At 59.1% G+C, this 182,887-nt stretch carries 169 protein-coding genes, 4 tRNA genes, 1 pseudogene and 1 riboswitch (1 of these 175 running past the window's edge); of the genes and pseudogenes, 116 read left to right on the top strand and 58 right to left on the bottom strand.

Going from position 1 to position 182,887, the window contains the following annotated elements:
- The first annotated feature begins 279 nt into the window (after nt 1-279).
- From ATY79_RS22670 to ATY79_RS22655, 4 genes are all read left to right on the top strand, one after another.
- The gene (locus ATY79_RS22670) at nt 280-1,314 is read left to right on the top strand and encodes a sterol desaturase family protein (RefSeq protein WP_088704937.1); all 1,035 of its coding nucleotides are present in this window, start codon (nt 280-282) and stop codon (nt 1,312-1,314) included.
- Nucleotides 1,315-1,494: 180 nt separating this feature from the next.
- A complete protein-coding gene (locus ATY79_RS22665; RefSeq protein ID WP_088694457.1) occupies nt 1,495-2,424 on the top strand; it encodes a sugar ABC transporter substrate-binding protein in 930 nt (309 codons plus the stop codon).
- Between the two features lie 229 nt (nt 2,425-2,653).
- Nucleotides 2,654-3,175, top strand: coding sequence for a DUF992 domain-containing protein (locus ATY79_RS22660; RefSeq protein WP_088694456.1), 522 nt, complete (start codon nt 2,654-2,656; stop codon nt 3,173-3,175).
- Nucleotides 3,176-3,258: 83 nt separating this feature from the next.
- Complete coding sequence (locus ATY79_RS22655; RefSeq protein WP_189637234.1) at nt 3,259-3,510, top strand: hypothetical protein; 252 nt, start codon at nt 3,259-3,261, stop codon at nt 3,508-3,510.
- Between the two features lie 21 nt (nt 3,511-3,531).
- Here ATY79_RS22655 and ATY79_RS31710 read toward each other — a convergent pair whose 3' ends face one another.
- Both ATY79_RS31710 and ATY79_RS22645 read right to left on the bottom strand, forming a co-directional pair.
- Nucleotides 3,532-3,714, bottom strand: coding sequence for a hypothetical protein (locus tag ATY79_RS31710; protein ID WP_088694455.1), 183 nt, complete (start codon nt 3,712-3,714; stop codon nt 3,532-3,534).
- 92 nt (nt 3,715-3,806) lie between these two features.
- Nucleotides 3,807-4,745: a lytic transglycosylase domain-containing protein gene (locus ATY79_RS22645; protein ID WP_088694454.1), complete on the bottom strand. Its 939-nt coding sequence runs from the start codon at nt 4,743-4,745 to the stop codon at nt 3,807-3,809.
- A gap of 210 nt (nt 4,746-4,955) precedes the next feature.
- Between ATY79_RS22645 and ATY79_RS22640 the strand changes: the two genes are divergently transcribed.
- The 3 genes from ATY79_RS22640 (at nt 4,956) to ATY79_RS22630 (ending at nt 8,509) form a co-directional block, all read left to right on the top strand.
- On the top strand, nt 4,956-5,720 hold the full coding sequence (locus ATY79_RS22640) for a TIM barrel protein (protein WP_088704936.1): 765 nt from the start codon (nt 4,956-4,958) through the stop codon (nt 5,718-5,720).
- A 121-nt stretch (nt 5,721-5,841) separates the two neighbouring features.
- Nucleotides 5,842-7,068 carry an adenylate/guanylate cyclase domain-containing protein gene (locus ATY79_RS22635; protein ID WP_088704935.1) on the top strand — a complete coding sequence of 409 codons (1,227 nt, stop codon included), beginning with the start codon at nt 5,842-5,844 and terminating at the stop codon, nt 7,066-7,068.
- Nucleotides 7,069-7,177: 109 nt separating this feature from the next.
- Nucleotides 7,178-8,509 carry an FAD-binding oxidoreductase gene (locus ATY79_RS22630; protein WP_088704934.1) on the top strand — a complete coding sequence of 444 codons (1,332 nt, stop codon included), beginning with the start codon at nt 7,178-7,180 and terminating at the stop codon, nt 8,507-8,509.
- A 275-nt stretch (nt 8,510-8,784) separates the two neighbouring features.
- On the opposite strand, the gene ATY79_RS22625 is transcribed toward ATY79_RS22630, so the two are convergent.
- From ATY79_RS22625 to gloA, 5 genes are all read right to left on the bottom strand, one after another.
- A tRNA-Glu gene (locus ATY79_RS22625) sits at nt 8,785-8,859 on the bottom strand.
- Nucleotides 8,860-8,961: 102 nt separating this feature from the next.
- On the bottom strand, nt 8,962-9,111 hold the full coding sequence (locus ATY79_RS31015; RefSeq protein WP_189638060.1) for a hypothetical protein: 150 nt from the start codon (nt 9,109-9,111) through the stop codon (nt 8,962-8,964).
- A 186-nt stretch (nt 9,112-9,297) separates the two neighbouring features.
- Nucleotides 9,298-9,372: transfer RNA gene (locus ATY79_RS22620), tRNA-Glu, on the bottom strand.
- Between the two features lie 197 nt (nt 9,373-9,569).
- Nucleotides 9,570-10,634: a D-Ala-D-Ala carboxypeptidase family metallohydrolase gene (locus tag ATY79_RS22615; RefSeq protein ID WP_088694450.1), complete on the bottom strand. Its 1,065-nt coding sequence runs from the start codon at nt 10,632-10,634 to the stop codon at nt 9,570-9,572.
- A 156-nt stretch (nt 10,635-10,790) separates the two neighbouring features.
- The gene (gloA, locus tag ATY79_RS22610) at nt 10,791-11,231 is read right to left on the bottom strand and encodes a lactoylglutathione lyase (protein ID WP_088694449.1); all 441 of its coding nucleotides are present in this window, start codon (nt 11,229-11,231) and stop codon (nt 10,791-10,793) included.
- Between the two features lie 194 nt (nt 11,232-11,425).
- On the opposite strand from gloA, the gene ATY79_RS22605 reads away from it, so the two are divergent.
- Both ATY79_RS22605 and ATY79_RS22600 read left to right on the top strand, forming a co-directional pair.
- Nucleotides 11,426-12,004, top strand: a complete 579-nt coding sequence (locus tag ATY79_RS22605; protein ID WP_007535143.1) for a cold-shock protein — start codon at nt 11,426-11,428, stop codon at nt 12,002-12,004.
- Entirely contained in the window at nt 12,004-12,486 is a 483-nt protein-coding gene (locus tag ATY79_RS22600; RefSeq protein ID WP_088694448.1) for a DUF192 domain-containing protein, read from the top strand. Before ATY79_RS22605 ends, ATY79_RS22600 begins: the two co-directional genes overlap by 1 nt.
- A 54-nt stretch (nt 12,487-12,540) precedes the next feature.
- Here ATY79_RS22600 and ATY79_RS22595 read toward each other — a convergent pair whose 3' ends face one another.
- The gene (locus tag ATY79_RS22595; RefSeq protein WP_088694447.1) at nt 12,541-13,179 is read right to left on the bottom strand and encodes an outer membrane protein; all 639 of its coding nucleotides are present in this window, start codon (nt 13,177-13,179) and stop codon (nt 12,541-12,543) included.
- Between the two features lie 221 nt (nt 13,180-13,400).
- Nucleotides 13,401-13,477, bottom strand: a tRNA-Pro gene (locus tag ATY79_RS22590).
- 180 nt (nt 13,478-13,657) lie between these two features.
- Between ATY79_RS22590 and ATY79_RS22585 the strand changes: the two genes are divergently transcribed.
- The 3 genes from ATY79_RS22585 to ATY79_RS22575 all read left to right on the top strand — a co-directional run bounded on the left by ATY79_RS22585 (nt 13,658) and on the right by ATY79_RS22575 (nt 15,923).
- Entirely contained in the window at nt 13,658-15,304 is a 1,647-nt protein-coding gene (locus ATY79_RS22585) for a phosphoethanolamine--lipid A transferase (RefSeq protein WP_088694446.1), read from the top strand.
- A 186-nt stretch (nt 15,305-15,490) separates the two neighbouring features.
- The gene (locus ATY79_RS22580; RefSeq protein ID WP_088694445.1) at nt 15,491-15,796 is read left to right on the top strand and encodes an ETC complex I subunit; all 306 of its coding nucleotides are present in this window, start codon (nt 15,491-15,493) and stop codon (nt 15,794-15,796) included.
- Between the two features lie 50 nt (nt 15,797-15,846).
- Nucleotides 15,847-15,923: transfer RNA gene (locus ATY79_RS22575), tRNA-Arg, on the top strand.
- Nucleotides 15,924-16,902: 979 nt separating this feature from the next.
- On the opposite strand, the gene ATY79_RS22560 is transcribed toward ATY79_RS22575, so the two are convergent.
- Nucleotides 16,903-18,069 (bottom strand): dihydrodipicolinate synthase family protein, encoded by a 1,167-nt coding sequence (locus tag ATY79_RS22560; RefSeq protein WP_088704932.1) that lies wholly within the window; start codon nt 18,067-18,069, stop codon nt 16,903-16,905.
- Nucleotides 18,070-18,327: 258 nt separating this feature from the next.
- Between ATY79_RS22560 and ATY79_RS22555 the strand changes: the two genes are divergently transcribed.
- The 5 genes from ATY79_RS22555 to ATY79_RS22535 are packed head-to-tail and all read left to right on the top strand — an operon-like array spanning nt 18,328 to nt 24,274.
- Complete coding sequence (locus ATY79_RS22555; protein WP_088694484.1) at nt 18,328-19,374, top strand: LacI family DNA-binding transcriptional regulator; 1,047 nt, start codon at nt 18,328-18,330, stop codon at nt 19,372-19,374.
- Complete coding sequence (locus ATY79_RS22550) at nt 19,371-20,375, top strand: Gfo/Idh/MocA family oxidoreductase (protein WP_088694442.1); 1,005 nt, start codon at nt 19,371-19,373, stop codon at nt 20,373-20,375. The genes ATY79_RS22555 and ATY79_RS22550 overlap by 4 nt, the downstream gene beginning before the upstream one ends.
- An 8-nt stretch (nt 20,376-20,383) precedes the next feature.
- Nucleotides 20,384-21,997 (top strand): acyl CoA:acetate/3-ketoacid CoA transferase, encoded by a 1,614-nt coding sequence (locus tag ATY79_RS22545; RefSeq protein ID WP_088704931.1) that lies wholly within the window; start codon nt 20,384-20,386, stop codon nt 21,995-21,997.
- Nucleotides 21,990-22,769, top strand: coding sequence for an enoyl-CoA hydratase/isomerase family protein (locus ATY79_RS22540; protein WP_088704930.1), 780 nt, complete (start codon nt 21,990-21,992; stop codon nt 22,767-22,769). The genes ATY79_RS22545 and ATY79_RS22540 overlap by 8 nt, the downstream gene beginning before the upstream one ends.
- Entirely contained in the window at nt 22,769-24,274 is a 1,506-nt protein-coding gene (locus ATY79_RS22535) for an aldehyde dehydrogenase family protein (protein WP_088694439.1), read from the top strand. The genes ATY79_RS22540 and ATY79_RS22535 overlap by 1 nt, the downstream gene beginning before the upstream one ends.
- A gap of 199 nt (nt 24,275-24,473) precedes the next feature.
- Here ATY79_RS22535 and ATY79_RS22530 read toward each other — a convergent pair whose 3' ends face one another.
- The gene (locus tag ATY79_RS22530) at nt 24,474-25,511 is read right to left on the bottom strand and encodes a LacI family transcriptional regulator (RefSeq protein ID WP_088694438.1); all 1,038 of its coding nucleotides are present in this window, start codon (nt 25,509-25,511) and stop codon (nt 24,474-24,476) included.
- A 347-nt stretch (nt 25,512-25,858) separates the two neighbouring features.
- Here ATY79_RS22530 and ATY79_RS22525 point away from each other — a divergent pair, with 347 nt between their 5' ends.
- The 9 genes from ATY79_RS22525 to ATY79_RS22485 all read left to right on the top strand — a co-directional run bounded on the left by ATY79_RS22525 (nt 25,859) and on the right by ATY79_RS22485 (nt 36,656).
- Nucleotides 25,859-27,118, top strand: a complete 1,260-nt coding sequence (locus ATY79_RS22525) for an ABC transporter substrate-binding protein (RefSeq protein WP_088694437.1) — start codon at nt 25,859-25,861, stop codon at nt 27,116-27,118.
- A gap of 81 nt (nt 27,119-27,199) precedes the next feature.
- The gene (locus tag ATY79_RS22520) at nt 27,200-28,153 is read left to right on the top strand and encodes a sugar ABC transporter permease (RefSeq protein ID WP_088694436.1); all 954 of its coding nucleotides are present in this window, start codon (nt 27,200-27,202) and stop codon (nt 28,151-28,153) included.
- On the top strand, nt 28,150-29,094 hold the full coding sequence (locus ATY79_RS22515) for a carbohydrate ABC transporter permease (protein ID WP_088694435.1): 945 nt from the start codon (nt 28,150-28,152) through the stop codon (nt 29,092-29,094). The genes ATY79_RS22520 and ATY79_RS22515 overlap by 4 nt, the downstream gene beginning before the upstream one ends.
- 4 nt (nt 29,095-29,098) lie before the next feature.
- Nucleotides 29,099-30,214, top strand: coding sequence for an ABC transporter ATP-binding protein (locus ATY79_RS22510; protein ID WP_088694434.1), 1,116 nt, complete (start codon nt 29,099-29,101; stop codon nt 30,212-30,214).
- Between the two features lie 21 nt (nt 30,215-30,235).
- On the top strand, nt 30,236-31,741 hold the full coding sequence (locus ATY79_RS22505) for a GMC family oxidoreductase (protein ID WP_088694433.1): 1,506 nt from the start codon (nt 30,236-30,238) through the stop codon (nt 31,739-31,741).
- Nucleotides 31,738-32,517, top strand: a complete 780-nt coding sequence (locus tag ATY79_RS22500; RefSeq protein ID WP_088694432.1) for a 3-ketoacyl-ACP reductase — start codon at nt 31,738-31,740, stop codon at nt 32,515-32,517. Before ATY79_RS22505 ends, ATY79_RS22500 begins: the two co-directional genes overlap by 4 nt.
- Nucleotides 32,518-32,529: 12 nt before the next feature.
- On the top strand, nt 32,530-34,185 hold the full coding sequence (locus ATY79_RS22495) for a GMC family oxidoreductase N-terminal domain-containing protein (protein ID WP_088694431.1): 1,656 nt from the start codon (nt 32,530-32,532) through the stop codon (nt 34,183-34,185).
- A gap of 42 nt (nt 34,186-34,227) precedes the next feature.
- Entirely contained in the window at nt 34,228-35,487 is a 1,260-nt protein-coding gene (locus ATY79_RS22490) for a glycerate kinase (RefSeq protein WP_088694430.1), read from the top strand.
- 401 nt (nt 35,488-35,888) lie between these two features.
- Nucleotides 35,889-36,656: an SDR family oxidoreductase gene (locus ATY79_RS22485; RefSeq protein ID WP_088694429.1), complete on the top strand. Its 768-nt coding sequence runs from the start codon at nt 35,889-35,891 to the stop codon at nt 36,654-36,656.
- Between the two features lie 82 nt (nt 36,657-36,738).
- On the opposite strand, the gene ATY79_RS22480 is transcribed toward ATY79_RS22485, so the two are convergent.
- A complete protein-coding gene (locus ATY79_RS22480; protein ID WP_088694428.1) occupies nt 36,739-37,950 on the bottom strand; it encodes an MFS transporter in 1,212 nt (403 codons plus the stop codon).
- Nucleotides 37,951-38,058: 108 nt separating this feature from the next.
- Here ATY79_RS22480 and ATY79_RS22475 point away from each other — a divergent pair, with 108 nt between their 5' ends.
- The 10 genes from ATY79_RS22475 to ATY79_RS22430 all read left to right on the top strand — a co-directional run bounded on the left by ATY79_RS22475 (nt 38,059) and on the right by ATY79_RS22430 (nt 50,123).
- Nucleotides 38,059-38,877: a helix-turn-helix transcriptional regulator gene (locus ATY79_RS22475; RefSeq protein WP_088704949.1), complete on the top strand. Its 819-nt coding sequence runs from the start codon at nt 38,059-38,061 to the stop codon at nt 38,875-38,877.
- 213 nt (nt 38,878-39,090) lie between these two features.
- On the top strand, nt 39,091-40,608 hold the full coding sequence (gene glpD / locus ATY79_RS22470; RefSeq protein ID WP_088694427.1) for a glycerol-3-phosphate dehydrogenase: 1,518 nt from the start codon (nt 39,091-39,093) through the stop codon (nt 40,606-40,608).
- 41 nt (nt 40,609-40,649) lie between these two features.
- Complete coding sequence (locus ATY79_RS22465; RefSeq protein WP_088694426.1) at nt 40,650-41,726, top strand: ABC transporter ATP-binding protein; 1,077 nt, start codon at nt 40,650-40,652, stop codon at nt 41,724-41,726.
- An 11-nt stretch (nt 41,727-41,737) separates the two neighbouring features.
- On the top strand, nt 41,738-42,808 hold the full coding sequence (locus tag ATY79_RS22460) for an ABC transporter ATP-binding protein (RefSeq protein WP_088694425.1): 1,071 nt from the start codon (nt 41,738-41,740) through the stop codon (nt 42,806-42,808).
- 2 nt (nt 42,809-42,810) lie between these two features.
- Nucleotides 42,811-43,677, top strand: coding sequence for a sugar ABC transporter permease (locus ATY79_RS22455; RefSeq protein ID WP_088694424.1), 867 nt, complete (start codon nt 42,811-42,813; stop codon nt 43,675-43,677).
- A gap of 14 nt (nt 43,678-43,691) precedes the next feature.
- Nucleotides 43,692-44,519, top strand: coding sequence for a carbohydrate ABC transporter permease (locus tag ATY79_RS22450; RefSeq protein ID WP_088694423.1), 828 nt, complete (start codon nt 43,692-43,694; stop codon nt 44,517-44,519).
- Between the two features lie 16 nt (nt 44,520-44,535).
- Entirely contained in the window at nt 44,536-44,817 is a 282-nt protein-coding gene (locus ATY79_RS22445) for a DUF2160 domain-containing protein (protein WP_088694422.1), read from the top strand.
- 78 nt (nt 44,818-44,895) lie between these two features.
- Nucleotides 44,896-46,620, top strand: coding sequence for an ABC transporter substrate-binding protein (locus ATY79_RS22440; protein ID WP_088694421.1), 1,725 nt, complete (start codon nt 44,896-44,898; stop codon nt 46,618-46,620).
- A 146-nt stretch (nt 46,621-46,766) separates the two neighbouring features.
- Nucleotides 46,767-48,281, top strand: coding sequence for a glycerol kinase GlpK (gene glpK / locus ATY79_RS22435; RefSeq protein ID WP_088694420.1), 1,515 nt, complete (start codon nt 46,767-46,769; stop codon nt 48,279-48,281).
- A gap of 180 nt (nt 48,282-48,461) precedes the next feature.
- Nucleotides 48,462-50,123 (top strand): phosphoethanolamine--lipid A transferase, encoded by a 1,662-nt coding sequence (locus ATY79_RS22430; protein WP_088694419.1) that lies wholly within the window; start codon nt 48,462-48,464, stop codon nt 50,121-50,123.
- A gap of 90 nt (nt 50,124-50,213) precedes the next feature.
- Here ATY79_RS22430 and ATY79_RS22425 read toward each other — a convergent pair whose 3' ends face one another.
- Together ATY79_RS22425 and ATY79_RS22420 are read right to left on the bottom strand one after the other, a co-directional pair.
- The gene (locus ATY79_RS22425; RefSeq protein WP_088694418.1) at nt 50,214-50,573 is read right to left on the bottom strand and encodes a response regulator; all 360 of its coding nucleotides are present in this window, start codon (nt 50,571-50,573) and stop codon (nt 50,214-50,216) included.
- Nucleotides 50,574-50,785: 212 nt separating this feature from the next.
- Nucleotides 50,786-51,571 carry an IclR family transcriptional regulator gene (locus ATY79_RS22420; RefSeq protein ID WP_088694417.1) on the bottom strand — a complete coding sequence of 262 codons (786 nt, stop codon included), beginning with the start codon at nt 51,569-51,571 and terminating at the stop codon, nt 50,786-50,788.
- Nucleotides 51,572-51,726: 155 nt separating this feature from the next.
- Here ATY79_RS22420 and ATY79_RS22415 point away from each other — a divergent pair, with 155 nt between their 5' ends.
- Together ATY79_RS22415 and ATY79_RS22410 are read left to right on the top strand one after the other, a co-directional pair.
- Nucleotides 51,727-52,881 carry an amidohydrolase gene (locus tag ATY79_RS22415; protein WP_088704929.1) on the top strand — a complete coding sequence of 385 codons (1,155 nt, stop codon included), beginning with the start codon at nt 51,727-51,729 and terminating at the stop codon, nt 52,879-52,881.
- A 279-nt stretch (nt 52,882-53,160) separates the two neighbouring features.
- Nucleotides 53,161-53,817, top strand: coding sequence for a CBS domain-containing protein (locus tag ATY79_RS22410; protein ID WP_088694482.1), 657 nt, complete (start codon nt 53,161-53,163; stop codon nt 53,815-53,817).
- 10 nt (nt 53,818-53,827) lie between these two features.
- Here the strand turns inward: ATY79_RS22410 and ATY79_RS22405 are convergent, their stop codons facing one another.
- Nucleotides 53,828-54,940: an acetate/propionate family kinase gene (locus ATY79_RS22405; protein ID WP_088694416.1), complete on the bottom strand. Its 1,113-nt coding sequence runs from the start codon at nt 54,938-54,940 to the stop codon at nt 53,828-53,830.
- 302 nt (nt 54,941-55,242) lie between these two features.
- On the opposite strand from ATY79_RS22405, the gene ATY79_RS22400 reads away from it, so the two are divergent.
- The 8 genes and pseudogenes from ATY79_RS22400 to ATY79_RS22370 all read left to right on the top strand — a co-directional run bounded on the left by ATY79_RS22400 (nt 55,243) and on the right by ATY79_RS22370 (nt 64,044).
- Nucleotides 55,243-56,682 (top strand): DHA2 family efflux MFS transporter permease subunit, encoded by a 1,440-nt coding sequence (locus tag ATY79_RS22400; protein ID WP_088704928.1) that lies wholly within the window; start codon nt 55,243-55,245, stop codon nt 56,680-56,682.
- 41 nt (nt 56,683-56,723) lie between these two features.
- Nucleotides 56,724-57,281 (top strand): DUF924 family protein, encoded by a 558-nt coding sequence (locus tag ATY79_RS22395; RefSeq protein ID WP_088694414.1) that lies wholly within the window; start codon nt 56,724-56,726, stop codon nt 57,279-57,281.
- An 80-nt stretch (nt 57,282-57,361) separates the two neighbouring features.
- Entirely contained in the window at nt 57,362-59,905 is a 2,544-nt protein-coding gene (locus ATY79_RS22390; RefSeq protein ID WP_088704927.1) for a mechanosensitive ion channel family protein, read from the top strand.
- A 121-nt stretch (nt 59,906-60,026) separates the two neighbouring features.
- Nucleotides 60,027-60,290 carry a hypothetical protein gene (locus ATY79_RS22385; protein ID WP_088694412.1) on the top strand — a complete coding sequence of 88 codons (264 nt, stop codon included), beginning with the start codon at nt 60,027-60,029 and terminating at the stop codon, nt 60,288-60,290.
- 55 nt (nt 60,291-60,345) lie between these two features.
- Nucleotides 60,346-61,450: pseudogene (locus tag ATY79_RS22380) on the top strand (FAD-binding oxidoreductase); the annotation flags it as partial.
- A complete protein-coding gene (locus ATY79_RS31920; RefSeq protein WP_280950700.1) occupies nt 61,426-61,551 on the top strand; it encodes a hypothetical protein in 126 nt (41 codons plus the stop codon). The pseudogene ATY79_RS22380 and the gene ATY79_RS31920, both read left to right, overlap by 25 nt.
- A gap of 146 nt (nt 61,552-61,697) precedes the next feature.
- A complete protein-coding gene (locus ATY79_RS22375) occupies nt 61,698-62,528 on the top strand; it encodes a response regulator (RefSeq protein WP_088704926.1) in 831 nt (276 codons plus the stop codon).
- Between the two features lie 184 nt (nt 62,529-62,712).
- Entirely contained in the window at nt 62,713-64,044 is a 1,332-nt protein-coding gene (locus ATY79_RS22370; RefSeq protein ID WP_088694410.1) for a diguanylate cyclase, read from the top strand.
- Between the two features lie 17 nt (nt 64,045-64,061).
- Here the strand turns inward: ATY79_RS22370 and ATY79_RS22365 are convergent, their stop codons facing one another.
- From ATY79_RS22365 to ATY79_RS22355, 3 genes are all read right to left on the bottom strand, one after another.
- Entirely contained in the window at nt 64,062-65,081 is a 1,020-nt protein-coding gene (locus ATY79_RS22365; protein ID WP_088694409.1) for a GlxA family transcriptional regulator, read from the bottom strand.
- Between the two features lie 297 nt (nt 65,082-65,378).
- Nucleotides 65,379-65,576: a hypothetical protein gene (locus ATY79_RS22360; RefSeq protein ID WP_088694408.1), complete on the bottom strand. Its 198-nt coding sequence runs from the start codon at nt 65,574-65,576 to the stop codon at nt 65,379-65,381.
- A 735-nt stretch (nt 65,577-66,311) separates the two neighbouring features.
- Nucleotides 66,312-66,563: a helix-turn-helix transcriptional regulator gene (locus ATY79_RS22355; protein ID WP_189638059.1), complete on the bottom strand. Its 252-nt coding sequence runs from the start codon at nt 66,561-66,563 to the stop codon at nt 66,312-66,314.
- Nucleotides 66,564-66,734: 171 nt separating this feature from the next.
- On the opposite strand from ATY79_RS22355, the gene ATY79_RS22350 reads away from it, so the two are divergent.
- On the top strand, nt 66,735-67,028 hold the full coding sequence (locus ATY79_RS22350; RefSeq protein ID WP_141105760.1) for a DUF6634 family protein: 294 nt from the start codon (nt 66,735-66,737) through the stop codon (nt 67,026-67,028).
- A gap of 2 nt (nt 67,029-67,030) precedes the next feature.
- The gene (locus ATY79_RS22345; protein ID WP_088704923.1) at nt 67,031-68,884 is read left to right on the top strand and encodes an AAA family ATPase; all 1,854 of its coding nucleotides are present in this window, start codon (nt 67,031-67,033) and stop codon (nt 68,882-68,884) included.
- Nucleotides 68,885-69,136: 252 nt separating this feature from the next.
- On the opposite strand, the gene ATY79_RS22340 is transcribed toward ATY79_RS22345, so the two are convergent.
- Nucleotides 69,137-73,513 carry a hypothetical protein gene (locus ATY79_RS22340; protein ID WP_088704922.1) on the bottom strand — a complete coding sequence of 1,459 codons (4,377 nt, stop codon included), beginning with the start codon at nt 73,511-73,513 and terminating at the stop codon, nt 69,137-69,139.
- Between the two features lie 386 nt (nt 73,514-73,899).
- Here ATY79_RS22340 and ATY79_RS22335 point away from each other — a divergent pair, with 386 nt between their 5' ends.
- The gene (locus ATY79_RS22335) at nt 73,900-74,901 is read left to right on the top strand and encodes a hypothetical protein (protein WP_141105759.1); all 1,002 of its coding nucleotides are present in this window, start codon (nt 73,900-73,902) and stop codon (nt 74,899-74,901) included.
- Nucleotides 74,902-75,944: 1,043 nt separating this feature from the next.
- On the opposite strand, the gene ATY79_RS22320 is transcribed toward ATY79_RS22335, so the two are convergent.
- The 4 genes from ATY79_RS22320 to ATY79_RS22305 form a co-directional block, all read right to left on the bottom strand.
- The gene (locus tag ATY79_RS22320; RefSeq protein ID WP_245312429.1) at nt 75,945-76,397 is read right to left on the bottom strand and encodes a cytochrome c family protein; all 453 of its coding nucleotides are present in this window, start codon (nt 76,395-76,397) and stop codon (nt 75,945-75,947) included.
- 52 nt (nt 76,398-76,449) lie between these two features.
- Complete coding sequence (locus ATY79_RS22315) at nt 76,450-78,021, bottom strand: GMC family oxidoreductase (RefSeq protein WP_088704917.1); 1,572 nt, start codon at nt 78,019-78,021, stop codon at nt 76,450-76,452.
- A 68-nt stretch (nt 78,022-78,089) separates the two neighbouring features.
- Nucleotides 78,090-78,620, bottom strand: a complete 531-nt coding sequence (locus ATY79_RS22310; RefSeq protein WP_088704916.1) for a Twin-arginine translocation pathway signal — start codon at nt 78,618-78,620, stop codon at nt 78,090-78,092.
- 73 nt (nt 78,621-78,693) lie between these two features.
- The gene (locus tag ATY79_RS22305; protein WP_088704915.1) at nt 78,694-79,089 is read right to left on the bottom strand and encodes a VOC family protein; all 396 of its coding nucleotides are present in this window, start codon (nt 79,087-79,089) and stop codon (nt 78,694-78,696) included.
- A gap of 191 nt (nt 79,090-79,280) precedes the next feature.
- Here ATY79_RS22305 and ATY79_RS22300 point away from each other — a divergent pair, with 191 nt between their 5' ends.
- A complete protein-coding gene (locus ATY79_RS22300; protein ID WP_088704914.1) occupies nt 79,281-79,577 on the top strand; it encodes a ribbon-helix-helix domain-containing protein in 297 nt (98 codons plus the stop codon).
- A gap of 11 nt (nt 79,578-79,588) precedes the next feature.
- On the opposite strand, the gene dld is transcribed toward ATY79_RS22300, so the two are convergent.
- From dld to ATY79_RS22280, 4 genes are all read right to left on the bottom strand, one after another.
- A complete protein-coding gene (gene dld / locus ATY79_RS22295; protein ID WP_245312428.1) occupies nt 79,589-81,271 on the bottom strand; it encodes a D-lactate dehydrogenase in 1,683 nt (560 codons plus the stop codon).
- 170 nt (nt 81,272-81,441) lie between these two features.
- A complete protein-coding gene (locus ATY79_RS22290; RefSeq protein ID WP_088704912.1) occupies nt 81,442-82,635 on the bottom strand; it encodes an ROK family transcriptional regulator in 1,194 nt (397 codons plus the stop codon).
- A 25-nt stretch (nt 82,636-82,660) separates the two neighbouring features.
- Nucleotides 82,661-83,359 carry an LrgB family protein gene (locus tag ATY79_RS22285; protein WP_088704911.1) on the bottom strand — a complete coding sequence of 233 codons (699 nt, stop codon included), beginning with the start codon at nt 83,357-83,359 and terminating at the stop codon, nt 82,661-82,663.
- The gene (locus tag ATY79_RS22280; protein WP_088704910.1) at nt 83,352-83,726 is read right to left on the bottom strand and encodes a CidA/LrgA family protein; all 375 of its coding nucleotides are present in this window, start codon (nt 83,724-83,726) and stop codon (nt 83,352-83,354) included. Before ATY79_RS22280 ends, ATY79_RS22285 begins: the two co-directional genes overlap by 8 nt.
- 127 nt (nt 83,727-83,853) lie before the next feature.
- Here ATY79_RS22280 and ATY79_RS22275 point away from each other — a divergent pair, with 127 nt between their 5' ends.
- The 15 genes from ATY79_RS22275 (at nt 83,854) to ATY79_RS22205 (ending at nt 98,562) form a co-directional block, all read left to right on the top strand.
- Complete coding sequence (locus tag ATY79_RS22275; RefSeq protein WP_088704909.1) at nt 83,854-85,107, top strand: ABC transporter substrate-binding protein; 1,254 nt, start codon at nt 83,854-83,856, stop codon at nt 85,105-85,107.
- A gap of 100 nt (nt 85,108-85,207) precedes the next feature.
- Nucleotides 85,208-86,101 carry a sugar ABC transporter permease gene (locus ATY79_RS22270; RefSeq protein WP_088704908.1) on the top strand — a complete coding sequence of 298 codons (894 nt, stop codon included), beginning with the start codon at nt 85,208-85,210 and terminating at the stop codon, nt 86,099-86,101.
- Nucleotides 86,085-86,996, top strand: coding sequence for a carbohydrate ABC transporter permease (locus ATY79_RS22265; RefSeq protein WP_088704907.1), 912 nt, complete (start codon nt 86,085-86,087; stop codon nt 86,994-86,996). The genes ATY79_RS22270 and ATY79_RS22265 overlap by 17 nt, the downstream gene beginning before the upstream one ends.
- 5 nt (nt 86,997-87,001) lie before the next feature.
- Complete coding sequence (gene ugpC, locus ATY79_RS22260) at nt 87,002-88,093, top strand: sn-glycerol-3-phosphate ABC transporter ATP-binding protein UgpC (RefSeq protein ID WP_088704906.1); 1,092 nt, start codon at nt 87,002-87,004, stop codon at nt 88,091-88,093.
- Between the two features lie 22 nt (nt 88,094-88,115).
- Nucleotides 88,116-89,192 carry a Gfo/Idh/MocA family oxidoreductase gene (locus ATY79_RS22255; RefSeq protein WP_088704905.1) on the top strand — a complete coding sequence of 359 codons (1,077 nt, stop codon included), beginning with the start codon at nt 88,116-88,118 and terminating at the stop codon, nt 89,190-89,192.
- On the top strand, nt 89,192-90,040 hold the full coding sequence (locus ATY79_RS22250) for a sugar phosphate isomerase/epimerase (protein WP_088704904.1): 849 nt from the start codon (nt 89,192-89,194) through the stop codon (nt 90,038-90,040). Before ATY79_RS22255 ends, ATY79_RS22250 begins: the two co-directional genes overlap by 1 nt.
- Entirely contained in the window at nt 90,037-90,852 is an 816-nt protein-coding gene (locus tag ATY79_RS22245) for an alpha/beta hydrolase (RefSeq protein WP_088704903.1), read from the top strand. The genes ATY79_RS22250 and ATY79_RS22245 overlap by 4 nt, the downstream gene beginning before the upstream one ends.
- On the top strand, nt 90,845-91,546 hold the full coding sequence (locus ATY79_RS22240; RefSeq protein ID WP_088704902.1) for a ribulose-phosphate 3-epimerase: 702 nt from the start codon (nt 90,845-90,847) through the stop codon (nt 91,544-91,546). The genes ATY79_RS22245 and ATY79_RS22240 overlap by 8 nt, the downstream gene beginning before the upstream one ends.
- A 17-nt stretch (nt 91,547-91,563) precedes the next feature.
- A complete protein-coding gene (locus ATY79_RS22235) occupies nt 91,564-92,535 on the top strand; it encodes an ROK family protein (RefSeq protein WP_088704901.1) in 972 nt (323 codons plus the stop codon).
- A 22-nt stretch (nt 92,536-92,557) separates the two neighbouring features.
- On the top strand, nt 92,558-92,983 hold the full coding sequence (locus ATY79_RS22230) for a heme-binding protein (RefSeq protein ID WP_088704900.1): 426 nt from the start codon (nt 92,558-92,560) through the stop codon (nt 92,981-92,983).
- 560 nt (nt 92,984-93,543) lie between these two features.
- Nucleotides 93,544-94,851 carry a sugar ABC transporter substrate-binding protein gene (locus ATY79_RS22225; RefSeq protein ID WP_088704899.1) on the top strand — a complete coding sequence of 436 codons (1,308 nt, stop codon included), beginning with the start codon at nt 93,544-93,546 and terminating at the stop codon, nt 94,849-94,851.
- A gap of 91 nt (nt 94,852-94,942) precedes the next feature.
- Nucleotides 94,943-95,818: a sugar ABC transporter permease gene (locus ATY79_RS22220; RefSeq protein WP_210421413.1), complete on the top strand. Its 876-nt coding sequence runs from the start codon at nt 94,943-94,945 to the stop codon at nt 95,816-95,818.
- 1 nt (nt 95,819) lies between these two features.
- Nucleotides 95,820-96,632, top strand: a complete 813-nt coding sequence (locus ATY79_RS22215) for a carbohydrate ABC transporter permease (RefSeq protein WP_088704897.1) — start codon at nt 95,820-95,822, stop codon at nt 96,630-96,632.
- A 28-nt stretch (nt 96,633-96,660) separates the two neighbouring features.
- On the top strand, nt 96,661-97,773 hold the full coding sequence (ugpC, locus tag ATY79_RS22210; RefSeq protein WP_088704896.1) for a sn-glycerol-3-phosphate ABC transporter ATP-binding protein UgpC: 1,113 nt from the start codon (nt 96,661-96,663) through the stop codon (nt 97,771-97,773).
- 15 nt (nt 97,774-97,788) lie between these two features.
- The gene (locus ATY79_RS22205; protein ID WP_088704895.1) at nt 97,789-98,562 is read left to right on the top strand and encodes a glucose 1-dehydrogenase; all 774 of its coding nucleotides are present in this window, start codon (nt 97,789-97,791) and stop codon (nt 98,560-98,562) included.
- Nucleotides 98,563-98,652: 90 nt separating this feature from the next.
- On the opposite strand, the gene ATY79_RS22200 is transcribed toward ATY79_RS22205, so the two are convergent.
- The 5 genes from ATY79_RS22200 to ATY79_RS22180 all read right to left on the bottom strand — a co-directional run bounded on the left by ATY79_RS22200 (nt 98,653) and on the right by ATY79_RS22180 (nt 104,780).
- Nucleotides 98,653-99,471 (bottom strand): HNH endonuclease signature motif containing protein, encoded by an 819-nt coding sequence (locus ATY79_RS22200; RefSeq protein ID WP_088704894.1) that lies wholly within the window; start codon nt 99,469-99,471, stop codon nt 98,653-98,655.
- A 3-nt stretch (nt 99,472-99,474) separates the two neighbouring features.
- Complete coding sequence (locus ATY79_RS22195) at nt 99,475-101,163, bottom strand: AAA family ATPase (protein ID WP_088704893.1); 1,689 nt, start codon at nt 101,161-101,163, stop codon at nt 99,475-99,477.
- 95 nt (nt 101,164-101,258) lie between these two features.
- Nucleotides 101,259-102,386 carry a gluconeogenesis factor YvcK family protein gene (locus tag ATY79_RS22190; RefSeq protein WP_088704892.1) on the bottom strand — a complete coding sequence of 376 codons (1,128 nt, stop codon included), beginning with the start codon at nt 102,384-102,386 and terminating at the stop codon, nt 101,259-101,261.
- A 35-nt stretch (nt 102,387-102,421) separates the two neighbouring features.
- The gene (locus tag ATY79_RS22185) at nt 102,422-103,852 is read right to left on the bottom strand and encodes an ROK family protein (RefSeq protein WP_088704891.1); all 1,431 of its coding nucleotides are present in this window, start codon (nt 103,850-103,852) and stop codon (nt 102,422-102,424) included.
- Nucleotides 103,853-103,865: 13 nt separating this feature from the next.
- Nucleotides 103,866-104,780, bottom strand: coding sequence for a tagatose-bisphosphate aldolase (locus tag ATY79_RS22180; protein ID WP_088704890.1), 915 nt, complete (start codon nt 104,778-104,780; stop codon nt 103,866-103,868).
- A 234-nt stretch (nt 104,781-105,014) separates the two neighbouring features.
- Between ATY79_RS22180 and ATY79_RS22175 the strand changes: the two genes are divergently transcribed.
- The 5 genes from ATY79_RS22175 to ATY79_RS22155 all read left to right on the top strand — a co-directional run bounded on the left by ATY79_RS22175 (nt 105,015) and on the right by ATY79_RS22155 (nt 109,183).
- Nucleotides 105,015-105,923: a sugar-binding domain-containing protein gene (locus ATY79_RS22175; protein ID WP_088704889.1), complete on the top strand. Its 909-nt coding sequence runs from the start codon at nt 105,015-105,017 to the stop codon at nt 105,921-105,923.
- A 223-nt stretch (nt 105,924-106,146) separates the two neighbouring features.
- Nucleotides 106,147-106,875, top strand: coding sequence for an SDR family oxidoreductase (locus ATY79_RS22170; RefSeq protein ID WP_088704888.1), 729 nt, complete (start codon nt 106,147-106,149; stop codon nt 106,873-106,875).
- 41 nt (nt 106,876-106,916) lie between these two features.
- Nucleotides 106,917-107,672, top strand: a complete 756-nt coding sequence (locus tag ATY79_RS22165; RefSeq protein WP_088704887.1) for a pyridoxine 5'-phosphate synthase — start codon at nt 106,917-106,919, stop codon at nt 107,670-107,672.
- Nucleotides 107,673-107,697: 25 nt separating this feature from the next.
- Nucleotides 107,698-108,396: an HAD family phosphatase gene (locus tag ATY79_RS22160; protein ID WP_088704886.1), complete on the top strand. Its 699-nt coding sequence runs from the start codon at nt 107,698-107,700 to the stop codon at nt 108,394-108,396.
- 58 nt (nt 108,397-108,454) lie between these two features.
- A complete protein-coding gene (locus tag ATY79_RS22155) occupies nt 108,455-109,183 on the top strand; it encodes an SDR family oxidoreductase (protein WP_088704885.1) in 729 nt (242 codons plus the stop codon).
- 93 nt (nt 109,184-109,276) lie between these two features.
- On the opposite strand, the gene ATY79_RS31705 is transcribed toward ATY79_RS22155, so the two are convergent.
- The 12 genes from ATY79_RS31705 to ltnD all read right to left on the bottom strand — a co-directional run bounded on the left by ATY79_RS31705 (nt 109,277) and on the right by ltnD (nt 119,675).
- Entirely contained in the window at nt 109,277-109,597 is a 321-nt protein-coding gene (locus ATY79_RS31705) for a hypothetical protein (RefSeq protein WP_245312427.1), read from the bottom strand.
- 428 nt (nt 109,598-110,025) lie between these two features.
- The gene (locus ATY79_RS22145) at nt 110,026-110,790 is read right to left on the bottom strand and encodes a hypothetical protein (protein ID WP_141105758.1); all 765 of its coding nucleotides are present in this window, start codon (nt 110,788-110,790) and stop codon (nt 110,026-110,028) included.
- Complete coding sequence (locus ATY79_RS22140; protein WP_088704948.1) at nt 110,714-111,241, bottom strand: DUF488 domain-containing protein; 528 nt, start codon at nt 111,239-111,241, stop codon at nt 110,714-110,716. Before ATY79_RS22140 ends, ATY79_RS22145 begins: the two co-directional genes overlap by 77 nt.
- Before the next feature lie 154 nt (nt 111,242-111,395).
- Complete coding sequence (locus tag ATY79_RS22135; RefSeq protein ID WP_189638058.1) at nt 111,396-112,154, bottom strand: GntR family transcriptional regulator; 759 nt, start codon at nt 112,152-112,154, stop codon at nt 111,396-111,398.
- Nucleotides 112,155-112,299: 145 nt separating this feature from the next.
- A complete protein-coding gene (locus tag ATY79_RS22130; protein ID WP_088704882.1) occupies nt 112,300-113,106 on the bottom strand; it encodes an aldolase/citrate lyase family protein in 807 nt (268 codons plus the stop codon).
- Nucleotides 113,107-113,132: 26 nt separating this feature from the next.
- Nucleotides 113,133-113,885: an SDR family oxidoreductase gene (locus ATY79_RS22125; protein ID WP_088704947.1), complete on the bottom strand. Its 753-nt coding sequence runs from the start codon at nt 113,883-113,885 to the stop codon at nt 113,133-113,135.
- A 56-nt stretch (nt 113,886-113,941) separates the two neighbouring features.
- A complete protein-coding gene (locus ATY79_RS22120; protein ID WP_088704881.1) occupies nt 113,942-114,373 on the bottom strand; it encodes an RbsD/FucU domain-containing protein in 432 nt (143 codons plus the stop codon).
- 22 nt (nt 114,374-114,395) lie between these two features.
- Nucleotides 114,396-115,688: an AGE family epimerase/isomerase gene (locus ATY79_RS22115; RefSeq protein WP_348627575.1), complete on the bottom strand. Its 1,293-nt coding sequence runs from the start codon at nt 115,686-115,688 to the stop codon at nt 114,396-114,398.
- A gap of 45 nt (nt 115,689-115,733) precedes the next feature.
- The gene (locus tag ATY79_RS22110) at nt 115,734-116,666 is read right to left on the bottom strand and encodes an SMP-30/gluconolactonase/LRE family protein (RefSeq protein ID WP_088704880.1); all 933 of its coding nucleotides are present in this window, start codon (nt 116,664-116,666) and stop codon (nt 115,734-115,736) included.
- Nucleotides 116,667-116,691: 25 nt separating this feature from the next.
- On the bottom strand, nt 116,692-117,957 hold the full coding sequence (otnK, locus tag ATY79_RS22105; protein WP_088704879.1) for a 3-oxo-tetronate kinase: 1,266 nt from the start codon (nt 117,955-117,957) through the stop codon (nt 116,692-116,694).
- Nucleotide 117,958: 1 nt separating this feature from the next.
- Nucleotides 117,959-118,738, bottom strand: a complete 780-nt coding sequence (gene otnI, locus ATY79_RS22100; RefSeq protein ID WP_088704878.1) for a 2-oxo-tetronate isomerase — start codon at nt 118,736-118,738, stop codon at nt 117,959-117,961.
- A gap of 13 nt (nt 118,739-118,751) precedes the next feature.
- A complete protein-coding gene (gene ltnD / locus ATY79_RS22095) occupies nt 118,752-119,675 on the bottom strand; it encodes an L-threonate dehydrogenase (protein ID WP_088704877.1) in 924 nt (307 codons plus the stop codon).
- Nucleotides 119,676-119,861: 186 nt separating this feature from the next.
- Between ltnD and ATY79_RS22090 the strand changes: the two genes are divergently transcribed.
- The 10 genes from ATY79_RS22090 (at nt 119,862) to ATY79_RS31155 (ending at nt 130,896) form a co-directional block, all read left to right on the top strand.
- The gene (locus ATY79_RS22090) at nt 119,862-120,536 is read left to right on the top strand and encodes an aldolase (protein ID WP_088704876.1); all 675 of its coding nucleotides are present in this window, start codon (nt 119,862-119,864) and stop codon (nt 120,534-120,536) included.
- Between the two features lie 161 nt (nt 120,537-120,697).
- Nucleotides 120,698-121,627, top strand: a complete 930-nt coding sequence (locus ATY79_RS22085; RefSeq protein WP_245312431.1) for an ABC transporter substrate-binding protein — start codon at nt 120,698-120,700, stop codon at nt 121,625-121,627.
- A 91-nt stretch (nt 121,628-121,718) separates the two neighbouring features.
- Nucleotides 121,719-123,230 carry a sugar ABC transporter ATP-binding protein gene (locus ATY79_RS22080; RefSeq protein WP_348627574.1) on the top strand — a complete coding sequence of 504 codons (1,512 nt, stop codon included), beginning with the start codon at nt 121,719-121,721 and terminating at the stop codon, nt 123,228-123,230.
- A 26-nt stretch (nt 123,231-123,256) separates the two neighbouring features.
- A complete protein-coding gene (locus ATY79_RS22075; protein WP_088704945.1) occupies nt 123,257-124,225 on the top strand; it encodes an ABC transporter permease in 969 nt (322 codons plus the stop codon).
- A gap of 74 nt (nt 124,226-124,299) precedes the next feature.
- Nucleotides 124,300-125,496 (top strand): mannonate dehydratase, encoded by a 1,197-nt coding sequence (gene uxuA, locus ATY79_RS22070; RefSeq protein WP_088704873.1) that lies wholly within the window; start codon nt 124,300-124,302, stop codon nt 125,494-125,496.
- 36 nt (nt 125,497-125,532) lie between these two features.
- The gene (locus tag ATY79_RS22065) at nt 125,533-126,309 is read left to right on the top strand and encodes an SDR family oxidoreductase (RefSeq protein ID WP_088704872.1); all 777 of its coding nucleotides are present in this window, start codon (nt 125,533-125,535) and stop codon (nt 126,307-126,309) included.
- 91 nt (nt 126,310-126,400) lie between these two features.
- Nucleotides 126,401-127,294 (top strand): sugar phosphate isomerase/epimerase family protein, encoded by an 894-nt coding sequence (locus tag ATY79_RS22060; RefSeq protein ID WP_088704871.1) that lies wholly within the window; start codon nt 126,401-126,403, stop codon nt 127,292-127,294.
- 112 nt (nt 127,295-127,406) lie between these two features.
- Entirely contained in the window at nt 127,407-128,402 is a 996-nt protein-coding gene (locus ATY79_RS22055; RefSeq protein ID WP_088704870.1) for an ABC transporter substrate-binding protein, read from the top strand.
- A gap of 91 nt (nt 128,403-128,493) precedes the next feature.
- Nucleotides 128,494-129,801 carry an NAD(P)/FAD-dependent oxidoreductase gene (locus tag ATY79_RS22050; protein WP_088704944.1) on the top strand — a complete coding sequence of 436 codons (1,308 nt, stop codon included), beginning with the start codon at nt 128,494-128,496 and terminating at the stop codon, nt 129,799-129,801.
- Nucleotides 129,802-130,275: 474 nt separating this feature from the next.
- A complete protein-coding gene (locus tag ATY79_RS31155; protein WP_210421412.1) occupies nt 130,276-130,896 on the top strand; it encodes a hypothetical protein in 621 nt (206 codons plus the stop codon).
- Between the two features lie 47 nt (nt 130,897-130,943).
- Here the strand turns inward: ATY79_RS31155 and ATY79_RS22040 are convergent, their stop codons facing one another.
- Nucleotides 130,944-131,582, bottom strand: coding sequence for a nucleoside/nucleotide kinase family protein (locus ATY79_RS22040; protein ID WP_088704868.1), 639 nt, complete (start codon nt 131,580-131,582; stop codon nt 130,944-130,946).
- Nucleotides 131,583-132,092: 510 nt separating this feature from the next.
- On the opposite strand from ATY79_RS22040, the gene ATY79_RS22035 reads away from it, so the two are divergent.
- The 7 genes from ATY79_RS22035 to ATY79_RS22005 all read left to right on the top strand — a co-directional run bounded on the left by ATY79_RS22035 (nt 132,093) and on the right by ATY79_RS22005 (nt 137,999).
- The gene (locus tag ATY79_RS22035) at nt 132,093-133,052 is read left to right on the top strand and encodes an ABC transporter substrate-binding protein (protein ID WP_088704867.1); all 960 of its coding nucleotides are present in this window, start codon (nt 132,093-132,095) and stop codon (nt 133,050-133,052) included.
- 108 nt (nt 133,053-133,160) lie between these two features.
- Nucleotides 133,161-134,087, top strand: coding sequence for an ABC transporter permease (locus ATY79_RS22030; RefSeq protein WP_245312430.1), 927 nt, complete (start codon nt 133,161-133,163; stop codon nt 134,085-134,087).
- Nucleotides 134,084-134,839, top strand: coding sequence for an ATP-binding cassette domain-containing protein (locus ATY79_RS22025; RefSeq protein WP_088704865.1), 756 nt, complete (start codon nt 134,084-134,086; stop codon nt 134,837-134,839). Before ATY79_RS22030 ends, ATY79_RS22025 begins: the two co-directional genes overlap by 4 nt.
- An 11-nt stretch (nt 134,840-134,850) precedes the next feature.
- Nucleotides 134,851-135,510, top strand: a complete 660-nt coding sequence (locus ATY79_RS22020) for an orotidine 5'-phosphate decarboxylase / HUMPS family protein (RefSeq protein ID WP_088704864.1) — start codon at nt 134,851-134,853, stop codon at nt 135,508-135,510.
- A complete protein-coding gene (locus tag ATY79_RS22015; protein WP_088704863.1) occupies nt 135,453-136,001 on the top strand; it encodes an SIS domain-containing protein in 549 nt (182 codons plus the stop codon). Before ATY79_RS22020 ends, ATY79_RS22015 begins: the two co-directional genes overlap by 58 nt.
- A 7-nt stretch (nt 136,002-136,008) precedes the next feature.
- The gene (locus tag ATY79_RS22010; RefSeq protein ID WP_088704862.1) at nt 136,009-136,890 is read left to right on the top strand and encodes a PfkB family carbohydrate kinase; all 882 of its coding nucleotides are present in this window, start codon (nt 136,009-136,011) and stop codon (nt 136,888-136,890) included.
- Between the two features lie 56 nt (nt 136,891-136,946).
- On the top strand, nt 136,947-137,999 hold the full coding sequence (locus tag ATY79_RS22005) for a LacI family DNA-binding transcriptional regulator (RefSeq protein WP_189638056.1): 1,053 nt from the start codon (nt 136,947-136,949) through the stop codon (nt 137,997-137,999).
- 197 nt (nt 138,000-138,196) lie between these two features.
- Here the strand turns inward: ATY79_RS22005 and ATY79_RS22000 are convergent, their stop codons facing one another.
- Nucleotides 138,197-139,672, bottom strand: coding sequence for a mannitol dehydrogenase family protein (locus ATY79_RS22000; protein WP_088704860.1), 1,476 nt, complete (start codon nt 139,670-139,672; stop codon nt 138,197-138,199).
- A 298-nt stretch (nt 139,673-139,970) separates the two neighbouring features.
- On the opposite strand from ATY79_RS22000, the gene ATY79_RS30640 reads away from it, so the two are divergent.
- Nucleotides 139,971-140,192 carry a hypothetical protein gene (locus ATY79_RS30640; protein ID WP_141105757.1) on the top strand — a complete coding sequence of 74 codons (222 nt, stop codon included), beginning with the start codon at nt 139,971-139,973 and terminating at the stop codon, nt 140,190-140,192.
- A gap of 109 nt (nt 140,193-140,301) precedes the next feature.
- Here the strand turns inward: ATY79_RS30640 and ATY79_RS21995 are convergent, their stop codons facing one another.
- The gene (locus ATY79_RS21995) at nt 140,302-140,751 is read right to left on the bottom strand and encodes a hypothetical protein (protein WP_088704859.1); all 450 of its coding nucleotides are present in this window, start codon (nt 140,749-140,751) and stop codon (nt 140,302-140,304) included.
- Between the two features lie 1,439 nt (nt 140,752-142,190).
- Here ATY79_RS21995 and ATY79_RS21990 point away from each other — a divergent pair.
- The 6 genes from ATY79_RS21990 (at nt 142,191) to ATY79_RS21965 (ending at nt 150,525) form a co-directional block, all read left to right on the top strand.
- Entirely contained in the window at nt 142,191-142,547 is a 357-nt protein-coding gene (locus ATY79_RS21990) for a transposase family protein (protein WP_141105756.1), read from the top strand.
- Nucleotides 142,548-142,559: 12 nt separating this feature from the next.
- A complete protein-coding gene (locus tag ATY79_RS21985; RefSeq protein WP_088704857.1) occupies nt 142,560-143,375 on the top strand; it encodes a hypothetical protein in 816 nt (271 codons plus the stop codon).
- Nucleotides 143,376-143,379: 4 nt separating this feature from the next.
- On the top strand, nt 143,380-145,665 hold the full coding sequence (locus ATY79_RS21980) for a DDE-type integrase/transposase/recombinase (RefSeq protein ID WP_088704856.1): 2,286 nt from the start codon (nt 143,380-143,382) through the stop codon (nt 145,663-145,665).
- A gap of 25 nt (nt 145,666-145,690) precedes the next feature.
- Nucleotides 145,691-146,731 (top strand): TniB family NTP-binding protein, encoded by a 1,041-nt coding sequence (locus tag ATY79_RS21975; protein WP_088704855.1) that lies wholly within the window; start codon nt 145,691-145,693, stop codon nt 146,729-146,731.
- A 386-nt stretch (nt 146,732-147,117) separates the two neighbouring features.
- Nucleotides 147,118-148,563: a hypothetical protein gene (locus ATY79_RS21970; RefSeq protein ID WP_141105755.1), complete on the top strand. Its 1,446-nt coding sequence runs from the start codon at nt 147,118-147,120 to the stop codon at nt 148,561-148,563.
- 222 nt (nt 148,564-148,785) lie between these two features.
- A complete protein-coding gene (locus tag ATY79_RS21965) occupies nt 148,786-150,525 on the top strand; it encodes a hypothetical protein (protein ID WP_141105754.1) in 1,740 nt (579 codons plus the stop codon).
- A gap of 331 nt (nt 150,526-150,856) precedes the next feature.
- Here the strand turns inward: ATY79_RS21965 and ATY79_RS21960 are convergent, their stop codons facing one another.
- The 4 genes from ATY79_RS21960 to ATY79_RS31010 all read right to left on the bottom strand — a co-directional run bounded on the left by ATY79_RS21960 (nt 150,857) and on the right by ATY79_RS31010 (nt 153,813).
- Nucleotides 150,857-152,011: a glycosyltransferase gene (locus ATY79_RS21960; protein ID WP_088704852.1), complete on the bottom strand. Its 1,155-nt coding sequence runs from the start codon at nt 152,009-152,011 to the stop codon at nt 150,857-150,859.
- 176 nt (nt 152,012-152,187) lie between these two features.
- Nucleotides 152,188-152,415, bottom strand: a complete 228-nt coding sequence (locus ATY79_RS21955; RefSeq protein ID WP_088694406.1) for a hypothetical protein — start codon at nt 152,413-152,415, stop codon at nt 152,188-152,190.
- A gap of 338 nt (nt 152,416-152,753) precedes the next feature.
- Entirely contained in the window at nt 152,754-153,566 is an 813-nt protein-coding gene (locus tag ATY79_RS21950; protein WP_088704851.1) for a class I SAM-dependent methyltransferase, read from the bottom strand.
- A gap of 85 nt (nt 153,567-153,651) precedes the next feature.
- A complete protein-coding gene (locus ATY79_RS31010; protein ID WP_007788387.1) occupies nt 153,652-153,813 on the bottom strand; it encodes a hypothetical protein in 162 nt (53 codons plus the stop codon).
- A gap of 72 nt (nt 153,814-153,885) precedes the next feature.
- Between ATY79_RS31010 and ATY79_RS21945 the strand changes: the two genes are divergently transcribed.
- Complete coding sequence (locus ATY79_RS21945; protein WP_189637232.1) at nt 153,886-154,827, top strand: LysR family transcriptional regulator; 942 nt, start codon at nt 153,886-153,888, stop codon at nt 154,825-154,827.
- A 92-nt stretch (nt 154,828-154,919) separates the two neighbouring features.
- Nucleotides 154,920-155,075, top strand: a complete 156-nt coding sequence (locus tag ATY79_RS21940) for an entericidin A/B family lipoprotein (RefSeq protein WP_088694404.1) — start codon at nt 154,920-154,922, stop codon at nt 155,073-155,075.
- 7 nt (nt 155,076-155,082) lie between these two features.
- Here the strand turns inward: ATY79_RS21940 and ATY79_RS21935 are convergent, their stop codons facing one another.
- Both ATY79_RS21935 and ATY79_RS21930 read right to left on the bottom strand, forming a co-directional pair.
- Complete coding sequence (locus ATY79_RS21935) at nt 155,083-155,430, bottom strand: hypothetical protein (RefSeq protein WP_088694403.1); 348 nt, start codon at nt 155,428-155,430, stop codon at nt 155,083-155,085.
- A 144-nt stretch (nt 155,431-155,574) separates the two neighbouring features.
- On the bottom strand, nt 155,575-156,573 hold the full coding sequence (locus ATY79_RS21930; protein WP_088704850.1) for a glycine betaine ABC transporter substrate-binding protein: 999 nt from the start codon (nt 156,571-156,573) through the stop codon (nt 155,575-155,577).
- A 561-nt stretch (nt 156,574-157,134) separates the two neighbouring features.
- Between ATY79_RS21930 and ATY79_RS21925 the strand changes: the two genes are divergently transcribed.
- Nucleotides 157,135-158,589, top strand: a complete 1,455-nt coding sequence (locus tag ATY79_RS21925; RefSeq protein WP_088704849.1) for a cobyric acid synthase — start codon at nt 157,135-157,137, stop codon at nt 158,587-158,589.
- Here the strand turns inward: ATY79_RS21925 and ATY79_RS21920 are convergent.
- Nucleotides 158,586-160,376, bottom strand: a complete 1,791-nt coding sequence (locus tag ATY79_RS21920) for a chloride channel protein (protein WP_088704848.1) — start codon at nt 160,374-160,376, stop codon at nt 158,586-158,588. The two genes, ATY79_RS21925 and ATY79_RS21920, sit on opposite strands and share 4 nt — an antisense overlap.
- Before the next feature lie 243 nt (nt 160,377-160,619).
- Nucleotides 160,620-161,017: riboswitch (cobalamin riboswitch) on the top strand.
- A gap of 128 nt (nt 161,018-161,145) precedes the next feature.
- On the opposite strand from ATY79_RS21920, the gene cobU reads away from it, so the two are divergent.
- From cobU to ATY79_RS21895, 5 genes are read left to right on the top strand one after another with little or no spacing between them, the layout of a single operon-like run.
- On the top strand, nt 161,146-161,670 hold the full coding sequence (cobU, locus tag ATY79_RS21915; RefSeq protein ID WP_088694480.1) for a bifunctional adenosylcobinamide kinase/adenosylcobinamide-phosphate guanylyltransferase: 525 nt from the start codon (nt 161,146-161,148) through the stop codon (nt 161,668-161,670).
- 5 nt (nt 161,671-161,675) lie between these two features.
- Nucleotides 161,676-162,725 (top strand): cobalamin biosynthesis protein CobW, encoded by a 1,050-nt coding sequence (cobW, locus tag ATY79_RS21910; protein ID WP_088704847.1) that lies wholly within the window; start codon nt 161,676-161,678, stop codon nt 162,723-162,725.
- Between the two features lie 9 nt (nt 162,726-162,734).
- Nucleotides 162,735-166,520, top strand: a complete 3,786-nt coding sequence (cobN, locus tag ATY79_RS21905; RefSeq protein ID WP_088704846.1) for a cobaltochelatase subunit CobN — start codon at nt 162,735-162,737, stop codon at nt 166,518-166,520.
- A gap of 1 nt (nt 166,521) precedes the next feature.
- Entirely contained in the window at nt 166,522-167,154 is a 633-nt protein-coding gene (cobO, locus tag ATY79_RS21900) for a cob(I)yrinic acid a,c-diamide adenosyltransferase (RefSeq protein ID WP_088694398.1), read from the top strand.
- Nucleotides 167,154-167,579 (top strand): EamA family transporter, encoded by a 426-nt coding sequence (locus ATY79_RS21895; RefSeq protein ID WP_088694397.1) that lies wholly within the window; start codon nt 167,154-167,156, stop codon nt 167,577-167,579. The genes cobO and ATY79_RS21895 overlap by 1 nt, the downstream gene beginning before the upstream one ends.
- 43 nt (nt 167,580-167,622) lie before the next feature.
- Here the strand turns inward: ATY79_RS21895 and ATY79_RS21890 are convergent, their stop codons facing one another.
- Complete coding sequence (locus ATY79_RS21890) at nt 167,623-168,408, bottom strand: TSUP family transporter (RefSeq protein ID WP_088694478.1); 786 nt, start codon at nt 168,406-168,408, stop codon at nt 167,623-167,625.
- Nucleotides 168,409-168,505: 97 nt separating this feature from the next.
- On the opposite strand from ATY79_RS21890, the gene ATY79_RS21885 reads away from it, so the two are divergent.
- The 13 genes from ATY79_RS21885 (at nt 168,506) to ATY79_RS21825 (ending at nt 180,730) form a co-directional block, all read left to right on the top strand.
- Nucleotides 168,506-168,925, top strand: coding sequence for a cobalamin biosynthesis protein (locus tag ATY79_RS21885; protein ID WP_088694396.1), 420 nt, complete (start codon nt 168,506-168,508; stop codon nt 168,923-168,925).
- Between the two features lie 73 nt (nt 168,926-168,998).
- Nucleotides 168,999-169,949: a nucleoside hydrolase gene (locus ATY79_RS21880; RefSeq protein WP_088694395.1), complete on the top strand. Its 951-nt coding sequence runs from the start codon at nt 168,999-169,001 to the stop codon at nt 169,947-169,949.
- A gap of 149 nt (nt 169,950-170,098) precedes the next feature.
- Nucleotides 170,099-170,941, top strand: a complete 843-nt coding sequence (gene cobA, locus ATY79_RS21875) for a uroporphyrinogen-III C-methyltransferase (RefSeq protein WP_189637238.1) — start codon at nt 170,099-170,101, stop codon at nt 170,939-170,941.
- On the top strand, nt 170,938-172,245 hold the full coding sequence (locus ATY79_RS21870) for a cobyrinate a,c-diamide synthase (RefSeq protein WP_088694393.1): 1,308 nt from the start codon (nt 170,938-170,940) through the stop codon (nt 172,243-172,245). Before cobA ends, ATY79_RS21870 begins: the two co-directional genes overlap by 4 nt.
- Entirely contained in the window at nt 172,242-173,243 is a 1,002-nt protein-coding gene (gene cobD / locus ATY79_RS21865) for a threonine-phosphate decarboxylase CobD (protein ID WP_088694392.1), read from the top strand. The genes ATY79_RS21870 and cobD overlap by 4 nt, the downstream gene beginning before the upstream one ends.
- Entirely contained in the window at nt 173,240-174,220 is a 981-nt protein-coding gene (cbiB, locus tag ATY79_RS21860) for an adenosylcobinamide-phosphate synthase CbiB (RefSeq protein ID WP_088694391.1), read from the top strand. The genes cobD and cbiB overlap by 4 nt, the downstream gene beginning before the upstream one ends.
- Nucleotides 174,221-174,391: 171 nt before the next feature.
- Nucleotides 174,392-174,670, top strand: coding sequence for an acyl carrier protein (locus tag ATY79_RS21855; RefSeq protein WP_007533215.1), 279 nt, complete (start codon nt 174,392-174,394; stop codon nt 174,668-174,670).
- A gap of 114 nt (nt 174,671-174,784) precedes the next feature.
- The gene (locus ATY79_RS21850) at nt 174,785-175,267 is read left to right on the top strand and encodes a 3-hydroxyacyl-ACP dehydratase FabZ family protein (protein WP_088694390.1); all 483 of its coding nucleotides are present in this window, start codon (nt 174,785-174,787) and stop codon (nt 175,265-175,267) included.
- Nucleotides 175,264-176,460 (top strand): beta-ketoacyl-ACP synthase, encoded by a 1,197-nt coding sequence (locus ATY79_RS21845; RefSeq protein WP_088694389.1) that lies wholly within the window; start codon nt 175,264-175,266, stop codon nt 176,458-176,460. The genes ATY79_RS21850 and ATY79_RS21845 overlap by 4 nt, the downstream gene beginning before the upstream one ends.
- A gap of 11 nt (nt 176,461-176,471) precedes the next feature.
- Nucleotides 176,472-177,758 carry a beta-ketoacyl-ACP synthase gene (locus tag ATY79_RS21840; RefSeq protein ID WP_088694388.1) on the top strand — a complete coding sequence of 429 codons (1,287 nt, stop codon included), beginning with the start codon at nt 176,472-176,474 and terminating at the stop codon, nt 177,756-177,758.
- Nucleotides 177,759-177,812: 54 nt separating this feature from the next.
- Nucleotides 177,813-178,841: a zinc-binding dehydrogenase gene (locus ATY79_RS21835; protein WP_088704845.1), complete on the top strand. Its 1,029-nt coding sequence runs from the start codon at nt 177,813-177,815 to the stop codon at nt 178,839-178,841.
- 4 nt (nt 178,842-178,845) lie between these two features.
- Nucleotides 178,846-179,781 carry a lipid A biosynthesis lauroyl acyltransferase gene (locus ATY79_RS21830; RefSeq protein ID WP_088704844.1) on the top strand — a complete coding sequence of 312 codons (936 nt, stop codon included), beginning with the start codon at nt 178,846-178,848 and terminating at the stop codon, nt 179,779-179,781.
- A 184-nt stretch (nt 179,782-179,965) separates the two neighbouring features.
- Nucleotides 179,966-180,730: a PAS domain-containing protein gene (locus ATY79_RS21825; protein WP_088694477.1), complete on the top strand. Its 765-nt coding sequence runs from the start codon at nt 179,966-179,968 to the stop codon at nt 180,728-180,730.
- Here the strand turns inward: ATY79_RS21825 and ATY79_RS21820 are convergent.
- The 3 genes from ATY79_RS21820 to ATY79_RS21810 form a co-directional block, all read right to left on the bottom strand.
- The gene (locus tag ATY79_RS21820) at nt 180,684-181,037 is read right to left on the bottom strand and encodes a VOC family protein (protein WP_088694476.1); all 354 of its coding nucleotides are present in this window, start codon (nt 181,035-181,037) and stop codon (nt 180,684-180,686) included. The genes ATY79_RS21825 and ATY79_RS21820 overlap by 47 nt on opposite strands.
- 9 nt (nt 181,038-181,046) lie before the next feature.
- The gene (locus tag ATY79_RS21815; RefSeq protein ID WP_088704843.1) at nt 181,047-181,445 is read right to left on the bottom strand and encodes a polyketide cyclase; all 399 of its coding nucleotides are present in this window, start codon (nt 181,443-181,445) and stop codon (nt 181,047-181,049) included.
- Between the two features lie 68 nt (nt 181,446-181,513).
- Nucleotides 181,514-182,299 carry a helix-turn-helix domain-containing protein gene (locus ATY79_RS21810; RefSeq protein WP_088694384.1) on the bottom strand — a complete coding sequence of 262 codons (786 nt, stop codon included), beginning with the start codon at nt 182,297-182,299 and terminating at the stop codon, nt 181,514-181,516.
- A 125-nt stretch (nt 182,300-182,424) separates the two neighbouring features.
- Here ATY79_RS21810 and gndA point away from each other — a divergent pair, with 125 nt between their 5' ends.
- Nucleotides 182,425-182,887, top strand: the beginning of a protein-coding gene (gene gndA, locus ATY79_RS21805; protein WP_189637231.1) for an NADP-dependent phosphogluconate dehydrogenase. Its footprint extends 989 nt past the window's final position; the window shows 463 of its 1,452 coding nt (coding positions 1-463); its start codon is at nt 182,425-182,427; the stop codon falls past the right edge of the window.

The raw sequence follows: 182,887 nt of genomic DNA, 5'->3' as shown, positions 1-182,887 counted from the left end.
AGTCATGCTTCCAACTCCCTTGTTGAGATCTGCGAAACCCCAATAAGGTAAGCCGAAAGGCTGGAAGTGTGACTGTCCCTCGATCATCACCTGCATCTCAGTGATCCGTTCTCTCAGCGGGCGCGGCTGCCTCTTTCATGCCATCTCCTCCCGCCGAAACTATCGGTCAGTGGCGGCATAGGAGCACAGTTGCAAAATGAGGAAAACACCTCAAGCAATGTGTGGGCTCTCGCAGGCCACTCCGGTATTTTTAGGAACAATCGATACGGAGGAGTGGCGATGGACGATACACTTTATGGGAAGCGCAACAAACGGGGCGATTGGGCGCCCGCCAAGCTGGTCTCCTACCCACCTGTTTTTGTCTGGCCGGTTCAGCCGATCCGATTCCTGAAATGGGTCTTCGGCTATCCGGGCTATCTTATGCCCTGGAACGTCCTCTACGCGATCATCGGGACACTTCTCTGGATCTACGCGACGCCGTCGTTCGAAACGACGAAGACCCTCTCTATCGGCTGGATCGCCTATCTCCTAGCGCGCAATGCCGCGCTCGTGTTCGTGTTTTTCGGAATGTTCCATCTGCGCCTCTATATGCAGCGCAAGCAGGGAACGAGCTTCAAATACAACGCAAAATGGCCGTCGGTCGGCAATGACGCGTTCCTCTTCGGAAATCAGACCGTCGACAACGTGATCTGGACCTTTGCCGGCGCCGTTCCGATCTGGACCGCGTTCGAGGCGCTAACGCTCTGGGCATTTGCGAACGGTATCATTCCCTATGTCGCGTTTGCGGATCACCCGGTCTACTGCGGCATTGTCATGCTTCTCGTCCCGACATTCCGCGACTTGCATTTCTACCTTGTGCATCGCCTGATTCACTGGCCGCCGCTCTACCATGCCGTCCACAAGCTGCATCACAACAACGTCAACCCCGGCCCGTGGTCAGGCCTGGCCATGCATCCCGCGGAGCATTTGCTTTATTTCTCGGGCGTCTTGATCCACTGGATCGTGCCGTCCAACCCGGTCCATGCGATGTTTCACCTCGTGCATGCGGGGCTTGCCCCAGCCCCTGGCCACGCCGGCTTCGATAAAATCGTCTTCGGCGAGGACAGCGCGATCGATACCCATGCATATGACCACTACCTCCATCACAAGTACTTCGAGTGCAATTACGCTGACGGCGTGATTCCGCTCGACAAGTGGTTCGGAACCTTCCACGACGGTTCGGCGGAAGCGCAGGAGCGGATGGACAAGCGGTTCATGGAGCAGGCCCGCCGGCGCCAGGAAAAGAAAGCCCGGCAACAGCAGCAGGCAAGTTGAAAGAGCAATCATCCTCCTGAGCTTAGAGCCCGGCGATATGCCGGGCTTTTTGTTTTCCCGGATGCCAGCGAACCTCTCAAGTTGAGGTTTTTTCATCACTATTTTCGCGGACGAGGGGAGTGGGCGCAGCTACCGTCTTGATGCGGACATCGGGTGCCGCATCATCTCTGGGAGGAGAATATGCTTAAATTCCTGAGCGCCAGCGCGCTGGCCCTGGTGCTTGCAACTCAAGCTCATGCCGCCGAACGCATAGGCGTTTCAATGGGGACGCTGTCTAACAACTTCCAGACGCTGATCGTCAACGGCATGGACGCCTATGCCAAATCGATCGGCGTCGAATTGCAGATCGAGGATGCGACGACTGATGTCAACAAGCAGCTCGATCAGGTCCGCAACTTTGCGACCAGCGGCGTATCGGCGATCATCGTGGATCCCGTCGATTCCGACGGCACTCCCGCGCTCAGCAAGGTTGCTGAAGAGGCTGGCATTCCGCTGATCTACGTGAACGTGCAGCCGACCGATCTGTCGACTCTTGGCAAGCAGCAGGCGTTTGTCGGCTCCAACGAAATCGAATCCGGGACGCTGCAGACGAAGGAAGTCTGTCGGATGCTCGGCGGCAAGGGAAATGTTGTTGTCATGATCGGCGACCTGACGAGTCAGGCTGCTCGTCAGCGGACGCAGGATGTGCATGACGTCATCAAGACACCCGAATGCAGCGGCCTGAACGTGGTTGAGGAGCAGGTCGGAAGCTGGAGCCGCGTCAACGGTGCTGATCTGGTCTCGAACTGGCTGACGTCGGGCCTGGAATTCGATGCGGTCATCGCAAACAACGACGAGATGGCGCTAGGTGCCATTGCCGCGCTGAAGAATTCAGGTGCCTCGACTGAAAAGATCCTCGTCGCCGGCATCGACGCCACACCTGAGGCGTTGCAGGCAATGAAGGCCGGCGACCTCAAGGTTACCGTGTTCCAAGACGCTAAAGGCCAGGGCAAGGGATCGATCGACGCAGCCCTGAAGGCAGTGAGACGCGAGAAGCTTGATCGCGAAGTCTGGATCCCGTTCCAGCTCGTGACTCGGCAGAATATGGGCCAGTTCGAGAACCTCAACTAGCTCGGATCGCCTCACGGTCTGAGCACACAGATCACGGCGAGGCCGACTGCCTCGCCGTGATCTGCTATTTCAGCGGCCCGGATCGGTGTTTGGTGCCCGTCGCAGCGGCGCGGACGGCTGTCCAGACAGTTTCTTTAGGCTGCAAGATCCGAAAGGCAGCCATGCGTTAGCGAGCTTGGTAAATCGGTGCGATGCGCTATTTATCTCCGTGCAATACAAGGAGAAAATGATGAAGAAGATCGCAACCGTTGTTGCTGCCGCATCCCTGATGCAAGCCCTGGCCTCGAGCGTTATCGCCGCCGATTTGGTGAGCACCTACAATGAGCCCCAGCCCGATTTGAGTGATGGGGTCAAGATCGGGATCCTGACTTGCGATGTCGGTGGCGGTATCGGTTACCTCCTTGGTTCGGCCAAATCGGTTGACTGCGTTTTTAGCCCGGTTTCGAACAGTGGGGCGCCGGATCGCTATACGGGCGCGATCCGCAAGCTGGGGGTCGATGTCGGCTTTACCACGCGCGGACGGATTGTGTGGGCAGTGTTTGCACCGACGACAGGATACCATCGCGGTTCCCTCGGCGGTCTGTACCAGGGGGCGTCGGCTGAAGCGACGCTCGTCGCCGGTGTGGGCGCCAATATCCTCGTTGGCGGCACCAGCGGTTCGGTCCAATTGCAGACGTTGAGCGTGACCGGTCAGCTCGGTATCAATGTTGCTGCTACCGGAACGTCCATGACGCTGACGCCGCAGGGTTGACGTATATCGGCCACCGGCGGTGATGTGTAATTCTGGCCGCGGAGGCATGCGGCCAGGATTTGGGGGCGGCATAGGAGGTAGCCATGAGGTATGCCGCGATATTCATTGCGATGGCGCTAGCCGGCTGCAGCACGACTGGGCCGCCGCCTGAGCCTATTCCGGGTAGCCTGACCTATGGACGCGTCGCGCGCTCACCGTACCCGCCGGGAACGGTGATCAACAACACGTTCCTGGGAAAATGGGGTTACCGCAGGTTCGAGCAATACGTGGTCCAGCCCGATGGTACGCTTAAGTTGACCTTTCAGCAGACCGCCCCGGATTTCCTGGTCTGGTAATCACTTCGGGTTCGGCCGCCGTTATCGAAGTTTTGGTGGCTTACTGGTGATGTTCGCCTGATTTTCATGCTCGGGAACGTGGCGTCCGAGAAGTTTGTGCAGCTTGCGCTCTTCTGCGGCATCGGCACCGTGCCTGCCTTGCTTGGCGATACTCTGACCCCGGGGGCCTGGATTTCTAATCTGTCTGTTTTGCGTACTATGCATGGCCTTTTCCTCCCACGGCGAAAACGCACAACCCGCGCCAATGTTCATCGGTGCGACACAAAAAGTCATCGCTGTCCGTACTCGAAACTATCTCAATTTCGAAAAACGGTACAGGCGGCTCCAGCCGCACGGACAGTCACACAAACCTTGTCGGCTTCAGCGCGAGTCTGCCTGCCGATACGGGCTGCGTAGCGCGGCCTGAAGCCGAAGCTGTGGTCACGCATGCGCACGATGACCGGCTCTTCACCCGCGAGCGGCGACGGCAGTTGACGTGCGACCGCGGTGAACAGGCGAAGTGCTGCGGCATCGCTGCTGTTCGCCGCAAGCTGGGCGCCCCATGGTGCCCATGGACCCTGTTGAACCGAGGCGCTCTCGGTCAGGCGGCGGTTGCTGGCAAGCTCTATGCAGCCATCAATGAAGGGTTTGTCCGGACTAAGAAATTGCGCGGCGTCGACCGGAGGATCGCTTTTCCATTGCTCGATCGTATTCGCGGTTATGGCCAGGACGTAGCTGCGCGTTTCGAAAGGCAACAAGCCTGTATCAAGATAATCCGCGAGTCCCCGCTCGCCGGCATTATAGGCTGCGGCGGCAAGGCCGAGATTGCCGAAGCGTGTTCGCAATTCGTCGAGATAGCGTGCTGATTCCTTGAGGGATTCGAGAACATCGAAACTGTCCCTCAACCCGCGCAGCCTTGCCGTGCCGGGCATGAACTGGGCAATGCCCTGCGCGCCTTTGGGGCTGACGGCGCCTGCTCGAAAGCTGCTTTCACGCCAGATCAGTCGGGCGAAATATTCCGGCGGCAGATGGTTTTCCCGGGCGAAGTGATCGATCGCGACACAGAGATCGCGGCCATACGTTTCGCGGGTTATGCAAAGGCGCTCGCCGGACTGAGGTATCGCTAGTGAGTAGATGCACACGCGATGCGATGTTGCGGCTGGCGGTTGGGAAAAGGCAATCTCGGGAAGCGCCAGCAGAAAGCCGGCAATGAGAATCATTAAGCCTTTGCCGAACGATACGCCCACTGCCGCCATCGTCTCTCTACGATTCCTGGTCCAAGCCGGAAAAGATACGCCCGTCAATGAATGACGGGCGGAGTTGGGAGATTAATACGCCCTTGCACGTTAGCAATGCTGAATATGACGTCAAGACAGAAACGACGAGTGGAAGGTTTTTGCCGTATGCCTGTTGCCGCCGTTCGACTATTGTCGGGAAGAATAGTTCCCGATTCAGCGAGGCCGCCAATGAGACTTTCTGCTTGCATCGAATGGCTGTTCGCTGCCGAGGCCGACAACTTTGCAGACAGGATCCGACTTGCGCACAGGGATGGCGTGGAGGCGGTCGAATTCTGGAAATGGACGAACAAAGATATCGGCAGCATCGAATGGGCGCTGACGGAAACTGAAATAGAGCTCACCAGCTTTGGCGCTGAACCGATGATTGCGCTGACCGATCGTGCCAACAAGGAAGCATTCCTGAAAGGCCTGAAGAGTTCGATGGAGACGGCCAGGCGCCTCGGTGCTCACACATTGATTGCGCAGGCGGGTGACGATCTTCCCGGCAAGTCTCGCGAAGAGCAGAAGGCGGCGCTGATTGAAACCCTGACTGCCGCCGGCGAGATTCTCGAAGGCAGCGGGGTTCGCCTTGGTCTTGAGCCTCTCAACACGTTGATCGACCACGTCGGCTATTTCCTCCACTCAACGGTTGAGGGCCTCGATATCGCAAAAGCAACCGGGCGCCCCGAGATCGGCATTGTCTACGATGTCTATCATTCCGCCGTTATGGGCGAGGATACGGCCGAGGTGATCGGCGGCAATATCGCCCGCGTCTTCCACGTCCATATCGCTGATCATCCGGGACGGAACGAGCCCGGTAGCGGCAATGTCGACCTTAAGCGACGGGTCGGTTGGCTCGTCGAACAAGGTTATTGTGGTGCAATCGGGCTGGAATACAGACCGTTGGCAGAGAGCGCCGCGACAATTGCAGCGACCCGACGCATGCTCGGCTGAAAGCGGGGTAATTCATACTCGGATGGTCCTCAGCCATTTCAATCTGCAGGGCCGTGCACCATCTAAGGATGAGTAATGTCTTCCCGCAATCGGGAGGCGACTGTATTTGTGGAGCGTAGCCATGCAATCCCTGTCGGACGTGCCTTCGTATTTCATGGACCAGAGCGAAGGCGTGTGGCCCTCGCGTCGACGAAAGATCATCGATTGGCTAGTCACCGAAACGCGCGATGAGCGCTTCATCGACAACATATTCGTGCAGATGTGCCAGCGGCTGCGGGATGAAGGCGTCGCGGTGGCGCGAGCGTCGCTACATTTCAGAACGCTTCATCCCCAATGGCTCGGAGCACGTATTCTCTGGAAAGTCGGATTGGCCGAAGCGAAGATCGATACGTTCGGCTACGGCGTTGAGAAGACTCCGCAGTTTCGCAACAGCCCGGTGAACGAAATTTTCAGCGGCGCGATCGAAGTCCGCAAGGACCTCGAGGCGATGCACGACGGTGACGGCCACCATCAGTTCTATGACGAGTTGATCCATGACGGGCTCACGGAATATATCGCCTGGCCGATGGAACACACGCTCGGCAAGCGCCATATCGCGACCTTTTCCAGTGATCGGCCCGGCGGCTTCGCCGACGAACATATTGCTTTTCTCAAAGATCTTCTGCCAGCTTTGACCCTGGTGACCGAGATCCGGCTCAAGAACATTCTGGCACGCACGCTGTTGGAGACCTATGTCGGGCCGCATGCCAGCGGAGAGATCCTTGCTGGCGCGACGACGCGCGGCAGCGGGGCGACAGTTGGGGCGGCGATACTGATCTGTGATCTGCGCGACTTCACCACGATCTCGGATCACTGGCCGCGCGACGACGTTATCGAGTTGCTGAACGGCTACTTCGACGCGATGTCGGAGCCGATCGAGAATCACGGCGGCGAGATCCTCAAGTTCATGGGAGACGGCATGCTGGCGATCTTCCCGCTGACCAATCCGATGGCCTGCCAGAACCTGTTGTTGGCGATCAGGGAGGCAGAGGGCGCTGTTGCCACCCTGAACGAGCAGAACGCGCGCGAAGGCCGCCAGGTACTGCGCTATGGCATCGGCGTGCATGTCGGCGACGTGATGTATGGCAACATCGGCTCGCGACGGCGGCTCGACTTCACGGTCATCGGACCTGCGGTCAACGTCGCCTCGCGCCTGGAAAGCCTGACGAAGGAGATCAAGCGGCCAGTATTGTTCTCCAGAGCATTCGTCGAGATGGCCACATGCCAGGAACGCATGGAGAGCCTCGGCTCGTTCCCCCTCCGGGGACTAGGCGAACCTGTCGATGTCTTTGCCTTCAAGCAATCCTGAAAGCTGCAGTATCCGCGACGAAGGGCGCATAGGGTTCCTAAATGCATGGCGGGGTTGTAGGGCTACGATAGCCAAACGATCTTGAGTCCCTGCCAGGAGACAATCCCAGATGCCCGGTCCTTATGTTGTTCCCGTCCATGGTGACGAGGAGCTGCCGAAAGAATGCGATGTCGTTGTGATCGGTGGCGGCATCATCGGCTGCTCCACGGCGCTGGAACTTGCTGAGCGCGGCTTGCGCGTGACGCTCTGCGAGAAGGGCGGGATCGGCAAGGAACAGTCCAGCCGGAACTGGGGCTGGGTGCGGATTGCGATGCGCGATCCGCGTGAAGTGCCGCTGATGGCGGAGGCGCTGAGGATCTGGGATGGCCTGGACAAACGCACGGGGCGCGATACGGGATTCAAACGGGCGGGGATCATCTTCACCTGCACCAATGAGAAGGATCTCGCGGACCACGAGCGCTGGCGTACCAACCTCGACGGCCATCAGATCGAATCCCGGATGCTGACGGCGCGGGAGTTCGCCGAAACCATCCCCGGCTCGAGACTGGACATGGCCGGAGGGCTCTACACGCCGGCTGACGGCCGGGCGGAGCCGCAAAAGGCGGCACCGGCGATCGCCGAAGCGGCGCGTGATAAGGGAGCGACCATTCTGACGGAATGCGCTGTCCGCGGCATCGAGACCTCGGCGGGAGCCGTCAGCGGCGTCGGGACGGAGCGTGGCGCGATCGCCTGCAAGGCTGTGGTTCTGGCCGGCGGGGCCTGGTCCAGCCTGTTTGCCGGGCGCTTCGGCATCGACCTGCCGCAACTGAAGGTGTTGAACAGCGTGATGCGCACAAAGCCGCTGAACGGTGGACCGGAACAGGCGATCTGGGCCAAGGATTTCGCCATCCGAAAACGGCAGGACGGCGGTTATACAGTCGCCTGCGGGCACGACAACATCGTCGATATCGTGCCAACCTCATTCCGCTACGCTGCAGCGTTTCTGCCGGCATTGAAGTCGGAGTGGAAGTCACTGTCCTTCCGCCTTGCTGGCCGCTTCTTTGACGAACTGCGCATTCCGCGGCGCTGGTCGATGGATGACGCGAGTCCGTTCGAATATCATCGGGTTCTCGATCCGATGCCCTCGAAAAAATTGACGCAGGATGCACTCGGAGGCCTGAGGAGGGCGTTTCCGGTCTTCGAGAAGGCGGAAATCGCCCAGCGTTGGGGAGGCTACATCGATGTCACGCCCGATGCCGTACCTGTCATCTCGGCGGTCGATTCCATTCCAGGCTTCCACATCGCGACCGGGTTTTCCGGGCACGGCTTCGGCATTGGGCCGGCGGCAGGACGACTGATGGCCGATATCGTTATGAGCAGGACGCCCGTCGTTGATCCGAAAGCGTTCCGGTTCGAGCGCTTCAGCGACGGCTCGAAGGTCGAACTGATCAGTGGCTTTTGATTGGGCGAGGGGAGCGCTTCGCCCGCGCTGCCTACTCGGTGCTGCGCTGCCGCCGCTTCGAATGCGCTTGCCACGGCTACGGCACCTGGATCCGGCACGCCTTCCTTTGCCTTTGTCGACTCCGCACCAGTGGCTCTTGCCGCGCCTGCGAGATCTCCCGATGCTAGAGCTCCAAGTGCCCGGAGCCAGCGCGTCGACCCTTGTGGATCCGCAACCGTGACGAGTTTAATAGTGCTATTGCGCGCCGTCTGGGCCCAGCTTGTCATCGAGAGGTCTGGTACGCCCTAGGGGAATCGAACCCCTCTTTACAGAATGAGAATCTGTTGTCCTAACCGATAGACGAAGGGCGCATCAGGCAAAGAAATAGGAACGAACCGGCGGTTCGACAAGACGCTCGAGCTTCGCGGTAAAGAGAAGCTGCACGCCCTAGACGGAGAGTGTGGCGATCGTCGCTACTGCGGCAGAATAGCCCACATAATCGTCCCGAAGACGATAATGAACACCAACACGAGTAACAAGAGTCGGGCAATGCCGACGTTCACGTTGCCATTGCCGACAATGACCTCGAACCAATCTCGTGATTTTGTTTTCTGTTTTTCCATCTTCTCTGTCTTCTCGACTGCGATGGTATCGAAACCGGTTCGTAGCCGGATTTGGACTTGAGGTGAAGCCGAATGAGCGCCCCGTTGTCGATGACAGACGCCTGATCTTCATGCGGCAAGGGCCGCATATGGATCATCCCTAGGCGTTGTATTTAGACTGGGAAAGATCATGAAGATCAAGAGAAGTGGCACGCCCTAGGGGAGTCGAACCCCTCTTCCCAGAATGAAAATCTGGTGTCCTAACCGATAGACGAAGGGCGCTTCCTTCGTGGTGGCGCCCTTATAGTCAGGCACCCTGAATCCCGCAAGCGGGAAATTCGATTTTTTTCAAAAAAATGACCGGATTTTTTTGCGAGAGCGAAATGGGGTTTATTGTAGCCGAATCAAGACGCTATTCGCCCATGTTAGGAATTCGCGAGGCGAGCTTACGCTGCGTTATGAACGGCGAAGCGCCTGCCTCACAGGGCGCGAGCGATGGTCGCCGGAGCGGCCCTGCCGCCGCAACCCCAGTTCCAGTCGCGGTTCTTTCCGGTATCGAGATGAACCGAGTCGGTATGGCAGTAGGTGCCGACGCCGCCGCGATCCGGCAGTGATCGGACATAGCTTGCGATATCCCATTTTGACACGCCGTCGATCTGAATGTCGGCCGCGTCACAAGTCTTGTGCATGGATTCTTCGGCGCCGCCGACCATGCGGTTGTGATTCGGGTCGCGGTAGCCCGATGTGACGATGACCGGCTTGCCGAAATGCGTCTCGATCGCCTTGATCACGTTCATCAGGTTCGGCTTGAAGCAGCCGACTTCCACCTTGTCGTTTTGAAGATGCAGGCCGTTGGGCGCAATCCGCGTCATGCCGGGCAGGGAGGCTTTTTGCAGCAGGCCAGAAAGACTGCCGAGCAGGTTTTGCCTCGGCGCGCTGTAGAGCGCATTCACCGTTTGCCCTGCCAGGGCGCCCGTCGAAAGTGACGCGCTCTGCACCGGCGCGCTCTGCGTGCTCGTGTTCTGTGAGGACTGCTGTGGCAACAAGGGTTGACCCTGCTGCGTCTGTTGGGACTGATCGACCGGCACCTGGCTACTGTAAACGCTCGAGCGTACGGGGCTGACACCAACCGGCGCGTAGGCATTGCCGCCGGCGGGCTGCAATTGGGTCGAGGTCGGATTGTTCTGCGACACTGCGCGCGCCGAGAAGATGCTCATCGCCTGCGCGTTGATCCCGGTTGATTGCATTGCCAGGCCGCCGATGTTTGCGGGAGCCGAAGCGGCTGATCCTGCTGCCATCGGCTGCGCGTTCGGAGCCTGCGCTGGCTGAGCGCCCGATACATTCGCGACCATGGGATCGCGATAGCCTGGTTGGACCGGTGTGGCTGCCGCGGCCTGCTGCGCAGCTGCCGCCGGTTCGACCGGCGCGAGGACGGAGGCGGCATCGGCGGCCTTTTTGTCCGACACGCAGCCGCTGAGCACCAGCGCCGATGTGGCGATCAGAAGGGCGGGTCCTAAAGCTATCCGTTTTTCAACAGCGAGCACGCGAGCATTCTCCAGGGGACGGCGAAGGCTGCGTGAAAACCGCATGCTTCGCCTCGAGTCGACTGGAGAGTGCCTGCGCCACCCGGCTGCGGCAAGCGTGACGCGGACACGCAAGTCCGAAATCGCAAAAGCCGCAAGCCTCGCAAAAGCCTCGGCTTACCAGGCGCCGGTATTGCCCATCGAAGCCCAGGGCTCGGCGGTCGGAAGGCTTCCGCCCTTTTGCAGAATCTCGATCGAGATACCGTCCGGCGAGCGAACGAAGGCCATGTGGCCGTCGCGCGGCGGACGATTGATCGTGATGCCGCTGTCCATCAGCTTCCGGCAGGTGGCATAGATGTCATCGACCTCATAGGCGAGGTGACCGAAATTGCGCCCGCCGGTATAGTCCTCGGTGTCCCAGTTATAAGTCAGCTCCAGGCAGGGCGCGCCCTTGGCACTGGCGTCGGCCTTGTCGCCAGGAGCTGCAAGAAAGACGAGCGTGAAGCGGCCCTTCTCGTTCTCCGTGCGCCTGACCTCCTCAAGACCGAAGAGCGTGGTGTAAAAATGCAGGGAGGCGTCCAGATCTTTCACGCGGACCATGGTGTGGAGATAACGCATTCTATTTCCTCTCTAAGCGGGGCGTCGGGTTCTTATGTGGCGGACCACCAGTTTCGGGCAAGACAGCGGAGTATGATTGGCAACTGGGAATAATCGAAAAGTAGGACTTGCGCTAATCCGTTACCAACATGTTAATCTTGATCTCAAGAATCAGTTAACCGTAACAGTGTGACGCGTATTGAGGGGCTGGCGACATGGCTGACAGAATTTCATCAAAGGAATTCACCGACCTCGATCAACTCGCGGGGGAAGCGGTCGACCTCATTGAAATCACCGGCGTCGTCAAGTGGTTCGACGTGGCCAAGGGCTTCGGTTTCATCGTCCCGGACAACGGCATGCAGGATGTCCTTCTCCATGTGACCTGTCTGCGCCGAGACGGCTACCAGACAATTCTCGAAGGCACGCGGATTGTTGCGCTGATCCAGCGCCGTGAACGCGGCTATCAGGCATTCAAGATCCTGTCCATGGACCAGTCGACGGCGGTACATCCCTCGATGCTGCCGCCGGTTCGCACCCACGTGCAAGTCACGGCGACGAGCGGGCTGGAACGCGCGCTGGTCAAGTGGTTCAACCGCACCAAGGGCTTCGGCTTCCTGACGCGCGGCGAGGGAACGGAAGACATTTTCGTCCATATGGAAACGTTGCGCCGGTTTGGTCTCACGGAGTTGCGTCCGGGTCAGGTCGTGCTCGTCCGTTACGGTGATGGCGACAAGGGACTGATGGCCGCCGAGATTCATCCGGACGTGCCGAGCCCGGTGAGCCGCGCGCACTGATGCGTATGTCGGCCGTCCATTGGATCAGAAGCGCCCTTGCGGCGCTTTTTTTCATCCTCGCCTTTCCGGCTTTCTCCCAACAGCCGATGACCTTCGACAAGGAGCCGCTGATCATTCAGACAGCCTCCGGCAAACGGCTGAATTTCGTGGTCGAGATCGCCGATACCAACGAGCAGCGCCAGCGTGGGCTGATGTATCGCAAGGAGATGGCCGACGACGCCGGCATGATTTTCGATTTCGGTGTTTCGCGGCGGGTCCAGATGTGGATGGAAAACACCATCCTGCCGCTCGATATGCTGTTCATCGATTCGACGGGCACGATCCGTAACATCAAACAGAACGCGGTGCCGTACTCCCGGGACATCATCGATTCGATGACGGAAGTGAAGTACGTGATCGAACTCAATGCCGGCGTGACCGCCAAACTCGGCATCAAGCCGGGCGACAAGGTGATGAGCGCGACGACCACAAAGAAGAAGTAGGAGGGCGCCCATCGGAGCGCCTGTTCTCCGCCATGAGATCTCTGTCAGCGGCGGCTAGAACTTGACGCCAATGCCCGCGGAGACGACTTGTTCATCAAGATCGACGTTTGCTCCCTGGATATCTTCGCTGCCGTAATCGTTGTAGCGATATTCCGCCCGACCGAAGAGGTTGTCGGTAAAGGCGTAGTCGAGGCCCGCGCCGACCGTCCAACCGTTGAAGGTCTTGTCTTCGTCGCCAGCCGGCGTATCGACCGTGGCACGTGTCGCGGCCCAGCCCGCTGTCGCGAAGATCAGGGCACGATCAACGGCGTAGCCGACGCGACCGACGACAGAGCCGGAAACGTCTGTCCCAACTTCCGTGGGCGTGCCAAGGACAGTCAGATCCTTCTTGTTCCAGGTGTAGGAAAGGTCGCCCTCAATACCGATCACGATGCTGTCCATCTGGTAGTTCGCGCCGAGGAAGCCGCCAACGAGGCCGCCGTTAAAATCATTGGAGGCACTGGCGCCGGGTACGCTGAAATCGCTATTCAGGAAACCTATGCCGCCGCGCAGACCGGCATAGGGTCCGGTCCAGCTGAAAACTGGGGCAGGTGCAACGGGCATCACTGGGAGATCAGGTGCAAGGTCGGCAGCGCGGACTGGCAGAGCAAGCGCGGTCACGACGAGAGTGAGCGAAATCCGCAAAGACGACATCATGAGGTTCCCGTAGCGTTAACAAAGTGCAGATGAATATGGTGAATGATACCTTATGCAGCCTTAACAATCGGTTTCTTTGCAATTTTCGCGTGTTGGTGCCATTGCCTCCTCTGGAGCGAGCCAAGAACAGATGCTGTAACGAAGGGGGAAACGGCGCAGCAATTCGCGCTGAAGGATCAGTCCGCGATCGTTGGTGACGCTGTGAATTGAAGGGAAAGTGGTCGGAGTGGAGAGATTCGAACTCCCGACCCTCTGGTCCCAAACCAGATGCGCTACCAGACTGCGCTACACTCCGTGCCGACGAGGGAGGGCAATACACGGTTCGCATCGTGGCCGCAACATCTAAATCGCGTATTCCCCAATGCTTGATGCAAGCGCTTTCTTCGTTCAGGTTGGTGTCAGGAAAGGTTGACATCAGCGCCAATGATCGAGCGGCCAGGATCATGCCGCCACCATTTAGGTTGCGGAGAGCGGATTGGATGATTTCGATGAGACGCCGCAGCATCGGAGGCTAAGGCCGTGCCTTGGCAGCGTCACGCTGTCAGTCCTCGTCGCCGTCTATATTCTCGCTGTGGCCAACGAGACTTTCTGGATACGGGCTTATACGCATCTCGCAGTCTATCCGGTGGCCTTCATCGCCTTCGTCATCGGCATTGTTGCGGTTACGATTGCTGCGATGACAGCTTTTTCGGTGAAATATCTCATTAAGCCGGCTCTGATTTTTTTCGTGCTGGTCTCGGTGATGGCCGCTTGGTTTACTGATCAATACGGCATCGTCATCGACAAGGAGATGATCCGAAATGCGGCGATCATGACGCAAGAGGCAGCCGCGCACCTCATTACGCCGGCCTTTCTCTTGCATTTGTTTTTTACCGGAATGCTGCCGTCACTGTTTATTCTCTGGGTTCGCGTCGTGCATCGACCGTTTCCGCAGAAATTTGCTTGGAACATGGCGGTCATTCTACCGTGCCTGGCCGTGTTTGTGGCGGCGGGCCTCGGCTTTTCGCAGACCTATGCAGCGGTCGGACGCCTGCATCGCGATATTATCCTGTCCTTCAACCCCTTCATTCCGATCGGTAACGCCGCCCGCTACCTATTTGCGTCGGAGCGTGACAGCAGCATCGCGCGTCGCCCCCTGGGCTTGGATGCCCATCAGCGCTCATCCAACCCGAATCATAAGCCGCGGGTGATCGTTCTCGTGGTTGGGGAGAGCGCGCGTGCGCAAAACTTCTCGCTCGGCGAATATTCCCGCGAGACCAATCCGGAACTGAAGGCGAGGGATGTCGTTTATTATGCCAACTCGACGAGTTGCGGTACGACGACCGGTGTATCTCTCCCTTGCATGTTCTCGGCCTATCCGAAACGGCAATATACGCTGCGCAAGGGACTCGAGACCGACAATCTGACCGACATTCTGGGTCATGCGAAAGTGAAAGTGGAGTGGTGGGACAACAATACGGGCAGCTATACCGTTGCCAATCGAATTCCCTACCGCTTCCTGCCAGATGCCGCCGATCCACGTTTTTGCCGTGACGGTGAATGCCTGGACACGGCGCTGCTCGATAGGCTGGATGAATGGCTCTCCGGCGTAAAGGGCGATAGCGTCCTCGTCCTTCACCAGAACGGCAGTCATGGCCCCGGCTACTATCAGCGCTATCCGGACGATTTCCGCCGCTTCATCCCCGATTGCCGGACTGCCGAATTCGGCGCCTGCACGCGGGAGGAAATCATCAATGCCTATGACAACACGGTTCTATTCACCGACCATGTCTTGGCGAGGGTGATCGACATCCTAAAACGGCATGGAAATTCCGAATCGACCGCTATGCTTTATGTGTCGGACCACGGCGAATCGCTGGGCGAGAATGGTCTATATCTGCACGGGGCGCCCGATCTTCTTGCGCCGCCGCAACAAACGCATGTGCCGATCATCGCATGGCTTGCGCCGGACTTCAGCGCGGCCGCGAAGATCGACACGGACTGCCTCGCGCGCCGGGCGGCGGAACCGACATCCCACGACAATTTCTTCCACAGCGTCCTCGGGCTGATGGATGTGGCAACTAGTCTATACGATGCAAAGCTCGACCTCTTTGCAGCATGCCGTGACGCGGCGGCTGGATAGGAAGGCTATCGGAAATGGTTGGAAATTCCGGCGTCGGCCGCCTTGGCTTTTTTCTTGAAAAGGAAGGGATTCGTCGGTAAGCAAAATTCATCTCTTTGTGCGACGGTTTGTATGAAGAGAAGCCTCGGATTGGGGCAGAGTGAAGTTTCGAGTGCGAAAGCCCGCTAATTCGGAGGCGTTGCAGCAATGTCTGCCAAGATCTACCGTCCAGCCAAGACCGCGATGCAGTCCGGTAAGGCAAAGACAAATACCTGGGTGCTCGAGTTCGATCAGGAGACGCCGCGTACCATCGATCCGATCATGGGTTACACGTCTTCCTCGGATATGCGCCAGCAGTTGAAGCTGACATTCGAAACGCAGGAACTCGCTGAAGCTTATGCGAAGCGCAACGGCATCGACTATCGGGTTATCGCTCCGAAGGATCCGCAGCGCCAGACTGTGGCTTACCCTGATAATTTCCGCTATACGCGGACACAGCCTTGGACGCATTGATCCGCTTTCATGCACGCTGATTTGACCAAGGCCTGAGGCCTAGGTCACTCGGCCCCTTAGCTCAGCTGGATAGAGCACCTGCCTTCTAAGCAGGTTGTCGCAGGTTCGATTCCTGCAGGGGTCGCCAAATCTTTTCAAATTTCCCGGGCGATGTAGCCGGCGATTTCCTCCGGATATTGCAGTTGGCCGATGCCTTTGCGGTACGGCAGCGTAACAATCCATCCCTCGGGAATCAGCGCATCCCAAGGGGCAGGAGCCGCCTCTCGAAGTCGTTGGGGGTCTTGGTGAGCGCTATGGCAAATCCCACTACACCGTTGGTGAGATTCTCGCGCGGCAGGTCGGACTGTTGAGGTTGCTGTGAACTTGGACGGCTCCTAGGATTTTCGTGCCTCGGGGGTACGCAGTCGTGACTGAAGCGATTGTCCAACAACTAGTCTTTACTCTAAACCTCGCGTGGGAAATCGCCTCGCGGGAGAGCCCGGACTACGACCTCGTCGTGTACTATATCCAGCAGGCCATCCAAGCGGCTCAAGAGGAGGCATCGCGACAAGGGACTGTTGTCGACTTCGACCGGAGGTCTGAAATTCAATAAGCCGCTTGGGTAGAAAGCGTCGAGCCGAACTCCTGTCAAGCGAAGCGAAGAATTGACCCCCCCCTCAGTTTCTCATTTCGCCCGACAACTCCATTTGTCTCAAGTGCGGGGCAGATTCCTGTTGACCGAGGAGGACGAGATTCCTCCGAATTTTCTCGGAGCAACATCATGATGTTTGGTCCTGCCAAGGAGAAACAGATGAACCGACTTCGCAATTTTTTGGTGGCCGGGGCGCTGCTGAGTCTTGCGACGATGGCATCGGCTTGCACTTCGACAACCAGCCAGCCGAACCAAAACTCCTCGCTAAACTCAGCCTGTGCACTCGGATTCAACAACGACCGCCCCTGCAGCTATTAGTAAGATAGCCGAACAAGAGCCCAGATGAGCCAGGGGTTGCGGAAAGTTCGTGCCTGGGAACAGTACAATCCCGACCCGAGCCGACCTGCGCCTTAAGCGCAGAAACTGTCCCTGGCTCCCCTTGTCCACGCCCACGCGCAAGCCACTTCTCGGCAGTTCACTCGATGCCGAACACGCCCATGAAATGCCGCATGCGTGCGACGGCAAGCTCTGGTTTGTCGAGGACGTTTGCCTTGTCGGCAAGGCGGAAAATGTCGGCATAGTGATTGATGCCACGCGCCGATTGCAGGCCAGCAGGAAGGCTGAAATGGCTCTGGTGACCGTTCAGCCAGGCCAGGAACACGACGCCGGCCTTGTAGTATTGCGTCGGCGCCTCGAAGATCTTGCGGGAGAGCGGAACGGTGGGCTCTATCACGGAGCGGAAGGTGGCGGCATCACCCGCGGCAAGCGACGCCAACGCTTTCGACGCTGAAGGGGCAACGGCATCGAAAATGCCGAGGAGGGCGTGGCTATAGCGGCGGCCATCGCCTTCGATCAGCTCCGCATAGTTGAAGTCGTCTCCGGTGAAGCACAGAACGCCTTCCGGAAGCCGGTCGCGCAACAGCACTTCCTTGGCGTTGTCGAGCAGCGAAATCTTGATCCCCTCGACCTTCTCCCTGTTCTCATTGATGATTCTGAGAACACACTCGAGCGCCGGTTCAAACTGCGCGCTGCCCCAGTAGCCGGCCAAGTTCGGATCGAACATGTCTCCGAGCCAGTGTAAGACGACCTTGTCCTTGGCCTGGGAGAGAATTCGGCCATAGACCTTGACGTAGTCGTCCGCTGAGGAGGCCACCCGGGCAAGGGCGCGGCTGGCCATCATGATGGCCCGGCCGCCGTTCTTTTCCACGAACTCGATCTGTATCTCGTATGCCTTGATGACGTCGTGGATCGATCGCGCATCGGATGCCGCCAGATGATCAGTGCCGGCACCACATGCAAGATCCGCCCCCTGAATGGTGCGAGCTTCCTCCAACGAGCGCCGGATCAATTCCTGCGCGCCAGCCCAATCAAGGCCCATGCCGCGCTGAGAGGTATCCATTGCTTCGGCGATCTTGAAGCCGAGGCTCCACAGGTGTCGGCGGAAGGCGATCGTTGTGTCCCAGTCGATCGCGGGGCGGCCCCAGGGGTCGAGCTCCCTTCGAGGATCGGATACGACATGGGCGGCCGCGTACGCAATCCGGTTGAACTTCGGCGGTGTGGACGGGCGCTCGATCGGCGTCCCGACAAGACGGTACTCGCTGGGGCGGTCGTCGGTGTTCGGCAGATTTAAAAACAGGCTCATTGCGATCCTCCTCGACAGGTGACAACGCAATAATTTGGATCGTTCCAAATTTCAATTAGATTCTTTTGATCCATATTTTTCCACTAAGAGCGAGGATATCCTGATTTCTTTATAGAGGATAAATACAGCGCATACAGTAAGATAGATGGTATTCGCCCTCGAGTTTGAGCGTTGCGGCTCATCGGAAATCGCTCTTGACATATTTGGAACGTTCCAATTATGTGGCATTCAAGTTGGCGCGAACGCCGGGAGGAATTCATGACCAAGGGGCGGGTGACCGTCATTGACATCGCCAAGGCTGCCGGCGTCTCGAAGTCGACGGTGTCACTGGTGTTGCAAGGGTCGCCGCTCGTGAACGAGGGGACACGAGCCAAGGTCAATGCCGCGATGCGCGAGCTTGGTTATGTCTATAACCGCGGGGCCGCGAACCTGCGCCAAACGAGCGCGAAATCGAAGATCATCGGTGTCGTCGTCAATGACCTGACCAACAGCTTCTTTGCCGAACTTGCGGTTGGCGTCGACATGGTTGTGCAGTCAGCTGGGTTCGTGCAGTTCCTCTCGAATACGAGCGAGAGCATCGACCGGCAGCGGGAAGTTGTTGCCTCCATGAGAGAACACGGAATCTCGGGTCTCATCGTCTCTCCGGCACGCGCGACCGAGGCGGCGGATTTCAAGCCGCTCGTTGCCGCAGGTATTCCGGTCGTCGTCGTTGTTCGCAGCCTGCCTGGTGCGAAAGTCTCGTCGATTGTTTCCGACAATCAGGGCGGGACGTCCGCGGCGGTCGAGCACCTGGCATCTTTGGGTCACACCCGAATTGCGTTTCTCGGTGGATTTCCTGATACGGCGGTCTTCGAGGAGCGTCTTGCGGGCTATGCCGACGGCATGAACGCGGCCGGCCTCGGCTTTCATGAGGAACTCGTTGTCTCGTCAGCGCCGTCGAGGGCGGGCGGCGTCGATGCGATCGGGCGAGCGATAGCGATTGGCGATCGGCCAACAGCAGCGGTCTGCTTCAATGATGCGGTCGCCTTCGGTGTGTGTGACGGCCTGCGCGCGCGTCGTCTGGAGCCTGGTCGTGATTTTGCTGTCGTCGGTTTCGACGACGTGATCGAGGCGCAGACGGCAGTCCCGGCGCTTACGACCATTTCCGTTGATCCGCAAAGCATGGGCCGGCGGGCAGCCCAGCTTCTGCTCAAACAGATCAATGCAGGCAAGGCGGAGCCCGAAAGCGTGACGACCGCTGTTCGGCTTGTCGTTCGCGAGAGCTGTGGAGCCGCGCAGAAGAATGCAGGAAGGAAGATGGCATGACGGTTCGTTGGGGGCTGATTGGCGCGAGCACCATTGCGCGCGAGTGGGTGATCGGGGCTATCCGCGCAACCGATGGCGATATAGTCTCCGTCATGAGCTCCAGCGCCGAGCGCGGCCGGTCCTATGCGACGGAGAACGGGATACCAAGGCACGTCACTGACGTCGATGCCCTCGTGAATGATCCTGATGTCGAGGCGGTTTACATCTCGACAACCAACGAACTTCACCGCGATCAGGCGATCGCTGCGGCGAGTGCCGGCAAGCATGTTCTTTGCGAGAAGCCGTTGGCGATGTCGCTGCAAGATGCGCACGACATGGCGAAGGCGGCAAAGGACGCTGGGGTTGTGCTCGCCACGAACCACCATCTCCGCAACGCCTCCACCCACATTGCCATGAGAGACGCGATCGCGGCCGGCAAAATCGGCAAGCCGCTTGCCGCGCGGGTCTTTCATGCCGTCTATCTGCCGGCCCACTTGCAAGGCTGGCGACTGGATAAGCCGGAAGCTGGTGCCGGCGTCATTCTTGATATCACCGTTCACGACACCGACACGCTGCGGTTCGTTCTCGGGCGTGATCCGGTCGAAGTGGTAGCGTTCTCGCAGGCGGCCGGGATGGGCAAGCCGGGCGTCGAAGATGGCGTCATGGGCGTGATGCGTTTCGAGGACGGTGTCCTCGCGCAGTTTCATGATGCCTTCACCACCAAGTATGCCGAAACCGGCTTTGAGGTGCATGGCACCGAAGGCTCGCTGATCGGCCGCAACGTCATGACCCAGCGCCCGGATGGAACGGTGACGCTGAGGAACGCCGAAGGCGAACAGCAACTGCCGACCAATGCGAGCAATCTCTATGAAACTGCACTGAAAGCGTTCCACGCTGCCGTGGCCGGCAACGGCCGTCCTTCGGCGACGGCGGAGGATGGCATCTGGTCGCTTGCGACCGGCCTTGCTGTTGTCGAGGCGGCCAAAAGTGGTTCCGCCGTGAAAATCGAAACAGGACTTTGAGTAATTCAATGAGCAAGCACATCACCCCGGCGGAAGCTGCCGCACTGATCCCCGACGGTGCCGTCGTATCCGTGTCGTCATCGAGCGGCCTCGGATGCCCCGACCTGATGTTGAAGGCGATTGGCGAGCGTTTCGACAGCACCGGCCATCCCCGGGATATCACGACGCTGCATCCGATCGCAGCCGGCGACATGAGCGGCATCAAGGGTGTCGACTACATCGCCAAGAAGGGACTGCTGACGAAGATCCTCGGTGGTTCCTATCCATCGGGTCCATCCAGCGCGGAGCCGCCGCTGATCTGGCAGATGATCACCAACAACGAGATTCCGGCCTACAACATCCCGTCGGGCATCATGTTCGATATTCATCGGGAAGCTGCTGCCAAGCGCCCTGGCGTCCTGACGAAGGTCGGTATCGACACCTTCGTCGATCCGAGAAGGCAGGGCTGCGCGATGAACGACCTTGGGGCCCAGGAGCCGGTGGTCAAGCGCGTCGTGTTCGAAGGAGAGGATTGGCTGTTCTTCCCGTCGATCGTGCCGCAGGTCGCTATCATTCGTGCAACCACGGCCGACGAGCGCGGCAACCTGACATACGAACACGAGGGTGCCTATCTCGGCGGTCTGGATCAGGCTCTTGCTGCCCGCAACAATGGCGGCATCGTCATCGCCCAGGTCAAGCGCATCACCAAGGAAGGTTCGCTGAAACCGCACGACGTGCGTATACCTGGTATGTTGGTCGACTATGTCATCGTCGATCCAGACCAGAAGCAGACCACGCAGACGCTCTATGATCCCGCCATATCGGGTGAAATTTTCCGGCCGCTCGACACGTTCCGTGTTCCGGAATTCAATATCCAGAAGGTCATCGCCCGCCGCGTGGCCCAGGAGCTTGAGGCCGGTAGCTGCGTCAACCTCGGATTCGGTATTTCCGCCAACGTGCCGCGCATCCTGCTTGAGGAGGGGCTGCACGGCTCGGTCACCTGGGTGATCGAACAGGGCGCTGTCGGTGGCGTTCCATTGCTGGATTTCGCATTCGGCTGCGCTTCCAATGCGGATGCCTATATGCCGTCGCCATACCAGTTCACCTATTTCCAGGGCGCCGGCTTCGATGCTTCGCTCCTCTCGTTCCTCGAGATCGGCAAGGATGGCTCGGTCAACGTTTCGAAGCTTTCCTTCCGACCTCACGTTACTGCCGGGGCAGGCGGCTTTGTCGATATCACCGCGCGGGCGAAGAAGATCGTGTTCTCCGGCATGTTCAATGCGGGTGCGAAGCTTGCGATCGCTGACGGCAAGCTGGTCATCGAGAAGGAAGGCAAGCTGAAGAAGCTCGTCAACGAGGTCGAGCATGTCACCTTCTCCGGCAAGCGGGCGATCGAGCAGGGGCAGGACATCACATATGTCACCGAGCGGTGTGTGATGAAGCTGGCGCCGGAAGGTGTTGTTCTTACGGAAATCGCGCCTGGCATCGACCTGCAGACACATATCTTCGATCAGTCCGAGTTCCCGCTCATCGTGGCAAAGGACCTCAAGACCATGGATGCAATGCTCTTCGGCGAAGCGAACATTGGTATTTCTCTACCGAAGAAGGGCGCCCGCATCCTGGAGGGTGTCTTCAATGGCTAGCGGCACGGTCAGAATCCAGGTCGAGGATCACGTCGCGATCATGACGGTCTCGCGGCCCGAGAAGCTGAATGCGCTTGACCTGGACATGCTGAAGGCATTGGCGCGTGCGGCCGACGAAGTCGAGGCGAACGCCGATGTGCGCGCCGCGATCCTGACGGGCGAGGGCAAGGGTTTCTCGGCAGGCGGCGATATCAAGGCGTGGGGCGGAATGCGGCCGGAGGAGTTCGGCCATGCTTGGGTCCGCTATGGGCACCGCGTTTTCGAAAGGCTCGCGACGCTGAGGGTGCCGCTGATTGCCGCCCTGAATGGCCACGCTCTCGGTGGCGGGTTGGAGCTTGCAGGTGTCGCGGACATTCGCATCGCCGAAGAGCACATCAAGATCGGACTTCCGGAAACGGGACTGGGCATGGTGCCAGGCTGGTCCGGCACGCAACGTCTTGTGAAGCGTTTCGGAGCGCAGGTGGTACGTCGCATGGCACTGGGCGGTGAGATTTTCACTGCCGAGGAGGCGCGTGTCCTCGGCATCGTTGACGCGGTCACATCAAGCGGAAACGTGGTTGATACCGCTAAGGAATATGCGCGACGGGTCGCGTCGAGAGGACCTGCGGCGCTGGAGATCGTGAAGCTGATGATCGCGTCGGCAAATGGCGAGGACAACGGCGCTGCCGTCGAGGCCCTGGGGTCGATCCTGGTCGCGAAAACCGCCGATCTCAAAGAGGGCGTCGCGTCTTTCAGCGAGAAGCGCCCGGCTAAATTCAAGGGAGAATGGTAATGACGGTTCTGGTCAATCCAAGAGCGCTTAGCGACCACAAGGCCCGCGACTTCAAGATGCTGCTCGACGGCAAGTGGGAAGCTGGATCTGCCCAGCCGATCGAGCGCGTTGCTCCAAGCCATGGTGTCGTTGTGAGCCGCTTCCCGACCGGCAGCAAGGCGGATGCCGAACGGGCGATCCTTGCCGCCCGCAAGGCTTTCGATCACGGTCCGTGGCCGCGGATGACTGCTTCGGAGCGCTCCGCCATCTTGCTCAAGGCTGCTGACTTGATCGCGGCTCGTGCGGAAGAACTGGCCTTTCTGGATGCGATCGAGGCGGGCAAGCCGATCTCGCAGGTGCGTGGCGAAATAGCCGGCTCGGTTGATATTTGGCGATATGCAGCGGCACTCGCTCGAGATCTGCACGGAGAAAGCTACAACACGCTTGGAGACGGTACGCTCGGCGTCGTGCTGCGCGAAGCGATCGGCGTGGTCTCGATCATTACCCCATGGAACTTTCCGTTCCTGATCGTCGGCCAAAAGCTTCCGTTTGCCCTTGCTGCCGGATGCACCACGGTCGTCAAGCCGTCGGAGCTCACTTCGGGATCGACGCTCGTGCTTGGCGAAATCCTGCAAGAAGCTGGCGTTCCGGACGGTGTCGTCAACATTGTGACCGGTACGGGACCCGAGGTCGGAGCAGTGCTCGCCTCCCATCCGGAGGTCGATATGGTTTCGTTCACCGGCTCCACCGGTGTCGGCAAGCTAACCATGACGAACGCCGCGCAGACGTTGAAGAAGGTCTCGCTGGAACTCGGCGGCAAAAACCCGCAGATCGTGTTCCCCGATGCGGATCTCGATGCATTCATCGACGCCGCAGTCTTTGGTGCCTATTTCAATGCCGGCGAATGCTGCAATGCCGGTTCCCGCTTGATCCTGCACAAGAGCATCGCTTCCGATGTGGTCAAGCGCATCGCTGAACTCTCGAAGGACGTCAAGGTCGGCGACCCGCTCGATCCAACCACGCAAGTTGGTGCTATCATCACGCCGCAGCATTTGGAGAAGATCGCAGGCTACGTGGCCGGCGCGACCAGCAGCGGCGCGCAAGTCGCACATGGCGGCGAGAAGCTCGACCTCGGCATGGGACAATACATGGCGCCGACCATTCTAGAGGCCGTGACGCCCGGTATGGCGGTTGCCCGCGAAGAGGTTTTCGGCCCTGTCCTCTCCGTGCTCACGTTCGAAACCAGAGCGGAGGCGATCGAGATCGCAAACGCGATCGACTACGGGCTTTCGGCAGGCGTCTGGAGCTGTGACTTCGATACCTGCCTGACTGTCGGGCGCAAGGTGAGAGCCGGGACGATCTGGATGAATACCTTCATGGACGGGGCCTCCGAACTGCCGTTCGGTGGTTACAAGCAATCCGGCCTCGGGCGTGAACTCGGTCGTCACGCAGTGGAGGATTACACCGAGACCAAGACGCTCAACATGCATATCGGCGGCCGCACCGGCTGGTGGATGCCGCGGTAAGGTTGCCGAAGGAACTCAAGTGAGAGAAAGGAGGGGTAATATGGCTGGGTCGGCATTCGCAGGTTGCGCGACGTTCGCGCGTTGGAAGTCGCGCGCTCCTCGCTTCCTCGCGGCTGTGTCCCGGGACTTTGCGATGCACAAAGATACGCCGCCACGCTTGGACGTCATTTCCGGCACTCGCGGTTTCTCAATGCAGCTGTCAATTGCAGCCAACGGAAAGGGGAGGCTGTGGCGTCAGCAGCACCTGCAACTGGTCCATATCCGTCTCGCCGCTGATCCGTTTCTTGAGGATGCGGCCTATCTGCTCTCCGGTGGCTGTCAGGTCTTCGTAGATGGTCTCGACCTTGGGCTGAATGGCGGAGAGGAGCTGCGAGGTCTGCTTGGCGACGATGTCGTACTCGACGCCGAGTGTAAGTCCCCAGTCGCTCATGCCTGTTATGGTGGCGAGCGCGCAGACTTCGCCGCCGCACGTGAAGGCGTCCGGCGGATCGGGCTCGCCATGGCGTCGGGCGATGCGGTCGCGGATCGCGCCGGCCGGATGATCGAGGTCTATTTCGGAGATCACCTCATAGGCGCAGCCGGCTTCGCGTACGGCTGTCATGAAGCCGTGCAGGATATGGCTGCCGAAGCTGAACTGCATCGGGCCGCTGATCAGGGCCGGCTTGCGGCGTCCCTTGGCGATCAGTCGCTTGGTTGCCTCGTAGGCGAAGGTGAAATTGTCGTAGTCGACATAAGGATGCGGGGTGGAGAGTTCGGTGCGGCCGTGCGTGACGAACGGAAAATCGTGCTCCATCAGCAACCGCACGCGCGGGTCGAAAGGCTCGGTGCGCGACATTACCAAACCGTCGGCCATGTGGTTGCGCATGATGTAGTTGACCGCCTCGATGTTTGTCGTGTGGGGCAGGTTGGGCATGACGATCAGATGGTAGGCGGTGCTTTGCAGCGCCTTGGCGATGCCGGACATGATCGAGGTACCATAGCCGAGAATTTCCTCGTGCGGCTCAAGCAGGATGGCGATGACATTTGTGCGGCCAGTCTTCAGGCGCTGGGCGGCACGATCGGGGGAATAGCCGACCTCAATCGCGATCTCGCGGACACGCTTACGGGTTTCATGATTGATCACCGGGTCGTCCGACAGCGCCCGCGAGACCGTGGTTACGGCAAGGCCTGCCATGTCCGCGATGGTGCGCAGCGTTGGTTTGCCGCTCCTGCGGGTCGATCTGGTCGTGGGCGGCATTGCGATGCGAGACACGCTCGGCTTTCCTCCAAAGGGGACGGATGGCGGGACACTAACGCGACAGCGAAGCCGATGCAATGCTGGACTGGAAACGTTTTAAATTTTGGACTCAGCTCGATTGATTCTGTAGCTTTGTCTAAAAAATCAACAAAAACAGGTCAAAATCAATGTTGCCCCTAGCGTGGACAGGAAAAGCGGGTCACTTGACTTGGTTAAGTTTATAACGTTTTAAATTAATCCACGCGGCGTTCGCGCCGTGGTAGCCAGAGCCTTTGTGCGGGGAGTGTGCACGGGCTTTTGAACGCGGATTTTCCGCATTTGTGAACTTGCAAACCGGGAGGAAAACGATGCGCAAGTTTTTGATGACGACTGCTTTGGTGACAATGACGGTGGCTGGCCTCGGCGCCGCCAAGGCCGCCGACGTGAAAGAAGTGCAGATGCTGCATTGGTGGACGTCGGGCGGCGAAGCTGCGGCCCTCAACGTCCTCAAGCAGGATCTGGCGAAGGAAGGATTTGCCTGGAAGGATGTGCCGGTCGCCGGCGGTGGCGGTGATGCGGCGATGACCGCGCTCAAGGCCATGGTCGCTGCAGGCACCTATCCGACGGCCTCGCAGATGCTCGGCTATACCGTTCTCGACTATGCTCAGGCGGGCGTCATGGGGGATCTCACCGAGACGGCGAAGGCCGAGGGCTGGGACAAGGCGGTTCCGGCGGCTCTGCAGAAGTTCTCCGTTTATGACGGCAAGTGGGTTGCAGCCCCGGTCAACGTTCACTCGGTCAACTGGCTGTGGATCAACAAGGCCGTCATGGACAAGATCGGCGGCACCGAGCCAAAGACCTTCGACGACCTGATCGCGCTGCTCGACAAGGCCAAGGCTGCCGGCGTCGTTCCGTTGGCGCTCGGTGGACAAAACTGGCAGGAAGCGACCATGTTTGACTCGATCGTGCTGTCGACAGGCGGCCCCGAGTTCTACAAGAAGGCCATGAACGATCTCGACGAGGAGTCGCTGAAGTCGGACACGATGAAGAAGTCGTTCGACAATCTCCAGAAGATCGTCACCTACGTCGACCCGAACTTCTCCGGACGTGACTGGAACCTTGCAACGGCCATGGTCATCAAGGGCGATGCGCTCGTTCAGGTGATGGGCGACTGGGCAAAGGGCGAATTCGTTGCGGCCAAGAAGACGCCGAACACGGACTTCCTGTGCTACCGCTTCCCCGGCACTGACGGCAGCGTGATCTATAACTCCGACATGTTCGGCATGTTCAACGTGCCTGATGATCGCAAGGCGGCGCAGGTCGCGCTTGCCAAGGCAACGCTGTCCAAGAGCTTCCAGTCTGCGTTCAACGTCGTCAAGGGCTCGGTTCCTGCTCGTACTGACGTTCCGGATACCGACTTCGACGCTTGCGGCAAGAAGGGTATCGCCGACCTGAAGAAGGCCAACGAAGGCGGCACGCTGTTCGGTTCGCTGGCGCAGGGCTATGGCGCTCCTCCGGCAGTCGCGAATGCCTACAAGGACGTCATCTCCAAGTTCGTACATGGCCAGATCAAGACCTCCGATCAGGCCGTCGAAGAACTCGTCAAGGCTATCGAGGACGCCAAGTAATCAAGGCCTCCCACGGTCTTCCCCGCCCTTCGTGGCGGGGAAGATTCGGCAACGGACGATCTCGTTGGAGGAGATGACCCCATGAGCACCATCGCTACAGATAAAACCGTTCTCGCGCCGCACCGGGGAACGCCAATTTCAATCCGCGCGCGGCTGCAGGACGCGCTGCCGAAGATCGTGCTCGCGCCGAGTTTCGCCATCACGCTTGTTTTCGTCTACGGCTTCATCATCTGGACAGTCTATCTGTCCTTCACCAATTCCAAGACCTTTCCGTCCTACGCCCTGACGGGGCCGCGCGCCTATCAACGGCTTTGGCGCTGGACGTTTGAAAGCGATCCGCCCTCCAGTTGGTACACTTCGATCACCAATATGGGCATTTTCGGCGTGCTCTATGTCGGCATCTGCCTGGCGCTCGGACTGTTTCTGGCGATCTTGCTGGATCAGAAGATCCGCGGCGAGGGCATACTGCGACCGATCTTTCTGTACCCGATGGCGCTTTCCTTCATCGTTACCGGCGTTGCCTGGAAATGGTTCCTCGATCCGGGCCTTGGCCTTGAGCAGACGCTGCATCAATTCGGCTGGACGAGCTTTCACTTCGACTGGATCAAGAACAAGGATTTCGTGATCTACACCGTCGTGATCGCCGGCGTCTGGCAGGCGTCCGGCTTCGTAATGGCGATGTTTCTTGCCGGCCTTCGCGGCATCGATAGCGAGATCATGAAGGCGGCGCAGATCGACGGCGCAACCACGGTGCAGCTCTATCGGCGCATCATTATTCCGCTACTGCGACCGATCTTCCTGTCGGCTTTCATCGTGCTCGCCCACATGGCGATCAAGTCTTACGACCTCGTCGTGGCGTTGACATCCGGTGGCCCTGGCGGCTCGGCCTGGCTGCCTTCCAACTTCATGTACGAATACACGTTCAAGCGGAACGAGATGGCGGTCGGTTCGGCAAGCGCCGTGATCATGCTGATGACGATCTCGGCGATCATCGTTCCCTATCTCTATTCCGAGCTGCGGGAGAAATCGCGATGAGCGCTGTCACCTCGACCATGTCCGACGCAGCCAGCGCGTCCCGCCGCAGAATGTTCAGCCGAATCTTCATCTACGGCCTGCTGGTCATATTCGCGATCATCTACCTGATGCCACTGTTCGTCATGCTGGTTACCTCGTTCAAGACCATGGATGAGATCCAGAACGGCAACATGCTTTCGCTGCCGAAAGCACCCACCATCGATCCCTGGTTCAAGGCCTGGGGCGAGGCCTGCGTCGGCCTGACCTGCGCCGGCATCAAGGGGTACTTCTGGAACTCGATCAAGATGGTCGTTCCGGCCGTGGCGATCTCAACGATCATGGGTGCGCTCAATGGTTATATCCTGACCAAGTGGCGCTTCCCGGGCCATACGCTGGTCTTCGGCTTGATGCTGTTTGCCTGCTTTATTCCGTTCCAGTCGGTTCTCCTGCCCATGGCGACCATCCTCGGCAGCCTCGGACGCTTCGGGGCGACGCTGCGCAATCAGATTGGCGTGTCGCTGGGCTTCGGTAATTCGACGGTCAATCTGGTCACCGTTCACGTCATCTACGGACTTGGCTTCACGACGCTGTTCTTCCGCAACTACTACGAGGCTTTCCCGACAGAGTTGGTGAAGGCGGCCCAGGTGGACGGTGCAAGCTTCTTCCAGATATTCCGACGCATCATGCTGCCCAATTCGTTGCCGATCATCGTGGTCACGGTCATCTACCAGTTCACCAATATCTGGAACGACTTCCTGTTTGCCTCGGCCTATGCGGGAACGGGCGATTCCATGCCGATGACCGTGGCGCTGAACAACGTCGTGAATACCTCCACGGGTGTCGTTGAATATAACGTCAACATGGCCGCGGCGATGATCGCAGCCCTGCCGACACTCCTCGTCTACATTCTCGCCGGCCGCTACTTTGTGCGTGGCCTGATGGCGGGCGCTGTCAAAGGATAATCCAATGGCTTTCCTCGAAATTTCTGGTCTCAAGAAGCGTTTTGGCTCGTTGGAGATCCTGAAGGGCATCAACCTTGAACTGGAGAAGGGCGGCTTCCTTGTGCTGGTCGGTCCGTCCGGCTGCGGCAAGTCGACGTTGCTCAACACCATTGCCGGGCTGGAATCGATCACTGAGGGTGACATTCGCGTCGATGGTCGAAGCATCGCCGACCTGCATCCATCGAAGCGCGATATCGCGATGGTGTTCCAGAGCTACGCCCTCTATCCGAACATGACGGTCGCCGGGAACATATCGTTCGGTATGGAGATGCGCGGCGTACCGGCTGAGGAGCGCAACAAGGCGATCGACAAGGTCGCCAAGGTGCTTCAGATTGGCCATCTGCTCAATCGCAAGCCGAGCCAGCTTTCGGGCGGCCAGAGGCAACGCGTTGCTATGGGCCGCGCCTTGGTACGCGATCCCAAGCTCTTCCTGTTTGACGAGCCGCTCTCAAATCTGGACGCCAAGCTGCGCGTCGACATGCGCATCGAAATCAAGCGGCTGCACCAGGCGACCGGTACGACGATCGTCTATGTGACCCATGATCAGATCGAGGCAATGACGCTCGCAACCAAGATCGCCGTCATGCGCGATGGCGAGGTGCAGCAATTCGGAACGCCTGCGGAAATCTACAACAACCCCGCCAACATGTTCGTCGCTGATTTCATGGGGTCGCCGGCCATGAATCTTCTCGCGGGTACGATCGAGAAGGGTGCTGCGGGGCTGACCGTATCGTTGGCCCGTCCGCACGGGGAGCCGGTCCGGCTCCCGGTCACAGCAGGCAATGGTGCGCTTGAGGCGCATGCGGGACGGGAGATCGTCTTCGGCATCCGACCGGAGGCGCTGACCGACCCGGATGGCGCGGACCGTAACGCTAGGGCGCTAGCCGAAAGCGATTGCCTGATCGAAGTCGTGGAGCCGGCGGGATCCGATACGTTTGCAGTGACGAAGCTTGGCGGGAAGGAAGTCGTGGCGCGTCTGCGCGCGGACGCCCGAATTCAGCCGGGGCAGAGCGCTCGCCTGGCGTTTAATCTCGACAAGGCGGTCTTCTTCGATCCCCAAAGCCAGACGCGTATCGCTTAGTCGAAAGCCGGATTTTCGGAAATGAGCAGCACTCCTGATATCGTCATCATAGGGTCGGGCGTGGGTGGGTCCACCGTTGCCGCGGGGTTGGCATCGACCGGGGCCGAGATCCTGATCCTCGAGGCTGGCGACTTCATCGCCGATCGCCCGGAGAACCGCGACCAACGGGCCATCTTTCAGCGTGGGCATTTTCGCCCGAAGGAGATGTGGTACGAGGCGGACGGTACCGCGTTCAATCCCGGCAACTACTACAATGTCGGCGGCAATTCGAAATTCTACGGCGCAGTGCTTTCGCGCTATCGCAGTGAGGATTTCGAGGAGATCCGCCACAGGGAAGGGGTCTCGCCTGCATGGCCGTTTCCTTATGAAGTTTTAGAGCCGTGGTATAGCCGCGCAGAACGGATGTACGAGGTTCGGGGAAACCTCGGAGACGACCCGACGGAGCCCGTACACTCGGACAACTACGACTATCTGCCGGTTCCCGACGAGCCGCCGATTGCCGATGTCAGAGCGCGGCTTAAGGCGAAAGGCCTGCACCCGTTTTCGCTGCCGTTGGGGGTAAACGTCGACGCTTGGCTGTCCAAGGCCAGGACACCTTGGGACGCGCACCCCAATTCCCGCGATGGGAAAATGGACGCGGAGACCGCTGCGTTGCTGAAGGCCCTGGAATATCAGAATGTCCGCCTCGAGACAAACGCGAAGGTGACGAAGCTCGAGGCTGACGGAAACGGCCGGATCGCCCGCGTCGGCTACCGCAAGAATGGTGAGGACCTGGCTGTCGCTCCGAAGCTGGTCATTCTGTCGGCCGGCGCTGTCCAATCTGCTGTCTTGTTGCTGCGTTCGGCTGACGCGCGTCACCCGAACGGGCTTGCGAATTCCTCCGATCAGGTCGGGCGGAACTTTATGAACCACAATTCGTCGGCGGTGATCGCCGTGTCGCCGACCTATCGGAACACGGCTGTCTATCAAAAGACGTTCGGGTTCAACGATTTCTACCTGTCGGACGGCAACGGTGGTCCGCCGCTCGGGAACGTTCAGTTGCTCGGCAGAATCTCGGCGAAGGTCTTGAAGGGCTCGCTGCCCTGGGCACCGGAATGGCTGCTCCAGAACATCACCGGTCATGCGATCGATTTCTATGCGATGAGTGAGGATATACCTCACCCGGAAAGCCGCGTACGGGTGGATGGGGAGCGTATCGTCCTGCAATGGCAACGGACGAATTGGGATGCACACCTCGAACTGGTCGAGAAGCTGAAGGCGGTCCTCAAGTCGATCGGATTCCCGATCGTTCTTTCAAAGCCGTTCGATAAACGCACGCCGTCTCACCAGTGCGGCACCGTCAGGATCGGCAACGACCCCGCCAGCGCGCCGCTGGATCCCTATTGCCGTTCCTACGACCACCGGAACCTCTTTGTGGTGGATGCCAGCTTCCTGCCGACCTCGGCCGCGGTTAACCCGGCTCTCACGGTCGCCAGTCAGGCATTGCGGGTTGCCGACCATATCGCTTCGAAGGACCTGCAAGCATGACGGAAGGTGTTGAAAGGCCAGTCGCCATAGTCACCGGCGGACGCCGCGGCATCGGTCTCGGGATTGCGACCGCACTGGCTAAAGGCGGCTACAACATCGTGATTACGGGCGTCGGAGCAGCAGAGGAGAGCCAGGACGTCATCAACGAGCTTCGCGGTTTCGGAGTGGATGCGATTTATCTACAGGCGGATGTTTCGGATGTTTCTAGGCATGACGAGACCGTGCGCGCGGTGCTTTCGAACTTCGGCCGCGTCGATTGCCTCGTCAACAATGCCGGCATGGCAGCGGTCGTCCGTGGTGATTTCCTAAGTCTGCTTCCGGAAAACTTCGATACGATCATGGCGACGAACCTCAAGGGCACGGTGTTTTTCACGCAGGCCGTCGTCAAGGCAATGCTCGTGACAGGAGCGGCTCCCCATCCGAGATCGATCATCAACATCACCTCGGTCTCAGCCGAGGCGAGTTCGCCGGAACGACTGGATTACTGCATCAGCAAGGCTGGTCTTGCCGCTTTCTCGCAGGGGCTCGCATTGCGGCTCGCGGATTCGGGGATTGCCGTCTTCGAGGTGCGCCCCGGGATTATCCGGACCGACATGACTGCCGGCGTGACATCGAAATATGACGCTCTCATCGAAAGTGGCCTCGTGCCGATGAAACGATGGGGCGAGGCTGATGACCTCGGGAAAATCTGTGCGGCATTGGCGTCCGGCGACTTCGGTTTTGCCACCGGCACCGTCATCGACGCCGATGGCGGCCTGTCCATTCCTCGCTTGTAACGGGATAGAAATATGCGTTTCGACTACATTATTACCGGCGCCGGTCCCGCGGGATGCGTGCTGGCCAACCGGCTCAGCGAAGACCCCAGCGTCAATGTGTTGCTGCTTGAAGCGGGCGGCGGCGATTGGAATCCCTTGTTCCACATGCCCGCGGGCTTCGCGAAAATGACGAAGGGCGTCGCGAGCTGGGGCTGGGAGACCGTTCCGCAAAAGCACATGAAGGGCAGGGTGCTGCGTTATACGCAGGCGAAGGTGATCGGCGGCGGCTCATCGATCAATGCACAGCTCTATACCCGGGGTAACGCCGCAGACTACGACCTCTGGGCAAGCGAGGACGGATGCGAGGGATGGGATTATCGCTCCATACTGCCGTACTTCAAGCGCGCCGAGGACAATCAGCGCTTTGCCGATGACTATCACTCCTATGGCGGTCCCCTCGGTGTCTCGATGCCTGCCTCTCCGTTGCCGATCTGCGACGCCTATATCCGGGCCGGGCAGGAACTAGGCATCCCGTATAATCATGACTTCAATGGCCGGCAGCAGGCGGGCGTCGGTTTCTATCAGCTGACGCAGCGCGACCGCCGTCGGTCCTCGGCATCATTGGCCTATCTTTCCCCGATAAAGGCGCGAAAGAACCTGGTGGTCCGGACTGGCGCCAGGGTTGCGCGCATCGTCCTAGAGGGGCATCGCGCCGTCGGCGTCGAGATCGCGACGGAGCGGGGCCCCGAAATCGTCCGCGCCGAACGCGAGGTACTTGTGTCGTCGGGTGCGATCGGGTCGCCCAAGTTGCTCCTTCAATCGGGGATCGGCCCAGCGGACCATCTTCGATCGGTAGGGGTGAAGGTACACCACGACCTCCCTGGTGTCGGTGGCAACCTGCAGGACCACCTCGATCTCTTCGTCATTTCCGAGTGCACCGGTGACCACACCTACGATGGCGTCGCGAAGCTTCACAGAACGATCTGGGCGGGTGTCCAGTATGTCCTGTTCCGAACGGGTCCGGTTGCCTCTTCTCTCTTCGAGACCGGGGGCTTCTGGTATGCCGATCCGGACGCGCGGTCGCCGGATATTCAGTTCCATCTCGGCCTGGGATCCGGCATTGAGGCTGGGGTCGAGCGCTTGACGAACGCTGGTGTGACCCTGAATTCGGCCTACCTGCATCCGCGTTCGCGTGGAACCGTGCGGCTTTCCTCGGCTGATCCGGGTGCGGCACCTCTGATCGATCCGAACTATTGGTCCGACCCGCACGACAAGGCCATGTCACTGGAAGGATTGAAGATTGCGCGGGAGATCATGCAGCAGGCCGCGCTCAAGCCCTACGTTCTGGCTGAGCGACTGCCGGGCCCGAGGGTCATGACCGACGAGCAGCTCTTCGACTACGGCTGCGCGAACGCGAAGACGGATCACCATCCAGTTGGCACGTGCAAGATGGGGACGGGGCCGGAAGCTGTTGTCGGTCTCGATCTCAAGGTCCATGGTCTCGATGGGCTTCGCGTGTGCGATTCGTCGGTCATGCCGCGAGTTCCATCGTGCAACACCAACGCACCGACAATCATGGTTGGCGAACGAGGCTCCGACCTTATCCGGGGGCTGCCACTGTTGCCCGCAGCGATCTTTGCTCACGAGCGCAACGAAACGCGACCGAGGGCGAGAGCAATCGTCAGCTAGACCGAGTGTTCGGGGCTGCGAACTTTGAAAATGGAGTAGGATTTGACTTCCGATCCACGCGCTTTCCTGCAAACCCTGTTTCACGAGGCGGTCAAGGCCGCCGACCCGTACGAGGCATTGGTTCGCCATCTGCCAGATCCGCCGAAAGGCAGGACGATTGTTGTCGGAGCGGGAAAGGCAGCAAGCCAAATGGCGGCGGCGTTCGAGCGCGCCTGGTCTCACCCATTCGACGGTCTGGTTGTTGCCAGGCACGGGCCGGTCGCGGACTGCCGATCGACCAAGATTCTACAGGCGGCTCATCCCGTCCCAGATAGAGCGGGCCTCATCGCCGCCGAGGCGCTCATGAACCATCTGCATGGGTTGACCTCCGACGATTTGGTTATCGCCCTGATATCCGGTGGCGGTTCTGCCCTTCTGCCGGCCCCTCCGACCGGCTTCACCCTCGCCGACGAAAGCGCCCTGAACGAAGCGCTCCTGGCGTCGGGTGCTCCGATCTCCGGCATGAATGTCGTGCGGAAGCATTTCTCCCGCATCAAGGGCGGGCGGCTCGCCGCTCTTGCTCACCCGGCAAAGGTCGTCAGCCTCGTCGTTTCCGATGTTCCGGGAGACAATCCGGCCTTCGTTGCGTCGGGGCCAACGGTGCCCGACAGCAGCGACGCGGAGGAGGCGCTGCGCGTGATCCGGGATTACCGGATCAATCTCCCGGCGCGGGTTATTGACTGTATCCGAAATGCCAGAGCGCCAGGGGCCGGCGATCGCATGTTCGCCAACAACGAGGTCCATGTGATTGCCTCGGCGCGGGTGTCCCTGGAGGCGGCTGCCGAGCGTGCAAGATCTCTTGGCGTGCAACCTCTTATTCTTTCGGATTCGATCGAAGGCGAGGCGAAGGATATCGGTAGGATGCACGCGGCGCTCGCTCGTGAGTTCTTGGCGAAACCTCCGGTTCCAAAGCCTCTGGTGCTGCTTTCCGGTGGGGAGACCACCGTCAGCATCGGATCTGGAACATACGGCAAAGGCGGACGAAACTCCGAGTTTCTCCTCTCCGCGGCAATCGATCTTCAGGGCGTCGAGGGTGTCGTGGCGATGGCTGCGGATACCGACGGCATCGACGGGTCCGAAGACAATGCCGGCGCCTTCTGCGACGGCGGGACGGTGGCGCGCATCAGGAGCGCCGGCGGCGATGCGCGGGCGTTCCTCGCGCGCCACGATGCATGGTCGGCCTTGCACCTTGCGGGCGATCTCTTCGTGCCAGGACCGACGGGTACGAACGTGAATGATTTCCGCGCTTTTCTTGTAAAGTAGGCTGGCAGCGAACGGTCGAGCAGCTTTAGCGTGTGCCGTCCGTTGGCATCTGCATCAAGCGCAGGCAGCTGCAAATCAATGCGCGACAAGCCTTTGTCGGCACGACGTCAACAACGCTTATGCCTTTGTTGTATTTGAGGAAGCCCGCCCCAGGCCCCTCAGGGGCGGGCTCTATCGATCCGGACCCCTCCGGACCGCGGCTGATGGTGAGCCGCTGAAAATACAAATGCCCGGTGTCGCGCCTTGAAACAACCAAAAGCTGCTTTGTTGGTTATTTGGTAAGGTTACCGGCGGTTCGACCTACCGTCTGGACATCGGACGGGACTCTCTTCAACACTGCGTGCGAGTGCGTTCCTCGACGAGGAGTGAGCGAGGCTGAACAACGGAAAAGGGGATTGGTCATGGTCGACCGGCTGAAGGGGAAGATCGCAATTGTTTCAGGTGGCGCGACAGGCATGGGCGGGGCGGCCTCGCGTCTCTTTGCTGCCGAGGGCGCCAAGGTGGCCATCATTGACCGGAATGAAGCGGCGGCTCGCCAAACGGTGGAGGAGATACGCGCCGCAGGCCATGTCGCCGATTACTGGATCGCCGACGTGTCGGAAGAGGCCGCCGTCATCGCGGCAGTCAAGGGTGTGGAAGAAAGGTTCGGCGCCGTCACGGTGCTCTTCAATCACGCGGGGACGATCGTCATCAAGCCGTTCCTCGAGACCACGCTTGAGGAGTGGGAGTGGCTCCATGCGGTCAACGTGCGTTCCATGTTCCTGATGACGCGGGCCGTCCTGCCGGGGATGATCGCCGCGGGCGGCGGTTCTATCGTCTGCACATCATCGATCTCGGCCGTGGCCGCAACGCCGATGGAGGTGCTCTACGACACAACGAAAGGGGCGGTGCATATGTTTGCGCGCGCGATCGGGGTGGAGTTCAGGGATCGGAACATTCGTTGCAATGCCGTCTGCCCCGGCTTCATCCGCACACCGCACGGATTGCGCGAGGTCAGCGAATTGCAGAAGCTTGGCGTCGATGTGTCGGACGCTGCCATTGCCGCTCAGCAGGGCCGGATCGGCGAGCCTGAGGACGTGGCGCGCGCCGCGCTCTACCTCGCCAGTGACGAATCGATGTTCGTCAATGGCGCGCATCTCTTTGTCGATAACGGGTTCACCGCTATCTAGGTGCGAGAGACTTGCCAGCGCAAAATAAAAGGGGCCGAGATCGTGATCTCGGCCCCTGTCATCCGTGCGCTGCAGAACTCGCTTACTTGCCCGTTTTCGTGGCGTGGCGGCGGCCCTTGCCGATATCGGGCAGGAAGATGGTGAGCAGACCGAGCAGCGGCAGATACGAGCAGATCTTATAGACGAACTCGATGCCCATGTGGTCGGCCACCATGCCGAGGCCTGCCGCGCCGATGCCGCCGATACCGAAGGCAAAGCCAAAGAACAGACCGGCGATCATGCCGACGCGACCTGGAACCAACTCCTGCGCAAAGACGACAATGGCCGAGAAAGCCGAGGCGAGAATGACGCCGATCAGGAAGGTCAGGAAGACAGTCCAGCTGTAGTCGGCATAAGGCAGGGCAAGCGTGAAGGGCAGGGCGCCGAGGATCGAGAACCAGATCACGAACTTGGTGCCGAACCAGTCGACGACGGGACCGCCCGCGACGGTGCCGATGGCGACGGCGCCGAGGAATACGAACAGCAGAATCTGCGCGTGCTGCACGGACACGCCGAATCGCTCGATCATGTAGAAGGTGTAGTAGCTCGAAAGGCTTGTCATGTAGACGTATTTCGAGAACACCAGCAGCGCGAGGACGCCGATCGCCGCGATCACCTTCGCGCGCGGGAGATGTAAGGCAGGTACCGCTGCCTTGCGGCCGGCATTGTTCTTGCGGTGGTCGGCATACCAGGCGCCGACGCGCCACAGGATGATCATGCCGGTCAGCGCTGCAAGCGAGAACCATGCAACGCTATGCTGGCCACGCGGCAGCACGATGAAGGCCGCCAAAAGCGGACCGATCGCCGAGCCGAAGTTGCCGCCAACCTGGAATAGCGACTGAGCAAGTCCATGGCGTCCGCCTGATGCCAGCCGGGCAACGCGTGAGGATTCCGGATGGAATACGGCGGAGCCGAGGCCGACAACGCCCGCACCGATGAGCAGAACCCAATAGGCGTGCGCATAGGCGAGCAGCACCAAACCGATGAGCGTGAAGCCCATGCCGACAGACAATGAATAGGGCAATGGGCGCTTGTCAGTGTAGATGCCGATCAGCGGCTGCAGGAGCGATGCAGTGACTTGAAACACCAGGCCAAGGAAGCCGATCTGCGTGAAGTCGAGGCCGTAGCCGTCCTTGATCATCGGATAGAGAGCGGGGATCAGCGACTGCATGGTATCGTTTAGGAGATGGCAGAAGCTCACCGCCATGATGATGCCGAAAACCGTCTGTTCCGCAGAGTGCCTCTCTGCCGTCATTGCGCTGTTTGTCACGATTTTACTCCGTCCCTTGACGATCTGGAAATAGCGGACTTGCCGCTGTCCCGCTTTCGTGTTTTGGTCTTGTTATTTCGCGAGTGGGCCAAAATGACAAAATCCGGACATGGGTTGGCGATGAGCGAGCTGGCCAGGCTCCATGTGGAGCGTCTTGCAGCCATCGAGGCCGCCTCCGAGCCGGTCTACGCCATCCCCTCGGAATACCCGGCTGGCTACCATGTGAAGCCGCACAGCCATAGCCGTGCGCAGTTCGTTTATGCCCGCGCCGGTGTCGTCATGGTGTCGTCCATACAGGGGCGCTGGATGGTACCGCCGCAGCATGCGCTTTGGATCCCGGCGGGCCTTGTCCACACGGTCGACATGCTCGGCGATGTCACGATGCTGTCCGCATATGTCGCGCCCGGTGCCTTGGTTGATCCGCCGTCGGTCGTGCGTGTCGTGGCCGTGACCGACTTTGCCAGGGCACTGTTCATCGAGGCCGTGTCGCCGCCGGACGCCAAGAGCGACCGGCGCGATCTCGTCATGGCGCTATTGCTTGAGGAGGTCTTGCGGCTTCCTGACAGGCCGTTGGGATTGCCGGTTCCCTCCGATACTCGCTTGGCGGCGCTCTGCCGCGGCTTCATGGAAAGTCCGAGTGCCCGGCTGGTGATCGACGATTGGGCGGACCAGCTTGCCATGAGCCGACGTGCTTTCACCCGATTCTTCCGGAAGGAGACGGGAATCAGTCTGTCGATCTGGCGTCAGCAAGCTGCGGTATTCACCGCCTTGCCCCGCCTCGCCGCCGGAGAGGCCGTTACGGCCGTTGCCCTCGACCTCGGCTACGACAGCGTCGCCGCCTTTACAACCATGTTCAGGCGGATGATGGGGGCCGCGCCCCGCACTTATTTCAGTGCACCTGAACAGTATTGAGGGTTTTCCGGACGATGGATTCGCGGCTTCGCAAGGCCGCGCGATATCGGCGCCGCGCCTCGATATGACGTTTACGTTCACAGCAAGCCTGTGGGTTTCGAAAATTCGAAAAACATTCGTTTGACATTCGAATAATCTTCGCTTTAACTGCATTTACTTTCGCAAATGCGCAGGCATGTTGCGTTGCGGTATATTCTGGCTCGGAGGGGGAACGTGAGCCGTCAGATTCACGATCTTTTCATTATCGGCGGCGGCATCAATGGCTGCGGGATCGCGCGTGATGCGGTTGGGCGCGGCTATTCGGTTGCGCTTGCCGAGATGAGCGACTTTGCGTCCGGCACGTCCTCCGGCGCGACCAAGCTCATCCACGGTGGCTTGCGATATCTCGAGCACTACGAATTTCGTCTGGTTCGCGAGTCGCTGATGGAGCGCGAAGTGCTCTGGGCGATGGCGCCGCACATCATATGGCCAATGCGGTTCGTGCTGCCCTATCACAAGGGCGGCATCCGCCCGGCGTGGCTCATCCGGCTTGGACTGTTTCTCTATGATCATCTCGGCGGTCGCAAGCTTTTGCCGCCGACCGCGGTTCTCGACATGCGCCGCGATCCGGCTGCCAAACCATTGAAAGCACTTTTCACGAAGGCCTTCGAGTATTCGGATGGCTGGGTCGACGACGCGCGTATGGTCGTTCTCAACGCCCGGGACGCCGCCGACCGCGGCGCGCTAGTCATGCCAAGGACGAAGGTCGTTTCGGCGCGGCGCGAGAACGGCTTGTGGTCGATCGAAACGATCGACACCGTTAGCGGGCAATCCAACAGCTTTCAGTCGCGAATGCTGGTGAATGCCGCCGGTCCCTGGGTCGATCATGTCATTCGCGCGGCTTTCGGGCAGAACGAAGCCCACCATGTACGGCTCGTGCAGGGCAGCCACATCATCGTGAAGAAGAAGTTCGACGATCCGCGGGCCTATTTCTTCCAGAACCCGGATAACCGCATCATTTTCGCCATTCCCTACGAGCAGGACTTCACGCTGATCGGTACCACCGACCGTGACTACTCGGCCGATCCGAAAGATGTGAAGATATCCGAGGAAGAGACGACCTATCTCTGCAACGCGGCGAGCGAGTATTTCAAGGAACCCGTGCGGCCGGAAGATATCGTCTGGACTTATTCGGCCGTGCGGCCGCTGTTCGACGATGGCGCCTCTAAGGCGCAGGAGGCGACCCGCGACTACGTGCTGAAGATCGAAGGCGAGGGCAAGGATGCCCCGCTGCTCAACGTCTTTGGTGGCAAACTCACGACCTATCGGCGGCTGTCCGAGCATGCGCTGGAAAAGATCGCCGCGGCGATCGGCGGCAAAGGCGCGCCTTGGACAGCTAAGAGTCATCTGCCGGGCGGGGATTTCGCTGCGACCGGCTATGAGGCGGAAGTCGGAAAGCTGAAGGGTCGCTATCCGTTCCTGGCCGACCGTCACGCCCGGCGGCTGGTGCGCCGATACGGCACAAAGGCATCGGTCCTGCTTGGCCGCGCGGCCAGCACCGAGGAGCTTGGACGCTATTTCGGCGGCGATCTCTATGAGGTCGAAGTTCGCTATCTCATCGATCACGAATGGGCCAGAAGCGCGGACGACGTGCTCTGGCGAAGAACGAAGGACGGCCTGCGTCTGACCAAGGAACAGGCTGCGCTGTTGGAGGAGTACATGGCTGCGCGACCGGCACAAATGGCTGGTTGAAGCGGCAATGTCCCCGCTGTTGAGGAGGCACGGGAACCGGAATGCTTGAATTGCGGAACGCTGCAAAGATGGTGGGCGGGGAGTATCACATCCACGCGACCAATCTTGCGTTTGAAAAAGGCACGCTGAATGTGCTGCTGGGGCCGACGCTGTCCGGCAAGACGTCGCTGATGCGGCTGATGGCTGGGCTTGATCGACCGACCAGCGGTTCGGTCCATTTTGACGGTGTTGATGTGACTGGCATGCCGGTACAGAAGCGCAATGTCGCGATGGTCTACCAGCAGTTCATCAACTATCCGGCCCTGACGGTGTACGAGAACATCGCCTCGCCGATGCGCATTGCGGGCAAGGACACGGCGACGATCGACCGGGAAGTGCGCAAAGCCGCCGATCTCCTGCGCCTCACGCCCTATCTGGACCGCACGCCGCTCAATCTCTCAGGTGGTCAGCAGCAGCGCACGGCGCTTGCTCGCGCCCTCGTCAAGAATGCCAGCCTGGTGCTGATGGATGAGCCGCTCGCCAACCTTGACTACAAGCTGCGCGAGGAACTGCGGGCTGAACTGCCTAGGATATTCGCGCAATCCGGCGCCATCTTCGTCTACGCCACGACGGAGCCTTCCGAAGCGCTTCTGCTCGGCGGCAACACGGCGACGCTTTCAGAAGGACGTGTGACGCAGTTCGGGCCGACCATCTCGGTCTATCGAAATCCGTTCGACCTTGTGACGGCGAAGACCTTTGCTGATCCGCCACTCAATTTCATTGATGTCGTAAAGGTTGGTGGAGCGTTCCAGAGGCAGGGTGCGGACATGTTGCCGGTGCCCTCGCACCTGGCCGGAATGGTCGATGGTCCCGTGACGATCGCCTTCCATCCGCATCACCTCGGTCTTTCATTGCAAACCCCGACCGCGGCGAGGCTGAAGGCTCGCACGCAGATCTCGGAGATCACCGGCTCCGAGAGCTTCGTGCACCTGGATTTCGATGGCGTGCGCTGGGTCATGCTCGCCCACGGCATTCACAACATCGATCCGGACACCGAGGTCGATATCTATCTCGACACGCGTCACGTCATGGCTTTTGGCACCGACGGTCGCGCAATCGCAACTGGCGCAAAGGCGTAAGGGAGAAGGACATGGCACGCATTACGCTCGACCACATCCGCCACGCCTACGGACCGAATCCGAAGTCTGACGCCGACTACGCGCTTCGCGAAGTCGATCACGAATGGAGGGACGGCGGCGCCTACGCGCTTCTTGGTCCATCCGGCTGCGGAAAGACGACGCTGCTGAACATCATTTCCGGCCTGCTGCAGCCATCGCATGGCCGCATCCTGTTCGATGGAAACGATGTGACGAATCTTTCCACGCAGGCGCGCAACATCGCGCAGGTGTTCCAGTTCCCGGTCATCTACGACACCATGACCGTCTACGACAATCTGGCCTTTCCGCTGCGCAATCGCGGTGTTGCCGAGCCGGAAGTCGATCGCCGCGTTCGCGATATTCTTGAGATGATCGATCTCGGCGGGATGGCTAAACGCAAGGCACAGGGCCTGACGGCCGACCAGAAGCAGAAGATCTCGCTGGGTCGCGGATTGGTCCGCAACGACGTCAACGCGATCCTGTTCGACGAGCCTCTGACCGTGATCGACCCGCACATGAAGTGGGTGCTGCGTTCGCAGTTGAAGCGCCTGCACAAGCAGTTCGGCTTCACCATGGTCTATGTGACCCACGATCAGACGGAGGCGCTGACCTTCGCCGATAAGGTCGTCGTCATGTACGATGGGCAGATTGTCCAGATCGGCACGCCTGCAGAGCTTTTCGAGCGACCGAGCCACACGTTCGTCGGCTACTTCATCGGCTCACCGGGCATGAACGTTCTGCCGGTGCAGTTACAGGGCAATGCCGTCCGCATCGGCAGCGAGACACTGTCATTGGACTATGCACCGCAAACGGCTGCCGGGGCCAAGACCGAGCTCGGCATCCGTCCGGAATTCGTCAATCTCGGCCGCGAGGGAATGCCGGTCACCGTCAACAGGGTGGAGGACATCGGTCGGCAGAAGATCGTGCGGGCGACGTTTGCCGGGCAGCCGATTGCCATCGTCGTGACGGAGGACTTTGAAATCCCGGCCGATGCGCGGGTGACCTTCGATCCGGCTGCAATCAATATTTACGCCAATTCCTGGCGCGTCGGCAGGGAGGGCTGAGCATGGAAAAGACCTGGAACAACAAAGCCTGGTTTCTGGTTCTGCCGGTTCTGGTGCTGGTGGCCTTCTCAGCCGTTATTCCGCTGATGACCGTTGTGAACTATTCGGTGCAGGATACGTTCGGGAACAACGAGTTCTTCTGGGCGGGTACGGACTGGTTCGTGCAGACGCTTCATTCCGACCGTTTCTGGGCGGCGCTGCAGCGGAACCTTGCCTTCTCGCTGATCATTCTGGCGCTGCAGATCCCGCTCGGCATCTTCATCGCGCTCAACATGCCGAAGAAGGGTCTCGGCGTGCCAGTCTGCCTCGTGCTGATGGCGCTGCCACTGCTCATCCCATGGAACGTGGTCGGGACCATCTGGCAGGTTTTCGGTCGTGTCGACATCGGCCTCCTCGGCCATACGCTTGAGGCAATGGGGTTTGACTACAACTATGTCCGCGACCCTCTCGATGCATGGATCACCATCATTGTGATGGACGTCTGGCATTGGACAAGCCTTGTGGTGCTGCTCTGCTATGCCGGCCTCGTTTCGATCCCGGACGCCTACTATCAGGCGGCGAAGATCGACGGCGCGTCGCGCTGGTCCGTCTTCCGGTACATTCAGCTGCCGAAAATGAACCGGGTCTTGCTCATCGCCGTGCTGCTGCGCTTCATGGACAGCTTCATGATCTACACCGAGCCTTTCGTCGTCACCGGCGGCGGCCCGGGCAACTCGACCACGTTCCTGTCGATCGACCTTGTGAAGATGGCAGTCGGCCAGTTCGACCTCGGTCCCGCAGCGGCAATGTCGATCATCTACTTCCTGATCATCCTGCTGCTGTCGTGGGTCTTCTACACCGTCATGACCAGCAGCGACGCGAACGCCTGAGAAAGGAGAGGACCATGGCTCAGACAATGAAATACAAGCCTGCGGGCAACTTCTCCTGGGTCGTTTCGACGATCTACATCATCTTCCTGCTGCTGCCGATCTACTGGCTGATCAATATGAGCTTCAAGGAGAATGCCGAGATCACCGGCACCTTCTCGCTTTGGCCGCAGAACCCGACACTGCGCAACTATGGTGTGATCTTTACGGATCCGTCCTGGTACAACGGCTACATCAATTCGATCATCTATGTCGTCATGAATACGGTGATCTCGGTACTGGCGGCGCTGCCCGCGGCCTACGCCTTCTCGCGCTACCGGTTTCTGGGCGACAAGCATCTGTTCTTCTGGCTGCTGACGAACAGAATGGCACCGCCGGCGGTCTTTGCGCTGCCGTTCTTCCAGCTTTACTCCGCCTTCGGCCTCATCGACACGCACATAGCGGTGGCGCTCGCCCACTGCCTGTTCAACGTGCCGCTCGCGGTCTGGATCCTGGAAGGCTTCATGTCCGGCGTGCCAAAGGAGATCGACGAAACCGCCTACATCGACGGCTATTCCTTCCCGCGTTTCTTCGTGAAGATCTTCATGCCGCTGATCGCATCAGGCATCGGTGTCGCCGCCTTCTTCTGCTTCATGTTCTCGTGGGTGGAACTTCTGCTTGCCCGGACGCTGACGACGACTGCCGCAAAACCGATTTCGGCGATCATGACGCGCACCGTCTCCGCTGCAGGGATGGATTGGGGCGTTCTGGCGGCTGCCGGTGTGCTGACCATCATTCCCGGCGCGCTCGTCATCTACTTCGTACGCAACTACATCGCCAAGGGCTTCGCGCTCGGCCGCGTCTGACAAGGGAGGACCACTCATGAACTTTTCCTGGATGGCGTGGACGCTGCCGACTGCATTGTTTTTCCTGACGATTTTCATGCTCTTGGTTGGCATGAGTGTCTGGGAGTATTTCGCACCGGGCGGTTCGCCGCGTGTGGGAATCCTCAGGTTCGAAACCACGCGAGGAGATCGGCTCTTCGTATCGCTGCTCGGCGCAGCATTCATTCATCTCGCATGGTTGGGTCTTGTCGGACCCAACCTGTGGTGGGCTCTTGCCCTCTCCGTAGTCTACGCCATCGGCGTCTTCCGCTACGTGTGACGGTAGGAAAAGACAGATGGCCGGGGGTACTGGCCGCCTGAAACGTGACGACTGCAATCGCAACCCTGGGAGGATACTATGCGAAAGCATTTACTAGCGACAACAGCAGGCATGTTGCTGGCCATGGCGGGCTCCGCCTACGCCGGCATGGATGAGGCGAAAACCTTCCTGGACAAGGAAGTCGGTGAGCTCTCGACGCTTTCCCGCGCCGACCAGGAAAAGGAAATGCAATGGTTCGTTGATGCGGCCAAGCCTTTCGCCGGCATGGACATCAAGGTGGTTTCCGAAACGCTGACCACCCATGAATATGAATCCAAGGTGCTGGCGCCGGCGTTTACCGCAATCACCGGCATCAAGATCACCCACGACCTGATCGGCGAAGGCGACGTCGTCGAAAAGCTGCAGACGCAGATGCAGTCGGGCGAGAACATCTACGACGCCTACATCAACGACTCGGATCTGATCGGTACGCATTGGCGCTACCAGCAGGCTCGCTCGCTGACTGACTGGATGGCGAACGAAGGCAAGGACGTTACGAACCCGGGCCTCGACGTTGACGACTTCATTGGCAAGTCCTTCACCACCGCCCCGGATGGCAAGCTCTACCAGCTGCCCGACCAGCAGTTCGCGAACCTCTATTGGTTCCGTTACGATTGGTTCAACGACGAGAAGAACAAGGCCGACTTCAAGGCGAAGTACGGCTACGATCTCGGCGTTCCGGTCAACTGGTCGGCCTATGAGGATATCGCCGAGTTCTTCACCGGCCGCGAGATCGGCGGCAAGAAGGTCTACGGCCATATGGACTACGGCAAGAAGGACCCGTCGCTTGGATGGCGCTTCACCGACGCGTGGCTCTCCATGGCAGGTAACGGCGACAAGGGCATTCCGAACGGCAAGCCGGTCGACGAGTGGGGCATCAAGGTCGACGAGAACTCGCGGCCGGTCGGCTCATGCGTCGCGCGCGGCGGTGACACCAACGGCCCGGCAGGGGTCTATTCGATCCAGAAGTATCTGGATTGGCTCAAGGCGTACGCGCCGGCGGCGGCGCAGGGCATGACCTTCTCCGAGGCCGGTCCCGTTCCGTCCCAGGGTGAGGTCGCGCAGCAGATCTTTACCTACACCGCCTTCACCGCAGACTTCGTCAAGAAGGGCCTGCCGGTGGTCAACGACGATGGCACGCCGAAATGGCGCTTTGCGCCATCCCCGCACGGCGTCTACTGGAAGGACGGCATGAAGCTCGGCTACCAGGACGCCGGTTCCTGGACGCTGATGAAGTCGACGCCCGTCGACCGCGCTAAGGCGGCATGGCTCTACGCGCAGTTCGTCACGTCGAAGACGGTCGATGTGAAGAAGAGCCACGTTGGTCTGACGTTCATTCGCGAATCGACCATCCGCGACAAGAGCTTCACCGAACGCGCTCCGAAGCTTGGCGGTCTGATTGAGTTCTACCGCTCTCCGGCTCGCGTCCAATGGACACCAACCGGCACGAACGTTCCTGACTATCCGAAGCTCGCGCAGCTGTGGTGGCAGGCAATCGGTGATGCGTCTTCCGGCGCGAAGACCGCGCAGGAAGCCATGGACTCGCTTTGCGGTGAGCAGGAAAAAGTGCTGCAACGCCTGGAGCGTGCGAAGGTTCAGGGCGATATCGGTCCGAAGCTCGCCGAAGAGCATGATCTGGAATACTGGAACAAGGACGCGGTGGCCAAGGGCAACCTCGCTCCGCAGTTGAAGATCGAGAACGAGAAGGAAAAGCCGGTTACCGTCAACTACGACGAACTGGTCAAGAGCTGGCAGTCGAAGTGATCAGCGGCCTTTGGTCGGGTACGAGGCCCGGCCAATAGCAATGCCGGCGGCGCTAGGTCGCCGCCGGCACCAAACCCTTAGAAATGACTATCGTATGAGCCGGCGCGTTTGCGGCGGCAAGGCGAACTACTGCGCCGGAGAAGACAATGAGCGGCCATATTCTCGCGATCGACCAAGGCACGACGTCATCACGTGCGATCGTCTTCGACGCCGGGATGAAGATGATCTCGTCCGCACAAGAGGAGATCAAGCAATACTATCCGCAGCCGGGCTGGGTCGAGCATGATCCGGATGAAATCTGGACGAGCGTGGTCAGCACGGCGCGGCAAGCGCTGACGAATGCCGACATTCGGCTGGCCGATATCGCCGCGATCGGCATCACCAATCAGCGCGAGACGACCGTTGTCTGGGAGCGCAAGTCGGGTAGGCCACTTCACAAGGCGATCGTATGGCAGGACAGGCGGACGGCGGAAGTCTGTGACAGTCTGAAGGCGGACGGCTATGAGAAGTTGTTCAGCGCGAAGACGGGGCTTCTTCTCGATCCTTACTTTTCGGGCACGAAGCTCCGCTGGCTGCTCGACAACGTCAGTGGATTGCGGGAACGCGCCGAGGCCGGCGAGGTATGTTTCGGCACTGTCGACAGCTGGCTGATCTTCAATCTGACTGGTGGACGTGTTCATGCGACGGACGCCACCAATGCATCGCGAACGCTGCTTTTCAACATAACGGAGGGTCGCTGGGACGAAGAACTGCTCGGGCTTCTCCGTATCCCGGCGTCCTTGCTCCCTGAAGTCAAGGACTGCGCCGACGACTTCGGCGTCACCGATGCTGAGATCTTCGGCGCGCCGGTCCCGATCCTCGGGGTTGCTGGCGACCAGCAGGCGGCGACGATCGGCAATGCCTGCTTCAAGCCGGGCATGATGAAATCAACCTATGGGACCGGCTGCTTTGCCCTGCTTAATACGGGGCAGGATTGCGTCACCTCCAGCAACCGCATGATTACGACCATTGCCTATCGGCTAGCTGGCAAAACGACCTATGCGCTGGAAGGGTCGATTTTCATCGCCGGCGCGGCCGTTCAGTGGCTGCGTGACGGTCTTGGCCTTATTTCACAGGCGTCGGAAAGCGGCGCCCTGGCGACGCGAGCAGATCCCAATCAGCAAGTGTATGTCGTGCCCGCCTTTACTGGCCTCGGTGCTCCCTATTGGGACCCGGAGGCGCGGGGTGCGATCTTCGGTTTGACCAGAAACAGCGGGCCGGCGGAGTTGGCACATGCCGTTCTCGAATCCGTCGCCTACCAGACGCTCGATCTCCTCATCGCGATGCGGAAGGATTGGGGCGGCCATCACATCGAGACGGTCCTGCGCGTCGATGGTGGCATGGCGAGTTCCGACTGGACGATGCAACGTCTAGCCGACGTTGTCGGCAACCCGGTGGACCGGTCAGCTGTCGTCGAGACAACGGCACTGGGCGCTGCCTGGCTTGCCGGTTCCAGAGCGGGAGCCTGGCCGGATCAGGAGAAATTCGGAAAGGCATGGGCGTGCAGCCGGCGGTTCCAGCCTGCGATGGAGGAGGCAGAGCGACAGACAAAGATCGCTGGCTGGCGTAACGCCGTGTCGCGCACCTTGTCGGGCGCACAATACGGCAATCAGTTGGTCTGAACGCCCGAGGCCGTCGCTGGAGTTGATTTCTCTACGCGTCCTTTGGACGCTTCGTCCCCAAGCATTCAGGTGACTGTCAGAAAATCTGGCCATGGCTGGCAAATATTGTCGACGCCGTGGACTATCTATGATTCGATCCTGCCGCCGTCGACGCCGAGATCTGGACGCGGAGACGACCAATTGAAAGATAGTGCCACCAAGGTCCGCCTGATTGAACGGCGGCCTGCAATCGGCAGCGTGACGCTTTGCCTTGTTACCACTCTCTACTTGCTTCTGGTGACAAATAGATCGTTCTGGAGCACCGCGTACGGCTATTTCGCGACCGATCATCTGTCATTTGTGCTTTTTGTGATCGGTATTTCAGCGGTCAGCATGGCAATTATTACGGCCTTTTCGGCCAAGTATGTCACCAAGCCGTTTTTGATCCTCTTCATTCTCGCGGCCGCCGCCGGCTCCTGGTTTACCGATCAGTTCGGCGTGATCGTGGACAAGGAAATGATGCGCAACGCGGCAGTGTCGACGGGCGCGGAGGCGGGGCATCTGATAACGCCACGCTTTGCGCTTCATATGTTGCTCACCGGCATAGTGCCGTCATTTCTCATTATGTGGGTGCGCATCCGGCATCGCCCGCTGCTGTCAAAACTTGCTCACAACACCGGCGTGATCGTGGCTTGCCTGGCAGTCTTCGTGGTCGTCGGGTTCGGTGACTATCGCGCCTTCGCTGGCGTCGGGCGCGCGCACCGGGACATCCTCGAGCGGCTGAACCCTTTTGTGCCGATCACCAGCACCATTCGCTTTGCCGTTTCATCAGAGGAGGATGCGCACGTCGTTGCCGAGCCGCTTGGCACAGATGCCCATCGGGTCAACCGGGCGGGTCTCAACAAGCCGCGTGTGACGATCATCGTTGCGGGCGAGACGGCGCGTGCCGATGATTTTTCTCTTGGAGGGTATTCGCAGAAAACCAATCCGGAACTCGAAAAGCAGAATGTCGTCTATTTCCCGAAAACGAGCAGTTGCGGCACGGCGACTGCAATCTCGATCCCGTGCATGTTCTCCATCTACCCGCGGACTGCCTATACGCATCGCAAGGGCCTCGCGACCGAGAACCTTCTCGACGTGCTGAGCCACGCCAAGGTAGACGTCTCGTGGCTGGATAATGACACTGGCAGCTATCATGTCACCGACCGCGTTGCCTACACCTCGTTGCCGCAGTCTGCCGATCCGCGCTTCTGCAAGGACGGTGAGTGCCTTGACGCTATTCTGCTCGACAAGGTCGATGACTGGCTCGATCACGTGAAGGGCGACAGCGTGCTGGTGCTGCACCAGCTCGGCAGCCACGGGCCAGCATACTTCGCGCGCTACCCCGACGAGTTCCGACGTTTCGTTCCCGACTGTAGGGCCAATGACTTTGGCAGTTGCACGCCTCAGGAGATTACCAACGCCTACGACAACACGATCCTCTATACAGATCACATCGTTTCGACGGTGATCGACAAGCTGAAACAGCATGCCGACAAAGTTGCTGGTTCGGCGATCTATCTATCGGATCACGGTGAGTCGCTTGGAGAGAACGGCATTTATCTGCACGGTGCGCCTTATATCGTGGCGCCGTCACAGCAGACGCATGTGCCGTTCCTTGTCTGGGTCGGCGACGAACTCGCTAAATCCGCCGGCTTCGATATGAGCTGTATGGCCAAGGAGGCCGACGTCGAGCGCTCGCATGACAACCTCTTCCACAGCGTGCTTGGGCTCATGGACGTGGCGACCAAAGTGTATGATCCGCATCTGGATGTTTTCGCGGCGTGCCGCCGGCAGACGGATAAGGTTGCAAGTATCCCGTGATGAGCTAACTGGGCGATGGCTCTGCTGCCGCAGCGGCTGAGAGCCTCCCGCTGGTACTGGCCGCCTCTTTCTGGAGCGGCCAAATCAGTCTTAATGCTTGCGGTTTGCCGCTTTCATGCGCTCGGAAAGTTCGGAAAGCCCGAAGGGCTTCACCAGGAAATCGTCTGCGCCACTTTGCAGGCCCTCGATCTGATCCGAGGCCTGGTCATACGCTGTCAGAATAATGACGGGGACGGCATTTGCTTGTCGTCTAAGCGCCTTTAGCAGAGTAAGGCCGTTGCCATCAGGCAGTCGCAGGTCGAGCAGGATTACGCCGTAGCTGCCGGTTCCGGCCGCCTCTGTCGCTTCCGCAAGGTTGAGGCACCAGTCGACGGAATGACCGTCGGCCGCGATATGATCGCGCACGGCGTCTCCCAACAGGACATTATCCTCAACCAATAATACGTTCACGCGTCATCTTCCCTACGGCGTGCCTGCCTTTCGGCAGCATGCCCAGCCATCACGATGGTTTGCTTGGGGGCGTCGCGCAGCGCCGCCAGGGTTTCTAATGCGACCGCTAGCTGACAATGGCCTTAAAGCTGTGTGGGGTCGTGTTGAAATTGCTGTGGCGGGTGCGTCGAGGCGGGACGGCGGTAAGCGGCCAGGACGGATATCCTTCAAACTCACGCCGGTGTTCTGACGTCTGAGCCGGCCAAAAGCGAAAGCTCGCCCGCAGTCTTCATCACCATGGCGATCGTCTGGCTGATGTCAGGCGCGTCCGGCGCATTGACCAGGGCGATATAGGGGCAAGTGAGGGCTGCAATGCAGCGTCCGTCCGGCCCAAGGATCGGCGCCGAGAGATTATGGACGCCAGCTGTTTGAGCGCTCGCCATCATTTCGTAACCGCGCTCGCGAATATGGGCGAGCCGCGCGTAAAATGCCGGGCCGAGCATGACTTCTTCACGGCTTCGGGCATGTTCCGCGATCATCATCTTCCGCTCTTCGTCGCTTCGAAAGGCGAGAAGCACGTGGCCGGACCCAGTGTCGAACAGGCTCATATGCGAGCCGACGCGGATCGAGATACCCCAATAATCCGGCGCCTCGTGCTGGGCGATCACCACTGCCGAGCCGCGATCAAAGACGACCAGGTGGTTTGCCTGCTTGGTCCGCTGAGCGAGGTCACGCATCAGTGGTGTTGCGAAGGATGCCAGTCGGCGCGTTGGCGCATGCAACTGGGACAGGCCGAACAGTTTAAGCGTGAGGGTGAACCGATCGCCCTCGAGCTTCGTGACGTAGCCGCGCCGGACGAGGCGGTCGAGCATGCGATAGAATTCGTTCGGGCTGCGATCGAGACGTTTGGCGATCTCCGCTTGGGTCAGCCCTTCCTCGACACCGGCCAAAAGCTCAAGGATATCGAGCCCCTTGTCCAGTGCCGGAGCACGGTACCGATCGACGTCTTCTGCTTCCATCAACTTCCCCTGTGAATATCAACTTACATATACAAATGTGTCGTTGCCGAAAAGCGGGAGCTTATGCAGCGAACTTCTCCATCGACTACGAAAAACGGACAGGCTAGGTTCGAGCTTCACGTGGTAAGGCCACTTGTATTCCGGGGATGTCGACGATGTTTTTGACGGATGGAGAGCTCAGCGAAATCAAGATGTTTCGACGAGAGCTTCACCGCAATCCAGAAGTCTCCGGGGAGGAGGCGAAAACCGCGTTGCGGGTAACGGAAGTGCTGAGTACCACCGGACCCGATCAGATCGTTGCTGGCATCGGCGGACACGGCCTTGCTGCTGTCTATGAGGGGGTAACCTCAGGACCAACCATCATGATCCGTGCGGAGCTTGACGGCCTGCCGATCGAGGAAATCGGCGATATTCCGCACCGCTCGACCGTACCAGGCAGGGGCCACCTCTGCGGCCATGACGGCCATATGGCGATCCTCATGGCACTCGCGAAGGGGCTCGGACGAAGGCGGCCCGCGAGAGGGCGGGTAGTCCTGATGTTCCAGCCAGCCGAGGAAAATGGCGCGGGCGCGGCGGCGGTGCTCGCGGATCCGAAGTTTGCCTCGCTGATGCCCGACATGTCGCTCTCGCTTCACAATTTTCCGGGCATCCCGCTTGGACACGTCCTCCTCAAAGAGGGACACGTTAATTGTGCGTCGCAGGGAATGAAGGTCGTTCTGAAGGGCAAGACATCGCATGCTTCCTATCCGGAGCAGGGCACCGCACCGACTTTCGTGCTGGCCCGGCTGCTTGGCGATCTGACGGCATTGGGCAACAATCGGCCGCTCGGACCGGATTACTCGCTGGTCACGGTCACGCATGCGCGTCTCGGTGAGCCGGCTTTCGGCATAAGTCCCGGTGAGGCGCAAATCTGGGCGACCTTGCGCACGCTGACGGATGAAGCGATGGCCGCGTTGGTCTCACGCGCAGAGCAACTTGTGTTGACCGAGGCGAAGGCCGGACGGTTGCAGGTGGAGATCAGCTACGAGGACGTGTTCCACCAGTGCTACAATTCCGCCGAAGCGGTTACGGTGTTGCGGCGCGCTCTGGGTGACGAAGGTGTCAGCCACGACAAGACAAGCAGCCTGCTGCCAATGAAAGCATCGGAAGATTTCGGTCTGTTCCGGACCGTGGCGCCCGCTGCGATGTTCTTTCTCGGGGCAGGCGAAGACCATCCGCGGCTGCATAACCCGGATTACGACTTTCCCGATGAGCTGATTGCAACCGGTTCGCGGGTTTTCATGCGAGCCATCAGGAACATTCTCGGCTGAGGGCGCCGTGCTGGCCTTGCCTATCAACTACTGAACATTCCGGCCGAGGAGCAAGGCGAGGTGCCGCTTCCAGGGGGCTTTGACCCCGTTCAGCGCACCGTCTCCGCAATTGCTTGCGCTCGCAATTGAACTAAACTCTCTGGTTGAAATTAAGATCACGATCACTGATCGACTTGTGGGTGGATTTGCGCAATATTTTTGGCGACCGATATGTGCGCTGTTTGCGCCGGGCATCAGATCGGCACCATTCGACTTCCTCCAGAGCGCAATGGGATTATCATGTTTGCTCAAGACATCATGAACACCGACATCACGACGATCAGCGCCGACAGCAGCATACATCAGGCAATCGACCTGATGGTTGCCAAGGACATCAGTGGCCTGCCTGTCATCGACAATGACGGCAATCTTTGTGGCGTGCTGACGGAGGGCGACCTCATGCGGCGGATCGAGTTTGGTGGCGGCAGATCTGCCGGTAACTCTGATGAAACATCACTCGTCGATTTCGACAACTATATCCGCAGTCGCAGTTGGCGGGTTTCAGATGTTATGTCCGCGAGCGTGATCAGTGTCACACCGGATACACCGGCGGCTGCTATCGCCGAAGTGATGTTCCAGCGCAAGGTCAAGCGCGTTCCCGTCGTCAGCGGCAAGCGCCTTCTCGGCATTGTCAGCCGTATCGATCTCCTCAAGGGCATCGTTGCAGCACCAACCGAGAGAACGGCAAGCGGTGACGATGCCCTCGCTCGTGCCATTCGCGCGCGACTGCAGGGCGACCTTGGTCTCGACATCCATGCGATCAAGGTAACAGTTCAGGATTCCAGGGTCGTGCTTGAGGGGACCGTCTCCAGCGAACTGGAGCGCCGCGCCATCCGGGTGCTGGTGGAGAACGTCAAGGGCGTCAGCGGCTTCATCGACAAGCTGGGCCTGGCCTAGTCGGCGACCCTCATGCTGCCGAGCGGAGGAGCTTTCTGGCATAGGTTGCCATAAGGCGTTCCTCGTTTGTCGGGATCACGAGCATCTTGAAATCGCCGAGGAAGCGGAGCCTTCTGAGGATTGCTTCGCGAACGGGGGCGGCGTGCTCGCCGATCCCGCCAGTAAAGACGAAAGCATCGATGCCACCCATGGAGACGGCCATCATCGCGGCATGCTGGGCCGTCTTGAGGGTGAAGTATTCCAGCGCGAAGGCGGCTTGCGGATCGTCGCTGCGAAGCAGCGCCTCGACGTCGTTGCTGATGCCGGACAATCCCTTCAGGCCGGAGCGCTCGTAGAGGATGTCCTGAACCGTCTCGACGCCAAGATCGAGGTCGTGAAGCATGTAGAGGACGGCGCCGGGATCGATTGATCCGCTACGCGTTCCCATGGGTATGCCGTCAAGCGCGGTCATGCTCATCGTGGTATCGACGCTGATGCCGTTCTTCAGCGCGCAGAGGCTGGCGCCATTACCGAGGTGGCCGACGACGACGCGACCGGCATAGAGGTCCGGGTAGTCCTGCGCCAGTACCCGCGAGATCCAGTCATAGGAAAGCCCGTGGAAGCCATAGCGGCGTATGCCTTTGTCGCGCATTTCCTGCGGCAGGGCGAAACTGCTGGTCAATATGTCGTGCCCTGCGTGGAAGGCGGTATCGAAGCAGGCGATGTCAGGCGCTCCGCTTGCGAGCCTTGCCGAAGCGGTTATGCCGGCGAGGTTGTGCGGCTGATGAAGCGGCGCCAACGGGATCAGCGCTTCCAGACGACGCGTGACGTCCGGGGTGACAATGACAGGCTCTACGAAAGCTTGCCCGCCGTGGACGACGCGATGGACGACCGCCGCCGTGCGCCAGGCACGGTCGTGGCCGTCGATGAGCTCCATTACGGCGCTGAGGGCCGAATCGTGATTAGTGTCCGCGGGCAGGGAGGTTTGCGTCTCCTGTCCATCGGGGAGCTTTGCGCGCATCTCAGCTGTATCACCAATGCCTGTAACCTTGCCGCTCATCAGCACGTTCAAGTCCCTGTCCTCGAAGATCTGAAACTTGAGGCTCGATGAACCGGTGTTGAGAACAAGCAGCGTGTCGATCATCGAAATATGCTCCAAGTCCCTGAGTCGGGAGCGCGGTGCCGCAGCTTCGCCGCTCTTGCGCGCCACGGTGGCCGCAGAAGGTATAGCTGTCAATTGTTCTCGCTTCGTAACTTCGCACAGAGCGAGTTGCATACGGCGTGGGTGGGCCGTCTTTTGAAGATCAAAATCCTTTGAGATCTCAGGATTTTCTCTTTCCGCGCCACGCCGATCGGCCTATCTAGCGGAACTGCCATCAGGCACACATTGGACTCGGCTTCTCTGCCTGTTCTTTCCCAAGGCATCCAATTCACATTGGCAGATCAATGACAGCTACGCAGACGATAGAGAAAGACGATGCGGAGAGCATCCGCAGGGCAAAGATTGTCGCGCTGGTCGTTGCCGTTTCGTTTTTCATGCAGATTCTCGATGGCACCATCGTCACCACGTCCCTCCCACAGATGGCAGCCAGTTTCGGCGTTCAACCCGTATCGATGAGCATCGGCATCACCGTCTACATGTTGACGATGGCGGCCTTCATTCCGCTCTCGGGATGGCTTGGGGATCGGTTCGGCGCTCGTCGGATCTTCATGGCGTCCATTGCCGTCTTCACGATTGCCTCGCTGTTCTGCGGGCTCTCCGACGGCCTTGCCGAGTTTGTAGTCGCGCGCGCCGTGCAAGGAGCCGGTAGCGCACTCATGACGCCGGTCGGCCGGATCATTGTCCTGAAGAATGCCCGCAAATCCGAACTCGTTCAGGCGATCGCGCTGATTACCTGGCCTGCGCTGACGGCTCCGGTCATCGGTCCGCTGCTTGGCAGCTTCATCACCACCTATGCAAGCTGGCATTGGAACTTTCTCATCAATCTGCCGATCGGGGTGCTCGGCATGGTGCTGGTTCTCCGTTTCGTGCCGGAACAGCGTGAGGAGGAGGCCGGGCGGCTGGATGTGCTTGGGTTCATTCTCAGCGCCAGTGGGTTGACCTTCCTGCTTGCGGCGCTTGAACTCTCGGTGAAATCGCACGGTGGTTTGTTACCAATCCTGCTGATGCTGCTGGCGGGCATTGTCCTGTCCGTCATGGCGACGCTGCATTTCCTTAGGGTCAGTAGTCCGCTGCTCGACCTGTCCGCTTTCAGAGCGCAGACCTTTGCCATCGCGACCCTTTCAGCCGGAACGGCGAGCCGTGTCGCGATCAATGCGACGCCGTTCCTCTTGCCGCTCCTCTTCCAACTCGGCTTCGGTTTGAGCTCGATCGAGGCCGGCGCCTATCTCTTGGTCTACTTCCTTGGAAATCTCGGCATGAAGGCCGTGACGACGCCGCTGCTTGCCAAGCTCGGATTTCGGACCGTGCTCTTCTTCAACGGCATGATCGCTGCATTGTCGATTGCGGCCTGCGGCTTTCTGGTACCCGAGACTCCGCGCGCCATCATCTACATGTTGCTGGTGATTGCCGGTCTCTCGCGGTCGATGGAGTTCACGGCACTGAACACTCTCGCTTTTGCCGATATCAATCCGGCGCAGCGCAGTTCCGCTTCGACGCTGTCGAGCATGTTGCAGCAGGTTTCAATGCTGCTTGGTGTCGCGATTGCGGCAGCGGTGCTCAACATTTCCGTTGCCTTGCGCGGTGTCGAGGGGCCGGAGCTCGTCGATTTCCGCTGGGCCTTTCTTGTCGTTGGTGCGATCGGCGTCATATCGTCATTGCGCTTCCTGCAATTGGCGCCGGATGCAGGCGCCGAGGTGTCAGGTCACAAGATCGGTACGAAATAGTCGGTCAGCTTGGAGTCGACCGGCCTTTGTCGGGAGGAAAGATGGAATTTGGATATGTCTGCACGCCTCAGGAAGTCTACGACTTCTGGTTCGAAGAGTGTGGGCGGGATCAATGGTTCAAGGCGACGTTGGAGCTCGATCGAAATATTCGCCGGCGCTTCCGTGACACCCATCTTGCGCTCGCGCGCGGGGTGACGGAGGAATGGCGCTCGACGCCGCACAGCAGGCTTGCCGCGGTGATCGTGCTCGACCAGTTTCCACGCAACATATATCGGGCCACACCGCTCGCCTTTGCCACCGACGGGGTTGCGCTGCGCGAGGCAAAGCTCGCGTTGGAGGCTGGAGCGGATCAACAGGTTGACCCGGAATGCCGGACATTTTTCTACATGCCTTTCGAGCATTGCGAAGATCTGGAAGAGCAGGAACGTTCAGTCGCTCTGTTCAAGGCGCTTGGTGACGAGGAATATCTCGATTATGCGCTTCGCCATCGGGAAGTGATTGCGGCCTACGGTCGCTTTCCGCATCGCAATGCTCTCGTCGGACGTCGATCGACGACGGCAGAACTGGAATATCTGGCACAGCCGGGCACAGGCTTCTGATCACGTCGCCTTTCTGTCGCCTTTCTTTCTTATGAAAAGCTGGAATCCAATCTGATCCAGCCAACCCGAGCGGGGATATTTTGCGGCCGACACAACTCTTGCTTCGCATTTTCCTAGTCGCAGCGCTGGCGGGCGCCGGTGCGAACCTCGCGGGCGCGCAGACAGCCGCACCGCAGGCCTCGCAGCCGCCGCAGGCGACCGAGGCGTCTGTCGCTGACAGCCCAATCGAGCAGGCGGCGAAAGCGATCGAGAAAGCAAAGCAGGATCTCGTCTCCCTGGAGGATGGCGTCAAGCAGAAGAACGACGATGACGACGCGTTGGTGGCTCTCGCCGGAAAGACCGACGAACTCGGTCGCGCGGTTCTGAACATTTCCGTTGGCCTCAGACCGCGGCTCGATCAGATCAAGAACCGCCTTGCCGAGCTGGGCGATCCGCCGAAGGAAGGTCAGCCAGCAGAAGCGGAGATCGTTACGACAGAACGCAACGCTTTGACTGCGGAGCGCGCCCAGATCAACGCCGTTACCGGTGATGCCGAAACGCTGTCAGCTTCCATCGGCAAGCTTGGCAACCTTATTGCCGAAACCCGCCGACAGCTCTTTGCTGCCACCTTGCTGCGGCGCACCGATGTCTCGCTTTCCGTTATCGATGATGCGGCGAGCGCCTTCGTCCGGGAGGGCACGGAATTCATCCAAGCCCTCGGCAGCTGGCTGGGATTCGTACTGAAGTTCAAGGCTTTCGCGTTCTTTGCGGCCATCGCGATGTCGCTCGTGACGGCATTGGTGCTCTTGTCCGGCGGCTACCGCATCTTCGGCCGCTACCTTCAGCGCAAGGAGACCGTCGAGCAGCCCTCGTATATCAACCGTCTCTCCATCGCTTTCTGGTCCACCCTGATCCGGACGTTCGCTCTCGCGGCGCTCTTGGTGACGTCTTACTTCTTCCTCAATAGTTTCAATGTTCTGAGGCCGGATATTGCGCCGATCATCGGGGCGCTCTTCGGCGCGATAGGGCTGATCTATTTCGTCAGGCGTTTCACCAACGCAGTGTTTGCGCCGAAGGAACCGCACTGGCGTCTCGTAAAGCTTTCGAACCGTGGCGCGAGCTCGATCGGCGCCTGCCTGCTGGCGATGGCCATCGTCAACGCGCTCGATTACCTCTTCGGCAGCATCAGCGAAGCGATGGGCTCTCCGCTCGTCCTCACCGTCGTCAAGAGTCTGATAGCTGCCCTGATCATCGGTTTCATCCTGATCGCGGCGTCGTTCGGTCGTCCGATGTTGGCTAGGAACGGGGATCCGGACGCGCCGGGACGCCATTGGCCGCACGGCATGGCGATCATTTTGCGCGTGCTGGGCGCAGGTCTGATCATAACGGCGCTGACCGGCTATGTCGGGCTTGCGCGCTTCGTTGCAACGCAGCTGATCATCACCGGTGCCATCATCGTCACGACCTATATTGGTCTTCTGTCCGGTAAGGCTATTTCACGCAGCGAGACTTTTGGCGAGACATCGCTTGGTCGGTTCCTTCAGAAGCGTTTCAAACTCGGCCCCGTCGCCATCGACCAAGCGGGCCTGTTGGTTGGCATGTGCATCTCGGCCATCGCGCTGATGGTTGGAATTCCGTTGGTGCTGCTCCTGTGGGGTTTCCATATTCAGGATCTTGAACTGATCGGCTACCGCCTTCTTACCGAGGTCAGGCTGGGCGGGATCAGCATCTCGCTGATCGGGATAATGACCGGCATTCTGCTCTTTGCGGGCGGCTACCTGCTGACGCGCTGGATCCAGCGCTGGCTTGACGGCAACATCATGGCGCGCAGCCATGTCGACCTCGGGGTCCGGAATTCGGTCAAGACAGGCATCGGGTATCTCGGTGTCGGTCTTGCGGCGATTGTCGGCGTTTCCGCCGCGGGCATCGACCTCTCAAGCTTCGCACTTGTTGCCTCCGCGCTGTCGGTCGGTATCGGTTTCGGCCTCCAGAACATCGTGTCGAACTTCGTCTCCGGCCTGATCCTGCTCGTCGAGCGTCCGTTCAAGGTCGGCGACCACGTCGTCTCCGGCACGGCTGAAGGCATCGTGAAGCGGATTTCAGTTCGCGCGACCGAGATCGAGACGTTCCGCAAGCAGTCGATCATTGTTCCGAATTCCGAACTGATCAATGCTTCCGTGGGCAACTGGACCCATCGCAACAAGATGGGCCGGTCGGAAATTCCGGTTTCGGTGAGCTATGATTCCGATCCGCAGAAGGTCATGGATATTCTGCTCGAGCTCGTCAACGCGGTACCCGTGGTCCTGCGCAATCCTGAGCCGCATGTGGAGTTCCTGCGCTTCGGGCCGTATTCGCTGGACTTCGAGCTTCGCTTCATGCTTGCCGACATGGGTGATGGTCTGAAGGTTCGGAACGATCTGCGTATCGCGATCCTCAAAAGGTTCCGGGAAGAGGGGGTCGAAATCCCGCTTCCTCAGAGCGATGTCGTGTTCCATCGCCAGCCGGATCAGGTCGGAACCACGACTACCGCAGGCAAGGTGCCGGTGAAGATTGAGGACGTCTCCGAGGCGAGCGAATTGGACGAAGAGGCCGGGACGGTGCGGCGGTTGCGCGGCAAGGCGGCTGATGGCAATCTCAAGGGGTGAAGGCGTTGTTCAGCGGCCGTTCAGAGCGGTCGCCATATAACGTCTGCAATCGGGTTTTCGTTGCTGGGGGCAGCAGCGCCGAGACGCTCCAAGGGAGGGCGCTTCATCCGCGCCACACTTTATGGCAAGATTTGCCGTCGTATTGTTTCTTTCACTCGCGGCCGCAGGCCAAACTCACGCAGCTTCCATCACTAATACCGACAGCGCCGCCGTCGTGATCGTCCTCACTGAGGGCGGCAACAAGATGCAGCTTGTGCTCGATCCCGGCGCATCGGAGACGTTCTGCGGGTCGGGCTGCTTTATCACCGCACCCGACGGTGACCGGATCGGCCTCGACGGTGGCGAAACGATCGACATCGTCAACGGATCGGCCGTCGTAAAGTGAACGACGGGTCTCTCTGATCACAATTTTTGTCCACGGATTTTCGGCCAAAGGCCTTTTGCGGCTTGCCTATTTGCATGCAGTCGCGGCTAGCTTTCTCTATCACCTTGCCAAGAAAGGCTGGGACGATGTCGTCCTGATTGAACGCAAGGAACTGACCTCCGGTTCGACGTGGCATGCTGCTGGTCTGCTGCCTCTGTTCAACATGAGCTACTCGGTTGGTCAGATCCACAAGTACTCGGTTCGCTTCTATCAGGAGCTTCAGCAGGAAACCGGCATGAATGTCGGCTTCAGCCGGGTCTCCAACATCCGCCTGGCACGTACCAAGGATCGCTGGGACGAGTACATGTACTATGCCGGCATCGCCGAGACGATCGGCGTCAAGGTGAACGTGCTGACGCCCGAACAGGTCAAGGAAATCTGGCCGCTCTGCGAGACCGACGGTCTGCTCGGTGCGATCCAGCATCCCGATGACGGCTACATCCAGCCGGCTGATCTGACATAGGCGCTTGCCAAGGGTGCACGCGAGCGTGGCGCTACGATCTACCGCAACACCACCGTCACAGCGATCGAACAGCAGCCGGACGGTCTGTGGAAGGTGACGACAGACAAGGGCGAAATCACCGCCGAGCATATCATCAGCTGTACCGGCAACTTTGCCCGCAAGACCGGTGAGATGGTCGGGATCAACACTCCAGTCATCCCGGTCGAACACCAGTACATCGTCACCGAGCCGCATCCGGCCATCCTCGAGCGCAAGGCCAAGGGTCTGCCAGAGATGGGCGTGCTGCGCGAATCCGACAGCGCCTGGTACATGCGCGAGGAAAACGACGGCCTCATTCTCGGGCCTTATGAGCACGGCGCACCGGTCTGTTATGTCAACGGTCCATCGGACGAGCGAATACGAACTCTTTCATGAAGAGCTTGATCGCCTGATGCCGCATATCGAGACCGCCATTGCCTGCGTCCCGGCCTTCGGCGAGGTCGGCATCAAGAAGGTATATAACGGTGCCATCGCCTACACGCCTGATGGTAACCCGATTGTCGGCCCGGCGCCGGGCCTCAAGAATTTCTGGCTCAACGAAGGTCACTCCTTCGGTATCACCGCAGCAGGCGGCGCCGGTTGGCAGTTGGCGGAATGGATCGTAGACGGCGAGCCGACCGGGTGTCGACCCCCGCGATCAAGATCCTCGGCACGACGTACAACGCGACGGTCGTTGGCGAGAGCCCCTTCGATCCAGACAACGCGGCGCTGCGCGCATAGTCTCTTAAGCATGTTTTGAAGAATGTCAGGGCGGCCCTCGTGGCCGCCTTTTTGTTGGTCAATGAAGGCGGCCGATTAATACTTATTCAAATCAGGTATTGTACCGATTTCAGCCGGGGACAGGAGTTTTATCAAAAGGTTTCGAAATGGCATTTTTGGGTATTTCGGGAATGCAATATTCCGGAGGCATGTTTGCTGATGCGCGCGTTATTCTGGCCGAGGATTCGAACGTATTCACGTCGATGATCGGCAAGCGGCTGAAGGAACTGTTCGATATTGACGTGGAAATCTGCCGGTCTTTCGAAGACCTGCAGCTGTCCTACGACAAGTCGACCGACCCGATTACGCTGGCCATCTCCAACATCAATCTGCCGGGTGCCGAGAACGGCGAGGCACTGGAATACCTGGTCGATCTCAGCATCCCGACCATCGTCTTCACCGGGACCTTCCAGGAAGGCATGCGCGACAAGCTCATGGCCAAAGACATCGTCGACTACATCCTCAAGGACAACGTCTTCGCCGTCGACCTTCTTGCGGAGTCGATCTGCCGCTTCCTGACCAACCATCGTCATCACGTTCTGATCGTCGATGACAGCCCGACGGCTCGCGCGCTGTTGTCGAGCCGCCTCAAGCGGTACAATTTCCGGGTCAGCACAGCCGACAGCGGTGCCAAGGCGCTCGAGATCCTCAAGGCCAACGGCGACATCGGTTTGATGATCACCGATTACAACATGCCCGATATCGATGGCTTCGAACTGACCCGGCGCATCCGCGCCAGCATCGGTTCGCATGAGCTGCGCATTATCGGCGTGTCGTCATCGTCGAACCGGCTGCTGTCGGCGCGCTTCCTCAAGGCCGGTGGCAACGACTTCATGCTACGGCCGTTCATCGATGAGGAGTTCTACTGCCGCGTCAACCAGAACCTCGATACCCTGCTGCAGATCCAGTCGATGCGCAAGGAACGGGCCGTTGCCTGACACACAGCCTCCGCCCGACGATGTTAGGCGGAGGCTCGCCCGCCCGCTAGAAATCGAGATTTATGCAATTTCAAGTATTGCCAAGTTCCGATATCTTCTCACGCGTGTTTCTGTGAGTTATCTTCACATAAGTCGAGAAGATGGTCGATTCGGACCGCTGCGGCTTTCTGGGGGATAGGGGTGAATGGCTTTCCAGGAGGATCTCCATCGGGATGGATCCGGACCACGTTTTGGCGGTCAATTGATACTCTTGGTTGAAGATTCCCGGATGTTTTCCGTCGTTCTCTGTCACCGCCTTCATGCGGAACTCGGGCTAAACGTCAAGCCGTGCTCTTCCTTGAAAATCCTTAGAGAAACGATCGCCCAGGCGCCGAACGATTACACAATGGCGATTGTCGACCTCAATCTGCCCGACGCGCCCTATGGCGAAGCGCTCGACTGCACCATACAGGCTGGCATTCCGGCCATTGTTTTCACCGCCACTTTCGACCTCGATACGCGCAACCGCATCATGGAGCGCAATGTTATCGACTATGTGCTGAAGGACAATGAGTTCGCGCTCGACAACGTTGTCGCCAGCGTCAGACGGGTGTTGTCGAACAGGAAAACGCGGGTTCTGGTGGTCGACGATGTTGATTCCGCGCGCCATTTTCTTGTCAGGCTGCTCGAAGCGCAGCAATACGTGGTTGTCGAGGCTGCGTCCGGGCCCGAAGCCTTCGCCGCGCTCGAGGCCTACGACGATATCGAGATTGTCGTCACGGATCATCATATGCCCGACATTAGCGGCTACGAATTGACGCGGCGGATACGGCGACGCTTCGGCTCGGACAGGCTGCGGATCATCGGGGTTTCGTCTTCGAACGATCGCATGCTCTCTGCAAGCTTCCTGAAGGCCGGTGCATCCGATTTTCTCTACAGGCCGTTCGTGGCCGAAGAATTGCAGTGCCGGATCGCCAATAACGTCGAGACCTTGACACAGATGAAGCAACTCCGGGCAGTTGCTGCCTGCGACTACCTGACTGGGCTCTACAATCGCCGCTATTTCTATGATCTCGGGCCGAAGCTGGTGAATGACTGCCTGCGTCAGAACGCCACGGCCGCCGTTGCGGTGCTCGACATCGATCATTTCAAGCGGCTGAACGACACCTATGGGCATGAGATAGGCGATGAGGTGCTGAAGGCGGTTGCAGATCGGCTGGCGACGATCTTCGACGGGGGCGACAACCTGCTTTCGCGCCTTGGCGGGGAGGAGTTTGCGATCCTGTTCCCGATGATGGATTCGATTGCCGCGAGCAAGCTGTGTGACGAGATACGGTCAGATATCTCACGTCTGAAGGTTATGGCGGATGACGAAGAGCTTTCCGTTACCGTATCGATTGGCGTTGCCGAAATTTCCGACTACGAAACCTTCGACAACTATCTGAACGCCGCTGACCAGTTTCTCTATATGGCAAAGCACAAGGGGCGCAATCAGGTCTATTCCGACGCGCGTATGACGGAGGAGGCGGCCCAATAGCCGCCCCCGGGCTGACATCACGCAGCGATAGACTGGCGTGCTGTTGCCATCGTCATCTTGCGCTCTGCACGCTCCTGCTGCGGCGAACGATGATAGAGTTCGCGATAACACTTGGAGAAGTGCGAGGCCGAAACGAAGCCGCAGGCAACGGCCACTTCGACGACCGGCATGGAAGACTGCACCAGCAGATGGCGGGCGCGATCAAGCCGTATTTCCAGATAATAACGGGCGGGCGAGCGCCCCATTTCCTGGCGGAACAGCCGTTCGATCTGCCGGCGTGACAGGTCGACGCCGTCTGCGATTTCCAGAAGCGACAGTGGTTCGGAGAGATTGCCTTCCATGAGTTCGATGATGGAAAGAACCTTGGCATTCTGGACGCCGAGACGCGCGCGCAGCGGCAGGCGCTGGCGGTCGTTCGGGCTGCGTACGCGATCGGTCAGGTGCTGCTCACAGACTCGGTTCACCAGTGTTTCACCGAAATCCTGGCCGATCAGATTGAGCATCATATCGAGCGACGCGGTGCCGCCGGCACAGGTATAGAGATTGCTGTCCACCTCATAGAGATCGGCATAGACCTCGGCCTGCGGAAAGGCTTCCGAAAAGCCAGGCAGGTTTTCCCAGTGGATCGCACAGCGCTTGCCATTCAGAAGCCCCGCCTGCGCGAGGATATGTGCGCCCGTACAGAGGCTGCCGACGGCAACGCCGCGATTGTAGGATTCGCGCAACCAGGCGCTGACCGACTTGTTATTGAAGTCCTCGACATCAATGCCGGAACAGACCAGCACCATGCTCGGGCGATGCTCGCCACCGAGGTTGCGGCGCTCGTCGGAAAGCGACGTGTTTGCCTCGACGCCGATGCCGCAGGAAGAATAGACCTTCTGCCCGTCAACCGAAGTCAGCCGCCATGTATAGGCTTGGTAGCCAAGCATGCGATTGGCAATACGCAGCGTATCGATTGCCGCCGAGAAAGGCAGCATCGTAAACTGCGGGACCATGAAGAAGACGAGAGACCGTTGCTTATGCGACATCTTGTTCATGAGACAAATCCCTGCTGGAGGTGCGAATGCACTATTCGTTGCTTGGAATACGTCGTTTCGATATCCTGAAAGCGACATTCTCATGGATAAATGCGGCCGCAAAGAGTAAATTTGCGACATTGCTGAAATTGACGATGATCAAATGACGATCGTTGTCTTCAAAAGTTCAAAAACAGGCGATTTTGCAGAATACATGCATCTGAAATTCAAGATTTAATTGGGTGGCCCTAAAGACGGAGAAGCGGCGCTGCACGAAGGCACGGCGCCGCTTTCACGCGGGGAGGAATGTCGGATTCATTACATAGCCTTGCGTTCATCCGCGTCATCCGCTGACGGCCAGCCAATGTCCTTGCGCATGTCGAAAGGCATGGATTCGATTTCGCGGGCAACCTGCCACTGATGCCATGCATGAACCAGCTTGCGGGCGTAGTCAGCAAGATGCAGATGGGCTTCGCTTGAGGGCGTCTTGGTATGGCTGAAGGTAATCGTCGTCATGTCCGTTTTCCTTTCCTCGTCGGATGACGCTTGTTTCATGGTTAGAATATGGGTGTTTCGCTCCCATCAATCAAACGAATAGAGTTTATGGATACCATCAGTGTTTTTGAATGATGACGGCAGGCATGCACAGACCGAGCGGAGGCGCTCATATCGCCGGAAAAAAAGCTTTACTCTGATCGGAAAAAAGCTTTCCTCAAACGGAAAGAAGTTCGACTTCCGGAATCAACCTTTTTTCCCGCACTCAGTATTTTCAATGCGTCGCGAGTTTTTTGAATTGACAGCACCGACCCTGATTTTAAACGGGCGGCGGCGATAGCTAAATTGCGTCTTCAGATTCGGGTTCGATTGCCCGTGTGTGTCGAATCTCACCCGCTTGCACCCGGATCTCCGGCGAACGTACGGTCACCGTTGATGATCGGCACACGACTTGAGGCCTGCCACAAGAATGCGGTAGTTACCCGACGAGCCTTGCTCGTTGCCAGCGCCATCGGACAGCACTGATGCGCAACAAAAGCTGGAGCTCCGTCGAGCTTCCGCAACCGTGTCGTAGCAATCCTAATTTCAGCCTATCGCTAGGAGCCAGGAACACGCTCTAGCTCGACCATTCTTCAATTGCACGAAACACTTCGCGCGCTGCCAAGTCATGAACGTCATACCCTGGCGCGGTGTACTGAGTGCAAGTGACGGACTTTTTAGAACCGGTTCATGCGGCTCAGTTCGTCGGCTCGGGGGTTAAGGCTTAGCAACAGGCGGCTCTTCGCCGTAGTCATAGTTCAGAAAGGTTGTCCGGATTCCCCAACCTTCCGCGTCGTCGCGATGAACGAATGTGATGCCGCGGCGCTGGTAATGGCGCATGAGCTTTTCCACGCTAACGATCCCAGCAGTACCTGCCTCCGCCATTTGAATCGTTTTCCTGCTAACGCCAGAATCGGTCGACACCTCGGTCTGCGACAGACCAAGGAGGTTCCGTGCTGCAATGAGCATGCGAGGTGGCGGTCTCATTAAGGACTGAGTGTCATCAATTCCTTTGCAGGGCAAATAATAGTTGACAATCACCCAAATGAAGCAAATAAGGAGTCAAAAAGCGTAAATAGTTACGCTATAAGCGAGATGCGAAGCCTTGGGGCGTTCGCAGCGAATCGAAGAGGACGTCACTTGACTTACCAATGGCTCGACGGCGCAACTGTACTCGATCTCTTACACGATCTCCGGCGCGCTGCGTCTGGTGATGTCGAGGGTTTGCAGATCGATCGGGCACCTTCGCTCTTCGACCACAGGCCCGTGATAGGACAAGCGTTTGCACTAAAGGGGATCGTGACCGGTCATCCGCATCTCAGCGACGGCAGGGAGATCGTCACGAGCCAGCTCTTTTACCTGAACTCTGAGATCGGCATCGCACGAACGATGAACCGCTGGTATCGCCTCCGCGGCCCCGGGCGAGGGCACTGAAAATGAGGTTCGACAATAGCTCCTCACGACTCCAGCACTATTTCCAGGATCTCGGTACGCTCCTTGCTGTCTTCGGTCTGGTGCGAGCTTTAAAAGCGGCGGATCTGTTGAAGTCCAGCGTGGCCGGCTTTGTGATCTTTGTGGTTCCTAAGGGCTTCCGCACCGACGAGTACGAAGCAGCAGCATTCGCCATCTTGGGGGCCACCCGGGGAGACTGGATGGAACAGAATGTGAAGGTACGCCCCGCGAATCCTCCGAGACGAAAACAGAGTCCCCACAAGCGCATATCAATATTCGACATCAAAGGTCTCGACGTGCTGATCGCCAAGAGCATCGATGAAGTGCCGAAGGACGTCCGCTTTGCGGCTACGGCCGTGATGTATGTAGATCGACCTACCCCGGAGCACATCAACGCTGCACGTCGTCTGTCCGGAAGGAAGCCATTGTCTCACGAGGTGGCTGCATTGATCGCCGCGAAGCCACAGAACGTGCTCATGGCCGCTGTTCTCAAGCCGAACCTGATCGAAGACAGGATTGGTGAGATCAACGATCTAAGTCGCCGCGAAACTGGTGGAGCAAGCCTGTTCGAGCTTCCGGGGTATGACGAACTGAAGCCATGGGCAAAAAAGCTCTGCGCAGATGTCGAACGGTGGCGAGCCGGCACGCTGGGTTGGAAGCTCGTGACGCGCGGAGCGCTCATATCTGGCCCGCCAGGCACGGGAAAAACCTTGTTTGCGGAAGGACTCGCGAATGCTCTTGGTATGAAGCTGATTTCAACCACGGTTGGAAGCTGGCAAGCCGAGGGTCATCTCGATGACATGCTCGCGGCAATGAGGAAATCTTTCAGCGACGCTGACGACGGAGAGGGCTCAGTCCTTTTCATCGACGAACTCGACGGCATTGGAAGCAGGACCGCTCGGGTCGGTCAAAATGAAATCTACTGGCGGAATGTCATCAATGAGTTTCTCTCCTTGCTGAGCAACTTAGGAGACGGCGTCGTAGTGATCGGTGCAACCAATTTTCCGGAATGGATCGATCCTGCGATTTTGCGGGACGGGCGCCTTGAGAACCACTTCGAGCTCACTCTGCCAGATCAAAAGCTGCGGACTGAAATTCTAAAGCACCATGCCGGTGAGGGTATGTCCTTCGAATCCTTGTTCGACATCGCTGACGACTTGAAAGGCAGGTCGGGTGCTGTCCTCGAGCGGCTCGTGCGTGACGCGCGCGAGGCCGCCAGAAACGAGGACAGGGAGCTGGAACTCCAGGATATCAGAGACCGCCTCCCTGAAAAAATGCGATACACGGGAGAGCAACAGCTCAGGCTGGCCGTACACGAGGCCGGTCATGCGCTGGTGTCCCTATCGCTTCAACATTCCACGAGCGCGACTATCGAGATAAAGGATAGCTTTGATCCGACCGCGACCGAGTTCCTCGGGGGGATGACGAGCTACACACTCATTGACGATTATTTCCCGACGGAAACCAGTTTGCTCAATCGCATCGCGGTCAGTTTGGCTGGCATGGCTGCTGAGGCGGCGATTTTCGGAGACCGAAGCATCGGGTCGGGCGGTACCGTTGGCAGCGACATCGAGCGCGCTACGACCGTCGCGCGGCGGATGGTCGCGACCTACGGGCTTGGAAAGACGCCGACGTTCCTGGGCACTCCGAGAGAGCTCGGGGACGGCCCGCTGCCCGAAAGAGTGGAAGCGGAAGTAGCGGATATCGTGGCGGGACAGTGGGAGCGGGTTTCGGCGATGCTTACCAAGGAGCATGACCGCGTATTTGCCCTCGCAGTCGATGTGGTGACTCATGGAACTTTAAGGATCGAAAGGGACAGCATCGCAGCCCCGGGATAGTCGGGTATCGCGGTCGCGTGGATTCGAATACGAGTCTTTGCCGTTTCCGAGAAGGCCTTCAAGGTGAAGGCTTGCACGGCGTTGTCCGCCGGGCGCAATCAGAGCGAGGGAGTCCGTCAGGCAGGCCGGGTGGTGCTGTTCCACAACGCTTCCGGGAAGTGGTCGATCTGCATCACACCGCAGTCTTGGCGATGCCAAAGATTCACTGCATCGTGTGGCCATCACGCACGCATTGTCGGTCTGGTTGATGCGCTATTCGCCGTCATCGGCATCAGGATCCTTCGCGAAGAGCGGCCAAGGCCTCCCGGACCTCAAATCGGGGTGGCGGGGCTCCCTATCCGGCGCACCGTGCTGGTCACGAATTTTGTCGATAGATGAAAGGCATCGCGCCGCTGGATCAGAAATGCCGCCGTCAATAGTCAGCGCGAGGAGTTGGCTCCGCAATTCCGCCGCTGGCACCGGCACGATGTTATATGCACCGCGCCAATCCGTGTCTGGAACTTGGCTCGTGATGGCGAATTCAATTGACCTACTGGTCACGAAAGAACGGCCCGAACTGATTTCCATTTGCACAAGCAAGAGGATGTCGGCGCTGTCAGGATTTTCAGCAATGACACCTGCAAGGAATTCCCGCGGACGATCCATAGGTCCTTCCGCGATTTTGGTCCGTACATATTCTCGCACGGCGGGGTGCTCCGCAATTAAACTTGAGAACTCACGCTGCCAATGCCATGCATCGCGAACGTTGCCTGCCATTGCAGCGCTGGCAGTGAGGTCAACCAGGTGCCTTGCAGCGGAAGATGTTCTGCGCCGCAGAACCGCGGTGCGCCAGTGCTGGTCTGAGTAGAGCCGCGGTTCTTGCTGGGCAAGCTTGAATAGTGCTGTTTCGGCCCCTTGTATTGGCGTGCTGCCGAGGCCTCGAAACACGTCTTCCAGCATATGACGATGTTGCAGCGGAGGAGGGAGGCTTTCTAAGATCTTTGGAAGACACGAAAGCGGGGTCGAAAACGGCAACAGACGCAGCCAATCGCGTAGCTGATATGCATCGCTTTGTTGGAGGATCCAAGGCTCGGCCTTAGCGGCTTCAAGTGTCTCGGCGATTCCTGCTTCCACGCGTCCGATGTCGATGTCTTCCCCCGCCAGCACGAGCGACAGGAGGAGTGCGGCACGCTGCTGCCTTTGCGCGGCGGCGATGAGATGTTCGATTATCGCACTTTGATCGCCGTGTGGAAGGCGTGAACCGACGGCGCCGAGGGTCACGGCAAGCTTCAATTGATCAGTTGTTGCACCATCGGATAACAGTCCCTCAATCGCGCCGAAAATCAAATCTGCTTCCGCACAGCTTTCGGAGGGACTGGCCGCCCGCGAGGTCCGACGGTCTTCGACTCGAGAAAAATCTACGCCGCCGAAGAATTTTTTGTCGTCCCTTGGCTCGTTGGCTGTCGACCAATGCGCAGCAAGAGCTCTGGCCGCACACTCGCCGAAGGTGGGATCCGTCAGATATTCGGCCAGTATGCGGCGGGATTCATCACCTGTAATCGCCGTGAACGCCTGCTGGTACTCGTGCGTGTGGGGATGTTGCGCTTCATGTTTTGCGGATTGGTCACGCCACTTGCTTGCGTTCGCCTTTTCGAGGAATTCACGGTAGCGTCGAAGATTGTCGTCGAGCAATCTCTTTAGAATTGGCAGCAACGATGCGTCTGCCACAAAGCCTATCAAAGTGGCGATTGAGGCTTTTTCGCCACGGCTTGAGACCTCACTCGCCAACAGGCGCTCGCCCCACCGTTCGACGAGGCTCCTGACTATCGCCAGGTCTTGTTCGCTTATGGGGCGTCCACGCGCGTTGCCCGGATGTGTGGCGTTTCGGCAGAGAAGGCCGGCCATCGGTTCTATGCGCTCATCCGCTGCTCCTGTGGCCAAGGACTCGATGGCGGCAACCAGACTCGCTCCCGGAATGTGGAAAATACGGTCTCGCAGCGCGTGAGATAGGTCGCTTTTAGTCTGATCGTAAGTGCCACCAGACTTGCGAAGATCCGCTCGTATCTCGAGATAGGCTGCGATCAAGCTGGCGGCAGCTTCCGGCCCAAGGATCGAGGCTGCAGCATTCTCCCGGTCGTGTCGCCTTGTAGAACTCGCAAAAGCCATCTCCAAGAGCCCTGGATCATCAAAGGAGTAGCCCGCCTCGGCAAGAACGTCGTCCGAGCCGTAGGGCAATGGCATGTTAGATCGAAGGCGTCGAAGCAACCCCTCAGCAAAAGCTTCAGGGAAGCGCTGGCGTACCTCATGCAGCAAATGGCTTGAGCCGTTCTCAGTTTGATCAATGTCCATCTCTGCGACGAGATCTATCACCTCCGCTGCTCGTTCCCGCCCGTCCCGGGCAAGCAATAGTGACCGGAGCCGGTCACGGGCCGACTGGCGAGTACTAAAGTTGCGTTCGGCCGCAGCTCGCACCTTGTCATTCAAGCGCCCGTCTTTGATATCGTCCAGGTGACCTGACGAATAAAGCAAATCGAACGTCTCATCGGCCGCGTCCTTGAGCAGAGCGAAGAGATGGCGGTCTGCACGCCGGAACAGCAGCGCATGCGCCACCAGCGCCGTGACCTCCGCATCGCCGCCGCTCTTGGCGATCTCTGTTGCGAGATCGAGGCCGTCCATTCCGCTGTTAAAGGCGATCTCGCTCAAGACGTTCTTTCGGATCTCCGGGGACAGCGACGCGATACGGGCCTGCGCATCAGCGCCGAGTACTGAGGTGCGAAACCTGTCCGCGGCCCGGAATGCCCCAAACAGGATTTGATTGTTCAGACTGGTAAGCAACGGCCAGAGTGCGTCGCCGAATTCTGGCCTGCCAGACGTGACCATAAATCTTACTGCGCGATCAATTTTGCCGGGCGTGTGCCACCGGTTCAGGGCCTCGAGGAGCGCCTCCTTGCTCGCATTCCAAACTTCGCTGGTCGCGTTGTAAATCATCTCGGCGGCAAGGATGGGATCGACTTCGAATGCCGCAACAATGCCTTTGGCACTTGCCCTTTTCTCGACAATGCTGCCTCGAGACATCCGTGCCGTGGCAAAGAGAATTGCTTCAGTCCATGAACGATCATTCAAGATCTCAAGCTTCAATCGCTCCGCCGTCTGTGGATCGCTTATCCCGTCAAGCATCATACGCTCGACTTCGTGAGACGCGAACCATTCCTGGAACTGCTGATGTTGGAAAGCGATCCCTGGACTACCGCCGGAGCGCGTCAGAACGTGGCTGCTTACCATCGCGTTCAGTACTTTGTCGGGCTGCGAGATGGCAGCACTCAACTGACCGTCCAAAATAAGCATCTGTGTCGTTTCGCTTATCGTCCGTCGCGCATTGCCGTCCGAAACGGACGTATTGCCTGTTCGTGCCGCCAGATGGGCGAGGTTGGTCAAATACTGGCGATGAAATCCACCTGTCGCCGCCCGGAGAGCGGCAGCATGGCCCGGGTCCTGTTCATGTGCACTCACGAACTCGCCCAGCAGTTCCTCTTTCGTCGCCGGAAAGGGCGAACCCTCTGGTAAGGAAAGGAGGGTCGTAAGGTATAGCGGGATTGTAACAAGTTCTCGAACACCCGGTGTTCGCCAAGCCTGATCCACCAACGCCTCGCCCGGATCACCGCGAATGGATCGCGCTATTTCCATCTGCTGCTCGTCGCCAAGCGGCAGCAGATCTACTTCCGTCCCTCGAAAAGGAATATCGAGGGCCCGCGCTCGGGTTGAAATCAGAAAGCCGAGTTCCGGAAGCTCCGCCCTCAACTGGGATATCTGTACACGGGCTCTTTCACGGGCAAGCTCATCCAGTTCATTCCATCCGTCGAGAAGCATCACCGCACCAGGCTTGGAAGCCACTGCTCGGAAATCGCCTTCCGAGATCGTCGCGAACGCGGGCCGCTTTAAGACAGACGCGAGAATGCTCGACTCGTCATTCGCCCATTCTCCGAGAAGGACGACGAAGGGAGTGCCGCCACCAGTATCAAGAACGCTTTCTGCAATCTGGAAGACGGTGGTGGTTTTCCCCATTCCAGGCGCTGCGACGAGGATGAGATCATCGAAGGTGGTTACCGCATTAGCTAGCGCTCTGGTAGTCAGAGGCTGATCTACACCGCCGACTTTTAAGGTCAGCGCCACGGTTGTGCCGGGCCACTTGGCGGTGCGTCGGAACACTGCGAGATCCGAACTCGCAGCACCTCGGATGCGGGTTGTTAGGGCGTCGGGTGTCGGTGCAGACATCACCGGCCCGAACGGAATATTTTCTACGATGCTCCGCCATGAATCCTTGTCCGTACGGGATTTCCACTCGCGAAGCTCCTCAACAGTAAACTTCGAGTCTCTCGAATCGACAACGCCGGCACAGACGCTGCATAGCCAGATCCCATTGTCCCGCGAACGGCGCTCCTCGGTTGACATATCGGCGTCGTATCGCGGCCCACCGGGTGACGCTGCACAGATATGGGCGGCCTCACCAATATTGATCTCACCGACCCCATCCGACTTCGCGCCCCGCGTCAGGCGACGACATGCTGGATTCGAGCAGTGGTTCCGCGCCTGCCTCTCGATGGTTCGCTTTGTCGCTTTTGTGAAATCGTCTCTATTGTTGCTTGATGCCATTCACTTCTCGAATCGAGACTGCAGACCCGCCGAAGACATAGTACCATTTGGGTTGTGGACCTGGACAGGGGCGCTACCACCCTCTTAGGAGCCGCGAGATGCTTGAAGGTCGCTACCCGCCGATCCACGTTGTTGGCGGTTCTTGCGATTTGTTGAGGGTTTCCAAGATATTGTCATTGTCGTTACGTGGACAGCTACATGATTCGTGCTAGCCACCTCGACTGATCGAGCGTTCTCGATTTGCGAACCCTTGGCGGACCCAGCCACGCAATGCAGCGGGGAGCGAGACCTACAAAAGCAACGCGTTGCAATCGGATGGTGTTCAACAGGGAGACATCGTGTCAAAGGAGATATTGTTTGATGCCGAGGCGCGAAGGCCGTTCGAAGTGCTCGGTCTCGCCGTTAGCGGCGCCGTCCTTGGTCGGTCGCATTTGTTCCGCTTTGCAGAGCACGAGATTCATGTGGTTCTTCCCGTTGAGTCACCGCCGGAAGCAAAGGAATGGCAACAGCGAACCAAAAGAACCGGATGGCGAACGGATGCTCCTGACGATCCAAATACGACCGAACACCAAGTGTTTGAAGTCGAACTCTGCACCGAAATTCCCATTCAGTTAGCAATTGACGAAAGGGCGTTTTCCGAGCCTCCGAAGTCGCGCAATGCCACTGATGGGCAGGAGAAGAAACTAAACCAGACTGCGGACGACTATGCTCGATTGCTCGCAGGTGCATTTGATCATTGGCAACGGGTTCTGCGCTGGGTTGCTGGGCATCGAAGCATTGGCTTCCCATCTGGTACTATTGGCCGGGATCCCTACGGTCAGCGGATAGCAAAGCTCCACCGACGGGGTGACAACAGGAAAGTCTGGTTCCAAACGACATCGGTCGTCGTTCAAATGCAGTCAACGATCAGCTTGCATCGGTGGGAGCATGTTCAGCGTGTGCTGTCATCCGCGGATGAGCCGCCAATCTGGTTCGATTTCATTTCGGAAGCCCATCAGCGATATCTGTCCTATGACTATCGCGGCACGATCATTTCGGCTGCGATCGCATGTGAGACGATCATCCGAAGTATGTTTTGGCTCAACGTGCCAGATGTATCCAATGACGAGGTCCGCGGGATCATTGATCGGGCGCCACTACAGGCGATCCTCGGCAAGTGGGATCATGTTGCCGGCGCTTGCCCGGTCGGTTCATGGGAAAAGGGAAAAGTCCACGCGCTGTTCGACTTGCGCAACACGCTGATGCACTCAGGAGAAATGCACACAGGATCGGAGAAAGTCGAAGCGGCTCTGAAGGCAGCAACTGAATTCGTCAGCCTCGCCGATCGTGCATTTTGTCTGCGCAAGGACATTCCTGATTGGCCCGGACTTTATCGGGCACTCGACTAGCTCCTGCCCTCCGAAAGGTGCGGCCGAATGGCTCAGGATTTGGGTTCGATCAATTGCAATAGTCAAATTCACAAGGATGTGTAGCGGCATCCTTCAAGCCGGCTCGATAAGATGCGAGCCCAAAGCTAAGACCTTCGAGATAGAGCGGAAATGGGCTCTGGACGCTGCTGGTGTCTCGCCAACCGAGGACAAACTTTATTGCCTTTGGAAATGGCAGTTGGGCGAGATCGAAGCCGCGAAGGCCAGTGCTGCGGCCTGAGTGCCGCATGGCAAAGCGGAGCTGCGGACAGTGGGCGAAGCTTTGGCCGTCAATGCCTCAACGTTAAAAGTGTTCTGACGCTCGGATTACCTCGCGACTAGGCTGTGAGAAAACGGGCTTGCGTACCCGCCGACCCCAGGTCACGCTGTATTGATAGAGAAAGAAAGGGCCGCCATGCGACCGATGGATACGATTTACCTCGTTGATGAAGATACGGGCACCATTATTCCCGTCGAAGCAGGACGCTATAGAGTCATCCGGAACAACGACGCCGTTTGACATCCTTGAGGACCAGAATTGGTACATGCGTCGTCCCAAAAAGCTTGCGGGTGCGATCGGCTCTTCTGACCTGGGATACATCGATCTCGGCTGATCGTGTGGATGGCCGAATGCATGAGGCATCTTATGGCTTCCCGGGAGACTGGGCATGCCACCTCGTGGAAAGAGTGAAGCGGGCAAAGCGGGCGACGCCGTCCCGATTGGAGAAACGGAAGACAACACAGAAACATTTGACGAGGCGCTCATCAAAGCCGGCTCCAACTCGGCAAAGGTAGGGAGAAAGATCGTGTCGAAAGGAAAAAGGAGAGAGACGCTCAAGAAATGGCCACCCAAGTCCCCAGGCAAATAGCGAAGATGAGATTGGGAGTTCGACGGGAGACATCGACGAGCACAAGAACCTTGCAGGACGGAAGTCTGCCTTCTTTGCATTGGCTTGCCGTATTCTGGCCGCACTCCCTTGAACAAGCCGCTGGCCCGGTGCGGCCTCGAATAATTTGAGCACAAATTACTTGGGTTGGCTTTCTCCCTGGCTGGCGAGGTAGGCCTCCAAATTTGTGATGTCCTCGGGGGACTTGAGTCCAGTGAAGGACATTTTATTGCCGGGAAGGAATTTTTTCGGCGCTGTGAGGTATTCCGCCAGTTTGCCTTGGTCCCAGACCAGTCCTTGATTGCCCGCGGTCTTCATCGCTTCCGAATAGCTGACATAGGACTCGACCGACCCCGCTCGTCGACCAATGATTCCGAGGAGATGTGGGCCGATCTTGTTCTCCGGTTTGTCGGCGTTGTGGCAGGCAACGCACTTCTTGAAGACCGTGGCGCCCTCTACAACATTTCCTGCTGCTTGAGTTGTAAATGGAGCAAGCCCTACAAAGACGGCTACCATTGACGTTCTAAATATCATGAGGGTTCCTACTTGAAAAAAGTGACCGGTCGCCCGGTCACAGGTGGCGCGGGCCATGTGTGAACCCGAACCGCGCGGGGAGGGCCGACCGCTGGGCGGCGGAGTGCAGTCAGATCGTGCCAGAGGACATCTGTTGTGCAATGTATTCCGCCTGTCGGATCGCGAGTGAGACGATCGTCAGGGTTGGGTTCTCCGCGCCGCCGCTCGTGAATTGACTGCCATCGGAGACGAACAGGTTCTTGATATCGTGCGTCTGGCCCCACTTGTTCACGACGCCGTCTTTTGCTTTCTCGCTCATTCGGTTGGTACCGAGGTTATGGGTTGAGGGATAGGGTGGCGTGGGGAAAGAGCGGGTGGCTCCGACTGCTGCGTAGAGAGCCATCCCCTGCTTGTAGGCGTGATTACGCATCGCGTTGTCGTTTGGATGGTCGGTAAACCACACGTCAGGGATCGGCATACCATACTGATCCTTGAGCTCAGTGTGGAGCTTTACCGCATTTTGCTCCTGGGGCAGATCCTCACCGACGATCCACATGCCTGCCATATTGGCGTACTGGTCAAGCGCCGAAGTGAAGGAGCGACCCCAGCCGCCAGGATCAAGAAACGCGGCCATGAAGGGAATCCCCAGTGACAGAGTTTCGAGCTCGTAGCCGCCCACGAAACCTCGCGAGGGGTCATGTCTTGCCTCGTCTCGGATGACGCCGGCCATCGTCGTTCCGCGATACATGTGTACAGGCTTCTCAAAGACGGCATAGACCGATCCGGTGGTATGCCGCATATAGTTTTTCCCGACTTGCCCGGAAGAGTTTGCTAAACCGTCCGGAAACTTCGAGGAATGTGAATTCAAGAGTAGGCGTGGGCTTTCGATTGAGTTGCCAGCGACTGCGACGATGCGTGCCTTCTGTTCATGCAGCTTCCCGTCCCTATCGGCGTAGACGACACCGGTGACCTTACCGTTGTTGTCATGCTCGATTTTTACGACGTGCGAGTTGGGCCGGACTTCAAGCTTCCCAGTCGCTTCACCCTTTGGAATCTCGGTGTAGAGAGTTGACCACTTCGCACCCCATTTGCACCCTTGGAAACAGAAACCAGTCTGCTGACAGCCCATGCGGTCGTCACGGTCGGCTGAATTGATGGCCATGTGGCCGGTATGACATTCCTTATAGCCGAGTTTGTCTGCCCCGGCCTTAAAGACCTTGAAGTTGTTGTTGCCCGGCAGCCCCTCAATCCCGTTCGTCCGGGTGACCCCCATTTTGTCCTCGGCTCGTGCGTAATAGGGCTCAAGATCCGCGAGTGTGATCGGCCAGTCCAACATATTGGCGCCCTTGATCTCGCCGTAGTGTGTGAGGGTCTTGAATTCGTGCTCCTGAAAGCGGAGCGAAGCGCCCGCCCAGTGTGTGGTCGTCCCGCCGACGGCCTTTACGATCCAGGCGGGCAGGTTGGGGAAGTCCTTGTGGACACGCCACCCGCCGCTAGCCGTTCGATTGTCCAGCCAAGCGAGCTGCTTGAAGCTGTCCCATTCGTCGTTGATGAAATCCTCGTGCTCGATGCGGTTGCCCGCCTCGAGGACAACGACGTCTACGCCTTTCTGTGCCAGTTCGTTTCCGAGCGTGCCGCCGCCGGCGCCGGAGCCGATTATGACGACAACGCTTGCGTCGTTGAGACCGTATGGAGCTGCCATGCTATCCTCCCGGATAAAAATGATGTCACGAAGATGCCGCTCGCCTCCTCTGGCGGGCGCAGCACCTGTCAAAGCCATTCAATGTCGTTGAAGCCGCGGTGGATGTAGCCACCCTTGGAATAGGATTCGCCTTCGTATCCGAAGACCGGCCAGAGTTCCTTTTGATTATAAAGGCTTACAACCAGGTCGCCCCGGACGGCCTGGAAGAATGGCGTTTGTTCGATGTCCCTCAGGATCGCTACGCGGGCGTCCTCCCATCCGAGGCCTCGGTATCCTCCGGCTCCAGATCGCTTGTCGAGATCCGCAATGCCGTCCTCGATGAGTTTCTTGTGCTCTGGTTTCTGACCGGCGAGTGTGTCCTGTCCCTTGACCGCGATCGCATAGAAGCGATCAGCAAGTTGGTCGTGTGGATAGATGTCGCGTGCCAACAGGATCATTGTTGCGATGGTTTCTGGCTTTAGGGCTGTCGCTTCCACACCCCACGCGGCTTGGGGACAGATCACGGTCTGTCCAGCTATTATAAGCGCGGCGCCGACTGTGCCACGCTTGAGCAACTCACGTCGCGAAAGACCGCGCGAATTCTCGAAAACTGTCGTCATAATTTCCTCCCATGTTGTCGGATGTCTGCCCCATGGCAGACGTCTGCCGCTCCTCCTCAGGATGGCAACGCCCCTACTTGAAGCGACCATGTCGCTGCAGAATCTCAATGCGGTAGCCGTCCGGATCGGTGACGAAAAAGAAGCGCGCAAGCAGCCCGCCATCATGCGAAAAATCGATGATTCTTCCCGGCTCGACCCCTGCGTCTGAAAGCCTCTGGTGCTCAGCGTCGAGATCGGAGACAGACACGGCAAGGTGGCCGTAGCCATCTCCTATCGAGTAAGGCTCGCTGCGGCCCTTGTTGATCGTCAACTCGACTTCAAATTCGCTTTCGCCGCTACTCAGATAGACAAGCGTGAATGTTTCGAAATCGAGCCGGTCTGCCGCCTTCAGTCCGAAGACCTTGTCGTAAAAAGCTAGTGAGCGGGCCTCGTCCAGCACCCGGATCATCGAATGTATTGCCTTTGCCAATCCAGCCTCCGTGATTTTCAAGAAATCTACGCCGTAAAGGAAAGCTGTGGTAGCAGCGGCTTACCACACGCAAAAAAGTATCAAGGGATGCCCGCAAGTCAGGAATTTTGCGCTGTTTTCACCGCAATGATGATTTGACGGCCCCCTCGCACAGGCACATATTCGGGTCCAATAAAAAGCAGGAGGAATCTATGTGTGAAATCTATGCAGGGCAGAACCCCGAGCGGTATCGACCGATCAACCGATCGGTTAGGATCGGAGGGCATTCGACCAGTATTCAGCTTGAGGCGGCGTTCTGGATTCTTATCGACGAAATTGCCAGGGAGCAGGGGTACACTACCGCCCAATTCCTTTCGAAGCTGTATGATGAGGCTTTGGAGATCAATGGTTCAATCTCCAATTTCAGCTCACTCCTCCGCACAAGCTGTCTGATCTACGCTGACCGCCGCGGTGGAATGGTGCAGACACATGTCGAAGCTGCCGAATAGAAGGGGTCCTACTATCCCCAATGAAGGCGCATGGACGTCTGGCCGATGCCTGGATTGAAGCAATTGCAAGGATCCAGATTCCGATAGTGCGATTGTAGCACCTCGTCCGCCTTATAAAGATGGCCGACATTGTGTTCCGCCGGATAGCGCGCGCTTCGGTCATCAAGGAGCTCAAGGATTTTGTGTTCCATCTCTAGCCAGTCGACGCTTGGTCTGACTAGGTAGTCCTGATGAAATACGTGGCAGAAAAAATGGCCATAATAGAGCTTGTGGACGATCTGTGCTTCGAGTTCCGGGGGCAGACGCTCCACCCAATCGTTCTCGTTGCGGGGCAGGGCTATGTCGAGCGCGACAATTCCGCCGGTTGATCGGCCGTTTACGGCCCGATATCTGACCGCGGCTCCGGCAGTAGCAAAACGATGCAAGAACGCCGCCGCCCCCTCTTTTGCATTGCATTCGAAATAGGCACCCTCTTCCGATGGATAGAGACTAGAGAGAAGCTCGGCGGTTTCTTGAACTGCCTCGCCGGCCACCTTGATCATAAGATGGTGCTCGAAACGCTGCCGAAAGTCACGGAGCCTGACGGGAAGGTGGGGAGGAAGAATCCGACTGAAGAGTTGCAAGAGACGGTCTGTCGTATTCGCGGGCAGGAAACGAATGCGTTCGGCGCATGCATCAAGCCTGCTTTTTATGTCGAAGAGGCGAGGGATGCGGCCTGTGCCCAGCCACTTTACTAGAAGATAGGTGTCTTTGCCGTACTTTTCCGCAATATCGAAGGCGTCACGATGTATATACTCCGCGGAGATCGGAAGCTCTTTGAAGGCCCCAAGGATCTCTCGACGAATTCGTGTCAGTTCTCCAGGGTCGTTCGTTCCGATGTAGAACACCTTCGTGTTCTTTGTGACCTCGAACGTGTCGAGACGAACCGCGAATACAATTACCTTTCCTGCCGATCCCGAAGCCTCGTGGAGTCGCCTAGGATCCATATTGAAACGCGCGGGCGTCGGCTCATCGATTTGCCTTACATGGGAATGATATTCGCGGTCCGACGCCACTTTGTTCTCAGACCAATCGATGTGCACTGACTCATAGTCTTTATTGTCGAGACGTCGGAGAATTTCCTCCGGGGTGTTGCCGAGATCTATGCCAAGGTGATTGATCAGGGAAAGGCGGCCCTCGTCATCGACTTGAGCAAAAAGGGCAAGCTCCGTATATGCCGGACCCCGTTGGATAAGAGAGCCACCGGAGTTGTTGCAGATGCCACCGACCACCGACGCGCCCAGGCATGATGAGCCAATGACAGAATGAGGCTCTCGGTCGATGGGCCGGAGCGTTTTTTCGAGTTCATCGAGAGTGGCTCCTGGGAAAGCGACCACTTGGCGTCCATCGCCGAGCAACTGCAGTCCCTTGATACGCATGGTGTTGATGACAACCAACTTGCGCTCTCCAGCCGCTCCAAAAGGTGTGGAACCACCGGTCAACCCGGTGTTGGCCGCTTGAGCGATCACCGTTGCCCCGGCCGCGATACAATGCTTCAGGACCAGCCATAACTCGACCAGGCTCCCTGGGAGTGCCACGGCGTGAGCTTTGCCATCGCCAAAGCGGAATCCTTTGATGAAACGGCGCATTTTGATTGGTCTCGTTACTACGAATTTTTCGCCCACTACCGTCCGAAGCTGATCACTGAGTTCCATTGCGCATCTGTCCATTAATGAGGAGTGGTCGATTCCCCGACCTAACCTGAAGACGATAGCGACTTGATTGGGGCGTTGGTGGTAACATTGCACCGCATCGCACGGCATTCGAATGGAACTGCTTGCGCTAAGAGACAACCGGCATCGACGGCACCTTTGGGAGGTGAACGCTAGACCGCAAGGCGGGTGCGGAAGACCAGTTCCTCGTCGAGCGAGAACATCTGGCGGTGTAGAACGAGGGCGCCCCCCAGGGCCGGGCCATCCACGTCGAGCTCAGACAGTCTGATCTCCGGTATCGGCTGATCTGCAAGCACGTTCGCCGCCAGCGCCTTGTCAAGAAGATTGCCGCAAAGCGGAAATAACGATGCAACCTTTCCGCCGAGCACAATTCTCGATGGGTTGAAGATGCTGCCGATCATGGCGACTGTCCGTCCAAGATAAAAGGCCCAGTCCCGCAAGGTCGAAATTGCCGCTGGTTCCTCCCGGAGTATGGCCTCATAGAGGTCTGAAAATCCGATGGCGGAGCCACCATGTTGACGATATCTCGCAAGGACGGCGTCCAGACCAATGTAGCTTTCGACAGAGCCGGCGGGCGTAGCAAGCTGGACAAAGCCACTGTCACCGATGATGACGTGGCCAAACTCCCCCGCATACCCGTCTACACCTCGCAGAAGTTCGCCATCCTTGATGATCGCGCCGCCGACACCGGAGTCGAGAAAGAGATAGATCTCGGTTGCGGCAGGTTCTTTCCTGTCCTGAAACGCATCAGCGAAGGCGAAGGCGTTCGCATCATTCTCGGCGATTACGGTTGGAAATTCCGGGAGACTCTTGATCAACCTTTCCAGCAGTGGTTCGTTGTGCCAACCGAGAAAAGGTGCCCGCAGTACATTCCCTGCCTTATCTATAAGACCTGGGACGGTCACACAGAGGCCACGCGACGTGTAGTTGTCGCCAATTCTGGACTGAATGGCCCGGACGCCGGCTGCAAGGCGCTCGATGAGATCGCGCGGTTCGTTGGAGACCACATCGAAGTCAAAGACTTCCTTGGCTATTGGCTTGGCGTCCAGTCCGAGCGCGACTATGCAGATTCTTCCGACGCCGATGTCTGCGCCGATAAATAACGCACGGCGAGCGTTGAGTTGGACGAAGGTTCCCGGTCGCCCGGTTCCCGCGCCTTTGTCCTCTTCCGAGTTGTCCTCCACGAGCAGCCCTTCGTCGGCCAGGCCGGCTACGATGCTGCTTGCTGTCGAGCGCGTTAGCCCCAGTTCCTTGGCTATGTTCGCTCTGCTGATCCGCCCGTTCCTCAGAATGACATCAAGGACCCGCATTTCATTGATGTGCCTAACGGCACGGGGCATGGACATGCGCTTCTCCCAAACTTGCAGCCGTTCACAAGAACAGATGAACAATCAAAGATGTTACAATCGCGTTGAGGCCCATGGCTATCCCGGAAAATAGACCCGCGACCGGATCGACGCTATACGCTCGGGCCGTACCAATGCCGTGAGATGCCAACCCGACTGCGAAACCCCGAGCACTATAGTCGCGGATCCGCATGGCGTTCATAAGCGGAGTTACAACGATCGCTCCGCAGATCCCGGTCAGAATGACAACTGCGGCCGTCAATGCCGCATCGCCATGCAAATCCGACGAGATCGCCATCGCCACCGCAGCGGTCGTGGATTTCGGGGCGAGGGATGCGACCACGTTCGGCTCGAATGCGAACATTCGGCAAAGAAGCAGGGTCGACCCAACCGCCGTGAGGCTTCCGACGAGTAGAGCTACGAGCATCGGGATCAGGTTGGCCTTCACTAGCGAGAGCTTTTCGTAGAGCGGGATTCCTAATGCGACGGTCGCCGGCCCCAGGAGGAAGTGAATGAACTGTGCTCCGGAAAAGTACGTGTCGTAGTCGATGTTGCCGACCTCCAGGGTGAGCACCATGAAGCAGACGGAAAGCAGGATAGGGTTCAAAATCGGATTGCGCGGCCAGAGGCGTGCGACGTGTGTCGCAATGATCCAGACCACGAGCGTCCCTGTCAGCCAAAGCAGCGGCGATGCTGCGAGATAGACCCAAAGACCTTCACTCATCGTGTCCGCTCCCGAGCATTCGCTTTGTCACGAGAAAAGTCCAAACTGTGGCGACCAAAGTGACAACCGTTGAGACCACGATTGTCATAGAGAGGGCAATGCCCCGATCTCGGATCAGGTCGAGGTGCTGGACGATGCCCACGCCAGCAGGGACGAACAGAACTCCCATGTTGGCGAGCAGGGCGGTCGACGTAGCAACGGCACTTTTGCCGAACTGTTCGAGCCGCGGGCTGCGTCTCGCGATGACCAACGCGACCGCGATCATCACCATGCCGATGACCGGACCCGGAATGACCCGGCCCAAACTGTAGCTGAGAATTTCCCCAGCAAGCTGGAACAGCAGCAGCAGCGTGATTCCAACGACCATTTTTTTAGCTCCGTCATCTCTTGTTGACTCTTATCTCCTAATATGTTTGTTTTCAATCCAAACAAACAGGAGGACTTTGTTTGTTTTGTATGGAGGACCGCATGTTGCCGGTCCATGGGAGGATAAAATGCGTTCTACCCTCAAGTTGCTGGCCGCATCGGCCATTCTCAGTGCGTCGGTCTCCGGCCTTGCTTTGGCGGCGGAGACTGTGGAAGTGCTTCACTGGTGGACGTCGGGCGGCGAGGCGGCTGCGGTCGGTGTGCTGAAAGACGACCTTCAGAAGCAGAACGTGACATGGCAGGACATGCCAGTTGCTGGTGGTGGCGGCGAAGCTGCGATGACCGCCCTGAAAGCCCGCGTCACCTCCGGCAATCCACCGACGGCGGCACAGCTTCTGGGCATGGCCGTGAACGAGTGGTCCGAAGAAGGGCTGCTGGGCGACCTTACGCCTATTGCTGAGAAGGAAGGCTGGGACAAAGTCGTTCCGGACGCCATCAAGAATTTCGCCGTGCACGACGGGAAATGGCAGGCGGTCCCAGTAAACATCCACCGCCCAAACTGGCTCTGGATCAACGCGAAAGTCTTCAAGGAAAACGGGCTCGAACCGCCTAAGAATTGGGATGAGTTCAACCAGATCGCCGACAAGCTGAAGGCAAAGGGCATCGTGCCGTTGGCTCACGGTGGTCAGCCGTGGCAGGACACGACGATCTTTGACGACGTCGTTGTCGGTATCGGCGGTCCTGAGTTCTATAAGAAGGCCATTCTGGAACTCGACGAGGAATCCCTGCGGTCCGACACGATGATCAAGGTCTTTGATCAGATGCGAAAGATTCGAGGATACGTCGATCCGAACTTCTCCGGGCGCGACTGGAACCTTGCCACCGGCATGGTGCTCAAGGGTGACGCCGCCATGCAGCTCATGGGCGACTGGGCCAAGGGCGAGATCGTCAAGGCGAACCTGAAGCCGGGCGTGGACATTCTTTGCGTTCCTGCTCCCGGTACTGAGGGAACGTTCCTGTTCAATACCGACTTCTTTGCCATGTTCCCAGTCGGCGAAGACAAGCTGCAGGCGCAGTACAAGCTCGCCTCGAGCGTCATGTCTCCCTCGTTCCAGGAAGCATTCAACCTCGTAAAGGGATCGATCCCGGCGCGCACGGATGTGCCTGGCGACAAGTTCGACGCCTGCGCGCAGCGCTCCATGGCAGACCTCAAGGCGGCTCAAGGCGCTGGGACAATGATGGGTTCGCTGGCGCACGGCCATGCCGAGCCGGCCGCGATCCAGCGTGCAATCTTTGACGTCGTCACACAGCACTTCAACTCGGACATGTCGTCCAAGGATGCGGTGGCTGCTCTCGTGAACTCGGTGAACGCCGCGAAGTAACCGTTCCTCCCTGGCCCTGCCGTTCGAGAGGGCGGCGGGGCCTAAATTCCAGCGCGATTGATTTCCGCCTGGTTGGAACCGTTTGATCCGGCGAAATCCCATGGGCGATACAATGTCTCTTTCCAAACGTCTCAAAGACGCGATGCCTGCGATTGTTCTGTCGCCATCGCTCGCGGCAATCACGGTCTGTGTTTATGGCTTCATCGCTTACACCGCGATTTTGTCGTTCACTGGCTCGAAAATGTTTGCCCGCTTCGATTTTGTCGGCTGGCGACAATACCAGCGTCTCTTCGAAAACCCGCGGTGGATCACGGCAATTGAGAACATGGGCATCTTTGGCGGCCTCTACATTCTGTGCGCGACCTGCCTGGGATTGTTCATCGCTATCCTCATCGACCAGAGGATCCGCTTCGAGGGCGTTTTCCGCGCGGTGTTCCTATATCCGATGGCGCTCTCATTCGTCGTGACCGGCGTAATCTGGCAGTGGATGCTGAACCCCGGCCTCGGACTTGAGCACATGATGAGAAGCCTGGGTTGGGAGTCCTTCACCTTCCAGTGGCTCGTCGATCCGGATAGGGCGATCTACACGATCGTCATTGCTGGCGTCTGGCAGGTCACGGGCTTTGTCATGGCGCTGTTCCTCGCGGGGCTTCGGGGCATCGATTCGGAGATTCTCAGGGCGGCACGCGTAGACGGTGCCCCGATCCACAAGGTCTATACCCGCATCATCATCCCTGCATTGCGGCCGGTGTTTCTAACCGTGTTCGTGATCGAAGCCCATCTGGCGATCAAGAGCTACGACCTCGTCGTTGCTCTTACGAAAGGCGGGCCGGGCGTTTCCACCGAGTTGCCATCGACGTTCATGTATTCGATGACGTTCACGCGAAACGAACTGGGCGTGGGCGCTGCCAGCGCGACCGTGATGCTGGTCAGCCTCGCAAGCATCATCGTTCCTTACCTCTACTCGGAGCTCCGCAATGACCGCACTGCTTGACAGCACCCATGCGGCTGCGACACGCCGCCCAGGAAACATCCGCTGGTCGAAAGCCTTCGGACGGGTCTTCGTCTACGGCTGCCTGATCATTCTCGCGCTGGTGTTCTTCGCGCCACTGCTCTCGATGGTCTTCACGTCGCTGAAGGACATGGACGAGATCAGATCGGGCAATCTCCTCTCGTTCCCACGCATGCCGAGGCTCGACGCCTGGGCGAACGTCTGGGGCGCATCATGCATTGGCGTCACCTGCGGTGGCCTGAAGGGATACTTCGGGAACTCCTTCCTGATCGTGGTCCCAGCAACGCTTATCTCGGTCGCACTGGGGGCTCTCAATGGCTACGTCTTCGCACAATGGCGTTTCAAGGGTGACAACATCCTGTTCGGCTTGATCCTGTTCGGCTGTTTCATTCCCTTCCAGATCGTGCTCATTCCCATGGCCGGCGTCCTCGGTAAGCTGGGGCTTGCAGGTACGATTCCTGGTCTGGTTCTGGTCCACGTCGTCTACGGCATCTGCTTCACGACGATGTTCTTCCGGAACTACTTCGTCACTGTGCCTGGCGAAATCTTCAAGGCGGCGCGGGTAGATGGGGCCGGGTTCTGGGCAATATTCTTCCGGATCCTCCTGCCGATCTCCTGGCCGATCGTGATGGTATCGGTCATCTGGCAGTTCACAGGTGTCTGGAACGACTTCCTGTTCGGCGTATCGTTCGCGGCAGGAACCAATCAGCCCGTAACGGTCGCGCTCAACAATCTCGTCAACACATCCACCGGAACCAAGGCGTACAACGAGGATATGGCTGCCGCGATGATCGCTGCTCTGCCGACTATCATCATCTACGTGGCGGCTGGCCGGTATTTCCTTCGCGGTCTGATGGCCGGCGCAGTCAAGGGGTAATCGTCGTGGCAAATCTCGCTATCAATCATGTGTCAAAGAGCTTCGGGGCGGTCTCCGTTCTCAAGGATATCGACATTTCGATCCAAGACGGAGAATTCCTCGTCCTCGTCGGTCCATCCGGCTGCGGCAAGTCGACACTCCTATCCATCATCGCCGGTCTGGACGATCATACGTCCGGAACGATCACCATCGACGGAAATGCGGTCGACGGTTTGGAGCCCAAGGAGCGCGATATTGCGATGGTGTTCCAATCCTACGCGCTATATCCGGCGATGTCGGTGGAACAGAACATCGGATTTTCGCTCGAAATGAGCAAGATGCCGAAGCCCGAACGGACTGAGCGCGTCCGAAAGGTGGCGGAGCTCCTCCAAATAACCCACCTGCTCACGCGCAAGCCGGCTCAGCTCTCCGGCGGCCAGCGGCAGCGCGTGGCAATGGGCCGGGCTCTCGTCCGCGAGCCGAAGATCTTCCTGTTCGATGAGCCGCTTTCGAACCTCGATGCCAAGTTGCGTGTCGAAATGCGGACGGAGATCAAGAAGCTCCATCAGCGCCTGGGAGCGACGATCGTCTATGTCACCCACGATCAGATCGAGGCCATGACAATGGCGACCCGAATTGCGGTGATGAAGGATGGAGTTCTCCAGCAGTTTGGTACGCCCGAAGACATCTACGACAGGCCATCAAACGTGTTCGTGGCGACGTTCATGGGATCTCCGCCGATGAACCTCCTTCCCGCTACCGTCGTCGCCAACGGAGAGAGCCGTCGGCTCAGTCTAAAGGGGGCGGATGCAGTGCTTCCCGTTCCGGGCACAACAGTCGGCGCGCTCAGCGAGGGCCGCGAAGTCCTGCTCGGCCTTCGCCCGGAATGGCTGTCGCTCGCAACTGGCGCGGCCGAGAGCAGGCCAACGTTGGATCTTCATGTCGAAGTCATCGAGCCCACCGGTCCTGATATTTTTGCGGCGTTGCGGGCCGGCGAACGCGAAATCATGGCGCGTTTGCCGACGGGCACTCCGATCCAGTCGGGCCACAAGTCCCCATTTGCGGTCGATCTCTCAAAGGCAATACTCTTCGATGCCGCAAGCGGCGTCGCTCTCTGAACTCACAAGAAGGAATCCTTTCATGCCAGCAAAACAGGAACGTCGGCTTCGGGTGGGAGTGCTAGGCGCGGGGCAGATCGCCCAGGCGGCGCATTTCGAGAGCTGCACCAAGGCCGCCAATGCCGATCTCTATGCGATCTGTGACGTAGCCGACGACCTGCGCGAACGCATGGTCGTCACACACGGCGCAGAGAATTCCTACAACGACTACGACAAGATGCTCGCCGATCCAAACGTCGACGCCGTCATCATCGCCACGGCCGACGCCTTCCACGTTCCGGCGTCGCTTCGGGCGCTCGAAGCCGGCAAGCACGTGCTGTGCGAGAAGCCGATCGGCGTGACCGTCGAGGAATGCCGTGAGTTGAAGGCGGCGGTCGAGAAGTCCGGGAAGATCCTTCAAGTCGGCCACATGAAGCGCTTCGACGCCGGGCTGCAGGCCGCCAAGTCCTTCATCCGCGACGAGATGGGCGAGATGGTCGCCCTGAAGGCCTGGTACTGCGACAGCACCCATCGCTACCCGATGACCGACGCGGTCCAGCCCCTGGTGGTGACCAGCGCCAACGCAAAGAAGCCGTCGACGAATCCCAAGGCCGACCTGCGTCGCTACTACATGCTGGCGCATGGCTGCCACCTGATCGATACGGCCCGCTACTTTGCAGGCGACATCCTCTCGGTCGACGCGCGGCTGTCGGAGCGTGCCGGTATCTGGTGCTGGTTCGTCGATGTCGAGTTCGCCTCCGGAACACTCGGCCATCTCGACCTGACGGTGCAGGTGCGGATGGACTGGCACGAAGGATTCCAGATCTACGGCAAGAACGGCAGCATTCTCGGGAAGACCTATAATCCCTGGTACTACAAGTCGAGCGAAGTGGACATCTTCCGGGAGGCGGACGGAGCGACGCACCGGGTGCTCGGCGCCGACGGTCACTTCTATCGCCGGCAAGTCGAAGGATTCGCCCGCACGATCCTCGACGGTGCGCCGATGGAAGGAGCCGACATCGACGACGGCCTGGCATCGGTGCAGGCGATGGTCGCCATCGCCCGTTCGGTGGAGAGCGGCAAGTCAGTGGCGCTGGCCGACGTCTCGGGAGGCGTGTGATGAAGCTCGGCATCTTTGCGAAGACGTTCGAAGGATCCGATCCGGAGACGGTGCTGAAGGCCGTGAAGGCGGCCGGCTATTCCTGCGCGCAGTACAACATGGCCTGCTCGGGCCTGGCGTCGATGCCGGACGAGATCGGTCTCGATGCCGCCCGGGCGGTAGCCGAAGCGTCGCGGTCCACGGGCGTCGACATCGTCGCCGTCTCGGGCACCTACAACATGATCCATCCCGACCTTGCCACCAGACAGGCGGGCCATCGACGGCTCGAGGTGCTTGCGGCACGCTGCGTCGACATGGGAACCCGTCTGATCACGCTGTGCACGGGCACGCGTGATCCGGTCGATCAGTGGAAGGAGCATCCGGACAACAACACGCCTGAGGCATGGCGCGATCTGCTTGGAGCGATGGAGAAGGCCCTGCGCATCGCCGACCGCTACGACGTGGATCTCGGAATCGAACCTGAGCTGGCCAACGTCGTGAACTCCGCGGAGAAGGCGAAGCGTCTCATTCACGAGCTGCAAAACCCGCGCATCAAGATCGTCCTTGATCCCGCCAACCTGTTCGAGGTGGCATCGCCGGAACAGCAGCGGGACCTCGTGGCGTCGGGGATCGATCTTCTTGCTGACCGGATCGTGATGGCTCATGCCAAGGACCGCAATCGCGACGGAACCTTTGCGACGGCCGGGAAGGGCGTCCTTGACTATGACTTCTACCTTTCGCGTCTAAGAGCCATCGGTTTTGAGGGCAGCTTGATCACGCATGGGCTGGCGGCTTCGGAGGCGCCCGGCGTCGCCGAGTTCCTGAACGGCCACCTTAGCGGCGGAAGCTCGATCGGGGTCGGCAGATGAGTGGCGAGTTCAGGACGACCGATGGAACTCTTCTCAATGTCGACGATGTTGGCAAAGGCTTGCCGATCGTTTTTCAGCACGGCCTGTGCGGGGATGCGGGGCAACCCCGTGAGGCATTCCCTGTCGATCACGGTCTGAGACGCATCACCATCGAAGCGCGGGGCCACGGAAGGTCGCAGCTCGGGCCCCTTGCGGGGATTTCTATTGCGCAGTTCTCTGACGACATCGCCGAATACATCGAGAACAACCTCGACTCCCCCGTAGTCGTCGGTGGGATATCCATGGGCGCTGCGATTTCCTTGCGCCTTGCAGTCAAGCGTCCCGATCTTGTCCGGGGGCTCATCATTGCAAGGCCCGCGTGGATCATCGAGGCTGCGCCGGAGAACATGAAGCCGAACGGTGAGGTTGGTCGACTGCTCAAGGAACTGCCGCCCGACAAAGCGAAGGCGGCCTTTCTTGACGGGCCGACCGGACGCGATCTCGCCGAACACGCGCCCGATAACCTCGCATCGCTGACTGGCTTCTTTTCGCGCCAGCCGCTCGATGTGACTGCGGCGCTCCTGGAAGCTATCGCCAGCGACGGTCCAGGAGTTACGAAGGCCGAGGTGAGGGCGCTGGATGTGCCCTGCATGGTGATCGGCCACGCCAAGGATTCCATCCACCCGCTTCCATACGCCCAGACCCTGGCACGCCTGATCCCCGGATCGCGTTTCGTCGAAATCACCCCCAAAGTCGATAGCCGAGCACAGTACGTCTCGGATTTCCATGCCGCAATCAACCGTTTCGCAGAGGAACTGAAAAACCATGGCTAGCCTTTCCAAGAACTGGATCTCCGACCTTCCCGCGGACAGATTGATCGCCGAATTCTCCGTATGGTCTGCCGACCTCGCAAACCTCGCGGCGGAGATGAGCCGCATCGATCCCTACGTCGACGTGCTTCACATCGACGTGGCCGATGGACACTTTGCACCTGCAATGCTTTTCTTTCCCGACCTTGTTGCCGCGATCAGGAAAGTTTCCTCACGCCCGATTCACGTGCACCTGATGGTTGATGATCGAATCCTGCTCTCACAGATCGAACAGTTCGCGGAGGCGGGCAGCGACCTCATCAGTATTCAACTCGAAAATGAGAGCGTCGCGGACGCCGCACTTGATCTGATAGAACGCAAGGGTATTGCAGCGGGGATGGTCCTCAAGGTCGATACTCCGGTCGCCAGGGTATCTAAGTATGTCGAACGCCTCAACTTCTTGACACTCCTGGGAACCGCGATCGGCGTGAAGGGACAGGGACTGGATGAGAGGGCCGGCGAGCGTCTGCGGGAGGCGAAAGCACTAATCGCGGCGTCCGGCGCCACTCACCGAATTATCCTTGCCGCAGATGGCGGGATCCGTGAACATACGGTTCCGCTGTTGCGCCAGAACGGCGCGGAAACAGTCGTGTTGGGGTCGCTTGCTTTCAACTCTCCCTCTCTCGAAGAGAGGATGGCATGGCTTCGGGCGCTGTAATCAGATCGAGGGCAACCATGGACGAGATTGCTGTTGGCATCGATCTCGGCGGTACGCAGGTCCGCGCTGCACTTGTTGACGAGCGAGGGGCGATCCTCGCTCGCGCAGAGGAGCGCACAGATGCAATGGCCGGCCCCGATCGTGTTCTCAGTCAGATGACGAACCTTGTCGATCGGCTCCTCGCGGGCGTGGACGTCTCGACGGTGGTAGGAGTGGGGGTATCAGCCCCCGGTCCGCTAAACACCGAGGCGGGCGTCGCACTCGACATTCCGACTCTAAAGGGTTTCAGCAACTATCCAATCACTGCCGAGCTACAGAAACGCCTTGAGTTCCCGGTCAATCTGGAAAACGACGGCATTGCCGCCGCGATCGGGGAATGGCAATTTGGAGCGGCTCGAGGGCTCTCCAACATCCTCTACGTCACAGTAAGCACAGGGATTGGAGGCGGTGCCATCGTCGACGGCCATGTGCTACGTGGCCGTAAGGGCATGGCTGGCCACATCGGCCATATGTCCGTTGTGCCGAATGGCGAACTCTGCCCATGCGGGAACCGTGGATGCTTCGAAGCCTATGGTTCCGGTACGGCCTTCACAGCACGGGCAACAATGAGAGCGGCTGAATCCTCTGATACCTCGCTTGGGAAGAATGGCGTCGCGATCGACAGCAAGTCTGTATTTGCCGCAGGCAGGGACGGGGATGTCTTGGCAAACCAGCTTATAGACGAGGAGGCGGAGATACTCGGTCGCGGCTTTACCAGCCTTCTGCACATATTTAGCCCGGACCTGATCGTTATGGGCGGTGGACTGTCGCACGAGTTCGAGCGCCTTCAGCCAGTCATCCACGCCTATATCCGAAGATGGGCTATGCCCGCATTCAAAGACGTAAAAGTGCGCCACGCCGCATTGGGCCAAAATTCGGGGCTCGTTGGTGCTGCTGCGCTGGCATTCCTCGCTCGCGCCGAAACGCGCGCGGCCATGGCCGGCAAATAGCAAGAATGGGAGGACGTGAATAATGTTGACAATCAAGCGGCTCAGCCTCGACGACGCTCGCTATCTCATCGCAGGAGCACGGACGAGAGCTGAACAGATCGGCGTTCCAATGTGCATCGCGGTCGTGGACGAGTCTGGCCAACTCATTGCCTTCGAACGGATGGACGGGGGCAAGGTCACCAGTTCGATCATTGCGCAGGACAAAGCTTACACGGCCGCCGGCGCGAAACGGACCACCGAAAGCTATGGCGATGCGAGCCAGCCGGGGAAACCTGCCTATGGGATAAACTCCGCCATAGGCGGTCGCTTGCTTGTCGTCGCCGGTGGCATACCTGTCACGGTCGACGGTGAAATCGTGGGGGCTGTTGGCGTAAGCTCTGGCACACCTGCCCAGGATTCCGATTGTGCTCAGGCGGGAATTGAGGCGTTCCTCGCCACGCTCCGATAGCTCAGCTCACAATCGGCCGACAATACGTGCGACGCCCTGACGTGGTTCTTGTACGCGAGGGAAGAGGCGAGCACCTGCAACTCCAACGAGTCTTGCGGGATTGACTGCGCTAGGCCCGCTTTCGGCAGAAAATACGCGGCATAAGGGTGATTATCTCGCTGAAACGTATGATTTATTTGGAATAAACCAACTATCACCACCACCCCGCAAAAAATCCTAAAAAAGAGCTTGAAATTTCATTCTGAAATGTGTTTCACTCCTCACCAATAAACCCGGACGATGTTATTGGCTCGGTGGAGGGCCCAGTCTGATGGCTGAAACAACGTCTTCCGACACGTGTGGGAGGATTTCGTTTGAGTTGGGAAGAACCCGATAAGGCCGGATCGCAATAGGCGAGGCAGCCTCGATTTAATTCGAAACCAAAACGGCATTCGACGGCTCCGATCGCACCGATCGGCGCAACGGCCTGCCGTTCTCAATCGATACGTTGATGCGTCGAGGTCCGGGCGCGGCAGCGACGCAATTGCGGGGCCGTAACCGAAAACTCTGGAGGAGAGAAAATGGGAATTCTACGAAAGTGCGCACTGTCGTTCGGTGCCATGATGCTCGGATCGCACTTCGCACAAGCGGAGACTTTGACGATCGCGACTGTCAACAACGACGACATGATCGTCATGCAAAAGCTCGCCAGCGAATGGGAGAAGAGCAGCGGCAACAAGCTGAACTGGGTCGTCCTTGAAGAGAACGTCCTGCGCCAGCGCGTCACGACCGATATCGCCACGAAAGGTGGCCAGTTCGACATCGTCACCATCGGCGCGCTCGAAACGCCAATCTGGGGCAAATCCGGTTGGCTGACGTCGCTCGACGATCTTGGCGACGACTACGACTACAACGATATCTTCAGCTCGGTCAAAAACGGTCTCTCGGCCGACGGCAAGCTTTATGCCGTTCCGTTCTACGCCGAGAGTTCCTTCACCATGTACCGGACCGACCTCTTCGAAAAGGCCGGCCTGAAGATGCCCGAGCAGCCGACCTGGACGCAGATCGCCGAATTTGCCTCCAAGCTGACCGACAAGTCCAAGGAACAGTATGGCGTGTGCTTGCGCGGCAAGCCGGGCTGGGGCGAGAACATGGCCCTTATCACGCTGATGGCGAATGTCTGGGGTGGCACCTGGTTCGACATGAAATGGCAGCCGCAGCTTACTTCAAAGCCGTGGAAAGACGCTGTGAACTACTACGTTGACGTGATGACGAAGTACGGTCCTCCGGGTGCGACCGCGAACGGTTTCAACGAAAACCAGGCTCTTTTCTCTGCCGGTCATTGCGCGATGTGGGTGGACGCGACTTCGGCAGCAGGCCGATTGTATGACAAGAAGACCTCGAAGGTCGCCGACGTGATCGGCTATGCAAAGGGGCCTGGAGAAGTCACGAACGTGGGCAACGGATGGTTCTGGGCCTGGGCATTGGCAATCCCGGCAACGTCTCAGAAGACGGAAGCCGCGAAAAGCTTCGTGAAATGGGCGACTTCCAAGGACTACGTGAAGCTGGTCGCTAAGAACGGTGGCGTCGTCACGTCGCCCCCGGGTACACGCAAGTCCACCTACTCGCCGGAATACCTGAAGGCCGCACCGTTCGCGGAAACGACCGAGAAGGCTATCGAAACAGCAGATCCTTCGAAGCCGACCCGTGATCCTGTTCCGTATAACGGCATCTCGTTCGTCATCATCCCCGAATACCAGGGCATCGGTACGACGACCGGGCAGGCAATAGCGGGTGCGCTCGCTGGTCAGACTTCAGTGGATGAAGCACTGCAGACGGCTCAAGACAACGCTGTCGAGGTCATGACGCAGTCGGGTTACATCAAGTAACACCACGGCGCGCCCCTGACGCCCGGTCGCTCACCTCCCGCGACCGGGCGTTCTTTCCAAATCAGGTATGCACGAGACGGAGTCAGAAGAAATGGGAGCTCGCTCTAGGGAAGTACGAACCGGGCCATTGCTCGCACCTGCAGTCGGTCTCCTGTTGTTCTGGATGATCGTGCCGCTGGTACTCACGCTCTGGTTTTCGTTCCAGCGCTACAATCTGCAGAACCCACTGATCACGGGATTCGCGGGGATCACCAACTACAAGCTCCTGCTTTCGAACGCGCGCCTTTGGATCGCCATTCTGAACACCCTCGTTCTGGTCGGAAGCGTCCTTGCAATTACGGTGGTCTGCGGGATTTTCTTCGCCGTCGTGTTCGACCAGGAGTTCCCCGGCCGCAACATTGCGCGGCTCCTCGTCACGGCACCTTTCTTCATCATGCCGACGGTCAGTGCCCTGATCTGGAAGAACCTGCTGATGCACCCGGTCAACGGCTTCTTCTCCTATCTGTCGCGATGGGTTGGCCTTCCGGTGGTGGACTGGTTCGTGCAGCTACCGATGTTTTCCATCATCATCATCGTCTCATGGCAGTGGGTGCCCTTTGCGACGCTGATCCTGGTGACGGCGATGCAGTCACTTGACCGCGAGCAGTTGGAAGCTGCCCGGATGGACGGCGCGAAAGGTTGGTCGATGTTTTGGAACATCACCCTCCCGCACCTGCTGCGTCCGATTTCGGTCGTGGTCATGATCGAGTGCATCTTCCTGCTCGCAGTCTTTGCGGAAATCCTCGTGACGACGTCCGGCGGGCCAGGACTGGCGACGACAAACCTCAGCTATTTCATCTACATGCGCGCACTTCTTCAGTGGGATGTTGGTGGCGCCTCAGCGGCAGGCGTGATCGCGATCATTCTCGCCAACATCGTTGCAGCATTCCTCATCCGAACCTTTGCGCGGCATCTGGAGCGCGACTGACATGACCAATTCGAGAACCAATCTTCTTGCAGGCATAGTCGGCTGGGCGGCCGCCATAGTGATGTTCTTCCCGATCTTCTGGATGGTCGTGACATCGTTCAAGAGCGAGATCGACGCGGTCGTTCCTTCGATATCCTTCACGCCTACTCTCCAAAGCTACGCAGATGTGAACAGTAGGGCGGACTATCTTTCATACGCGCTGAATAGCGTCATCGAGTCGGTCGGATCGACTATCCTCGCCTTGGCGATCGGTCTGCCCGCGGCCTATGCGTGCGCGTTTTACCCGAAGAAGGGCACCAAAGATCTCCTGCTGTGGATGTTGTCGACGAAGATGATGCCTGCGGTTGGCGTGCTGGTGCCGATGTATCTGCTCTTTCGGGACGCAGGGCTCCTGGACACGCGATTTGGCATCATCATCCTGTTCACATTGTCGAACCTGCCGATCATCGTCTGGATGCTCTACTCATTCTTCAAAGACGTTCCGACACAGATCCTGGAGGCTGGTCGCATGGACGGCGCGAGGTTCTGGACCCAGATGCGCTACATACTGATCCCGATCTCGCTTCCGGGGATCGCCTCCACCGCGCTCCTATCAATCATCCTGTGCTGGAATGAAGCGTTCTGGACACTCAATCTGACCGCGTCGCGAGCCGGCCCGCTCACAGCATTCATCGCTTCGTTCTCAAGTCCGGAAGGTCTGTTCTGGGCGAAGCTCTCCGCGGCCTCGACGCTGGCGGTCGCCCCGATCCTCATCATGGGCTGGCTGACACAGCGACAACTGGTTCGCGGTTTGACCTTCGGAGCCGTCAAATAGTGGACGCATCGAATTCAAGGATTATCACATGGCCAATCTTCGTCTTCAGAACGTGACCAAGTCTTTCGGTGCCTTGGAAATCATCAAGGGCATCGACCTCGAAATCAAAGACCATGAGTTCTGCGTGTTCGTCGGTCCTTCCGGCTGCGGAAAGTCGACCTTGCTGCGCATGATCGCGGGACTGGAGGAGATCACCTCGGGCGACCTCCAAATCGCCGGAAACAGGGTCAACGACGTGCCCCCAGACGAGCGTGGCCTTGCGATGGTCTTCCAGAGCTACGCCCTTTATCCGCACATGACCGTGCGCGAGAACATGGGATTCGCATTGAAGTTGTCGGGCGTCGCGAAGGACGAACGCGATGCCCGCGTCGAGAAGGTCGCGGATCTTCTGGAGCTTCGCCAGTATCTGGAGCGAAGGCCGCGCGAACTTTCCGGCGGCCAGAGGCAGCGCGTCGCCATCGGGCGCGCGATCATCCGGGAGCCGTCGATCTTCCTCTTCGATGAACCACTTTCAAATCTGGACGCAGCGCTGCGCGTGCAAACCCGCATCGAACTGGCGCGGCTGCATGAACGCCTGGGCTCCACCATGATCTACGTGACCCATGATCAGGTGGAGGCCATGACGCTTGCCGACAAGATCGTGGTCCTCAAGGACGGACGCATCGAGCAGGTGGGAAGCCCGATGGAGCTCTATCACCATCCAGTGAACCGCTTTGTCGGTGGCTTCATCGGCAGCCCCAAGATGAATCTGATCGCCACGAGGGTGGCCTCGGCCTCCAAGGACGGAGTTGAGGTAGTTCTTCCCGGAGGTGCTCATCTCTCGGTGCCCGTGGATGGAGAGGGCGTCTCCAGCGGTCAGACAGTCGATCTTGGCGTTCGACCGGAGCATCTTCGGGTGGACGGCGAGGGGTCGCTGTCGGGAACGGTGATTGTCGTAGAGCGGCTGGGCAGCGAGACATTCGTCCATGTCGAGATCGCTCCGAAGCTTATCGTCATCGCCGAAGTCGACGGCAGCAGTTCGGTGCGGGTGCATGATAGCATACGGCTTTCGCCTGTCGCTGCGGCAAGTCATGTCTTCGGACCTGACGGCAAGGCGCTCGGTTCGCTGACGCGGCATCATCTGGTTGGCGAAACGATCTGATTTGAGGAGGATTGAATGTATTTCGAAAAGATGCGCCTGCGCGGACAGACCGCCTTCATCACCGGCGGCGGCCGGGGCATCGGGCTCGCTTCGGCGGAGGCCCTCTTTGAGGCGGGCGCGCACGTCATCATCTCGGACGTGAACGACGAACTGCTCGAGAGCGGGCGCTCCTACCTGAAGGAGAAAGGATTCGCTGCGGATACTGCTCGTCTCGACGTGACACGGCCCGAGGACGTCGCGTCGGTTGCCGAGGCGATGAATAAAAGATTCGGTTCTGTCGACATCCTGATAGCCAATGCTGGTATTGCTTGGCCCGACACGCCCGGAGAGGCGATCGCCGACGAGATCTGGCGTCGTCTGATCGACGTAGATCTCAACGGCGTGTACTGGTCCTGCCGGGAGTTCGGCAGGCATATGCTTGCCCGAAACCGCGGGTCCATCGTCACCCTCGGTTCGATCTCCGGTCTGATTTCAAACAAGCCGCAGCGCCAGGCGCACTACAACGCCGCCAAGGCAGCGGTGCATCATCTGACAAAGTCACTGGCAGGTGAATGGGCCGAGCGTGGCGTCCGCGTGAACTGCGTCGCGCCGACCTATGTCGACACGGTGATGTCGAATACGAGCTTCGACGATCCGGAGCGGATGCCGATCTGGATGGATTTCACTCCAATGAGGAGGGTAGCCCGGCCGGACGAGATTGCATCGGCAATCCTCTTCCTTGCCAGTGATGCGTCCAGTGCCATGACCGGCACCGTAGTGCCCGTCGATTGCGGATACACCATCTGGTGACTTGGAGGCTGTTTCCAAAAGGTGGCTATCGAAAGTCGGCGGCATGGCACGATGGCCGCCGAACCTTTACTGTCAAGCTCCGGAAGCGGGCTATTGGTCGGCGATCTGAATGATCTCATTCCTTATGAATTCGATGGCATCCGGATTCGCAAGTACCCCCCTATAAAACGCGCAATCCCAAGCATTCCCCCCGCGACGTGCTACGACAGCGCGGCGTAGATCGATCTCAATCTCTCTCGTGACAGAAGCCACATCATGCGTCTCGATGGCTTCAGAAAGAGATCTCGGGTAGGTGCTCCAATAGTTTATGATCGAGCGAGTAAACTGTTTTCCTAAGACGTTGTTCAGGTGAAATTGAACGATGGGTTTCAATTCCTCCGCAACGCTTGGAAGGACCACGGGGTTGAAGGTCGCGGCCTCGTACGGTGGGACAATTTCAACGCGCCACAGAGGGGCTCCCGCCCAGGTGTCGAAGTAGGGGTGGATGAAGCGCTGGGGCGTGTCGCCTTTAAACTTCACACCTTTGGATGAGCTGTTGCAATGTGTGCACGCTGGAACGAGATTGGCACGCATCACGGAAAATTCTCCGAACTCTTCTCTGGGCAGGTGATGATCCAGGTCGCCCGTCGAAAGGGAGCCGCACATTGGGCATGAGGCCAGTTGCATTTCCCGTATCGCCCGGAGAGCTGCGCTCTTCCGCCGCGTCGTGTAGAGATCATACATCCGATCTTTGACGTCTTCCTCAAAGTCGGCGGGTGCGACAAGCCATGGATCGCCGCCCGCCTGCCGATACTTCTCGTAGGCTTCAAGCCAAGCGTCGAGATGTTCTTCCCATGAAGGGTCGGCACAGATCGTTTCAATGACTGCGTCGTCTTCGACGTCGCTCGCAGGTAGCTCAAGATGCAGCATCTGCTATTCTTCGTCCGCATTCCGTATCGTTGATGCTATCAAGGAAAGGCTCTCTGGATTCAGATCTTCCCCAAAGTCGCTGATCACGCGATCGATCCCGATTTCTCGTCCAGTCTCTAGCGCCCATTTCTCCAGCGCTCGCTGATAGCGATGATCGACGTTGGTGTCGCCGAATACAAACTGAGAGATCGTGTCAACGCTTGCGCCGAAGGTCTGCATCCTTGGCGAAGCTATGGTGATTTCGCGGTCTTCCAGCGTCAAAATGTGCACCCGCTGACGAGGCGCCTCTCGGACGATATATGCAGAATGCGTCGCGACGATTGCGATCGATTTCGTCGCGATGAGTACCTCGTGTAGGAGGTTCATAGCTTGCGAGACGTAATTCGGATGGAGGTGGTTCTCCGGCTCGTCGAGTAGCAGGAGACTTCCAGGCTCGATGGCGGACGTCATCTGTATTGCGAGCCTCAACATCGCCATCTCGCCACTGCTAAGCCTTCTCGGCTCGCCATGGTCGTCCAGCACTACAACCGGGCGGGACCAATCAAGGCGCTGGATCAAGAGAAGTGATCGCTTCTCGTTCAAGTGCCGCCGGATTGGAAAGAAAGAAAGTCCATTCACGACCGCCACGTGCGGCAAGTCGTCATTCTGCTTAGCGGTGATCGGGAGGTGAAGGTGATGCCAAAGGCCAAGGGACTTCAGCGCCAATTGAATTAACTCCAGCCTTCCGATTTCGCCCTCCTCGTCGAAGTAGACCCCGCGGTTGCCACGAAGGCAACCCGCCAATGCCGCAAGCGTGCCGTCGACTGACGAACTGTCGTGCGCGCTGATCGGGAAGTACTCGTAGTCGATCCGGTGCCAAGCGCCGATCCGCTTTGGAAACGGATCCTGGGGGACCGAAGAGAATACTAGGACCCGCGACACTGAGATTATGGGGCTGAACAAATTTTGTGTTGCGCCTCCGTCGGTAGCCTCCGCAGTAAGTCCGGCGACAATCGAATTGAGAAGTTGCGTCTTGCCGGTACCGTTCTTGCCGATGAGGACAGCCGTCCGATCGTGGAAGATAAGATCCTCCTCGAAATCAAACGAAATCGAATATTCGTTATCCGCGCTTGGCAAAGTTGAGCTGAACGTGAAGGACTGGGCCGCATCCTCCACGGCGGGAGGCGGTGTGTCCCTGAAATAGCGTGCTCCACGTTGCAGGGCAGCATAAGACCCTTGTGCGCGTAGGACGCCGAGATGAAAGTCTTCGCTTCCGACAAGCTCCAGCAGATGGTTATTAGTTTCCTCGATCTTGAGAACGACGGCGTCCCCGAGGATTCGTAGCGCACTGATTGCTGAACCGAAGCCGATCCGGGAGACGAGCTCACCGTAGAGTTCCGCGTCCGGCAGCAGCGATACGAAGGCGCCGCCGATCGCTTCGATTGAAACGACGTCATTTTCACCTAGCGCGGCGACCAGTGCAGCAGCCGTGGATTGAAATCCTTCGACCATTAGCCGGATATTGGCGTCCATCACGTGGCTGTCAGGACCGATTGCGACGACATATGCGAAGAAGTGCCGACCGAAATCGTTCCAGTTATCGTGATTTGGGACAACCGCGACCAAGGGGCGGGCGGGATGGGCGATTGCCAGCTCTTTGGTTCTGGCGATGACGACGGTGACTTGGCCGTCCACGGGGATAGTTTCGGGCATTAGTGGCAAAGACTCGCATATATAACTGAGGCGACGCTAACGGTGAGCGAAAGGCCTTGCAAGAATGCGATCGTGGTAGTGGAAGATATCTTGCATCACGCCGCACTGAGGCCATTGACAATGCGCAAAAGCATCGTAGCTACCGCTTCGCCGTCGTGCTGGCCTCGGTTCCAGGCGTCTTCAAACTCGCCTACGGTCACCTCGTATTGCCTCCTTACCTTGCGGAAGTCGTACGCGAGATAAGGGAACACGCCGACGGTCTTCTCGAACGGGAACAACACCCGGTTGGCAAGAAGATGCGTAATGAGCGAGGATCCCGAGTGGCAGGCGCCGCTCCACTGCTTAGATGTGGCCACCACAACGTCGCCTAGACTCATCCCCACCGTCTCGCGACATTGGAGAATGTTGCCGATCCACACGCGTGGGCATTCTACGCGTGAAAGGGCCTCTACGAGCCCTTCGATCTGCAAGTGGGGAAGGATGCTCGTATAAAAGCTCCCCGGTCCGAAGACGATCAGGTCAGCCTTAGCAATCGCCTCGTTTACGTTTGGGTTTGCCTCCGGCGGGTTCCCGCTGTTTCCATGGAGTTGGATATGATCGATCCCGATCAGACCATCTTTCTCCGGGAGTTTCGTTATTGCGTGCTGGCGCTCGATGGTTCGACCGTCCCTCAGGATCGCGTTCAGGTGTTGATCGTTGTTTAGCGACGACGGCCAGACGTCACCGTCGATGCCGCACAACTTCCTGAAGACGAAGATTGCGGTGTTTACATCACCGTTGTGAGCGAGGCAGGCGCCTGTCAAAATAAAGTTGCCGATGCTGCCGTTGCGAAAGTCGAATCCTTGGCCAGCGGCAGCGATGAATGTCTTCAGATAATTCAGGATCGCGCCTCTCAATCCTGGCTCCATGCGCTCCAGCAGCGGATGGCGTCCTTCCGAATAGAACAGGAACTCGGTCCGGGCGTCTGCGACGGAGTGATTTCCCGATATCCGCGCGTTGCAGATCTTCACAACGTCGCCTGCACGGCCTTCCCCGTGAGCCATCGTCATCAGCGCCTGTCGCAGATCCCCGACGGCGAGCAGGCCGAGCTCCTCGCGTATGATTTTCGAGCTGCCGCCACTGTCCCAAGCAGGAACGATGCGTGTGATTTGAGCCTTCCCACAGAGGGCGATATTGATTGCCCGGCAGGCGCTGCCGCCGGAGAACAAGACGATACGCTTCATTTCTGCTCCAAGGGTCTCACGTCAGGACCGCGCTGTCAGTCCTTGGTGAAGCTCTCTGCCACCCACATCACAACTTTGTCTATTTCGGTGGGAGTGGTTGTGTCGACGTCCAGCACAGGCCCCAGACGTGATGGTTCCGCCCGCGCGGCGAGTTCAATGAGTTCCGGGACGTAGGCCGGACCCGGATGACCCGGAAGCCTCTCCGAGCTTCGCTGCATATACCGATCTCCAATAACTTCCGGAGGCGCATGACACCATACTTCGACGGTCTCAGTTACGCCTGATAGCGCGATGTGTCCCTTCAAGACTTCGATCGGCTGAAAACCGAACCACGCATCTACGATGAAGGTCGAGCCGGGCGCCGAATCCTTGATGATGGAGAAGATAGATTTGTAGCTGGCACGCCCAAGAACGCGATTGAACGGCCGGTCGACGCCCTCGATCAATTCCAGGAAAGGATTCTTGATCGTATCGAGCGCGAGGATTGGCCAGCCTGTGCGCTCAGCAAGACTGTGCGCGACACGGCTCTTGCCGGATGCCGGCACGCCGTTGACCATCACCAGCCGCTTCGCCGCCAGGGGTACTGCAGATGAAACTAGGTCCCACGCTGCCAAGCCTGATCCGATCACGCCGGCGTCGTCATCCAGGAGTGCGGATCGGACGTCGACTTGGTACCAGCTCCGATTTTCTGGTAATAATTCCAATGCTTTAAACGCTGCGCGACCCATGCCGCCTCCAAGCAGGGCGACATCCGGGTCGAACGCCGCGCACAGTGTATTGATTGCAGCTCGCAACGGACCGGCCCACGCTCTCATAACGCCGATGGCAGCTTCGTCTCCGGCTTCAGCCAGTGGCAGTATGTGCTCGAAACGGACGTCGGAAGAGTAGCCAGCCTCGGTGAGGTGTCGTCGCAGCGAGGTTCCTGAAGATTCCGTCTCAACGCAGCCGCGCTGGCCACACGGGCAGGGATGGCCGTCAATGTTTACGACAATGTGGCCGAGCTGGCCCGCACAGCGTCTTCCGTTGACGATCTGGCCGTTTTCCATGATGGCGCCGCCGATACCCGTTCCGATCGTCAGCATCACTGAGTTGCGCGCGTCTCTCGCTGCACCTATCCGAGCTTCGCCGATAAGCGCCATACTGCAGTCGTTGGACACGCGCACAGGATAGTTGAAGCATTCGTGCAACTCGCGCTTCAAATCGACGCCGGACAGGTCAAGGAAACCGCCCGATATGATCTGTCCAGTCCACCCATCCACCCGACCCGGAATGCCAGCGCCGATAGCTTTGGCTCCCGGACCATCCATCTCTCGAATCAAGTTCTTGATGAGTTCGAGCGCCGTTGCCGGATCGCGGCTCCCGGCAATCGAAGTCTTCCTAAGGATCTCCCCGGATGGGGAAATCCTCGCGGCCCGCATGTTAGTTCCTCCGACGTCGACGCCGATCGCAAATTCTTCAAGGGACATGCGTCTCTGAACCTTAGGCTGCGACGCCTTCCGCGCCGCGATAACGTCGTACGATAGCTTGGATGTCTCCTAGCCGCGAGACCGCAATCGTCGAGAGTTTTTCCTTGGTCGCGTTCCGATCGAGCGAGATGCAATCCTTCCAGAGAGAGCGGCCAGCGATCACTCCGGAAGCGCCGTTCTTCATTGCTGCCTCGACCTGTCCGAGGAATGTCCTATGGTCGACGCCTGCCGATAAGACTGCCCACGGCACGTCACCGGCAATTTTCGTTACTTCGGCGCAGGCTTCTTCTGTGCCCGGATAGGGGATCTTCAAGACCTTAGAGCCCAGTTCCAGGCAGGCACGCGAGCCTTCAACGATCAGGCTTGGAATCTTTGACTCGTATTCTTCCTTACTTTCCCCTTCCAACTGGTAAGTCAGGAACTCTACCACCAGCAACAGGTCTTCTGCGGCGAAATCCTCGATGCTGCGACGAAGGGTTTCGAGGTTCTGAACATTGGCCGCGGGTGTATCCATACGGAGGTAGACCATGATTTTGCCGCCGGTGGCGCCAAGTTCGCGAACCTTCCTTGCGTCGATTCCGTCAACCATCTTCGAAATCCGATAGCCTTGTGGGGAGGTATCCCAACCGGAAGCGTCAATACCGATCAGCAGCGCGGTATCTCTGGGTAGAATGTCATTGTCCACCAGACCGGGAACCGCACATATAGGGTCAACAAGGACACATCCGGCCTTGGAGGCGAGGTAGCGTGTGATGTCGCACTTCGTGTCGCCCAAGGTTTCGTTGGTTATCTTTGCCTGCTCCTCTGGCGCTGCGGCCAGCAACGTCCGCATGCCGCCGCGCTGGTCGCACGCGATCACCATCATCGCTCCGCTGGCGTCACAGATCTGGTGGTACCCGCGTCGCTCGGCAGTAGTCATCGGTGTCATTCTAGGTCTCCTCTAAAACGTGTCGCGTTGCGGTGTGAAAGGGTCCATCCTGCTGGAAACAGGGCACAGGTTCTCGATCCGCGCCCACACAGGTCTCGCCTGGCAGATGCGGTCTTCGATTGAATTATCGGTCAGTTCGGTGTAACTTTCGACCGCATGTAACACGTTGCAGAAAGGAATTGCAAGCTGCTTCCGCAAACATCGCAAGACACGACGTCTCGCGCGACCCTGCACATGGTTGCGAAACTCCACTACGAGTCGGAGATGCCGCAGATCGAAATTGCCCGGAAGCTGGGCGTTTCGGCCGCAACGGTGTCGCGTCTCCTTCAGCGCGCGCGAGCACTCGGCATCGTGAAAATAGAGGTCATGGACCTCGCTCTGCCTGATGAGATTACCGGGCAACTGGTCGAGGCGCTTCAACTGAAGCGGGCGGCTGTCATCGATACACCGTCATCGGGAGTGCTCGCAGCGCTCGCCACGCCACTTGGGAACCTCCTGAAAGAAGAAGGGCTCGCGAAGGGTTCGGTGATCGGAATCGGTTGGGGACGAGCAGTAAGAGAGGTCATTCACGCTGGCCTGCCGAAAATTCCGGACGTTCACGCCGTCGCTCTGAATGGAGGTCTCCAGCAGTCAGCCCCGCACTTCCAGATCAACGAGTTCGTGCGTCAGGCCGCCGATCAACTTGGAGGCTCTGCCCACTTCCTTCACGCTCCATATCTTTCATCGGTTGAGCTAAGAGACGCCTTTCTGAGCGATCCCGTCGTGCAGCAGACAACCGGCCTTTGGGATCGCCTTGACTGCGCGATCGTGGGTATCGGACTTCCGCACGATATCAATCCGCCGGAGGCGAGCGCAGCAACTGCCAACGAACAGGCAATCGGTGGAGCCGTGGGGGATGTCATCCGCCACTACGTAGATCTCGCCGGAAACCTGCTTCCGTGGGAAGGCGAGGAGCGGATGATAGCCGCGTCGGTCGAGCAACTGCGGAACGTGGGGCTCTCGATCGGCGTCGCGGCAACTGTCGAGAAGGCTGCCGGGATCATAGGGGCGGCCCGCTCAGGCATGATCAATGCGCTGGTCACTGACACGACGACGGCGCTTGCAATCCTGGATGTTCTCCAAATCAGACAGGAAAGTCCCTGACACGATGCAAGACGTGAGAAATGAATTTCTGAAAAAAATTTCTTGACGTTGAGCTTGCGATGTCGTGAATATCCCGTACCCAGTCTCGGGTGTTCGCCGTCAGCTCCGGACACCAATACGCAACCCGCCGGCTCCGCGGCGGGCGGATTCGCGCGCCTGTAAAGCGACTTCGTCACCCGTTTCTGTGTTGCCGCCGGTGAGGCGGCCTTGGATGCGAGGCGCTATGAACGGGCTTACCAACAGAACCATCCTCGTGACGGGGGCAAGTGGCGGCATTGGGGCTGCTACAGTCCGTGAACTTGCCGTGACGGGCGCAATTGTTTACGCGGGTGGCCGGGACTCGCGAAAGCTCGAAGGGCTCGCAAAGGAAACTGGCTGCCTGCCGCTGACATTCGATCTTTCCGACGAGGAGAGCATCCGCGCGGCCGTCGAGGGACTTCCTCTGTGGGGACTGGTGAACTGCGGCGGTTTCGGCGGTGAGATCGCAACGCCGATGGAGACGGACATAGCGGTCTTCGACCGCGCGATTGCCGTCAACGCGAGGGGCGCCTTACTTGTCACGAAATATGCGTCCCGCTTCATGGTCGAGGCCGGCGAGGGCGGATCGATCGTGAACGTCTCGAGCCAGGCTGCGTTGATCGGGCTGGATGGGCACATCTCTTACGCAGCGTCCAAGGCAGCACTCGACAGCATGACCAGGACTTCAGCGCTTGAACTCGGAAAATATGGGGTCCGCGTAAACAGCGTGAACCCTACGGTAGTGATGACGGAGATGTCCGCTTCCTACTGGGGACAGCCGAAGATCGCGGAACCTTTCCTTAAGCGCATGCCACTTGGCAGGTGGGCGACGGAAGCCGACGTCGCATCCCCGATCGTGTTTCTTCTCGGTGACGGCGCGTCCATGATCACGGGCGTCTGCCTTCCGGTGGACGGCGGATACACGATGTGCTGATCGAGTTGCGTATCGTTCCCGACCAAACATAGGCCACGAACATGCCCACCGCACTTTCAGTCAATGTCAACGCGATAGCGTTCCTCAGAAATCGCAGGGATCTGCCGTGGCCGAGCGTCGAGGGTCTCGGACGCGTCGCTCTTGAGGCCGGTGCCCAAGGTTTGACGGTCCATCCGCGTCCGGACCAGCGACATATCAGATTCTCCGACCTTCCTGTGCTCCGGAAACTCATCGACGCGGAGTATCCCAACGCAGAATTCAACATCGAAGGTTTTCCGACCCGGCAGTTTCTTGACCTCTGTCTCGAGTCGCGGCCAGAGCAGGTAACCTTGGTACCTGACGACCCGTCGCAGGCGACCTCCGATCACGGATGGGACTTTCGACGACACCAGGAATTCCTCGCGGAAGTGGTCAGAGAGCTGAAGGATTCGGGAATTCGGGTCTCTCTGTTTGCCGACGGCAATGGCGATGTGGATGCCATGAAACTCGCCAAGAAGACCGGAGCGGACAGGATTGAACTCTATACTGGGCCATATGGTGGTCGTTACGGCGATCCCGGGAGTGCCGCCAAAATTCTTGACCTGTTAGGAGCTACCGCGGATTCCGCACATGCGCTCGGGTTGGGAGTGAACGCGGGCCACGATCTGACGGTTTCGAATCTTTCGCCGCTCATCTCCCGTATTCCGTATCTCGATGAGGTGTCCATCGGACACGAACTGACCGCAGACGCGCTCGTCCACGGTATGGCAGAGACGGTTCGCCGCTTCCGGCGCGCTTGCGGGCAGAAAGTGGCGTAGCCAATCAACGATTGCGAGCGGACCAATGAGCAATATCGAACTTGTCATCTTCGACTGCGACGGCGTCCTTGTCGACTCTGAGATCATAGGCATCCACATAGAGGCAGAGCTCCTGCATTCTGCCGGATGCAGCATAAGCATTGAAGAACTGACGGAGCGCTTCAGCGGGATGAGCTGGAGGGGCATCCTTCTGTCGCTTGAGAAGGAGACGGGGCGCCCACTCTTGGACAGGCTGTTGAACAAGACCGAGTCCCTTCTCGACACTCGCCTTCCGGAAGAGGTGCAGGCCGTCGCCGGCGTACGCGAGGTGCTCGAAGGAATCGTTTATCCATTCTGCATCTGCTCGAACACAAAGTTATCCCGCGTGGAGGCGATGCTGGATCGAGTGAACCTGCGTCGATTCTTCGGCGATCGGATCTTCTCGGCGAAGGATCTCGGGGAAGGGCGCTCGAAGCCGAAGCCCGACGTCTTTCTGGTCGGCGCTGAGCGAATGGGCGGCGCTCCCTCTAGGACCATCGTGGTCGAGGATTCGGTCCACGGTGTCCGTGGCGCCCACTCCGCGGGAATGACGGTCCTCGGGTTTACAGGTGGCAGCCACACATACCCCGGCCATGCGCAACGGCTGCGAGAAGCCGGGGCACACTTGACCTTTTCCCACATGCGAGAGTTTCCCGGAATCCTCGCCCGGCTTGTCGCCGAAGGCGGGCGAAATGCGTCCGCCTGATTCCCGGATAAAGCGTGCGGGTGCGGTCATCAAAGAAACATTGAGAGGAGAATGACCAATGAGTAAAGAACTCGACGGCAAGATCGCCGTCATTACCGGTGCGGCTTCAGGAATCGGCCTGGCTACCACGAAGGCGCTGGCTGCCGCAGGTGCCACGGTGGTGATGGTGGACCGAAACAAGGGAGCGCTGGACAAGCTCGTCGGCGAGATCCCGGGCCGAACCATCGCGCAGGTGACGGACCTGCTTGATCCGGAAAGTTGTGCCGCAATGGTTCCGGAAATCATCGAGAAGGCTGGGCACATCGACATCCTCTACTGTAACGCCGGCACATATATCGGCGGAGACCTTGTCGACACGGACGCAGCGACGATCGACCGGATGCTGAATCTCAATGTCAATGCGGTTATCAAGAATGTTCACGCCGTGCTGCCCCACATGATTGAACGCGGAACAGGCGACATCGTCGTCACGAGCTCGCTGGCTGGCCATGCCGCCATCAAACACGAACCCGTCTACTCGGCATCGAAGTGGGCCATGACTTGCTTTACGCAGACGACCCGCCGCCAGGTGAACAAGCATGGCATTCGCGTGTCCCAGGTGTCGCCGGGCCCCGTCATTTCGGCGCTGCTCGACGACTGGCCGAAGGAGCAGCTTCAGGCGGCAAAGGATGCAGGCGCGCTGATCGAGCCTAGCGAAGTTGCCGATGCCGTCATGTTCATCCTGACAAGACCGCGGAATGTCACCATCCATGACGTCATGGTGCTGCCGACGAACGTTGACGCCTGATCAATAGAAGGGGGTTCGTCTCAGAAAATGGATATCCCGATGAGTCGGATTGGGATCACGGCGACAGTGATCGGGGTATCCGCCGCAACGCGCTCAGTCGTTCCAGTGTACTGCCTTGAGGAACTCGTCGCGGGTCAGGCCGCATAGTGCAAACTCGCCTCGCCGGAGCGTCGCTCCGAGATGTTTCGCCAACCCAGGCCCGGCAAGAAAGAATATGTGGGGACCTATATTGAAGAAGACGTGTGCGGTGGCGCGCTTCCATTTTTCGATGAACTGCTTGTTCGGACCCGCCCAGTCCATGATTGCAAACGTCTTGCCGTCAACATCGACGACCCGCGATCGAAAATCGAGCGACATACCGAAGTAGGTTGCCAGAAACGAGCTCTCGTTGTGTATGTGTACAAGCCAGAACATCCTCCGCCCCCGACGATAGAAGGATCCCTTGCAATTCTTTCGTCCTCGCTGATCGGCGAATGCTGAAGCTCCAGAACGGTGGCACGTGGTGTTCCGTCGCCCACGAGGACGTCGGCGCGGTGAAGTTCGCCCGTAGTATGGTCCTTCAGCGCGATCTCGCGGCAGGAAATATCGAAGTGCTCCTTCCAGCCGAGATGCCAAGGCCCCTCCGGCTCGCTCCAAGGGTCGCAGTCACCGGCCTTGTGCCGCCAGTGTGCCACGTTCTCGACAGGAAGCACCGCAGTGAGAGTACCTCCGCAATCACGGCAGGTTGTGCGCTCGCCTTTCAGGGCCCGCGGACGTTTCTGATTCCCAACCCATGCGTAAAGCACTGCGCTACACCTCGATGTCCGAGGGCGATCGAATATTCTCGAACCTCTCAGCTTCCATCAAAACGCAAACCCTGTCTGATAGGATCCCTTGTCCAGTCGGACGATGCCGAGAAGGGTCCATTGCCGAGGTCGTTTTGCGATCGTTCCGAGCACGAGGACAACACCCTTTTCCATGTATTCCTTCTCGTATTTCTCCGTGAGCCTGCGAAGTGCGTTCTCTTCGCCGTAATCCCTGCTCCACTTGTAGAATGTCGCGTGCGTCTCCCAGTCGCCGCACTGGTGCGTATGGGTGTTTCCCTCCTGATCGGAGAAGGCGAAACTGAGCGCGAACGGCGTCGGCTCGAAGGCCTGAACATCCTTGTCGAGCATGTTTACCTGGCGCGCCGCGGTCACGTAGGCAGCCTTCTCCGCCGCAATGATTTGCGGTCTCTTGCGGCGATATTTGAAACGAAGCGATGTTGGCCGGATCGCTGTCAGCGATCGGCCCAGCGCGGCGGCAGCTTCAACCGTGGGTGTGATAAGCGGCTCGATGAGAGCCTGCTTGTCCGAGGGACGGCACGGACCGTGATTGGTGAGTGTCCCCTGGAGTACCTTGCAGCTCTCCGCTCGCTTGTCGTGCGGGTTCGCGACGTAGGCAAACGAGACGTTGTCCCAGCGGTCGAATGTTTCCCCACCATGGCGATATCGGATAGGGTAGAGACGCTTCCACTCGCCGGCCGATGTGACCCCGGCGCAGCAGACGGTTTCAGAGTGGCCGCTGCTCGGGCGTGGTAAGGCCTTTACCAATATCGTGACGCGGGACTCTTTCCGGGTGGAGTTCATACCGATCCTTCTTGTCGACAAACAAGTCAAAGCAAGAGAATCCATATTCTTTAAGTTGAGTCGCCACAATCTTCCGATGGCAAGTAATGGGGTCGTGCTCGTAGCACATCAGGCAGGTTAATTCTGACTGTGCGATCGCCGCTACTTCCTCTACTGCCCGCTGGGCTTCAGCCGTTGCAAGATGGGCGCCGAAAATCCTTCGAAATGAATCGTAGTCGCCGGCCCTTGCGGCCTCGCGTCCCGGCTTGGGGTCGCCAAGGTCCTTCGCGTGCACGTACCGGATACCATGTTTCTCAAGACGAGCGGCAAGGCCGTTCTTGGAGAAGCCCTTCTTCCTCGAGACCGTGACGGCCCGGACATCGACAAGGACTCGTACTCTGGCCACCTCGAGAGTTGCCACGAAATCATCGATGGACGATCCTTCGTAGCCGATAGTCATCAGGCTTTTCATGCTTGCGTCCATTCCTTTCGGCAGGGAAGGCCAGCTATATGCCTCACCGATCTTGCCCGAGCGTTAACTCGCAACGTCTCGCCTTCAATGGTTTCGTCGCAGGAGATCAAGTCTGATGACGTTGTCCCCAATCGGACGGCGGCGAAGGGAAACTTCACTCGCGACCGACGAGTGCAAGATCGGGACGGTGAATCCTGTTCGATGACGATACGCCTTCCTCGTCGAAGTACTCCGGAAACTTCGCCTTGAGACCCGGCATCAGCGGAAAGATCTTCCGAAGGTGCTCGTGCATCGCGTCCGTCGCCGCTTGCGCATCTCCCTTTTCGATCGCATGCGCGATCTTCTTGTGCTGCGCGATGATCGTGGCCAAGCTGTCCATGTCCGGGAAGGTCAGCGTGCGGAAACGGTTCATGTGGAGCTTCGCGTTGCTGATGTCGGTCCATATCTCGGGGAACCCGACCGCCACGGCGATGTACTGGTGGAAGAGTTCGTCCGACTTCGCGAATCGCCCGAAGTCGCCGATTCCTGCAAGCGTCTCCTGCAGTGCGATCTCGTCCTTGAGTTGCTTGGACAGCTCTGAGCGATTTTCGAGAAGACAGGCCTTCTGAAGAAGGCCGACCTCGACGCACTCGCGAAGGAACTGGGAGTGCTCGAGATCCTTGACGCGAAGCGGAGCGACGATGGATCCGCGCTGTGCGTAGATATCGACGAGGCCGACAGTCGCCAGTCTGGCGAGCGCTTCGCGCACGGGAGACCGGCTCACATGCAGCGCATCGGAGACTGCCTTCTCTGAAAGCAGTGCATATGGCTTCAGCTTGAAGGTGATGATGAGGTTGAGAAGGATTTCATAAACTTTGCCGTACGCGGAGGGCGCCGGCGCGTCCTCGCGGATATTCAGACTTCCCAACGCCATCAAAGGTTCTCCAAGTCGCATCACCCAGCCTTCATCTTTATCGCATTGGGAGACACCGGTCTAACGGATAAATCCCGGTTTTCAGGTGGGAGCCAGACATGGCTTTGACGCGCCCTGTCCAACCGGGCAGGGCGCGTCGATAGTTTCAGTAGCCCTTGGCGATGCTTCCCTTAGCCTGTTCGGCCCCGACATGTGCACGATAGGAGGCGACCTCCTGCTGGCCGAACATCCGGAGGATTGAAATGTCGCTCGACGGGATCACCAGATCGAAGCCCTCGTCCAGGAGCTTCTGCCAGGATCTTCCGGCACTCGGGACAGTTCCGATCTTCTTGCCAGCCGCCTTCGCGACCGCAAGGACTTCATCCACAAGTGCGTTCACTTCCGGATGGTCCAGATCAAGTATGTGACCCGAGTCGGCTGCGAGATCGTTGCGGCCGATGAACAGCATGTCCACGCCGTCGATCTCGGCGATCGCCTTCGCGTTCTTCACGCCGAGAACGGTCTCGATCTGGCAGATCACCAGCGTGTGATCGTCGACGGTGTCCACGTAGCGCTCGTTGATGCCGTAGTCCGATCCTCTGGCGATGCCTACGGCGAGGCCCCTGACGCCTTTTGGAGGGTAGCGGCATGCGGACACAACGGCCTGTGCGGCCTCAGGCGTTTCGACCATCGGCACCATGATTCCGTCGGCGCCCTGATCCATCAAGGTCTTGATGATCACCGGGTCGTTGGCTGGCAGACGGATAAGCGAGGCGGCACCAGTCCCGCGGGCGGCCCGCATAACGTTTGCCGCGTCGACCACCGAACCGAGGCCGTGTTCCATGTCGATCATCAGGATGTCGTAGCCGCAGAGACCCATCATCTCGGCGACTGCGGGGTTGAACAACTGGATCCAGCATCCGAAGAGCGACTTGTTGTTCGAGAGGGCAGCTTTAGCTGTGTTCGGTATCACTTTTGGAACTCCTGTCAGAATGTCGGTCAGCGGGCCGAGTAGCCGCCGTCGACCATGAGGATCTGGCCCGTTACGAAGGAACTTGCCGGAGAGCAAAGGAAGACGATCGAGTCCGCGACCTCATCGGGCTCGGCCCATCGGCCGAGAGGATGCGCAGCCTTGATTTCGGCCATACCCGCTGCCGGATCTGCCAAGCCGTCAAGATATTTCCGAAGGAAGGGCGTGTCGATGGAGCCGGGACCGACTGCGTTCACGCGGATACCGCTACTTGCGTAGTCGATCGCCATCTGACGAACGAGCTGGAGGAGCGCCCCCTTGCTCGCGCAGTAGGCGGCCTGCGAGGGTAGGCCTACGACGCTGGAGATCGACCCAGTAGCGACGATGCAGCCCTTGCCGCTCTTCATCATTCCGGGGAGGGCGCGCTTGGACATCAGGAAGAATGACTTGGCATTTGCGTCCAGCACGCTGTCCCACTCGTCTTCAGACGTTTCATGCACGGACTTCGAGATGATGAATCCTGCGTTGCTGACCAGCGTGTCGACTGTTCCAAAGCGCTTCTCGGCGACTTCATAAATACGGTCGACGTCTGCGCTCTTCGTGACGTCCGCCACGACGGTCTCGATGTTGGCCGAACCGTTTTTCAGCTCGCTCACGGCATCGGTGATGTCCGTTGCGCACACGTTTGCGCCGAGTTCGAGTAGCTTGGCCACGACGGAGCGGCCGACGCCACCCGCGGCACCGCTGACCACGACGTTAGTTCCATTGAGCGACTTGATCATGTTCTTTCCTCCTTTGACTTTCTGGAAGAGTACCATCGTGGTCACCGCTTCCCGCATCAGGCGGGAAAGATGACGCCCTTTTTCAGTACGATGTTGCCGTAGAGCCTTGCCTCGCTCGTCTGCACGATCGCGTAGGCCTTGTTTGCGCGCGGATAGAAGTCGGGCTTCTTGACGACTGAGAGGCTCATCGCGGGCTCGTGCTTCTTGATGATCGCCTCGAAGTCCGCAAGGATTGGCGGCAGTTCGGGGACTTCGCCGACGACGTCCATGCCGACCGCTGGATCCTTAACGAACGTGTCGAGCGGCATGACGCTCAGGATCGCGTCGAGAACGTCCGTGGCAGAGTGACCGTCGAGACGGACGAGCTTCGGGCCGGCGCTTTCGCCGGGATAGTTGCCGTCGACAATGCTGATCTCGTCGCCGTGTCCCATGGCCTGCAGGACATGGAGAAGCTGCGGTGTCAGAAGATTGGAGATACCCTTGAGCATGGCTGTTTCCGGATGACTTTCGTTAGGCTTTCAGGATCGACTTGGCGCCGTCGCCCAGCAGGCCGCGGGTAATGCTGCCGCTTGATGGGAGAAGGGGGATGAGGCAGGACTGAACGGCGTGGTAGAGGTCAGGGCGTCCGATGAAGACGCGGTTGACTGGACGAAGCTGCTCGTCAAGCTCCGGAATCCAGCCGCCAGTTCCCGGACGACGGTCGATGAAATAGTTGTTCACGAAGCCCCAGATTCTCCGGTACCACTCTTCGAAGCGCGGGTCGTCGTCGACTGCGCCCAGAACGGCAGCCGCGCACACGCCTTCGGCGCATGGCCACCAGTAGAGGTCGTTGCGGTCGGGGAGGTCGTCCCAGGTGAGCGTGTAGTAGAAGCCGCCGACCTTGTTGTTCCAGCCGGTCTCGACGGTCTTGATGAACAGACCCTTGGCCGCTTCAAGCATCCAGTCGTGTGTACGGCCTCCGAGTTCCCAGAGCTGCACGAGGAGACGGCTCCATTCGAGAGCGTGACCGGGCGTGGTGCCTTTCGGCCGGAACATCGGATCGCCGGCATAGTCGAGATCGACGGACCAGTCGCCACGGAAGTGCTCGGCGACGCGCCAGCCCTGTTCGCGCGCATGGCGGTTGATGATGAGCGATGCGATGCTCTCCGCCATCGAGAGCAGTTGTCGGTCGCCGGTCGCCTCATATGCAGCCATCAGGGCTTCCGTCAGGTGCATGTTGGAGTTCTGGCCGCGGTAGTCGCTGATGTCGCTCCAGTCGGCTGCGAACTCTTCCTTCGTCGCTCCCACCGATTTGTCCCAGAAGCGTTTGTCGAGCACCTCAAGGATGTCAGACATCAGGCGGTCCGCGTCGGGATGGCCCACCACCTTGGCTGAGGACGCCGCGAGAATGACGAAGGCGTGGCCGTATGCGAGCTTGTTTGGATGCGTCGCCTTCTCGTCGTCGACGCCCCAGAAGTAGCCACCGTTCTTCGCGTCACGATGGCGGTTCCATATGAAATCCATGCCATGATCGACATTGCGGTCAGCGCCTGGAAGGCCGAGCAGGTGGGCTACAGAGAAGCAGTGAACCATGCGGGAGATGTCATGCACTTGGCGCAGTGCACCCACGTGACCAGGCTCGGAAGGATTGGGCTGGCCGTCGTCTGCAAGTGTCGAGAACCCGCCCTTGGTGTTGAAGGCGGTGTACTGGAAGAAGTCGAAGAGCGAGCGAGTCTGGGAAAGCAGCCAGTGGCGATGTGCGTCGCGCTCGACGTAGCGGAGGCCGGTCATGCCGATCCAGCTAGGATTGGAGAGGTCAGTCATAGGGAATCTCGTGTTCGGTATGTTGGTTGACTTTTCGGGCGGCGGTCAGCCGACGCGACGTGCGAGGTTCCGGGCACCGTTAACCCGGACGTAGACGGAGTAGAGGCTCTGCGTCGCCGTTATGAAGATACGGTTTCGGTTGATGCCGCCGAAGTCGACGTTTGCGACGGCCTCGGGTATCTTGATCTTGCCGAGCAGAGTTCCATCGGGAGCGAAGCAGTGGACGCCGTCGCCCGCGCTCGCCCAGATGTTGCCCAGGCAGTCCAGGCGGAAGCCATCGAATACACCTGCGTCGCACGTCGCGAAGACCCGACCGTTCGACAGCTCGCGACCGCTCGCGGCAATATCGAAGACGCGGATATGGTGCGGGCCGTCCGGATCATGGCTCAGCCCGGTGTCTGAGATGTAGAGCTGCTTCTCGTCGAGGCTGAACGCCAAGCCGTTAGGCTTTGCGAAATCCGTCGCGACCGCGGCTATCTCGCGGCTTTCTGGATCGATCCTGTAAACATTGGAACCGCCGATCTCCGACGTGGCCATATGGCCCTCGTAGTCGCTGTCGATGCCATAGGTGGGGTCGGTGAACCAGATCGATCCGTCCGAGCGGACGACGACGTCGTTCGGCGAGTTGAGCTTCTTTCCGTTGTAAGAAGATGCGAGCACCGTGACCGTGCCGTCGTGCTCGCGGCGGGAGACCCGTCGTCCGCCATGTTCGCACGCGACGACGCGGCCCTGCGGGTCTACGGTACGTCCGTTTTGGAACCCGCAGGGTGTTTCGAACACTGAAACGGTGCCACTTACCTCGTCGTAGCGCATCACGCGATCGTTCGGAATGTCCGAAAACAGAAGGTGCTTGGCTGCGGCCACGTAGGCCGGGCCTTCGGTCCAGCGGGCGCCGGTCCAGAGCTTCTCCACGTGTACGTTTTCGAAAACGAGCGAAGTGAAGCGCGGATCGATGACTTCAAAAGATTCGGATAACATTTGGGTTGCCTCCTCCAGAGGACGATCAAAGTTTGGAAAGAGCCTGCTCGAAAAAGTCGACGCCGCCGAAATTGCCCGACTTGAGGGCCATCGAAAGCTCGCCACCCGCGAAGCCGACTGTTCTGAGAACCGGCACGCCTGGCGCGATCTCCTCGCCGATCCGGAAGCCGGGAATTTCGAGATGGTCGACGACTGCTCCGGACGTCTCGCCGCCCGCGACGATCAGTCTGCGGACGCCACTATCGACCAGCGCACGAGCCAGCCGCCCGGATGCAGTTTCGATGACGTGGCTCGCCCTCGGCCAGCCATACTTGTGCTGGATGTCGCGAACGACGGTGGGATCAGCGCTCGCGGCGATCAGTACCGGGCCCCCGGAAAGCCGTTCCCGCGCCCAATCGATGGCCTCAGTAACGTCGCCGTCGCTCGAGACGAGCCGATCCGAGTCGAGTCGGAGCACGGGCATGACCTTTTCGGCCTCCGCGATCTGCTCGAGGGTGCGGGCGGAGCAGCTACCGACGACGATGGCAGCGAATCCTTGCACGGATACGCTTCCGGATGCCGCTTCGGGATCCGGGGAGACTTCGCTCGCCACCGCGCGCGCAAGCCCGAGTCCCAGTCCCGAGGCCCCTGTCGAGACCGGGGACATGATGGCTATGCGGCCGAGTGCCTCAAGGTCGGACTCCGCGACCGCGTCGGCAATGATCGAGCGGGTGCCAGCGCCCTCGAGCAGGCGCAGCTTCTTATTGATCGCCTCGCTTCCGGCGCGGATCGTCGCAAGATCAAGTAGCCCGACGGAATCCTTGGACTGCTTTGCAAGGACCCGCACAAGATTCGCATCATTCATCGGATTGAGCGGGTGGTATTTCAGCGGGCTCTCGTTCAACGGAACTTCGTCGACGAAAAGATGTCCCTTGTAGACGGTACGCTTTGTTTCCGGAAAGGCGGGAGTGACCAGTGTATGACCGGCGTTCGCGAGGCTGCGCAACGCATCGGTGACCTGTCCGATATTTCCTCGATCTGTGGAGTCGAAGGTCGAGCACACCTTGTACATCACATGCCGGACGCCGATCGAACGAAGCCACGAGTACGCCTCGGTGGCCGCCGCGACCGCTTGCTCCGCGGGAACCGATCGAATCTTGAACGAGACCACGATCGCATCGGCGCCGGACGTGTCGAGCGACGTCGGCACGCCGATCGTCTGGATTGTTCTCAGACCGTTTCTTCTCCAGGTGTTGGCCAGATCGGAGGCACCGGTATAGTCGTCGGCAATTGCCGCTATCATTGCTGGCATGTCAGTTCCTCCTCTTAAACGGTTCGAACCAGGCGAGGCCTTGGAGCGTCTTTCTTGCCGGGACGTACTCGCATCCTACGAAGCCGTCGTAGCCAGCGGCATCCATCGTCTCAAATATGAAGGGGTAGTTGAGTTCTTCGCCGCAGGGTTCGTTGCGGGAGGGCACGCTTGCGATCTGTACGTGCCCAATTACAGGAAGCAGGCGTTCGAACGACCGGACGACGTCGCCATGCATAATTTGGCGGTGGAAAATATCGTATTGCAGCTTGATATTCGGAAGGCCGACCTCGGCGATCGTCTGCTCCGCGAGAACGAAGTCGTTCAGAAAGTAGCCCGGCATGCTCCGGGGATTGATCGGCTCGAGAAGCAGGACGAGGTTGCGTTCATTCAACCGGCCGGCTGCGTATTCGACGGCGCGCCTGTAGGATTTGGCAGCTTGGGGATCGTTCCTGTGTGCCAGGCCAGCCATCAGATGAAGCCGCGTCGCTCCTGTCGCCTCGGCGTATTCAAGACCGACCTCCACGCTGGCCTTCACGTCGTCGAAGCGATCCGGGAAGGCGGCGATGCCGCGTTCGCCGGAGTCCCAGTCGCCGGGAGCAAGGTTGAACATCGCCTGCGTCAGGTTCAGAGACTTGATCATGTCCGACAGCCGTTCAGCGGGGATGCTATACGGGAACAAACATTCAATGGCACCGAATCCTGCGGCCGCAGCCGCTTCATAGCGGTCGGCGAACGGAACCTCGTTGAACATCATCGTCAGATTTGCAGCGAACTTTGGCATGCGGCACAACCTCTCAGTTCTTAAGTTCGGGGAGCGTTGCGCCGGAGAGCTGGGCATAGATGCGTGCGACCGAAGAGTCGTCGTCCTTGCCCATTCCGGCGCCCGACGCGGCCAGATACATCTGCAATGCCGCAGCGGCGATAGGAGCCGGGTAGCGTTCCGAGCGAGCCATGTCCTGGATGATGCCAAGGTCCTTCACGAAGATTTCCACCGAGCTCAGCGGGCGGTAGTCGCCTTCGAGGACGTGTGGCATCCGGTTCTCGAACATCCAAGAGTTGCCCGCGGATGCGGTGATGACCTCGTAGACGGTCGAGAGATCGAGGCCGAGCTTAGAGGCGAGGGCGATCGCCTCGCAGGCTGCCGCGATATGGACCCCGGCAAGAAGCTGATTGATCATCTTCACCGATGCACCGACGCCCGGCTTGTCGCCCAGACGGTAGACCTTCTGGGCCAGGGCGGTGAGTACTGCCTCCGATCTTTCGAATGCTTCAGGCTCGCCAGAGGCCATAATGGTGAGCTCGCCAGCGGCCGCTCGCTTCGCCCCGCCTGAGATAGGCGCGTCGAGAAACAGAACGTCCTTCTCCTCCGCCCTTGCGGCAAGGCGCTCTGCGTCTGCAGGTGACATCGTCGCTGAAGAGATGAACACCGAACCCGGCTGCATGGTCTCGATCGCGCCGGCTTTCCCGAACAGGACCTGCTCGGTTTGGGCTGCATTTACGACGACGGAAACCACGATCGAAGCGCCATCGGCGACCTCGCGCGGTGTTGTTGCAGGCGTGCCGCCTGCCGAACGAAGACGCTCGCGCGCTGGGTCAGCGACGTCGCATCCCGACACTGCGAAACCCGCGCGCAGCAGCGACTCGGCCATGCCGAACCCCATCGAACCCAGACCGATTACGGCTACCTTCGTGGGCTCGCCTTGAACGCGACCGGACATGATGTCTCCTCCATATATTCTGACTGAATGGCACTGCGATCAAGCAAAGGGCTTTGAAAGAGTCTAGTACCATGGTAGTCGATGTAGTAATCGAAATCGGAGCGTTTGCCAAGCGGTTTCGGGCACAAGTTTGTACCCGGACCGTGAAGTCGAGGCGGACAAGCCGCCAGAACCCAGGAGGATAGGATGTCTGAAACCAAGCTGCGCGAGCAGATCTGCATGTACGGAAGGTCGCTGTTCGAGCGCGGATTAACTCCCGGCTCCTCGGGAAACATCTCCGTGCGGCTGCCCGATGGAGGATGGCTCGTGACCCCCACCAACGCCTCGATGGGATTTCTTGATCCCGCACAAATCTCGAAGCTTGACGGGGAGGGACGGCTCCTGTCCGGCGCAAAGCCGACAAAGGAGATCCCGCTACACAGCGCGCTGTACGAGACCGTCGCGGAAGCACAGGCGGTCGTGCACCTGCATTCGACGCATTCGGTCGCGATCAGCATGCTGCCCGAGATCAATCCCGCCGCGGCCCTGCCGCCTCTGACCCCGTATTACCTGATGCGTGCGGGGCTCACCGCGCTCGTGCCCTATCATCGACCGGGCGACCTTGCCGTGGCCGAGGCCATCAAGGGGCTCGCCGGAAAATACAGTTCCGTCCTTCTGGCCAACCACGGTCCAGTCGTCTGTGGCCGGGACCTGGAAGGCGCGGTGTTCGCGACGGAAGAGCTGGAAGAGACCGCGAAGCTCTATCTGCTGCTCCGGGGTCTTAACCCGCGCGTGCTTTCCCCTCAGCAAGTGGACGATCTCGTCGCGACCTTTGGACTGACTCTTCCCGAGATCCATGACCACGACCACGAGCATCATTAATTTTTTGTTTAGTAGATTGACTACCATGGTAGCGTACATTAAGACTCACCCCGCTCGCTGGAGCTCTCGCAGCCAGGCCGGCTGCTTCACCTGGGAGGTTCTTAATGCTGAAATTTTCGCGTACCCGTCGTGCCGTCATTCTGGCGGCACTTGCATCGACCATGATGGCGGCGCCCATCTCTCATTCCGCGGCCGCCGACGTGACCATTCCGGTCATCGTCAAGGACACGACTTCGTACTACTGGCAGATCGTTCTCGCCGGCGCCCGAAAGGCGGGCAAGGACCTTGGCGTGGACGTGCCGGAGCTTGGCGCCCAATCAGAATCCGACATCAACGGCCAGATCTCCATTCTGGAGAACGCCGTGACGAGCGGATCGAAGGCGATCGTCATCGCACCGACGGAATACACGGCTCTCGGCGCCCCGATCGACCAGGCTGCGAAGTCGGTTCCTGTCATCGGCCTCGATTCAGCACCGAACTCCAAGGCGCTGACGTCGTTCCTCAGCACCGACAACGTGCAGGGCGGCCGCAACGCGGCCGATGCTCTCGCTGCGGCAATCGGTGAAGCCAATGGCGGCAAGGTCGAAGGCGAAGTTGCTCTGATCAAGGCGCTGTCGGGTTCGGGTTCGGTGGATGCGCGCGTCCAGGGCTTCGAGGAGCAGCTCAAGGACAAGTATCCGAGCCTCAAGCTTGTGTACGACAAGGTCGCTGACGGCCAGGCAGCAACGGCCCTCAACATGACCACCGACCTTCTGACGTCCAATCCGAACATCAAGGGCATCTTCGCGTCCAACCTGATCATGGCCCAGGGAGCTGGTCAGGCCGTCGCCGAAAACAACGTCAAGGACACTGTTGCACTTGTCGGCTTCGACAGCGACGAGAAGCTCGTCGGCTTCCTGAAGGACGGCGTCATCGATGCACTCATCGTGCAAGACCCGTTCCGCATGGGGTATGACGGCGTGAAGACCGCGCTTGCTGTCGTGAAGGGCGAGAAGGTCGAGGCGAAGATCGACACCGGCGTCAACGTCATCACCAGCAAGAACATCGCGGACGCGCGCAGCCAGGAGCTGCTGAATCCCAAGATCAACTAAGAAGACTGCCCCGCCCCCGAAACCCGGGGGCGGGCGCTCCTTGTTGACCATGACGCGCCGCGTCTCGTGATCGGTGCGTAGGAGTGTAATGATGACAACTGAAACACTTGCGCCTGCAGTCGCCGTTGCGCCGATCCTGGAGCTGCGAGGCGTTGAAAAGCAGTACGGAGCCGTTCGCGCGCTGAAGCCGCTAACGCTTTCCTTCATGCCCGGCGAGGTCCACGCTATCGTCGGCGAGAACGGCGCTGGAAAGTCGACGCTGATCAAGGTTCTGACCGGAGTCGTGAAGAAGACGTCGGGCTCCATGTTCTGGCAGGGCGGCGAGGTCAGCCTCGAGAGCCCGGCGGATGCGATCTCCATCGGCATCAATGCCGTCCATCAGGAAGTGATCCTCTGCCGCCATCTCACTGTCGCGGCCAACATCTTCCTCGGGGACGAAGTTCTCAAGGGCGGCTTTCTTCGCAAGAAGGAAATGGTGACGCGCGCCCAGGCCATTTTGAACGACATCGGCTTCGATATTCCGGCCGGCGCGCAGCTTGACTCCCTGACCATCGGTCAGCAGCAGCTTGTGGCGACGGCGCGCGCGTCCCTGCGCGGTACGAAATTCCTCATCTTCGACGAGCCCACGGCATACCTCACCCGGCAGGAAGCCGACCAGCTCTTCAAGCTCATCCGGCGGCTTAAGGCCGAAGGCGTGACGATCGTCTACATCAGTCACCGCATGGAGGAGATCTTCGAGCTTGCAGACCGAGTTTCGGTTCTCAGGGACGGCAACTTCGTCGGGACGAGAAACATCGGCGACACCAACAACGCCGAGCTTGTCACGCTCATGATCAATCGTTCGCTCGAGCAGATCTACCACAAGGAGAAGGTTCCTTTCGGCAACGAAGTTCTGTCCACGCGAGCACTGACCGGCAAAGGATTCGAGAATATCGACCTGTCGGTCCGGCAAGGCGAGATCGTCGGCCTCTACGGGCTGATTGGCGCGGGCCGCAGCGAATTCGCGATGAGCCTTTTCGGCCGCAATCCCAGCACTTCGGGCGAGATCCGGTGGCACGGAAAGCCGATCGCGATCCGGGACGTTCGAACCGCCATTGATCTCGGGATCGCCCTCGCGCCAGAGAGCCGGCGCGACCAGGGGCTCAATCTCAACCTACCGATCTCCCTGAACATCAATCTGCCCGTCTATGACAGGATCCAGCGTGGACCGACGCTCAATCACCGCGAGGAGATCGATCGCGCGGAAAGGCAGATCCGGGACCTTGCGATCAAGACGCCGTCACGGCGGTCGCTCGCGTCCTCCATGTCCGGCGGAAACCAGCAGAAGATGGTCATCGGCAAGTGGCTCAACCACGGCGCCGAGTTGTTCATCTTCGACGAGCCGACGGTCGGCGTCGACGTCGGGACAAAAGCAGAGATCTACCGCCTGTTCGGCGCGCTGCTGAAGCGTGGGGCGGCGATCATCGTGATCTCGTCCTACCTGCCCGAGGTCTACGAGCTGGCGGACACGCTGCACGTCTTCCGAACCGGAAAACAGGTCGGCACCCACGCATATCGTGAAAAGACAGAAGAAGAAATTCTAGCGCTCGCCATTGGCGTTTGACGCTGTTCAATCGAGAGGAGGAAGCCTTGGCAACCGTCGAATCCACCGAAAAACCCGTATCGAGAAAGAACTACAACCTGTTGTTCTCGCTAACGCTCGTCGGCCTTCTGGTCGCACTTTGCGTTCTTCTCAGTTTCGCCACTAACACGTTCGCAACCGGAAACAACATCGCCAACCTGCTGCGCCAGGGATCGATGATCGCAGTTCTCGCCATCGGCCAGACCTTCGTCATCATCACGTCGGGCATCGATCTGTCCGTCGGCGCCGTGGTGGGCTTCTCCACGGTCATCATCGCCTCCCTCCTTCAGGCCGGTTTCCCGATCTGGCTCGCCATTGTGGCCACACTGCTGGTCGGGCTTGCCATCGGTATCTTCCACGGCTTCGGCATCGTGAAGATGGGCCTGCCACCCTTCATCATTACGCTTGCGACCCTGACCTCCCTGCGGGGCATCGGCCTGCTGATGACCAATGGTTCGACAATCAACATAGTCCATCAAGGACTCGCGCAGTTCGCCCGCGACTCCTTCCTCGGCATCCCGAACCTGTTCTGGATGGTCGTGGTTGTCGCCCTGCCTGCCTACGTGCTGCTCGAGCATACGAAGTGGGGTCGCTATCTCTTCGCCGTGGGATCCAATCACGAGGCTGCGCGCCTGTCAGGCGTGAGCGTTCCGAAGCTCATCTATCTTGCCTACTGCGTGTCGGCGGTTTCAGCGGCGTTCGTCGGCGTCCTCCTGTCAGCCCGCCTCGGCGTCGGCAACGCCACGCAGGGTGACGGCTGGGAACTCCAGGCCATCGCCTCGAGCGTCATTGGCGGCACCTCGCTCTTCGGAGCCGTCGGTTCGGTCCAGGGGCCTCTCATCGGCGCATTCATCCTGGCGACCATCAACAATGGAGCGAACCTCCTGAACGTCAACTCGTTCTGGCAGAGGATTATCACCGGCCTTCTGATCATCGCGATCGTCTACTTCGATCAGTTGCGGCGCCGTGGGAAGTGAACGGCAAGTGCAGTAAGGTTCATGCGTGCCCGATGCCACATTCAATTCAAGATAATCACGAGGGGGAATAACCTATGGAGCAGTGCTGGCGGTGGTTTGGACCGGGCGATTCGGTAACGCTCGACTATATAAAGCAGGCCGGAGTGACGGGCATCGTCTCGGCTCTCCACGGCTACAAGGGCGGAGTCGCTTGGTCGCGCGACGACGTCTTCAAGAGAAAGCACGAGATCGAAGCCGCAGGCCTGCGCTGGTCCGTCTGTGAATCCATTCCGATGCCGACGGAGCTGAAGCTTCGCACGGGTTCCTATCGCGAGCTGCTCTCCGGATGGAAGGACACGCTCTCCCATCTGGCGGCGGCCGGTGTCGGCGTGGTGAACTACAACTTCATGCCCGTGGTGGACTGGACGCGGACCAATCTGCATTTCGCGCTCGCATCCGGAGGCTACGCCCTTCGGTTCGACATGATCGACTTCGTCGCCTACGACGTCTTCGTCCTCGGCCGCAAGAACGCTGCTGCAGACTATCAGACGGACCTCGTTGCCAGCGCGGAAAGGCGGTTCCAGGGGATGGATGACGACGCCAAGCGACTATTGGAGAAGAACATCATCGCGGGACTTCCAGGCGGCGAGGACACCTACAACCGCGACGGCGTCGCCCGGGAGATCGCCCAGTTCGACGGCGTATCCGCTGACGACCTACGGGCGAACCTTGCCGAGTTCATCAAGGAAATGGCTCCGGTGGCAGAGGAGCTTGGGATTCGGCTCGGAATCCATGCCGATGATCCGCCGTTCTCGCTTTTCGGCCTGCCGCGGATCGTGTCGACCGCCGATGACTTCCGGTTCCTGCTCAATGCTCATGAGAGTCTTTCCAACGGCGTGACGTTCTGCGTCGGATCGATGGGCGCACGTCCTGACAACGACCTTCCGAGCCTCGTGGAGGAGTTCGCTCCGCGGATCGCGTTTGCGCACCTGCGCAACACGACGCGCGAAGCAGATGGTTCCTTCTACGAGGCGGAGCACCTCGACGGCGACTCCGACATGGTGAGGATCGTTTTTGCTCTGATGGACGAGGAGAAGAGTCGCCGCGAGGAGGGCCGGGCGGACGCCCTGATTCCAATGAGACCGGACCACGGCCATCTGCTCGCGGACGACATCGCGAAGGTGGAGGCGGGCGTCAAGGTCAACGCGGGTTATTCCTACATCGGCCGGCTCAAGGGTCTTGCCGAGCTCCGCGGCGTCATGCGGGCGCACACCGTGATGGCCGGACAATAACTGTGTTCAACAGTATCGCATTGCAAGGAAACGAGAATGCTTGAAGGAAAAGTCGTACTCATCACCGGTTCATCGTCCGGTATCGGTCTCGCAACCGCCAAGGATGCCGCAGCCAAGGGCGCGCAGGTGATCCTGCACGGCTCGTCGAAGAGCAAGCTAGAAGCTGCGTCGGCGGCTGTTGGCGGTGCCCCGTACATCCAGGGGGATCTCGCAACATCCGACGCCGCCGAAAGGATCGCGGACGAAGCAATTGCGGTGCATGGCCGTCTGGATGTCCTTGTCAACAATGCAGCAATCTTCCCGCGCACCGAGCTGGAAGCGTCGGACGGTGAGGCCTTCGACCGGATCTTCGCAATCAACGCCCGATCGCCCTTGCTGCTGTCTCGGCGCGTCATCGCCCACATGCGCGACAAGGGGATCAAGGGCTCCATCGTGAACATCGGTTCCGTCAACGCGTATTCCGGGCAGCCGGATCTACTCGTCTATTCCATGTCGAAGGGCGCGCTGATGACGATGACCCGGAACATAGCCGATGGCCTCGCCATCGAAGGGATCCGGGTGAACCAGTTGAATGTCGGCTGGACGCTGACGGAGACCGAGATCGAGACGCAGCGCGCTCAGGGCCGTCCCGACGACTGGCAATCCAGCATCCCTCCGGTCTTCGCTCCCGGCGGCCGTATCCTTCTGCCTGAGGAAGTGGCCAGCCACGTTGTGTTCTGGGCGTCCGACATGTCGGCGCCAGTCACCGGGCAAGTCTACGATGTCGAGAAGTACACCTTCCTCGGCCGCAACGTAATGAGCCGCGTCGTCTGACGCGGCCAGTCACCGGAATCAATACCACACGCTTTTCTTCGCGCCTTGAGCGCCGGGGCGGAGCTTTGCCTAGCGACTAGGAGGGTCGGACATGAACAAGCTGGGAGTGCATGCATTGGTTTGGGAGGCGGGCTGGAGCCATGACGAATGCGCGCGGGCGATAGCGAATTCGGCCTCAGTGGGCTACGATTTCATCGAGGCTCCGGCTCTCGATCCGGCCTCGATCGACATCGACTTCACCCGCAGGACTCTCGAAAAGCATGGCATCGGCATCAACTTCTCGCTGGGGCTGGATGCCGAAAGCGATATCTCGAGCGGGGACGTTGAAAAGGCCAGGCGCGGCAAGGTGAAGCTCGAGCAGGCGATCGCTGTGGCGCGCGACTGCGGCGCTACGCACGTTTGCGGCATCCTGCACTCCGCCTTTCAGAAAAACACGATCCCGACCACCACTGGCGGCGTGGCGATGGCGGTCGAGGTCCTGCAGCAGGTCGCGGAGACTGCAGCAAGGAGCGGGATCACGCTCGGCCTGGAAGTGGTGAACCGCTACGAGTCGAACGTCTTGAACACGGCATCGCAGGGGGTCGAGCTCTGCAAGCGGATCGGAGCGCCGAACGTGAAGGTCCACCTCGATGTATACCACATGAACATCGAGGAGTCGGACGTTCCGTCGGCGATCAAGTCGACGGGAGAGTATCTCGGGTACTTCCACACAGGCGATTCCCATCGCGGCTACATGGGCTCCGGCACGATCGATCTGGCCGCCGTGTTCCGCGCGCTGGTCTCGTCGGGCTATGCCGGACCGATCACGTTCGAGAGCTTTTCGTCCCGGGTCGTCGGACAGCCCCTCGAGGGCATCCTGGGCATCTGGCGCAATCTGTGGGAGGACGGCCATGACCTTGCGACCCACGCGTTGATGTACACGCGGGCCCAGATCAAGGCGGCCCAGGAGACGCTGCGGCAGCCTGAGCGCAGCCGTCTGCCCTGAGGCGGGCCCGGCTTAGTCTCCCGCAGTCATTCAGAAAGTTCAGCCCTGGCTCGCGCGCGACGATCGCGCGGGACACCATTCTGTTGCCATTTGAAACGAAGGAAAGAGAGTTATGAAGTTTTCACGTCATCGTACAAGCAGCCGGTCGCTTCTCGTCGCGAGCGTTCTAGGTCTCGCCGTCGCGTCGGGCACGTCCGGCGGCGCCAGCGCCCAGGACGTCACGATCCCGGTAATCGTCCGCGACATTACCTCGTCGTACTGGCAGACCGTCCTGGCCGGCGCCCGCAAGGCCAAAACGGAACTTGGCATCAACGTTCCCGAGTTCGGCGTTCAGTCGGAGAGCGACATCAACGGCCAGATCGCCCTGCTCGAGAACGCCGTTTCGAGCGGAGCCACCGCTGTCGTGATAGCACCGATCGAGTACACCGCCCTCGGCGGGCCGATCGATCAGGCGGCTGGCTCGCTTCCAGTCGTCGGGATTGATTCTCCTGCAAACTCGAAGGCTTTCGCTTCGTTTCTGACGACAGACAACGAGCAGGGCGGCAGGCTGGCGGCCGATGGTCTGGCGGCAGCGATCGCTTCAGCCAATGGCGGAAAAGTCGAGGGTGATGTTGCACTGATCGTTGCCAATGCTGGTTCAGGCTCCGACGAGGCGAGAGCACGCGGCTTCCGCGAGGAGTTGTCCACCAAGTATCCCAAACTGAAGCTCTACTCCGACAAGGTCGCTGACGGTCAGCCCACAACGGGGCTGAACATGACCACGGACCTTCTGGTGGCAAAACCCGATTTGAAGGGCATCTTCGTCACGAACCTCCAGATGTCGCAGGGCGCGGGCCAGTCGATCGCGGAGAACAACTATCAGGACAAGGTCGCGCTGATCGGATTCGATAGCGATGACAAGACCGTCGGCTTCCTGGCCGGTGGCGTGATCGATGGCCTGATCGTTCAGGATCCTTTCCGCATGGGCTACGACGGCGTGAAGGCGGCCTATGCAGCCTCCAAGGACGAGCATATCGAGAAGAATGTCGACACCGGGGCCAATCTGATTACCACCGCAAACATGGGAGAGCCACGTCACAAGCACCTGCTCAATCCGACTGCGGAGTGAATCGCGAGGCATGTCGCGGACCATCCGCGGCATGCCGGCCGCTTCAACCAAAAATCACATTACGCGGCCATTGAAAGCAGGAGCGTCCGGCATGAAGACCCAAATCGTCGTTGTTGGTGGCGGGGCAGGCGGACTCGAGCTGGTCCGGCGGCTTGGAGCAAAGCTCGGCCGCGATGACTTTGACGTAATCCTGGTTGAACGAAACCGCACTCACATCTGGAAGCCACTTCTCCATGAAGTCGCCGCCGGCTCTCTCGATGCGAACCTCGACGAGGTCGGTTATCGCAGTCACGGGCATCGCTGGGGATACCGCTTCTTCTACGGCTCCCTGGAGTCGATCGATCGTGCTTCACGGCAGGTCGTCGTTGCGCCGCTTCACGACGACGACGGCACTGAGCTGATCAGCCGGCATCGCCTGCGCTACGACTACCTTGTGATCGCGATAGGATCGGTCTCGAACGATTTCGGCACCCCGGGGGTCAAAGACCAGTGCCTGTTTCTGGAGGACCGCGCCCAGGCCGACCGATTCCGGCAAAAGCTTCTCAATCATTGCCTAAGGGTTTCGCGGACCATGACCGCCGACCCCGCTGCCGACGCCTTCGTCGATGTTGCCATCGTCGGAGCCGGCGCGACGGGAGTAGAGCTTGCCGCCGAGCTCTACAATTCGGCGTCGGCACTCAAACACTACGGGCTGGAGGTGTTCGACGAATCCCGCCTGCGCGTGACGCTAATCGAAGCAGGGCCACGAATCCTTCCAGCTCTTCCTGAGCCGCTGGCGAACGCTGCGCATGCGGAGTTGGAGGCGCTTGGCGTCCGGATCCTGGTCGGCACCTGCGTGACAGCGGCAACACAGGAAGGTTTGTCCTTGAATTCGGGTTGCCAGGTGCCTGCCGACATCATGGTCTGGGCAGCAGGCGTCCGTGGCGCCGGAGTCCTTGGGGATCTTGATGGGCTTGAGGTCTCGCGAAGCAACCAGCTCATAGTCCGGCCGACACTCCAGACGACATTGGACGAGCGTGTGTTTGCGATGGGTGACTGCTGCTATCTGGTTCCGGCTGGACAAGAACGTCCCATACCGCCGAGGGCTCAGGCGGCTCATCAAATGGCGGCGACCGTCTATCGCAACCTTCTTGGAATCGTTTCCGCAAGAGACCTCGAGAGGTTTGAATACCGCGACAAGGGCTCCCTCGTGTCGCTCAGTCGGTTCTCAACGGTAGGAAGCCTGATGGGAAACCTGGTCGGCGGACGGATGGCGATAGAAGGACGGCTCGCGCGCGTCGTGTATCTTTCGTTGTATCGTATGCATTTGCTTGCGATCCACGGCTGGGCAAAAGGTTTGGCGCTGATACTCGTGGGCCACGTGAACCGGGTCATACGGCCGCGTCTGAAGTTACATTGAAGGTCGTTCGGCCTTCTGAACTTTCGCTCAAGATTGACACAAAGACGGCTCTACGCGCCGAACGGAACATCGATGACACCTCGTCTCATTTGGAAGGAAGGCGAAGCAGGCCTTCAAGCGCTTGGCGGCATGGTGGACGGCTTGCGATTGCGGCTGCCCGACGGTCGATACGTGGAGCCTTTGGCGACGGCGCCTTGGGTCGAGGAGCCGGATTCGCCCAGCCTGCCAGGGATACTGCGCAGCATGCGCGGAGAGTGGCCTTGTGTTCCGTTCGGCACCGAGGATGCCGGGAGGCTGCCCTCGGGCTGGCCACCTGCCTCCGGTGTGGAGGTGCCCGCCCACGGATACGGCTCAAATCACGATTGGACGGTCATCAAGGAGAATGGCGGGCTTGTTGGGGAAATTAGGTACCCCGACGATTCGCCAATCGAATCCCTCCGACGACGGCTCCGACCGGCCAATGCTGGGATACGATTGGAACTGGAGGTGCTGCCGAGGCGTGACTGTCTCTTGCCTATCGCTCTCCATCCCATTCTGAGCTTGCCGCTAAAGCCCGGATCGGCGCGACTGAACATCGGGCCGCACGACACCGTCTGGTCTCATCCTCTCGGATCTGATCCGGATCCTTGTCCTCTCCTTGTCGACGACGTCTCGCCAAACCTTGCGGGTGTCATTTGTCGAGACGGTTCGGAAATCGATCTGACCAGCCTGCCACTCGCCGAGCCGGCCGAATGCCGCGTACTTGTACCGAACGCTTCAGGAAGGGTCACCCTGGATCGGCTGGAAGAGGGCTGGCAGACCGTCCTGGAATGGAATCGCGCCGACTTCCCGTCACTGATGCTTTGGGTCAGCAATAGAGGCCGGAAAGGCTCGCCGTGGAATGGCCGCCACCTGGCGGTAGGCGTCGAGCCTTGCCGGGCGGCGTTCGACCTCGGCCCGACGATTTCAGCACAATCCAATCCGGTTGCAAGCATTGTCTCTACCGCGATGGCGTTCCGAGCAGGGAAGGTGTGGCGAACTGCTTATGCCGTTTCCGTGCGCTCGTGTACTGTCCAAGGGTCACTTAGCGATTGCCGGAAACGCGCCGTGGCGTAGACCATGACGACCTCGGGTTCGTCCGCCATCCGGACTGCAGGATCCAATCACTTCCCGATTTCGAATTCCTCGATGACGAAATCCGCCTTCCGCGAATTTTCGATAATGCGCTTCCCGTTTGGAAGATCGTTTTCGTAAAGCTTTGCGGCGATCGCTGCTTCGTCATAGCCGTACTGAATCCAGCGGTGACGCAGCCGGGACTCAAGGACTTGGTAGGCAGGACCCACAAAGATGGTCAGGTGAAACACACCGTCCAAGACGTTCCACGGAGTCTCGTTCAGAAGCAAGTAGTTGCCTTCGACGAGAATGATCCTCGTGTCCAGCGCGATGTTTCGTGCGGCTGCGATCGCAATTTCGCGGGAACGATCGAAGATGGGAACCAGGACGTCCTCATTGGCAACCGCGAGCGCCCGGACGACATCAGAGAGTCCTCGGACGTCGAAGGTCTCGGGGGCGCCTTTGACCTTGAGTAGGCCGCGCTGATCAAGCAGTGCGTTGTCCATGTGGAAGCCATCCATCGGAAGGACTGCCGCGCGCTCTCCTCGTACGGCTAGCTCGTCCCGCAACGCGTCGGCAAGGGTGGTCTTTCCCGCTCCGGGAGGGCCTGCGATGCCGACCAGAATACGATCGAGTCCTTGAGCTCGGCGAACGACCTCGTCGGCGAGCGAAGCAACAGTGGGTATCATGTTGGGACAACCTCCTGCGGGGTGTTTGCGCCGGTCATCAAGGTGACCGCGTCAGATGGGGATATTCTCTGGGATCGACCACGCAAAGGCGCCTCCCATTTTTGTGGAGATGATTTGACCTGCGAGTTCGAAGAATGCGGCGTGTAGCGAAAGATCAGCGCGACCGGGAAGCCGTACTTCCGGAGGCCGAAACGAAGTTTCTGCACGCCGCAGCCTTCCGCTACCCGCGCTGTGGTGCAGGCCAGCAGGGCGGTGAAAGACCCCGCCAAACAAACTCCGTCATTCTTCACTCCTCCCACCCGGAATCTCTACCTTGGTGTACCATGGTAGTCAATCAACTGCTGGGTCTGCGACCGCTGAACAATGGACCGGGCGCGGCGATTGCGTCGTCGGAACGGCGGCGGCCAGATAATCCCCGGCATTTAAGTCGGAAGTGAATCGCCTTGACTCCTGTCAAAACATCTCTATTTTCGCCAATGAGATCGATCTCATTTCATAGGAGGAGAGAAAATGAGCCGTTTTCGTAAGATTTTTGCCATGGCCGCCGTATCGCTCATCGCGCTCAATTGCGCGGCGCATGCGCAGGAGAAGAAGTTCACTGTCGCCTTCATTCCGGGCATCGCTTCCGACCCGTTCTTCCTGTCGATGGAGAAGGGAGCGCGGGCCGCCGCTGACAAGTTAGGCATCGAACTCGTTTGGCAGGGAAGCGCGTCTGAATACTCGCCGCAGACCCAGATGCCCTTCGTCGACGCTGCGCTTGCTCAAAATGTCGACGCACTCGTTCTCGTGCCGACTGATCCGGATTCGCTGCAGCCGAGCGTCACGCGCGCCGAGGCTGGGAACATCCCGGTGATCACGGTCGACACCACCGTTACCGACCAGAGCTATCTAACTTCACACATCACGGGCGACAACGTCGATGGCGGACGGCAGGCCGCGAAGACGCTCGCCGAACAGATTGGCAAGAAGGGCAAGGTGTTCATCATGTCGGGCTCGCCGAGCGCCACGACCAACACCCTTCGCGAACAAGGATTCCGCGAAGAGCTGAAGGCAAACTACCCGGACGTCGAGATCGTCGGGATCGAGTATGCCAACAGCCAGCCGGCGAACGCGACGTCTGCAATCAATACCGTGTTGCTGAACCACCCGGATCTCGCCGGGATCTTTGCCATTGATGGAACCAGTGGCACCGGTGCGGTTGCCGCACTGCGCAACAGCAACGTGGTCGGGAAGGTCAAGCTGATTGGATACGATGCTTACAAGGCACAGGTCGAAGCTCTACAGGATGGAGTGTTCACCGCGCTCGTAGTGCAGCAGCCGGCGAAAGAGGCGGAACTTGCCCTTGAGTATGCCAAGGCGAAGCTGACAGGCGAGGGGACCGACAAGATCGAGAAGTCCGTGGTGATCCCCAACGTGGTGATGACCAAGGAGAACTTCGAGACCACCAAGGCAAACGTCTACTCGGACTGAAGCCATCCAATCCAACAACTGTCTAGGAAGATGTCTCGCGATATGGAAGCGAAAGCGATGCCCCATGGGCTTAGGGATGTAGTGCGAAGGCAGGACGTGATCTTGCTGATGCTATTTTTCGTCATGGTCGTGGCGTTCACGGCGGTCAATCCGAGGTTTTTCTCGGTCCGAGCGATGGCGAATGTGTTGCAGGATTTCTCTCCTGTTGTTCTGATGGCAATTGGTCAGACATTCGTGATCGCGTCGCGAGGCATCGATCTTTCAGTTGGTTCGGTGCTGGGGCTTTCGGGCGTATCAATGGCCTTGACCATCCGGGCGGCGAACTCCGTTGGCGTGGATCCATGGGTTGCGATCGCTCTGGGAATGTCGGCGGCGATGGGGGTCGGCGTCGTGGTCGGCCTGATCAATGGACTACTAATCACGTACTTCCGACTGGTTCCCTTCGTCGCCACTCTCGCGACGATGGGAGCGGCTGCGGGAATGAGCCTTGTTTTAACTGGTGGGACCCAGATCGCCGGCGCACCTAAGGAGGTCATCCTGCTCGGAAACGCAACCTACTTCGGAGCGCTTACGGTGCCGGTTGTCGTCGTCTTTCTGGCGATCCTTGTATCCTGGGCGTTCCTGTCCCGAGCCCGGTTCGGCCGCTGGACATACGCCATCGGCTCGAATCCTTTCGCCGCTCGCGGCGCCGGGATCGCGGTCGAAAGGCATCTGGTAAAGATCTACCTTATTTCCGGAGTCCTTTCCGCTCTTGCGGGCGCTTTTGTCTACTTCCGTCTCGGTTCAGGCTCACCGCTTTCCGGGCGCGGCGGGGAATTGAGTGCGATCGCGGCGGCGGTGATTGGAGGAATGAGCCTCCAGGGAGGAAGCGGCAAGCTCACCGGTGTCGTTGTGGGCGCCCTGATTACCACGGCTGTTCTCAGTGGTTTGATCCTGATTGGTGTGCAACCGAACTGGCAGCAGATCGTCGTCGCGGCTCTCATTGCCGTCGCTGTCTGGGCGCAGGGTCTCAGCCTTGGAGGGAGCCGCTCATGACATCGACGGCATTGTACGAGGTCCGTGGTGTCGGTAAGCGCTACGGGGGGGTGGTGGCGCTCGACGGGGTGAACTTTTCGCTGCACGCCGGGGAAGTGGTGGGTCTGGTCGGAGACAACGGAGCAGGGAAGTCCACGCTCGTGAAAGTCCTTTCAGGAGCACATGAACCGGACTCCGGCGAGATCTATCTTCAGGGTGAGAGGCGGTCATGGAAGTCCCCCCACGACGCTATGGAGGCGGGAGTGGAGACACTCTACCAGGACTCCGGGATCGCCCCCGATCTGACCGTCTCCGCAAACGTCTTCCTTGGACGCGAAATCCTCCGCAAGGGAGTTCTGGGAAGGCTGGGATTCCTGGACGAGAAGGCTATGCGCAAGCAGGCTCAGAGCGAGCTCGAGCGCGTCGGCATCGCCGTCCCGGCGAGCAACCGGCCGGTCGCGCGTCTGTCGGGAGGACAGCGCCAGGCCGTCGCGATCGGGCGGGCTGTCGCGTGGGCGAATAAGGTGATCATCCTCGACGAGCCGACAAACCACCTTGGGGCGCGGCAGGCGGGCGAGGTGCTTGAAGTTATCCGCGAGGCCAAATCGAAGGGGTTCGGCGTGATCTTTATCTCCCACACCTTGCCGCATGTCCTTGAGGTCACCGATCGGATCGTCGTTCTGCGTCTGGGACGGGTCGTCGCCGATGCGCCTTCATCAACCTACACGCCGGATACGCTGCTCAAGGCGATCACCGGCCTCTCACAACAATAAGGAAACTTGGCATGCTTCTACAGGTGGCCATCGACAAGCCTGAACATATGGGAATCCTTCCAAGCCTGCGCGGAGTCGCAGATATCATCGAAGTGGGCACCCCCGTCCTGAAGCGCTTCGGCGTCGCCGCAATCACGACTGTCCGCGAGATCTGCCCGGATATTCCGGTCCTCGCCGACACGAAGACGGTCGACGGCGGCATGCTGGAGGCAGACATGGTCTTCGGCGCTGGCGCTGCGTTCATGACGGTGCTCTCATGCGCATCCCAGGCGACCATCAATGTCGTCAGCCAATGCGCCGCGAAGTTCGGAGGCTCGGTAATCGTCGACACCATCACGGAGTCGGGGAAGGCTACCTTTCTTTCCATGGACATCGTCCTCCCGGAGAGCGTCGCCTACATCGCGGTCCATTCCCCCACTGACGCGCGTCTAGCCGGTGACAATTCGACCAGCCACATCGACGCCGTCTCCGCGATGCACGCCCGCGGGCACCGCGTTTCGCTGGCCGGAGGCATTGGTCCGGCGACGTTGGACTCCGTCATCGCCGTAAAGCCCGAAATTCTCGTCGTCGGAAGCGCAATCACTGAATCTGAAAACCCCAAAGAGGTAGCATCATGGATAAAGCAACGTCTGCCGGAACAAAACCTTGGCTGGCCGTGGGACAGGAAGTAACGGAACTTCTCGAGCGGATCGATCCGTCGGCGTTCTCGGAGGTGGTGGACGCGTTCCGGGATACGAGGAGGCGCTGGTTCTTCTCGGGTCAGGGGAGGTCCGGGCTGGCGGCCCAAATGGCGGCGATGCGCTTTATGCACCTTGGGCGCAATGTCCACTTCGTAGGCGAAGTAACGGCGCCGTCGATCAGGTCCGGGGATGGCTTGCTGATCATCAGTGGATCTGGCGAGACGCCAGTCAGCCTGAGTTATGCGAAGATCGCAAAGTCCGAAGGCGCCGTCGTGGTAACACTGACCCATAAACCCAACGGTACACTGGCCAAGATTGCCGATGTCGTACTTCCGATCCCGGTGAACGAAACGAAACAGTTCGGCGGCAGCCTGTTCGAGCAGAGCAGCCTGCTTGCCCTCGACGCCGCGGTGCTGGAAATCGCCGGCACCCTGGAAGATCCTCATCAGACAATGGCCTATCGCCATACCAACCTTCAATGAGCATTCAATGAAACCCGTCGTCACGGTCGGTGATTGCATCATCGACGAAGTGCGCATCGAGGGCGAAGAGCCGCGCCGCCTGCCAGGTGGCGCGGCTCTGAACCTGGCAGTCGGTGTCGCCAAGTTTGGACTAGCCTCGATACTGATCACACGAGTTGGGCAGGATCGCGAAGGGGCGCTTCTCCTCAGGTATGCCCGCGAGCGCGGCGTGAAAATCGTCAGGACGCCGACGGTCGACCCGACGGGCGTCGCCGTCTCCACAAGGAAGCACGGCGAACCTGCATACTCGTTCAATCCGGCCATGTACCGCCGCCGCATCCTCTTCGATGCCGCCGCGGTTCAGGCCATGGAGGAAGCAGCCGTGATCGCCGTGAACTCGTTCCCGTTCGACAACGGTGCCGAGGCCTCCAATCTTGGAAGAACCTTGCAGCGGGTCCGCGGTGTGCGGGTTGTCGATCCCAATCCCCGCCCTCTCCTCATCCCCGACATCGCGGCCTACCGGCGGGGAGTCGAATCCATTCTGTCTACCGCCGAGATCGTGAAGGTGAGCGACGAGGACATCCGGATTCTCTTCGATTCCGGCTGGGAGGATGTCGCCACGCATCTGTTCTCCCTGGGAGTCGGAACCATCCTTGTTTCGCACGGGGCAGGCGGAGCGAGAGTCATCGACCGCTCGGGGATGAGCGTGGCGGTGCCGGTGGCTGATGTGGCAGGTGACATCTTGGACACGATGGGAGCTGGTGACGCGATGCTGGCGACGGTCATCTCCGGGATCGTGGAGCGGGGCTTCCCGAGAGCGGAAAGGCAATGGGAAGCCTCCCTGGTCGACGCGATGAAAGTTGCAGCGGCGACTTGCCGGAATCCCGGTGCGGAACTAATCCTCGGGTAGAGAAAAGGTCGCTGGAGGGCGAGCCGACGCGGCGTAACAGGAAAGCGGAGCAAGACATGGAGCCACCCCCGAGCGACAGGGCTGCCAGACTGGTCGACGTCGCGAAGCTCGCGAAGGTCTCGCGAGCGACCGCCGCCCGCGCGCTGGGCGGATATGGGCTTGTCACCGATGCCACGAGAGAACGCGTCCTCGCCGCGGCGAACGAACTGAACTACCGTGTGAACGAGCTTGCGCGCTCGATGCGTTCGGGACGGAGCCTTACCATTGGTGTCGTCGTCGCCGACATTGCAAACTCGTTCTTCAACACGGCCATCCGGGCGATCATAGAGACGGCTTCCGGTGCCGGATATCAAATCCTCGTGCTGAACACTGATGACGACATTGAACGCGAGCGGGATGCCGTCCGTGTGCTCACGGAAAAGAGGGTCGATGGACTCATCGTCGTTCCCGCTTCCAGGACCGACATCGCTCACCTGAAAGGAGGCGGGGATCCCGAAGTTCCACTGGTCCTGCTGGACCGATATGTCGACGCCGACGACATCGACTATGTCATCTCGGATGATTTTGCGGCCGCGCAAGGGGCGATCCAAGAGCTCGAGAGGCTCGGCCACACGAAAATCGGCCTGCTGGTCGCAACCGCGCAGGTCAGGGAATATAGTCCGGCACTTCCGGACGCTGTTGTCTCAACGGTCCACGAGCGGTACAGCGGAGCGCTGGAAGCAATGCCACACTCCTCGCGAAATGGTGCATGGGTTCGCTTCAGCAGAGGTAACGTCGACACTGCGAGCCAAGCTGCGCTCGAGATCTTGCAGGAAGAATACCGCCCCACAGCAATCCTGGCCACCAATGAGGAAATGGCGCTTGGCGTGGTTCAGGCGGCAAACAATCTCGGGATGGTGATAGGTAGTGATCTCTCGATCATTGCTTTCGACGATGCGCCTTGGGCGCGTGTGTTCAATCCACCGATTTCGGTCATAAGGCGCCCGGTTGAAGCGTTGGGGTCGATGGCGGTTAGGCTGCTGCTTCGCAAGATGGAAGACAGCACCTTCCGGGAGTCATTCAAACTGAAGGCGGAGCTTGTCATGCGTGGATCCGTCCGACAGCTATAGAAGCGAACTCTGTCAACATTGGTTGGCCGGGCGTGTGGTCTCGGCCCCGAACAACCGGGCTGGGCCTGTCGCTTAGGCCCATTGCAAGCAGGCGACAGGGACCATGGCTTCTCGATAGATCAGATTTCTACCGTCTCGGGAACACGCCGAGAGCGCTCCTCTTGCGGGAATATAATCGCGGCGAGGGGGCTTCTCCTTTAGAGGTTGCCCGCGGCGTACAGTTGGAGTGTCCTCCGCGTCTTAATTGCACGAAGGCTAGCGAACGCTGAGGCGAATTTTTTGCGGAAGACTGGAGACTTGCCCACAGTGCCGAAAACGTCCGCAAGGCCGAGAAACTCGTCGATATCATTTGCCGCTGCTAGTGCGGCCGCCTGAATGCGCTGCAGGTTGGTGTCCGTCGCGTTTATCGAACGGTTACTGTCAGTCTTTCCAGCTAGGTAACGGCACCACAGCGCGGATACTAGCGCCAAGCCAGTAACGTCCCTGCCAGCGGCGAGATTGTCGGCAGTTGAGGGCAATATGAACTTCGGCTGGCGGTTGGATCCATCATGTGCCAAGCGCGGGATCGTATCGGCGATCTTGGGGTTCGAAAAGCGGCGTTCGATAATTTCGTAATAGTCCCCGAGGCTGGTGTTCGGGACGGGAGGGATGACGGGGATAATCTCATCTCTTTCGAGCTTCCGGAGGAACGCGCAGATGTCCGGATCTTCCATTGCTTCGTGCACGTACTCGATGTCTAGGAGCGCTGCAGGGTAGGCGATCGCGGCATGGCCGCCGTTGAGAATACGGATCTTCATGTGTTCGTAGGGCGTTACGTCTGGCACAAACTTCACGCCGACTTTATCGAGCGCTGGCCGACCGGCTGTAAACTTGTCCTCAAGGACCCACTGTTTGAATCCTTCGCAATAGACCGGCCAGTTGTCGCGGATGCCGAAAGTCTTTTCGCAGTGTGACCTTTCACGCTCGCTCGTCGCGGGGGTAATCCGATCGACCATTGAACTTGGGAACGCGACGTTCTGCTCGATCCAGTCTGCTAGACCCGGATCGGAATGCCGCGCTGTTCCGATCACGGCATTCTTGGTTACCACTCCATTGTGTGGAATGTTGTCGCAGGACATGATCGTGAAAGGGGTGACATTCTGCTCTCTACGGCGCTTCAATCCCGCAACAATCAATCCGAAGACGGTTCGTGGAAGCGACGGATTTGCACCGTCCCAAACGATCGCAGGGTGTTTATCGAAGAATTTTCCGGATGCATCGATGAAATATCCACCCTCCGTGATCGTCATCGAGACGATCCTGATCTGTGGGTTGGCCAGCGTGGCAATGATCTCAGCGGCGTCATCAGCGACCAACATGTCGATCATTGGAGCAGAGACGCGGGCTTGGCTTCGCTCTCTTTCCTGCTCGACGACAGTTGTGAGAAATCCTTGCTCGGCCAGCTTTTCCCGCATGATGGCGTCGGATGGTAGCACGCCTGCACCAATGATGGCCCAGTCGTGATCCAATCCTAAGCGAAACAGATCGTCGAGGTAGACTGCCTGGTGAGCACGATGAAAATTGCCAACGCCGAAGTGCATGATTCCGGCAGACAATGTTGACGGATTATAGTTCGGAACCGACGCGGTAGCGGCGATTTGAGGCAACGTTCTAAGGGTTAGTGCGAGGCTCATGTCAGTACTCCAAATTGTGATCGTTCTGGGCGCCGGACACGGTTTCGCGGGTGTTAGGCAACGTTCGCATCTGAGGACCGACATTGCGGTCCTGGGACAGCGGCAAATCCCCCTACGACTGCCAAGGGATCGGGCCGACAAGGTATCCGCGCCAAGGAGGAATGGTGACGGAAGCGCATTTGGTCGATTACCATGGTAGTGAGTAGGAGTCCACCAGTCCTCCATTTATGTCGATATTTTGTTTTCTGTTCGATTTTAAGTGGAGGGCGATCGGCCGGGGAAACTTTGGGATGGTGACATGGTGGCACTTGATCGATCAGATTCCGTCCTTGGAAACGCCGGCTGCTGGCAGTCCCAGGGAGAGATGCAGCGGATGGACAAAAATAGTCACGGCTGTCCAAGTGACAATGCGGAGCATCATTTGTCGCTGCGGGAGCTCCATTGGACAATTGAATTGAAAGTCGGCGGGGACCGCCGCGAACAACAAAAAAGCGGTGGGGGCGTATCAGGCAAAGGATGACGCGAGGTAGTCACCCTTGGCGGTCCTACGTTGGATGGAGCGGTTTCCGCCGGAAGCCGCACGAGGAGGCTGGATTTGGCAGGCCTCATCCGGTGGAATGCATCTCCAGCTACTTTTGATCTTCGTCTGGACCCGGTTGATCTGCATGCTCGGCAAACCAGTACCCGGTCGGCAGGTGCTGAAACTCTTTTGCGTCCCACATCACCTTACTGATCCGCTTTCCGGGGTCCTTTACGTCCAATGTGATCCCTTTTGCTGCAAGGCCAGAGAGTATCTCGGCGCGCGACAGGGGCTTCTGTTGCTCCAAAAGAAGTTGGGCAACCTGCTTCCGCAACATGTGGGCGGTGCTTCCCATGTGAACCCGCCGGGCGACAATCGGGGCATCTGTATTTAGCGGAAGCGACGTCGGTTGAGGCCCCGTGAGGGCGTTCAAGGCGGCGCGATAACGCCTCATCCTCGCCGTGCATTCATCGATAATCCGCTGTTCGGCCTCAATTGCCGTCTTTATGCGTTCGACTACGCCGAGGTCTACGTTTTCGGTTCGGTTTTCTAGGTTCATGTTACTGACCCCAACATTCCTGTTTGTACCCCAATTAGACTATTCTCAAACTCCGAGAATCGCGTTAGCTGTATCTTCAAGCGGGGTCGCAACCCGCCGACGAGTTGCTGGTTTAGCCTTGTAAAGCGTTTCAAGTTTCGTTCCGAAGCAGTCAGCTATTTCTAACATCAGTCTAGTCCCCGTACTAGGGTTGAGATCCCTGGTCGCGTTCGATTGGTCCGTTCCAAACGCTCATGCGGAGTATGGACAGCGCAACAAAGGCCAAGCCCGCAAGTGGAGGAATCGGCAAAACGGGTGGTCTTCGGAATACTGCACTGAACGGGAGTTTAATAATCACAAGTAGTTGCTCATTGCACCTAAGCCGACGCTTTAACTTTGAGGGCGTCTTGGAGCACTCGATTTTTAGAACTCCGGTCAGTCCGGTCGTCCTGTTCTGTGGACTAAAAGCTTGTGAATGAAGCTGGTGCGTTTTTTGTTGCGAGTCCTTTGAAATCTCATCTTCGTTGAATTGAATCCCATAAAGGGGGTCAGACATGCATCCTAACAGAAGTTTTTACAGCGTCCTGCTGGAATCTGTCGCTAGGTTTTTAATCGCCAACCGGCCGCATGGATCCGACGTTGTGTCCTCCCGTACCTCGATGGCGAGTTCGCTAGAAGTATCGAGCAGTGAACAGCAAGCTTGTGAAAGTTCGTCAACTGGCGATGGAAGAACCGCGGTCGATCCAGGTGCTCCCGGACTGCGTAGCAAGGAGATGTGTCGGTGTTTGTCATCCCCGGAAAAATTCGACGACAGGGGGCTTTCAACTTTGCGGCCAACGACGATTGAGGAGATCGAGATGCTCGTATTTGATGACGTTTCCCACCTTTTCAAGGGTCGGTGACAAAGCGGAAGCCGGTCCGTGGCTCGCAAGGATTCGATGTCTAATGGACCATGCTGCTGAGGCTGGTGAGGATTGATACGCGGGGGCGCGTCGGAGCCTGTCTGGGGCGGATCAGTCACTTTCAGCGAGTCCTTGTGACTGTCGTCGGCCTTTAAGGTTTCATCCGTCATGAATTCGAATTGCTGCATTTGGAACACTAGATGGTTCCAGAAAAGAATCTAGTTAGTTCCTGATAAGAAAGGGCAGAAAATGTGTCATACTTCGACGAAGATCTATTTTCACGGCGATGTTGTGCGCAGATTGCTGACTGCGAGGGCGGTGAAGTTCCGCGGACTCTCTCCAAGTTCTGCGGCGATCGATCACACGGTCGCGAAACAAGGACGTCGACCTGCATCGCTCCCGATGGCGGAAGTCTCATGTTTCGCGGCAGATAAGTGGGGCGCGCTAACGGACCTATCTCGCTGGTGGATCTTGGATCCCGGCAAGGATTGGAAAGCATCGGTCGATAAATCTCTACCGCCATTTGTCCGGGCCCGGTCTCAAGCGGGGTGTTTGTCGATGGCTGCGTCGAATAGCCCGTCCGCCGGCCCACTTGATGCCGGCCGCAAGTCGGTCTGGTGCATCGGGGTTTACCGACTGGCTCTGTGGGTGAAAGGGATTCAACCGGTTTCTTATTGTGTCCTTGATGAGGTCACACGCACCGTTCTTGCCGGCGTTACCGTCAAGAGCAAATCCACCGAGACGGTCATAGGTCTGCTGGAGAATGCTCTAGCCTTAACCGGCGCACCCAGTTGGATCATTACGTCCGACATGGATCTCATCGGTGATGCGAGCTTCCAGGACTGGGTTTCACGCCAGGGGATAAAAGTTTCCTATCCACTCCACTCAGCAGTCCCGCTGAAATCCGCGCCTTGAAGGAACAAAGTGATGAATTCTGAAGCTGCGAAAAGGTCGGGTGCAAATGATGACTATGTGATCGAGTATTTCGTGTTCGCGAGATCAAAAGATGGATCGCCCGTGCGTTGGATTGCGAACGGACATCGAACCCAGGTGGTCGGCCTTACACCCTTGAACAAATGCCGACATCTAGGTTTGCCTTGGGAATCGAGGCCTGTCGAACTGGTGGTGCTCAAGATGCTTGCGGCCTGCCCGCGGGTGGCGGAAGTGGTCTCACAACCTCTCTCTCTCTTTTTTGGCGTTCGAGGCATCAGAAAGCAGTTTAGGTATACCCCTGATGTAACGGTCTGGGTTCATCATTCATTTCGCGACGAACTTGCTGCCGGGCGGCCCCTCCACGAGATCGTGGCCGCACCGTTCTGCAAGGTGCTACGGCGTAGCGACGCGGTGGAGGTCACACTCGAGTTGAAATCGGATGACGACAAGAGCCTGGACGATGACGTCGATCAGGTTAAGCGCGAGATGGTGGCGTCGATCTATGCCCACGTCGGCCAGGATCTATTCTTGCTTAAGCGTAGCATGCACGTCGACAAGCGTCTTACTGCGTTAGTGACTGAATTGGCACTCGCGGCTCACGACAGAGTGGGGCCCTTGGATAAAGCGCGGTGTTCCCGAGCGTTTGGCGACAATCGCTCCATCTCCTTTGGCAAATTGAGCAAAGAGCTGGGCGGGCAACCGTCCGGCGAGCGGATGGTGAAGGCACTACATTACAAGGAATTCGTCTGCATCGATCTGAGGGCCGGCTTGCACACTCTGACACCAGTTTGGATAAGGCGGGGAGGTTAGAAAAATGCTCGATGTTTCCGTTGACGACAGATTTCTCCTGCTTGCAGTCGACCCGCCGGGCGAATTTGCCGTAACGCAATTCCAAGATAGTTTCATCACCTTGCGCCGATATCCCCGCGGCGAGCAGGAGACTATCGAGTGCACGGAGTTTGCCATCGAGCACGCGAATGGAAACATCGTCCGAACAGCTAAACGCGGCCAAAGATTGAGTGTTCTTTCAGCAAGGCACTTGCTGTCCCTGTTTAAACCTGAGGGCAGGGACGTAACCGTTGGCGAGATCGAAGACTGGGAAGAGTTGAACGAAGCCGTAACCGCCGCAGCAACGAAACAGTTCTATGCCAATCATTACATAAACCAGCGAAAGAGGAATCGTGAATATACGAAGACGGACGATGATCTGACTAATTTCATCGATTTATGGCATGATGCAGCCAAGAGCCGGGGTCTAGGAGAATGGACGCCCTCGGCCTCTACGATCAGAAAGATCGTTTACGGCAGAACTGAGCAAGTAAGCTTGGCTGATTGCCTATACAAGACGGGGACTGTTCGGAACAAGGGCATCTGGCCGACCTGGGTATATCATGATGCCGACGAAGCAATTGGAAAGATCCTCTCTGGATCCATGCCTAGCGTAGGCGATGCCTACAGATGGTTTTTCGGTCAATTTTATCTTGGGCGCGATCATGGAGAAGGAATTCCCAAGGACAAGCGCCAGACTCCTCCTACCCTGAGATGCTTCCGGAACTGGAAAAAGGAAGCGACCAATCGGGAGAGCATTTCAAAGCTCTTCGGCGAGCGCGAGGCGAACAAAGAATGGAAAGGCACGATCACCCCTCAAGATGCCATCGCTCCGCTGCAGGTCGTCATTATCGATCAGACCGAGGGAAACATCTGGTCAGCCGTTAAACGCCGCGAGGCTCATTTACCGATTGGCGAACTGACAGAAAGCGACACCGAACCGGGCGAAAGGGAGGTGCTGACATCCAAGCGGGTCCAGGTGGTTTATGCGATCGATGTCTATAGTCGTAAGACCCTTGGATTGATCCTAACGTTCGAACCCCCAAGCATCGATACCTTCATGGCCTGCCTGAAGATGGTCATGACCCCGAAAGTATCCTGGAAAGAGCGGTTTCCAGACCTTCACGATGCCACCGACGGATTTGGCAAGCCGCAGACCGTGGTACTCGACAATCTGCGTGTGCATGTCACCGACAGCGTGCAGCGCGGCCTTCTGGGCATGAAGATTGGGATCGAATATGCTGCGCTGGCGTCCCCCGAGTGGAAATCGATCGTCGAACGGGCGATTGGAACGGTTAAACGGGTGATGGCGACCCTGCCGGGCGGGTTCTCCATCGATGATCCGACGGTCAACTCTGCCGACTACCAGAAATTCGCGATGATGAACCTCGATGAAATCGATAACTTCGTCACCCATAGGCTCGTTACCGAGCACCACATGCTCCCGCACAAGGGTACGAACGAGCCTCCTGGCTATCGTTTTGCAAACGGGATTAGAAAGTACGGCCGAGCCATCGTGGATGATATACGGCTATTGGATATTCTCGTGCGCCGCCGATCAACCGCGATACTTCGCCGGACTGGTGTCAGGTTTAATGGACATCGCTATCACCATCCCGAACTTGTCACAAAGCTACTCGATACCTACGCGGCGAAAGCAAAAACCAAGAAGGGAAGATCCGCCAAGGTCGAGGTCACCGTCCTTTGGAAGGGCAGCGACGTAAGCTCGATCGGCATAATCGATCATGCGAACAATCAGGTGGTCGAGCTTCCCAACCACGATCCCTTGCTTGCGATCACGCCGGTCTCGTTTGCCTTTGCAAAGGCGGCGCGCAAGGAAAATGAGAAGATATTCGACGAATACTATCCCCCAGAGCTGCGGGCGAAATACCTGCGAGAATATTATGAGAAGCTCCAGAAGTTTGTGAAGGAACAGAAGCATCGGGCGGCAAAAAAGACAGCGCGACTGCTCGAAGGAGGAAGAGCTGTCGTCATTGCACCGGACGCCCGCAGGTATGACGCAATTATACCGGTGACCGACTTTGGCTTGGCCAAGATTAATATCCCTCAGGAACTCTCGCTTGACGATGGAATCGTCGAGATAGAGACGCCCAGAAAGGCCGCGCCGGCTAGAAAGCGAACCGAGAGAGCTAGACCGTCCCAGCCTGTGGCCGTCACGCGTGTGGAGCCCGGATTTGCGATGACGTTAGCGGAAAGCGAGGCGTACCTCGACCGCTTGATGAACCAATCATCTTCCGCCGCCAAACACTAGCCGCTGAAGTTGGAGGACCGGACACATGAGCAGCGTGAAAGACATCGAAGTTGAGTTCCGCCATATGCGCATCGGTTACCCGGCGCTCTACGAGATCCATGATCACTTCGACAGGCTCAGACAATCGAGGCGTGCGGCGATGGAGGATCCGCGCGGCACGAAAACGGAAGCGAGTTGCATCTCTATCTTCTGGAAGTCGCACGCGGGAAAGACAACGGTGCTCAATTGGTACGTGGAAACAAGGTTCCCGGGGCCGCGCTCCGAGGAATGGCCAGACATGATCGATCCAGAGCTGCGCGTGGTTGTGGTAACTCTCGATTCCGGGACGAATTACCTTGGGTTCGTCAAGCAGCTTCTAAAGGCTTTCGGCTGCCCTTTCTATCTCAAGGGAAGCCGGCCTTGGGAATTGCTTGACCGACTACATCTATACATTGCCGGCAAGAAGACGGAGCTGATCATTTTTGATGAGACGAACAATCTCAGAATGCGGAAGGCAACCGATGACGATGCCACTAACATGCACAACGCTCTGCGAGGTATCGCAAAAAAGCAAGGGTGCCCTATCGTTCTAGTCGGGACCGAGGAGGCTAAGGAGCGGGTGTTCAGCGACACCCAGATAAGCAGCATCAGTCTCCAACTGCCACTCGAGCCCCTCAAGGTGAATGACCCGCTGTTTACCGAGTACTGCGCGACGCTTGGTCTCAAGCTGGTGGAACATGGGTTATTCCCCAAGCGAAGCAACTTCGTACAAGGGTACTGCATTCCCTGCCTCCATGCGGCCAGCGGAGGCTTGCGTGGAAGGGTCTCACGTCTCGTGGAACGTGCGGCCGATTATGCCAGGATCGAAGGTGCTGATCGCGTCGAGATCAGACACCTTGAAAAGGCCACGGATTCCTATGCTATCCCAAACGGATTCGTTGACATCAATCCATTCCGAGTAGCTCGGATCTCGGAGGAGGAAGCTAGAAGAAGGCTGTTGGTGGATAGGGCCGTCTCAAAAGCCGCGGCCGCGAAACCTCCACGGAAACGCGCTAATTCGGACCGTGACGAAACATCTGGATGCTGATTTCTGGGATGACCGTAGTTTTCTCGATCCGAGAGCCGAGATTGGTGCTTCCGTCAGAACTCCAAAGTGGAGAAGATCTGAGGGAGGTGGTTCGCAGAGCGTGCAAGCTAAACGGACTTGCGCAAACGGCCGTTGCCTTGGACTTGGCGGGGTGTAGGTCGGCGCGGCGTCTCTCAGCGCTGGCTGTCTCCGATAACGTCGCCGACCTTCAGGCCGTATCGAAGGTGTTGGGAATCCCGGCTCACAGCGAGTTGCTGAAAACAGTACTAAAGCCGTCCATAGAACCAAGTCGAGATTTTGTTTCATTCTTCGGTCACCACGTGAGGCGCGGCCATATTGCGAGAACCAGGCGGATCGCGCCGCAATCACTGAGATGTAAGCCGCAGATGAAAGCGATTTGGGCTCTCAAGCCACTGTCGTTCGATCCAACCACAAGAGAAATGCTTCTGGAACGTTGCCCGAATTGCCAAGGTTTTCTCGGATGGGAAAGTTCATCTGACCCGTGGATCTGCGAGCATTGCTTGGGATTCGACTTCCGGTCGGTAGCCATGCCGATTTTCCAATCGCGCGATCCGGAAGCCTTAGACTATGTCGCCTACATGTTGGACCCGTTTGCGGACGGCAAACGGGTCCACCTCCCGACTGGATCCGTGTTTGAATCGACGCCTGCTGGAGACGTCTTCCAACTAGCTGTGCGAATCGCTCTGACCTGTCAGCGGAACCAGAAACCGAGGTCTGGCGCGCAGATCGAGCCTGGCTATATCGAGATCGCGGGGCGCGCAATCCTCGATTGGCCAAAGGGCTTCTTGGAACTGATCGAAAGCACGCCGGCTCCGGCGGCTGATGGTCAGGCTTTAGGTTGGTTCAAAGCGAAGCCGCTTCGACAATTGCTCTATGAGCCCACGTTGTCAGCCGGCATACGGAGTGAGATCAAAAAAACTCTCGAAACGGCCCGCCGCGCGGAAGGGCTTACGCGTGCGTGTCCATCGACTACGCAGAAGACGGCGAAGAACGGTCCCTCGCGAAGGGGAATGCGGCGTCCCAGGGTTGAGTTATTCAGATTGCTCAAATTCGATGTCCCTGATGTGCGGTCATTCTCGAGTTTTGAGGCGCTTATGACGGTCTTGAGAGATATCAAAGAGGTGAGGCAATTCGCCAAAGCGACGGGCGTGACGACTCCCGATGTCTGGAGGATCTATTCTGCAGGATTAGCGCCCGAACTGATGCCAATACTCGCGAGTTATGGACTGTGTCCTGAACCCAAAATCGAAGGTACGCTCCATTCTGCTGTTGCCCAGGTGATCAGTCCGGGCATGGGATCCGGCGCTTTGGATCTCGTGTCTGCCCGTTTTGCTATGGATCCCCGGTTGAATAGCTCCTGGGTGTCGATTTTAGAGGCCGTTATCGACCGACGGCTTAAAGTATGGCTAGGACAAGGGCACGGAAGTCTGACTGGAAGCCTGTATATGAACGACTTCGAGTCTTTCCGCTCTATAATAGAGAAAGACGGCTCAGACCCGGATGTTGCAAATACCATGCTCAGCCAGGAGGAGCTTTCGATCGTGATGCGGAAGTCTCTCGCCTATGCGGCCGGGTTTGTTCGATCGGGCGTTATGCCTGGTCCCTCGAACATCAGCACCTTAGCGCTCCTCAGGGAAAAGTGGACGTTTGGCTTCGAACTTGACGCCCTCGGCATTGTTGCAGGTTGTCCGCATAGAAGCGCATCACGACTACTCCAAACTACTGACGTTGATCGGATCCGTTGCGGACCGACAACGCTGTGGTCGAGGGGCGGGGCGTTGTCGTCGCTTGATTTGGGGGGGGCTTGGTAAGGCAAAGGTTTTCGTATCATGCCCCGAAAGCAGGCGGGACGTACCAAGAATTGCAGGTCTTGCGTTGGCCGCAATTCTTTTCGGTAGAGGCGCGGTCAACTGCCGGCACTCGGAGGCGCTAGCAGTTGGCCCGGGACCGACGTGGCGACGCCTGCTTGGAAAGCGGCGTTGATGATGTGGGAGCCGCAAGAGATCGTATCAAATCCACGGAAGGGCAACTCAATGGCGAACGCTGATCACAATATGGTTTTCACCAGTGGCGCGGGCCTTGTCTTGCCGCTAGACTCTGGCCCCGGAGAAGGACTCCTGGATTTTCTTCACAGGGTGATGCCGCTAAACGGCTTTCAAGACTTGAATGTTCTGCACGATCTTCTCGGGATAAAGTCGAGAAGTGCTTGGTCACACTTCTCGCTGGCGCACCGTCAGATCGATCCAGCGAAGATTTCAAGACTGATGAGCGTGGGTATTTCGCACGTCGAATCCTTGACCTACAGAAAAAGCCCGAGGCTGGTCGAGTTCTTTGGGACGGCTATCTCGCCCAGTTACTTGAGCAACATCCGCAGGGTCTCGCCCACCTTCCTGCGTGTTCACGGCTACCAGAAGGCGATTTGGGCACTACGCTGCTTTTCATTTGACCCGAGCAATATGGAGCTTCTACTCGATCGCTGCCCACGTTGTGGCGTTGCTCTGACCTACAGGTTTTCGGCCGGTCCTTGCCACTGTTCGCTCTGCGGTTGGGATCTCAGGGATTCGCCACAGGAAACTGTGGTGGCCGCTGACTCGAGCGCAATCGATTTTATTCGATATCTGATCGACCCCACTCAGCAAACGCGCGAATGGGATCTGCCGGAGAGCTTGCAGCGGCTTTCTCGTGCAGAAATTTTCGCGATCGTCGTAACGCTTGGTAGCTTGCTAGAGTACGAAAAAAATGGCGGGGAACAGGACAGGATTACGACTAAGGGTACCCAATTCGATCTTTCTGCGGCAGCGCTTATGGAAGCCTCAGCAGCGGTACTCGATTGGTCGGACCGATTTTATCAGACTGCTGAGCGTGTCAGACACGTCAAACGCCACATAGCTAACAAGGCACAACACCCCTTAGTTCTCGGTATCCCGGCAAATATGAGATCGTTGAAGAAGTTCCTGAAGCAGGAGATCCGGAAGGACTCGGGCTCGTCCAGGCACCAACTCCAACATCTTTCAAGCGGCACGAACGGGACATCCGCGGTCCGCTATCAATTTCCGAAATCGGTCGAGGCCGATGTTTCGTCTCTAGGCCTCCCCCGGGCCGAGGTATTGGCACTTTATCGTATGGGCTCTGTATCTTGCCCCGATCGAAAGCTTCGAGAAATTCTGGTCCCCACGGAGAGTGGAGCCCCCTTCGGGGTACTCGATTTTTTAAGGCAGGTGCCTGGAGGATGCTCGGGCCCCGCGCTTAAGGACATCGTGATCACATCGAAACCAGCGCGACACCCTTGGGCTGCGGTCTTTAAAGCGGTTTTTAGGGGGCATGTTATCGTCTCGCGAGTGAAGAGCGGAGGATGTGCAAGTCGCTTTCACACGACAGAAATGCTGAAAGTTCGAGAGATATGCATGACTGAAGAAACTCAAATTGACGGGAAAACGGAGATTGGATGGCTCGATGCGAGCCTTTATTTAAATATAGGCCCCGTAACAATTGCTTTGCTGAAGAGCGCGGGCCTGTTGCCAGGCAGGAAATTGAGACTCGGTGATGTCTGGAGGTTCCAAGAGAATTTCATGACCACATCCGAAATCCACTCGCATCTTCGATTGACAGGTCAACGATCAAGTAACTGGGAGCTATGGTCTCGTATTGAGTCCCTTGGGCTAATCCGCGCGGTGCCGGGCGTCGGTGTGCTGAATCGCGCAGACGGAGAGATTTTCCTCGGCTCATATCGGTCGGAGGGCCCGTTGGGACCTGTTGGCAGCTCTTCAGCCTAGGGTACTGTCGAGTGGTGTAGTTCGGCGGCAGCGAAGCTGCTCAGGAGAGAGTTTTTAGCGCCGTAGCGACGTCAACTATCGGCCGCGCAAGGATTCTTGCGATGAATTCGTCCTTGAGAATCAATCTTTTTTCCGCGCCAATTGTTTTTGTTGAGTTTTCCAGAGTCATATCTTTTTTCCCCCTACAGCTCATCGCAATTTCGACGATAAAGAGATAGGAGGATTTCACGGGATAGGGGACAGTTCAGCACTGTGTCGCCGAACATGGCAGCCATACCGCCGGCGCGGTCTCACCCAAGGGCATACGAGTGGCGTCGAATGCCGGCCGTTGCTAGGGGCCTGCAATCGGGCCAGCTACTCCAGCTTCGAGGCGCGACTCCTGCGATCCAATCACCATCCTGTTTCCGCGCCAATCAAAGCTTCCCGCCAACCAGCTCCGCATCCAGATGATTGGAAGCAAGGCATCGCGCGTAACCATTGCGACAAGTGACAGCGGGGATAGGTGCCAATTCTTGCGAACCGCAAGAATAAGCTCCGGCATGTAGGCGGCGCACAAAACCGCGAACCCTGTTGCGAAGAGGCTGGCTCCCGACAGGAAGGCAGCACCCAAGCATAGCAACAAGGGCGGCGCCACACCAAGCAGGATCTCCGGTGCGAAGAAGTGCGGGAAGGTGACGCGTCGCAGCCGCGCCCAACGGCATTGCCTTGCCCAGATCTCGCGGAAGGTCCGTCTCCCCAGGGGCTGCTCGAAAGGCCCGGCGACGAGATGCACCTTGAGGCCCATGCTGTTCACCAGCTTTGTGGCGGCGGCGTCTTCGGCGATTTCTGCGGCAAGTGCCTGAATGCCACCGTGGGCGTCGAGCATCTTCTTGCGCCATAGCATGCTCTTGCCTTGCGCGAAGCCAACTCCAAGGGCCTCTCCGGCATATTGCCAACGCGCTTGATGCGTGTTGAGGAAGGCACATTCGACCTCCGCCCAAAATCCGTTGGGACGGGACCCAAGTGGCGTCGAGCAGACAAGCCCGCTTTCGTGCCGCCAACCGGCCAGCAAGCGTGTGAGATAGTCCGTCGGCATCATGACGTTGGAATCGGCAAGGACGACCCATTCATGCGACGCCGCGTTCCAACCCTTGACGCAGTTGTTGAGTTTCGGATTTGCGCTGATGCGGTCGTCTCCGACAAGGAGCTTCGCCTTTGCGAGAGGCTTTGTTCGGAGGGCATGCTCGACCAAACCAATGATGGGATCGGCCCTGTCGGCAACGCAGAAGATGACCTCGTAGTCGGGCCAATCCAGGCTAAGCGCGCTTTGCAGTGTCTCGCGTGAGAATTGTTCCACTCCACAAAGAGGTATCACGATCGAGACAGGCGAACGCGTGGCGACGCTTGGCGTCCTGTCTTGGCGGGAGCGAATCCGCCATCCCGCAATCAGAAGGCTGAGGGTATTGGCTGCCAGCAGGGCGCCGGCGACGGCAATGATATACAGCATCAGTCATTCCAGCGGTGAACAGCGCCGGAATGAAAAACGAGTCGCAGCGCGCGGTGCGTTAAGACATCACTGTCAGATGACGCGCTGATGACATATGTATGCCCGGCGACATCTCCGTCCATTCCGAGATGGCAGGAACACCGCCACGGCGTACGGCCTCCGCGGGGGCAACGCGCTCAGTGCTTTTTCCTTAGAGCTCTCTGAATCTTGACGATCTCGCCCTTCATCAGGATCAGAAAGTGCTTCTTGTCGAGTCGATTGGCGACGTCGCCATCTACGGTCATGTAATCTGTCCGTGGGCCGGCGACTGCCTCATCAGCAATCCTGATCTGTTCGATGACGACGCAGGCATTTCCAGCGTCACTGGTGCATTTGAACCGCCGCGTCTCGTGGTATTGTGACATCGGTACCCCTCCTGGCTGAAGGCAAGCATCATCATTACGGAGACGGCGATTTCAAGCTGTATTTTAGATGGCTCTGAATTATCTAGAGGGTGAATGGTGAGCGAGAGAAAAGCCCGGTGCTGGTTTGGACAGCGCCGGGCCTCTGTGACTGCAGTTGAGGGAAACGCAGTCAGTGCAACGACAAAGGGTGCGTTGCATAAAGGGAACGTCGCTCCGCACAGGATGTTCCGACAGTGTCAGAATCGTTTTGGGTGGCTTTATGGGCGACGCAGTCGGTCGACCCCCTATTTGATGACCGAGGTTGCTTCTGTGCCATGGAAACGGATCGCCCAGCGCTGCTAGGCCTGGCGCGGGGCCTCGGCTGTGAATACAAATGCAGACATTCCGCCCTCGATCGGTCCCTTGCCGAAAACCTGCTCTAGCGTATCGGCCACACGAGCAACGACATCGACCTTTGACTGGCGGGCGTCTATTTCCGCGCGGAGCGGACTACCCTTGCAGAAGCCTGTCGCAGCGTCCCTTGCCGAGGGCGCACGGGCAGTCTTTTCGACCCTTGCGAAGGTCACCGACTGGAAGCCGGCTTGTTCCAACTCCAATAGGATCGCCTCGGCGTCAAAGTAACTATGCGGCGTGCGCTGGAAGAAGCTCAGCGGATCATCCCGAAACAGGGCATCCGTCGAAGCCTTGACGGCTTTTGCGAAGGCGTTGTTCTCGACTGAGTCCCAGGTGTTGAAAAAGAACGTGCCCTTCGGCTTCAGCACGCGGAGGATTTCGCGGTAGGCGCGACCCTTATCGGGAAAGAACATGACGCCGAACTGGCTTGCGATGGCGTCAAAGGTCTGCGCGGGAAAGGGTAGGCTCGATGCGTCAGCCTGTCGCCAAACGACATGCCCCCCAGAATGTCTCAATGCGGCGACATCCAACATGGCCTGGTTCAAGTCGGTGGCGATGATTTCGGCGTGCGGAAGTGCTGACGACATCGCACGCGTCAGAGCGCCGGAACCCGCTGCGACCTCGAGAACGCGGTGCGGATGAATCGACGCCACGCGCTGCGCCAAATCAGCTGCATAAGGGTCAAACAACATCGGCACCATGTACCGATCATATGCTGAAGGGATATCGCCGTGGAAACACGCGTCGTTCGTCGCCATGGTCGTTACGCTCCGTAGTCGCGCCGCGGAGCGTATATTAGAGCCTTTCACCATGTCTTTGAAGCCGCTGACGGGATCTCGCGTCTCAGCGAGGCTCGGTCATGCCCAAGGCTTGCAGATCGAGATCATCGGCGAGATGTCTCGGCAGCCGCGCCAACTGATCGCGCGTGCGATTGCGTGTCTGGCGGGAGATCTGTCGCGATCTGAATGCGTAGAAGATGTCAAAGATAGCGTTAAGAGTGTTCATCGCGGCCTCCTTTCATCAGTATTAGCCGCTAGGAAGGAAGAGTATTGCCGGGTTGACTTTCAATCAAACAAAATGATATGGAATTCAAATTCAGAAAAATTGAAAGATGTGACGATGAGCATTCCCTTTCGCCGTCCCATTCCTTTGCTTGATAACGACGTGCTGCGCACCTTCGTTGCCATCGCAGAGACCGGCAATTTTTCCACCGCTGCCGAGGCGGTCTACCGGACGCCATCGGCGGTCTCCATGCAGATCAAGAAGCTCGAAGAACAGCTTGGTGCCACGCTGTTCCTGCGGGATGCGCGGTCGGTCAGCCTGACCCAGCACGGCGAGGTGCTGCTTTCCTACGCGCGCAACATTCTCGCTTTGTCCAACGAGGCGGTTTCGCGGTTCATCATGCCCGAACTCAGCGGCGTGGTGCGGCTGGGTGCGCCGGAGGATATCGGCGAACGACTGCTACCGAGCATCCTGAAAAGCTTCGCGGAGAGTTTTCCGAGCATCATGGTCGATGTCACGATCGACATGAGCATCGGGCTCAAGAAGCGGATGGAGGAGCAGCGCCTGGATCTGGCGCTGATCAATTGCGCGACGCGCCCGCTGCCGACTGACGGCGAGATTGTATTTCGGGAGCGACTGGTATGGGCCGGCGCCAAGTGCGGTACGGCGCATCGTCGTGATCCGCTACCGATCTCGATCTGGGAGGATGGCTGTATCTGGCGCTCCGAGGCGCTGTCTCAACTTGAGCGCATGAAGCGCGGTTATCGTGTCGCTTTTCTCAGCGGCCATACCATGGCACAGCGAGCGGCCGTGATCTCCGACCTGGCAATCGCGCCGCTGCCGCGCTCCTACGTCACCGATGAGATGACGATTCTCGGCCTGCAGGAAGGATTGCCCGAGCTTGGTTCCTTCGACATCAGGCTGCTTACCGCGTCACAGATGAACAACCCGATGCGGGCTGTCGCCGAAAGCATCCGCTTTGCCTTTGCCGAAAAAGCAAAGGCCGTTGCGGCTTGACAACATAGCGGGGACCTCTTTTCTTCCTCCGGGGTTTAACGCGCGTGGCGGGAGTCGCCGCGCCTGGACGATTGAAAAAGAAGGATTTCGCAATGATGACAATGGCCAAGATCGGCTCCGCCCTCGCAATTCTGCTCGTGCTCTCTTCGTGTGGAAACACGATCCGCGGCATCGGTCGCGACACGGCAAATGCCGTCAATGCGACGCAGGATGCTGGTCGTTCGGTCGGTCGCGCTGCAACCCGGTAAATCTACGTCAGATCGCTGCCGGCGGGTAGGCCTTTTCCAGCCCGCCGGAACGCGAAAGCCCGGTCCGGAACGCCGCATAGGCAGGATGCTGGCTTGATTTCGCAGCCTCCATTAGGCGTATCTGCAGTCGGGCGGGTGCCGCCTCGCCAATCCATTTCCCAAGGTTCTCGAGTCTCAGCGTGTTCAGGAATGGCGCGCTTGCGGCGTTGTTCAGGTGGCGGTGCAGGCCCTCGATGAGGTTTTCGTCCTGTGCCGCGTTTTCCATCAAAAGGGCAACGTAGGCTTTTTCCTGCTCGCCAAGGCTCGCAAACTTTGAAGCGATTGTGTCTCGGTCGGGAAATGGAGCGGATGTCATCTTTGTTCTCCTTGTCTGGGGCAAGCGGTTTGGCGCGATTCGGGCGCAAGCAGTCGCTGCTTATAGGAAAACCGCAACATCACAGGGAAGAGGTGCTCATCGTATGCGCGACCGATCGTTCGGCGGGCGATCGTCTTGCTCGCCCTAGAGCGCGGCCTTGACCTTCTGAGCGACATCGGTCGGAACCCATTTGGTCCACAGGGCGGCATAGTTCTGCAGGAAGTAAATCGTGGCTTCCTCGTTGCTCTTGTGGTTTTCGTCTTGCCAGGCCAGCACTTCGTTGATCGTCATGTTGTCCCATGACCGGACCTTCAGGTAATCCATCGCCGGTCCGGCCCGATCGGCGAAGGACTTGGTGACGATCGTGTAGGCCCGCGAGACGGGATAAGTATTGACTTGCGGCCGGGCGCAACCGGGGACCGATGTGCATTTGTCCCATTCTGCCTTGTTATGACCGACGCCGAAGCTGAGGAGGGTCATGTCGTATTTGCCGAGAATGGCTGTAGGGGCCCAGTAGTAGCCAAGCCAGCCGATCTTTTTCTGGAACGCGGTTGCGATGGAATCATCAAGTTCTTGCGGGCTGCTCGTCTCAACAAGCTGAAACCCATTCTTGTCGGCTCCCAGCGCGCGGAACAGATTTGCCGTTGAAATCTGGCAGCTCCACCCGACGGGACAACTATAGACCGCGCCCTGCGATGAATTGCCCGGTGCCGGGAAGAGCTCGGGATGCCTGAGCGCGTCCTCTACGCTGCGGATATCTGGATTGGCATCGGCGATAAATTTCGGTATCCACCAGCCCTCGACCGCACCCTCTGAGAGGATTTCGGCCGCCTGGATCAGCTTGCCCTCCCTGACCGCGCTGTCGAGTTCGGTACGCACTGAATTGATCCAGAACTCCGAAGCAATATCCGGCTCACCTTTTCCGTTCATCGAGAGGAACGTCGGCATCGTGTCGCCGGGGACGATTTTGACCGAGCAGCCGTACCCCTTCTCGAGAATGAACTTATCGAAGTTAGCTGCAATGCCGGCCGAAGCCCACTTCATCTCAGCGATGGTGACGTTACCGCAGTCCGCAGCCTGCGCGGATGCGGCCGCTGCATAAATTCCGAGGGTGAGCAGGATTGAAGTGCAGAGAGATCTCATCTTGCGTTCCCTTTTGCTGCCGCGGCCACAACCTAGGCGTTCCGCTTGCGGAAACCCCTTGTGCTGTTTGTCCTGGCTATCGCTGTGGCGCTCGTCTTGGCACCTTGATGCGCAGCCTACGCGTTCGGTTGCGGAAATCAATTGTCTTCTGCGCTTGAGGTACGGAGTCTAAGCGTATGATTTGAAATCGTTAATGCCAGTCTCGCCAAAAGGTTACCGCCTGCGCCGTAAGATCGCGCCGGCAAAGCAGCCAGCGCCGCCCTGATCGTCGAGAAAAGTCAGTAAATGCCGAAATTCATCTTTGCTTAAGGGGCTGCTAACCTTCCGGTAACAATGTGGCGCTATCTGTTGTTGCGTAGCGGGGGACACCGCTGCTTCTCCGGATCAGGTAGTGCGTCCCGGAGAACGTGAGCTTCGCCGTGTATGGGCGAACGCGCCAGCGTATTTCGGCAGGCCGCGCAACCGAACGGTTGACGCGGCCTTCGCATTTTCAGCGCCTGAGATTGACCGCAGCAGAGACGCCGGTGTAGGGCGGGTCGAGTTCTCCGGAGTTCCACGACAATGACCAAGGCCATCATGCTGCAAGGGACCGGCTCCGATGTCGGCAAGACCGTTCTTGTTGCGGGTCTTTGTCGGCTTGCTGCCAATCGTGGCCTCTCGGTTCGTCCTTTCAAGCCCCAGAACATGTCCAACAATGCTGCCGTGGCTGACGACGGCGGCGAGATCGGTCGCGCGCAGTGGTTGCAATCGCTCGCCGCGCGGGTGCCGTCCTCGGTGCACATGAACCCGGTGCTGCTCAAGCCGCAGACCGAATTCGGCAGCCAGATCATCGTTCAAGGGAAGGTCTGGGGGCAGGCTAGGGGGCGAGACTATCAGAAGCTCAAACCGGCATTGCTCGATTACGTCATGCAGAGCTTTTCCCAGGTTTCGGTCGGAGCGGATCTTGTGATCGTGGAAGGTGCTGGCTCGCCTGCCGAGATCAATCTCAGGGCCGGCGATATCGCCAATATGGGGTTTGCGACACGCGCCGGCGTGCCTGTGGTCCTCGTTGGCGACATCGATCGCGGTGGCGTGATCGCGTCGCTGGTCGGCACCCACACGATCCTCTCCGCTGAAGACCGGGCAATGATATCCGGCTACATCATCAACAAGTTTCGCGGTGACGTTTCGCTGTTCGATACGGGCATCGACGCGGTGCGCCGCTTCACCGGCTGGCCGTGCTTTGGCGTTGTGCCATGGCTCAAGCACGCATCGCGATTGCCGGCCGAGGACTCGGTGGCATTGGAGAGGCTGGCACGCGGTGGCAGCGGCGCACTCAAGATTGCCGTGCCGGTCTTTTCCCGGATCGCAAATTTCGACGACTTCGATCCGCTAAGAGCCGAGCCGGATGTCGAGTTGGTTTTCGTCCGTGCGGGCGAGCGGCTGCCCGGGGATGCGCAACTGGTCGTGCTGCCGGGCTCGAAATCAACGATATCTGACCTTGCGGATATGCGTGCGCAGGGCTGGGATGCCGATCTCCTGGCCCATGTGAAGCGCGGCGGGCGGGTTATCGGTATTTGCGGCGGCTATCAGATGCTCGGGTGGAAGGTGCATGATCCCCTGGGTATTGAGGGGCATGCGACGGAGGTGGCGGGTCTCGGGTTGCTTGACGTGGAGACGGAGATGGCGCCTCAAAAGACCGTCCGCAACAGTGTTGCGACAGCGGTGGAGGACGGTTCCCCGCTTTCCGGCTATCAGATCCACCTTGGCATCACGGCCGGAGAAGATTGTGGCCGGCCGTTCGCAATCGTTGATGGAAAGCCGGATGGTGCGGTATCTGCAGACGGTCGAATTGTCGGAACCTATCTGCATGGGCTTTTCGCAAGCGACTTCTATCGATCTCGTTTGCTCCGGAGTTTCGGCCTTTCCGGCGAGACGAGTGATTATCGTGCCAGCGTCGAGAAGGCTCTGGACGACGTCGCAGCCGAGCTGGAAGCATGTCTTGACCGACGCTGGCTTGACGAGCTCTTTGGCTAGATCTCGCCGGATATTTCACGGCGGCGGCGATCGAGCTCTTCGCTGTAGCGGCGCAACGTATGTGCCTCGCTCAGCTGCCCGACGACCTTGCGCTCAATCAGATTGTTGACGACGGCGAGGGCTTCGCTTTCGGTCTTGTCGAAGATGGCGGCTGCCTGCTTGGCGTTCATTTGCGGCTGCAGGAAATCGTTCTTGTAGCGGATGAATTCGCTGAGATCCTTGCCGGTTTCGTCGGTGTCGGTCAGGTTTGCGTAAATGTCCGGGACGAGAACGAGGCCGCTGTATTTGCCTGTATCATCGACCAGGACCACGCGCTGTGCCGAACCGATGGGGAAGCGTTCCTTGAATTCGTCGATGGTGAGGGCGGCGTTGGCCGTCTTAACATCGGCGCGCATCAGGCGGTCGACAGTCAAGTTGCGGATCCAGCCGACATCGTGAGCGCTGCGAATGCTCTCGCCGCGCAGGTGGAAGCGCCATGTTGCGAAGGAGTAGCCGAAGGTGCTGCGCACGACGAGCGAGGACGTGATGACTGCCGCCAGCACCAGCGCGGTAATTGGAAAGTCGCCGGTAATTTCGAGCGCGAGAAAGGTCATCGTCAGTGGCCCGCCGATAACGGCGACCGCAAGCGAGCTCATACCGACGACGGCGTAGATGACGGGTGTCAGCGTGGCGTGAGCGAAGTAGGGTGCGGAATAGGCGAAGAGTTTCCCCACCAACGCCCCCATGAACAGGGACGCGAAGAACAGGCCGCCTCTGAAGCCGGAGCCGATTGAGATAGCGGAGGCGAAGGCCTTCAGGAGGAAGAGACCCACAAGTGCCGGGATGGCGATATCGCGTCCGAGATTGAGGTGTAGCGCGCCGTGGCCGGCTGACAGCACCTGCGGCGTGATCAGCGCGAGCAGACCGACGACGATGCCGCCAAGGGCAGGACGCAGCGGCGTTGTGATGGAACTCCTGCGAGCCAATTCCTCGATCCAGGCGACGCCCTGCATGATCATGATCCCGATGCCCGCGCAAAACGCGCCGAGGAGGAGGGCCGGTACATAGTCGGCTGGCATGACTGTACCGAAGCTGCCGACGTCGATCAGGAAATCGCTGCCGGCGAGCAGACGCGCAATCTGCGTCGAGACCAGTGCGGAAACGACGACCGGCGTCAGCGAAACGATGGTGTAGGAGCCAATGATGAGTTCGAATGCATAGAAGGCGCCCGTCAGCGGTGCGTTGAAAGCGGCTGCAATGGCTCCCGCCGCACCGCATCCGACGAGAACACGTAGGTCCGAGCGGCGAAGTTGCAGCTTGAGGCCAAGTTTAGAGGCCAGCCCTGCCGCCAACTGCGTGTAGCCGGCTTCCAGGCCGACCGACGCACCGAAGCCGTTCGAAATGAGATTCTGGACCGCGACCAGAATACTATCGGTGAGAGATAGCCGACCGCCATGCAGCGCGTTTGCCTCGATCGGGTCCACCATTGGCTTCTTGCGGGTCTTGGCAAGCACAAACAGCAAGAGCCCGAGCAGCAAGCCGCCGCAAACGGGTGCGGTCAGCAACACGAGCTTGTTGTCGATCTGCGACGAACTCAACCTGTCGACGTCGCTGATTCCGAAGATGAGGCTGTGCATTTCGCGGGAAACGAGGCTCATGCCTGTCACGGCCAGGCCGGAGATTACCCCGACCATCGCGCCGGCGATGACCATCCCCATCTCGCTGCGCCGCAGCAGAGCGCGCATCCGCCCGATATCGAGAAGGGTATGAAACGGACCGAAACGGCGGATATTGGTTTTTAGGAGCATGACAGGAAAATAGGCAGGTATAGGCGCGATCAAGTGCGGTGAGGGAAGGGCAAGCCAATGGCGCCACCCGCTTGCGACGCAATTGCGGCAAAAGCCCGGCGCCGGCAATAATTATTTGTGACGTAAACTACTGATAAAAGACGATAAATTTGGTAGAGAAGGTCGTCTTGGTGCGGTTTTAGGCATGCATTGGCATTCCGCTCAGCGACGGCTTGATTGACTTCGCCAGTGGCCTTGCCTAACGATGAATTCATAACGGATGGTTCCGGACCGGTTGAATCGGTGCGGATGAAAAGGGAATGTGAAGCGGTGGACCCAATCAGGGCACCGCTATCATAGCCGACCCCGCGACTGTAGAGCGGTCAGGGTTTTCCGTCCGACGTTGGTTTCGTGTCACTGACAGTCTGCGATGGTGCAGGCGGGTGGCGCGAAAGTGGCGACGGAAAAGTCACTGGCAGTGCATCATGATCAACCGGGGCAGGACGCCTCTTGCGTCTACGAATCGTCCGCCTTTTCATGAAATGCAGCCGGGAAGGCGAGGAAGACCCGCTGGCACGATCTGGGGCGACCGGTTTCCGGTCTGCCCCGGTCGCGGCCAAAACCCGCGAGCCAGGAGACCTGCCAACCGTGCCGGGCGAGAAGCCCATTCCTGGGCGATGCCCGCTGCCAGCACGGAGGTTGTCATGGCTGAAAGACAGATTTGCCGGCTGCGCTCTGCAGCCGTTCCGGTTTCTTGCGGATCGCTTCCGCAGATCGGACAGCATCTACGATGATCCCTCTATCATCCGGCGCGACGTTTGTCCTGGGCGGCGCGCGCTCGGGAAAGTCACGCTTTGCCGAGCAAGTAGTCGTCTCGAGCGGCTTGGAGCGCCATTACGTGGCAACGGGTCGCGCCTGGGACGACGAGATGCGCGCCCGGATCGACAAGCACAAGGCGGATCGCGGCGATCTCTGGCAGACCCACGAAGAGCCTCTTGATCTGGTCGGCTGCGTGCGGGCGATCGATGGCGAGGGACGAGCGATCCTTGTTGATTGCCTGACGCTTTGGGTCACCAACCTGATGATGGAGGAGCGCGACACGGAGGCCGAGTTTGCCTCGCTTGCCGCGTATCTGCCGACGGCGCGTGCGCGCCTTGTCATCGTTTCCAATGAGGTCGGCCTCGGCATCGTTCCAGAAAACCGCATGGCGCGGGAGTTCCGGGATCATGCCGGCCGCTTGCATCAAATGATCGCGGCTCAGGCCGCGGATGTGTATTTTATCGCGGCCGGACTGCCGCTGAAGATGAAGGGTTGAATTTCATGAACCAGCAGAAAATCCCGGCGACCGTGATCACCGGCTTCCTCGGCGCCGGCAAGACGACGATGATCCGCAATCTGCTCTCCAATACCAACGGCAAGAAGATCGCGCTCATCATCAACGAGTTCGGCGATCTCGGCGTCGACGGCGAGGTGCTGAAGGGCTGCGGCGCCGAGAATTGCACCGAGGACGACATCATCGAGCTCACCAACGGCTGCATCTGCTGCACGGTCGCCGACGACTTCATCCCGACGATGACGAAGCTTTTGGAGCGCGAGCAGCGCCCCGACCATATCGTCATCGAGACATCCGGCCTCGCGCTGCCGCAGCCGCTCGTTGCGGCCTTCAACTGGCCGGACATTCGCACGCAGGTCACTGTCGATGGCGTCGTTACCGTCGTTGACAGCGCCGCGGTCGCCGCTGGCCGGTTTGCCGACGATCACGATGCCGTCGAGGCCCGCCGCGTGGAAGACGAGTCGCTCGACCATGAGAGCCCGATCGAGGAGCTTTTCGAGGACCAGTTGACCTGCGCCGATCTGATCGTGCTCAACAAGACCGACCTTCTCGACACCGCCGGCCTTGGCCGTGTGCGGGACGAGGTCGCTTCGCGCATCGCCCGCAAGCCCGTGATGATCGAGGCGCGCAACGGCGAGGTCCCGGCGAGCGTGCTGCTCGGGCTCGGTGTCGGAACGGAAGACGATGTAGTCAATCGCAAGTCCCACCACGAGCTCGAACATGAGGACGGCGTGCAGCATGACCATGACGAGTTCGACAGCTTCGTGGTCGAGCTTGGCCCGGTTGCCGACCCTGCGGCCTTCGTGGATGCGCTGAAGGGCATCATCGGCGAGCATGACGTGCTGCGGCTCAAGGGCTTCGTCGACGTTCCCGGCAAGCCGATGCGTCTGCAACTGCAGGCGGTCGGAAGCCGCATCGACCACTATTTCGATCGCGCCTGGGCGTCCGGTGAAGCGCGCGGCACCCGCCTCGTCGTCATCGGCCTGCACGAAATGGACGAAGCGGCGGTGCGCAAGGCGATCGAAACGCTGGCATAAGGCAGACCGATGCATCTGCTTCTGGCACAGCAGGGAACGATCAGCGACGGCGAGGAGGCGATCGATCTTGGTCAGTCTCCCGGCGATGTCCTGTTCCTGTCGGCTGCCGATACCGAACTCGCAGCGATGGCCGCAGCTTACGACGAAGCGGGGGCCGGATTCTCGCTGCGGCTCGCAAGCCTGATGAGCCTCAAGCATCCGATGTCGGTCGATGCCTATGTGGAGCGGACAGCTCGTCATGCGAAGCTGATCGTCGTCAGGGCGCTGGGTGGTGCCAGCTACTTCCACTACGCACTGGAAGCGCTCCATGCCGCCGCGGCGCGAACCGGCGCGCTGATCGCCGTGTTGCCGGGAGATTCGAAGCCCGATGCGGGTTTGACGCCGTTTTCGAATGTTCCGCTTGAGGATCTGAACGCGCTTTGGGCCTATCTCATCGAGGGTGGCGACGGCAATTCGCGGGCATTTCTCGCCTATGCCGGTGCGATGCTGTCTGGCGCGGAAAAGCCGGAAGCTGCATCGCCGCTGATGAAGGCCGGCATATGGTGGCCGGGCAAGGGCGTGCTTGGGGTCGACGAGTGGAGGGCGGCGGCCTGCGACGAGCGGCTTCGCTCACCTCGGGAAAGCTCGCGTCTCCCGACGGTCGCTATCAGCTTCTATCGCGCGCTTGTGCAAAGCGGCGAGACAAGGCCGGTCGAAGCGCTTGTCGACACGCTGCTTTCGGAAGGCATCCGGCCGTTGCCGGTATTCGCCTACAGCCTCAAGGATCCGGTGTCGAAGGGCATTCTGGAAAGCGTGTTTGATGTCATCAAGCCCGCGGTGGTGATCAACACGACAGGCTTTGCCGTGTCGGCGCCGGGCGCGGATCGCGAGCCGACGGTGCTCGAGGCCAATGATGCCGTCGTGCTTCAGGCGATCTTTTCGGCATCGTCACGTCAGGCGTGGGCCGCGTCCTCGCAAGGGCTCTCGGCGCGTGATCTTGGCATGAACGTCGCGCTGCCCGAAGTGGACGGTCGGGTGCTCTCTCGTGCGGTCTCCTTCAAATCGGCGGCCCGCTACGACGCGAGGGTCGAGGCCAACATTGTCGGTAGCGAACCCGATATCGAACGGATGCGCTATACCGCCAGGCTTGCCGCCAATTGGGCGAAGCTGCGCACCACCGCCGCCAGTGAGAGGCGCGTCGCGCTTGTTCTGGCGAACTATCCGAACCGTGATGGCAGGCTCGGCAACGGCGTCGGACTAGACACGCCGGCGGGTACTGTCGAGGTGCTGAAAGCCATGCGTGCCGCCGGATATGCGGTTTCAGATGTACCTGCGGATGGCGATCAGCTGATCCAGCGTCTGATGGAAGGGCCGACAAACTCGGGCAGCGACGGCAAGCTTGTCCGCGAATCGCTTTCCTTGAGTCGTTACAAAGCCTTCTTCGTAAAACTTCCGAAAAAGATTCAGGATGAAATCGGCGTGCGTTGGGGTGCGCCCGAGGCCGATCCCTATGTCGTGGACAGCGCGTTTGCGCTGCCGTTCATGCGGCTTGGGGAGGTGCTGGTGGGCATCCAGCCGGCACGCGGCTACAATATCGATCCGAAGGAGAGCTACCATTCGCCGGATCTTGTGCCACCGCATGGCTATCTCGCCTTCTATGCCTTCCTTCGCCATGAGTTCGGCGCTCACGCCGTTATTCATATGGGCAAGCATGGCAATCTCGAATGGTTGCCCGGTAAGGCGCTGGCGCTGTCAGAGGAGTGCTACCCGGAAGCCATCCTTGGCCCCATGCCGCATCTCTATCCCTTCATCGTCAACGATCCGGGTGAGGGAACGCAGGCAAAGCGTCGTTCTGCTGCTGTCATCATCGATCACCTGACGCCGCCGCTGACGCGTGCAGAGAGCTACGGGCCGCTGAAGGATCTGGAGGCGCTGGTCGACGAATATTACGAGGCTTCGGGCGGCGATCCGCGCCGGATCCGGCTTCTCAGCAAGCAGATCCTCGATCTCGTGGCGGACATAGGCCTCGATCGCGATGCCGGCATCGACAAGGGGGAAAGCGAGACCGAGGCATTGAAGAAACTCGACGCCTACCTCTGCGATCTCAAGGAGATGCAGATTCGCGACGGCCTGCATGTGTTCGGCGTCTCGCCGCAGGGCCGGCTGCTGACGGATTTGACGGTCGCGCTGGCGCGGGTTCCGCGCGGGCTCGGACAGGGTGGCGATCGTAGTCTTCAGCGTGCGATTGCGGCGGATCTCGGATCCGAGTTCGACCCGCTCGATTGCGACATGGCCGGAGTCTGGACCGGGCCGTTCCCTGACGTTCTCGCAAGCGCTACGGACGCGATCTGGAGAACGAACGGCGATGCCGTCGAGCGGATCGAACTGCTTGCGGCACGGCTGGTTGCCGGCGAGTTTTCTTGCCCGGAAGGTTGGGAGGCCACTCACGCTGTTCTTGCGGAGATCGAAACGCGGCTCAAGCCTGCCATTCTGGCCTGCGGGACTGATGAGATCGAAGGCCTGCTTCGAGGGCTCGACGGGCGTTTCGTAGCGCCGGGACCATCTGGGGCTCCGACGCGGGGCCGACCGGACGTGCTGCCGACCGGACGGAATTTCTACTCGGTCGACAGCCGGGCTGTGCCGACGCCGGCGGCCTACGAGCTCGGGAAGAAGTCCGCGGAGCTGCTGATCCGCCGCTACGTGCAGGATCACGGTGAATGGCCGGTCTCCTTTGGCCTGACCGCCTGGGGCACCTCGAATATGCGCACCGGCGGCGACGATATCGCCCAGGCGCTCGCCCTGATCGGCGTGAAGCCGGTGTGGGACATGACCTCGCGGCGCGTCACCGGCTATGAAATCATTCCGCCCGCGCTGCTGCGTCGGCCGCGCGTCGATGTGACATTGCGTATCTCCGGCTTCTTCCGGGACGCCTTTCCGGAGCAGATCGCTCTGTTCGACAAGGCAATCCGCGCCGTCGGGGCGCTGGAAGAGGATGCTATCGACAATCCGATTGCGGAGCGGATGGGCGGCGAGGCTGCCCGTCTCGAAAAGGCGGGATTGGATGCGGCGCAAGCTGTTCGCCGCGCCGGCTACCGCGTCTTCGGCTCGAAGCCTGGCGCCTACGGTGCTGGTCTGCAAGCGCTGATCGATGAGAAGGGGTGGGAGCGTCGCGCCGATCTGGCAGAAGCCTACCTTGTCTGGGGAAGCTACGCTTATGGCGCCGGCGAAGAGGGCCGGGCGGAGCGCGGCGTCTTCGAAGAGCGGCTGCGCTCGATCCAAGCGGTCGTGCAGAACCAGGACAATCGCGAACACGATCTTCTCGACAGCGACGACTATTACCAGTTCGAGGGCGGGATGGCGGCTGCGGCCGAAATGCTGGCGGGCGATCGGCCATCGATCTATCACAACGATCATTCGAGGCCGGAGAAGCCGGTGATCAGGTCGCTGGAAGAAGAGATCGGGCGTGTCGTGCGTGGCCGCGTTGTCAATCCGAAGTGGATCGATGGCGTCATGCGCCATGGCTACAAGGGGGCCTTCGAGATCGCCGCTACCGTCGATTACCTCTTTGCCTTCTCGGCGACGACGGGTGCCGTTGGCAACCATCACTTCGAAGCTGTCTACCAGGCTTTCGTGGTGGATCCTGAGGTCCGCGATTTCATGATCGAGAAAAACCCGGCCGCCTTCGCCGACATGAAGGAGCGGCTGCTGGAAGCGATCGATCGCAGCCTCTGGACGCCGCGCAGCAATTCGGCGCGGTTCGACCTTTCAGACACATTCGGCTTGCATCAAGGCAAGCTTACATCCGGGGAATATTGAGATGACCGACGAAACCACCGAAGCCGCTGGCCACGACGACGCCCGCCACGCCGAGAAGATGGCGAAGAAGAAGGCCGCCCGCGACAAGATCATGGCGACGAAGACGGACGAAAAGGGCCTGATCATCGTCCATACTGGCAAGGGCAAGGGTAAGTCGTCGTCCGCCTTCGGAATGATCTTCCGGCATATCGCGCACGGCAAGCCTTCGGCCGTCGTGCAGTTCATCAAGGGCGCGATGTGGACCGGGGAGCGCGACCTGATCGAAAAGCACTTTTCCGATGTCTGCCAGTTCCACACCATGGGCGAGGGCTTCACCTGGGAGACGCAGGATCGCGCTCGCGATGTCGCGGCGGCGGGCGCTGCTTGGGAGAGGGCGAAGGAACTGATCCGCGACGAGCGCAATTCGATGGTGCTGCTCGACGAGATCAACATCGCGTTGCGTTATGATTACCTCGATATCAACGAGGTCGTGGAGTTTCTGAAGAACGAGAAGCCGTATATGACTCATGTCGTTCTGACCGGGCGCAACGCCAAGGACGAACTGATCGAGATCGCCGATCTCGTGACCGAGATGGAGCTTATCAAGCATCCCTTCCGCTCGGGCATCAAGGGGCAGCCGGGCGTGGAGTTCTGATGACGCAGAGCTGGGTTTTCTGGGCGGTGCTTTCGGCGGCTTTCGCCGCATTGACGGCGATCTTTGCGAAGATCGGCGTTGCCGGCATCAATTCCGATCTCGCCACCCTGATCCGCACCGTTGTTATCGTCTTCATCATCAGCGCCATTGTCGCGGCAACCGGGCAGTGGCAGCCGTTCTCCAGCATTTCAGGCAAGACGTGGCTGTTCCTCTGCCTTTCGGGGGCGGCGACCGGCGCCTCCTGGCTTGCCTATTTCCGCGCATTGAAGATCGGCGATGCTGCACGCGTCGCCCCGATCGACAAGCTTTCGATCGTTCTCGTCGCGGTTTTCGGCGTCGTCTTCCTCGGTGAGAAGCTGAACCTCATGAACTGGCTCGGCGTGGGCCTGATTGCTGGTGGGGCGCTCCTGCTCGCTCTATTCTAAGCGTTTCCGGCGCGTACAATTTACGCGAGGTGGGTCGCCAATATCAGATCTCGAGCCAGACGCGGATCGGATTGGCTGGATCGGCCAGAAGCTTGATCGTGAAGGCGATGCAGACGATGACGAGCAGCGGCTTGATCAGGCGCGCGCCCGTGCGCATCGCAAGGCGCGAGCCTAGCTGCGCGCCCAGGAACTGGCAGACGCCCATCATCAGCCCGATCTTCCAAATGATCGCGCCGAAGGAAACGAAGACGATGAGAGCGCCGACATTGGAGCCGAAATTCAACAGTTTGGTGTGCGCCGTCGCCTTCAGCATACCGAAGCCGGCGAGCGAGACGAACGACAGCATGAAGAACGATCCCGTGCCGGGACCAAAGACACCGTCGTAAAATCCGATGGCCGGTACCAGCGTAAGCCCGAAAACGAAGGGCGTGATGCGGCGATGCTTGTCGACATCGCCGAGGTTCGGCTTCAGCGCAAAATAGAGTGCGATTGCCACCAGAAGGACCGGCATGATCGCGCGCAACAGGTCGCCCGGCACGATCGTTGCCAAGGCAGCGCCAAGGGAGCCGCCGAAGATTGCCATCAGCGCCATCGGCAGCTGGGTGCGTAGGTGAACATGTCCCTTTCGGGCATAGGCGATCGTCGCGGAGGCTGCCCCGAATACGGACTGTACCTTGTTGGTGCCGAGTGTTTGCAGCGGCGGAATACCCGCGATCAGCATCGCCGGGACGGTAATCAAGCCCCCGCCGCCGGCAATGGAATCGACAAAGCCAGCAAAAAAGCCGGCCGCGGCCAGCATGAAGATGAGATGAGGGGCAAGATCGGACAAGGAGGGAAACTCTGGAACGTGGACGCGGCGCATGTTGCATTTCCAGCCCCATGCTGCAATGGCTTGGTGGACACGGGGGCGGGTTTCATTGTCGCACATGACTGGAAATGTATTCGATGGATTGCGCCGGTACGTGCTCGGCATCGGCTGCGAGCGTGGAACGCCGCAAGACGAGGTAACCGAGCTTGCCAGTGCGGCGCTGGCGGCGGCTGGCATCAGCCCGGGTGAGCTTGCGGGCGTCGCATCCATCGACACGCGCGGCAACGAGCCCGCGATCCTTGGGTTGGCACGTGACCTTGGGGCGCCACTCCTTTTCTTCAGTGCGCTGCGGCTCGAAGAGGAAACGCCGAGGCTGAAAAATCCTTCGACGATCGTCTTCGCCCGGGTGGGGTGTCATGGGGTCGCGGAATCCGCGGCGCTGGCAGCGATTGGACCGCATGCGGCGTTGGTTGTTCCGAAAATCAAGTCGCAGCGCGCGACGGCATCCATTGCGTGTGCCCTGTTGCAGAAAGATTAGCGGGCGCTATGGTGGCGCCGACTTCGCGGCGCCGTCCGGCTGCCCTGCGACAATAACGAAAAGAGGCACACTCATGCACAAGGTCATTTATGACACGGATCCGGGCGTCGATGATGCAATGGCTCTGCTCTTCCTGCACCGCCATCCCGAGATCGACCTGATCGGTATCACGACCGTCTTCGGCAACGCGTCGGTGGAGACGACGACACGCAACGCGCTGTTCCTGAAGCGCGAATGGAACATTCCTGCGCCCGTTGCCAAGGGCGCCAGCGTGACCGTGGATGCGACCCGCGAGGAAAGGGCGTGGCCGACCTTTGTGCACGGCGAAAACGGCCTCGGCAACATCGAGGTGCCCGAAACCATCGACCTGCCGATCGATCCGCGTCCTGCCCATCGCTTCATTATCGATACGGTTCGCGCCAATCCGGGCGAAGTCAGGCTGGTTGCCGTCGGCCGTATGACCAACCTGGCGATGGCGCTCAAGGAAGACCCGGAGATCGCCGGGCTCGTGAAGGACGTCGTCATCATGGGCGGCAACTTCTATGTTCCGGGCAACGTGTCGCCGGTGGCCGAAGCCAATATCCACGGCGATCCCGAGGCCGCCGACATCGTTCTGACTGCGGCCTGGAAGGTTGCCGTTATCGGCCTCGACGTGACCGCGATCACGACAATGAGCCGCAGTTATCTTGCCGACGTTGCCGCCAAGGGCAACAGGGCAGTCAAGCTGCTGAACGATCTCTCGCAGGACTACATCGACTTCTACAAGCACGCCGTCGAAGACGGCATGATGGTTCACGACAGCTGCGCTTGCGTCTATGTCGTAGCGCCCGAGCTGTTCTCGACCATCAGCGGCGCGGTGCGAGTCGTTTGCGGCGGGATTGCGGATGGACAGACGATCGTGAAGCCGGACGGCCGTCGCTTTCCGCCTGGCGACTGGGATGGCCTGCCAAACCAGGTTGTCTGTACCGGCATCGAATCCGAGAACGTCATCGATCTCATACGCGATACCCTTCTGCGGACGTGAGGATTGGGTCTCGTTACACGGACCACGGAGCGCGAATCACAAGGAACGATCGCGCGCGATAGAATGGTTGGAGCAGGCGTGTCTTCACATCTCGCTTCCGCCCGATCAGCGGCGTTGACCTTGCCAGCGACGGGGCATAGATCATGCCAATGATCGAAGCTGCGTTTTCACATCTGCCGGCTCTTGAGCCGGGCAGCGTCTGGCTTGTTGGTGCAGGTCCGGGCGAGCCCGGACTGCTCACGCTTCTTGCCGCCAAGGGCCTGGCGGAGGCGGACGTGGTCGTTCACGACGCGCTGGTGAATGCCGACTGCCTGAAACTCGCACGGCCCGACGCTCTGCTTGAATATGCGGGAAAGCGTGGTGGCAAGCCGTCCGCCAAGCAGCGCGACATTTCGCTGCGGCTTGTCGAACTCGCCCGTGCCGGAAAGCGGGTCTTGCGTCTCAAGGGAGGCGATCCCTTCGTCTTCGGGCGGGGTGGCGAGGAGGCGTTGACGCTGGTCGAGCACAATGTCCCGTTCCGCATCGTGCCCGGTATTACCGCAGGTATCGGCGGGCTGGCCTATGCCGGCATTCCGGTGACGCATAGGGATGTCAACCATGCAGTGACATTCCTGACGGGGCACGATTCTTCGGGCATCGTGCCGGATGCCATCAATTGGGAAGCCATCGGCAAGGGCTCGCCTGTGATCGTCATCTATATGGCGATGAAGCATATCGCGCAGATCAGCAGGAACCTGATTGCCGCAGGGCGCTCCCCGATGGAGCCTGTCGCCTTCGTCTGCAACGCATCGACCGGCGACCAGCAGGTCCTGGAAACGACGCTCGGCGAAGCGCCTTCCGCTGTCGCTGCTTCCGGCCTCGAACCGCCGGCGATCGTCGTGATCGGGGAGGTCGTGCGGCTGCGTCAGTCGCTTGATTGGCTGGGCGCACTCGCGGGACGCAGATTGCGCCCTGATCCGTTCCAAGACTCGAACAGCAGGGAGACGGCATGAGCGGTTTGTTGATTGCAGCCCCTTCTTCCGGATCGGGCAAGACGACGGTGACGCTGGGGCTTTTGCGCGCACTTCGCAAACGCGGTGTCGCGATCGCCCCCGGCAAGGCTGGCCCAGACTATATCGACCCGGCCTTTCACGCGGCGGCGAGCGGCGTTGCCTGTCTCAACTTCGACCCGTGGGCGATGCGCCCGGAACTGATCGCCGCCAATGCGACCCTGCATCGCTCTGGCGACCGCATTCTCATCATCGAAGCGATGATGGGGCTCTTCGATGGTGCGACCGACGGCAAAGGGACTGCGGCCGATCTAGCCGCCATGCTTGGGCTTTCCGTGGTGCTCGTCGTCGATGCCTCGCATATGTCGCAGTCGGTGGCGGCGCTGGTGACAGGATTTGCGGGCTTCCGTGCCGATGTCCGTATCGCCGGCGTGATCCTTAACAAGGTCGGCGGTGAACGCCATGAGATGATGCTTCGCAAGGCGCTCGAAGCGATCCGCATGCCGATCGTTGCCGTCGTCCGCCGCGACAATGACATTGCCCTTCCCGAAAGGCATCTCGGCCTTGTTCAGGCGGGAGAGCATCAGATGCTTGAGAGCTTCATCGAGCATGCGGCGGATGCCATATCGGAAGAATGCAATTTCGAATTCCTGCTGCGCATTGCGCGCCAAGGCCTGAACCGTCCGTCGACGGCGAACATTGCGCGGCTGCGGCCGCTCGGCAGCAGGATCGCCGTGGCCCGCGACATCGCCTTCGCCTTTTCCTACGAGCATATGTTGCTTGGTTGGCGTCGACGCGGCGCGGAGATCAGTTTCTTCTCACCGCTTGCCGATGAGGCACCGGATTCGACGGCAGACGCCATCTATCTTCCGGGCGGCTATCCGGAGTTGCATCCAGGGCGGATCGCCGCTGCGAGCAATTTCAGGGCAAAGCTTATCGATGCAGCGGGCAAGGGCGTGCGAATCTACGGTGAGTGCGGCGGATACATGGTTCTAGGTGAAGGCCTCATAGACGGCACCGGCAAGCGTCACGAAATGCTCGGTCTCCTGCCTGTCGTCACGAGTTATGAGGAACGCAAACGTCACCTTGGCTATCGGCGCGTGAGACCGTTGAACTCGTCCTACTTCGAAAAGCCCATGACGGCACACGAGTTTCACTATTCGGCGGTGGTTTCCGAAGGGGAAGCCGATCGCGTTTTTCAGGTGACGGACGCGTTGGGCAATGATCTCGGGCAAGCGGGCCTCCAGCGTGGCCAGGTTGCGGGATCCTACATGCACCTGATTGACCTTGCCGAGGGGACAAGATGAATGCTCCGATCGTTCACGGCGGCGGCATCACGGCTGCGGCTGCAATCTACGGCGGCGAGCTTGAACATTGGCTTGATCTTTCGACGGGGATCAATCCGTGCCCCGTTCCACTCCCAGACGTGCCGATGCGTGCCTGGCATCGCCTGCCTGACACCTATCTGGCCGATCGGGCGCGCGTTGCGGCACAGGGCTACTATCGCAGTGGTGACATTTTCCCGCTTCCTGTTCCCGGTACGCAATCCGTGATCCAGCTGTTGCCGCGGCTCTTCGAGGTTGCCGGACGGGTAGCAATTCTGGGGCCGACCTACGGCGAATATGAGCGCGCGTTCAGGAGGGCAGGTCGCTCCGTTGATCTTGTCGCCGGCCTTGATGACGTCGCAGCCGATCACGCAATTGTCGTCATCGTCAATCCGAACAACCCCACCGGTCGCTTTTACTCTCCCGAGAGACTCGTCGCATTCAGCAAAGAGATGGAGGCCAGGGGAGGTGTTGTCATCGTGGACGAAGCCTTCGGGGACACATGCCCGCAGTTAAGCTTGGCGCCTTTTGCCCCGCGGCTGGCGAACGTTCTCATCTCCCGTTCTTTCGGCAAGTTCTTCGGACTGGCAGGATTACGCCTGGGGTTTGTCCTCGCGGTGCAGCCGATCCTGAAGCGCGTCGAAGACCTGCTTGGGCCATGGGCGGTGTCAGGTCCGGCGCTTTCGATCGCAACAGACCTTTTCGCGTCAGATGTTGCCCCGATACAGCGTAGGCTATCGGAAAGGGCCAGCGCGTTGCGCACTACGCTCGAGCAAGGCAGCTTGCGCATCGTCGGCAGGAGCGATCTGTTTGCGCTTGTCGAACACGGGCACGCCGCCGACTTGCACCGGCATCTTTGCCGGCATCATATTCTGGTCCGCAAGTTCGACTATGAGCCGCGCTGGTTGCGTTTCGGTCTCGTTCCTGACGCGGCTGGCGACCAACGGCTTTCCTATGCACTGCAGAGTTTCACATCATGATGCTTGACCATAACCTTCTCGTGCTGGTTCTTGCCCTTTTGCTGGATCGGATTGTCGGTGATCCGGATGCCTTGTGGATGCGCCTGCAGCACCCGGTCGTGCTGTTTGGAAACGCGATCTCCCGCGTCGACCGGATGTTCAATCGTGATGAGTTTCACAAGCGCGAACGGCGTCGCAACGGCGTCTGGTCGATTGCCGGTCTCTTGATCCTCAGTGCCGTTGCGGGTGTCGCGCTGCATTGGCTTTTCTCGCTGTTTGGTTTGGCCGGAATTCTGCTGGAGGTGATTTGCGTTGCCGTATTCATGGCACAGAAGAGCCTTGCCGATCATGTGGAGGCTGTTGCCGCCGGGCTGAAAACCGGAGGCATCAGCGGTGGCCGGCTGGCCGTTTCGCGAATCGTTGGGCGTGATCCGGAAACCCTCGACGAGCCAGCCGTCTGCCGTGCGGCGATCGAGAGCCTGGCCGAGAATTTCTCAGATGGCGTGGTTGCTCCGGCCCTCTGGTACGCAGTTTTCGGCTTGCCCGGCTTGTTTGCCTACAAGATGCTGAACACGGCGGATTCGATGATCGGCCACAAGTCCGATAGATATGCCGATTTCGGTTGGGCGGCGGCGCGCCTGGACGACTTCGCCAACTGGCCGGCAGCGCGCCTCTCGATTTTGTTGATCGCTGCTGGAGCGTGGTTGCGCCGAGGCCGCACCGCCTTTCAGGAGGCACTGCGCGTTGCCGTGCGGGACGGCGGACTGCATCGGTCGCCGAATTCCGGGCGACCGGAGGCGGCGATGGCCGGGGCTCTGAATGTGCAGCTCGCCGGGCCGCGCGTGTATTCCGGGGTTGTTGTCATGGAGCCGATGATCAATGGTGGCGGGCGCGATACGGCAACGGTCGTCGATATCGAAGATGGCGTCTCGGTCTTCTATGCAAGCTGCTCGATCCTTGCCGCGGCCGCCCTGGTCCTTTTCCTGCTTCTGCTCTAGGCGTGAGCGGAAGTGCTCCGCTCATGCGCGGCCAGCAAACGCTTCGTTGTGCTTTGCTGTTTAAGCAACACTGGTCCTGCAAATTGCATGCCGAGACGGCGGAAAGCATTGGCTTTTTGAAATGGATTTGCCTATGAGGAGGGTTAACTCGTCATTTCAAGAGGTAAGTGCGTGACCGCCACATTCGATAAAGTTGCCGACATCATTGCAGAAACCAGCGAGATCGATCGCGATACGATCAAGCCGGAAAGCCATACGATCGACGACCTCGGTATCGACAGCCTCGACTTCCTCGATATCGTCTTTGCGATCGACAAGGAATTCGGCATCAAGATCCCGCTCGAGAAGTGGACGCAGGAAGTCAACGAGGGCAAGGTTTCGACGGAAGAATATTTCGTGCTGAAGAACCTCTGTGCCAAGATCGACGAGCTGCGCGCCGCCAAGGCCTGACCGGCACCGTCATCTTTTTCTCCGCCCTGCCGCTGTTAACCATGGCGGCCGGGCGGTTTCGTTCCTAAGTAGGCCTAGCCGCAGGGCAAGGTGTCCTTGTGGCCGGAGGATTCGATGCTACTGGAATACTTCCAGATGATTGACCGCATCGAGGCGGTCGACCTTCAGAAGGGGACGCTCAAGGCGCGCTCAGTCGTGCCGGCGAAGAGCCCGGTCTTCGAAGGTCATTTTCCCGGCATGCCCCTGGTTCCCGGCGTGTTGCTGATCGAAACGATGGCGCAAGCGTCGGGCATGCTCGTGCTCGCAGCTACCGATTTCACTGTCATGCCATTCCTGATGTCCGTCGACGGCGCCAAGATGCGTACCTTCGTGGAACCAGAGGCGGTGCTTGAGATCGAGGCGTTTCTGGAGCACGACGGTTCGGGATTTGCTGTAACCAAGGCCAAGATCACAAGCGGCGGCAAGAAGGTTTGCGATGCGCAGCTGAAGCTCAGGACCATGCCCTTCAGCGAGGTTCCGCTTGGAGATATCGTCAAGAAGCGTGCCGGTGAAGTTGGCCTGATGGATGCGATCGCTGCACAGGGAGTGAATGGATGAGCAAGGCTCAGAATGATGTCGTGATCACGGGCGTCGGCATTGTAACGTGCCAGGGCGTTGGCAAGGAGCCGCATATCGCACTGCTCAACGCCGAGGGCGCGCCGCAGACAGTGGTCGAGCTTGAGAAGTTCAAGCCGTATCCGGTCCATCCGCTTCCGGAGATCGACTGGTCGCAGCAGATCGCCAAGCGCGGCGATCAGCGGCAGATGGAAAACTGGCAGCGCATCGGTGTTTTCGCCGCCGGGCTCGCACTCGATGATGCCGGCTTCAAGGATGATGCGGAAGCCTGCGGCACCATGGACATGATCGTCGCGGCAGGTGGCGGCGAGCGCGATATCAACGTCGATACGCTGATCGTTGACGAGGGCCTGAAGCGCAACGACCGCGAGGCTCTCCTGAATGAGAAGCTCACGACGGAGCTGCGGCCGACGCTGTTCCTGGCTCAGCTTTCGAACCTGCTGGCCGGTAACATTTCCATCGTCCACAAGGTCACCGGTTCTTCGAGGACCTTCATGGGCGAGGAATCCGCTGGCATTTCCGCTGTTGAGACGGCCTTCTATCGCATCAAGTCGGGCGAATCGACGCACGCGCTGGTCGGTGGCGCCTATTCAGCGGAGCGCCTGGACATGGTGCTTTTGTTCGAAGCCATCAACGTCTACTCCCGCGACGACTGGCAGCCTCTCTGGTCGCGCGATCAAGGCGGCGTCATTTCGGGCTCGGTTGGCGCGTTCCTCGTGCTGGAATCGCGTGCCCATGCCGAAGCACGCGGCGCGCACATCTACGCATCGATTTCGTCGATCGAAGGCGATCGTGGCAAGCGCGATGTCGGCAAGCTCGAGAAGCGCCTCGGGCGGCTGCTGGAAACCGCCTCTGACCTTTCGCCGGAAAGCACCGCGATCTTCTCCGGCTCCACAGGTATTCCCGACCTTGCCGGGCGCGAAAGGGCTGTCCTCGAACGTCATTTGCCCGGTGCGGCTGTCCGCGGTTTCGGCGGCGTCACCGGCCACGGTCTTGAGGCACATTTCACGCTCGGTCTGACGCTGGCGGCGTTGGCCGTCGACAGCAAGGCTAAGGTTCCGGTTTTCGACCCGGCCCACGAGAAGCCGATGGCGGCCGCGACCAAGGCAGCTATCGTTACGACAGTCGGTCATCAGCGCGGCGAAGGCGTCGCGGTTCTTTCCGCGGAAGCGTGAGGAGTATGCAAATGAAAGATTCGGCTTACAAGGATCATCTCGGCCGTCCGATCGTCGCAGTGACGGGTGTGGGTATCATCACCTCGCTGGGGCAGGGCCTGAAGGACAACTGGTCGGCACTCACCGCCGGTACCTCTGGTATTCACGCGATCAAACGCTTCCCGACCGAGGGTCTTTCGACGCGCATTGCCGGCACGGTTGACTTCATCGATATTCCGGTCGCCAACGCGGTCGAACGCTCCTATGCGTTCGCGCGGGAGACTACAATTGAAGCGCTCGCCGATGCTGGTATCAGCGGCGATTTCGACGGTCCGCTGTTCCTGGCTGCGCCGCCGATCGAACCGGAATGGAGCGCGCGCTTTGATCTCGCCGACCGCTCGCCGCCGGCCGATCATGCCGGCGATGCCTACGACCGGTTCCTGGCAGCCATGCGCCTGCGTCCTGACGCTGCATTCCACGAAGCATCGCTGTTCGGTGCGATTTCCGAGCGCTTGGCCGATCGCTTCGGCACGCGTGGCCTGCCTGTGACGCTGTCGACCGCCTGCGCATCCGGCGCAACTGCAATCCAGCTCGGTATCGAAGCAATCCGCCAGGGCCGCACGTCGCGGGCGCTGGCTGTTGCGACCGACGGTTCTGTAAGCGCAGAGGCACTGATCCGCTTCTCGCTGCTATCAGCTCTCTCCACGCAGAACGATCCGCCGACGAAGGCTTCGAAGCCGTTCAGCAAGGATCGCGATGGCTTCGTCATCGCCGAAGGTGCCGCGACCCTGGTACTGGAGTCGCTTGAGGCTGCCGTCGCGCGCGGCGCGAAGGTTCTCGGCATCATGAAGGGCGCTGGCGAAAAGGCCGACTCCTTCCATCGTACCCGCTCGTCTCCGGATGGCGGACCGGCGATCGCGACGATCCGTGCGGCGCTGGCCGATGCTGGTATGGATGAGGGCGATATCGGCTACATCAACGCTCACGGCACCTCGACGCCAGAGAACGACAAAATGGAATATGGCTCCATGCTGGCTGTGTTTGGTGAACGGATGGCGTCCATTCCCCTGTCGTCGAACAAGTCGATGATCGGCCATACGTTGACGGCCGCAGGAGCCGTGGAAGCTGTGTTCTCGCTGCAGACGATGCTGACCGGCACGCTGCCGCCAACGATCAACTACACAAACCCCGATCCATCGATCGTTATCGACGTGGTGCCAAACAAGAAGCGGGAGAGCCAGGTCAACGCCGTGCTTTCCAACTCCTTCGGCTTCGGCGGGCAGAATGCCAGCCTTGTCATGGCACTCGAACCAGCTTAATCGGTTCCCGACAAAACATCGAGATAGAACGCCTTCGCGGCGAAGGACTTTGCCATGCGCGCTTTGCAACTGATTGACGATCGCAAGCTTGAGATCACCGACCTTCCGGAACCGGATGCTCCCGGCCCGGGTGAGGTTACACTGCGCGTCAAGGCAGTTGCTCTCAATCATATCGACGTCTGGGGCTGGCGCGGCATGGCGTTCGCGAAGCGCAAGATGCCGCTGGTAATCGGCGCGGAAGCTGCTGGCGTTGTCGAAACGATCGGGCCGGGTGTTGCCAATGTGCTGCCGGGCCAACTCGTGTCGATCTATGGCGCACGCACCTGCGGTCTCTGCCGGCCATGCAGCGAGGGACGTGACAATCTCTGTGAGCATGTTTCCGGCGTTCACGGCTTCCATCTTGACGGTTTCGCGCAGGAGAAGGTGAACCTGCCGGCGCGTCTGCTAGTTCCCGCTCCTCCGGGCGTTGATGCCATTGGCGCGGCACTGGCTCCGGTTACCTTTGGAACGGTCGAGCACATGCTGTTCGACAACGCCAAGCTGGAGCCGGGGGAAACCATCCTCGTGCACGCAGGCGGTTCCGGCATCGGTACGGCGGCGATTCAGCTCGCCAAGAAGATCGGTTGCACGGTTATCACCACCGTCGGCTCCGATGACAAGATCGAGAAGGCCAAGGCGCTCGGCGCTGATCACGTCATCAACTACCGCACCGACCGCTTTGAAGGCGTCGTGCGCAAGCTCACCAAGAAGAAGGGCGTCGACGTCGTTTTCGAGCACGTCGGCAAGGACACGTGGGCAGGCTCCATGCTGTCGATGAAGCGCGGCGGTCGTCTCGTCACCTGTGGCTCGACCTCCGGTGTTTCCACCGACATGAACCTGATGATGCTTTTCCAGCAGCAGCTGAAGTTGCTCGGCTCCTTCGGCTGCCGCATGGAGAACATGGCGAACGCCATGCAAAAGATGGGCCGCGGGCTGGTCCATCCAGTCATCGATACCGAAGTCGGCTTCGACGACATCGACCGCGCACTGGAGCGGATGGAAACGCGCCAGATCTTCGGCAAGATCATCCTCAAGATGGATTGAGCCCTTGAAGCTCTTCATCACTAAAATCGTGCTGGCCCTCATCCACTTTCGCCAGTGGTTGATCGCCCAGGCGATGTTCGGTTTCCTGAACTTCCTGAAGCTGTTTCCGGCTGACGGTGCGATCAACTTTGCGGACTGGCTAACACGCAAACTCGGCCCGCGCGTGAAGCGCCACCGGCTGATGCTCACAAATCTGCGCAACGCTTTTCCTGAAAAGAGCGAAGCGGAGATTCAGGAAATCGCGTTGGCGAGCTGGGGGAACATGGGACGTCTCGCCGCCGAGTACGTGTTTCTCGACCGGCTGTTCGATTTCGACTATTTGCGCAAGGAGCCGGGCCGGGTCGAGGTGTCGGGCATACCGATTTTTATCGATCTGCTGGAAAATCAGCGGCCATTCATTGTCTTCACAGCGCACACGGGCAATTTCGAGCTGCTGCCGGTGGCCGGCGCGGCATTTGGTCTCCATGTTTCCGTGCTCTTCCGCCCACCGAACAACCCCTATGTCGCGCAGAAAGTCTTCGATTTTCGCAGCGCGCGAATGGGCAAGCTGGTGCCGTCTCACGCCGGCTCGTCCTTCGCCTTGGCGCGGCAGCTGGAGGCGGGGCAGGGCGTTGGCGTCCTCGTCGACCAGAAGTTCCGCAAGGGCCTGAAGACGACGTTTTTCGGGCTCGATGTCAAAACCAACCCATTGCTCGGAAAGCTCGTCCGTCAGTTCAATTGCGAGGTCTATCCGGCCCGCTGTATCCGGCTTCCGGGAAATCGCTATCGGCTGGAAATCGAGCCGAAGCTCGACATTCCTCGGGATGCGAACGGCAATCTCGATATGGTGGCGACCGCGCAGCTTCTAAACGACAAGGTCGAATGCTGGGTGCGGCAATATCCCGAGCAGTGGCTCTGGTATCATGACCGCTGGAAGATCAAGCACGACGTGCTGAAGTAGGCGCAACCCGATCCCTACATCTTATCATTGAAAAACAGGGGCATGCGTTCATTGAATATGAACGTGTGTCATGTTACCGATTACCATCAAGGCGAGTGGCTAGGCGTCCGCGGTTTCAACTTGCGTGAAGCAAAGCTCGGCCGATCTCGGTCGCATTCTCTTCCGGAATGCATTTGGAGGCGTCTTGCTGGGGCTTTTTCGGGCGTTCTCATTGTGTTGTGCGCAGATCGATGCAGCTATCGCAGCGGGCGATGACGCGCGCGTAAGCATACTCGATTGCTCGGTCGAGCCACTCGTCGACGCAATCCTCGGGCACTCTGCGACGAATATCCTCGAAGTTCATATGCAGCTCGAATTCGTCAGCTGTCTCATTGACCAGTATGCGGACGACAGTGAGTCCGTTCGCGGCTATGTTGCGCTGCTTTCCACGCTCATGGAAAAGTACTTCGGTGGGGCCGCGCCTCGCTGGCGGATGATGCCGGTCGAGAGGCAGCCTATTGTCGATCCCTTTGCGTTCACGCCGAACGTCGACAATGGCAACTTCCTGAATGCGGCAATCCTCGATGCCATACCGGATCGTGTCGCTGTGCTGACGAGGGACTATCGGTATCTCTATTCCAATACCGTCAACTCGACCTATCTCGGCAAGAAGGCGATCGATTTGATCGGTCGTCACCTGATCGAATTTATTGGCGAGAAGCGCTTTCATGGAGGCGCGAAGGCAAGGCTCGACGCTTGTTTTGCAGGGCGCGGAAGCGACTACGCTTATGAGCGCGGCGACGGCGATGCGGTGAAAACGGTTCGTTGCCGCATGTCGCCATTGCGAGATTCTTCAGGAAGCGTGATCGGTGCCTTGATCATCATGCAGCATACCGGGAGCGAAGGCGCCGACCGTCGCTTGATCAACTCTTCGTCCAAACGGCAAGCTCATATCCATCCGGATCACTGAAGTGAAACCGGCGTCCACCAGGGAACCCGGTGATCGGTTTCACAATGGTCCCACCGGCGCCTTCCACGCTTGAAAGGGCGGCCTCAAGATCGTCCGCATAGAGAATGACGAGGGGGCCGCCAGGCTGCGGAGTGCCCAGTGTCGTAAAGCCGCCCTTGAGCCGCCCGTCATCGAATTCGCAGTATTCGGGGCCGTAGTCGGTAAAGGACCAGCCGAAGGCCCTGCGGTAGAACGCTTTGGTGGCTTCTATATTGCCGACGTTGAATTCGATGTAGTCGATACGTCGGGTGTCCGCTGTTGCAGCCATCATCGCCTCCTATGCTTCCATCAATGCCTTCAATGCCGTCAGATCCTTCGCGATATGCGCGGCATCGGCCTCGAATTGCTCGTCTGTCATGCCGGGGATGCGCAACAGCGTGAACATGACCTCGCAGCCATCGCCGTTCGGCACGATCCGTAGTGCGTTGTAGACGCGCAGCCCGCTCTCGATTGTTACCGTGTGGTCGATGACGCCGAACTCGTTGTGCGGGACGAAACTGACCTTCACCGCGCCGAGAGCCCCGGTAGCAATCCAGTCTTCGCCGCTGTGCTCCAACCCTGAGGCCAATCCGGACGCCCAGAGTGGCATGTTCTCAGGGGCGGCCGCAAAGGCATAGACGTCGCGCCAATTCCGGTCGATGGAGCGGTGGATGATCCTTGCGGGCATCGTAGACATGGCGTTTTCCTGTGGTGCTCTAATGGAGATAGCAAAACAAACGGTTTCGTATTGAAGAAAACGGACGTTCAACCTGCTATCTGCTGCTGAAGCTGCATGGGCGTCAGCGTCGAAATTTCGCGTACATCGCGGGTCATATGCGCCTGATCGGCGTAGCCGGCCGCAACTGCCAACTCTGCGAGCGGGAGGCTCTTGCTACGGCAAAGGCCGAGCATGCCCTGAAATCGGCGAATTCGGGCGAGCGTCTTCGGTCCGTAACCGAAATGGGCGTGGCAACGTCGACGAAGTTGGCGCGCGCCGATGGAGAGGTCGTCGAGCATGGCATCGACCACGTCCCGGGACTGCGAAATGTCGCTTGCCCGCGCAAATACCGAGGCCATGTCCCTTGCCGATGTTGCATGTTTCGCGGCCTCTTGCTCAAGAGAGGATCTTAGCTGCAAGAGCCGTTCGTCCGAATTGGCGCAGGCGCATAGCAATTCATTCAATCTGAGTGCCGCGGCTCCCCAGAAATCTTCCAGAGGAATTGATTGACCGACAATGTCGCAGAGCTGCACCTTCAGCCACTCGGCGGCTGCTCCCGGGGCGAAGCGCGCGCCCACTATCCTCTCGCCACCGGCGAGCGTCGGGAAGGCGCTGCTGCGGTCCGGGCCTGCGACCACAAGCCTGCCGCCCACCCAGACGATGTCGCAATAGCCGTCGGGTACGATCGCGATCCTCTGATCGGCTCCTTCGTGAATATCGTGTGACCAAAGGCAGCCAAAATGAGCACCAAGCGCAGGCGCGGGCGCATACTCCGTGTATCGGCCGGCGCGCGCGGCGAGAACTGCATCCTCATGTGTTCCTGCGCGGCTCATCGGCTCTCTTCCTGTGAGACTAAGAGGGAATATGGCTTAGTTTGCAACGCCGGCAATACGAGGCCGATTCGAAGCCGAATCGAACTTGCCGTTTGAGCCAGAGAGTGCCACAACACCGGTCCAAAATGACTCATCGGAGGTGTATCGTGGAAAAGGCAGAAATCGGGCTGATCGGCCTTGCCGTCATGGGTTCCAACCTGGCGCTCAACATTGCGGAAAAAGGCAACAAGATTGCCGTCTTCAACCGAACGCCTGAGAAAACGGATGAATTCTACGAAAGCGCCGGCGACCTAAAAAAGCAGATCATTCCCTGCAAGACGATCGAGGAATTCGTCGAAGCGATCCGCCCGCCACGTCCGATCATCATCATGATCAAAGCCGGTGAGGCCGTCGATCAGCAGATGGAAGCGCTGCGCCCCTACCTCTCCAAGGGCGACATCATGATCGATGCCGGTAATGCAAACTTCCGCGATACGATCGCTCGTTTCGACCGCCTGAAGAACACCGACCTGACCTTCATCGGCATGGGCGTCTCGGGCGGCGAGGAAGGTGCGCGCCATGGTCCATCGATCATGGTCGGCGGCACCG

It is taken from the genome of Rhizobium sp. R693 (assembly GCF_002211315.1).
Taxonomy (GTDB): Bacteria; Pseudomonadota; Alphaproteobacteria; order Rhizobiales; family Rhizobiaceae; genus Rhizobium.
The sequence above is the reverse complement of the archived record's forward strand: the minus strand, read 5'-3'. Positions and strand labels throughout refer to the sequence as shown.

Excerpts from the sequence above, each read along its gene's own strand:
- ATY79_RS22035 (WP_088704867.1), top strand. The coding sequence starts at position 132,093 with ATGAGCCGTTTTCGTAAGATTTTTGCCATGGCCGCCGTATCGCTCATC.
- ATY79_RS22290 (WP_088704912.1), bottom strand. The coding sequence starts at position 82,635 with ATGTCCATGCCCCGTGCCGTTAGGCACATCAATGAAATGCGGGTCCTT.
- ATY79_RS22465 (WP_088694426.1), top strand. The coding sequence starts at position 40,650 with ATGCTTGAATTGCGGAACGCTGCAAAGATGGTGGGCGGGGAGTATCAC.
- ATY79_RS22660 (WP_088694456.1), top strand. The coding sequence starts at position 2,654 with ATGAAGAAGATCGCAACCGTTGTTGCTGCCGCATCCCTGATGCAAGCC.
- ATY79_RS21970 (WP_141105755.1), top strand. The coding sequence starts at position 147,118 with ATGAAAGCGATTTGGGCTCTCAAGCCACTGTCGTTCGATCCAACCACA.
- ATY79_RS22140 (WP_088704948.1), bottom strand. The coding sequence starts at position 111,241 with ATGAAAAGCCTGATGACTATCGGCTACGAAGGATCGTCCATCGATGAT.
- ATY79_RS22460 (WP_088694425.1), top strand. The coding sequence starts at position 41,738 with ATGGCACGCATTACGCTCGACCACATCCGCCACGCCTACGGACCGAAT.
- ATY79_RS22445 (WP_088694422.1), top strand. The coding sequence starts at position 44,536 with ATGAACTTTTCCTGGATGGCGTGGACGCTGCCGACTGCATTGTTTTTC.
- ATY79_RS22160 (WP_088704886.1), top strand. The coding sequence starts at position 107,698 with ATGAGCAATATCGAACTTGTCATCTTCGACTGCGACGGCGTCCTTGTC.
- ATY79_RS22405 (WP_088694416.1), bottom strand. The coding sequence starts at position 54,940 with ATGATCGACACGCTGCTTGTTCTCAACACCGGTTCATCGAGCCTCAAG.
- ATY79_RS22010 (WP_088704862.1), top strand. The coding sequence starts at position 136,009 with ATGAAACCCGTCGTCACGGTCGGTGATTGCATCATCGACGAAGTGCGC.
- ATY79_RS22655 (WP_189637234.1), top strand. The coding sequence starts at position 3,259 with ATGAGGTATGCCGCGATATTCATTGCGATGGCGCTAGCCGGCTGCAGC.
- gloA (WP_088694449.1), bottom strand. The coding sequence starts at position 11,231 with ATGCGTTATCTCCACACCATGGTCCGCGTGAAAGATCTGGACGCCTCC.
- ATY79_RS21870 (WP_088694393.1), top strand. The coding sequence starts at position 170,938 with ATGAGCGGTTTGTTGATTGCAGCCCCTTCTTCCGGATCGGGCAAGACG.
- ATY79_RS22235 (WP_088704901.1), top strand. The coding sequence starts at position 91,564 with ATGGACGAGATTGCTGTTGGCATCGATCTCGGCGGTACGCAGGTCCGC.
- ATY79_RS22085 (WP_245312431.1), top strand. The coding sequence starts at position 120,698 with ATGATGGCGGCGCCCATCTCTCATTCCGCGGCCGCCGACGTGACCATT.
- ATY79_RS22555 (WP_088694484.1), top strand. The coding sequence starts at position 18,328 with ATGACCAAGGGGCGGGTGACCGTCATTGACATCGCCAAGGCTGCCGGC.
- ATY79_RS21995 (WP_088704859.1), bottom strand. The coding sequence starts at position 140,751 with ATGAACCTAGAAAACCGAACCGAAAACGTAGACCTCGGCGTAGTCGAA.
- ATY79_RS22245 (WP_088704903.1), top strand. The coding sequence starts at position 90,037 with ATGAGTGGCGAGTTCAGGACGACCGATGGAACTCTTCTCAATGTCGAC.
- ATY79_RS22355 (WP_189638059.1), bottom strand. The coding sequence starts at position 66,563 with ATGCTCATTGCAGCACGGAACCTCCTTGGTCTGTCGCAGACCGAGGTG.
- ATY79_RS22205 (WP_088704895.1), top strand. The coding sequence starts at position 97,789 with ATGTATTTCGAAAAGATGCGCCTGCGCGGACAGACCGCCTTCATCACC.
- ATY79_RS22560 (WP_088704932.1), bottom strand. The coding sequence starts at position 18,069 with ATGAGCCTGTTTTTAAATCTGCCGAACACCGACGACCGCCCCAGCGAG.
- ATY79_RS22220 (WP_210421413.1), top strand. The coding sequence starts at position 94,943 with ATGGGAGCTCGCTCTAGGGAAGTACGAACCGGGCCATTGCTCGCACCT.
- cobD (WP_088694392.1), top strand. The coding sequence starts at position 172,242 with ATGAATGCTCCGATCGTTCACGGCGGCGGCATCACGGCTGCGGCTGCA.
- ATY79_RS31920 (WP_280950700.1), top strand. The coding sequence starts at position 61,426 with ATGGATCGTAGACGGCGAGCCGACCGGGTGTCGACCCCCGCGATCAAG.
- ATY79_RS22055 (WP_088704870.1), top strand. The coding sequence starts at position 127,407 with ATGAAGTTTTCACGTCATCGTACAAGCAGCCGGTCGCTTCTCGTCGCG.
- ATY79_RS22275 (WP_088704909.1), top strand. The coding sequence starts at position 83,854 with ATGCGTTCTACCCTCAAGTTGCTGGCCGCATCGGCCATTCTCAGTGCG.
- ATY79_RS22420 (WP_088694417.1), bottom strand. The coding sequence starts at position 51,571 with ATGGAAGCAGAAGACGTCGATCGGTACCGTGCTCCGGCACTGGACAAG.
- ATY79_RS22500 (WP_088694432.1), top strand. The coding sequence starts at position 31,738 with ATGACGGAAGGTGTTGAAAGGCCAGTCGCCATAGTCACCGGCGGACGC.
- ATY79_RS22115 (WP_348627575.1), bottom strand. The coding sequence starts at position 115,688 with ATGACTGACCTCTCCAATCCTAGCTGGATCGGCATGACCGGCCTCCGC.
- ATY79_RS21985 (WP_088704857.1), top strand. The coding sequence starts at position 142,560 with ATGAATTCTGAAGCTGCGAAAAGGTCGGGTGCAAATGATGACTATGTG.
- ATY79_RS22065 (WP_088704872.1), top strand. The coding sequence starts at position 125,533 with ATGCTTGAAGGAAAAGTCGTACTCATCACCGGTTCATCGTCCGGTATC.
- ATY79_RS21960 (WP_088704852.1), bottom strand. The coding sequence starts at position 152,011 with ATGCTGTATATCATTGCCGTCGCCGGCGCCCTGCTGGCAGCCAATACC.
- ATY79_RS22455 (WP_088694424.1), top strand. The coding sequence starts at position 42,811 with ATGGAAAAGACCTGGAACAACAAAGCCTGGTTTCTGGTTCTGCCGGTT.
- ATY79_RS22345 (WP_088704923.1), top strand. The coding sequence starts at position 67,031 with ATGAGGTTCGACAATAGCTCCTCACGACTCCAGCACTATTTCCAGGAT.
- ATY79_RS22635 (WP_088704935.1), top strand. The coding sequence starts at position 5,842 with ATGCAATCCCTGTCGGACGTGCCTTCGTATTTCATGGACCAGAGCGAA.
- ATY79_RS21810 (WP_088694384.1), bottom strand. The coding sequence starts at position 182,299 with ATGAGCCGCGCAGGAACACATGAGGATGCAGTTCTCGCCGCGCGCGCC.
- ATY79_RS22310 (WP_088704916.1), bottom strand. The coding sequence starts at position 78,620 with ATGACGACAGTTTTCGAGAATTCGCGCGGTCTTTCGCGACGTGAGTTG.
- ATY79_RS22580 (WP_088694445.1), top strand. The coding sequence starts at position 15,491 with ATGTCTGCCAAGATCTACCGTCCAGCCAAGACCGCGATGCAGTCCGGT.
- ATY79_RS22340 (WP_088704922.1), bottom strand. The coding sequence starts at position 73,513 with ATGGCATCAAGCAACAATAGAGACGATTTCACAAAAGCGACAAAGCGA.
- ATY79_RS22025 (WP_088704865.1), top strand. The coding sequence starts at position 134,084 with ATGACATCGACGGCATTGTACGAGGTCCGTGGTGTCGGTAAGCGCTAC.
- ATY79_RS22375 (WP_088704926.1), top strand. The coding sequence starts at position 61,698 with ATGGCATTTTTGGGTATTTCGGGAATGCAATATTCCGGAGGCATGTTT.
- ATY79_RS22480 (WP_088694428.1), bottom strand. The coding sequence starts at position 37,950 with ATGACGGCAGAGAGGCACTCTGCGGAACAGACGGTTTTCGGCATCATC.
- ATY79_RS22595 (WP_088694447.1), bottom strand. The coding sequence starts at position 13,179 with ATGTCGTCTTTGCGGATTTCGCTCACTCTCGTCGTGACCGCGCTTGCT.
- ATY79_RS22040 (WP_088704868.1), bottom strand. The coding sequence starts at position 131,582 with ATGATACCCACTGTTGCTTCGCTCGCCGACGAGGTCGTTCGCCGAGCT.
- ugpC (WP_088704896.1), top strand. The coding sequence starts at position 96,661 with ATGGCCAATCTTCGTCTTCAGAACGTGACCAAGTCTTTCGGTGCCTTG.
- ATY79_RS22665 (WP_088694457.1), top strand. The coding sequence starts at position 1,495 with ATGCTTAAATTCCTGAGCGCCAGCGCGCTGGCCCTGGTGCTTGCAACT.
- ATY79_RS22605 (WP_007535143.1), top strand. The coding sequence starts at position 11,426 with ATGGCTGACAGAATTTCATCAAAGGAATTCACCGACCTCGATCAACTC.
- cobA (WP_189637238.1), top strand. The coding sequence starts at position 170,099 with ATGATCGAAGCTGCGTTTTCACATCTGCCGGCTCTTGAGCCGGGCAGC.
- ATY79_RS22515 (WP_088694435.1), top strand. The coding sequence starts at position 28,150 with ATGAGCGCTGTCACCTCGACCATGTCCGACGCAGCCAGCGCGTCCCGC.
- ATY79_RS22030 (WP_245312430.1), top strand. The coding sequence starts at position 133,161 with ATGCTATTTTTCGTCATGGTCGTGGCGTTCACGGCGGTCAATCCGAGG.
- ATY79_RS22200 (WP_088704894.1), bottom strand. The coding sequence starts at position 99,471 with ATGCTGCATCTTGAGCTACCTGCGAGCGACGTCGAAGACGACGCAGTC.
- ATY79_RS22370 (WP_088694410.1), top strand. The coding sequence starts at position 62,713 with ATGGCTTTCCAGGAGGATCTCCATCGGGATGGATCCGGACCACGTTTT.
- ATY79_RS22315 (WP_088704917.1), bottom strand. The coding sequence starts at position 78,021 with ATGGCAGCTCCATACGGTCTCAACGACGCAAGCGTTGTCGTCATAATC.
- ATY79_RS22280 (WP_088704910.1), bottom strand. The coding sequence starts at position 83,726 with ATGGTCGTTGGAATCACGCTGCTGCTGCTGTTCCAGCTTGCTGGGGAA.
- ATY79_RS22505 (WP_088694433.1), top strand. The coding sequence starts at position 30,236 with ATGAGCAGCACTCCTGATATCGTCATCATAGGGTCGGGCGTGGGTGGG.
- ATY79_RS22215 (WP_088704897.1), top strand. The coding sequence starts at position 95,820 with ATGACCAATTCGAGAACCAATCTTCTTGCAGGCATAGTCGGCTGGGCG.
- ATY79_RS21930 (WP_088704850.1), bottom strand. The coding sequence starts at position 156,573 with ATGAGATCTCTCTGCACTTCAATCCTGCTCACCCTCGGAATTTATGCA.
- ATY79_RS22175 (WP_088704889.1), top strand. The coding sequence starts at position 105,015 with ATGGTTGCGAAACTCCACTACGAGTCGGAGATGCCGCAGATCGAAATT.
- ATY79_RS22360 (WP_088694408.1), bottom strand. The coding sequence starts at position 65,576 with ATGACGACGATTACCTTCAGCCATACCAAGACGCCCTCAAGCGAAGCC.
- ATY79_RS22365 (WP_088694409.1), bottom strand. The coding sequence starts at position 65,081 with ATGAACAAGATGTCGCATAAGCAACGGTCTCTCGTCTTCTTCATGGTC.
- ATY79_RS22090 (WP_088704876.1), top strand. The coding sequence starts at position 119,862 with ATGTCTGAAACCAAGCTGCGCGAGCAGATCTGCATGTACGGAAGGTCG.
- ATY79_RS22110 (WP_088704880.1), bottom strand. The coding sequence starts at position 116,666 with ATGTTATCCGAATCTTTTGAAGTCATCGATCCGCGCTTCACTTCGCTC.
- ATY79_RS22145 (WP_141105758.1), bottom strand. The coding sequence starts at position 110,790 with ATGAACTCCACCCGGAAAGAGTCCCGCGTCACGATATTGGTAAAGGCC.
- ATY79_RS21845 (WP_088694389.1), top strand. The coding sequence starts at position 175,264 with ATGAGCAAGGCTCAGAATGATGTCGTGATCACGGGCGTCGGCATTGTA.
- ATY79_RS31010 (WP_007788387.1), bottom strand. The coding sequence starts at position 153,813 with ATGAACACTCTTAACGCTATCTTTGACATCTTCTACGCATTCAGATCG.
- ATY79_RS22525 (WP_088694437.1), top strand. The coding sequence starts at position 25,859 with ATGCGCAAGTTTTTGATGACGACTGCTTTGGTGACAATGACGGTGGCT.
- ATY79_RS21980 (WP_088704856.1), top strand. The coding sequence starts at position 143,380 with ATGCTCGATGTTTCCGTTGACGACAGATTTCTCCTGCTTGCAGTCGAC.
- ATY79_RS21835 (WP_088704845.1), top strand. The coding sequence starts at position 177,813 with ATGCGCGCTTTGCAACTGATTGACGATCGCAAGCTTGAGATCACCGAC.
- ATY79_RS21950 (WP_088704851.1), bottom strand. The coding sequence starts at position 153,566 with ATGGCGACGAACGACGCGTGTTTCCACGGCGATATCCCTTCAGCATAT.
- ATY79_RS21955 (WP_088694406.1), bottom strand. The coding sequence starts at position 152,415 with ATGTCACAATACCACGAGACGCGGCGGTTCAAATGCACCAGTGACGCT.
- uxuA (WP_088704873.1), top strand. The coding sequence starts at position 124,300 with ATGGAGCAGTGCTGGCGGTGGTTTGGACCGGGCGATTCGGTAACGCTC.
- ATY79_RS21975 (WP_088704855.1), top strand. The coding sequence starts at position 145,691 with ATGAGCAGCGTGAAAGACATCGAAGTTGAGTTCCGCCATATGCGCATC.
- ATY79_RS21885 (WP_088694396.1), top strand. The coding sequence starts at position 168,506 with ATGACTGGAAATGTATTCGATGGATTGCGCCGGTACGTGCTCGGCATC.
- ATY79_RS22170 (WP_088704888.1), top strand. The coding sequence starts at position 106,147 with ATGAACGGGCTTACCAACAGAACCATCCTCGTGACGGGGGCAAGTGGC.
- ATY79_RS22005 (WP_189638056.1), top strand. The coding sequence starts at position 136,947 with ATGGAGCCACCCCCGAGCGACAGGGCTGCCAGACTGGTCGACGTCGCG.
- ATY79_RS22265 (WP_088704907.1), top strand. The coding sequence starts at position 86,085 with ATGACCGCACTGCTTGACAGCACCCATGCGGCTGCGACACGCCGCCCA.
- otnI (WP_088704878.1), bottom strand. The coding sequence starts at position 118,738 with ATGCCAAAGTTCGCTGCAAATCTGACGATGATGTTCAACGAGGTTCCG.
- ATY79_RS22050 (WP_088704944.1), top strand. The coding sequence starts at position 128,494 with ATGAAGACCCAAATCGTCGTTGTTGGTGGCGGGGCAGGCGGACTCGAG.
- ATY79_RS22020 (WP_088704864.1), top strand. The coding sequence starts at position 134,851 with ATGCTTCTACAGGTGGCCATCGACAAGCCTGAACATATGGGAATCCTT.
- ATY79_RS22230 (WP_088704900.1), top strand. The coding sequence starts at position 92,558 with ATGTTGACAATCAAGCGGCTCAGCCTCGACGACGCTCGCTATCTCATC.
- otnK (WP_088704879.1), bottom strand. The coding sequence starts at position 117,957 with ATGCCAGCAATGATAGCGGCAATTGCCGACGACTATACCGGTGCCTCC.
- ATY79_RS22155 (WP_088704885.1), top strand. The coding sequence starts at position 108,455 with ATGAGTAAAGAACTCGACGGCAAGATCGCCGTCATTACCGGTGCGGCT.
- ATY79_RS21965 (WP_141105754.1), top strand. The coding sequence starts at position 148,786 with ATGGCGAACGCTGATCACAATATGGTTTTCACCAGTGGCGCGGGCCTT.
- ATY79_RS22320 (WP_245312429.1), bottom strand. The coding sequence starts at position 76,397 with ATGGCCCGCGCCACCTGTGACCGGGCGACCGGTCACTTTTTTCAAGTA.
- ATY79_RS21935 (WP_088694403.1), bottom strand. The coding sequence starts at position 155,430 with ATGACATCCGCTCCATTTCCCGACCGAGACACAATCGCTTCAAAGTTT.
- ATY79_RS22545 (WP_088704931.1), top strand. The coding sequence starts at position 20,384 with ATGAGCAAGCACATCACCCCGGCGGAAGCTGCCGCACTGATCCCCGAC.
- ATY79_RS21880 (WP_088694395.1), top strand. The coding sequence starts at position 168,999 with ATGCACAAGGTCATTTATGACACGGATCCGGGCGTCGATGATGCAATG.
- dld (WP_245312428.1), bottom strand. The coding sequence starts at position 81,271 with ATGGAACTCAGTGATCAGCTTCGGACGGTAGTGGGCGAAAAATTCGTA.
- cobW (WP_088704847.1), top strand. The coding sequence starts at position 161,676 with ATGAACCAGCAGAAAATCCCGGCGACCGTGATCACCGGCTTCCTCGGC.
- ATY79_RS22080 (WP_348627574.1), top strand. The coding sequence starts at position 121,719 with ATGACAACTGAAACACTTGCGCCTGCAGTCGCCGTTGCGCCGATCCTG.
- ATY79_RS22395 (WP_088694414.1), top strand. The coding sequence starts at position 56,724 with ATGGAATTTGGATATGTCTGCACGCCTCAGGAAGTCTACGACTTCTGG.
- ATY79_RS22510 (WP_088694434.1), top strand. The coding sequence starts at position 29,099 with ATGGCTTTCCTCGAAATTTCTGGTCTCAAGAAGCGTTTTGGCTCGTTG.
- ATY79_RS21945 (WP_189637232.1), top strand. The coding sequence starts at position 153,886 with ATGATATGGAATTCAAATTCAGAAAAATTGAAAGATGTGACGATGAGC.
- ATY79_RS22120 (WP_088704881.1), bottom strand. The coding sequence starts at position 114,373 with ATGCTCAAGGGTATCTCCAATCTTCTGACACCGCAGCTTCTCCATGTC.
- ATY79_RS22550 (WP_088694442.1), top strand. The coding sequence starts at position 19,371 with ATGACGGTTCGTTGGGGGCTGATTGGCGCGAGCACCATTGCGCGCGAG.
- ATY79_RS22000 (WP_088704860.1), bottom strand. The coding sequence starts at position 139,672 with ATGAGCCTCGCACTAACCCTTAGAACGTTGCCTCAAATCGCCGCTACC.
- ATY79_RS22640 (WP_088704936.1), top strand. The coding sequence starts at position 4,956 with ATGAGACTTTCTGCTTGCATCGAATGGCTGTTCGCTGCCGAGGCCGAC.
- ATY79_RS22630 (WP_088704934.1), top strand. The coding sequence starts at position 7,178 with ATGCCCGGTCCTTATGTTGTTCCCGTCCATGGTGACGAGGAGCTGCCG.
- ATY79_RS22185 (WP_088704891.1), bottom strand. The coding sequence starts at position 103,852 with ATGTCCCTTGAAGAATTTGCGATCGGCGTCGACGTCGGAGGAACTAAC.
- ATY79_RS22400 (WP_088704928.1), top strand. The coding sequence starts at position 55,243 with ATGACAGCTACGCAGACGATAGAGAAAGACGATGCGGAGAGCATCCGC.
- ATY79_RS22535 (WP_088694439.1), top strand. The coding sequence starts at position 22,769 with ATGACGGTTCTGGTCAATCCAAGAGCGCTTAGCGACCACAAGGCCCGC.
- ATY79_RS22060 (WP_088704871.1), top strand. The coding sequence starts at position 126,401 with ATGAACAAGCTGGGAGTGCATGCATTGGTTTGGGAGGCGGGCTGGAGC.
- ATY79_RS21990 (WP_141105756.1), top strand. The coding sequence starts at position 142,191 with ATGGCTGCGTCGAATAGCCCGTCCGCCGGCCCACTTGATGCCGGCCGC.
- ATY79_RS22285 (WP_088704911.1), bottom strand. The coding sequence starts at position 83,359 with ATGAGTGAAGGTCTTTGGGTCTATCTCGCAGCATCGCCGCTGCTTTGG.
- ATY79_RS22125 (WP_088704947.1), bottom strand. The coding sequence starts at position 113,885 with ATGATCAAGTCGCTCAATGGAACTAACGTCGTGGTCAGCGGTGCCGCG.
- ATY79_RS22015 (WP_088704863.1), top strand. The coding sequence starts at position 135,453 with ATGGATAAAGCAACGTCTGCCGGAACAAAACCTTGGCTGGCCGTGGGA.
- ATY79_RS21925 (WP_088704849.1), top strand. The coding sequence starts at position 157,135 with ATGACCAAGGCCATCATGCTGCAAGGGACCGGCTCCGATGTCGGCAAG.
- cobO (WP_088694398.1), top strand. The coding sequence starts at position 166,522 with ATGACCGACGAAACCACCGAAGCCGCTGGCCACGACGACGCCCGCCAC.
- ATY79_RS22410 (WP_088694482.1), top strand. The coding sequence starts at position 53,161 with ATGTTTGCTCAAGACATCATGAACACCGACATCACGACGATCAGCGCC.
- ATY79_RS21895 (WP_088694397.1), top strand. The coding sequence starts at position 167,154 with ATGACGCAGAGCTGGGTTTTCTGGGCGGTGCTTTCGGCGGCTTTCGCC.
- glpK (WP_088694420.1), top strand. The coding sequence starts at position 46,767 with ATGAGCGGCCATATTCTCGCGATCGACCAAGGCACGACGTCATCACGT.
- ATY79_RS21840 (WP_088694388.1), top strand. The coding sequence starts at position 176,472 with ATGAAAGATTCGGCTTACAAGGATCATCTCGGCCGTCCGATCGTCGCA.
- ATY79_RS22520 (WP_088694436.1), top strand. The coding sequence starts at position 27,200 with ATGAGCACCATCGCTACAGATAAAACCGTTCTCGCGCCGCACCGGGGA.
- cbiB (WP_088694391.1), top strand. The coding sequence starts at position 173,240 with ATGATGCTTGACCATAACCTTCTCGTGCTGGTTCTTGCCCTTTTGCTG.
- ATY79_RS31705 (WP_245312427.1), bottom strand. The coding sequence starts at position 109,597 with ATGTTCTGGCTTGTACACATACACAACGAGAGCTCGTTTCTGGCAACC.
- ATY79_RS31015 (WP_189638060.1), bottom strand. The coding sequence starts at position 9,111 with ATGGAAAAACAGAAAACAAAATCACGAGATTGGTTCGAGGTCATTGTC.
- ATY79_RS22270 (WP_088704908.1), top strand. The coding sequence starts at position 85,208 with ATGGGCGATACAATGTCTCTTTCCAAACGTCTCAAAGACGCGATGCCT.
- ATY79_RS22475 (WP_088704949.1), top strand. The coding sequence starts at position 38,059 with ATGACAAAATCCGGACATGGGTTGGCGATGAGCGAGCTGGCCAGGCTC.
- ATY79_RS22540 (WP_088704930.1), top strand. The coding sequence starts at position 21,990 with ATGGCTAGCGGCACGGTCAGAATCCAGGTCGAGGATCACGTCGCGATC.
- ATY79_RS21850 (WP_088694390.1), top strand. The coding sequence starts at position 174,785 with ATGCTACTGGAATACTTCCAGATGATTGACCGCATCGAGGCGGTCGAC.
- ATY79_RS22240 (WP_088704902.1), top strand. The coding sequence starts at position 90,845 with ATGGCTAGCCTTTCCAAGAACTGGATCTCCGACCTTCCCGCGGACAGA.
- ATY79_RS22450 (WP_088694423.1), top strand. The coding sequence starts at position 43,692 with ATGGCTCAGACAATGAAATACAAGCCTGCGGGCAACTTCTCCTGGGTC.
- cobU (WP_088694480.1), top strand. The coding sequence starts at position 161,146 with ATGATCCCTCTATCATCCGGCGCGACGTTTGTCCTGGGCGGCGCGCGC.
- cobN (WP_088704846.1), top strand. The coding sequence starts at position 162,735 with ATGCATCTGCTTCTGGCACAGCAGGGAACGATCAGCGACGGCGAGGAG.
- ATY79_RS31710 (WP_088694455.1), bottom strand. The coding sequence starts at position 3,714 with ATGCATAGTACGCAAAACAGACAGATTAGAAATCCAGGCCCCCGGGGT.
- ATY79_RS22195 (WP_088704893.1), bottom strand. The coding sequence starts at position 101,163 with ATGCCCGAAACTATCCCCGTGGACGGCCAAGTCACCGTCGTCATCGCC.
- ATY79_RS21815 (WP_088704843.1), bottom strand. The coding sequence starts at position 181,445 with ATGTCTACGATGCCCGCAAGGATCATCCACCGCTCCATCGACCGGAAT.
- ltnD (WP_088704877.1), bottom strand. The coding sequence starts at position 119,675 with ATGTCCGGTCGCGTTCAAGGCGAGCCCACGAAGGTAGCCGTAATCGGT.
- ATY79_RS22495 (WP_088694431.1), top strand. The coding sequence starts at position 32,530 with ATGCGTTTCGACTACATTATTACCGGCGCCGGTCCCGCGGGATGCGTG.
- ATY79_RS22530 (WP_088694438.1), bottom strand. The coding sequence starts at position 25,511 with ATGCCGCCCACGACCAGATCGACCCGCAGGAGCGGCAAACCAACGCTG.
- ATY79_RS21920 (WP_088704848.1), bottom strand. The coding sequence starts at position 160,376 with ATGCTCCTAAAAACCAATATCCGCCGTTTCGGTCCGTTTCATACCCTT.
- ATY79_RS22645 (WP_088694454.1), bottom strand. The coding sequence starts at position 4,745 with ATGGCGGCAGTGGGCGTATCGTTCGGCAAAGGCTTAATGATTCTCATT.
- ATY79_RS22255 (WP_088704905.1), top strand. The coding sequence starts at position 88,116 with ATGCCAGCAAAACAGGAACGTCGGCTTCGGGTGGGAGTGCTAGGCGCG.
- ATY79_RS22250 (WP_088704904.1), top strand. The coding sequence starts at position 89,192 with ATGAAGCTCGGCATCTTTGCGAAGACGTTCGAAGGATCCGATCCGGAG.
- ATY79_RS22670 (WP_088704937.1), top strand. The coding sequence starts at position 280 with ATGGACGATACACTTTATGGGAAGCGCAACAAACGGGGCGATTGGGCG.
- ATY79_RS22600 (WP_088694448.1), top strand. The coding sequence starts at position 12,004 with ATGCGTATGTCGGCCGTCCATTGGATCAGAAGCGCCCTTGCGGCGCTT.
- ATY79_RS22165 (WP_088704887.1), top strand. The coding sequence starts at position 106,917 with ATGCCCACCGCACTTTCAGTCAATGTCAACGCGATAGCGTTCCTCAGA.
- ATY79_RS22440 (WP_088694421.1), top strand. The coding sequence starts at position 44,896 with ATGCGAAAGCATTTACTAGCGACAACAGCAGGCATGTTGCTGGCCATG.
- ATY79_RS22300 (WP_088704914.1), top strand. The coding sequence starts at position 79,281 with ATGTGTGAAATCTATGCAGGGCAGAACCCCGAGCGGTATCGACCGATC.
- ATY79_RS21820 (WP_088694476.1), bottom strand. The coding sequence starts at position 181,037 with ATGGCTGCAACAGCGGACACCCGACGTATCGACTACATCGAATTCAAC.
- ATY79_RS22385 (WP_088694412.1), top strand. The coding sequence starts at position 60,027 with ATGGCAAGATTTGCCGTCGTATTGTTTCTTTCACTCGCGGCCGCAGGC.
- ATY79_RS22135 (WP_189638058.1), bottom strand. The coding sequence starts at position 112,154 with ATGGCGTTGGGAAGTCTGAATATCCGCGAGGACGCGCCGGCGCCCTCC.
- ATY79_RS22180 (WP_088704890.1), bottom strand. The coding sequence starts at position 104,780 with ATGACACCGATGACTACTGCCGAGCGACGCGGGTACCACCAGATCTGT.
- ATY79_RS30640 (WP_141105757.1), top strand. The coding sequence starts at position 139,971 with ATGGTGGCACTTGATCGATCAGATTCCGTCCTTGGAAACGCCGGCTGC.
- ATY79_RS21940 (WP_088694404.1), top strand. The coding sequence starts at position 154,920 with ATGATGACAATGGCCAAGATCGGCTCCGCCCTCGCAATTCTGCTCGTG.
- ATY79_RS22415 (WP_088704929.1), top strand. The coding sequence starts at position 51,727 with ATGTTTTTGACGGATGGAGAGCTCAGCGAAATCAAGATGTTTCGACGA.
- ATY79_RS22225 (WP_088704899.1), top strand. The coding sequence starts at position 93,544 with ATGGGAATTCTACGAAAGTGCGCACTGTCGTTCGGTGCCATGATGCTC.
- ATY79_RS22485 (WP_088694429.1), top strand. The coding sequence starts at position 35,889 with ATGGTCGACCGGCTGAAGGGGAAGATCGCAATTGTTTCAGGTGGCGCG.
- ATY79_RS22190 (WP_088704892.1), bottom strand. The coding sequence starts at position 102,386 with ATGAAGCGTATCGTCTTGTTCTCCGGCGGCAGCGCCTGCCGGGCAATC.